This is a genomic window from Enterobacter cloacae complex sp. ECL414 (assembly GCF_021869685.1).
Taxonomy (GTDB): Bacteria; Pseudomonadota; Gammaproteobacteria; order Enterobacterales; family Enterobacteriaceae; genus Enterobacter; species Enterobacter kobei.
This window is the reverse complement of sequence record NZ_CP091481.1, coordinates 3,954,612-4,181,318: the sequence shown is the minus strand read 5'-3', so window position 1 is coordinate 4,181,318 and position 226,707 is coordinate 3,954,612. Positions and strand designations below refer to the sequence as shown.

Annotated in this window: 223 protein-coding genes, 2 tRNA genes, 1 other RNA gene, 5 pseudogenes and 1 riboswitch (2 of these 232 running past the window's edge); of the genes and pseudogenes, 116 read left to right on the top strand and 115 right to left on the bottom strand. The window is 55.9% G+C overall.

What is annotated here, in order from left to right:
• From L3068_RS20100 to kbaZ, 10 genes are all read right to left on the bottom strand, one after another.
• On the bottom strand, positions 1-998 hold the 5' portion of the coding sequence (locus L3068_RS20100) for a MalY/PatB family protein (protein WP_023331383.1). 175 nt of this gene lie to the left of the window's left edge; only the first 998 of its 1,173 coding nucleotides appear in the window; its start codon is at positions 996-998; its stop codon lies off the left edge, out of view.
• 12 nt (positions 999-1,010) lie between these two features.
• A complete protein-coding gene (gene malX, locus L3068_RS20095; RefSeq protein WP_117581465.1) occupies positions 1,011-2,582 on the bottom strand; it encodes a maltose/glucose-specific PTS transporter subunit IIBC in 1,572 nt (523 codons plus the stop codon).
• A 116-nt stretch (positions 2,583-2,698) separates the two neighbouring features.
• Entirely contained in the window at positions 2,699-3,571 is an 873-nt protein-coding gene (gene kbaY, locus L3068_RS20090) for a tagatose-bisphosphate aldolase subunit KbaY (RefSeq protein WP_117581463.1), read from the bottom strand.
• 12 nt (positions 3,572-3,583) lie between these two features.
• A complete protein-coding gene (locus L3068_RS20085; protein WP_117581461.1) occupies positions 3,584-4,732 on the bottom strand; it encodes an SIS domain-containing protein in 1,149 nt (382 codons plus the stop codon).
• A gap of 246 nt (positions 4,733-4,978) precedes the next feature.
• Entirely contained in the window at positions 4,979-6,112 is a 1,134-nt protein-coding gene (nagA, locus tag L3068_RS20080) for an N-acetylglucosamine-6-phosphate deacetylase (RefSeq protein WP_117581459.1), read from the bottom strand.
• Positions 6,109-6,543, bottom strand: a complete 435-nt coding sequence (gene agaF / locus L3068_RS20075; protein WP_117581457.1) for a PTS galactosamine/N-acetylgalactosamine transporter subunit IIA — start codon at positions 6,541-6,543, stop codon at positions 6,109-6,111. Before agaF ends, nagA begins: the two co-directional genes overlap by 4 nt.
• A 16-nt stretch (positions 6,544-6,559) precedes the next feature.
• Entirely contained in the window at positions 6,560-7,438 is an 879-nt protein-coding gene (gene agaE / locus L3068_RS20070; protein WP_032635453.1) for a PTS N-acetylgalactosamine transporter subunit IID, read from the bottom strand.
• Positions 7,428-8,207: a PTS N-acetylgalactosamine transporter subunit IIC gene (gene agaW, locus L3068_RS20065; RefSeq protein WP_045134783.1), complete on the bottom strand. Its 780-nt coding sequence runs from the start codon at positions 8,205-8,207 to the stop codon at positions 7,428-7,430. The genes agaE and agaW overlap by 11 nt, the downstream gene beginning before the upstream one ends.
• Before the next feature lie 10 nt (positions 8,208-8,217).
• Complete coding sequence (gene agaV / locus L3068_RS20060; protein WP_023331375.1) at positions 8,218-8,691, bottom strand: PTS N-acetylgalactosamine transporter subunit IIB; 474 nt, start codon at positions 8,689-8,691, stop codon at positions 8,218-8,220.
• 20 nt (positions 8,692-8,711) lie between these two features.
• Positions 8,712-10,007, bottom strand: coding sequence for a tagatose-bisphosphate aldolase subunit KbaZ (gene kbaZ, locus L3068_RS20055; RefSeq protein ID WP_181969317.1), 1,296 nt, complete (start codon positions 10,005-10,007; stop codon positions 8,712-8,714).
• Positions 10,008-10,258: 251 nt separating this feature from the next.
• Between kbaZ and L3068_RS20050 the strand changes: the two genes are divergently transcribed.
• The gene (locus tag L3068_RS20050; protein WP_117581451.1) at positions 10,259-11,074 is read left to right on the top strand and encodes a DeoR family transcriptional regulator; all 816 of its coding nucleotides are present in this window, start codon (positions 10,259-10,261) and stop codon (positions 11,072-11,074) included.
• Positions 11,075-11,154: 80 nt separating this feature from the next.
• Here L3068_RS20050 and garD read toward each other — a convergent pair whose 3' ends face one another.
• A complete protein-coding gene (gene garD / locus L3068_RS20045) occupies positions 11,155-12,726 on the bottom strand; it encodes a galactarate dehydratase (protein ID WP_117581450.1) in 1,572 nt (523 codons plus the stop codon).
• Positions 12,727-13,085: 359 nt separating this feature from the next.
• Here garD and garL point away from each other — a divergent pair, with 359 nt between their 5' ends.
• From garL to L3068_RS20005, 8 genes are all read left to right on the top strand, one after another.
• Positions 13,086-13,856 carry a 2-dehydro-3-deoxyglucarate aldolase gene (gene garL, locus L3068_RS20040; RefSeq protein ID WP_023337841.1) on the top strand — a complete coding sequence of 257 codons (771 nt, stop codon included), beginning with the start codon at positions 13,086-13,088 and terminating at the stop codon, positions 13,854-13,856.
• 20 nt (positions 13,857-13,876) lie between these two features.
• Positions 13,877-14,767 carry a 2-hydroxy-3-oxopropionate reductase gene (gene garR / locus L3068_RS20035; protein ID WP_023331370.1) on the top strand — a complete coding sequence of 297 codons (891 nt, stop codon included), beginning with the start codon at positions 13,877-13,879 and terminating at the stop codon, positions 14,765-14,767.
• Between the two features lie 59 nt (positions 14,768-14,826).
• Positions 14,827-15,203: RNase P RNA component class A (gene rnpB / locus L3068_RS20030), an RNA gene on the top strand.
• A gap of 275 nt (positions 15,204-15,478) precedes the next feature.
• On the top strand, positions 15,479-16,885 hold the full coding sequence (locus tag L3068_RS20025; RefSeq protein WP_233467356.1) for a tyrosine-type recombinase/integrase: 1,407 nt from the start codon (positions 15,479-15,481) through the stop codon (positions 16,883-16,885).
• Positions 16,886-17,193: 308 nt separating this feature from the next.
• Complete coding sequence (locus L3068_RS20020) at positions 17,194-17,586, top strand: hypothetical protein (RefSeq protein ID WP_003844871.1); 393 nt, start codon at positions 17,194-17,196, stop codon at positions 17,584-17,586.
• Positions 17,573-18,001 (top strand): hypothetical protein, encoded by a 429-nt coding sequence (locus L3068_RS20015; RefSeq protein ID WP_064179037.1) that lies wholly within the window; start codon positions 17,573-17,575, stop codon positions 17,999-18,001. The genes L3068_RS20020 and L3068_RS20015 overlap by 14 nt, the downstream gene beginning before the upstream one ends.
• A gap of 582 nt (positions 18,002-18,583) precedes the next feature.
• Positions 18,584-19,849: a primase-helicase family protein gene (locus tag L3068_RS20010; protein WP_227660981.1), complete on the top strand. Its 1,266-nt coding sequence runs from the start codon at positions 18,584-18,586 to the stop codon at positions 19,847-19,849.
• A 338-nt stretch (positions 19,850-20,187) separates the two neighbouring features.
• Complete coding sequence (locus L3068_RS20005) at positions 20,188-20,478, top strand: hypothetical protein (protein WP_063155291.1); 291 nt, start codon at positions 20,188-20,190, stop codon at positions 20,476-20,478.
• Positions 20,479-20,524: 46 nt separating this feature from the next.
• Here the strand turns inward: L3068_RS20005 and L3068_RS20000 are convergent, their stop codons facing one another.
• A complete protein-coding gene (locus L3068_RS20000) occupies positions 20,525-20,731 on the bottom strand; it encodes a hypothetical protein (protein WP_064179039.1) in 207 nt (68 codons plus the stop codon).
• 180 nt (positions 20,732-20,911) lie between these two features.
• On the opposite strand from L3068_RS20000, the gene L3068_RS19995 reads away from it, so the two are divergent.
• On the top strand, positions 20,912-21,262 hold the full coding sequence (locus L3068_RS19995; RefSeq protein ID WP_048998060.1) for a hypothetical protein: 351 nt from the start codon (positions 20,912-20,914) through the stop codon (positions 21,260-21,262).
• 16 nt (positions 21,263-21,278) lie between these two features.
• On the opposite strand, the gene L3068_RS19990 is transcribed toward L3068_RS19995, so the two are convergent.
• The 3 genes from L3068_RS19990 to L3068_RS19980 all read right to left on the bottom strand — a co-directional run bounded on the left by L3068_RS19990 (position 21,279) and on the right by L3068_RS19980 (position 23,642).
• The gene (locus L3068_RS19990) at positions 21,279-21,893 is read right to left on the bottom strand and encodes a recombinase family protein (protein WP_105604601.1); all 615 of its coding nucleotides are present in this window, start codon (positions 21,891-21,893) and stop codon (positions 21,279-21,281) included.
• Positions 21,894-22,149: 256 nt separating this feature from the next.
• Positions 22,150-22,890 (bottom strand): PP2C family protein-serine/threonine phosphatase, encoded by a 741-nt coding sequence (locus L3068_RS19985; protein WP_064179341.1) that lies wholly within the window; start codon positions 22,888-22,890, stop codon positions 22,150-22,152.
• A complete protein-coding gene (locus tag L3068_RS19980) occupies positions 22,887-23,642 on the bottom strand; it encodes a serine/threonine protein kinase (RefSeq protein WP_047355789.1) in 756 nt (251 codons plus the stop codon). Before L3068_RS19980 ends, L3068_RS19985 begins: the two co-directional genes overlap by 4 nt.
• 984 nt (positions 23,643-24,626) lie before the next feature.
• On the opposite strand from L3068_RS19980, the gene tdcA reads away from it, so the two are divergent.
• The 8 genes from tdcA to L3068_RS19940 all read left to right on the top strand — a co-directional run bounded on the left by tdcA (position 24,627) and on the right by L3068_RS19940 (position 35,016).
• On the top strand, positions 24,627-25,547 hold the full coding sequence (tdcA, locus tag L3068_RS19975; RefSeq protein WP_117581449.1) for a transcriptional regulator TdcA: 921 nt from the start codon (positions 24,627-24,629) through the stop codon (positions 25,545-25,547).
• 114 nt (positions 25,548-25,661) lie between these two features.
• On the top strand, positions 25,662-26,651 hold the full coding sequence (tdcB, locus tag L3068_RS19970; RefSeq protein WP_096217841.1) for a bifunctional threonine ammonia-lyase/L-serine ammonia-lyase TdcB: 990 nt from the start codon (positions 25,662-25,664) through the stop codon (positions 26,649-26,651).
• Positions 26,652-26,660: 9 nt separating this feature from the next.
• Complete coding sequence (gene tdcC, locus L3068_RS19965; RefSeq protein ID WP_045134790.1) at positions 26,661-27,992, top strand: threonine/serine transporter TdcC; 1,332 nt, start codon at positions 26,661-26,663, stop codon at positions 27,990-27,992.
• A gap of 30 nt (positions 27,993-28,022) precedes the next feature.
• Positions 28,023-29,231 (top strand): propionate kinase, encoded by a 1,209-nt coding sequence (gene tdcD, locus L3068_RS19960; protein WP_023331368.1) that lies wholly within the window; start codon positions 28,023-28,025, stop codon positions 29,229-29,231.
• Positions 29,232-29,246: 15 nt separating this feature from the next.
• Complete coding sequence (gene pflB, locus L3068_RS19955) at positions 29,247-31,541, top strand: formate C-acetyltransferase (RefSeq protein ID WP_117581448.1); 2,295 nt, start codon at positions 29,247-29,249, stop codon at positions 31,539-31,541.
• Between the two features lie 149 nt (positions 31,542-31,690).
• Positions 31,691-32,101 (top strand): Spy/CpxP family protein refolding chaperone, encoded by a 411-nt coding sequence (locus L3068_RS19950; protein ID WP_023338812.1) that lies wholly within the window; start codon positions 31,691-31,693, stop codon positions 32,099-32,101.
• 261 nt (positions 32,102-32,362) lie between these two features.
• Positions 32,363-33,694 (top strand): SLC5/6 family protein, encoded by a 1,332-nt coding sequence (locus L3068_RS19945; RefSeq protein WP_014885337.1) that lies wholly within the window; start codon positions 32,363-32,365, stop codon positions 33,692-33,694.
• Positions 33,695-33,714: 20 nt separating this feature from the next.
• The gene (locus L3068_RS19940) at positions 33,715-35,016 is read left to right on the top strand and encodes an L-cysteine desulfidase family protein (RefSeq protein ID WP_059373466.1); all 1,302 of its coding nucleotides are present in this window, start codon (positions 33,715-33,717) and stop codon (positions 35,014-35,016) included.
• Between the two features lie 39 nt (positions 35,017-35,055).
• Here L3068_RS19940 and L3068_RS19935 read toward each other — a convergent pair whose 3' ends face one another.
• Positions 35,056-35,757, bottom strand: a complete 702-nt coding sequence (locus L3068_RS19935) for a pirin family protein (protein WP_014885335.1) — start codon at positions 35,755-35,757, stop codon at positions 35,056-35,058.
• Positions 35,758-35,861: 104 nt separating this feature from the next.
• Here L3068_RS19935 and L3068_RS19930 point away from each other — a divergent pair, with 104 nt between their 5' ends.
• Positions 35,862-36,764 carry a LysR family transcriptional regulator gene (locus L3068_RS19930; RefSeq protein WP_014885334.1) on the top strand — a complete coding sequence of 301 codons (903 nt, stop codon included), beginning with the start codon at positions 35,862-35,864 and terminating at the stop codon, positions 36,762-36,764.
• A gap of 41 nt (positions 36,765-36,805) precedes the next feature.
• Here the strand turns inward: L3068_RS19930 and L3068_RS19925 are convergent, their stop codons facing one another.
• The 11 genes from L3068_RS19925 to L3068_RS19875 form a co-directional block, all read right to left on the bottom strand.
• Positions 36,806-37,171 (bottom strand): DUF805 domain-containing protein, encoded by a 366-nt coding sequence (locus L3068_RS19925; protein WP_014885333.1) that lies wholly within the window; start codon positions 37,169-37,171, stop codon positions 36,806-36,808.
• Positions 37,172-37,278: 107 nt separating this feature from the next.
• On the bottom strand, positions 37,279-38,265 hold the full coding sequence (locus L3068_RS19920; RefSeq protein ID WP_014885332.1) for a glutathione S-transferase family protein: 987 nt from the start codon (positions 38,263-38,265) through the stop codon (positions 37,279-37,281).
• A 71-nt stretch (positions 38,266-38,336) separates the two neighbouring features.
• A complete protein-coding gene (locus L3068_RS19915) occupies positions 38,337-38,729 on the bottom strand; it encodes a DoxX family protein (RefSeq protein WP_014885331.1) in 393 nt (130 codons plus the stop codon).
• Between the two features lie 279 nt (positions 38,730-39,008).
• A complete protein-coding gene (locus L3068_RS19910; RefSeq protein ID WP_014885330.1) occupies positions 39,009-39,305 on the bottom strand; it encodes a YqjK-like family protein in 297 nt (98 codons plus the stop codon).
• Entirely contained in the window at positions 39,302-39,700 is a 399-nt protein-coding gene (locus L3068_RS19905) for a phage holin family protein (protein WP_014885329.1), read from the bottom strand. The genes L3068_RS19910 and L3068_RS19905 overlap by 4 nt, the downstream gene beginning before the upstream one ends.
• Position 39,701: 1 nt before the next feature.
• Positions 39,702-40,007: an ElaB/YgaM/YqjD family protein gene (locus tag L3068_RS19900; RefSeq protein ID WP_008503141.1), complete on the bottom strand. Its 306-nt coding sequence runs from the start codon at positions 40,005-40,007 to the stop codon at positions 39,702-39,704.
• 29 nt (positions 40,008-40,036) lie between these two features.
• Entirely contained in the window at positions 40,037-40,405 is a 369-nt protein-coding gene (locus L3068_RS19895) for a DUF1090 domain-containing protein (RefSeq protein WP_014885328.1), read from the bottom strand.
• A 143-nt stretch (positions 40,406-40,548) separates the two neighbouring features.
• Positions 40,549-40,932: an EnvZ/OmpR regulon moderator MzrA gene (mzrA, locus tag L3068_RS19890; protein WP_014885327.1), complete on the bottom strand. Its 384-nt coding sequence runs from the start codon at positions 40,930-40,932 to the stop codon at positions 40,549-40,551.
• A gap of 2 nt (positions 40,933-40,934) precedes the next feature.
• Positions 40,935-41,597, bottom strand: a complete 663-nt coding sequence (gene yqjA / locus L3068_RS19885) for a DedA family general envelope maintenance protein YqjA (RefSeq protein ID WP_014885326.1) — start codon at positions 41,595-41,597, stop codon at positions 40,935-40,937.
• Between the two features lie 343 nt (positions 41,598-41,940).
• Complete coding sequence (gene exuR / locus L3068_RS19880; RefSeq protein WP_014885325.1) at positions 41,941-42,717, bottom strand: transcriptional regulator ExuR; 777 nt, start codon at positions 42,715-42,717, stop codon at positions 41,941-41,943.
• A 181-nt stretch (positions 42,718-42,898) separates the two neighbouring features.
• Positions 42,899-44,197, bottom strand: a complete 1,299-nt coding sequence (locus L3068_RS19875; RefSeq protein WP_023331362.1) for an MFS transporter — start codon at positions 44,195-44,197, stop codon at positions 42,899-42,901.
• A 474-nt stretch (positions 44,198-44,671) separates the two neighbouring features.
• On the opposite strand from L3068_RS19875, the gene uxaC reads away from it, so the two are divergent.
• Both uxaC and L3068_RS19865 read left to right on the top strand, forming a co-directional pair.
• Positions 44,672-46,084, top strand: coding sequence for a glucuronate isomerase (gene uxaC / locus L3068_RS19870; RefSeq protein ID WP_014885323.1), 1,413 nt, complete (start codon positions 44,672-44,674; stop codon positions 46,082-46,084).
• Positions 46,085-46,101: 17 nt separating this feature from the next.
• Positions 46,102-47,589 (top strand): UxaA family hydrolase, encoded by a 1,488-nt coding sequence (locus tag L3068_RS19865; protein WP_117581445.1) that lies wholly within the window; start codon positions 46,102-46,104, stop codon positions 47,587-47,589.
• A gap of 93 nt (positions 47,590-47,682) precedes the next feature.
• Here L3068_RS19865 and sstT read toward each other — a convergent pair whose 3' ends face one another.
• The 4 genes from sstT to L3068_RS19845 form a co-directional block, all read right to left on the bottom strand.
• The gene (gene sstT / locus L3068_RS19860; protein WP_023331360.1) at positions 47,683-48,924 is read right to left on the bottom strand and encodes a serine/threonine transporter SstT; all 1,242 of its coding nucleotides are present in this window, start codon (positions 48,922-48,924) and stop codon (positions 47,683-47,685) included.
• A 211-nt stretch (positions 48,925-49,135) separates the two neighbouring features.
• Entirely contained in the window at positions 49,136-50,101 is a 966-nt protein-coding gene (locus tag L3068_RS19855; protein WP_023331359.1) for a TerC family protein, read from the bottom strand.
• Between the two features lie 252 nt (positions 50,102-50,353).
• Positions 50,354-51,352: a Gfo/Idh/MocA family protein gene (locus L3068_RS19850; protein ID WP_014885319.1), complete on the bottom strand. Its 999-nt coding sequence runs from the start codon at positions 51,350-51,352 to the stop codon at positions 50,354-50,356.
• A gap of 70 nt (positions 51,353-51,422) precedes the next feature.
• A complete protein-coding gene (locus tag L3068_RS19845; RefSeq protein ID WP_014885318.1) occupies positions 51,423-51,926 on the bottom strand; it encodes a YgjP-like metallopeptidase domain-containing protein in 504 nt (167 codons plus the stop codon).
• An 83-nt stretch (positions 51,927-52,009) separates the two neighbouring features.
• On the opposite strand from L3068_RS19845, the gene rlmG reads away from it, so the two are divergent.
• Positions 52,010-53,146, top strand: a complete 1,137-nt coding sequence (rlmG, locus tag L3068_RS19840) for a 23S rRNA (guanine(1835)-N(2))-methyltransferase RlmG (RefSeq protein ID WP_117581443.1) — start codon at positions 52,010-52,012, stop codon at positions 53,144-53,146.
• An 82-nt stretch (positions 53,147-53,228) separates the two neighbouring features.
• On the opposite strand, the gene L3068_RS19835 is transcribed toward rlmG, so the two are convergent.
• The 3 genes from L3068_RS19835 to lsrR form a co-directional block, all read right to left on the bottom strand.
• A complete protein-coding gene (locus L3068_RS19835) occupies positions 53,229-55,250 on the bottom strand; it encodes an NADPH-dependent 2,4-dienoyl-CoA reductase (RefSeq protein WP_117581441.1) in 2,022 nt (673 codons plus the stop codon).
• Between the two features lie 185 nt (positions 55,251-55,435).
• Positions 55,436-57,016 carry an autoinducer-2 kinase gene (gene lsrK, locus L3068_RS19830; protein ID WP_117581440.1) on the bottom strand — a complete coding sequence of 527 codons (1,581 nt, stop codon included), beginning with the start codon at positions 57,014-57,016 and terminating at the stop codon, positions 55,436-55,438.
• A 34-nt stretch (positions 57,017-57,050) separates the two neighbouring features.
• Positions 57,051-58,019, bottom strand: a complete 969-nt coding sequence (lsrR, locus tag L3068_RS19825; RefSeq protein ID WP_014885314.1) for a transcriptional regulator LsrR — start codon at positions 58,017-58,019, stop codon at positions 57,051-57,053.
• A 215-nt stretch (positions 58,020-58,234) separates the two neighbouring features.
• On the opposite strand from lsrR, the gene lsrA reads away from it, so the two are divergent.
• Genes lsrA through lsrG form a run of 6 tightly spaced genes read left to right on the top strand, consistent with a single transcriptional unit; the run spans position 58,235 to position 63,920 of the window.
• Positions 58,235-59,722: an autoinducer 2 ABC transporter ATP-binding protein LsrA gene (lsrA, locus tag L3068_RS19820; protein WP_117581438.1), complete on the top strand. Its 1,488-nt coding sequence runs from the start codon at positions 58,235-58,237 to the stop codon at positions 59,720-59,722.
• A complete protein-coding gene (gene lsrC, locus L3068_RS19815; protein ID WP_117581436.1) occupies positions 59,719-60,750 on the top strand; it encodes an autoinducer 2 ABC transporter permease LsrC in 1,032 nt (343 codons plus the stop codon). Before lsrA ends, lsrC begins: the two co-directional genes overlap by 4 nt.
• Entirely contained in the window at positions 60,751-61,728 is a 978-nt protein-coding gene (gene lsrD, locus L3068_RS19810; protein ID WP_045134798.1) for an autoinducer 2 ABC transporter permease LsrD, read from the top strand.
• 1 nt (position 61,729) lies between these two features.
• Positions 61,730-62,731, top strand: a complete 1,002-nt coding sequence (lsrB, locus tag L3068_RS19805) for an autoinducer 2 ABC transporter substrate-binding protein LsrB (protein WP_014885310.1) — start codon at positions 61,730-61,732, stop codon at positions 62,729-62,731.
• 11 nt (positions 62,732-62,742) lie between these two features.
• On the top strand, positions 62,743-63,630 hold the full coding sequence (lsrF, locus tag L3068_RS19800) for a 3-hydroxy-5-phosphonooxypentane-2,4-dione thiolase (protein WP_014885309.1): 888 nt from the start codon (positions 62,743-62,745) through the stop codon (positions 63,628-63,630).
• On the top strand, positions 63,627-63,920 hold the full coding sequence (gene lsrG, locus L3068_RS19795) for a (4S)-4-hydroxy-5-phosphonooxypentane-2,3-dione isomerase (RefSeq protein ID WP_023331350.1): 294 nt from the start codon (positions 63,627-63,629) through the stop codon (positions 63,918-63,920). Before lsrF ends, lsrG begins: the two co-directional genes overlap by 4 nt.
• Before the next feature lie 55 nt (positions 63,921-63,975).
• Here the strand turns inward: lsrG and L3068_RS19790 are convergent, their stop codons facing one another.
• Both L3068_RS19790 and L3068_RS19785 read right to left on the bottom strand, forming a co-directional pair.
• Positions 63,976-64,824, bottom strand: coding sequence for a dihydrodipicolinate synthase family protein (locus L3068_RS19790; RefSeq protein ID WP_117581434.1), 849 nt, complete (start codon positions 64,822-64,824; stop codon positions 63,976-63,978).
• Positions 64,825-64,836: 12 nt separating this feature from the next.
• Positions 64,837-65,523 (bottom strand): B3/B4 domain-containing protein, encoded by a 687-nt coding sequence (locus L3068_RS19785; RefSeq protein ID WP_214602838.1) that lies wholly within the window; start codon positions 65,521-65,523, stop codon positions 64,837-64,839.
• Positions 65,524-65,565: 42 nt separating this feature from the next.
• On the opposite strand from L3068_RS19785, the gene L3068_RS19780 reads away from it, so the two are divergent.
• Entirely contained in the window at positions 65,566-66,168 is a 603-nt protein-coding gene (locus tag L3068_RS19780; protein ID WP_023331347.1) for a helix-turn-helix domain-containing protein, read from the top strand.
• A 72-nt stretch (positions 66,169-66,240) separates the two neighbouring features.
• On the opposite strand, the gene ygjG is transcribed toward L3068_RS19780, so the two are convergent.
• On the bottom strand, positions 66,241-67,620 hold the full coding sequence (ygjG, locus tag L3068_RS19775; RefSeq protein ID WP_023337828.1) for a putrescine aminotransferase: 1,380 nt from the start codon (positions 67,618-67,620) through the stop codon (positions 66,241-66,243).
• A gap of 435 nt (positions 67,621-68,055) precedes the next feature.
• Between ygjG and L3068_RS19770 the strand changes: the two genes are divergently transcribed.
• Together L3068_RS19770 and L3068_RS19765 are read left to right on the top strand one after the other, a co-directional pair.
• Entirely contained in the window at positions 68,056-69,576 is a 1,521-nt protein-coding gene (locus L3068_RS19770; protein ID WP_117581432.1) for a methyl-accepting chemotaxis protein, read from the top strand.
• Positions 69,577-69,912: 336 nt separating this feature from the next.
• A complete protein-coding gene (locus L3068_RS19765) occupies positions 69,913-71,472 on the top strand; it encodes a methyl-accepting chemotaxis protein (protein WP_117581430.1) in 1,560 nt (519 codons plus the stop codon).
• Here L3068_RS19765 and L3068_RS19760 read toward each other — a convergent pair.
• A complete protein-coding gene (locus L3068_RS19760) occupies positions 71,469-71,963 on the bottom strand; it encodes a PadR family transcriptional regulator (RefSeq protein WP_014885300.1) in 495 nt (164 codons plus the stop codon). The two genes, L3068_RS19765 and L3068_RS19760, sit on opposite strands and share 4 nt — an antisense overlap.
• Positions 71,964-72,110: 147 nt before the next feature.
• Between L3068_RS19760 and L3068_RS19755 the strand changes: the two genes are divergently transcribed.
• On the top strand, positions 72,111-72,875 hold the full coding sequence (locus L3068_RS19755; RefSeq protein ID WP_023331344.1) for a siderophore-interacting protein: 765 nt from the start codon (positions 72,111-72,113) through the stop codon (positions 72,873-72,875).
• Here L3068_RS19755 and L3068_RS19750 read toward each other — a convergent pair whose 3' ends face one another.
• A complete protein-coding gene (locus tag L3068_RS19750; protein ID WP_014885298.1) occupies positions 72,876-74,045 on the bottom strand; it encodes a coiled-coil domain-containing protein in 1,170 nt (389 codons plus the stop codon). It abuts the gene before it with no gap.
• 397 nt (positions 74,046-74,442) lie between these two features.
• Here L3068_RS19750 and L3068_RS19745 point away from each other — a divergent pair, with 397 nt between their 5' ends.
• Both L3068_RS19745 and L3068_RS19740 read left to right on the top strand, forming a co-directional pair.
• On the top strand, positions 74,443-74,946 hold the full coding sequence (locus tag L3068_RS19745) for a hypothetical protein (protein WP_080347321.1): 504 nt from the start codon (positions 74,443-74,445) through the stop codon (positions 74,944-74,946).
• Positions 74,943-75,290 carry a hypothetical protein gene (locus L3068_RS19740; protein WP_048028933.1) on the top strand — a complete coding sequence of 116 codons (348 nt, stop codon included), beginning with the start codon at positions 74,943-74,945 and terminating at the stop codon, positions 75,288-75,290. Before L3068_RS19745 ends, L3068_RS19740 begins: the two co-directional genes overlap by 4 nt.
• Positions 75,291-75,345: 55 nt before the next feature.
• Here the strand turns inward: L3068_RS19740 and L3068_RS19735 are convergent, their stop codons facing one another.
• Entirely contained in the window at positions 75,346-75,921 is a 576-nt protein-coding gene (locus L3068_RS19735) for a phage repressor protein CI (protein WP_117581428.1), read from the bottom strand.
• A 227-nt stretch (positions 75,922-76,148) separates the two neighbouring features.
• Here L3068_RS19735 and L3068_RS19730 point away from each other — a divergent pair, with 227 nt between their 5' ends.
• The 7 genes from L3068_RS19730 to L3068_RS19700 all read left to right on the top strand — a co-directional run bounded on the left by L3068_RS19730 (position 76,149) and on the right by L3068_RS19700 (position 81,278).
• Entirely contained in the window at positions 76,149-76,487 is a 339-nt protein-coding gene (locus tag L3068_RS19730; RefSeq protein WP_032635496.1) for a DUF5347 domain-containing protein, read from the top strand.
• Positions 76,488-76,555: 68 nt separating this feature from the next.
• Positions 76,556-76,783 carry a DUF2732 family protein gene (locus L3068_RS19725; RefSeq protein ID WP_029741400.1) on the top strand — a complete coding sequence of 76 codons (228 nt, stop codon included), beginning with the start codon at positions 76,556-76,558 and terminating at the stop codon, positions 76,781-76,783.
• Positions 76,783-77,004 carry a TraR/DksA family transcriptional regulator gene (locus tag L3068_RS19720; protein WP_117581426.1) on the top strand — a complete coding sequence of 74 codons (222 nt, stop codon included), beginning with the start codon at positions 76,783-76,785 and terminating at the stop codon, positions 77,002-77,004. Before L3068_RS19725 ends, L3068_RS19720 begins: the two co-directional genes overlap by 1 nt.
• A gap of 1 nt (position 77,005) precedes the next feature.
• Entirely contained in the window at positions 77,006-79,195 is a 2,190-nt protein-coding gene (locus L3068_RS19715; protein WP_117581424.1) for a replication endonuclease, read from the top strand.
• Between the two features lie 109 nt (positions 79,196-79,304).
• Positions 79,305-79,745 (top strand): DinI-like family protein, encoded by a 441-nt coding sequence (locus tag L3068_RS19710; protein WP_032635502.1) that lies wholly within the window; start codon positions 79,305-79,307, stop codon positions 79,743-79,745.
• 179 nt (positions 79,746-79,924) lie between these two features.
• Positions 79,925-80,089 (top strand): tail protein X, encoded by a 165-nt coding sequence (locus tag L3068_RS19705; RefSeq protein ID WP_214602837.1) that lies wholly within the window; start codon positions 79,925-79,927, stop codon positions 80,087-80,089.
• Between the two features lie 68 nt (positions 80,090-80,157).
• A protein-coding gene (locus L3068_RS19700; RefSeq protein WP_087451024.1) for an IS3-like element ISSen4 family transposase occupies positions 80,158-81,278 on the top strand; the annotation gives its coding sequence in 2 pieces (ribosomal slippage) (positions 80,158-80,416 and positions 80,416-81,278; 1,122 coding nt in all).
• A 9-nt stretch (positions 81,279-81,287) separates the two neighbouring features.
• Here L3068_RS19700 and L3068_RS19695 read toward each other — a convergent pair.
• The 3 genes from L3068_RS19695 to L3068_RS19685 form a co-directional block, all read right to left on the bottom strand.
• Complete coding sequence (locus L3068_RS19695; protein WP_214602927.1) at positions 81,288-82,499, bottom strand: DUF262 domain-containing protein; 1,212 nt, start codon at positions 82,497-82,499, stop codon at positions 81,288-81,290.
• Between the two features lie 415 nt (positions 82,500-82,914).
• Complete coding sequence (locus L3068_RS19690) at positions 82,915-85,785, bottom strand: type III restriction-modification system endonuclease (protein ID WP_236904765.1); 2,871 nt, start codon at positions 85,783-85,785, stop codon at positions 82,915-82,917.
• Positions 85,786-85,870: 85 nt separating this feature from the next.
• On the bottom strand, positions 85,871-86,575 hold the full coding sequence (locus tag L3068_RS19685) for an IS6-like element IS26 family transposase (RefSeq protein WP_001067855.1): 705 nt from the start codon (positions 86,573-86,575) through the stop codon (positions 85,871-85,873).
• A 114-nt stretch (positions 86,576-86,689) separates the two neighbouring features.
• Here L3068_RS19685 and L3068_RS19680 point away from each other — a divergent pair, with 114 nt between their 5' ends.
• Positions 86,690-87,919 carry an EAL and HDOD domain-containing protein gene (locus L3068_RS19680; protein ID WP_117582393.1) on the top strand — a complete coding sequence of 410 codons (1,230 nt, stop codon included), beginning with the start codon at positions 86,690-86,692 and terminating at the stop codon, positions 87,917-87,919.
• A 34-nt stretch (positions 87,920-87,953) separates the two neighbouring features.
• On the opposite strand, the gene L3068_RS19675 is transcribed toward L3068_RS19680, so the two are convergent.
• From L3068_RS19675 to L3068_RS19660, 4 genes and pseudogenes are all read right to left on the bottom strand, one after another.
• Positions 87,954-88,651, bottom strand: a protein-coding gene (locus L3068_RS19675; protein WP_095033700.1) for an IS1-like element IS1B family transposase whose coding sequence is annotated in 2 segments (ribosomal slippage) — positions 87,954-88,402 and positions 88,402-88,651 — 699 coding nt in all. Because the reading frame shifts where the segments join, the coding sequence is not laid out codon by codon here.
• Positions 88,652-88,684: 33 nt separating this feature from the next.
• Positions 88,685-89,862, bottom strand: a protein-coding gene (locus L3068_RS19670) for an IS3-like element IS911 family transposase (RefSeq protein WP_236904764.1) whose coding sequence is annotated in 2 segments (ribosomal slippage) — positions 88,685-89,613 and positions 89,613-89,862 — 1,179 coding nt in all. Because the reading frame shifts where the segments join, the coding sequence is not laid out codon by codon here.
• A 355-nt stretch (positions 89,863-90,217) separates the two neighbouring features.
• Positions 90,218-90,382, bottom strand: a pseudogene (locus tag L3068_RS19665) (transposase domain-containing protein); the annotation flags it as partial.
• Positions 90,327-90,590 (bottom strand): transposase, encoded by a 264-nt coding sequence (locus L3068_RS19660; RefSeq protein WP_001247776.1) that lies wholly within the window; start codon positions 90,588-90,590, stop codon positions 90,327-90,329. The pseudogene L3068_RS19665 and the gene L3068_RS19660, both read right to left, overlap by 56 nt.
• Before the next feature lie 14 nt (positions 90,591-90,604).
• On the opposite strand from L3068_RS19660, the gene L3068_RS19655 reads away from it, so the two are divergent.
• From L3068_RS19655 to L3068_RS19585, 15 genes and pseudogenes are all read left to right on the top strand, one after another.
• Complete coding sequence (locus L3068_RS19655; RefSeq protein ID WP_001295708.1) at positions 90,605-90,868, top strand: hypothetical protein; 264 nt, start codon at positions 90,605-90,607, stop codon at positions 90,866-90,868.
• A gap of 228 nt (positions 90,869-91,096) precedes the next feature.
• Positions 91,097-91,378, top strand: a complete 282-nt coding sequence (locus L3068_RS19650) for a helix-turn-helix domain-containing protein (RefSeq protein ID WP_000643630.1) — start codon at positions 91,097-91,099, stop codon at positions 91,376-91,378.
• A 34-nt stretch (positions 91,379-91,412) separates the two neighbouring features.
• On the top strand, positions 91,413-91,982 hold the full coding sequence (hsp20, locus tag L3068_RS19645) for a small heat shock protein sHSP20 (RefSeq protein WP_000350435.1): 570 nt from the start codon (positions 91,413-91,415) through the stop codon (positions 91,980-91,982).
• Between the two features lie 105 nt (positions 91,983-92,087).
• Entirely contained in the window at positions 92,088-94,937 is a 2,850-nt protein-coding gene (clpK, locus tag L3068_RS19640) for a heat shock survival AAA family ATPase ClpK (RefSeq protein WP_016154561.1), read from the top strand.
• Positions 94,853-95,077: pseudogene (locus L3068_RS25475) on the top strand (hypothetical protein); the annotation flags it as partial. The gene clpK and the pseudogene L3068_RS25475, both read left to right, overlap by 85 nt.
• 87 nt (positions 95,078-95,164) lie before the next feature.
• Positions 95,165-95,623 (top strand): annotated as a pseudogene (gene hsp20-GI, locus L3068_RS19630) (small heat shock protein sHSP20-GI).
• Between the two features lie 22 nt (positions 95,624-95,645).
• Positions 95,646-96,560, top strand: coding sequence for a heat resistance protein YfdX1 (gene yfdX1 / locus L3068_RS19625; RefSeq protein ID WP_016154559.1), 915 nt, complete (start codon positions 95,646-95,648; stop codon positions 96,558-96,560).
• A 102-nt stretch (positions 96,561-96,662) separates the two neighbouring features.
• Entirely contained in the window at positions 96,663-97,550 is an 888-nt protein-coding gene (gene yfdX2 / locus L3068_RS19620; RefSeq protein ID WP_016154558.1) for a heat resistance protein YfdX2, read from the top strand.
• Positions 97,551-97,639: 89 nt separating this feature from the next.
• Complete coding sequence (gene hdeD-GI, locus L3068_RS19615) at positions 97,640-98,251, top strand: heat resistance membrane protein HdeD-GI (RefSeq protein WP_001090779.1); 612 nt, start codon at positions 97,640-97,642, stop codon at positions 98,249-98,251.
• A gap of 79 nt (positions 98,252-98,330) precedes the next feature.
• A complete protein-coding gene (locus L3068_RS19610; protein ID WP_117582379.1) occupies positions 98,331-99,476 on the top strand; it encodes a hypothetical protein in 1,146 nt (381 codons plus the stop codon).
• Positions 99,466-99,906 (top strand): heat resistance system thioredoxin Trx-GI, encoded by a 441-nt coding sequence (gene trx-GI / locus L3068_RS19605; RefSeq protein ID WP_000786815.1) that lies wholly within the window; start codon positions 99,466-99,468, stop codon positions 99,904-99,906. Before L3068_RS19610 ends, trx-GI begins: the two co-directional genes overlap by 11 nt.
• Before the next feature lie 3 nt (positions 99,907-99,909).
• Complete coding sequence (gene kefB-GI, locus L3068_RS19600; protein WP_117582378.1) at positions 99,910-101,625, top strand: heat resistance system K+/H+ antiporter KefB-GI; 1,716 nt, start codon at positions 99,910-99,912, stop codon at positions 101,623-101,625.
• Complete coding sequence (psiE-GI, locus tag L3068_RS19595; RefSeq protein WP_016154556.1) at positions 101,622-102,119, top strand: heat resistance protein PsiE-GI; 498 nt, start codon at positions 101,622-101,624, stop codon at positions 102,117-102,119. Before kefB-GI ends, psiE-GI begins: the two co-directional genes overlap by 4 nt.
• The gene (locus tag L3068_RS19590; protein WP_016154555.1) at positions 102,097-103,062 is read left to right on the top strand and encodes a zinc metalloprotease HtpX; all 966 of its coding nucleotides are present in this window, start codon (positions 102,097-102,099) and stop codon (positions 103,060-103,062) included. Before psiE-GI ends, L3068_RS19590 begins: the two co-directional genes overlap by 23 nt.
• 24 nt (positions 103,063-103,086) lie before the next feature.
• Entirely contained in the window at positions 103,087-104,238 is a 1,152-nt protein-coding gene (locus L3068_RS19585; protein WP_117582376.1) for a S1C family serine protease, read from the top strand.
• A 224-nt stretch (positions 104,239-104,462) separates the two neighbouring features.
• Here the strand turns inward: L3068_RS19585 and L3068_RS19580 are convergent.
• Together L3068_RS19580 and L3068_RS25470 are read right to left on the bottom strand one after the other, a co-directional pair.
• A pseudogene (locus L3068_RS19580) lies at positions 104,463-105,038 on the bottom strand (IS5 family transposase); the annotation flags it as partial.
• A 237-nt stretch (positions 105,039-105,275) separates the two neighbouring features.
• Positions 105,276-105,722: pseudogene (locus tag L3068_RS25470) on the bottom strand (BrxR family helix-turn-helix transcriptional regulator); the annotation flags it as partial.
• A 431-nt stretch (positions 105,723-106,153) separates the two neighbouring features.
• On the opposite strand from L3068_RS25470, the gene L3068_RS19575 reads away from it, so the two are divergent.
• The 12 genes from L3068_RS19575 to L3068_RS19520 all read left to right on the top strand — a co-directional run bounded on the left by L3068_RS19575 (position 106,154) and on the right by L3068_RS19520 (position 112,351).
• On the top strand, positions 106,154-107,017 hold the full coding sequence (locus L3068_RS19575) for a GTPase family protein (protein ID WP_117582374.1): 864 nt from the start codon (positions 106,154-106,156) through the stop codon (positions 107,015-107,017).
• A gap of 91 nt (positions 107,018-107,108) precedes the next feature.
• Positions 107,109-107,930: a DUF932 domain-containing protein gene (locus L3068_RS19570; RefSeq protein WP_001548153.1), complete on the top strand. Its 822-nt coding sequence runs from the start codon at positions 107,109-107,111 to the stop codon at positions 107,928-107,930.
• A 216-nt stretch (positions 107,931-108,146) separates the two neighbouring features.
• The gene (locus tag L3068_RS19565) at positions 108,147-108,848 is read left to right on the top strand and encodes a DeoR family transcriptional regulator (RefSeq protein WP_117582372.1); all 702 of its coding nucleotides are present in this window, start codon (positions 108,147-108,149) and stop codon (positions 108,846-108,848) included.
• A 40-nt stretch (positions 108,849-108,888) separates the two neighbouring features.
• On the top strand, positions 108,889-109,125 hold the full coding sequence (gene ypjK / locus L3068_RS19560) for a protein YpjK (RefSeq protein ID WP_001144031.1): 237 nt from the start codon (positions 108,889-108,891) through the stop codon (positions 109,123-109,125).
• Positions 109,125-109,568: a YfjS/YafY family lipoprotein gene (locus tag L3068_RS19555; RefSeq protein WP_001547764.1), complete on the top strand. Its 444-nt coding sequence runs from the start codon at positions 109,125-109,127 to the stop codon at positions 109,566-109,568. The genes ypjK and L3068_RS19555 overlap by 1 nt, the downstream gene beginning before the upstream one ends.
• A gap of 22 nt (positions 109,569-109,590) precedes the next feature.
• Entirely contained in the window at positions 109,591-110,058 is a 468-nt protein-coding gene (locus L3068_RS19550; RefSeq protein WP_001547765.1) for a YfjT/YkfB family phage-associated protein, read from the top strand.
• 76 nt (positions 110,059-110,134) lie between these two features.
• Positions 110,135-110,374, top strand: a complete 240-nt coding sequence (locus L3068_RS19545) for a DUF905 domain-containing protein (protein WP_180208556.1) — start codon at positions 110,135-110,137, stop codon at positions 110,372-110,374.
• Between the two features lie 97 nt (positions 110,375-110,471).
• Positions 110,472-110,930, top strand: a complete 459-nt coding sequence (locus L3068_RS19540) for an antirestriction protein (protein ID WP_205920785.1) — start codon at positions 110,472-110,474, stop codon at positions 110,928-110,930.
• 15 nt (positions 110,931-110,945) lie between these two features.
• Positions 110,946-111,422 (top strand): JAB domain-containing protein, encoded by a 477-nt coding sequence (locus L3068_RS19535; protein ID WP_000811693.1) that lies wholly within the window; start codon positions 110,946-110,948, stop codon positions 111,420-111,422.
• 8 nt (positions 111,423-111,430) lie between these two features.
• The gene (locus L3068_RS19530) at positions 111,431-111,652 is read left to right on the top strand and encodes a DUF987 domain-containing protein (RefSeq protein WP_001548171.1); all 222 of its coding nucleotides are present in this window, start codon (positions 111,431-111,433) and stop codon (positions 111,650-111,652) included.
• Positions 111,653-111,671: 19 nt separating this feature from the next.
• Positions 111,672-111,989 carry a type IV toxin-antitoxin system YeeU family antitoxin gene (locus tag L3068_RS19525; protein ID WP_006812013.1) on the top strand — a complete coding sequence of 106 codons (318 nt, stop codon included), beginning with the start codon at positions 111,672-111,674 and terminating at the stop codon, positions 111,987-111,989.
• 20 nt (positions 111,990-112,009) lie between these two features.
• Positions 112,010-112,351, top strand: a complete 342-nt coding sequence (locus tag L3068_RS19520) for a TA system toxin CbtA family protein (protein ID WP_006812012.1) — start codon at positions 112,010-112,012, stop codon at positions 112,349-112,351.
• A 161-nt stretch (positions 112,352-112,512) separates the two neighbouring features.
• On the opposite strand, the gene L3068_RS19515 is transcribed toward L3068_RS19520, so the two are convergent.
• Positions 112,513-112,588, bottom strand: a tRNA-Ile gene (locus tag L3068_RS19515).
• 125 nt (positions 112,589-112,713) lie between these two features.
• Between L3068_RS19515 and mug the strand changes: the two genes are divergently transcribed.
• Positions 112,714-113,220: a G/U mismatch-specific DNA glycosylase gene (mug, locus tag L3068_RS19510; protein WP_014885286.1), complete on the top strand. Its 507-nt coding sequence runs from the start codon at positions 112,714-112,716 to the stop codon at positions 113,218-113,220.
• Positions 113,221-113,321: 101 nt separating this feature from the next.
• Here the strand turns inward: mug and rpoD are convergent, their stop codons facing one another.
• From rpoD to rpsU, 3 genes are all read right to left on the bottom strand, one after another.
• Complete coding sequence (rpoD, locus tag L3068_RS19505; protein WP_014885285.1) at positions 113,322-115,166, bottom strand: RNA polymerase sigma factor RpoD; 1,845 nt, start codon at positions 115,164-115,166, stop codon at positions 113,322-113,324.
• Between the two features lie 165 nt (positions 115,167-115,331).
• Positions 115,332-117,077 carry a DNA primase gene (gene dnaG, locus L3068_RS19500; RefSeq protein ID WP_014885284.1) on the bottom strand — a complete coding sequence of 582 codons (1,746 nt, stop codon included), beginning with the start codon at positions 117,075-117,077 and terminating at the stop codon, positions 115,332-115,334.
• Between the two features lie 115 nt (positions 117,078-117,192).
• On the bottom strand, positions 117,193-117,408 hold the full coding sequence (gene rpsU / locus L3068_RS19495) for a 30S ribosomal protein S21 (RefSeq protein ID WP_001144069.1): 216 nt from the start codon (positions 117,406-117,408) through the stop codon (positions 117,193-117,195).
• 236 nt (positions 117,409-117,644) lie between these two features.
• Between rpsU and tsaD the strand changes: the two genes are divergently transcribed.
• Positions 117,645-118,658: a tRNA (adenosine(37)-N6)-threonylcarbamoyltransferase complex transferase subunit TsaD gene (tsaD, locus tag L3068_RS19490; protein ID WP_117582163.1), complete on the top strand. Its 1,014-nt coding sequence runs from the start codon at positions 117,645-117,647 to the stop codon at positions 118,656-118,658.
• Between the two features lie 87 nt (positions 118,659-118,745).
• Here the strand turns inward: tsaD and ureG are convergent, their stop codons facing one another.
• From ureG to plsY, 9 genes are all read right to left on the bottom strand, one after another.
• Positions 118,746-119,363 carry an urease accessory protein UreG gene (gene ureG / locus L3068_RS19485; protein ID WP_014885282.1) on the bottom strand — a complete coding sequence of 206 codons (618 nt, stop codon included), beginning with the start codon at positions 119,361-119,363 and terminating at the stop codon, positions 118,746-118,748.
• 9 nt (positions 119,364-119,372) lie between these two features.
• The gene (locus L3068_RS19480; protein WP_117582165.1) at positions 119,373-120,047 is read right to left on the bottom strand and encodes an urease accessory protein UreF; all 675 of its coding nucleotides are present in this window, start codon (positions 120,045-120,047) and stop codon (positions 119,373-119,375) included.
• Positions 120,047-120,586 (bottom strand): HupE/UreJ family protein, encoded by a 540-nt coding sequence (locus tag L3068_RS19475; protein ID WP_032635533.1) that lies wholly within the window; start codon positions 120,584-120,586, stop codon positions 120,047-120,049. The genes L3068_RS19480 and L3068_RS19475 overlap by 1 nt, the downstream gene beginning before the upstream one ends.
• Positions 120,587-120,595: 9 nt before the next feature.
• The gene (gene ureE / locus L3068_RS19470) at positions 120,596-121,060 is read right to left on the bottom strand and encodes an urease accessory protein UreE (protein WP_117582167.1); all 465 of its coding nucleotides are present in this window, start codon (positions 121,058-121,060) and stop codon (positions 120,596-120,598) included.
• 9 nt (positions 121,061-121,069) lie between these two features.
• On the bottom strand, positions 121,070-122,773 hold the full coding sequence (gene ureC / locus L3068_RS19465) for an urease subunit alpha (protein ID WP_117582168.1): 1,704 nt from the start codon (positions 122,771-122,773) through the stop codon (positions 121,070-121,072).
• Positions 122,766-123,080 carry an urease subunit beta gene (locus L3068_RS19460; protein ID WP_117582169.1) on the bottom strand — a complete coding sequence of 105 codons (315 nt, stop codon included), beginning with the start codon at positions 123,078-123,080 and terminating at the stop codon, positions 122,766-122,768. The genes ureC and L3068_RS19460 overlap by 8 nt, the downstream gene beginning before the upstream one ends.
• Positions 123,081-123,090: 10 nt before the next feature.
• Positions 123,091-123,393, bottom strand: a complete 303-nt coding sequence (locus tag L3068_RS19455; RefSeq protein WP_003862556.1) for an urease subunit gamma — start codon at positions 123,391-123,393, stop codon at positions 123,091-123,093.
• Positions 123,394-123,403: 10 nt separating this feature from the next.
• Positions 123,404-124,231 carry an urease accessory protein UreD gene (locus tag L3068_RS19450; RefSeq protein ID WP_117582170.1) on the bottom strand — a complete coding sequence of 276 codons (828 nt, stop codon included), beginning with the start codon at positions 124,229-124,231 and terminating at the stop codon, positions 123,404-123,406.
• A gap of 111 nt (positions 124,232-124,342) precedes the next feature.
• Positions 124,343-124,957 carry a glycerol-3-phosphate 1-O-acyltransferase PlsY gene (gene plsY / locus L3068_RS19445; RefSeq protein ID WP_014833311.1) on the bottom strand — a complete coding sequence of 205 codons (615 nt, stop codon included), beginning with the start codon at positions 124,955-124,957 and terminating at the stop codon, positions 124,343-124,345.
• A 107-nt stretch (positions 124,958-125,064) separates the two neighbouring features.
• Here plsY and folB point away from each other — a divergent pair, with 107 nt between their 5' ends.
• On the top strand, positions 125,065-125,433 hold the full coding sequence (gene folB, locus L3068_RS19440; protein ID WP_014885275.1) for a bifunctional dihydroneopterin aldolase/7,8-dihydroneopterin epimerase: 369 nt from the start codon (positions 125,065-125,067) through the stop codon (positions 125,431-125,433).
• Between the two features lie 105 nt (positions 125,434-125,538).
• Positions 125,539-126,360: an undecaprenyl-diphosphate phosphatase gene (gene bacA / locus L3068_RS19435; protein WP_014885274.1), complete on the top strand. Its 822-nt coding sequence runs from the start codon at positions 125,539-125,541 to the stop codon at positions 126,358-126,360.
• Between the two features lie 13 nt (positions 126,361-126,373).
• Here the strand turns inward: bacA and L3068_RS19430 are convergent, their stop codons facing one another.
• Together L3068_RS19430 and L3068_RS19425 are read right to left on the bottom strand one after the other, a co-directional pair.
• Positions 126,374-127,615 (bottom strand): multifunctional CCA addition/repair protein, encoded by a 1,242-nt coding sequence (locus tag L3068_RS19430; protein ID WP_117582186.1) that lies wholly within the window; start codon positions 127,613-127,615, stop codon positions 126,374-126,376.
• A gap of 60 nt (positions 127,616-127,675) precedes the next feature.
• Positions 127,676-128,296 (bottom strand): TIGR04211 family SH3 domain-containing protein, encoded by a 621-nt coding sequence (locus L3068_RS19425; RefSeq protein WP_014885272.1) that lies wholly within the window; start codon positions 128,294-128,296, stop codon positions 127,676-127,678.
• 229 nt (positions 128,297-128,525) lie between these two features.
• Between L3068_RS19425 and L3068_RS19420 the strand changes: the two genes are divergently transcribed.
• From L3068_RS19420 to hldE, 3 genes are read left to right on the top strand one after another with little or no spacing between them, the layout of a single operon-like run.
• Positions 128,526-129,827 (top strand): CYTH domain-containing protein, encoded by a 1,302-nt coding sequence (locus L3068_RS19420; protein ID WP_117582171.1) that lies wholly within the window; start codon positions 128,526-128,528, stop codon positions 129,825-129,827.
• A 21-nt stretch (positions 129,828-129,848) separates the two neighbouring features.
• Positions 129,849-132,704, top strand: a complete 2,856-nt coding sequence (glnE, locus tag L3068_RS19415) for a bifunctional [glutamate--ammonia ligase]-adenylyl-L-tyrosine phosphorylase/[glutamate--ammonia-ligase] adenylyltransferase (protein ID WP_117582172.1) — start codon at positions 129,849-129,851, stop codon at positions 132,702-132,704.
• Between the two features lie 40 nt (positions 132,705-132,744).
• Complete coding sequence (gene hldE, locus L3068_RS19410; RefSeq protein ID WP_014885269.1) at positions 132,745-134,175, top strand: bifunctional D-glycero-beta-D-manno-heptose-7-phosphate kinase/D-glycero-beta-D-manno-heptose 1-phosphate adenylyltransferase HldE; 1,431 nt, start codon at positions 132,745-132,747, stop codon at positions 134,173-134,175.
• A gap of 102 nt (positions 134,176-134,277) precedes the next feature.
• Here hldE and ubiK read toward each other — a convergent pair whose 3' ends face one another.
• Positions 134,278-134,574 (bottom strand): ubiquinone biosynthesis accessory factor UbiK, encoded by a 297-nt coding sequence (gene ubiK / locus L3068_RS19405; RefSeq protein WP_014885268.1) that lies wholly within the window; start codon positions 134,572-134,574, stop codon positions 134,278-134,280.
• A gap of 119 nt (positions 134,575-134,693) precedes the next feature.
• A riboswitch (FMN riboswitch) is annotated at positions 134,694-134,844 on the top strand.
• A 106-nt stretch (positions 134,845-134,950) separates the two neighbouring features.
• Here ubiK and ribB point away from each other — a divergent pair.
• Positions 134,951-135,604: a 3,4-dihydroxy-2-butanone-4-phosphate synthase gene (gene ribB, locus L3068_RS19400; protein ID WP_014885267.1), complete on the top strand. Its 654-nt coding sequence runs from the start codon at positions 134,951-134,953 to the stop codon at positions 135,602-135,604.
• A gap of 44 nt (positions 135,605-135,648) precedes the next feature.
• Here ribB and L3068_RS19395 read toward each other — a convergent pair whose 3' ends face one another.
• From L3068_RS19395 to L3068_RS19380, 4 genes are all read right to left on the bottom strand, one after another.
• Positions 135,649-136,710, bottom strand: coding sequence for a fimbrial protein (locus tag L3068_RS19395; protein WP_014885266.1), 1,062 nt, complete (start codon positions 136,708-136,710; stop codon positions 135,649-135,651).
• Positions 136,694-137,455 carry a fimbrial biogenesis chaperone gene (locus L3068_RS19390; RefSeq protein WP_117582174.1) on the bottom strand — a complete coding sequence of 254 codons (762 nt, stop codon included), beginning with the start codon at positions 137,453-137,455 and terminating at the stop codon, positions 136,694-136,696. Before L3068_RS19390 ends, L3068_RS19395 begins: the two co-directional genes overlap by 17 nt.
• 6 nt (positions 137,456-137,461) lie before the next feature.
• On the bottom strand, positions 137,462-139,900 hold the full coding sequence (locus L3068_RS19385) for a fimbria/pilus outer membrane usher protein (protein ID WP_117582176.1): 2,439 nt from the start codon (positions 139,898-139,900) through the stop codon (positions 137,462-137,464).
• 75 nt (positions 139,901-139,975) lie between these two features.
• Positions 139,976-140,536, bottom strand: coding sequence for a fimbrial protein (locus L3068_RS19380; RefSeq protein WP_014885263.1), 561 nt, complete (start codon positions 140,534-140,536; stop codon positions 139,976-139,978).
• Between the two features lie 523 nt (positions 140,537-141,059).
• Between L3068_RS19380 and ygiD the strand changes: the two genes are divergently transcribed.
• Positions 141,060-141,848 carry a 4,5-DOPA-extradiol-dioxygenase gene (ygiD, locus tag L3068_RS19375; RefSeq protein WP_117582178.1) on the top strand — a complete coding sequence of 263 codons (789 nt, stop codon included), beginning with the start codon at positions 141,060-141,062 and terminating at the stop codon, positions 141,846-141,848.
• An 82-nt stretch (positions 141,849-141,930) separates the two neighbouring features.
• On the opposite strand, the gene L3068_RS19370 is transcribed toward ygiD, so the two are convergent.
• From L3068_RS19370 to tolC, 3 genes are all read right to left on the bottom strand, one after another.
• Positions 141,931-143,091 (bottom strand): glutathionylspermidine synthase family protein, encoded by a 1,161-nt coding sequence (locus L3068_RS19370; protein WP_117582180.1) that lies wholly within the window; start codon positions 143,089-143,091, stop codon positions 141,931-141,933.
• Positions 143,092-143,093: 2 nt separating this feature from the next.
• On the bottom strand, positions 143,094-143,759 hold the full coding sequence (locus L3068_RS19365; protein WP_014885260.1) for a DUF1190 family protein: 666 nt from the start codon (positions 143,757-143,759) through the stop codon (positions 143,094-143,096).
• Between the two features lie 194 nt (positions 143,760-143,953).
• Positions 143,954-145,438 carry an outer membrane channel protein TolC gene (gene tolC / locus L3068_RS19360; protein WP_086527700.1) on the bottom strand — a complete coding sequence of 495 codons (1,485 nt, stop codon included), beginning with the start codon at positions 145,436-145,438 and terminating at the stop codon, positions 143,954-143,956.
• Positions 145,439-145,636: 198 nt separating this feature from the next.
• On the opposite strand from tolC, the gene nudF reads away from it, so the two are divergent.
• The 5 genes from nudF to parE are packed head-to-tail and all read left to right on the top strand — an operon-like array spanning position 145,637 to position 150,045.
• Positions 145,637-146,269, top strand: a complete 633-nt coding sequence (gene nudF / locus L3068_RS19355; protein WP_008502974.1) for an ADP-ribose diphosphatase — start codon at positions 145,637-145,639, stop codon at positions 146,267-146,269.
• Positions 146,266-146,688, top strand: a complete 423-nt coding sequence (locus L3068_RS19350) for a DUF1249 family protein (RefSeq protein WP_003862516.1) — start codon at positions 146,266-146,268, stop codon at positions 146,686-146,688. The genes nudF and L3068_RS19350 overlap by 4 nt, the downstream gene beginning before the upstream one ends.
• Before the next feature lie 27 nt (positions 146,689-146,715).
• Complete coding sequence (gene cpdA / locus L3068_RS19345) at positions 146,716-147,543, top strand: 3',5'-cyclic-AMP phosphodiesterase (protein WP_014885258.1); 828 nt, start codon at positions 146,716-146,718, stop codon at positions 147,541-147,543.
• A complete protein-coding gene (gene yqiA / locus L3068_RS19340; protein ID WP_014885257.1) occupies positions 147,543-148,124 on the top strand; it encodes an esterase YqiA in 582 nt (193 codons plus the stop codon). The genes cpdA and yqiA overlap by 1 nt, the downstream gene beginning before the upstream one ends.
• 28 nt (positions 148,125-148,152) lie before the next feature.
• Positions 148,153-150,045 (top strand): DNA topoisomerase IV subunit B, encoded by a 1,893-nt coding sequence (gene parE, locus L3068_RS19335; RefSeq protein WP_014885256.1) that lies wholly within the window; start codon positions 148,153-148,155, stop codon positions 150,043-150,045.
• A 71-nt stretch (positions 150,046-150,116) separates the two neighbouring features.
• Here parE and L3068_RS19330 read toward each other — a convergent pair whose 3' ends face one another.
• Positions 150,117-152,258: a TonB-dependent siderophore receptor gene (locus tag L3068_RS19330; RefSeq protein ID WP_014885255.1), complete on the bottom strand. Its 2,142-nt coding sequence runs from the start codon at positions 152,256-152,258 to the stop codon at positions 150,117-150,119.
• Between the two features lie 384 nt (positions 152,259-152,642).
• Here L3068_RS19330 and L3068_RS19325 point away from each other — a divergent pair, with 384 nt between their 5' ends.
• From L3068_RS19325 to L3068_RS19305, 5 genes are read left to right on the top strand one after another with little or no spacing between them, the layout of a single operon-like run.
• On the top strand, positions 152,643-153,455 hold the full coding sequence (locus tag L3068_RS19325) for an ABC transporter ATP-binding protein (protein ID WP_014885254.1): 813 nt from the start codon (positions 152,643-152,645) through the stop codon (positions 153,453-153,455).
• Positions 153,452-154,435 carry a FecCD family ABC transporter permease gene (locus tag L3068_RS19320; protein WP_023331314.1) on the top strand — a complete coding sequence of 328 codons (984 nt, stop codon included), beginning with the start codon at positions 153,452-153,454 and terminating at the stop codon, positions 154,433-154,435. Before L3068_RS19325 ends, L3068_RS19320 begins: the two co-directional genes overlap by 4 nt.
• Positions 154,432-155,472, top strand: coding sequence for a FecCD family ABC transporter permease (locus tag L3068_RS19315; RefSeq protein WP_117582182.1), 1,041 nt, complete (start codon positions 154,432-154,434; stop codon positions 155,470-155,472). Before L3068_RS19320 ends, L3068_RS19315 begins: the two co-directional genes overlap by 4 nt.
• A 9-nt stretch (positions 155,473-155,481) precedes the next feature.
• Positions 155,482-156,432: an iron-siderophore ABC transporter substrate-binding protein gene (locus L3068_RS19310; protein WP_063861897.1), complete on the top strand. Its 951-nt coding sequence runs from the start codon at positions 155,482-155,484 to the stop codon at positions 156,430-156,432.
• Complete coding sequence (locus tag L3068_RS19305) at positions 156,429-157,304, top strand: MurR/RpiR family transcriptional regulator (protein ID WP_014885250.1); 876 nt, start codon at positions 156,429-156,431, stop codon at positions 157,302-157,304. Before L3068_RS19310 ends, L3068_RS19305 begins: the two co-directional genes overlap by 4 nt.
• Positions 157,305-157,334: 30 nt before the next feature.
• On the opposite strand, the gene lysM is transcribed toward L3068_RS19305, so the two are convergent.
• The 5 genes from lysM to qseB form a co-directional block, all read right to left on the bottom strand.
• Positions 157,335-157,775: a peptidoglycan-binding protein LysM gene (gene lysM, locus L3068_RS19300; RefSeq protein WP_014885249.1), complete on the bottom strand. Its 441-nt coding sequence runs from the start codon at positions 157,773-157,775 to the stop codon at positions 157,335-157,337.
• 151 nt (positions 157,776-157,926) lie between these two features.
• Positions 157,927-158,241 carry a putative quinol monooxygenase gene (locus L3068_RS19295; protein ID WP_008502984.1) on the bottom strand — a complete coding sequence of 105 codons (315 nt, stop codon included), beginning with the start codon at positions 158,239-158,241 and terminating at the stop codon, positions 157,927-157,929.
• Positions 158,242-158,272: 31 nt separating this feature from the next.
• Positions 158,273-158,854, bottom strand: coding sequence for an NAD(P)H-dependent oxidoreductase (locus tag L3068_RS19290; protein ID WP_236904763.1), 582 nt, complete (start codon positions 158,852-158,854; stop codon positions 158,273-158,275).
• Positions 158,855-158,959: 105 nt separating this feature from the next.
• Entirely contained in the window at positions 158,960-160,297 is a 1,338-nt protein-coding gene (gene qseC, locus L3068_RS19285; protein WP_117582184.1) for a quorum sensing histidine kinase QseC, read from the bottom strand.
• Positions 160,294-160,953 carry a quorum sensing response regulator transcription factor QseB gene (gene qseB / locus L3068_RS19280; protein ID WP_014885245.1) on the bottom strand — a complete coding sequence of 220 codons (660 nt, stop codon included), beginning with the start codon at positions 160,951-160,953 and terminating at the stop codon, positions 160,294-160,296. Before qseB ends, qseC begins: the two co-directional genes overlap by 4 nt.
• Before the next feature lie 139 nt (positions 160,954-161,092).
• Here qseB and L3068_RS19275 point away from each other — a divergent pair, with 139 nt between their 5' ends.
• The 4 genes from L3068_RS19275 (at position 161,093) to ftsP (ending at position 166,243) form a co-directional block, all read left to right on the top strand.
• Positions 161,093-161,494, top strand: a complete 402-nt coding sequence (locus tag L3068_RS19275; RefSeq protein ID WP_014885244.1) for a YgiW/YdeI family stress tolerance OB fold protein — start codon at positions 161,093-161,095, stop codon at positions 161,492-161,494.
• 118 nt (positions 161,495-161,612) lie between these two features.
• Positions 161,613-163,871: a DNA topoisomerase IV subunit A gene (parC, locus tag L3068_RS19270; protein ID WP_014885243.1), complete on the top strand. Its 2,259-nt coding sequence runs from the start codon at positions 161,613-161,615 to the stop codon at positions 163,869-163,871.
• 163 nt (positions 163,872-164,034) lie between these two features.
• Positions 164,035-164,772, top strand: coding sequence for a 1-acylglycerol-3-phosphate O-acyltransferase (gene plsC / locus L3068_RS19265; protein WP_014885242.1), 738 nt, complete (start codon positions 164,035-164,037; stop codon positions 164,770-164,772).
• Positions 164,773-164,830: 58 nt separating this feature from the next.
• Positions 164,831-166,243, top strand: a complete 1,413-nt coding sequence (ftsP, locus tag L3068_RS19260) for a cell division protein FtsP (protein ID WP_023331309.1) — start codon at positions 164,831-164,833, stop codon at positions 166,241-166,243.
• A 32-nt stretch (positions 166,244-166,275) separates the two neighbouring features.
• Here the strand turns inward: ftsP and L3068_RS19255 are convergent, their stop codons facing one another.
• Positions 166,276-167,751, bottom strand: a complete 1,476-nt coding sequence (locus L3068_RS19255) for a TrkH family potassium uptake protein (RefSeq protein ID WP_014885240.1) — start codon at positions 167,749-167,751, stop codon at positions 166,276-166,278.
• A 200-nt stretch (positions 167,752-167,951) separates the two neighbouring features.
• On the opposite strand from L3068_RS19255, the gene L3068_RS19250 reads away from it, so the two are divergent.
• On the top strand, positions 167,952-170,123 hold the full coding sequence (locus L3068_RS19250; RefSeq protein ID WP_023338788.1) for a YgiQ family radical SAM protein: 2,172 nt from the start codon (positions 167,952-167,954) through the stop codon (positions 170,121-170,123).
• Positions 170,124-170,200: 77 nt separating this feature from the next.
• Here L3068_RS19250 and dkgA read toward each other — a convergent pair whose 3' ends face one another.
• The gene (dkgA, locus tag L3068_RS19245) at positions 170,201-171,028 is read right to left on the bottom strand and encodes a 2,5-didehydrogluconate reductase DkgA (protein ID WP_014885238.1); all 828 of its coding nucleotides are present in this window, start codon (positions 171,026-171,028) and stop codon (positions 170,201-170,203) included.
• A 105-nt stretch (positions 171,029-171,133) separates the two neighbouring features.
• The gene (yqhD, locus tag L3068_RS19240) at positions 171,134-172,297 is read right to left on the bottom strand and encodes an alcohol dehydrogenase (RefSeq protein WP_045268657.1); all 1,164 of its coding nucleotides are present in this window, start codon (positions 172,295-172,297) and stop codon (positions 171,134-171,136) included.
• Positions 172,298-172,492: 195 nt separating this feature from the next.
• On the opposite strand from yqhD, the gene L3068_RS19235 reads away from it, so the two are divergent.
• Positions 172,493-173,392, top strand: coding sequence for an AraC family transcriptional regulator (locus tag L3068_RS19235; RefSeq protein WP_014885236.1), 900 nt, complete (start codon positions 172,493-172,495; stop codon positions 173,390-173,392).
• 46 nt (positions 173,393-173,438) lie between these two features.
• Here the strand turns inward: L3068_RS19235 and yghB are convergent, their stop codons facing one another.
• Both yghB and metC read right to left on the bottom strand, forming a co-directional pair.
• A complete protein-coding gene (gene yghB, locus L3068_RS19230) occupies positions 173,439-174,098 on the bottom strand; it encodes a DedA family general envelope maintenance protein YghB (protein ID WP_023338787.1) in 660 nt (219 codons plus the stop codon).
• 143 nt (positions 174,099-174,241) lie between these two features.
• A complete protein-coding gene (gene metC, locus L3068_RS19225) occupies positions 174,242-175,429 on the bottom strand; it encodes a cystathionine beta-lyase (RefSeq protein ID WP_014885234.1) in 1,188 nt (395 codons plus the stop codon).
• A gap of 251 nt (positions 175,430-175,680) precedes the next feature.
• Between metC and exbB the strand changes: the two genes are divergently transcribed.
• Positions 175,681-176,412: a tol-pal system-associated acyl-CoA thioesterase gene (exbB, locus tag L3068_RS19220; protein WP_014885233.1), complete on the top strand. Its 732-nt coding sequence runs from the start codon at positions 175,681-175,683 to the stop codon at positions 176,410-176,412.
• A gap of 4 nt (positions 176,413-176,416) precedes the next feature.
• A complete protein-coding gene (gene exbD, locus L3068_RS19215; RefSeq protein WP_014885232.1) occupies positions 176,417-176,842 on the top strand; it encodes a TonB system transport protein ExbD in 426 nt (141 codons plus the stop codon).
• Between the two features lie 42 nt (positions 176,843-176,884).
• Here exbD and L3068_RS19210 read toward each other — a convergent pair whose 3' ends face one another.
• A complete protein-coding gene (locus L3068_RS19210) occupies positions 176,885-177,334 on the bottom strand; it encodes a cytoplasmic protein (protein WP_117582214.1) in 450 nt (149 codons plus the stop codon).
• A 1-nt stretch (position 177,335) separates the two neighbouring features.
• Entirely contained in the window at positions 177,336-177,740 is a 405-nt protein-coding gene (locus L3068_RS19205) for a hypothetical protein (protein ID WP_014885230.1), read from the bottom strand.
• 104 nt (positions 177,741-177,844) lie between these two features.
• Here L3068_RS19205 and L3068_RS19200 point away from each other — a divergent pair, with 104 nt between their 5' ends.
• Both L3068_RS19200 and L3068_RS19195 read left to right on the top strand, forming a co-directional pair.
• The gene (locus L3068_RS19200) at positions 177,845-178,348 is read left to right on the top strand and encodes an ESA_00282 family adhesion-associated protein (protein WP_117582212.1); all 504 of its coding nucleotides are present in this window, start codon (positions 177,845-177,847) and stop codon (positions 178,346-178,348) included.
• Between the two features lie 81 nt (positions 178,349-178,429).
• Positions 178,430-178,918, top strand: coding sequence for a TIGR00645 family protein (locus tag L3068_RS19195; RefSeq protein ID WP_014171606.1), 489 nt, complete (start codon positions 178,430-178,432; stop codon positions 178,916-178,918).
• Positions 178,919-178,962: 44 nt separating this feature from the next.
• Here the strand turns inward: L3068_RS19195 and L3068_RS19190 are convergent, their stop codons facing one another.
• Positions 178,963-180,003: an aldo/keto reductase gene (locus tag L3068_RS19190; RefSeq protein ID WP_023331302.1), complete on the bottom strand. Its 1,041-nt coding sequence runs from the start codon at positions 180,001-180,003 to the stop codon at positions 178,963-178,965.
• A 257-nt stretch (positions 180,004-180,260) separates the two neighbouring features.
• Here L3068_RS19190 and L3068_RS19185 point away from each other — a divergent pair, with 257 nt between their 5' ends.
• Positions 180,261-181,808, top strand: a complete 1,548-nt coding sequence (locus tag L3068_RS19185) for a methyl-accepting chemotaxis protein (protein WP_014885228.1) — start codon at positions 180,261-180,263, stop codon at positions 181,806-181,808.
• A gap of 7 nt (positions 181,809-181,815) precedes the next feature.
• Here the strand turns inward: L3068_RS19185 and L3068_RS19180 are convergent, their stop codons facing one another.
• From L3068_RS19180 to yghU, 4 genes are all read right to left on the bottom strand, one after another.
• Positions 181,816-182,163, bottom strand: a complete 348-nt coding sequence (locus tag L3068_RS19180) for a helix-turn-helix domain-containing transcriptional regulator (protein ID WP_014885227.1) — start codon at positions 182,161-182,163, stop codon at positions 181,816-181,818.
• Between the two features lie 42 nt (positions 182,164-182,205).
• Positions 182,206-182,508, bottom strand: coding sequence for a type II toxin-antitoxin system RelE/ParE family toxin (locus L3068_RS19175; protein ID WP_063861899.1), 303 nt, complete (start codon positions 182,506-182,508; stop codon positions 182,206-182,208).
• Positions 182,509-182,700: 192 nt separating this feature from the next.
• Positions 182,701-183,033 (bottom strand): YMGG-like glycine zipper-containing protein, encoded by a 333-nt coding sequence (locus L3068_RS19170; protein WP_023337792.1) that lies wholly within the window; start codon positions 183,031-183,033, stop codon positions 182,701-182,703.
• Between the two features lie 158 nt (positions 183,034-183,191).
• The gene (gene yghU, locus L3068_RS19165) at positions 183,192-184,061 is read right to left on the bottom strand and encodes a glutathione-dependent disulfide-bond oxidoreductase (RefSeq protein WP_014885224.1); all 870 of its coding nucleotides are present in this window, start codon (positions 184,059-184,061) and stop codon (positions 183,192-183,194) included.
• A 183-nt stretch (positions 184,062-184,244) separates the two neighbouring features.
• Between yghU and gss the strand changes: the two genes are divergently transcribed.
• The gene (gene gss, locus L3068_RS19160; RefSeq protein ID WP_023331301.1) at positions 184,245-186,107 is read left to right on the top strand and encodes a bifunctional glutathionylspermidine amidase/synthase; all 1,863 of its coding nucleotides are present in this window, start codon (positions 184,245-184,247) and stop codon (positions 186,105-186,107) included.
• A 52-nt stretch (positions 186,108-186,159) separates the two neighbouring features.
• On the opposite strand, the gene pgaD is transcribed toward gss, so the two are convergent.
• From pgaD to pgaA, 4 genes are read right to left on the bottom strand one after another with little or no spacing between them, the layout of a single operon-like run.
• The gene (pgaD, locus tag L3068_RS19155; RefSeq protein WP_014885222.1) at positions 186,160-186,591 is read right to left on the bottom strand and encodes a poly-beta-1,6-N-acetyl-D-glucosamine biosynthesis protein PgaD; all 432 of its coding nucleotides are present in this window, start codon (positions 186,589-186,591) and stop codon (positions 186,160-186,162) included.
• Entirely contained in the window at positions 186,588-187,919 is a 1,332-nt protein-coding gene (gene pgaC / locus L3068_RS19150) for a poly-beta-1,6-N-acetyl-D-glucosamine synthase (RefSeq protein ID WP_023331300.1), read from the bottom strand. The genes pgaD and pgaC overlap by 4 nt, the downstream gene beginning before the upstream one ends.
• Entirely contained in the window at positions 187,912-189,861 is a 1,950-nt protein-coding gene (gene pgaB / locus L3068_RS19145) for a poly-beta-1,6-N-acetyl-D-glucosamine N-deacetylase PgaB (protein WP_023337790.1), read from the bottom strand. Before pgaB ends, pgaC begins: the two co-directional genes overlap by 8 nt.
• Before the next feature lie 8 nt (positions 189,862-189,869).
• The gene (gene pgaA / locus L3068_RS19140; protein ID WP_214602877.1) at positions 189,870-192,308 is read right to left on the bottom strand and encodes a poly-beta-1,6 N-acetyl-D-glucosamine export porin PgaA; all 2,439 of its coding nucleotides are present in this window, start codon (positions 192,306-192,308) and stop codon (positions 189,870-189,872) included.
• Positions 192,309-192,980: 672 nt separating this feature from the next.
• Between pgaA and L3068_RS19135 the strand changes: the two genes are divergently transcribed.
• Complete coding sequence (locus L3068_RS19135; protein ID WP_045134821.1) at positions 192,981-193,508, top strand: helix-turn-helix domain-containing protein; 528 nt, start codon at positions 192,981-192,983, stop codon at positions 193,506-193,508.
• A gap of 61 nt (positions 193,509-193,569) precedes the next feature.
• On the opposite strand, the gene L3068_RS19130 is transcribed toward L3068_RS19135, so the two are convergent.
• Both L3068_RS19130 and L3068_RS19125 read right to left on the bottom strand, forming a co-directional pair.
• On the bottom strand, positions 193,570-196,527 hold the full coding sequence (locus L3068_RS19130; protein ID WP_117582208.1) for an autotransporter outer membrane beta-barrel domain-containing protein: 2,958 nt from the start codon (positions 196,525-196,527) through the stop codon (positions 193,570-193,572).
• A 116-nt stretch (positions 196,528-196,643) separates the two neighbouring features.
• Positions 196,644-196,958 carry a lipoprotein gene (locus L3068_RS19125; RefSeq protein WP_117582205.1) on the bottom strand — a complete coding sequence of 105 codons (315 nt, stop codon included), beginning with the start codon at positions 196,956-196,958 and terminating at the stop codon, positions 196,644-196,646.
• A gap of 175 nt (positions 196,959-197,133) precedes the next feature.
• Between L3068_RS19125 and L3068_RS19120 the strand changes: the two genes are divergently transcribed.
• Both L3068_RS19120 and L3068_RS19115 read left to right on the top strand, forming a co-directional pair.
• Complete coding sequence (locus tag L3068_RS19120) at positions 197,134-197,766, top strand: LuxR C-terminal-related transcriptional regulator (RefSeq protein ID WP_117582203.1); 633 nt, start codon at positions 197,134-197,136, stop codon at positions 197,764-197,766.
• Positions 197,763-199,550 (top strand): hybrid sensor histidine kinase/response regulator, encoded by a 1,788-nt coding sequence (locus tag L3068_RS19115; RefSeq protein ID WP_063434087.1) that lies wholly within the window; start codon positions 197,763-197,765, stop codon positions 199,548-199,550. The genes L3068_RS19120 and L3068_RS19115 overlap by 4 nt, the downstream gene beginning before the upstream one ends.
• Positions 199,551-199,628: 78 nt before the next feature.
• Here the strand turns inward: L3068_RS19115 and L3068_RS19110 are convergent.
• Together L3068_RS19110 and L3068_RS19105 are read right to left on the bottom strand one after the other, a co-directional pair.
• Positions 199,629-199,704 (bottom strand) — tRNA-Phe (locus L3068_RS19110).
• A 95-nt stretch (positions 199,705-199,799) separates the two neighbouring features.
• Positions 199,800-200,513: a DUF554 domain-containing protein gene (locus tag L3068_RS19105; RefSeq protein ID WP_023331294.1), complete on the bottom strand. Its 714-nt coding sequence runs from the start codon at positions 200,511-200,513 to the stop codon at positions 199,800-199,802.
• A 182-nt stretch (positions 200,514-200,695) separates the two neighbouring features.
• On the opposite strand from L3068_RS19105, the gene L3068_RS19100 reads away from it, so the two are divergent.
• Positions 200,696-202,831 (top strand): ornithine decarboxylase, encoded by a 2,136-nt coding sequence (locus L3068_RS19100; RefSeq protein WP_117582201.1) that lies wholly within the window; start codon positions 200,696-200,698, stop codon positions 202,829-202,831.
• 54 nt (positions 202,832-202,885) lie between these two features.
• Here the strand turns inward: L3068_RS19100 and L3068_RS19095 are convergent, their stop codons facing one another.
• Complete coding sequence (locus tag L3068_RS19095) at positions 202,886-203,578, bottom strand: response regulator (protein ID WP_023337769.1); 693 nt, start codon at positions 203,576-203,578, stop codon at positions 202,886-202,888.
• Complete coding sequence (locus tag L3068_RS19090; RefSeq protein WP_023331291.1) at positions 203,568-205,193, bottom strand: ATP-binding protein; 1,626 nt, start codon at positions 205,191-205,193, stop codon at positions 203,568-203,570. Before L3068_RS19090 ends, L3068_RS19095 begins: the two co-directional genes overlap by 11 nt.
• A 347-nt stretch (positions 205,194-205,540) precedes the next feature.
• On the opposite strand from L3068_RS19090, the gene L3068_RS19085 reads away from it, so the two are divergent.
• From L3068_RS19085 to citG, 8 genes are read left to right on the top strand one after another with little or no spacing between them, the layout of a single operon-like run.
• Complete coding sequence (locus tag L3068_RS19085; RefSeq protein ID WP_014885210.1) at positions 205,541-206,902, top strand: 2-hydroxycarboxylate transporter family protein; 1,362 nt, start codon at positions 205,541-205,543, stop codon at positions 206,900-206,902.
• A gap of 17 nt (positions 206,903-206,919) precedes the next feature.
• Entirely contained in the window at positions 206,920-207,783 is an 864-nt protein-coding gene (locus tag L3068_RS19080) for a fumarylacetoacetate hydrolase family protein (RefSeq protein WP_045134818.1), read from the top strand.
• 10 nt (positions 207,784-207,793) lie between these two features.
• Positions 207,794-208,816, top strand: a complete 1,023-nt coding sequence (gene citC, locus L3068_RS19075) for a [citrate (pro-3S)-lyase] ligase (protein WP_117582198.1) — start codon at positions 207,794-207,796, stop codon at positions 208,814-208,816.
• Between the two features lie 16 nt (positions 208,817-208,832).
• Positions 208,833-209,126 (top strand): citrate lyase acyl carrier protein, encoded by a 294-nt coding sequence (gene citD, locus L3068_RS19070; RefSeq protein WP_117582196.1) that lies wholly within the window; start codon positions 208,833-208,835, stop codon positions 209,124-209,126.
• Complete coding sequence (citE, locus tag L3068_RS19065; protein ID WP_117582195.1) at positions 209,123-209,998, top strand: citrate (pro-3S)-lyase subunit beta; 876 nt, start codon at positions 209,123-209,125, stop codon at positions 209,996-209,998. Before citD ends, citE begins: the two co-directional genes overlap by 4 nt.
• Positions 209,999-210,008: 10 nt before the next feature.
• Positions 210,009-211,526, top strand: coding sequence for a citrate lyase subunit alpha (gene citF / locus L3068_RS19060; RefSeq protein WP_023331286.1), 1,518 nt, complete (start codon positions 210,009-210,011; stop codon positions 211,524-211,526).
• Between the two features lie 2 nt (positions 211,527-211,528).
• Entirely contained in the window at positions 211,529-212,068 is a 540-nt protein-coding gene (gene citX / locus L3068_RS19055; protein WP_063861908.1) for a citrate lyase holo-[acyl-carrier protein] synthase, read from the top strand.
• Positions 212,046-212,849, top strand: a complete 804-nt coding sequence (gene citG / locus L3068_RS19050) for a triphosphoribosyl-dephospho-CoA synthase CitG (RefSeq protein ID WP_063861909.1) — start codon at positions 212,046-212,048, stop codon at positions 212,847-212,849. Before citX ends, citG begins: the two co-directional genes overlap by 23 nt.
• A gap of 88 nt (positions 212,850-212,937) precedes the next feature.
• Here citG and L3068_RS19045 read toward each other — a convergent pair whose 3' ends face one another.
• The 4 genes from L3068_RS19045 to mutY form a co-directional block, all read right to left on the bottom strand.
• Positions 212,938-214,194: a nucleoside permease gene (locus L3068_RS19045; RefSeq protein WP_014885202.1), complete on the bottom strand. Its 1,257-nt coding sequence runs from the start codon at positions 214,192-214,194 to the stop codon at positions 212,938-212,940.
• A 225-nt stretch (positions 214,195-214,419) separates the two neighbouring features.
• Positions 214,420-215,496, bottom strand: coding sequence for a membrane-bound lytic murein transglycosylase MltC (mltC, locus tag L3068_RS19040; protein ID WP_014885201.1), 1,077 nt, complete (start codon positions 215,494-215,496; stop codon positions 214,420-214,422).
• A gap of 124 nt (positions 215,497-215,620) precedes the next feature.
• Positions 215,621-215,893: an oxidative damage protection protein gene (locus tag L3068_RS19035; RefSeq protein ID WP_003862425.1), complete on the bottom strand. Its 273-nt coding sequence runs from the start codon at positions 215,891-215,893 to the stop codon at positions 215,621-215,623.
• A gap of 26 nt (positions 215,894-215,919) precedes the next feature.
• Complete coding sequence (mutY, locus tag L3068_RS19030; RefSeq protein WP_172971189.1) at positions 215,920-216,972, bottom strand: A/G-specific adenine glycosylase; 1,053 nt, start codon at positions 216,970-216,972, stop codon at positions 215,920-215,922.
• Positions 216,973-217,116: 144 nt separating this feature from the next.
• Here mutY and trmB point away from each other — a divergent pair, with 144 nt between their 5' ends.
• Genes trmB through L3068_RS19015 form a run of 3 tightly spaced genes read left to right on the top strand, consistent with a single transcriptional unit; the run spans position 217,117 to position 218,935 of the window.
• Positions 217,117-217,836: a tRNA (guanosine(46)-N7)-methyltransferase TrmB gene (gene trmB, locus L3068_RS19025; RefSeq protein ID WP_014885199.1), complete on the top strand. Its 720-nt coding sequence runs from the start codon at positions 217,117-217,119 to the stop codon at positions 217,834-217,836.
• Positions 217,836-218,162 carry a YggL family protein gene (locus tag L3068_RS19020; RefSeq protein ID WP_014885198.1) on the top strand — a complete coding sequence of 109 codons (327 nt, stop codon included), beginning with the start codon at positions 217,836-217,838 and terminating at the stop codon, positions 218,160-218,162. Before trmB ends, L3068_RS19020 begins: the two co-directional genes overlap by 1 nt.
• Before the next feature lie 56 nt (positions 218,163-218,218).
• On the top strand, positions 218,219-218,935 hold the full coding sequence (locus L3068_RS19015; RefSeq protein ID WP_014885197.1) for a YggN family protein: 717 nt from the start codon (positions 218,219-218,221) through the stop codon (positions 218,933-218,935).
• 81 nt (positions 218,936-219,016) lie between these two features.
• Here L3068_RS19015 and L3068_RS19010 read toward each other — a convergent pair whose 3' ends face one another.
• The 6 genes from L3068_RS19010 to L3068_RS18985 all read right to left on the bottom strand — a co-directional run bounded on the left by L3068_RS19010 (position 219,017) and on the right by L3068_RS18985 (position 222,733).
• Positions 219,017-219,355 carry an endonuclease domain-containing protein gene (locus L3068_RS19010; protein ID WP_117582193.1) on the bottom strand — a complete coding sequence of 113 codons (339 nt, stop codon included), beginning with the start codon at positions 219,353-219,355 and terminating at the stop codon, positions 219,017-219,019.
• 63 nt (positions 219,356-219,418) lie between these two features.
• A complete protein-coding gene (hemW, locus tag L3068_RS19005; RefSeq protein WP_014885195.1) occupies positions 219,419-220,561 on the bottom strand; it encodes a radical SAM family heme chaperone HemW in 1,143 nt (380 codons plus the stop codon).
• Positions 220,554-221,147, bottom strand: a complete 594-nt coding sequence (locus tag L3068_RS19000) for an XTP/dITP diphosphatase (RefSeq protein WP_023331280.1) — start codon at positions 221,145-221,147, stop codon at positions 220,554-220,556. Before L3068_RS19000 ends, hemW begins: the two co-directional genes overlap by 8 nt.
• A gap of 3 nt (positions 221,148-221,150) precedes the next feature.
• A complete protein-coding gene (yggU, locus tag L3068_RS18995) occupies positions 221,151-221,447 on the bottom strand; it encodes a DUF167 family protein YggU (RefSeq protein ID WP_045909934.1) in 297 nt (98 codons plus the stop codon).
• Entirely contained in the window at positions 221,444-222,010 is a 567-nt protein-coding gene (locus tag L3068_RS18990) for a YggT family protein (RefSeq protein WP_014885192.1), read from the bottom strand. Before L3068_RS18990 ends, yggU begins: the two co-directional genes overlap by 4 nt.
• A gap of 21 nt (positions 222,011-222,031) precedes the next feature.
• Positions 222,032-222,733 (bottom strand): YggS family pyridoxal phosphate-dependent enzyme, encoded by a 702-nt coding sequence (locus L3068_RS18985; protein WP_014885191.1) that lies wholly within the window; start codon positions 222,731-222,733, stop codon positions 222,032-222,034.
• Between the two features lie 17 nt (positions 222,734-222,750).
• On the opposite strand from L3068_RS18985, the gene L3068_RS18980 reads away from it, so the two are divergent.
• Positions 222,751-223,731: a type IV pilus twitching motility protein PilT gene (locus L3068_RS18980; RefSeq protein ID WP_236904762.1), complete on the top strand. Its 981-nt coding sequence runs from the start codon at positions 222,751-222,753 to the stop codon at positions 223,729-223,731.
• Between the two features lie 10 nt (positions 223,732-223,741).
• Here L3068_RS18980 and ruvX read toward each other — a convergent pair whose 3' ends face one another.
• The 5 genes from ruvX to endA all read right to left on the bottom strand — a co-directional run.
• Positions 223,742-224,158, bottom strand: a complete 417-nt coding sequence (ruvX, locus tag L3068_RS18975) for a Holliday junction resolvase RuvX (RefSeq protein ID WP_006811925.1) — start codon at positions 224,156-224,158, stop codon at positions 223,742-223,744.
• Entirely contained in the window at positions 224,158-224,718 is a 561-nt protein-coding gene (locus L3068_RS18970) for a YqgE/AlgH family protein (RefSeq protein WP_008499752.1), read from the bottom strand. Before L3068_RS18970 ends, ruvX begins: the two co-directional genes overlap by 1 nt.
• A gap of 74 nt (positions 224,719-224,792) precedes the next feature.
• Positions 224,793-225,740: a glutathione synthase gene (gshB, locus tag L3068_RS18965; RefSeq protein WP_023331278.1), complete on the bottom strand. Its 948-nt coding sequence runs from the start codon at positions 225,738-225,740 to the stop codon at positions 224,793-224,795.
• A 19-nt stretch (positions 225,741-225,759) separates the two neighbouring features.
• Entirely contained in the window at positions 225,760-226,491 is a 732-nt protein-coding gene (gene rsmE / locus L3068_RS18960) for a 16S rRNA (uracil(1498)-N(3))-methyltransferase (protein ID WP_023331277.1), read from the bottom strand.
• A gap of 51 nt (positions 226,492-226,542) precedes the next feature.
• A protein-coding gene (gene endA / locus L3068_RS18955; protein ID WP_014885187.1) for a deoxyribonuclease I crosses the window boundary here: on the bottom strand, positions 226,543-226,707 show its final stretch. 543 nt of this gene lie beyond the right edge of the window; the window shows 165 of its 708 coding nt (coding positions 544-708); its start codon lies beyond the right edge, outside the window; its stop codon occupies positions 226,543-226,545.

Sequence of the window (226,707 nt, the reverse complement as noted above, 5' to 3'; positions counted from 1 at the left end):
CTTACGTCTATCCAGGCCAGATACGACGATTCCGGGTTCATCATTTTCCACGCCGGGAAGTGGGTCTGAATAGCGTCCGCAAGGTAGCGGGCATTGCCTTGCAGATAGTCGTTGAGCGCGTCGAGCCACGGCAGGCCGTGCTGGTAGGCGAGAATAATCCCCCATACGCCGAACATATTGGGTGAGGTAATCGAGTTCTTCTCAAGCTGCTGGCGGAAGCGCTGGCGCAGCGAATCGTCCGGGATCATGGAGTAGGACGTTTTCAGCCCGCCCAGGTTGAAGGCTTTATTTGGCGACGTCAGCACGATCAGGTTGTCCAGTGCGGCACAGCCCGAGGTCAGACAGCTGACGAATGTGCCTTTCAGAATGTGCTCTGCGTGAACCTCATCGACCACCAGAATCGTGCCGTAGCGTTTACAGAGATCGGAGACCTGACGTATCTCATCCGCGCGCCAGATCCTGCCCGAGGGGTTATGCGGCGAGCAGAAGAACCACAGTTTTGGACGGTGGGTTTTGAGCTGATCTTCAACCAGATTAAAATCCAGCTGATAGCGGTTTTCCTTCACGGACAGCGGGTTAGCAAGCACCCGCACGCCCTGGCGCTGTGCCGCCATCGCAAACGGATCGTAGACCGGCGTGTTCATCATCACGCTATCGCCAGGCGTGCAGAACGCCTGGACCGTGTAATGCAGCGTGGAGACGGTGCCGTAGGTCAGGGTGAGCCACGACTTCTCCACCTCAACCTGATGACGCGTGCGCTGGAAGGCCATCACCGCGTCGTAAAATTCGTCGAAGCTCCAGGTATAGCCAAAGGTGCCGTGCTCCACGATGCGCTGGAAGCCTTCAATAACGGCCGGCGGCGAGGTGAAGTCCATGTCTGCGATCCACAGCGGGATAAACCCCTGCGGGACATCACCAAAGCGTGAGCAGACAAACGCATGGTCCCATTTACGGCACTTATCGCTTTTACGCTCGATGATTTTGTCGAAATCAAACACAACAACCCCCTGTTAGATTAAGGCTTCAATGCCGGTTTTGACGCTCTGCACCTGCGGGCCGATGATCACCTGAACGCTGTGAGCATCCAGCACCACCACCGACAGGGCGCCAGCCGCTTTCAGCTCCTGCTGATCGATAAGCCCCATCTCCTTCACGACCAGGCGCAAGCGGGTGATGCAGTTGTCGAGCGACTCGATGTTCTCTTTGCCACCGAGCGCGCGCAGGATAAGCCCGTGATCGTATTTCGATTTTCCACCCGCGCGGGTGTTGGCTTCGACGGCCTGCTGCGCACCCTGCGCGTCCACTTCACGTCCCGGCGTCTTGATATCGTGTTTGAGGATGTACCAGCGGAAGACGAAGAAGTAGATGGCAAACCAGGCGATACCGACCGGGAACAGCAGATACCATTTGGTCGACATCCCCTGCATCACGCCGAAGATCAGCAGATCCAAAATCCCGCCGTCGGTGTTGCCGATGGTGACCCCCAGCAGGGCCATCACCATCAGCGCCAGGCCCGACATCACGATATGGAAGGCGTAAAGCGCGGGGGCGATAAACAGGAACAGAAACTCAATCGGTTCTGAAATACCGGTGACGACGGAAACCAGCACGCCGGAAAGCAGCAGCCCCTTAATTACCGGGCGGTTTTCCGGACGCGCGGTGCGGTAGATGGCGTACGCCACGGCAGGCAGGCCAAAGATAAAGGTCGGCATAAAGCCTTGTGACAGAAACGCGGTAACGTGCGGGCTAAACGGCAGTCCGGCTTTCAGCTCGGCGTAGAAGATATTCAGCGCGCCGGCCACTTCATGGCCGTTGACCATCTCAATGCCGCCTGCCGGCGTGAAGCGCACCATCGCCAGCAGGATATGGTGCAGACCAAAGGGTTTAAGCAGCAGCACGCCTACGCCGTACAGGAACGGTCCGAAAACGCTGGTGCTCTGAATGATATGGCCAATTCCGGCAATGCCCAGCGCCACGTATTCCCACAACAGCGGGATAAACAGCCCGACCAGCGACAGCGTGAGTGCGGTAATGATGGGCACGAAACGAATGCCGCTAAAGAACGCAAAGGCGTCATGCAGCACCGTGTCCTGAAAACGCTCGTGCAGGAAGTAAGTGATTACCCCCACCACGATGCCGCCCAGCACGCCCATCTCCAGGGTCTGGATCCCCAGCACGAACGATTGTCCTACCTGTCTCATGGTGGCGGCGTCGGCAAGCTGGTGGGTGGCGGTCAGGTAGTAGTTGATGCTCATGTTCATCAGCATATAGCCAACGAACCCGGCAAAGGCGCCCACGGCCTTGTTGCGTTTGGCGAGGCCCATCGGGATAGCCATGGCAAACATCAGCGGCAGATAGGTAAAGGCGAAGCCGCCCACCATGGCGATAAAGCCAAAGGTCAGCTGCGTTAACTCGCCGCCCAGAAAGGGAAAGCTTTTAATAGTGGAAGGGCTGGTGACGGAGCTACCGATACCCAGCAGCAACCCCATAAAGGCCAGCAGAGAGACGGGGAACATAAACGTCTTTCCCAGGCTTTGGAAAAATTCCCACGCTTTCGATTTAAACGACTTTTCCTGTGTCATGTAGGGACTCCTCGGATTTTTAGGATAATGGAAGGCGCTGTCCGGCTTAAGGACGCGCCTTCATATTTGCGAGGCTTATAGTTATTTTTTAGGTATTGACGTAATGCGCGATGGGATCAGGCTTCGGCAGGAAGCAGGAGCCGGTTTGCCGAGCCGCAAACGGCGATCTTGCTTCTGACCACCTCTTTCATGGCGTCCATGCCTACCCGCATGTAGAAGCGCGGATCGTTCCCCTGCGGGTTTTCGGCAAACCAGGCTTTAACCGCGTCAGAGAAGGCAATTTTCAGCTCGGTGGCCACGTTGACTTTGCATACGCCCAGCTCGATGGTGCGGCGAACAAACTCATCCTGCACATCGCTCGCGCCGTGCAGCACCAGCGGCACGGTGACCACTTCGCGGATTTCCGCCAGCCGCTGGAAGTCGATTTTCGGACGTTTGGTATACAGGCCGTGTGCGGTGCCGATGGCGACGGCAAGGCTATCGACGCCGGTCAGTTCGACGAAGCGTTTCGCCTCCTGCGGATCGGTGAGGAACGCGCTTTCGGCGTCTACGCTCATGTCATCTTCCACGCCGCCCAGACGGCCCAGCTCGGCTTCGACGCTGCAGTCGTTGAGGTGGCAGAAATCGACCACCGACTTCACCAGTTTCACGTTTTGTTCAAACGGATAGTGGCTGCCGTCGATCATCGCGCTGCGCACGCCCGCGTTGACCTTGCGGCGTATATCATCCAGCGATTCGTGGTGATCGAGATGCAGCGCCAGCGGCATGTTGTAGGTGTGGGAGTACGCGCTGCACAGGGCGTAGATCTCTTCCAGCGCAATATGCTTAAAGGTGCCCGGCGTGCCCGCGAGGATTACAGGCGATCGCATTTCGCTGCACGCTTCAAGGATCGCCTGGATCGTCTCCGCGTTGTGGATGTTGAACGCCGGAACGGCGTAGCCTTTTGCCTGTGCGTCCTGCAGAAGATATTTGGTTGAAATGATACTCATGATCCGATCCTCTTAAGCCTGCCACGGATGAATAACAACGCCCTGCACTACACGGTTGACCGTCCCGCTGGCGGATGGCGTATCGGGCGTATTGCCTACGCTGAGCGACTGGGTGAGTGCAAAGACCTGGGCATACATCAGGAAGCAGAACGCCTGTTCCATATCGATAAACGGACGTGAAGGCGGCAGCAGAATGTGCGGACCCGCTTCAATGGCCGGATCGTTTTCAGCGGCGATGGCGACGACGCGCAGGGCCTGGCGATCGCGGCGCAGCTCGGCCAGCAGATCCAGATCGTACTGACGCGTATACGGATGGCTGGAGATAAACACCACCACCAGCGTTTCGCTATCGACCAGCGACTTCGGCCCGTGACGGAAGCCCGTCGGGGAATCGTAAAACGCCGCCAGCTTGCCCGCCGTCAGCTCCAGCACCTTCAGCGCCGATTCGCGCGCCGCGCCCTGCAGGCCGCCGCTTCCCAGATAGACGACGCGTTTCCACGCTTCATTGCCAAAGACGCCGTGGCTGAAATCGCCGAGCGCGGTGAGGATCGCCTGACAGCGATCGGCGACGTCGCGGAAGGTGTGGCTATTGATCGTTTCCGGCGCGAACACCGCCAGACAGCTCGCCATCATGGTGGTAATGCTGCTGGTCATCGCGAACCCGCGATCGTGCGTTTCGGCAGGCATCAGCAGGGCAAAGGCGTTATCGCTGTCGACGGCGTTCTGGTACAGGCTCCCCGCCTCGTTGCAGGTGATCGACAGGTGGTAGCACTCCGGCACGAACTGGTTTGCCAGCTCGACGGCCGCGACGCTTTCCGGGCTGTTGCCGGAGCGGGCAAACGAAATCAGCAGCAGCGGATGCGCAGGGCTGAAGTAGTCCACCGGGTTCGTGACCAGATCGGTTGTCGGCACGGCAGTGAAGTTTTTCCCGGTGTAGCTCGCGAGCCAGGGAGAAACGATATCGCCGATAAAGGCGGATGTGCCCGCGCCGGTCAGGACGATCCGCAGATCCTCCTTGCGCAGCAGCGGCGTCAGGAAACTGTCGATCGAAGCACGCAGGTTATCGATGTTGTTGAGCGAGCGGATCCAGCTGGCAGGCTGCTGGCGGATCTCTTCCTCTGTCCAGGTGCCGGTTGTCGCGGCGGTAGTGGTTTGTGGCATAACTCAGTCCTTAGTCGTGTGAATTCCACATCAGACGCTGGCAATCGTGTCGCTATCTTTCGTTTCGTTTCACTTGTTCACTTAAGCAGTTAAATAAAATCTATAGAAAAGAAATCGAAACTTCAATGAAAGAAAAGAAATAAAACGAAAAGTGTGATCGTGAAAGGAAAGGGAAGAGTTAAGGAAAGGAAAAGAAAGGCCTTACGATCGGGTGCCGTAAGGCCAACAGGAGACACAATGAAAGGGCTAAAGGGAGAGAGCCTGTCCCTGAATCCAGATCTGCTGGAGGTGTAAACCCCCGTCCAGCGCAATGATATTGGCGCGTTTACCCGGGGCTAAGGATCCTAGCTGACCGTCAACGCCCAACAGCCGGGCAGGGTGCAGCGAGGCCATATGGATAGCGTCTTCGGCGGTTACGCCCGCATACTCCACCATATTCCTGACCGCGGCATCCAGCGACAGCGTGCTGCCCGCCAGCCCGCCGGAGCCGGTTCGAACAACGCCGTTTTGCATCGAGACCTCTTCGCCACAAAGCGTATACCGTCCATCCGGCATACCTGCCGCCTCCATTGCATCGGTAATCAGCACCACGCGCTCCTGCGCGCAGCAGCAGCATAAGCGCATCGCCCCCGGATGGACGTGGTGCCCGTCGGCAATCAGCTCCAGCCACGCCCGTTTGTCCGTAAGCCCTGCGCCGACCATTCCGGGCTCTCTGTGGTGCAGCCCCGTCATGCCGTTGTAGCAGTGAACCAGCCCGTCGGCACCCGCATCAAACGCGGCAAGTGTTTGCCGGTACGTGGCAGCGCCGTGGCCCAGCATCACGCGTATCCCGCGCTGTTTAAGATGGCGAATCGCCTGCAGCGCGCCGGGTTTTTCTGGCGCGAGCGCCACCACCCGTAGCGTGCCCTGTGAAACGTCAGCCAGCCTGTCCAGCTCGACGATATCCAGCTCCCGGAACAGCTCCGGCGGATGCGCCCCTTTGTTCTGCGGCGTAAAGTACGGTCCTTCCAGATAGCTGCCCAGGATCTGCGCGCCCGAGCCGCCGGACTGACTGCGCCGGGCGATACGCATCAGCGCGGCGTGGATGGCCTTCAGCGGCGCGGTCACGGTGGTGGGCAGAAATGCGCCCACGCCTTCGCGGGCTTTATGCATTGCCAGGGTGTCCAGCACGCCGGGCGCATCATCCATGACGTCCACGCCAGCGCCGCCGTGGACGTGCGTGTCGATATAGGCCGGGCAAAGCAGCTTCGCATCCCGCGTCGTAACGCCCGCCGGGATGGGTTCAATCGCCGCAACCGCACTGCTTTCAATGCGTAGCTGGTGGTCGTCCAGCCAGCCCTGTTCGGTAAGGATCCGTCGCGCGCGCAGCAGCTGGCTCATATCCCTTCCTCAGCAGGGGCTTCCTCTCGACAGCGCCCAAGCTCATCCACCAGGCTGGTCAGGCCGCGATGGCCACACGCGAGCGCCTGCAGACGAAACGCTTCGCTACTTAACCCGTCGCGTTCCAGCACCATTTCCAGCAGAAGTTGCAGGTTGGTGCCGGTGATCACTTCCCGTCCCGGCTTTTGCATCGCAAGCGTTGACGCTACGCGAAACGGCGTACCGCCGAGCAGATCGGTAAGAAACACGATATCGTACTGGGGATCCAGTTCAGTTACCGCCTGCTCAAGCTGCGCGGTTAGCCGCGCAGTCGAGGAGGTTTCCGGGAAATCGATGGCGATAAACTGCGGCTGCTCGCCGAGGATCTGCTTCATCGCCTGTTCAAGTCCGCTGGCAAACCCACCGTGACCCGTCAAAATGATGCCTAACATCGCGACCTCTTTGCTTTTACAGGAAGTGACAGAATTTACCGACAACGCCCAGCACCACGGTGATACCAATCAGGCGCAGCGGGCTCCAGCCACGACGCACCAGCCAGAACATGGTCAGGGTATAGACCAGCGGCAGAAATGCGGGCATCAGCTTGTCGATGACGTCGGCTTGCAGTTTGACAACCGCATCCCCGGCTTTGATTTCAAGCGTGGTATTCAGGCGCACATAGGTTGCTACCAGCGCGCCGATCACCGTCATCCCGACGATAGACGCAGCGTGGCCGACCTTTTTGGTATTGGCTTTAATCAACGGGATCGCGGCAACGCCCATCCGGTAGGCGTAGTGCGCCAGACCAAAGCGCAGGCCGAGGTGCACCACGTTAAACAGCACGATAAAGACCACCGCACCCAGAATCGAACCCTGTAGCGCCAGGCTGGCACCAATACCGCCGCAGATGGGCAGCAGCGTGAGCCAGAACATGGCATCGCCAATGCCGCCGAGCGGCGCGCCCACGGCAATTTTGGTGCTCTGGATGCTGTTCACATCCTGCTTGGAGCGCTCCATCGCCAGAATGATGCCGATAACAAAGGTGACCAGGAACGGATGGGTATTAAAGAACCCCATGTGGCCTTTCATCGCCCGCGCCAGGTCCCGCTTGTTGGTGTGGATCTTTTTCAGCCCAGGCAGTAATCCATACAGCCAGCCGGAGGCCTGCATACGCTCGTAGTTAAACGAGGCCTGTAATAGCATGGAGCGCCATGCGACACGGTTAATGTCCTTTTTCGTCAGTTCGGCACCGATGCTCTGGTCTTCATAGATGTTTTCGTTTACGCCGGTGAGCAGGGTCTCTTCACTTTCAGACACGCCTGGCAGAGTGGTTTGATTAGATGCCATCTTCGAATTCCTCTTTCTGGGCCGCAGGAGCCGTCGGTTCAGGTGATTTACGCATCAGGTCGATCAGCGCCATCGCCAGCGCAGCAGCCGCAATCGCCAGCACCGGAAGTTTTAGCCAGGCCGCAGCGACAAAACCGATAATGAAGTAAGGGATGTAGACGTTTTTCATCATGATCTTCAGCAGCACGGCGAAGCCGATGGCTGGCATGATGCCGCCTGCAACACCGAGACCGTCTATCAGACGTTCCGGCAGGACATCAATGGCGGTTTTCGCGTGCTCCGCACCGAAGTAAATTGGCAGAAAAGCGCAGAGAAAGTAGAAGATACCCAGCGCCAGCAGGGCAAGATAGTTAACCCGTTCAATACCGTGCGTGTCCGCATTAGCCGCCATGCGATCGCAACGGGACATGACGCCGGACATCACGGAGAAGAGGAAGGTAATGCCCATTTGTACCGCAACAGCAAACGGTACAGCGACCCCAACGGCGACATCCGGTTTCACGCCTGTGGTAATGGCAAACGTGGTGCCGACAATGGTGCCGATAATCACGTTTGGCGGTTGCGCACCAGCCAGCGGCGCCAGACCCATCCAGACCAGCTCTAACGTGCCGCCGGTCAGAATGCCGGTATGCAGATCGCCCAGAATCAGACCAACCAGTGGCCCCAGTACCACCGGGCGGTGCATGTGTGTTAACCCGTTAAACATATCCAGGCCCGCGATAAAGGCGAGAAGCCCCAGCGCGAAAGCCTGCAACAGACTGATTTCCATTGTGAATCCCTCATAGCAGTTTAAAGAGATCCAAAGCAGCCTCTGTTGGAACGCCCTGAACGATGCATTCCACCCCGGCCGCTTTCAGGCCGTTGAACGCAGTGATATCGTTCGCGTCGACAGATACCGTTTTGGCAATTTGCCGTTTGCCACTGGCGTAATGCATGTTTCCGACGTTAATACGGGTGATGGGCACGCCGCCCTCTACCAGCGTTAAAAAATCGGCGGGTGATTTACAGACCAGCAGAATCTTCTGGCGGTCAGCGGCGCGGTGAATGTTGTCGATAACTTTTTGCAGAGACCAGAAGCGCACGGCGATCCCTTCCGCAAGTACCATTTCCATCAGGTTCTGTTGAACCGGATCGTCTGCAACCTCGTCATTTGCCACCAGAACCAGGTTCGCCCCCGCAAACCCTACCCACTGAACGCCCACCTGTCCGTGGATCAGGCGTTCATCAATGCGGCATAAGACAATGTTTGGCATAGTGTTTTCCTCTTTTTTAATTATGCGTGTTGAGTCGGTACGCCTTCGCAGGCGGCATGGTACTGCTGGAGTATGTCCTGAATGTGGTCAATGATGAGTTCCCGCGGTGTCGACTTGAGAGCGCCCTCGCGAACTTTGCCGTATTGCAACGGCAAATACTGACTGATGAGCGGCAGCGGGATGGGTTCGTCATCCAGGTTGCGGACCAGTCGTTCAAAGGCATCGTCAATCTCGCTGTCTGGCCAGTAATAGCGCACGCGGTCGGAGTAGCTGTAGCCCCGTGCCAGCCGCCGTGCGTTGCCGTCACCGTGATAATGGCTTTGCCAGTACTCGGGGCGATCGAGCATCACGTTTTCCAGTACGTGACGCAGGCCAGAGCTGGCTTTGGCTGGCAGCAGCTCCTCTTCAATGGCGGCCAGTGAGAACAGCGCTTCACGCAGGGCAAAGGTCAGGGCCGGGCCGACTTTTAAGATTGCAAAGTGATCTTTCACCAGCTGGCGCAACGCCTGTGATGTCTGGTAGTCAGTGGAGTGCGCTTCAAATACCAGCGTGTCGTAGGTTTCAACCATTTCACTCAGGGCGATGGCTTTTTGCGGTTGATAATCGCAGACGTGGGCGTGGTCGAACTCCACGCCAGGCTGAACCACCAGGCCGATAATGCGTGGCCAGATGTCGTTCAACCCTACTTTCTCAAATGCATGGCGATGCGCTTCAAGCGTGGCGCGCGCCGCCTCAGGCGTGGTGACTTCAAGTTCACTCAGCGTTTCATGTGCACCACCGGGAACCGGCACCTCCGTGCCAATAACGTAGACCAGATCGGCTACACCAAATTTCGCACGGCAGGTGTCTTCGGCAATTTTGGCCAGACGCGCGGCGCGCTCAGCGACGATGGCATCGGTTAAGGGAACCGGATCGTCCTCGCAGGGCATACTGCAGTCCAGATGGATCTTCTTAAACCCCGCAGTGACGTAGCTTCTGATCAGATCGTCGGCGTTCGCCATCGCCTGTAAAGCCGGCAGGTTTTGCCACCGGTTTGGGCCCAGGTGATCGCCGCCGAGGATCAATTGTGACGTCGGAAAACCAAGGAACTCCGCCAGCCTGCTAACGAAACCGTGAAAATCGGCGGGCGTCATGCCGGTGTAGCCGCCAAACTGATCCACCTGGTTTGAGGTCGCTTCGATCAGCAGTGGCGTGCAGCGTAACTGGGCGTAACGAATGGCCGCTTCAAGTACCAGTGGATGTGCGGAACAGACGGCATAAATTCCGTTTGCCTTCCCCCGTTTATGTTGTTCCACCATTTCTGTCAGATGTTTCACTTTCCTCTCCATTTCGGATGGCGTTGGTAGTCATCTTTCGTTCTGTTTCATTTAATCCTGCATTATGGTGATGTAAAAATAAAACGAAAGATAATGGTTTTCCGATCTGTTTCACAAAAGAAACATAATGAAAGGTTTCAGCGTCGGGCTTGTTTGCGTATGTCCCCCAGACAGCGCTTGCATTCCACAAAAAGAAAGGCGTTAATAGGCAAAACGAAATGAAACGAAAGTGTATTGATTAAGGACTTCATATGAATAGCTCCGATTCATCCGCAGAAAAGCGCGTCACCGGTACCAGTGAAAGGCGAGAGCAGATCATTCAGCGGTTGCGGGCGCAGGGAAGCGTGCAGGTTAACGATCTTTCTCATTTATATGGCGTATCGACAGTGACGATCCGTAACGATCTGGCATTCCTGGAAAGGCAGGGCATCGCTGTTCGCGCTTACGGCGGGGCGCTAATTTGTGAAGGTAATTTGCCCGGCATCGAGCCCTCCGTTGAGGATAAAAGTTCGCTCAATACGGCTGTCAAGCGCAGCATCGCTCAGGCCGCCGCCGCGCTGGTGAAGCCGGGCCATCGCATTATTCTCGACTCTGGCACCACGACCTTTGAAATTGCCAGAATGCTGCGCCAGCACACGGATGTCATTGCCATGACCAATGGAATGAATGTGGCGAATGCGTTGCTGGAAGCGGAAGGGGTGGAACTGCTGATGACCGGTGGCCACTTGCGTCGTCAGTCGCAGTCTTTCTATGGCGACCAGGCGGAACAGTCCTTACAGAATTATCACTTTGATTTGCTGTTCCTGGGCGTTGATGCCATCGATCTGGATCGTGGCGTGAGCACGCATAACGAGGATGAAGCGCGTCTGAATCGCAAAATGTGCGAGGTGGCAGAGCGCATTATCGTTGTGACTGATTCCAGCAAGTTCAACCGCTCAAGCCTGCATAAAATCATTGATACGCAAAGGATTGATATGATTATTGTCGATGAAGGCATTCCGGCGGAAAGTCTGGATGGATTGCGTAAAAGCGGGATTGATGTAGTGCTGGTTTCCCCCTCACCCTAACCCTCTCCCACCGGGAGAGGGGAGCGTTCGCTGCTTTTTTTGCCCTCTCCCCCGTAGGGAGAGGGCAGGGTGGGAAGTCATCACGTCACTGGTGCCGGGTTAAACACCGCCAGCTGGTTATGTAATCCCCATTGATCCGAGAACGTTTTCTTCCGCCCGCTTGCCACGTCCAGAATGAAGTGGAATAGCTTCCAGCCCACTTCCTCAATGCTCTCTTCTCCGGTGGCGATGGTTCCCGCGTTGATATCCATTAAGTCGTACCAGCGGTTTGCCAGCTCGGTGCGCGTCGCCATTTTGATCACCGGGACTGCCATCAGGCCATACGGCGTGCCGCGTCCGGTGGTAAAGACCTGTACCGTAATGCCGGATGCCACCTGCTGGGTGCCGCAAACAAAATCGCTGGCAGGCGTTGCCGCGTAGATCAGGCCGCGTTTGGTCGGCCGCTGTCCCGGAGAGAGGACTTCCACAATCGCGCTTTGGCCGGATTTAGCAATCGAACCCAGGGCTTTTTCCACGACGTTCGCCAGGCCCCCTTTTTTGTTTCCCGGAGACGGATTCGCGCTACGGTCGGTTTTACCCATGTCGAGATAGTTATCGTACCAGGCCATCTCCTCAAGCAGGCGCTGGCCCACTTCTTCATTGACGGCGCGCGGCGTCAGTAAATGGATGGCATCACGGACTTCGGTCACTTCAGAGAACATCACCGTCGCACCGCAACGAACAAGCAGGTCGGACGCGAAGCCCACCGCCGGGTTGGCCGTCACGCCAGAGAACGCATCGCTGCCGCCGCACTGGGTTCCCACCACCAGGTCAGAGACGGGGCAGGTTTCGCGCTGGCGTCGGTTGAGCTTATCGAGATGACGCTCGGCAACCTGCAGAATATCGTCGACCATAGACCGGAACCCAATGTGGCGTTCGTCCTGCAGGCGTACAATGCTGGCCTCGTCTGCCGGAATGGCTTTGACGTCTTCGGTACCCTGCAGCAGACGCTCAGGCTGCAGTTTTTCGCACCCCAGACCAATCACCATCACCTCGCCGCCAAAATTCGGGTTGAGGGCAATATTATGAATGGTACGGATCGGCACGACCGCCGCTGGCGCGTTGATCGCTACGCCACAGCCATAGAGATGGTTCAGGCCAACCACGCCATCGACGTTCGGGTATTTCGGCAGCAGATCGCGTTCGATGATTTTCACCACGTAATCCACCACGCCCGCCACGCAGTGTACGCTGGTGGTGAGACCAAGAAGATTTTTGGTACCGACGCTGCCGTCCGGATTGCGATAGCCTTCAAAGGTATAGCCTTCCAGTGGGGGAAGCGGTTCCGGTACGCGGGTGGCAAGTGGCAGGGTGTTCAGCGGTGGCGCTTTTGGCAGTTCAACCAGCGACTCCTCAATCCAGCTTCCCTGCGGAATTGCGCGTACGGCATAGCCGATGACTTCACCGTAACGCACGATCTCCCCATGGGCAGGAATATCGACCAGTGCGACCTTATGCCCCTGGGGAATATGTTCAATTAACGTCAGTCCGTCCGGGAAGCGTGTTCCCGCTTTTAAGCCATTGTCATTGACAATAATCGCCACGTTATCCGTATCGTGAACTTTTATATAAAACGCCGTCGGCGATGCCTCTCTCATTTCAATATCGGCCATTATTCACATTTCTCCGGCAAAGTGTCAGATAGTAAATTTAACCCGTTGGATAATCGTTTTATTCTCGAGGAAATAAAGAATGTCAGCAGAAGACCGGTAAAAATGTGATCGCGATCGCGTCAGGCTGACTAATCCCTGATTCTGTGCATTAGCGCCCACAGCGTTGGGCAGATGCTCAAAATGGCGTTGAAATGAGGCGCAATACTTGAGCATAAAAACAATGTGCTGTTGTGAAGTGACGATTATACTGAAGGACGATTTTATATTGCCAACATTCAGTCAGAGAAATAAATATAAAAACAATATGTTTCGCAATAAATAATCCCGGCTCAAACTGCGGAATTAAAAAGGTATAAGTGATGAATAACAATATCTTCCCGAATACGTTTAAAGCGGCCCTTGCGGCGCACCAGATCCAGATTGGCTGTTGGTCTGCGCTGGCAAACCCAATAAGTACTGAAGTGCTGGGCCTTGCTGGTTTTGACTGGCTGGTGCTCGACGGCGAACATGCGCCAAATGATATCAGCACCTTTATTCCGCAACTGATGGCCCTGAAAGGCAGCGCCAGCGCCCCGGTGGTGCGAGTGCCAACCAATGACCCGGTGATCGTCAAACGTTTGCTGGATATCGGATTCTACAATTTCCTCATCCCGTTTGTGGAAACCCAGGAACAAGCGGCGCTGGCCGTGGCGTCAACGCGCTACCCGCCGGAAGGGATCCGCGGCGTCTCCGTCTCACACCGCGCCAACATGTTCGGCACCGTGCCGGACTACTTCGCGCAGTCCAATAGCAACATCACTGTTCTGGTGCAGATTGAGAGCCAGCAGGGGGTTGATAACCTCGACGCTATTGCAGCCACAAACGGTGTGGATGGTATCTTTGTCGGCCCAAGCGATCTGGCTGCCGCCTTTGGCCACCTGGGCAATGCCAGCCACCCTGACGTGCAGCGTGCGATCCAGCACATATTTGCTCGCGCCAAAGCACACGGTAAACCGAGCGGCATACTGGCGCCGGTTGAAGCCGACGCCCGACGTTATCTGGAGTGGGGAGCCACCTTTGTTGCCGTCGGCAGCGATCTCGGGGTGTTCCGCTCAGCGACGCAGAAATTAGCGGACGCTTTTAAAAAATAACCATCATTGAGGAAACAGTTATGACGCTGAAAGTGGGTTTTATTGGCCTGGGGATCATGGGTAAACCAATGAGTAAGAACCTCATCAAAGCGGGTTACTCACTGGTGGTCTCCGATCATAATCCGCAATCTGTGGCCGAGGTGATGGCGGCTGGCGCAGAAACAGCCTCCACCGCCAAAGCGATTGCTGAGCAGTGCGATGTCATCATTACCATGCTGCCAAACTCCCCGCATGTTAAAGAGGTCGCGCTGGGGGAGAACGGCATCATTGAGGGCGCGAAGCCCGGCCTGGTGCTGATTGATATGAGCTCTATCGCACCGCTTGCAAGTCGTGAAATCAGCGAGGCGCTAAAAGCGAAGGGCGTGGATATGCTGGACGCGCCGGTCAGCGGCGGTGAGCCGAAAGCGATCGACGGCACGCTGTCGGTGATGGTCGGCGGGGATAAAGCTATTTTCGATAAATACTATGACCTGATGAAAGCGATGGCAGGCTCCGTGGTGCATACGGGTGAAATTGGCGCGGGCAACGTGACCAAGCTGGCGAACCAGGTCATTGTGGCGCTGAACATCGCCGCGATGTCTGAAGCGCTGACGCTGGCAACCAAAGCGGGCGTTAACCCGGACCTGGTCTATCAGGCGATTCGCGGTGGTCTGGCGGGAAGTACCGTGCTGGATGCCAAAGCGCCGATGGTGATGGACCGTAACTTCAAACCGGGATTCCGTATCGACCTGCACATAAAAGATCTGGCGAACGCGCTCGATACGTCCCACGGCGTAGGCGCACAGCTGCCGCTGACCGCGGCGGTGATGGAGATGATGCAGGCGTTGCGTGCAGATGGTCTGGGCACGGCCGATCACAGCGCGATTGCATGCTACTACGAAAAACTGGCAAAGGTAGAAGTTGCGCGTTAATTACGTCTTGCCTGCACCTGAAGGTGACAGCGGCGCGCAAACCCTCTATACTGCGCGCCGAAGCTGACCAGACAGTCGCCGCTTCGTCGTCGTCCCTTTCGGGGGAGACGGGCGGAGGGGAGGAAAGTCCGGGCTCCATAGGGCAGGGTGCCAGGTAACGCCTGGGGGGGAAACCCACGACCAGTGCAACAGAGAGCAAACCGCCGATGGCCCGCGCAAGCGGGATCAGGTAAGGGTGAAAGGGTGCGGTAAGAGCGCACCGCGCGGCTGGTAACAGTCCGTGGCACGGTAAACTCCACCCGGAGCAAGGCCAAATAGGGGTTCACATGGTACGGCCCGTACTGAACCCGGGTAGGCTGCTTGAGCCAGTGAGCGATTGCTGGCCTAGATGAATGACTGTCCACGACAGAACCCGGCTTATCGGTCAGCTTCAACTTCTTTAAAAACAATAAGTTGATGTATCTCAGGCACTTAGAAGCATAAATGAGATACAGAATGGGATACATCAACGATTGTTACCTACCTCATACGCTTCAGCGTAACGGCGTTTTTTACGCTTACTTCAGATTGTCTGATAATCAATTTTTCCGTTGCTCGCTTGGTACGGATAGCCCACGCCGATGTCAGTTCCTGATCTCCCGACTAACGCCATTCTTCGCTCTTTTGCGATCTGGTACTATCCACCGCGATCAGTTACAGAGAATCATACGAATGATGAAAAAGCTATCCCAGCATGACATTGATGCTTTCGTAGCCGCGCAACATGCAGAGATTTATGGCTATGTTGAGAATATCCCCGCCGACGCTCGCCAGCGAAAAATAAGGGGAGATGTAACCCCACCGTTATCACCAGATACTGGTCGGGCGTTCGCACAGTTTTTTCAAGAGTTCTATGAAGATCAACTCTTCAACGGCGAAGCATCCCCGACGGAATCTTTTTTTCTTGAGTCTCTGGCTCAGCGTTTCGATATTTCAGGTATGGAAAGTGCCATTGTCGCCACAGCGTCAAAGTACGATATTCTTTTGCACCAGTCGCAGAAGGCCAATGCAGCTTTTCTGAGTAAAGATTTTTCGACGTACTCCCAGATCCTCAACGATCTGAAACAGAAAATCCCTCTACCTGTCGCAGTGTCTCCGGTTGAAGATTCTGCGCCAGCCATGACATTGCAAAAGGCATGGGATGGTTTTCTGGTGTTCAAATCAGATTGGAATCCGAAGATTCGGAAGGGGAACGAAAAGTACTTCATGGTCATCAGAGAAGTGCTGGGGGCTGATACGCCAGTGGACAAAATCACCCGCCGCGATATCAAAAACTTGCTGGAAGTGGTGGCGGGTCTACCCCGTCAGAACAAGAAGCCATATAACAAGATGACGGTTCGGGAGTGTTTAGATTTGGATGAGGTTCCCGAGGATGACCGTGTGGCACCGAAGACCGTTAAAGATTATCTGAAGCTATGCCAGGGGTTGTTCTCTACTTATCTAACATCTGAAATGGATATACTGGCATCTTCACCGACGCTAAACGTTCGTTATGAAGCACACAGCAAAAGCTATGGAGACTACAGCAAAACAGAAATGCGCAGGCTGGTGGCCCATTTCAAAAATCTATCAGGTTGGAAAAAGTGGATACCGCTCCTCCTTGCCTATACTGGTGCACGTCGGGCAGAGATCGCCAAACTAAAGCGTTCGGATGTTCGTCTTGATGATGATTCCCAGCGTTACTACATCATGATTGATGATACCAAAACCGAAGCAGGTACGAGGCAAGTACCGCTATCACTTCATCTGCTTGATCTTGGATTTTTGGACTATGTAGAGGGATTCTCTGCTGGCGATTCGCTTTTCCCTGACCTCACTAACTTCAACCAGATCACCCACTTTTTCCACGATATTCGTGAGGTTCTTGAGATCCCTTATCTCAATGATTATGGCGCTCGCCGCGTCGTGCACAGCCTTCGCCACACATTTATTACAGAAGCGCGAAAAACTAACGAGCTTACGCCAGTTCAGAAGGTGGTCGGACATGAGCATAGTGGGGAAGGGCAAACCCAGCGATACACCCACAAGTTTACTGTGACGAATTTACTTCCAGTGGTTGATGGTATTTGCTGGGACTAAACTCTCATCAACCTTCCTGTAAGTGCAGGGGGGATTCCCCCTACTTTTATAAATTATGGCAAACAGCGTGTTTTTCTCATCAGGTACGCCACCGCTTCCAATGGTTTAATTTATTGATTTTAATAGTGAAACTCATAAAGTGCTTGACAAATGAGAATGATTCGTGTTATTATGTAATTAAGGGGAAGATTTCCCCGACATCCCACCGAAACACATAAAATCCCGCAGGTGCCAGTTTCTGCCTCTTCTCCTTGGTAGGCTGGATCAATCCGCTTGCGGGTTTTTTATTACCATCAGGAAATCATTATTTGGAAAATAAAAACTTAGCGTCAATCGACGTAACGGACTCCGCACGTCTGCGCGGCAAGGTTGACCACACCACATGGCACGCGTGCAAATCGCGGCTAAAACTGCTGGGCCTGCCACAGACACCGAAACGAATCGGCTTCCTTCTCTGGCTGGAACACCAGCAACATCACGTCTTCACCTTTGAAGAGTACGTGGAGAGATGGGGCTACAACAACGCCCATCTGCATCTCAATGAGTATGAAAAAAGCGGACTTATCCATCATCGCGACGAGTATTTTCTTAGCGAAACTGCCACCAGCACCGATAGCCCATTCCGCTGTAAGTGCTGCAAGTCCATAAATCTGAACAAAATTCTTAAAGCAAAGGAGCGCATTATTAATGAAACTAACTAAAGAACAAACAGCCCTCATCCAGCGTCTTTATGACGAACGTATCACGCAAGCGGAAAAAGTAGCATTGTCCGAAGTCAGCACCACCATCGTCTTCAACGAGGTATTCCCGCTGGTCATCACTAAGGCGGCTGCTTATCTGGACAACGGTTACATCCTCAATCCTCAAGCCTGCAACCATTATCAATCTTCGCCTTTCTTCGAGGTGAGCATGTTTAAACCGGAGATTCTGCTGGTACAGGAACGCCAGGAGGCTGTAGCGGCGGCATCTGAACGTCTGAAGTCGGATATCGCCGCAGAAGTGTTGGAAATCGTCCGTCAACAACGCCAGCGAAAGCAGGAAGCAGCAGCAGCCGAACAGTCAGCCAAAGACGCTATCACTACTGAACAAGCGATCTTCGCAGCATTCGAGGTGTGATGGTAGACGCACAATTTCAACAGTTCGCTATGCCGTCAGATTCCCGGCGGTTAGCCTCCCGGCAACGCCCGGCTTACAGAGAAATGATGTCCTCACTCCAGGATGGTAAAGACCCGATTACGGGCACCAGACTAAATTCTCCATGCATCGACCATGACCACGATACAGGGACATGTAGGTTGGTCCTCAATCGCTCAACAAACACGTTTGAGGGAAAGGTGCGAGCCTTCCTAATTCAGCAGGGTTGGAAGCCGCAGCAGTTCGCTCAGCCGTTATTTGATGCATGGTTGGGACGTAATGACGCAGTAACCACGCAACTTTATGAGTTCGCTCTGGAGATCTGGCCCTACCTAAGCTGGGAACGCTTCCTAACGTACCTCCGAAATCTCGCCGTTTACTACGGGACAGCATGGGCGTACTACGACCACTTGCTTTATGAAAAGCCTTCAAAAACAGGATGCTAAGCCATGCAATTAATCGTTCCAAAAGACATTGAACAATGGCTGGACAATACGCGCGAACACCGTTCACGCGCAGCACAGATTATTAAACTTTTATACGACGCACAGGAGCACGACACCTATGACACAAGAGACGACCACACACACAGCCACACCCCCACCCCCAGTTGAAGCCTTCTCGCTTCACCTGCGTAGCCAGGGATACGCCCTGATTTCACTGCCTGGTGGCGTTAAGTTGCGCAACATCAACACAGGCACCGATCATAGTCTCGATTCCCTTGCGGTACATTACGCTCGTTTTTCAGGGAACTCATGGAATCCACTATGGCAGTCCGTTGTATTTCGAACACTTCCATACATTGCCCAAAGTATCTTCAATCCGGCGTTGCCGTCTGGCCTTTCTGACGATGGGATTCTTAATACATTTCGCAAATTCTCCAGTGACAAGTCTCCAGTAGACATCCTTACACCATGGTTTGAATACTTGGTGAGGATGTTCCCTGATGGAGACGATCGCGCCAACGTCTGCGCTTGGTTAGCTCACTGTTTCCAGCGCCCAGAAGAGCGTCCAACATGGCATCTTGTGATCCCATCTGATACCGGCACGGGCAAAGGATTTCTCTTCCAGAAAATACTTTCACCGCTGCTGGCGGGGCAAACAAAGCATTATTCGAGCTACTCCCAACTAACCGAAAAACATAACGGCGCGTTAGCCGATAATCTGATAATTGTTTTCGATGATCCTCCGAAAGCAAGCCGCCGAGTTGCAGAATCACTGAAGTCTATACAGACCGAACCAACAGTGGACATTAGACCGTTGTACGAGAATGCCCGTAAGGTAGCGACATACACGCGATTCATGACGTTTAGCAACAGTCCAACGCCAATAGAAGTTGACGATAACGACCGCCGGCACTATGCGACACACTTCATTAAGCACCAAGTGGATCACGATGAAACAGCAGCATTCATCGCACGCCTTAGCGACTGGTTAGAAGCTGGCGGGCTGGAGGCCGTCTATCGTTGGTTCATGCAATACGATCTCAGTGACTTCAATCCATACCGACCACCACACAGCGCAGCGTTGGAACGGATGAAACAGGCAAGTGTCTCCCCGGCAGAGTCAGAAGCGGCAGTATTCACCGAAAGCCACCAAGTGTTCTCTTTCAATGCTTTTCGTGAAGGTTGTCCGGCATTTAGTCGGGACAATGAAGCAACGGATTGGCTAAGTAAACACGGTTATACCAGCGCAAGATTATTCACACTCACTCGATTTAAGGACACTCCGTTAACAAAGGGTGCGCTTTGGTATCATTCTGACATGGATAAGGGACACGCCCGTGAATGGTATCTGTCGAAATACTACCCTCAGATCGAAGCTGCATAACAGCCCTAAAACGGCCCTGACAAAATAGAGCCGTACTATCCCAGCCCTTGGGAAATAAGGCCTAAACGGGGCAAGCGTCCCTAACGGCCCTAAATCTTTTTTTCTTATTCATTAAGACTGTGACAACCCAGTTGGAACATAACACGTGTCCAATCGTTCGTTATGCGTGGCACCTTGGCTAATGGCGAAGGTCGCCACCACGACGAAAACGCATGTTTGCTTAACAACTTCGTGTAAACGCGAAATTAAAAAAACTTATCTATCCCCTGATCCGAGGAATGTCGGACAGGATTCATCATTCCCCCAAATGGCGCAGTAGAGCGCCGGAGACTTTATCTATGGCAAGACAAAAAAACTCTGAAATTGATGCTCAGTTAAGAGCGTTGGGTGCACCAACAGGCGCTATAAACGGTGTTTACAACGAATGGGAGGGATTGCCTTTCGTAGAGGTAGTTCCTGGTTTCTTGGTTTTGCAGCAGGATCTGAACGATGTAATCCTACCAGCAGAATCGCGTGAGCCGATTAATTACGATCTGGAAGAGTTCTATCTGAACGTGAGTGGAAACCGAGCGTGGCGCTGGCGTATTGAAGATGGGCGGTTTATTGCCTCTACAGGCACTTGTGATTGATAAAAATGTACGGCAGGAGTGGCGTTTTCATCACATTGCTGTGCACTTACTTTGCATCATCGGTTTGAAAGGTTTTGGTATACGGACATTTCCCCTTAGTTACGTAGGTGAAGAGGTAATTGCTGTTCTGATACGTGCATAGCGTTTTCCCGCTCTCCGTCGTTTCCTGCTGAGGATCGGACATTGTGATCTGCTCTGCTGCCACAAACTGCGAGAACAATAGCCCTGATATCGCCAATATTACTCTTGTCACAAACTTTCTCCTTTGATTCCGTTGTCAAAACCCATCGCTCCCAACAACTGTGCATAGGGATTATAGTTTCAAGATTGATCAATTTAATCGATCAATTCAATGGAAATCGATCGTTTTTATCAATTGATGGTTTTATAATGACTCCCGATGAATACCTAACTCACAGCAAAAAGGAAGACCATGAAAAGATTGATTCTCGCGGCGCTGATCGTTCTCCCCTTCGCCTCAAGTGCAACCACGTTCACCTGTAAGGCGATCCAGGAAGGGCAGATCGATTCTGGTAGCCAAAAATCCTCAGTCGAGACTCGTCTTGATGTTCAGGACAAAAGCATGAAAGTGAGCATGGGTGGTAAAACCTGGCGGCTGGGTTTCATTGGAGAGAAAAGTATTGCGAAGATGTACGCCACCCCAGACGGTGGAATAGCGGTTACTTACATTGACAACGGGAGTGATCCTGTTTTCGTTATGCGCCCAACTAACAACGACGGGCAGACCGCTATCTATACGCTTAGTTTGTGTTCTGAGGCTTAAAATTAGGCGTGAGCAATCACGCCATTTCCTTCTTGATGCGGTAAAAAGTGGCGCGTGATACTCCAGCCAGTTCCATTACTTTAGCGGGTTTGTGTCCTGCACTGAGTAAAGATTTAACAACCTCCCGCGCCCTTTCATCCTTAGCTTTACCGACATACACACCAGCCTCTTTTGCTTTCTCGATACCTTGCTTTTGACGTGCACGTCGAGTCTCATAATCCTGACGGGCCATAGTAGCCAGCATATCGATCAGCATGTTATTTACTGCTGCCATAATGCCATCCACCACAGATGACGATTTATCCCCTTGAAGCATTTTCCACGAGGTGGGTAAATCCACCACTACCAGCTTCAGTCCCTTATCTTGGATGGTACGCTTCAAACTTTCCCATTGGACAGCCTCCAGACGACTCAGGCGGTCAATAGACTCCACCAGCAACAAATCCCCATTGTTAGCCTCATCAAGCAACAGCGATAGCTGAGGACGTTCAAGGGAAGCCCCGGAAGCATTCTCGACATATTCCTTACTGATAGCCCAACCACGCTCCCTTGCAAACTCACGCAACGCCGGGACAGCACGTGTGGAATCTTGTTCTCTGGTAGAGGCTCGTGCATAAATTAGGACGTTCATCTTTTGTCTCTTTGAGGTTTTACTTCAACACTCAAAGTATACAGCACACATGAAACGTTATCAATTCTATACTACCAACACCCTATTGATACTAAATATCACGTTGTCAGTGAGGTATACCCAAAAGAGAAAGTACCTATAGTCTTTTATCAAGAATGATTCTCATCAACTTACTGCGGAATTTGTGGTGTGTTTAGCAGTGAGGAACTATTTGTTGTGCAAGTAAGCGAGACAATAGAAAACCGCCCGAAGGCGGTTAAAGAACCCTGTATCTAACTGCGATCAATGAATGGTCGTCTATCGGACCAGCTCGCTCGATACGTTTATAGAGGCTGGATGCGAAACTTGAAGGGTTTTCTAATGTTTTCGGTGAGAAACGTGGTCTTTTTTCCCAAAATGCATGTGTACCATCTGACATCAAATATACGAATGCTTCGTCACGGTCATTAAGCAGCTCATCATGAGGGATAAAGGTTTGCTGGAAATCGAGCGGGATCGCATTCGCGATTGCCGTAGTGAGAGTATTCTTGCCCGGCAACTGTTTCAGCTCACTCTTGCTGTATATTTTATCATCAAGTAGCTTCTGGTGCTGGGTGTGGTCTTTGGTGATTTGTTTGAGTTTAGAATCCGTTTTCACATACAAACGACAATCCCCAACATGTCCAATATGAAGGCCCTCATCATCAACAAAACAAAATGTCAGCGTTGTAGCTGCGTGAGAAAACTTGATGTTCATCTCAGACAATGAAGAAACCCCCTCCTTGAGAGAAAGAAAAAGGCTCGTCATATTTTGCAGATTTCCCTTTCTGACAAGTTCAGGTAGCTCTCTTATAGCTGATTGAGACGCGTTTTGTGCACCGTCATACGATCCAACGCCATCAGCTACAGCAATCAAAAAACCATTATTGATGAGTAGTGGTGGAAGGATGGTATCTTGATTTTCTCTGCGTGGCTCTTTCGAGAAGGAGAACAAGCCACAAGTTAATAATTCAATCATAACCCATTCCCTATAACTATTTTTTCCAAGTCTGCGAGCATTTCATGCACAGAACTATGTCTTTTGGGCGGCTTCCTGGCTGTACTTTTCGTAACCAAGTCATCTACACCCGGTATTGCCCCTAAGTCCATGTCTTCAATGAGGACACCTAAGGCAAAGATATCTGTTTTTTCTGAATAGATCCCAGCAAAAACCTCTGGAGCCATGTAACGTTCGGTACCCATGATTGCAGCTACCTTTGTTATCACCTCCGACTCGGCTTTTTGATCCGCATTCTTGACTAAACCGAAATCAGAAATTTTGTAAGTTCCGTCAGAAAACCTCAAAACGTTTTGAGGTTTTAAATCTCGGTGCCAATAGTTGTGATCGTGAAGGTATGCAACGCCTTCCAGTGTCATGCGAATGGCGCTGATCTTATCTCTTATTGTCATTTCGCCTGAACGCAAAGCCGTTACCAAATCTCCTTCGGCTAAATCCATCACAAACCAAGGCTCATCACCAACCAAGTGATGAAGATAAATAGGCACAATATTAGTATGCTTACAGTCCGCTTGGTAAGTGACCTCTCTTTCGAACCTACGGATGAATTCATCTCTATAGGCTGGGTCTTGTAGCGCGAAGACTTTTCTTGCATATGCTCCGCAGGTGTGACCTTGGTAATTTTGGAGCCGAATCTCTTCAACGTAGCCGAACCCGCCCTTACCAATGCGCCTTATCGGCTTGATAACATAGTTACCATGTGCATCATCCATTTTCACTTCCCGTGCTGGCACTTAATCGTGTGATTTTACATCAATCTTTCTGACGAAGCATATGCAAACGTCATTGTTTCTGAAGATCATTAAACCAAAAAAATGCTCACAGATATTTGATACGCTTGCCGGTTTATAGCAGGGTACGTCAAAAAAATCGGGTTAGATGGTTTCTCCAACCGCGCAACTTCAAATGAGATACAGAATGGGATACATTATTGGCTACAACCCGCATTCCACCGCTTCTGGTGCTTGATTGCATGGGATACAAAGCTGACTTATCGGTCAGCTTCAACTTCTTAAAAAACCCCGCTTCGGCGGGGTTTTTGCTTTCAGGAGGTTGTAGGTCGGTTAAGTGCTGCGCCACCCGACAACCCCACAAACGACATCAATTCTCATATTTGCGACATTAAGCACATTTCACTGTTTTCATCTCTTCAATGGCCTCAAGCAATCTACTGGCGATCGTTATCACAAAATTTCGCGCTGAAAAGGGGGGAATCCACGGTGTTGTTAATTTGTTGTGATTGTTGCCTTAATGATTCAATATGTTTTCATGTTTGATATCTACATATTGCATTTAAAAACATTCATCCTGCGAATGTGTGACGTATTCCTCTTTTTATCGAAAGCCAGCCTAAAAGCATCTGTAAAAATTGATAAATTGAAAGAATGTTTCAACTGAATAACGGTTATTTATTGGTCTTTAATTGCCTGAAAGATCGTCTTTATTGATTTTATTAACGCAGAAAAATTTATCCAGGTTATCGCCATAAAATAAATTTATTACTGTTAGTTTTGTTGATCGATATCAGCGTAATGGTGTGATCTGACAAGCTTAATTAATTGATTATAAAGGTTTTTTATGTTTTTTGTTGTTCCGGTGAATAACGCGGGAAGGCAAATTGTGAGTAACAGCACATACCCCCTGAAACAATATTGGGTAGAATCCGCTGCGTCATAGGGAAATAAGCGCAGAATATTATGAACACTATTATTCTACCGAAAACACAGCACCTCGTGGTATTTCAGGAAGTCATTAAAAGTGGCTCCATAGGTTCTGCTGCAAGACAACTGGGCCTGACGCAACCCGCCGTCAGCAAAATCATCAGCGATATCGAATCCTACTTCGGCGTGGAAGTCATGGTGCGTAAAAACACGGGCGTAAAACTGACTGCCGCAGGCCAGGTGCTGCTCTCCTACTCAGAGTCGATCACCCGCGAAATGAAAAACATGGTGAGCGAGATCAACAGCCTGAGTTTCAGCACCGTGATGGACGTCTCCTTTGGCTACCCGTCACTGATTGGTTTCACCTTCCTGTCCGAAATGATCAAAAAATTCAAGGAAGTGTTCCCGAAAGCGCGTGTATCTATGTATGAAGCCCAGCTCTCCTCTTTCCTGCCAGCCATTCGCGATGGTCGGCTGGATTTCGCCATCGGCACGCTGAGTGATGAGATGCTGCTGCAGGATCTGCACGTCGAGCCCTTGTTTGAGTCAGAATTTGTGCTGGTCGCCAGTAAATCACGAACGTGCACCGGCCCGACGACACTGGCATCGCTCACGCATGAGCAGTGGGTGATGCCGCAAACCGATATGGGCTACTACAAAGAACTTCTGACCACTCTGCAAGACAACCACATCAGTATTGAAAACATCGTCCAGACCGATTCCGTGGTCACCATTTATAACCTTGTCCTGAATGCCGATTATCTGACGGTGATTCCACGCGACATGATTGCTCCGTTCGGCTCGGATCAATTTATTGTTCTGCCGGTAGAGGATGAATTACCCGTGGCGCGTTATGCCGCCGTGTGGTCGAAAAATTACAGAATTAAAAAATCCGCGTCAGTATTGGTTGAACTGGCAAAACAATATGCCTCACTCACCGGTAAAAGACGACGATGAAATATTGTTCTCCTTAGAAGCAATAAACATTTTATAAAAAACACCCAGAGATAATTTTATGCTCTGATACCCTGACTTTGCCTGAAAAGAATGAATTATTATAACGAGGATATTATGCACATTACCTACGACCTTCCGGTAACGATTGAAGATATTCAGGACGCCAGAAAACGCCTGGCGGGTAAAATCTATAAAACCGGCATGCCGCGTTCGAATTATCTCAGCGAGCGCTGTAAGGGTGAAATATTCCTGAAGTTTGAAAATATGCAGCGTACCGGCTCGTTTAAAATTCGCGGTGCGTTTAATAAATTAAGCTCGCTGACCGATGCTGAAAAGCGTAAGGGCGTCGTCGCCTGCTCGGCGGGAAACCACGCGCAGGGTGTGTCGCTCTCGTGTGCAATGCTCGGCATTGACGGCAAAGTGGTGATGCCGATGGGCGCGCCAAAGTCTAAAGTAGCCGCGACGCGTGACTACTCGGCGGAAGTGGTGCTGCACGGCGAGAACTTCAACGACACCATCGCGAAAGTGAGTGAAATCGTCGAGATGGAAGGGCGCATTTTTATCCCGCCGTATGACGATCCGAAAGTGATCGCTGGACAGGGCACCATTGGCCTGGAAATTCTCGAAGATTTGTATGATGTGGATAACGTGATTGTTCCCATCGGCGGTGGCGGATTAATTGCCGGGATTGCAACGGCCATTAAATCCATTAACCCGACCATTAATATTATTGGCGTACAGTCTGAAAATGTTCATGGGATGGCGGCATCATACCAGGCCGGAGAAATCACCAACCATCGCGTCACCGGTACATTAGCTGACGGTTGCGACGTATCTCGTCCGGGTAAATTAACCTTCGAAATCGTCCGCGAACTGGTTGATGACATTGTGCTGGTGAGCGAAGACGATATTCGCAACAGCATGATTGCGCTTATTCAGCGAAATAAAGTGGTGACGGAAGGTGCTGGCGCGCTGGCCTGCGCGGCATTATTAAGCGGCAAACTTGACCACTATATTCAGGGCCGAAAAACCGTCTGCATTATTTCCGGCGGCAATATCGATCTCTCCCGTGTTTCCCAAATTACCGGCTTCGTTGACGCATAAAGGTGACCTATGAGCAACACAGAAAGCATTATCGTTGGCCAGACAAAAACGTCCTCCTGGCGTAAGTCTGATACCACCTGGACGCTGGGCCTGTTCGGAACCGCCATTGGCGCAGGCGTGCTGTTCTTCCCTATTCGCGCAGGCTTTGGCGGGTTGATCCCCATCCTGCTGATGCTGGTCCTCGCGTTCCCGATTGCATTTTACTGTCACCGCGCGCTGGCGCGTCTGTGCCTGTCCGGCAGTAATGTCTCAGGCAACATTACCGAAACGGTGGAAGAGCACTTCGGCAAGACCGGCGGGGTGGTCATCACCTTCCTCTACTTCTTTGCCATTTGCCCACTGCTGTGGATTTACGGCGTGACCATTACCAACACCTTTATGACGTTCTGGGAAAACCAGCTCCAGCTGCCTGCGCTGAACCGTGGTGTAGTGGCGCTGTTCCTGCTGCTGATGATGGCCTTTGTGATCTGGTTTGGTAAAGATCTGATGGTGAAGGTGATGAGCTTCCTGGTGTTCCCGTTCATCGCCAGCCTGGTGCTGATTTCCCTGTCGCTGATCCCATACTGGAACTCGGCGGTGATCGACCAGGTCAACCTGAGCGATATTTCCTTTACCGGTCATGACGGCATTCTGGTCACGGTGTGGCTGGGGATCTCCATCATGGTCTTCTCCTTCAACTTCTCGCCCATCGTCTCCTCATTTGTGGTCTCCAAGCGTGAAGAGTACGAGCCCGAGTTCGGTAAAGCGTTTACCGAGCAGAAATGTTCCAAAATCATCGGTCGCGCCAGCATGCTGATGGTCGCCGTAGTGATGTTCTTCGCCTTTAGCTGCCTGTTTACGCTCTCTCCGCAGAACATGGCGGATGCCAAAGCGCAGAACATTCCGGTGCTCTCTTATCTGGCGAACCACTTTGCCTCCATGTCGGGAACCAAATCGACGTTTGCCACGGTGCTGGAATACGGTGCGTCCATCATCGCGCTGGTCGCTATCTTTAAATCCTTCTTTGGGCACTATCTGGGCACCCTGGAAGGGCTGAACGGCCTGATCCTCAAGTTCGGTTATAAGGGGGATAAGAAGAAGGTTTCCGTTGGCAAGCTGAACACCATCAGCATGGTCTTCATCATGGGCTCCACCTGGGTTGTGGCCTATGCCAACCCGAACATTCTCGACCTTATCGAAGCCATGGGCGCACCGATCATCGCCTCTCTGCTGTGCCTGCTGCCGATGTACGCCATCCGCAAAGCGCCAGCCATGGCGAAATATAAGGGCAAACCCGAGAACATCTTCGTCACGGTTGTGGGCCTGCTGACCATTCTGAATATTGTTTACAAACTGTTCTAACCCATAGCTCAGGAAGAGCGGAGTCATATGATGATTGAGTTTCCGGTAGTACTGGTTATTAACTGCGGTTCGTCCTCTGTTAAGTTTTCGGTGCTCGACGCCAGCAGCTGTGAGACCCTGATGACGGGCATTGCGGACGGTATCAACACCGAAAAGGCCTTTATTTCCGTGAACGGGGGTGAGCCAGTCAAACTGGCTCACCAGGACTACGAAGGGGCGCTGGCAGCCATCGCCCTGGAGCTGGAGAAGCGCAACCTGATGAGCAGCGTGGCCTTAATTGGCCACCGTATTGCGCACGGCGGCGACCTCTTCAGCGAGTCGACCCTGATTACGAAAGAGGTGATTGAGCAGATCCGTCAGGTTTCCCCGCTGGCACCGCTGCATAACTACGCCAACTTAAGCGGCGTGGAAGCCGCAGAGCGGTTGTTCCCGGGCGTGCAGCAGGTGGCGGTATTCGATACCAGCTTCCATCAGACGCTGCCGCCTCAGGCGTATCTGTACGGCTTGCCGTACCGCTATTTTGAAGCGCTGGGCGTACGGCGTTACGGTTTTCACGGCACTTCCCATCGTTACGTGGCCGGACAGGCGCATACGCTTCTCGGGCTGTCCCCCGACGACAGCGGGCTGGTGATTGCTCATCTTGGTAACGGGGCCTCCATCTGCGCGGTGCGCAACGGTGAGAGCGTCGATACCTCCATGGGCATGACGCCGCTGGAAGGGCTGGTGATGGGCACGCGCTGTGGCGACGTGGATTTTGGCGCGATGGCGTGGATTGCCCAGCAAACCGGCCAGTCATTTGATGATCTGGAGCGCGTGGTTAACAAAGAGTCCGGGTTGCTGGGGATATCCGGCATCTCCTCCGATTTACGTGCGCTGGAGAAAGCCTGGCACGAAGGCAATCAACGGGCGCAGCTGGCGATCCACACCTTTGTCCACCGGATTGCGCGGCATATCGCCGGTCACGCGGCATCGCTGCATCGTCTGGATGGCGTGATCTTTACCGGTGGTATTGGCGAAAACTCGAAACTGATCCGCGCGCTGGTGGCGGAGCATCTTAAGGTCTTCGGCATCCTCCTCGACGAGGCTAAAAATGCCCTGCCGGGCAGCGCGGGCGAGCGCGTCATCAGCACCGATTCCTCCCGCGTAGTCTGCGCGGTTGTCCCTACCAATGAAGAAAAAATGATCGCGCTGGACGCCCTCCGTCTTGGGAAGGTCACTCCGGCTGCGGCTTACGCCTGATATAGCGAGAAACACATGAACGTAACAATCGATACAGGCGTCGCGCCCTACAGCGACGCATGGGCTGGCTTTCGCGGTGAAGAATGGAAAAACGCCGTCAACGTGCGCGATTTTATTCAGCATAACTACACCCCTTATGAAGGCGACGAAGCTTTCCTCGCGCAGGCGACGCCAGCAACGACGGCGCTGTGGCAGAAGGTGATGGTCGGCATTCGTCAGGAGAATGCCACCCACGCCCCGGTAGATTTTGATACTAACATTGCCACCACCATTACCGCTCACGGGCCGGGTTATATCGATCAGGATCTGGAGACGATCGTCGGGCTGCAAACCGATAAACCGCTCAAGCGCGCCCTGCATCCGTATGGCGGGATCAACATGATCCGCAGCTCGTTTGAAGCCTATGGCCGCGAGATGGATCCGCAGTTTGAATACCTGTTTACCGACCTGCGTAAAACCCATAACCAGGGTGTGTTTGACGTCTACTCGCCGGAGATGATGCGCTGCCGTAAATCCGGTGTGCTGACCGGTCTGCCGGACGGTTACGGACGCGGGCGCATCATCGGTGACTACCGACGCGTGGCGCTGTACGGCATCACCTATCTGGTGCGCGAGCGTGAGCTGCAGTTTGCGGATCTCCAGCCGAAGCTGGAACGCGGTGACGATCTCGAAGCGACGATCCGCCTGCGTGAAGAGCTGGCGGAGCACAAGCGTGCTTTGCTCCAGATCCAGCAGATGGCGGCGAACTACGGCTTTGATATTGCGCGTCCGGCGATGAACGCGCAGGAAGCGGTGCAGTGGGTCTACTTTGCCTACCTGGCAGCGGTGAAATCCCAGAACGGCGGGGCGATGTCGCTGGGGCGCACGGCGTCGTTCCTTGATATCTACATTGAGCGCGACATGCAGGCCGGACGGCTAAATGAGGTGCAGGCGCAGGAGCTGATCGACCACTTCATCATGAAGATCCGCATGGTCCGCTTCCTGCGCACGCCGGAGTTCGACACGCTCTTCTCGGGTGATCCGATCTGGGCGACGGAAGTGATTGGCGGAATGGGGCTGGACGGCCGCACGCTGGTCACCAAAAACAGCTTCCGCTATTTGCACACCCTGCACACCATGGGGCCTGCGCCGGAGCCCAATCTGACGATCCTCTGGTCTGAACAGCTGCCGATTGCATTTAAGAAATACGCCGCGCAGGTGTCGATTGTCACCTCCTCACTGCAGTACGAGAACGACGATCTGATGCGAGCCGACTTCAACAGCGACGACTACGCCATTGCCTGCTGTGTCAGCCCGATGGTGATCGGCAAGCAGATGCAGTTCTTTGGCGCCCGCGCCAACCTCGCGAAAACGCTGCTGTACGCCATCAACGGCGGAGTGGATGAGAAGCTGAAGATTCAGGTCGGCCCGAAAACCGCGCCATTGCTGGATGAGGTGCTGGATTATGACACCGTGATGGCGAGCCTGGATCACTTTATGGACTGGCTGGCGGTGCAGTACATCAGCGCGCTGAATCTCATTCACTACATGCACGATAAGTACAGCTACGAAGCCTCACTGATGGCGCTGCATGACCGTGACGTCTATCGCACCATGGCATGTGGCATCGCCGGGCTGTCGGTCGCGGCGGACTCTCTCTCCGCGATTAAATACGCCACGGTGAAACCGGTGCGCGACCACACCGGTCTGGCGGTTGATTTCGTCATCGAAGGTGACTATCCGCAGTACGGCAACAACGACGACCGCGTGGACAGCATCGCCTGCGACCTGGTTGAGCGCTTTATGAAGAAAATTCAGGCGCTGCCGACCTATCGCAATGCGGTGCCGACCCAGTCTATTCTGACCATTACCTCCAACGTGGTTTACGGCCAGAAGACCGGGAATACGCCGGACGGTCGCCGCGGCGGCACGCCGTTTGCCCCTGGCGCGAACCCAATGCACGGCCGTGACAGAAAAGGGGCGGTGGCCTCGCTGACGTCGGTGGCCAAGCTGCCGTTCACCTATGCGAAGGACGGGATCTCCTACACCTTCTCTATCGTGCCGCAGGCGCTGGGCAAAGATGAGCTGGTGCGCAAAACCAACCTGGTGGGGCTGCTGGACGGGTACTTCCACCATGAAGCATCCATTGAGGGCGGGCAGCACCTGAACGTCAACGTAATGAACCGGGAAATGCTGCTGGACGCCATTGCGCATCCGGAAAATTACCCGAATCTGACCATTCGTGTTTCAGGCTATGCCGTGCGCTTTAATGCCCTGACGCGCGAGCAGCAGCAGGATGTGATATCGAGGACGTTTACTCGATCTATCTAAAAGTGTGTTCTCAGGCCCCCTCAACGCAGGGGGCATTTTTTTGCCCGCTAAACATACAAAATTGTTTATATAATTACTCACACATATTCATCCGCTCTTGAAAAACAATGTTCCTGCTTTTCCCAATAACAAAATGTAAGGACAGTAAGATGATGAAAATGACCCGTATTGCTTTGATTGCAGCGTCGTTGGCGGTGTGCAGTTTTACCGCGCAGGCCGCGAACGTTGAGGCAGCCCCGTCTCCATCGCAGGATCCGCTGGTACAGCACCTGAAGCTCAGCAATGAGCAGATTAATAAGATTAAAGAGTTGCATCAGCAACTGGAGCAAAACGTCAGCAAGATCCCAATGACGGGCGTGAAGGACGGCGCGCTGATCGACATGTTCCAGGCGGGTAAATGGGACGAAAGCACGGTGAAAAGCCAGCTCTCTGCCTTCAGTAAGATTGAGCAGCAGGCGCGCTACTACCGAGTGAAATATTACTTTGACGTCAGCCAGGTGCTGACGCCGGAGCAGCGTAAGCAGGTCAAAACCGATATGGCTAACGCGCTGGCTGAGTGATTTCCTACCCGCGCACGGCGCGGGTTTTTATTTCTTGATCGTCGTCACTTTTAGAAAAGTTATGCATTTAAAGAATTAAAAAAGGAAATTTTTCCTCCAGTCTTTGAAAATCCCCATAAAACTTGTGACTTTTTTCTCCCTCGCTCCGGATATGATCTTCCCACACCAATAACAAGCACCTGCTGCCCTCTGACTCGCAATCGCTGGCGATCGGAATCTAATAAAAAGAACTGTTTACCCTACAAAATAAGCGAGTACCCAATGGATACGGCAACAAACAGCAGTGTGATTGTGAATGATTCCCCTGCGGCAAGGCGGGCGGGAATGAGTGAAAGCGAGTGGCGAGAAGCGATTAAATTCGACAGCACCGACACGGGGTGGGTCATCATGAGTATCGGGATGGCTATTGGCGCGGGGATTGTTTTTCTCCCTGTGCAGGTTGGATTAATGGGATTGTGGGTCTTTTTGCTCTCGTCGATTATTGGTTATCCGGCCATGTATCTGTTCCAGCGTTTGTTTATTAATACGCTGGCGGAGTCTCCGGAATGCAAAGACTACCCAAGCGTAATTAGCGGTTACTTAGGTAAAAACTGGGGCATCCTATTAGGTGCGCTCTATTTCGTGATGCTGGTGATCTGGATGTTTGTTTATTCCACTGCCATCACCAACGACAGCGCATCGTATTTGCATACTTTCGGTGTGACCGACGGGTTGCTGTCTGACAATCCGTTCTACGGTTTATTCCTGATCTGCATTCTGGTCGCCATTTCTTCACGCGGTGAAAAGCTGCTGTTTAAGGTCTCCAGCCTGATGGTGCTGACCAAACTATTCGTGGTTGCCGCGCTGGGGCTGTCGATGATTGGCCTCTGGCATTTAGCCAATGTGGGCATGCTGCCACCGGTGGGTCTGCTAATTAAAAACGCCATTATTACGTTGCCCTTTACCTTAACCTCCATTCTGTTTATTCAGACTTTAAGCCCGATGGTTATCTCGTACCGCTCACGGGAAAAGTCCGTTGAAGTGGCGCGACACAAAGCATTGCGGGCAATGAATATCGCTTTTGGCGTACTGTTTGTGACGGTCTTCTTTTACGCTGTCTCTTTCACCCTGGCAATGGGACACGACGAAGCGGTCAAAGCCTACGAGCAGAATATCTCTGCCCTGGCGATCGCGGCGCAATTTATCAGCGGCGACGGTGCGGGCTGGGTCAAAATCGTCAGCGTAATTCTCAATATCTTTGCCGTGATGACGGCATTCTTCGGCGTCTATCTGGGCTTTCGTGAGGCCACGCAGGGGATCGTCATGAACGTCCTGCGCCGCAAAATGCCAACAGAGAAAATCAATGAAAGCACCGTCCAGCGCGGCATCATGTTATTCGCCATTCTGCTGGCCTGGAGCGCGATTGTCTTAAACGCGCCGGTATTGAGCTTCACCTCCATTTGTAGCCCTATCTTCGGCATGGTGGGCTGCCTGATCCCTGCATGGCTGGTCTATAAAGTGCCAGCACTGCATAAATATAAAGGCGTGTCGCTGGTGATTATTGTTATCACCGGGCTGCTGCTTTGTGTTTCTCCTTTCCTCGCATTCTCCTGAGGGTAATTAAGGTCGTAACGATGTCTGAGCAAACTCATCCTTTATGGAATCAATTTATTCGCGTGGTGCAGGAAGAAGTTAAACCTGCACTGGGGTGCACCGAACCCGTTTCTCTGGCGCTGGCTTGTGCAATTGCCGCAGAGCACCTGTCAGGCGACGTAACACATATTGAGGCGTGGGTATCGCCGAACCTGATGAAGAACGGGCTGGGCGTAACGGTGCCGGGTACCGGAATGGTCGGGTTGCCGATTGCGGCGGCGCTGGGCGCCATCGGTGGTAATGCGCAGGCGGGGCTGGAGGTACTGAAAGATGCCAGCGCGGATGCGCTGGTACGGGCCAAAGCGTTGCTGAGTGCCGGTCAGGTGCAGGTGAAACTTCAGGAACCGTGCGAAGAGATTCTCTATTCACGAGCCTGTGTATACGCCGGTGATGCCTCGGCGATGGTGACTATCGCGGGCGGGCATACCCGTGTGGTGGAAGTGGTGTGTCAGGGCGAAACGCGCTTCAGGCTGGACGATCAACAGGCAGAGGCAGGGAGTGACCCCCTGGCGGTGCTGTCAACCACGACGCTTTCGCAGATCCTGGAGTTTGTCGAGCAGGTCCCGTTCGATGCGATCCGGTTTATCCTTGATGCCGGGCGTTTGAACGATGCGCTCTCACGCGAAGGGCTCAGCGGGCAATGGGGGTTGCACATTGGTGCGACGCTCGATAAACAGCGCACCCGCGGATGGATGGCACAGGATCTGGGTTCAGATATTGTTATCCGCACTAGCGCGGCCTCGGATGCCCGCATGGGCGGTGCGACACTGCCAGCGATGAGTAATTCCGGGTCAGGAAACCAGGGGATCACCGCGACTATGCCGGTTGTTGTTGTGGCTGAACACGTTCAGGCTGACGACGAGCGGCTGGCGCGGGCGCTGATGCTTTCACATCTGTCGGCCATTTATATCCACTACCAGCTTCCGCGCTTGTCCGCATTGTGTGCAGCAACGACGGCGGCAATGGGCGCAGCGGCAGGTATGGCGTGGCTGATGGACGGAAGCTACAAGACGGTTGCGATGGCAATCGGCAGTATGATCGGGGATGTCAGTGGGATGATCTGTGATGGCGCCTCCAATAGCTGCGCGATGAAAGTCTCCACCAGCGTCAACAGTGCCTGGAAAGCAGTCATGATGGCGCTGGACGATTCTGCCGTAACGGGCAATGAGGGGATTGTGGCGCACGATGTGGAACAGTCTATTTCCAACCTGTGCGCACTGGCGTGCCGCTCGATGCAGGCAACGGATCGGCAGATTATCGAGATTATGGCGAGTAAGGTGTAAAGAATACCCCTCTCCCGTTTGGGAGAGGGGTAAGGTTAATTACACCGGTAAATCAATCAGTAGCGCCCGCAATGCCGTATCGGCCTCCAGGGTAATATTCGCTTCATCACGAATAAACGCCCCGTCACCACAGGTGAGTGCCTCTTTCTCTTCCGTATGCGTTACGGCATGCACCGTACCGTGGATGGACTGTAAATACGCACGCGGTCCATGAAGCTGGAAGCTCGCCTGCTCACCTTTCTTCAGTTCGATATGATGCAGCCATACCTGCTGACGCAGCTGCAGGCTGCCTTTGCTGCCATCAGGCGACGCAATCAGCTGCTGCTTATCGCCCGTTAAATCTACCTTTTGTACCAGCGGGTTTTCCCGCTCAGGGCAGGCGTCCAGCCACAACTGCATACGGGTCAGCGTTTTATCTTTGCTGAGGTTATGCTCGCTGTAACTGATGCCCGGCTGCGTCGAAATTAACAACGCTTCGCCAGCCTTTGCCTGGACATGATTGCCCTCGCTATCGCGGTATTCTGCCTCGCCTTCCAGGATCAGGTTCAGGATATCGACTTTCGGGTACGTACGCGGCTGGAAGGACGCGCCAGGGGCGAGCACTTCCTGATTCAACACGCGTAATGAAGCGTAACCGAGGAGTTTAGGGTCAAAGTAGTGTCCAAAAGAAAAGGTGTAGCGGGCCTGCAGCCAGCCGAAATCGGCTTGTCCGCACTGTTTAGCTGTTCTTGTCGTAATCATAAACTTGACCTCTCTTTACACTAAAACAATGGTAAAGGTATGGACGCTGCATTGTTAGCCAGATATTCTGCCCGGTATGTTCAAATTTCCTGAATGAGAACGAGATGGCTAAAGAGAGAGCATTGACGCTTGAGGCGCTTCGCGTCATGGACGCGATTGACCGGCGCGGCAGTTTTGCGGCAGCCGCTGATGAACTGGGGCGCGTTCCGTCGGCGCTGAGTTACACCATGCAGAAGCTGGAAGAGGAGCTGGACGTGGTGCTGTTTGACCGCTCCGGTCATCGAACAAAATTCACCAACGTGGGCCGAATGCTGCTGGAGCGCGGTCGCGTGTTGCTGGAAGCGGCGGATAAGTTAACGACCGATGCCGAAGCGCTGGCGCGCGGTTGGGAAACCCATCTGACGTTAGTGACCGAAGCGCTGGTGCCTACTGAAGCGCTGTTCCCGCTGGTTGACCGTCTGGCTGATAAAGCGAACACGCAGCTGTCGATCATTACCGAAGTGCTGGCAGGCGCGTGGGAGCGCCTGGAGACGGGCAGGGCGGATATCGTTATTGCGCCGGATATGCACTTCCGCTCGTCGTCGGAAATCAACTCGCGCAAGCTCTACAGCGTGATGAACGTTTACGTTGCCGCACCCAATCACCCGATTCACCAGGAGCCAGAGCCGCTCTCTGAGGTGACGCGCGTGAAGTATCGCGGCGTGGCGGTCGCTGATACCGCGCGTGAACGTCCGGTGCTGACGGTGCAGCTGCTGGATAAACAGCCTCGTCTGACGGTCACTTCACTGGAAGACAAACGACAGGCGCTGCTGGCCGGGCTTGGCGTGGCAACCATGCCGTATCCGTTTGTGGAAAAAGATATTGCGGAAGGGCGTCTGCGCGTTGTGAGCCCGGAGTACACCAGCGAAGTGGACATTATTATGGCCTGGCGCCGCGACAGCATGGGCGAAGCCAAATCGTGGTGCCTGCGCGAAATACCCAAACTCTTTGCGCACCACAACAAATAAGCGTGTAGGCCCGGTAAGCGTAAGCGCCACCGGGCAATAATTTACGCAGCGATCTTAGGATCCGGACCAAAGCGGTTTTCGCCCGGCGTACCGGACTGGCAGTTGAAGATCAAAATCACAATCCATCCCACGATCGGGATCAGCAGCAGCAACAGCCACCACGCCGAACGATCGGTATCGTGGAGGCGTCGAAACTGCACGGCCCAGGAAGGCAACAGAATAAATAAGCCGTAAATTGAGGTGAGAACGCCTTCCCCGCTCGCCCACTCCCAGCCCAGAATTTTATCCACGATGCTTAGCACCAGCGCGAAGATGAAGTTCACCAGAATGAACATCCAGTACTCTTTGCGGCGGGCGCGGCCACCAAATCCAATATAGTTGCGCAGTACGTTTAAATACCAGTCCATTTTTCCTTGCCTCAATAATCGGTCAATCACTTGTTTTTTAAGCGATCGAGATAAGGATAGATGGAGATTGTGAATTAAAAAAGGGCATCTGGTGATGCCCTTGATATTTATCCAAAACGCACGTCGCGACCGTGCGGCTCATCCAGATCCTGCCACGGGCCGATGGAGATAATGCCCGTCGGATTAATGGTCTTGTGGCTGCGGAAATAGTGGGTGCGGATATGGTCGAAGTCGACCGTTTCGGCAATGCCCGGCATCTGGTAGATGTCGCGCAGGAAACCATACAGGTTCAGATAGTCACTGATACGATGCTTGTCGCACTTAAAGTGAGTGACATAGACCGGATCAAAGCGCACCAGCGTGGTCCACAGACGAATATCGGCTTCCGTCAGGCGGTCGCCTGTCAGATAGCGATGCTGGCCGAGGATCTGCTCCAGACGCTCCAGCGATTCAAACACTTTCCCGACCGCGTCGTCATAGGCTTCCTGGCTGGTCGCAAACCCGGCTTTATAGACACCGTTGTTGACGTTGTCGTAGATCCAACTGTTCAGCTCGTCAATTTTATCGCGCAGCTCAACCGGGTAGTAGTCCCCGGCGCGGGCGCCGTGTGCATCAAACGCGGTATTGAACATGCGGATGATTTCCGCAGATTCGTTGCTGACAATCGTCTGGTTTTTCTTGTCCCACAGTACCGGGACAGTAACGCGTCCGGTGTAGTGCGGATCGGCGCGCAAATAAAGCTGGTAGAGGAAATCGTGGTGGTAAAGATCGTCGCCGGTCGCGGCGGGGAAATCACTGTCAAACGTCCAGCCGTTTTCCAGCATCAGCGGGTTGACCACCGAAACCGGAATGAGGGATTCAAGGCCTTTAAGTTTGCGCACAATCAGCGTGCGGTGTGCCCACGGGCAGGCCAGAGAAACATAAAGATGATAACGATCTTTCTCGGCCGCGAAGCCGCCTTCACCGCTCGGGCCAGGTGCGCCATCGGCGGTCAGCCAGTTACGGAAGGCCGAAACAGAGCGCTTAAAGCGTCCTCCGGTGGATTTTGTGTCATACCAGACATCCTGCCAGACGCCGTCTACGAGTTGTCCCATTTTTTCTCCTCCGTCAGATAGCAAAAGCGAGGAGATGTCTCCTCGCTTTGTGTTTATTCAGTATAGCGTGCTTACCACTTCTTATTCAGAAGGCGGTCGATGCTGTATGCGCCTGGGCCAGTGACTGCCAGCAGCAGGAAGCCACCCGCGATGGTCAGGTTTTTCATGAACATCAGAGAGTTCACGCCTTCCGCAAAGTTGCTGTGGAAGATGAACGCTGTCAGCACGGTGAAGCCCGCGGTAAACAGCGCGGTAGTACGGGTCAGGAAACCGAACAGAACCGCCAGGCCGCCGCCGAACTCAAGCAGAATGGTCAGAGGCAGCAGGAACCCCGGCACGCCCATGGCTTCCATGTACTGCTGGGTACCCGCATAACCGGTGATTTTTCCCCAACCCGCTACGATAAACAGGATTGGCATCAGAATACGCGCTACCAGTACACCAACATCTTCTAATTTTTTCATTTTACTCTCCAGGAAACCACATCAGCGGCTGAACTTTATTTGTGTGCAATTCCGGGTAGATACCGCGGATTTGCTGTCGATGGAGAGGATAATAAACGGGGCGGGTGACAATTGTTAGCAAGGAAAACTGTCAATCTTATTCAAAGATATTGAGTAAAAACAGGTGCGCGCTGGTGCCCTCACCCCAACCCTCTCCCACGGGGAGAGGGCGCAAAAACAAAAACGGTAACCTGAGTTACCGTTTTGCTTTTACCTCGAAGCCGCCACCCGGCGAGAAGGCTACCTCAGCTGCTGCTGACGCAACGTCGCTTTCACCAAACGCCAGGCGCTCCAGGCACCAAAACCGCGGCGTGCCCAGCGGATGAGCATATTTGGATGACGAACCGTCCAGATAGCCATTACGCTACTGCCGACCAGCGCCCATGAACGCAGGCTCAGAAAGGTATTCCAGCCACGGTCAAACCGCCGCGTCGCGTCAATCCAGTCGCGACGGCTGGCAGAAAGATCCAGCCGTTGCTGCTGGATCTGACTCAACAGGTAGGCTTTGCGCTTCTGACGTTCGGCTTTGTCGCTCACGGCTTGTCATCCTCCAGCAGGGCGCGATCGTTAGCCAGCTCCTGACGCGTATGGCGCAGGAAAGTCGACTTGCGTGCTTTGCGCAGCGTCCAGATGCCGCCAATCAACGCGGCGACCAGCAAAACGACGGTGGTGGCAATCATCGCGTTGAGTCGATACTGCGGATCAATGGCCCAGATGATTAACACCATCAGGCTCATCAGACCAAACGCGGCGAAGAGCATGGTCAGGCCGAGCATCAGCAGCATCTGGAAGAGATTTGCTTTCTCCTCTTCCAGCTCGACCACTGCCAGCCGGACGCGCGTTTCGGCAATCCCGACCAGCGTGGTTAAAATACGCTGGCCGATGCCGAGGACGTTGTTAGCAGGCCCTTGTGCGTGACGAGGATCTTCCATATCAACGACGCGTCAGAAGAACACCCAGTACCACACCGACGGCGGCACCAATACCTACCCCCGTCCATGGATTATCGCGCACATATTCGTCCGCGCGAGCCGCCGCTTCACGGGTCTGTTTTGCCAGTGCATCACCGGTTTCACCCAGGCGGTAGCGGCTCTCTTTCAGCGCCTGCTCCGCTTTGCTACGCAGCTTGCTCACTTCTTCTTTCGACTTGTCGGCGGAAGAGTTCAACACCTCTTCAAGGGTATCGGCCAGGGATTTCAGTTCAGCGCGCAGATGTTCAGACGTCGTATCTTTTGACATGATTCTCTCCTGTTGAGATTTCCGTTAACTCAATAATCGCGAGCTTCCAGCGCTTTCAGGTCGTCCTGCGCTTCTTTCAACTTCTTCTCGCGCTTAGCAATTTTTTCCGCATCCCCTTTCTCTTTCGCTTCCTGCAGGTCTTGACGGCGCTCGGCTATCTCGTCCTTCTGTTCAGCGATTTTTTTCTGATGATCGGCACGTAGCTTGCTGTCTGTACAGTTTGCTTTCACTTCGCTCAGCGCTTTTTTAAGACCATCAACACGGTGCTGATTGTTATGCTTTTCGGCGTAACCGATCTCACGCTGAATATCCTGTTCTTTCTCCTGACAGAGAGAGTTGGCGAAGGTCGCTGTGCTTAAAGAAAAAAGGGCCAGAGCCAGAGTCATGCGGAATTTCATTATCGAAACCTTCCATTGTGTTGCGGCGTAAGCCGCTTTCCAGAATGATGCGGAGTACATTCGAGGGGTGCTCCGCGTACTTAAGCATAGTAAGTAAACGGGGGATTCACCAAAGTGAGTGAAAAGATTCGGAATCCTGGTAATTATCCAAACCGATGCGACGTATCGCGAATCAATGACAGCCACGCCGCTGGCTGGTTGTCATCTTCCTGCTGGGCAATGATATACCCACGCGGCAGCGTACGGTCAAGAACCGCTTTCGCCGCGGCGCTTTGCGTGCGGGAGTCAAACTTGATCAGTAGCACATCGTCTTTTGGCGTAATGCTTTTAAAGCGGATCCCGTTCGCGTCCAGATGATGCCAGACAGAGAAACCGTCGGGCACGCTGGCGCCCTGATTAACCGGACGAATGGCCAGCGTAGATTCCTCATGTGAAAGCGCGCTCCAGGCCAGCAGAAGGGCGCAGAGGAACATCAGTACAATGAATGCACAGGCAGAACGGCGCAGGGCGAGGGGAGAGATAACCATCGTTAACCTCGCGCTCCGTACTTTTTCTTCCACAGAACAACCAGCGAGCCAATCAGGCCGAAGACCAGCAGAACCACTGGAAGCAGCATCAGACAGGACATCAGCTGATCTTCATATTTCATGAAGACCGGCGTTTTACCCAGCGCATAGCCCAGCGTCGTCAGGATCAGCACCCACAGCAGGCCGCTCATCCAGTTAAAGAACTGGAAGCGCGTGCTGCTCAACCCGGACAGCCCGGCAATGGTGGGCAGCAGGGTGCGCACAAAGGCAATAAAGCGGCCCATCAGCAGTGCGGAAAGCCCGTGCTTATGGAAAAGGTGATGCGCCCGCTGGTGGTAATGCGCCGGCAGATGAGAAAGCCAGTTCTGTACGATCCGGGTATTGCCCAGCCATCTTCCCTGGATATAACTCACCCAGCAGCCGAGGCTGGCCGCGATGGTCAGTAATAAAACGGTTTGCGGGAATGCCATTGCCCCTTTGGCACACAGCACACCGACAAGCACCAGCAAACTGTCACCCGGTAAGAAGGCCGCAGGCAGCAAACCATTCTCCAGGAACAGGATCATAAATAAGACAAAATAGAGCATGCCAATCATGGAAGGGTTGGCCAGCGTTTCAAAATCCTGCGCCCAGAGGGCTTGCAGTAGTTGAGTCAAAAGTTCCATTCAGTGTTCCTGGAAATCGGTTAACGTCACGCCTGTTAGCCGGGACAAACAGTACGGCGACATTGTTGTGATTTCATTATGGTCGCTCGCGGACACATTGCGGTGTGGCCAACACTGTTCCCTGTTAATTGGCTGGTTAGCAAGCACTAACTTACAAAATAACGAAGTGAATCCAATTGTAACAAAGCCCAACGTTCTGCGTCACAGAATTTGCAGGGTGAGGTGATTTTGGCGTAAGCCCTGGAAGTGAGCGAGGGGATTTACAAAGGCTGACACTATATATGTTTTGCTTACCCACTTAAGCTGGAAGGCGCAGCGAAGCGCCTGCCAGCAGAAAGGTCATCTATTTTGCGGCACTGGGTGCCGTATCAAGATGAACCACTGGATTATCAGCAAAAAGATAGCGGTCTGCGTTAAATTCGAAGTCGTCGCTGGTTTCATTGAACAGCATCTGCTTGGTGTTTTCCAGATGTTGCCACATCGCCAGTTTTGCCGCGTGAGGATCTTTACGAATCAGCGCCTTAAGGATTTGATCATGATCGTCACACCAGTTGTCGACGGTGCGGGAATCGATATGATCGTGCAGTTTTTTCCAGTAAGGGTTGTGAACGCGCTGAGTCCACATTTTCTCAACGATTGCCGCCAACGCCGTATTCTGGGTTGCCAGCGCAACCTGGACGTGAAACTGCAGGTCCCACTCAGAATCCCGGAAACATTTTTCTTTGCGGGCGTTCTCCTGGATTTCCATTAACTTCATGATGTCCTGCTTGGTCACCTGCGTCGCGGCAAATTCGGCAATATTGCTTTCGATTAACTGGCGAGCCTGGAGCAGCTCAAACGGACCATAGCTGGCGAATTCCAGACTTTCATCCGTTACCGGAGAGTGTTTAGGCTGATTGGAAATCACATGAATACCGGAGCCTTTGCGGACCTCAACATAGCCTTCCACTTCCAGCATGATAATGGCTTCACGCACGACGGTACGGCTCACGCTTTTTTCATCGGCAATGAAACGCTCGGCGGGAAGTTTATCACCGACAAGATAGACGCCTTGCTCGATGCGATCTTTCAGCTCCGCAGCAAGTTGTTGATATAAACGACGTGGTTCGGTGATGTCCATATGCGCTCCAGGCAGGGTACGGCAGATGATTTGTTATACCACTTCTGCGTGCCACTCTCCAGATTTTGACATGAAAAAAGCCGCTACGGAGCGGCCTTTAATACCCGGCGGCGCTTCGCTTGCACGGGCCTACGGGTTTTGTAGGCCGGGTAAGGCGAAGCCGCCACCCGGCACAGCGATGCTAACTCTGCGTAGCCGGTTTCCCGAGCGTCTCTTTCTGCAGCTCCTCGGCGGATTTGTTTTTCAGTACCGTCCAGATCACTACCGCACCCATCAGGTCGAAGACGGCCAGCACGGCGAACAGCGGGCTAAAGCCGATGGTGTCTGCCAGGGCACCCACTACCAGCGCAAACAGCGTACTTGCAGTCCATGCCGCCATCCCGGTCAGGCCGTTAGCGGTGGCGACTTCATTACGGCCGAAGACGTCAGACGAGAGCGTAATCAGCGCGCCGGAAAGTGACTGGTGAGCAAAACCGCCAACGCACAGCAGCGCGATAGCCACGTAAGGGCTGGTGAACAGGCCAATCATCCCCGGTCCAATCATCAGCAGCGCGCCCATGGTCACGACCATTTTACGGGAGACAATCAGGTTCACACCAAACCAGCGCTGGAACAGCGGGGGCAGGTAGCCACCCACGATACAGCCCAGATCGGCGAACAGCATCGGCATCCAGGCGAACATCGCGATCTCTTTCAGGTTAAAGCCGTAGACTTTAAACATGAACAGCGGGATCCACGCGTTGAACGTCCCCCAGGCAGGCTCAGCGAGGAAGCGCGGCAGGGCAATACCCCAGAACTGACGGGTGCCCAGGATCTGCCAGACGGATAGTTTCTTGCCGTTGTTGACCTGATGCTGCGCTTCCTGACCGCCAATAATGTATTCGCGTTCTTCTTCGGAGAGTTTTTTCTGGTCGCGCGGATGCTTGTAGAAAATCAGCCACGCCATTGCCCATGCGAAGCTCAGCACGCCTGAGATAATGAACGCCAGCTGCCAGCTGTGCATCACGATAGCCCACACCACCAGCGGCGGTGCAATCATCGCGCCAATCGACGACCCCACGTTGAAGTATCCGACAGCAATGGAACGCTCTTTCGCCGGGAACCATTCGGAGCTGGCTTTCAGCCCTGCCGGGATCATTGCCGCTTCGGCGGCACCTACTGCACCACGCGCCAGCGCGAGCCCGCCCCAGCTGCCTGCCAGCGCCGTTGCGCCACAGAAAATGGCCCAGGTGACGGCGAAGAAGGCATAGCCGATTTTGGTGCCTAAAATATCCAGAACATAGCCAGCAACCGGCTGCATAATGGTATAAGCCGCGGAGTAGGCCGCAATGATGTAGGAATATTGCTGGGTTGAAATGTGCAGCTCTTCCATTAGCGTAGGCGCCGCCGCCGCTATGGTGTTACGCGTCAGGTAGCCCAGCACGGTGCCCAGCGTCACCAGTGCGATCATATACCAACGTAACCCTTTAATTTTACGCATCTAAAACCTCATCGTTATGTTATTTCCGTGCCAGAGCACGGCAACCTCTCAACCGTTTCCGGGAGCAGCTGTGTAACGGGAGGGGCGTAGCCGGAAGGTGTTTCCGGAACGGCCCGAACTTTGCCATCAGTAAGCGTCTTTCAGTCGGTATCCGTACCGTTAAATCCGATGTTTCACACCGGCAATGCATTCCGTCGGCTTATGGTTTGCGACGGCGAAAAGATAACTTGTCATACAACTTTAAAAGGTGAGTGACATCACAAATGTATGATTATTTGTGTGGGCATTCTGCTTTGCGGATGAAGCCAGTATTGGCGCGGGGTGGAGAAGAGTTTACGTCATTCAGGGGGATTTATTTGTTGGCGTTTATTGATCTTACTCACGAAAAAAACGTCTGCCGATGGAAATTGGTGTGATAACTTTGCAGCATATGAACATACGCTTTCTGACGCTCCCGTAATGAGGATGACGATAATGACGCCGTTTATGACTGACGATTTTCTGCTAGATACCGAATTTGCTCGCCGTCTGTACCATGACTATGCCAAAGACCAGCCGATTTTCGACTACCACTGCCACTTGCCGCCGCAGCAGGTTGCCGAAAATTACCGTTTCAAAAACCTGTATGACATCTGGCTGAAGGGTGACCACTATAAATGGCGTGCGATGCGCACCAACGGTGTGGCTGAGCGCCTGTGTACCGGCGACGCCAGCGACCGCGAGAAGTTTGACGCCTGGGCCGCGACCGTTCCACACACGATCGGCAACCCGCTCTTTCACTGGACCCATCTGGAACTGCGCCGTCCGTTTGGCATCACCGGAAAACTGCTTTCACCTGCCACTGCGGATGAAATCTGGGACCAGTGCAACGAACTGCTGGCGCAGGATAACTTCTCCGCACGCGGTATCATGAAGCAGATGAACGTGAAGATGGTGGGTACCACCGACGATCCCATTGACTCCCTGGAACATCACGCTGTCGTGGCGAAAGATACCTCTTTCGATATTAAAGTGTTGCCAAGCTGGCGCCCGGACAAAGCTTTCAACATCGAACAGGCCACCTTCAACGATTACATGGCGAAGCTGGCCGAGGTGTCCGATACCGATATCCGCCGTTTCGCCGATCTGCAAACCGCGCTGACCAAACGTCTGGATCACTTTGCGGCACATGGCTGTAAAGTCTCTGACCATGCGCTGGACGTGGTGCTGTTTGCGGACGCCAGCGAAGCCGAGCTGGACAGCATTCTGGCGCGTCGTCTCTCGGGTGAAACGCTTAACGAGCACGACGTGGCGCAGTTTAAAACGGCGGTGCTGGTGTTCCTCGGTGCGGAATACGCCCGTCGCGGCTGGGTACAGCAGTACCACATCGGCGCGCTGCGCAACAACAACCAGCGTCAGTTCAAACTGCTCGGTGCTGACGTGGGCTTCGACTCCATCAACGATCGCCCGCTGGCGGAAGAGTTATCTAAACTGCTGAGCAAACAGAACGAGCAAAACCTGCTGCCCAAAACCATCCTGTACTGCCTGAACCCGCGCGATAACGAAGTGCTGGGCACCATGATTGGCAACTTCCAGGGCGAAGGGATGCCGGGCAAGATGCAGTTCGGTTCCGGCTGGTGGTTCAACGACCAGAAAGATGGCATGGAGCGTCAGATGACGCAGCTGGCACAGCTTGGCCTGCTGAGCCGCTTTGTCGGCATGCTGACTGACAGCCGCAGCTTCCTGTCCTATACGCGCCATGAATATTTCCGCCGCATTTTGTGCCAGATGATTGGCCGTTGGGTTCACGCAGGCGAAGCGCCAGCCGATATCCAGCTGCTGGGCGACATGGTGAAAAACATCTGCTTTAACAATGCGCGTGACTACTTCGCCATTGAACTGAACTAAGGCCGTCTGAGGTTGATATGCAATACATCAAAATCCATTCGCTGGATAACGTTGCCGTCGCGCTGGCAGATTTGACCGAAGGGACGGAAGTGACCTTCAACAACCAGTCGCTGACGTTACGCCAGGCCGTTGGGCGTGGACACAAGTTTGCCCTGATCCCCATTGCGAAAGGGGAGAACGTGGTGAAGTACGGCTTGCCCATCGGTCATGCACTGGCGGATATTGCGCCGGGTGAATATATTCATTCCCACAACACCCGCACAAATCTGAGCGATCTTGACGAGTACAGCTATCAACCTGATTTTCAGTCGGAAGAAGAGCAGGCGGCGGATCGGGACGTGCAGATCTACCGTCGTGCGAACGGTGAGGTGGGGATCCGCAACGAGCTGTGGATCCTTCCAACCGTCGGCTGCGTGAACGGCATTGCACGCCAGATCCAGACGCGTTTTCTGAAAGAGACACACGATGCCGAGGGTACCGACGGCGTACATCTCTTCAGCCATACCTACGGCTGTTCGCAGCTCGGCGACGACCATATCAACACCCGCACCATGCTGCAAAACATGGTGCGCCACCCTAACGCGGGAGCGGTGCTGGTGATTGGCCTCGGCTGTGAAAACAACCAGGTCGATGCCTTCCGCGACACGCTGGGCGAATTTGACCCGGCGCGCGTTCATTTTATGGTATGTCAGCACCAGGATGACGAAGTGGAGGCGGGCGTGGAACATCTGCACCAGCTGTACGAGGTGATGCGTCACGATAAACGCCAGCCGGGCAAGCTAAGCGAGCTGAAGTTTGGTCTGGAGTGCGGCGGGTCCGATGGCCTGTCCGGCATCACGGCGAACCCGATGCTGGGCCGCTTCTCGGATTACGTGATCGCTAACGGCGGCACAACGGTGCTGACCGAGGTGCCGGAAATGTTCGGCGCAGAGCGCATTCTGATGAGCCACTGCCGCGACGAAGAGACGTTTGAGAAGACCGTCACCATGGTGAACGACTTCAAACAGTACTTCATCGCCCATAATCAGCCGATTTATGAGAACCCGTCGCCGGGTAACAAAGCGGGCGGGATCACGACGCTTGAAGAGAAATCCCTCGGCTGTACCCAGAAAGCGGGGGCAAGCCAGGTCGTGGACGTCCTGCGTTACGGCGAGCGCCTGAAAACCCACGGTCTGAACCTGCTGAGCGCACCGGGTAACGATGCGGTCGCCACCAGCGCGCTGGCGGGGGCTGGCTGCCACATGGTGCTGTTCAGTACCGGTCGCGGCACGCCGTACGGTGGCTTTGTGCCGACGGTCAAAATCGCGACCAACAGCGAGCTGGCGGCGAAGAAAAAGCACTGGATTGATTTCGACGCAGGCCAGCTGATTCACGGCAAAGCGATGCCGCAGCTGCTGACGGAGTTCGTGGACGCCATCGTGGCGTTTGCCAGCGGCAGACAGACCTGCAATGAGAAGAACGATTTTCGCGAGCTGGCGATCTTTAAGAGTGGTGTGACGCTTTAGGTTGAGTGCGGGCTGGTGCCCTCACCCCGGCCCTCTCCCACGGGGAGAGGGTGAAAACATTAAAAGCGGCAACCAGAGGTTGCCGCTTTGCTGTTAACCTCGCAGAGCGTTCTTCGCTAAACGCGCGTCTTCCGCCTGACAGGCCGCTGCGGTGAACAGCACATCGGTTGAGGAGTTCAGCGCCGTTTCGCAGGAGTCCTGCAATACGCCGATGATAAAGCCGACGGCCACAACCTGCATGGCGATCTCGTTCGGGATACCGAACATGTTACATGCCAGTGGGATCAGCAGCAGCGAGCCACCCGCCACGCCGGACGCGCCACAGGCACACAGAGAAGCCACCACGCTCAGCAGCAGCGCCGTTGGTAGATCGACCGGAACACCTAAGGTATGTACCGCTGCCAGGGTCAGCACGGTGATGGTGATTGCCGCGCCCGCCATGTTCACGGTCGCACCCAGCGGGATCGACACGGAATAGGTATCGCGGTCCAGATTCAGCTTCTCCGCCAGCGCCATGTTAACCGGGATATTTGCCGCAGAGCTGCGGGTGAAGAAGGCATACACCCCGCTCTCACGCAGGCAGGTTAGCACCAGTGGATACGGGTTGCGGCGGATCTGCCAGAACACCAGCAGCGGGTTGATCACCAGCGCCACCAGCAGCATACAGCCGACCAGAACAACCAGCAGCTGCGCGTAGCCCCACAGCGCGTCGAAACCGGTGGTGGCCAGCGTGGAGGAGACCAGCCCGAAAATACCGATTGGCGCAAAACGAATCACCAGTTTCACCATAAAGGTGACGGCATTCGATAAATCGTTGACCAGATTTTTCGTGGTCTCGTTGCCGTGACGCAGCGCGAAGCCCAGACCAATCGCCCAGACCAGGATGCCGATGTAGTTCGCGTTCATCAGCGCCGTGATGGGGTTGGATACCATGCTCATCAGCAGACCGCGCAGCACTTCCACAATGCCGGACGGCGGTGTGATGTCACCGGCCGCGCTGGTCAGGTGCAGCGTAGACGGGAACAGGAAGCTAAATACCACGGCCGTTAAGGCAGCGGAGAAGGTTCCCAGAAGATACAGGAACAGAATAGGGCGAATGTTGGTTTTTTGTCCGTGCTGGTGGTTGGCAATGGAGGCCATGACCAGCATCAGAACCAGAACCGGTGCGACGGCCTTCAGGGCGCCAACAAAGAGGGTGCCGAGAAGCCCGGTGGCTTCTGCAGCGGGTTTTGACACCATTGCCAGCAGAATGCCCAGTACCAACCCGACGAGAATTTGTTTAACGAGGCTGCCCTGCGCCAGGCGCGCGAACAGACCGCTTGATTGTGTGCTCATACGTTATTCCTGAGTGAAATTGCGTTCCATCCTGTATGTGCTCTAAGTCACATTTATGTCCGGATGTAAGTATTTGTTTGCCTGGTTGAGTATCAGGGAAAGCAGGGCAAGGCGGAAGAGTAAAATGCTGGTTTTTACGTGTTGCGTCATGTTTTTTAACTATTGGTTAACGGAAATGCCGGGTGGCGCTGAGCTTACCCGGCAAAACGCACTAAACCTGCTGCTTCTTATCGTGCTGGCGGTTAACCCAGGTATTGATAATCAGCGTCACGATCAGAATGCCGAACACCACGCCGAGCGAGATAGCGATCGGGATATGGTAGAAATCGACGATCAGCATCTTGATACCGATGAACACGAGGATCACCGACAGGCCATACTTCAGCATCGAGAAGCGCTCTGCGGCACCTGCCAGCAGGAAGTACATGGCGCGCAGGCCAAGGATCGCGAACAGGTTAGAGGTCAGGACGATGAACGGATCTGTCGTCACCGCAAAGATGGCCGGAATGCTGTCTACGGCGAAAATCACGTCGCTCAGCTCAACCAGAATCAGCACCAGCAGTAGCGGAGTCGCAAACAGCAGACCGTTCTTGCGCACGAAGAAGTGCTCGCTCTCGATCTTATCCGTCATGCGCAGGTGGCTGCGGATCCACTTGACCAGCGGCTTTTCGCCAATACCGGTTTCATCTTCCTTCGCCAGCGCCATTTTGACCCCGGTGAACAGCAGGAACGCGCCGAAGACGTACAGCAGCCATTCGAACTGGGTAATCAGCCAGCTACCGGCGAAGATCATGATCGTACGCAGGATAATCGCACCCAGCACGCCATAGACCAGCACACGGCGCTGCAGTGACGCAGGCACGGCAAAGTAACTGAACAGCATCAGCCAGACGAAGACGTTATCGACCGCGAGGGCTTTTTCAATCAGATAGCCGGTGAGGAAGGCGAGCGCCTGAGGATCGGCCACCGCACGGCCTTCGGTTGAGGCCAGGTACCACCAGAAGGCAGCACAGAAGAGCAGAGAGAGGGTGACCCACACCAGGGACCAGACGGCGGCCTGCTTTATGGACATGCCGTGCTCACCGCGACGCCCCTGCAAAAAGAGGTCGATCGCCAGCATGATGAGCACGACAACCGCGAATCCGCCCCACAACATTGGAGTGCCGACAGAATGCATACTATTTTCCTTACACATAAAAAAACAAAAACGGCTATGGTCAGAAGACGATAGCCGTTAGCTTTTTATGCATAGACCTCGCCTTCCGGCAAGGTCTCACTTACAACCACGAAGGTTGCCCGGCGACCGGATGCGATTTTGCACGCATCGTAATGACGATCCACCGGCGAAGAAGTTACTCCCCTTTGCAGGTAACAAAATATGTCAGACCATCGGTTTCGTCAATGGTCTGCGCCTTTTCATTACACAGCTTTACGCGATAGCTTCTGCGCCCACGCCGTCTGCAGGGAACACCACGCCGGTCTGACGGCGGATCTCCGTTTGCAGCTTCGCCGTGGTGCGGCTCACCGCGAGGCCCGGGTGATTCACTTCGTTGTCTTCCACGAGACGGGCGAAGACCTCTGCCTCATAGAGCATAGTGTTAATATGCTGAGGCTGCGTCAGCTCCTGCGCTTTACCGCCGCGCGGCACAAAGCTCACTTTCTGACACTCGGAAATCTTCTCAATCACCAGCGACCCGGCTTCGCCCTGAATTTCGCTCGGCAGCACAGAATCACTGACTTTAGAGTGCTGCAGCGTGACGCTGAAATCGCCGTAATCCAGCACCACGACGCCGTGCGCATCCACACCGCTTTCCAGCAGGCTGGCCGTGGCCGTGACGCCGTGCGGCTCGCCCCACAGCGCGATTGCAGAGGCCAGGCAGTAAAAACCGATATCCATAATCGAGCCGTTAGAGAAGGCCGGGTTAAAGGTATTGGGGTTCTCGCCGTCCAGATAACGCTGATAGCGCGACGAGTACTGGCAATAGTTGATGAAGGCTTTACGCACTTTGCCTATTTTCGGCAGCGACTGCTGCAATAGCAGGAAATTCGGCAGGCTGGCCGTTTTGAACGCTTCGAACAGCACCACCTGGTTTTCGCGGGCAAGCGCGATGGCGGCTTCCACTTCCTGGATATTCGACGCCAGCGGCTTCTCGCAAATCACATGCTTTTTATGGCTGAGAAACAGCTTCGTTTGGGGGAAGTGCAGGGAATTCGGGCTGGCGATATACACCGCGTCTATGGCGTCGCTTTGCGCCATCTCGTCGAGAGAGGTGAAGAGATGCTCGACGAGGTAATCATTCGCAAAACTCTGCGCCTGCTCAAGGCTGCGGGAATAGACTGCGGTGAGTTTAAGTTTGCCGGTTTCGTGGGCGGCGTCGACGAACTGGCGCGTGATCCAGTTCGTTCCAATGACTGCGAAACGTATCATAAACGTTTACGTACTCCGTAGCGGGGAACCTTTAACCACTGTAGCACGTCATCATGACAATTCGCGTGCGTTACTGCGCATTACTCTTTAACGATAAATGCGTCAGCCACAGCCGGGTATCAAACTCCAGCTGGTGGTACTGCGGCTCCATGTGGCAGCACAGGGAATAGAACGCTTTGTCGTGCTCTTTCTCTTTCAGGTGCGCCAGCTCATGGACCACGATCATCCGCAGAAAGGCTTCCGGTGCGTTACGGAAAACCGTCGCCACGCGGATCTCGGCTTTGGCTTTCAGCTTGCCGCCCTGCACGCGGGAGATAGCGGTGTGCAGGCCGAGCGCGTTTTTCAGAACGTGGATTTTGTTGTCGTACATCACCTTGTTGATCGGCGGCGCGCTCTTCAGATACCGGCTTTTCAGATCCTGCGTATACTGCCAGAGGGCTTTATCGGTCGTGAAATCGTGCGTACCGGGGTAGCGTTTTTCCAGCACCGCGCCCAGCTTCTGCTCGGCAATCAGGCTGCGAACCTGAGAAAGTAAATGCTCCGGGTAGCCCTGGAGATAAGTAAGTTGGTTCATCAACGCCCCAAATCGACAATAAAACGGGTATACTCACGCACCCTTTTCAGGGATACGCCAAATTTTACCATTCAGGAGGGCCGATGAGCCACTTAGACAACGGTTTCCGTTCACTCAACCTTAAACGTTTCCCGGAAACGGACGACGTTAACCCGCTTCAGGCGTGGGAAGCGGCGGATGATTATCTGCTGCAGCAGTTGGATGATACCGAAATCCTCGGGCCGGTTCTGATCCTGAATGATGCATTCGGCGCGCTGGGCTGCGCCCTGGCGGAGCACAAACCTTACAGCATCGGCGATTCTTACTTAAGCGAGCTGGCGACGCGTGAAAACCTGCGCCATAACGAAATCGACGAATCCAGCGTGAAGTTCCTCGACAGCACCGCGGAGTACCCGCAGGCGCCGGGTGTAGTGCTGATTAAAGTGCCAAAAACCATGGCGCTGCTGGAGCAACAGCTGCGCGCGCTGCGAAAAGTCGTCACGCCAGAAACCCGTATTATCGCGGGTGCCAAGGCACGCGATATCCACACGTCGACGCTGGAGCTGTTCGAGAAAGTCCTCGGTCCAACCACCACTACGCTTTCCTGGAAAAAAGCGCGCCTGATCAACTGTACGTTTAGCGCACCGGAGCTGGCCGACGCGCCAGAGACGCTGAGCTGGAAGCTGGAAGGCACCGACTGGACCATCCACAACCATGCGAACGTCTTCTCCCGTACCGGCCTGGATATCGGCGCACGCTTCTTTATGGAACATCTGCCGGAAAATCTGGAAGGGGAGATCGTCGACCTGGGCTGCGGGAACGGTGTGATTGGCCTGACGCTGCTGGCGAAAAACCCGGACGCCAGCGTGGTGTTTAGCGACGAATCGCCAATGGCGGTGGCCTCCAGTCGTCTGAACGTGGAAACTAACCTGCCAGAGGCGCTGGATCGCTGCGAGTTTATGATCAACAACGCGCTCTCCGGCGTGGAGCCGTTCCGCTTCAACGCCGTGTTCTGTAACCCACCGTTCCATCAGAAGCATGCTCTGACGGATAACGTCGCCTGGGAGATGTTCCACCACGCGCGCCGCTGTCTGAAAATCAACGGCGAGCTGTACATCGTGGCGAACCGCCACCTGGACTACTTCCACAAGCTGAAGAAAATTTTCGGCAACTGCGTCACCATCGCGACGAACAACAAGTTTGTGGTGCTGAAGGCGGTGAAGCTGGGGCGTCGTCGTTAGTATTGTTTTGCCCGGTGGCGCTGTGCTTGCACAGACCTACGGTTTTGTAGGCCCGGTAAGCGCAGCGCCACCGGGCAAGAAATCAAATCGCTAATGCCAACTTCGTCCCCTGTGCAATCGCCCGCCGTGCGTCCAGCTCCATCGCCACATCGCATCCGCCAATCAAATGCACCGTTCTTCCGGCTTCGCGCAGCGGATCCGCCAGATCCCTTCTCGGCTCCTGCCCGGCACACAAAATCACATGATCCACACGCAACAGCTGCGGTTCGCCGCCGATCGTAACGTGCAGACCCTCGTCGTCGATCTTTTCGTAGCTCACCGCCGGGATCATCTTCACCCCGCGCGAGAGCAAGGTTGCCCGGTGGATCCAGCCCGTGGTTTTACCCAGTCCTTCGCCCGGCTTGCTGGCTTTACGCTGCAGCATCACAATCTGACGCGGGCTTTTCGGCAATTGCGGTCCTTCCGGACGCAGGCCGCCGGACTGGCTCAGGCTGGTGTCGATACCCCATTCCACGCAAAACTCGGCAATGTTCTGGCTGGTGGCCTCACCCGGCTGGCTTAAGTACATGGCGGTATCAAAGCCAATTCCGCCGCAGCCGATAATCGCTACGCTTTTCCCGACCGGCACTTTGTCACGCAATACGTCGAGATAGCTCAGCACTTTTGGATGATCGATACCTGCGATCGCAGGCGTTCGCGGTACGATCCCGCTTGCCAGGATCACCTCATCAAAACCGATCAGATCCGCCGCGCTGACAAACTGATTGAGCCGGAGCTCGACGCCCGTCAGGTCGATCATCCGGCGGTAGTAGCGCAGGGTCTCGTAGAACTCCTCTTTGCCGGGGATCTGTTTGGCGATATTAAACTGCCCGCCAATCTCGCCTGCGGCGTCAAAAAGCGTCACGCTGTGGCCGCGCGAGGCGGCATTCACTGCAAACGCCAGGCCCGCCGGGCCTGCGCCCACGACGGCCAGGCGTTTTATGCTGGCCGCCGGAACGATCGGCATTTTAGTTTCGTGGCAGGCTCGCGGGTTGACGAGGCAGGAGGTCACCTTGCCGACGAAGATCTGATCCAGGCAGGCCTGGTTACAGCCGATGCAGGTGTTGATCTCATCCGCGCGTCCGCTTTGCGCTTTGGACAGCAGCTCGGCATCCGCAAGGAACGGCCGCGCCATCGACACCATGTCGGCATCGCCGCGCGATATCACATCGTCCGCCACCTGCGGGTCGTTAATGCGGTTGGTGGTGACCAGCGGAACAGACACTTTGCCTTTCAGCTTGCGCGTCACCCAGCTGAATGCCGCGCGCGGCACCGGTGTGGCGATGGTCGGAATACGGGCTTCGTGCCAGCCAATCCCGGTGTTAATGAGGGTGGCACCAGCGGCTTCAATCGCCTGCGCCAGCTGCACGGTTTCGTCGAACGTCCCGCCGCCCTCCACCAGGTCGAGCATCGACAGGCGGAAGATGATAATAAAATCTGTTCCTGTTCGTTCGCGCACCGCGCGCACAACTTCAACGGCAAAGCGCATGCGGCGAACATAGTCGCCGCCCCATTCGTCCTCGCGCTGGTTAGTGCGGGCGGCAAGGAATTCGTTGATCAGATAACCTTCTGAGCCCATAACTTCGACGCCGTCATAACCTGCTTCACGCGCCAGCGCCGCGCAGCGGGCGAAGTCGTCAATCAGCGTTATGATCTCGTCGTGGCTGAGGGCATGCGGTGTGAAGCGGTTAATCGGCGCCTGAATGGCCGACGGCGCGACCAGTTTCGGCTGATAGCTGTAGCGCCCGGTGTGCAGGATTTGCAGGGCGATTTTGCCGCCCTCTTTGTGAACCGCGTCGGTAACGATACGGTGATGTGCAAGCTGGCTCGCATCGTTCAACACCGCGCCACCTTCCATCGTCACGCCTGAAGACGCAGGTGCTACGCCACCGGTGACAATCAGCGCCACGCCATGCCGCGCGCGCTCGGCGTAGAAGGCCGCCAGACGCTCGGCACCGTCCGGACGCTCTTCCAGCCCAGTGTGCATCGAGCCCATTAACACGCGGTTTTTAAGGGTGGTGAACCCCAGATCCAGGGGGGCGAACAACGACGGGTAGCGGCTCATAGTCTCTTCCAGTGTAAAATTATTGTTATGTGGTCGGATGAGTTACTAATTTAGCCAGCGGCAGCGGAAAGGTAAAAGCGGGATCGAATGATTGTGATAGATCTCAAAGAACTTCCCCGGTGGCGCTGCGCTTACCGGGGCTACAAAACCCCAGGACGAATAAGCGCAGCGCTATCCGGCGTATTTTACGGCGCCGCTGCCCGTACCAATCCCGGGGCCTGCCACATCGATGTGGTCAGCCCGCTATCCACCAGCCCAAGCTGGTCGGCATACACCGCCTGCCATTTTTGCATCATGCCGTCATACAGCTCACGATGCTGGGGATTTGGCGTGAACTCGCGGCTCCACTTCACCAGCCGCTCGCCCGTTGAGGCCATATCTGCAAATAATCCCGCGCCTGCGCCTGCCGCAATCGCGCAGCCGAGCGCTGTCGCCTCTTTCACTTCCGGCACGCGTACCGGCAGTCCGGTGACGTCGCTTAAGATCTGACTCCACAGGGCGCCTTTTGCTCCTCCGCCCGCAAAAACTAAACTTTCAAACGTCACGCCGGAGAAGCGCGAAATCTGCGCCAGGTTGCAGGCCGAAACGATTGCCGCATTCTCTTCCAGGGCACGGAACAGCGTCGCTTTGTTGCACTTTTCCGGGTCGATAGAGAGGTTAATAAACGACGGCGCGGCGTGGTACCACTGCTTGAAATGCATCGCGTCGGAGAAGATCGGCATCACCCCGTGGGAGCCTGCCGGCACGCGGCTCGCCATCTCTTCCAGCAGAGTATAGGTGTCCACTCCCATCCGCCCGGCAATCAGCTTTTCTTCTGCGCAAAAGGCGTCGCGGAACCAGCGCATGGTCAGCCCGGTGAAGAAGCTGATCGACTCCGCCTGGGCCATGCCGGGGATGACGTGCGGGTTCACGCGGATATTCATATCGGGGTCGGTGCGCACCTGCGGCAGGTTCACCACCTGCTGCCAGAAGGTGCCGCCCAGCACCGCCGTTTGTCCGGCGCGGACCACGCCCAGCCCCAGGCAGCCCAGCTGTACATCGCCACCGCCCATTACCACCGGCGTGCCTTCGCGCAGGCCGCTTTGCTGCGCGGCTTCATGGGTAATGGCTCCCAGTACGCTGCCGGTCTCTTTCACCGGGGAGAGAATATCGGCGCGCAGCCCGGCCATGTCGAGCAGCGCCGGACGCCAGTCGCGGGAAAAGAGATCCAGCATGCCGGTGGTGCCCGCATTGGAGGGATCCACCGCCAGCTCGCCGGAAAGCTTCGCCGCCAGCCAGTCGCTGATCATGGTGATGGTCGCGGCCTTGCGGTAGATGTCGGGGCGATGGTGCGCCAGCCACAGAAGGCGCGGCATGGCGCTCAGGGCGAGAGTTTGCCCGGAGACGTCATACACTTCGGATTCAAAGCGGTTGTCGTGGATCTCTTTGAGCTCGGCCACCTCGCGGCTGGCGCGGGCGTCGACGTTGGCGCAGGCCCAGATGGCCTCGCCGTTGCGGTCGTACAGCACAATCCCTTCGCGCATGGAGCAGCAGGCAACGGACTGGATATCCGCCGCGGTCAGGTGCGCATGCTCCAGCGCCTGATGAATGCACTGGCAGGTCAGCCGCCAGTTGGTGTCGAGATCGAACTCCATCGATCCCGTTACGTTCTCCACGCTCAGGTGCTTCCACTCGGCCTGACCGACGGCAATCTGGTTGCCCTGTAAATCGAAAATCACGGCGCGAACGCTGCCGGTCCCTGCATCTAACGCTAAAAGGTAACTCATGAGCTTGCCTCGTTGTTAGCGCAGGGCATCCCCGTTACGCCAGGGCCAGCACCGCGCGGGCTGTCGTCTCCTCCGTCACCAGGCCATTGATACGGCGACCCTTCAGTGCGGCATAAATCGCATCGGCTTTCTCTTCCCCGCCGGCCACGCCAACGATGGTGGGCAGTTGCGCCAGTTCATCGAGCGTGACGCCGAGTAATTCTTTATGGATCTCCAGCTCCTCAACGCATTCCCCCTCGGCATTAAGGAAATAACCGAGAATGTCGCCGACTGCGCCTTTGCGGGCGTACATCAGCTGTTCACCTTCGCTGATATAGCCGGAGCGCAGTATCGTGGCGTCACGGCGCTGGTTCACCGAACCAATGCCAACCACCGCCACGTCGGCGGCGGTGGCGGCGAGGATCACGTCCCGCACGCTGGTTTCACGTTTTAAGATCCCGGCAACGGAGGCGGATGACACGCGCAGCGGGGCGGGGATCATGCTGACGCTGCAGGCCGCGTCCAGCTGGCCGATACCGGTCATATACGGCCCGACGCCGCCGGAGAGCGTCACCAGGCGGATCTGCTGCGAGCTGATAAAGCCGCTCAGGTGCTGCAGGCTGCTCATGGTCGTTTCACCAAATCCCACCGCCAACAGCTGGCCGGGCTCCAGCACGCCCATTAGCGACTGCGCCGCGCCAATGCCCAGCCGCACGTTCATCGGCGGCGTATTCAGGGCGGGCATCACGCGCACCAGCTTCAGCCCAAAGCGCTGCTGTAGTTCGGTTTCCAGCGCCAGACAGCCCTCGTAACGGGAGTTGATCTGCACGCGGATCACCCCGGACTGGCGGCCTTTCTCCAGCAGACGGGAGATCTTCAAACGCGGCAGCCCGAGTCGCTCACCGATGTCGTTCTGGGTCAGCCCGTCGTGGTAATAGCACCAGGCCACGCGCGCCACCAGCTCCTCTTCCGCCAGCGCCAGCCCGGCAAACCGTCCTTCTTCCGCAGTGCGTTTATCGCTCATAATTGAACTCTTATAAAAATTTAGATCATATGTTCGTGATGACGCGAAGGGAAAATGTGAGCCACGCGACAAAACGGATCTTTAAGCGGGTTTCTGTTTTATCTGGATCTTAATCAATAAAACTGTGATCCCTGCACGGTTGTAAATATAGTTCACCGTCTACGCTTTTGAACATTATTAAATCTAAAAATCATTTGTTCAATAGCGGAGCGATGATGACACCACTTATTGAAGCGCGGGGGATCAGCAAGCAGTTCTCGGGCGTGCCGGTGTTAAAAGGCATTGATTTCACGCTGCTCGCGGGCCAGGTACACGCCCTGATGGGCGGGAACGGCGCGGGAAAATCGACGCTGATGAAGATCATCGCCGGAGTTGAAACGCCCGACAGCGGTGAACTTTCGGTTGCGGGGGAGTCTTTTGCACGGCTTACGCCAGCGCAGGCGCATAAGCTCGGCATTTATCTGGTACCGCAGGAGCCGCTGCTGTTCCCCAACCTGACGGTGCGGGAAAACATCCTCTTTCGCCTGCCCCGTGAACGGGATCTGGAACCGCGCCTGGCCGATAAGCTCCAGCAGCTGCAATGCCAGCTTAACCTTGATGCCACCGCCAGCACTCTGGAAGTGGCGGATCAGCAGATGGTAGAGATCCTCCGCGGACTAATGCGCAACGCCAGGATCCTGATCCTCGACGAACCCACCGCCTCGCTCACGCCCGGCGAAACCGAACGCCTGTTCCGCCAGATCCGCGCGTTGCAGGCGCTTGGCGTCGGGATTGTTTTTATCTCGCATAAGCTGCCGGAAATTCGCCTGCTTTCGAGCCACATCTCGGTGATGCGCGACGGTGCAGTGGTGCTGAGCGGTGAAACCGCGCAGTTTGACGATAACGCCCTGATTGCCGCCATGACGCCAGTGAGTCGGGAAAAATCTCTGAGCGAGACGCAAAAGCTGTGGCTGGCGTTGCCGGGCAACCGCCGCACCCAGCCGCAGGATTTCCCGGTGCTGCGCGTGGAGGATCTCACCGGGGAGGGGTTTATCGATCTGAGTCTTGAGATCTTCGCCGGTGAGATCGTCGGCCTGGCCGGGCTGGTGGGATCCGGGCGCACCGAGTTTGCCGAAACGCTTTACGGCCTGCGCCCGGTGCGCGGGGGGCGCGTCTGGCTGGAGAATCAGGAAATCACTGCCGATCCGCCTGGTTCACGTCTGGAAAAAGGGCTGGTTTACCTGCCGGAAGACAGGCAGGTTTCCGGCCTGTTCCTCGACGCGCCGATCCGCTGGAACACCGTGGTGCTGAACGAGCCGTCTTTCTGGCAGCAGCGCAAGCGGGAGTCGGCGGTGGTAGAGCGCTATCACCGTGCACTCGGGATTAAGCTCAACCATGCGGATCAAACCGTGCGTACGCTCTCCGGCGGCAACCAGCAGAAGGTACTGCTGGCGCGCTGTCTGGAGGCCAATCCTTTACTTCTTATTGTCGATGAACCGACGCGTGGCGTGGACGTCTCCGCGCGCGCCGATATCTACCAGCTCATCAAAAGCGTAGCCGCGCAGAACGTCGCGGTACTGATGATCTCAAGCGATCTCGATGAGTTCCCGGGCCTTGCCGATCGCGTACTGGTGATGCATCAGGGCGTACTCAGCGGCGAGCTGCCGCGCCATGCCGTTAGCCTCGACAGGATGATGGCGCTGGCGTTCGGAGGGCAATCATGAAGACCTTATTAAAGAACCGTGAGTTGAGCGCGTTTCTCGCCATTCTGGCACTGTTTGCCGTGCTGGTGGCGCTGAACCCGTCTTACTTCAGCCTGCAAACGCTGGGGATGATCTTCGCCAGTGCCCAGATCCTGATCCTGCTGGCCATCGGTGCCGCGCTGGTCATGCTGACCCGCAATATTGACGTCTCGGTGGGCTCGACCGTTGGGCTGTCGGCAATCGCCGTCGGCGTGGCGCTCAATGGCGGCTACAGCCTGCCCGTTTCCATCCTCTTCGCACTGTCGATTGGCGCACTGGCCGGGGCGTTCAACGGCGTGCTGGTGGTGGGGCTGCGCATCCCGGCGATTGTTGCCACCCTCGGCACGCTGGGGCTGTATCGCGGGGCGATGCTGCTCTGGACGGGCGGGAAGTGGATTGAAGGGTTGCCGCCGGGGCTGAAATCTCTCTCTGAACCGCTTGCCATCGGCATGTCGCCACTCGGTATGGTGGTGTTAATTATCGCAGCCGCGGGCGCGTGGACGCTGTCGCGTACCGCGTTCGGCCGTGATTTCTGCGCGGTGGGTGATAACCTCGCCGCCGCGCGTCAGCTGGGCGTAGCGGTGAACCGCACCCGCATGCTCGCCTTTACCCTGAACGGGATGCTGGCGGCCTGCGCAGGGATTGTCTTTGCCGCGCAAATTGGTTTTGTCCCCAACCAGACCGGCAGCGGGCTGGAGATGAAGGCCATCGCCGCCTGCGTGCTCGGGGGGATCTCTCTGCTGGGCGGCACCGGCACGCTGATCGGTGCCTTGCTTGGGGCTTTCTTCCTCACCCAAATCGACACCGTACTGGTGCTGTTCAGGCTGCCAGCCTGGTGGAATGACTTTATCGCCGGGCTGGTGCTGCTGGGCGTACTGGTGCTCGACGGGCGGCTGCGTCAGGCGCTGGCGCGCCATCAGCGGGCGCTGAAATACTGCCGCTTCCAGCCAGGTCACAGAGGGGGAAAGCACGTCACTCCCTTTCCCAAACGCAAAAAAGAGGTGGCGTAAATGAAGCTTAACTGGGAAAGCGCGCTGCTGGTTTTGCTGGTGCTGGAGATCCTGCTCTTTGGCGCCATTAACCCGCGCATGCTCGACATCAATATGCTGCTGTTCAGCACCAGCGACTTCATCTGTATCGGTATCGTGGCGCTGCCGCTCACGCTTGTCATTATCAGCGGCGGGATCGACATCTCGCTGGGTTCGACCATCGGCCTGTGCGCCATCGCGCTGGGGGTGATGATGCAGGCCGGGTGGCCGATGGCGGTGGCCATTCCGCTGACGCTGCTGCTCGGCCTGCTGTGCGGGCTGGTGAATGCGGCGCTGATCCACTACACCGGCATCAGTCCACTGGTGATTACCCTCGGCACACTCTATCTCTACGGTGGCGGGGCGTTGCTGCTTTCCGGCATGGCGGGGGCGACGGGCTATGAGGGCATCGGCGGCTTCCCGGACAGCTTTACCGCGTTCGCGAATCTCACGGTCGTTGGCCTGCCGCTCCCGCTGGTGCTGTTCGCTGTGATTACCGTTTTCTTCTGGCTGATTACCCACCGCGGGCGCTTTGGCCGTCATCTGTTTTTGATTGGCCAGAACCCGCGTGCGGCACGCTATGCGGCGCTGTCGGTTAACGGTATGCCCTACGCGCTGTATGGTCTGGTGGGCGTGGCCTCGGCCATTGCCGCACTGGTCATGGTCTCCTATTTCGGTTCCGCGCGGTCAGATCTGGGGCGCGATTTGCTGATGCCTGCGCTCACCGCCGCCGTACTCGGCGGGGCGAATATCTACGGCGGGTCAGGTTCGGTTGTCGGTACGGCGCTGGCAGCGCTGCTGGTGGGGTACCTGCAACAGGGTTTACAGATGGTCGGCATCCCCAACCAGGTATCGAGCGCGCTTTCAGGAGCGCTGCTGGTTGTGGTGGTGATGGGTCGTTCGCTGAGTCTGCACCGCGAATGGGTGCGTTCTCTCTTTAGAAAACTTTCCGGAGCGTAAGATGAAAACAAAACTGATAGTCCTGGCAATGGCCCTCAGCTTCGCCTCGGCGCAGGCGGCGGATCGGATTGCCTTTATCCCGAAACTGGTGGGGGTTGGCTTCTTCACCAGCGGCGGCAACGGTGCGAAAGAGGCGGGGAAAGACCTCGGCGTGGACGTCACCTATGACGGTCCAACCGAGCCGAGCGTTTCCGGCCAGGTGCAGCTCATCAACAACTTCGTTAACCAGGGCTACAACGCGATTATCGTCTCTGCCGTGTCGCCGGACGGCCTCTGCCCGGCCTTAAAACGCGCGATGCAGCGCGGCGTCAAAGTGCTGACCTGGGATTCCGACACCAAACCGGAGTGCCGCAGCATATATATCAACCAGGGGACGCCGGAACAGCTCGGCGGCCTGCTGGTGGAGATGGCGGGCAAGCAGGTCACCAAACCGAATGCCAAAGTGGCATTCTTCTACTCCAGCCCAACGGTCACCGACCAGAACCAGTGGGTGAAAGAGGCGAAGGCTAAAATCGAGAAAGATCATCCTCAGTGGCAGATCGTGACCACTCAGTTTGGCTATAACGATGCCACCAAATCCCTGCAAACCGCCGAGGGGATCTTAAAAGCGTATCCGGATCTGGATGCGATCATCGCCCCGGATGCCAACGCCCTGCCAGCCGCTGCGCAGGCAGCAGAAAACCTGAAGCGGGAAGGGGTGGCGATTGTCGGGTTCAGCACGCCAAACGTCATGCGTCCATACGTGGAGCGCGGCACGGTAAAAGCCTTCGGCCTGTGGGACGTGGTGCAACAGGGCAAAATTGCGGTCAATGTCGCCGATCGTTTACTGAAAAAAGGCGATCTTAACGTTGGCGACAGCGTGGACGTGAAAGAGATCGGTACGCTGAAGGTCGAACCGAACAGCGTGCAGGGCTACCAGTATGAGGCGAAAGGTAACGGCATCGTGCTGCTGCCGGAACGCGTGGTGTTCACTAAAGAGAACATCAACAAATACGATTTCTGACGGGGGAACAAATGGCTGATTTAGACGACATCAAAGACGGGAAGGATTTTGGCATCGGCACGCCACAGCAAAATGTGCCGTTTACCCTGAAGGGCTGTGGTTCGCTGGACTGGGGGATGCAGTCCAGGCTTTCGCGCATCTTCAACCCGCAAAGCAACCGCACGGTGATGCTGGCCTTTGACCACGGTTATTTCCAGGGGCCGACCACCGGCCTTGAGCGTATCGATCTCTCCATTGCGCCGCTGTTTGGCGAAACCGATGTGCTGATGTGTACCCGCGGTATCCTGCGGAGCACCGTGCCTGCGGCCACCAACAAACCGGTTGTGCTGCGCGCCTCCGGCGGTAACTCAATTCTGGGCGAATTGTCCAACGAGTGCGTGGCGGTGGCAATGGAAGATGCGCTCCGGCTGAACGTCTGCGCGGTCGCAGCACAGGTCTACATTGGCAGCGAGTTCGAGCATCAGTCGATCAACAACATCATCAAGCTTGTCGACGCCGGTGCCCGCTACGGCATGCCAACCCTCGCGGTGACAGGGGTGGGGAAAGAGATGGCGCGCGACGCGCGGTATTTCTCACTTGCCAGCCGCATTGCCGCCGAAATGGGGGCGCAGTTCGTCAAAACCTATTATGTGGATGAGGGCTTTGAAAAAGTCACCGCCAGCTGCCCGGTGCCGATCGTCATCGCCGGCGGCAAAAAGCTGCCGGAGCACGAGGCGCTGGAGATGTGCTGGCGCGCGATTGACCAGGGCGCATCCGGTGTGGACATGGGGCGCAATATCTTCCAGTCCAGCGCGCCGCTCGCCATGCTGAAGGCAGTGAAAAAAGTAGTTCACGAGAACATGAGCGCCCGTGAAGCGTTCCAGTTCTGGCAGGAAGAGAAACAGGGAGAAGCAAAATGAACGTGACGTTAGTGGAGATCAACATCAAACCCGAGCGGGTGGACGAGTTTCTGACGGTGTTTCGCGCCAACCATGAAGGGGCGATTAAGGAGCCGGGAAACCTGCGTTTTGACGTCCTGCAGGATCCGAGGGTGAAAACCCGGTTCTTTATCTACGAAGCCTATAAAGACGAAGCGGCGGTGCTGGCGCATAAGCAGACGCCGCACTATCTGGCGTGCGTGGATAAGCTTGAGGACCTGATGTCGGAGCCGCGCAAAAAACGCAGTTTTGTGGGGTTGTTGCCGGAGTAGAAAACGTAGTGAAGGCTTTGTAGGCCGGGTAAGCGCTAGCGCCACCCGGCATTTTTCAGGCCAGCGTCAGGTCCGCCAGGATCGCAGCAAGCGCCTCGCGCGGCTCACCCTGAATCGCCTGCAGTGGGAAGGGGAGCGCCGGTGCCTCCACTTTTCCCATCATCTCGGCTGCCGCTGCCATCACCCGCACGCTGCCGTAACGGCGGAACAGCGCCCACAGTGGCTCCAGACGTTCTGATTCCATGCTGTCTTTCGAGTGCGCAATTGCCAGTGCCGCCTGAGGGAACAGCCCGCCGACGACGGAATACCAGACGTCAAACCCGGCCTGCAGGGCGGATGCTGCCCGCCAGTCGCCGCTTATCCCCAGCGTGACCGTCTTCGGAAGACGCGCCCGCACCTGCGACACATCCTCCGGCATGTGGCCCATTTTCACCGAGCCAATATTGGGCAGCGCCGCCACGGCAAACATCAGCTCGTCGCTAAACTCAAACCCGGTGGTGGCGGGATTATCATAAACGCACAGCGGGACGGAGAGCTGGCGAGTTACCGTCTCATACAGCGAATAGACCTCGTCCGTCGTCAAACGCTGGTACGACACCGGTGCCATCAGCACGCTGGATGCACCTGCCTTCTGCGCGTGCTCAGCCAGACGCAGAATGTCATCCAGTCTCAGTGCGCCAATACTGACCATGACCGGAATGCCATTGGCATGTTCCACCGCGCAGCGGGTAATATGCGTGCGCTCCTCAACGGTGAGGTAGGCATAGCTGCCCGTTGAACCCAGAATACCCAGCGAATCCACCCCCGCGTCGACCAGGGGGCGAAGCAGGTTGATAAAGGCCTGCTCGTCAAACTTCCCCTCTTTCAGGGGCGTTAACGGAAACGCACTTAACCCGTGAAACATCGTGTTGTCCTCTTACAGTTCCAGCAGTTGAACCTGAGCCGTTGCGCCTTGCATTAATCGTTGCAGATTGCTGACCAGCTCCTCGCCCGCTTCTTCGAGCGCACCTGACGGCATCGTTGGCAGACTTTCGAGAATAAACCACATGGTCTGCGCCTGGCTATCAAGACGGGTGCGTATCCCTTGTCGCCAGTTCCAGCGACGACAGGTGACGCCCATATCGTCGCGCCAGATGACCTCGCCAGCATCCGGGTATTCCACCACCGGCTGGCCCTCTTTCAGGGTGTCAAAGGGTTCATTGCCCTCGGCCAGCGTCAGGCGCGGCGCACCGGAATAGGCCGCGAGATTCTCGCCCCCTAACGGAATGGCGTAGCGAATACTGACCGCATTATAGATGTCCACCACCGGGTCGAGTGAAGGTAGCGAACCGTCTTTAAGCACCCGCTTTCGCAGTGCGGAGGCCGAGCAGGGGGTACGTTTTGGCTTCGCGCCAAAGTTTTTAAATACCTCATCCCAGGCGGCGAGATGCGCTTGTGCCCACGGTACATCATCATTCAACACCTGCTGGCAAGCCTGCGTCAGCGCGGCGGGGGCAACTTCTGGATGGGTAATCTGTGCGGCTTCAACCAGAATGCTCAGCGCCCGAAAGCCCGGGGCAATCCCGGCAAGACGCGGGTCTATTGACGGCGTAACGAGAGACATAAATAATCCTGTATTGACTGTTTTATACCATGGTAGTGACCAATGACTGATAAAGTCAATATAATGACTGAGCAGGGGGCCGATGTTGCCCAGGTAAGCCTGGCCGTGGCGAACCGCATCCGCAACTGGCGTAAAGATAAAAAATTGTCGCTGGATGAGCTATCCCGCCGCGCCAGCGTCAGCAAAGGCATGCTGGTGGAGATCGAAAAGGGGGCCGCCAATCCCAGTATCGCTATCCTGTGCAAACTGGCTGCCGCGCTGGGCGTTTCCGTGGCGGATATTGTTAACGTCTCCAGCGAACCGGTCGTGCATGTTATTGAAAAACAGGCCATCCCGGTTCTGTGGCAGGGCGCAAAGGGCGGTTCTGCCAGATTACTGGCGGGTACCGCTGGCCCGGACATGATTGAACTGTGGCAGTGGGAGATGCAGCCGGGGGAACACTTCTCTTCACCGGGGCACCCGGCAGGCACATGTGAACTGCTACACGTGAACGAGGGGGTATTGTCGCTGACGGTGGGCGAGACGGTGACGCAGGTTGAGGCTGGCGCGTCGGCGGTGGCGAAAACGGAAGCCGCACACGGCTACGGGAATGAAGGCGATACCGTGCTTCGCTTCACCATGACGGTGGCGGAGTTTCACCGATAAAAAACTGCCCGGTGGCGCTAACGCTTACCGGGCTTGCTTAGGCCGGGTAAGCGTAGCGTCACCCGGCGCTTTTTACGCCTCTTCCACGCTCACACGCAGTGCTGCCAGCGCTTTACGTGCCGCTTTCAGCACCTGCTCGCACTGCTCAATCGTCAGCGTCAGCGGCGGTTCAATACGGATGGTTTTCGAGTTGTTGAGCGTTCCGGCCACCAGTACCCGCTGGCGGAACATCTCGCTCGCGAAGCTATAGCCGATTTCATTGTCGACAAACTCAATCGCCATCAATAACCCTCTGCCGCGTGCATCCTGCACCAGATCCGGATATTCCCGGCCCAGCTGGCGGAAGCCATCCAGCAGCATGTCGCCTTTCTGCTCTGCTTGCGCAGGCAGGTTTTGTTCCAGCAGCACGTTGATGGTCGCCAGCGCGGCCGCACAGGCCAGCGGGTTACCGCCAAAGGTCGTGGTATGCAGGAACGGGTTGTCGAACAGCACCGAGAATACCTCCTCGGTGGCTACCGTAGCACCAATCGGCATCACGCCGCCGCCGAGCGCTTTCGCCAGACACAGAATGTCTGGCTGAACGTTCTCGTGCTCGCAGGCAAACATCTTGCCGGTGCGTCCCATCCCGGTCTGGACTTCGTCGAGGATCAGCAGGGCGCCAAACTCATCGCACAGCTGACGCACGGCAGGCAAATAGCCCTGCGGAGGCAGGATCACGCCGCCTTCGCCCTGAATCGGCTCCAGGATCACCGCCGCCACGTCATCGCCGGTTTTACGGCATTCACTCAGCGCGGTGCGCATGGCGTTAATGTCGCCGAACGGCACGTGGCGGAAGCCCGGCAGCAGCGGCATAAACGGCTTGCGGAAGGTGGATTTAGCGGTCGCCGACAGTGCGCCCAGGGATTTACCGTGGAACGCGCCGCTGGTGGCAATGAAGGTGAATTTCCCACGCGGCGACTGGTACGCTTTGGCGAGTTTAATCGCCGCTTCGACCGATTCCGTGCCGCTGTTACTAAAGAAGCTGTATTTCAGTTTGCCGGGCGTTAAGGCCGCCAGCGTTTTCGCGAGCATGGCGCGAAGCGGGTCGAGCAGTTCCTGGCTATGGAGAGGTTGTTTCGCAAGTTGATTCTGTACGGCGGAAACCACAACTGGATTACGGTGCCCCACGTTGAAGATACCAAAACCACCAAGGCAATCGATAAACTCCTGTCCCTGGGTGTCGACAAGCGTGTTCAGACTTCCCGCTTGCCACTCTACGGCTCCGTAATCCCCGCCGGCGGTAACAGATTTGCGATACTCCAGAAATCCTGGATTGACGTGCTCTTTAAAGTAATCGATGACCTCTCGGTTAAGTTGTTTCATCTCCTCATGATCAAGCGTTTGCTTCTCTATGAGATTCAATGCGTGCGCGGTACAGGCAAGAGCCGAGGCGCTGGAAGGTAACCTGTTCAAAATATGCTCCCGGGGATCGCGTATCACATGATACTGGTTTAAGTATTGCAGGGATTACGCCACTTCAGAGGACTTAACGAAAATCGGGATAAACGCCAGGTTAAAATAATGTTGCACAATATTTAATCATGCCGATACAACCGAAACGGGATTTAGCGATAAGGCACAGCACGTGCAGGACGGGGCATAAAAGCGCAATTGCACGAAAGGAGTGCACTGCATGCCACTTAAGCGGGCGTTAACAGGTCATGCTTTGCAGGTAATTTCCAAGAGAAAGTATTTCAAATCAATGAATTATAAATTCTCACAAAAAGTGCGGTTTAAGTGAAATCTGCGATCTCCATCAAGTTTAACAACTAAAGATAAATTGGTTACCGCCGAAAAAACAATTACCCACAAATTTAACATTCAAATAACCTGCAAGGGATGCTCACAATGTCCTCTCCAACCTATGTCACCCAGAATGAATATCCTCTGGACGATGACACCACCTTAATGTCTACCACAGACATCCACAGCTACATTACCCACGCCAACGACACGTTTGTGCAGGTGAGCGGTTACCCGCTTGATGAGCTGACGGGCCAGCCGCACAATATGGTGCGCCACCCTGATATGCCAAAAGCCGCCTTTGCCGATATGTGGTACACCCTGCAACAGGGGGAACCGTGGAGCGGGTTTGTCAAAAATCGGCGCAAAAACGGTGACCACTACTGGGTGCGCGCGAATGCGGTGCCAATGGTGCGTCACGGGAAGGTGACGGGCTATATGTCGATCCGCACCAAAGCCACGGCGGAAGAGATAGCCACCGTGGAGCCGCTCTACCGCGCGCTGAATGACGGCAGCTGTAAGAAACGTATTCATAAAGGACTGGTGGTGGGAAAGGGCTGGCTGGGTAAACTGCCGGCCATGCCACTGCGCTGGCGGGTGCGTAGCGTAATGGCGATGCTTTTTGCCGTCCTCGCCGCCACGCTGGTCGCCACCTCCGCAGGGTGGATGCCGCTCGTTGCGGCTGCGGTGGTCATGCTGCTGGGGACGCTGCTGTTTGAGCAACAGATTGTGCGTCCGGTCGAAAACGTGGCGCGACAGGCCCTGAGGGTGGCTACCGGGGAGCGCAACAGCGTGCAGCATCTGAACCGCAGTGACGAGCTGGGGCTGACCCTGCGCGCGATAGGCCAGCTTGGGCTGATGTGCCGCTGGTTGATCAACGACGTCTCGAGCCAGGTGGTGAGCGTGCGTGACGGCAGCGACAGGCTGGCCCGGGGTAATGAAGATCTGAACGATCGTACGCGTCAGACGGTAGCGAATGTGCAGCAGACCGTCGCAACGATGAACCAGATGGCCGCGTCCGTGCAGAGCAACTCTGAAACTGCCGCCGAGGTGGATAAACTCTCCGTTGCCGCGAGCAGTGCGGCGACGAAGGGCGGCAATGCGATGCAGACCGTGGTCAAAACCATGGATGACATCGCCGACAGCACGCAGCGAATTGGCTCGATTACCTCCCTGATAAACGACATCGCTTTCCAGACCAATATCCTGGCGCTCAATGCGGCAGTTGAAGCGGCACGGGCGGGTGAGCAGGGGAAAGGGTTTGCCGTGGTCGCGGGCGAAGTCCGCCATCTCGCCAGCCGCAGCGCCAGTGCGGCTAACGATATTCGTAAACTCATCGATGCCAGCGCCAGCAAAGTGCAGTCCGGCTCCGAGCAGGTGCACGCCGCCGGCCGCACGATGGATGACATTGTCGAGCAGGTGAAAAACGTGACGCAGCTTATCGCTCAGATCAGTCACTCCACCTCCGAGCAGGCCACCGGGCTCTCAGAATTAACCCGTGCGGTGGCCGAGCTGGACAGCATCACGCAGAAAAATGCCGACCTGGTCGAGGAGAGCGCGCACATTTCTGCCATGGTGAAACACCGTGCCGGGCGTCTGAAGGATGCGGTAACCGTGCTCCATTGAGTCAGTAAAGTTCCGGAAAAGCCGTTTATTCCGTAAGGAATAAACGGCTTTTTTATGGCTGCTTGTGACTATTAATGTGCTTTATTGTTAATATAATATTAAATAACTAAAAAAAGTACCTCAGTTATTTATTCCTGCCTAAGTCAGTTTCCCATGATGCTGTTTTGCAAAACACGCTTCTGGTGGTCTGGTAACGATCGATGAGACGAAATTAATAGTCCCTGCCTATCCATTGTGATGGTTATGAAATAAAAAAACGATCAAAGTCATAAAGTTAGCGAATTCGTTACCGATAACAGCGATCGTCTGAGAAATAATCACATCGATGGAGTAAATATGTTCTTACATGACGTAAAGATCGGCACGAAATTATTTCTGGCGTTTGGGTTCTTTATTGTCCTGATGGCAATCAGCGCGAGCCTGTCTCTGCTGAGTCTGAACCGGGCAAATAATGGGATGCAATCCATTATTACCCGTGATTATCCGACCACGGTAAAAGCGAACCAGTTAATCGATAACTTCCAGGAATTTATTAGCACTCAACAGCTGATGCTGCTGGACGAGCAGGGGACTTACACGGGGCAATCTCAGCAGCACCTGAAAGAGATCAGCGAGCACATCACGGTGATCCTGGGCGAGCTGAACAACGCGTTGCAGGATGAAAAGTCTCAGCAGGTGCTGACGGATATCCGTAGCGTGCGCCAGCAGTATCTGGACTCGCGCTATCGCATCCTGCAGGCGGTGCAGAACAACAATCGTGCGGGTGCCATTCAAGAGATGATGACCACCACCCTTGCCGTGCAGCAGGCTTATAAAGCGAAAGTGAAGGAGCTGATTGCCATTCAAAACAGCGAGATGCAAAGTGCAGGCGCGCAGGTAGAAGGGGATTTCAGGTCTAACCGACTGCTGCTGATCCTCATCACCCTCTTTAGCGTCGCGGCAGGCAGCCTGATCGGCTGGTTTATCGTTCGCGCTATCACCCGTCCGCTCGGCGAGGCGGTGAATTTTGCGAAGGCCATTTCAGAGGGCGATCTGACGGGCAGCATCACGCCGCACGGCAAAGACGAAACGGGCTTACTGCTGCATGCGTTGATGGAGATGAAAAACCGTCTGCTGGACATTGTGCAGCAGGTGCAAACCGGCTCGGAGAATATCTCCAGCGCAGCCGCGCAGATCGTTGCGGGTAACCAGGATCTCGCCGCGCGCACGGAAGAGCAGGCAAGTTCCGTTGAACAGACAGCAGCCTCGATGGAGCAGATCACCGCGACGGTGAAAAACACCGCCTCGCACACTGGCGAAGCGACCAACCTCTCGGCAGATGCTGCCACGGTGGTCAAAAACAACGGTGAGATGATGAAGCAGGTGACCAGCAAAATGCGCCTGATTAACGAGACGTCGAACCGGATGTCCGACATTATCGACCTGATCGACGCCATTGCTTTCCAGACCAACATTCTGGCGCTGAACGCGGCCGTGGAAGCAGCGCGCGCCGGTGAGCACGGTCGTGGCTTTGCGGTGGTGGCCGGTGAGGTGCGCCAGCTTGCCCAGAAGAGCGCGTCGTCGGCCAGCGAAATCCGTGAGCTTATTGAGAGCTCCACCAGTCAGACCCAGGACGGAATGAACCTGGTGGAAAAAGCGAGCGCGCTGATCAACGGGATGGTGGGCAACGTGGAAGAGATGGACGTCATCCTGCGTGAGATCCGCCAGGCCAGCCATGAGCAGACGGAAGGGATCTCGCAGATTAACAGCGCGATTGGCCTGATTGATGCCACCACCCAGCAGAACTCCGCGCTGGTGGAGGAGTCCGTCGCCGCGGCGGCATCGCTTAACGAACAGGCGATGCACCTGAAAGAGCTGGTACGCGTCTTCCGCGTGAGCGAACACGCTCCGGCTTAATCCAGCTGGGAGATCTCGAGCGCCGCGCGGTCAATGACGCCGATAATCTGCTTAAGCTGCGCGTCGCTGAGCTCTCCCTGATTCACCTTCAGGTCTAACACCGCTTTAAAGTTATCCAGCGCCCGCTTCATCTGCGGGTTTTTGCGCAGCTGGAAGCCGACAGAACGCGCTTTGATGCGTGCCTGTATGTGCTCAAGCTGTTCCTGGTTCTCATCCAGCCACTGCTGGCCCGTCACGGTAATCGCAATTCGCTTTCTGCCGTTCTCTTCTTCCGTAATGGTGATAAAGGTCTGATCCTGCAGATAATCCAGCGTCGGGTAGATCACCCCAGGGCTCGGGGTGTAATTACCCTGGGTCAGGTTCTCAATCTCTTTGATCAGCTCATAGCCGTGGCTCGCATTGCGGGTCAGGATATCCAGAATCACCAGCCGCAGATCGCCGTGGCCGAAAAAGCGCGGTCGGCGTCCGCCGCCATCATGTTCGTGTCGCATAGTAATTCCTTCAATTTGATATATCTAAACTATATCTAAGATATATTCAGATGCAATCTAAAAGATCTTGCTTTTTTACTGATTAGTAATCATTATCATTTAAAAATTAATTTAGATATATCGTATTCATCAGAGAAGGGGCTAAAAATGGCATCTACCCGTTACCCACAGCGTGTTCGTAACGACCTGCGTTTTCGCGAGCTGACGGTGCTCCGCGTGGAACGCGTGAGCGCGGGTTTCCAGCGCGTTGTATTAGGTGGCGAGGCGCTGGAGGGGTTTAGCTCCCGCGGCTTCGACGACCACACCAAAGTCTTTTTCCCGGCACCGGGGGCGGTGTTTGTGCCGCCCGTGGTGACTGATGAAGGCATCGACTGGGGCGACGGCGTGCGTCCGCAGACGCGCGACTATACGCCGCTGTATGATGAGTCTCGCCATGAACTGGTGCTCGATTTCTTCATTCATGACGGCGGCATTGCCAGCAACTGGGCGGTTGAGGCGAAAGCGGGGGACACGTTGACCATTGGTGGGCCGCGCGGTTCGCTGGTGGTGCCGGAAGATTACGCCTGGCAACTGTACGTGTGTGATGAATCCGGCATGCCTGCGCTACGTCGACGCTTAGAGAGTCTTGCTAAACTGCCGGTTCGCCCGGAAATTCACGCGGTAGTGACGGTCGGGAACGACGCATATAAGGACTATCTGGCGCACCTGAGCGACGTCGACATCACCTGGGTAGTGGGCCACAGCGAGCAGGCGGTGGCGGATCGTCTGGCGGCGTTGACCGTTCCGGCGGAAGAGTACTTTATCTGGCTGACCGGGGAAGGAAAGGTAGTAAAAAGCCTGAGCCGTCAGTTTGACACTGACGCGATTGATCAACAGTTGGTGCGTGCCAGCGCCTACTGGCACGCTAAATAATCAGGCTGCTGAATCCATCTGCGCTTCGTTCACCTGGTGTTCGAGCGAGGCGCGAACCTCGTGCAGGGCTTTCTCCTGCTGAGCAAAGTACGCCTCCATATTGCTCAGCGACGACACCAGCAGCCAGGACTCTTCTTTCTCCAGCTCCGCCAGCTCGTTCACTAAGGTGTCGATTTGCTCGCGTACCTGCGCCATTTTTTTGCGGATACGTTCCAGATCGTTCAGCCTGTCGCTGGCCATCAGCGGCTCGAAGCCCTGCTGCAGGCGGGCGACCAGCGAGCGAATAGCCTTGACGTCGCCACGCTGTTTGGCCTGGTTGAGCTGCACCATCATCGCGTTGGCTTCCTCTTTCAGGTCGTCCGCCACCAGGTCCGGATGACAGAGTTTGCTCGCCTGCCGCCAGAGACGCTTGAGTTCGTTCTGATCTTCTTCAGAGAGGAGCTTCCCTTTGCGCAGCCGCATTTCGACATCGTGATGTTGCTCGCGATACTTCTCGTACTCTTCGTTGGCTTCGTCACGCGCCTGGCGAGCAGGCTCCTCTTCGCGCGTTAAGCCGCTCTCCAGCTCCAGCGCCTCGGCCAGCAAATTAGCAATCAGATTGCTTTGCTGCTCCAGATGCTTACGCGCCTCAGCGGCCTGGACGGAGTCGGCCGGGAGATCGCGCCAGCGCTGGGTGAGCGTCGCCAGCACCTCCACCGCCTGCGCCATATAGCGCTGGCAGCGACGGTAATCTTCCTCGCGACGACGCGCTTCCGCCTGCTGACGACGCAGGTTGAGCTCTGCCAGCGTTTTACGCAGGGCGAGGATCTGCTGCATCAGCGGGCCGAGACGGGAGAAATAGAGATCGTTGAACTCATCAAGCTGCTGCACCCGGGCGTTGCGGCGGTCAATCAGATCACGCAGACGCTCTTCCAGCGCCTTCAGCTCCAGCTTGCTGGCTGCCACTTGCGGGTCGCGCCACGGGGTGATGGCGCGCTGGCCCTGCAGCCAGGCGGTAATGGCCCTGATGGCGGCGGTGTAGTTCTTCTGCTCAAGCGCCACGACGATTGCCTGTAGCTCATCGTCAAACGCTTCATTCTTCAGCCGTGTCAGCTGGCTCTGGATGATGTCGTCATCTTCCAGTTCAATGGCATTTTTAATGATTTCTAGCCGTTTGATCGGTGTGCTCATGATGCCTTTCGCTTTGGCGCTTAAGTATTTGAGTTAAGGGTAGTTGTGGGCAACGCTACAGGAAATAATACACACGGATGATGATCGGCGCGATGGGGGATTTCTTTAGTTTTGCAGTTTGTGAGTAAAGGAACTGGAGGGTTTGAGTTTACGGTTCCCGCTCTGCCAGTGTTACCACGCTTGAAGAGTGAGCCAACATTGGCGATTCGTTGTTCAAAGAGTATTAATAAACTCCTCAAAATCCAACGGCACGCGCATTTTTATTACACTAAACCTAAATTTATTTTTTTTAGTTGACCTTTATATCTATGAGTGATTTGTTAATAGCATTCAGGGATGTTAATGCCTCGGGGTGTCTCTCTGAAAAATAAGCAAGGATATATATAAAGGTAACGGTATGCGATTTTTAAAATATATAATTATTCCAGCAATAGTGAGTCTTTCTGGCTGCAGTACTTTCTTTCCTGAGCCGAAAATGTACACGCCACCGCCGAGTAGCGAGGATGTCGCTAAGCTTCGTCTCATTGGGCCGCCGATGAGTTATGGCATCTATCAGTATGATAAATCTGGTAAAGAAACAGGTGGGTGGGTACTTAAGCACAATCGTTATTTGAACCCTTTCCTTGGGTCGACGAAAGATATTGGTCTCCCTAAAGTCACGGGGAAGAAATACGATAAAGACTATTTCGAAACGTTGATTGTGCCAGATGAAAAAACCACTATCCAGCACGCTTTATATCAGGGATGTAATGTATCGCTGACTTTCACGCCAGAAAAGAAAAAGATCTACGAAGGGCATATTAGCTATAGCGATAAAACGGGATATTGCGTGCTTTATATGAAAGAAGTCGCGCTTGATACCGTCAATGGCATTTATGTTGAAAAGGATTTTGTACAGTGAAAGCCATTAACTTTTTAGGTGTGGCGTTAGCCTGTCTCCTGAGCGCCTCATGTGCATCGAACTACGACGGAACCAAGGCGACAAGCCTGGCTCAGTATTCGGAAAAAGAGATAAAGCAGAAGCTGATCCCAGAGGTCACGACCCGCAAAGATGTGCTGATTGCTTTTGGCGTACCAGCAAATACGGCTGACTACAATAATACGCGCCACTGGGAGTATACGTCGCAGATCATCGATCGTCGTATCTATCTCATCATTCCTCTTAATCTGGATCGCAAGCAGCACCTGTCCGTCGATTTTTCTGACAAAGGAATTCTGACTTCTTACAACTACATCGAAAAATAGCGTTTAAAATCAACCAAAAGGCTGGCGAATCTCGTCAGCCTTGAATTTAGTATATTCAGCTAACCTCGCTATAGATCCCCACCACGCGTCCCACCGTTTTTATCTCGTCGATACCGCATTCAAAGGGAACCTTACCGCCCGCCACGTGAAGTTTTTTCCCCGGCAGCAGCGTCAGATCGCGGATGCTGGCGGTGCCTTCAATCTCAACCAGCCACAGGCCGTCGGTTAACGACGCCTCTTTTTCGATAAAGTGCAGCTTCCCCTCTGCCCGGACGGCGATGCCGCGCGTCAGCGGTTTGCTAAAGAAAGCAACATCGATACTCAAAATGGAATTTTCTTCCAGTCTCCCATCACTGAGTGTGAATGTCGAAACCGAAACGGGATCGCCCGGGGCGGGGTTTCCTGCAAACTGCGCACCCTGGCCGGTCATCAGCCAGCGAAGGCTGGCGCCGGTGTCCAGCGCACACTGAACCGCAAAGTCGTAAGAGATGGTACCGCGTGCGTAGCGGTTCTGAAGCGAACTGGCGGCGATATTAAAGTGGCGTGCCAGCTGAATTTTCTGCGTGAAACCATATACCTGACAGATTCTATCGAGTAACTCTTCATTATTCACTTGAGAATCTAAGATCAAAATATATTCCTTTGAGTGTTTACTAATACTCATTTGGGTATTAATATCATTGCAAATTCGAGCAATCAGCAGCAGACGTTGGCAAACAGAGACTATTGATTGCAGACATTATCAAAATGGGAATCATGCAGCATGGCATCTGAAATCGCAATCATCAAACGGCGGAAAAAACCGTGCTCTGCCCGTTTTCAGCGCACTGGCGTGCGTGAATTTACGCGAGGGGAGATATGGCGATAGAGGCTGCCCGTGCAAGCGTTCCACTCAGCGTGGGGGCTCGTCTTAACGGGCTTAACCACATCGCAGAACTGCGTGCCCGATACGGGAACGATAGCGGAAAAGAGCTGGCACGGTTTATGGCAGAGATGCGCGATAAGCGCGATCCCTGTTTTGAGGAGAATGGCAGGGCGCTGGCCGCCATCTTTTTCCTGGCGAGATTACCCGTCGCCCGTCATGAGTGCGATATCAGTGAGCTGACGACAGAGGAGAAAAAGGCGCTGATTAATGCCATGAACCATTTTCGTGCTGTCGTGAGTTTATTTCCTGAACGGCTGACCATGCCGATATAACCCAACCACAAACCTAATGGCGTAAACCCGCCGGGCATTCTATTGCCTGAATTTAAGGAGAACGCGTGATGCGAAACAGTGAAAACCGCCCTTATCCGACCGGAAGTGAGGAACTGAAACGCCTGCTGGCGGAGGCAAAAACAGAGGAACGCTGCGCGCGAGCCCTCGCGGTCTCCCTGCGCCTGGAGGCGCTGGCAAGCCATATCTATAAAACCGGCATGAGCGGAGAAGACGTTGCCGAACTGCTGTGCCACGAGGCGGCCCGCTACGAACGTGAATCCCAGGAGCTGCACTGATGGCCGATTTTATCGATCTTGCGCAAGCGCGCGAGCAGGAAGACAGAGAGCGGCACATTAATAGCGCCCGCAGACGGCCCGCAACGCCTTCGCGTTTTCTGTGCGAGGACTGCGAGGCGCCGATACCCGAGGCGCGCCGAATGGCTGTGCCCGGCGTGGCCTTGTGCATCACCTGCCAGGAGATTGCGGAGATGAAAAATAAACACGTCCGGGGAGGATAAGTTGGCTACGTCATTTGCGTATCCGTGGAACGCTTCACGGTCGGCCATTGCCAGCCCTTACCTTTCCCATGCCCAGCAGCAGCGCCGCGATCGTTTTTTCGCGGCGCTACGGGAGGCAAGGATTGCCCTCTGCCTGCAACCTGACTGCGTGCGTTTCGACGTCTGGCGCTCGGTGGATGACCTCGAACAGCGTCAGGGCAGCCCGCAGGCCAATGCCTTTTTGGTCCGCTTCTGCAGCAGGATGTTACCCCGTTTGCGGCTGGTCTCTGAACGCTATGCCTGCGCAGGCCTGCATGACATGGTCTCCAGGGCCGTGTTTGACGGCCATTTCGACACTCCGCTTCAGCAATATCTTGCCTCCCGCATGGTTGATCTGGTTGCACGCTTTAACCGACTTGCGGATATGTCCCGCGCGGATATCGACCTGCTGGCCGCAGATATCGCCAGCTTTATTCGCGGTGAGCTGGCGAATATAAATGATGCTGACCTGGGTGAATACCAGACGCTTTACGTCTGGTATCAGCGCGCCGGCCTGATCGCCCGACAGTTCAAGGTGTCACCTCCACACTGGGAACGGGTGTCGAAGACGTTTTTCAACAAAGACGATGTTGCCGCAGCGGTGATCCGCCTGTTTTCAGAGACGTGGTGGCGCGGGCGATTGCGTCGGATTGCGTCTGCCTGGCGCGAGCATTTACAGATTGCCCTTGGCAACGTCAGCAAAACGAGAACGGCGTATGCGAGCAAGCGCTGCGTGACCGAATGGCGCGAGCAGAAGCGCCGCACCCGTGAATTTCTTAAGGGCATGGAACTCGAAGATGAAGAGGGCAACCGCATCAGCCTGATCGAAAAAATCGATACCTCGGTCGCTAACCCGGCGATACGTCGCTGTGAACTGATGACCCGCATTCGCGGGTTTGAAAATATCTGCCAGGCACTGGGCTATGTGGGCGAGTTCTATACCTTAACCGCGCCTTCGGCATATCACGCGACGGTGAAATCAGGCTACCCCAACGCGAAGTGGAACGGGGCCAGCCCGGCGGATACGCAAAGCTACTTCACCCGTCTGTGGGCGCGCATCCGCGCAAAGCTGCACCGTGAGGGGCGCCGAATTTTTGGTATCCGCGTTGCGGAACCTCATCACGACGGCACGCCTCACTGGCACATGCTGATGTTTATGCTGCCGGAAGATGTCGGGCACGTTCGCCAAATTATGAATGATTATGCCTGCCAGGAAGAGGCCACAGAACTGTGTAGCGAAAGTGCCAGAAAGGCACGTTTTCACGCGGAGGCGATCGATCCCCTGAAGGGCAGCGCGACCGGCTATGTTGCCAAATACATCTCAAAGAATATCGACGGCTTTGCGCTCGATGGTGAGACCGATTATGAAAGCGGTGGGCTGTTGAAGGAGACGGCTTCTGCTGTTTCAGCCTGGGCGGGACGCTGGCACATTCGCCAGTTTCAGTTTATCGGCGGGGCGCCGGTCACTGTCTATCGCGAGCTGCGCCGTCTGGCTGATAACGAGGCCGTGCGCGGTTTGAGCGTGGAGTTTGCCGCCGTCCATGAAGCTGCCGACGCTGGGGACTGGGCGGGTTACGTCACCGCGCAGGGCGGGCCATTTGTCCGTCGCGATGATTTACAGGTACGCACGCTGTATGCGCCGCGCGTCGGGTTTAACCAGTACGGCGAGGAAACGGTCTGCATCCGCGGCGTGTACGACTCCGCCGTCGGCGCGGGCAGCCCGATTTTAACCCGGCTCATGCAGTGGAAAATTGTGCCGAAGCGGACCGTGGATAATCGGGATGTTCCCGTGCTCTCTCGGAGTTCTGTCAATAACTGTACGGTGAACGATCTCTCACAGCCCCTTAACCGGCGTGCGAGACGGGCATTAACCGAACGCATCAAACGCGTTCGGCCCGGCGCGAGAACCCCCGTTGTCTATGAGCGGGATCCACAGAACGGGATACCTGAGAGGGTGATTGACGAGATACGCCTCGCCACCGGGATCGTCATTAGCCGTGCCGAGGCGCTGCATCTTATGGCGGGCGGCGTCAGCCGCTTTCACACCAAATGGTGTCGAGGCGCAGCTGACGGAGCGCTATTTCCGGCAGCGTGTGCTTATCAGGAAAATAGGCGGAAAATCCTTGAACGTATTGGGCATTTAACGGATCTGTTAACCCAGCGAGCATGCTAATCTCCATCGATATCATGTACATACCGTAAAGTGTTCTGATTTTTCGCTTCACTCTTTTTATGAATACGAGATACTGTATGTTTATACAGTATCTCGTGGTGGAGGTTGTGTGGACAGAGAGTTGAACGAGCAAGTCATGATTGAACGAGTCGAGATGATTGCGCGACTGACGACAGAAGGCACATGTCAGGAAAGAGATCGTGAAATTGCCCTGAATTTAATTGCTGAGATTGCGCGGGGAAATTTAATCAAGAACAACGCGTTCACCGTTGTTTTCTCGGCATCGCCTGTTCCGGAACGAATCAAAAAAGAGAGCAATGTTCGGGTGAACATCACGCTCGATAAAGATCAGCTGATTGGCCAGTCCATCGTCGAGGCATTTCAGTGTGAATTGACCCGCAGGATAGGCGCCTTGTTTCCCTCATCGCGGGTAACCGTGAAAATAGGGTCGGTAACGGGGGTTGAGCTCCAGGGGCTTGAAAGGGAGGCCGATCGCGAGGCGCTGGATTCTATTCTCCGGGAAGTCTGGGAAGATGAAAGCTGGCGCTAGCCCTGCGTCATTACCCGGAACGAACACTTCATTCAGATTTTGCGTTTCCCTTAAACCGCGCATTGTTGCTCGCGGACGGTCTGTTGTGTCCGGGATTGCCCATCTCTCATCGATAGCGAAAAAGCCGCTGGCCCAGGAAACTCTACAGTACCTGGAAAACCGGATGTTGGGAGCGTCTGATGAAGATCTATGCAATGCAGGGGGACACGCTTGATGCCATTTGCGCCCGTTTTTATGGGCGCACGGCAGGCGTCGTTGAAGCCGTTCTGAAGGCCAATTCTGGCCTCGCCGAATCAGGCGTTATCTTGCCTCATGGCACGCCGGTAGAGATGCCGGAGGTTTGACCTGCTCCCCGTTGATTAGTACACCCCGATGTTAGTAATGTCTTCATAAGCCACATGAGGACATCCCCATGAAGAAGCGTTTTTCCGACGAACAGATCATCAGTATTCTCCGCGAAGCCGAAGCTGGGGTACCCGCCCGTGAACTCTGCCGCAAGCATGCCATTTCCGATGCCACGTTTTACACCTGGCGTAAGAAGTATGGCGGTATGGAGGTGCCTGAAGTTAAGCGCCTGAAGTCGCTTGAGGAAGAGAACGCCAGACTCAAGAAGCTGCTTGCCGAAGCCATGCTGGATAAAGAGGCGCTTCAGGTGGCTCTTGGGCGAAAGTACTGACGACAGACCAGAAGCGGGAAGCCGTGATGTTGATGTGTGATGCGACCGGTCTGTCGCAACGTCGTGCCTGCAGGCTTACAGGTTTATCCCTGTCGACCTGCCGCTATGAGGCTCACCGTCCGGCTGCTGATGCGCATTTATCAGGGCGCATCACTGAGCTGGCACTGGAGCGCAGGCGTTTTGGCTACCGTCGTATTTGGCAGTTGCTGCGCCGTGAAGGGCTTCATGTTAATCATAAGCGCGTGTACCGGCTTTATCACCTCAGTGGCCTGGGCGTAAAACGCAGAAGACGTCGTAAAGGGCTGGCAACAGAACGTCTGCCGCTGCTCCGTCCGGCGGCGCCCAATCTGACCTGGTCGATGGATTTCGTCATGGACGCACTTTCCACCGGTCGCAGGATCAAGTGTCTTACCTGCGTCGATGATTTCACAAAGGAATGCCTGACGGTCACTGTTGCCTTTGGGATTTCAGGCGTTCAGGTCACGCGTATTCTGGACAGCATTGCACTGTTTCGAGGCTATCCGGCGACGATAAGAACTGACCAGGGGCCGGAGTTCACTTGCCGTGCACTGGATCAATGGGCCTTTGAGCATGGTGTTGAGTTGCGCTTAATCCAGCCGGGCAAGCCAACGCAGAACGGATTTATTGAGAGCTTTAACGGACGATTTCGCGATGAATGTTTGAATGAGCACTGGTTCAGCGATATCGTTCATGCCAGGAAAATTATTAATGACTGGCGGCAGGATTATAACGAATGCCGCCCGCACTCCACGCTGAATTATCAGACACCGTCTGAATTTGCAGCGGGCTGGAGAAAGGGTCATTCTGAGAATGAAGATTCCGACGTTACTAACTGAGTGTTGTATCTAATCGTGGGGGCAGGTCACTCTTGGCTCACGTGCATAGCCATCAACACTATCCATGCCAATTTTTTGATAGTGCAACCGCAAGTAGTAACTCCAACAAAAAAAGACTCTTGCCGCTTGAACTAATTCTTTATCACCAAACTTATCGTAATAGGCCATCACCGAACACATAAAGAGATTTTTGATATACATGTCCCCCTTGCGTGAACTGCCAGTATAACGGGTATGTTTTTTTAAGAAATCGCCAAGCTTCGCATTTTCACCCTCAAACAAGGTGTGATGCAGGGATTTATAGTGCTGGATATATTCAAAAAAACGCTTCCCGTTAATCATCACCTGATTAACTTGAAACGGATAATTTTTGCTTTGTTTATCCCACTTCCTGGTAAGGTCATTATTGTAATGCTCAATAGCGAAATCCAAGGCAAGCATAGGCTGTACATATTGGTAATCAGTGGTGGACAGGTTAACGCCTTTGAACACCTCAAGATTATGGCGGCTAAACTGAACGCCATAATCACCATCAAGCCATCGGCGCAGTCGGAATAAAAACTCGCCCATAATGATGTGCAGGCTAGCAGATTCATCATCCGGACTGATACTTTGCTCCCAGAGACTAACGTGGTGTAGTCGTTCCGCTGGCTCTGTGGCGTTCATCATTTCGCGCAAATGGTATGCCTTTAGCAAGTCATGGGGCGCGAGGGCCTTGCCCCTAGCATTTTGTGAGTCGAAAAACTGAAAGGCTTCGCTCAAATCATCGAGCGTCACTTCGATCAGTTCACACTTATTACACACGAAGTGAAGTAGTGATTTGCGCTCGTTATCATTTAGTCCCACAAGGCGGTTCTCAATGACTTTGGCATTGTGCTCAAGGTTGTTAATGCTAACGCTTGAAGTAAAAGATTGTTCCAACAGGGGCGTTGATAACTCACCACTCTGATCGAGCACTGAGCAAAGCAAGGTTAAGGTCAGAAGGCGCTGCTGACCATCAACAATATCGAGCTCACCTGCATAAGCTGGCTTTAATTTATCCCTGTGCAACACCACAGTCCCAAGGCGGTAGCTCTGTTTATTTTGGTGGGTTAACACATCATCAATTAGTTGATTGACGTGCTTTTGTTGCCATTTGTAGGGGCGCTGGTATGACGGAATAGCGAGGCTCTGCTCTAGTAGCATCCCGATTTTTTTTACCTGATAGGATACCGTTCCCATGACTACGATGCCTGCTCAACGATTGCATCTGCCGGTTGGAGTTGGATATTATGGCTGGTTCCCTGACGAGTTTTTCGCGTATCTCTGAGGATCATTAGCTCATTTCCTTTTTGTTGTAGTCGGATTCAAGTCCGAAGATAAACGTTGAGCCGCCCTTTATCGTCATGCGAATTTTGCCGATGACTACAGGTTCCTCAGACACTGGTTCGGTCTGCTGCATCACGCGCACAGATAAGTTAATCGCAGCTAAAGTAGCTTACCTCAAAGCATTGCTCGGCCGTTTCCAGAGAGGAACTAACGCCGTATTACAAACGCAAACAAGAGATAATGGATGAAAGCTCAGATGTGGCCATGTGTATAGGTGGCAATTTGCGTACGCCATAATTTCCCCACCACATGGCCAATCCTTAGTGTCTTACTTCACCACTTCCATCAGCTTACCGAAGCTATCCACGACGTCATACTTCACGTTTTCTGGAGCAAACTTCTTGTTGATCTCATAGAAGAACTTACGGGCGCATCTAATCTTGGTGGCTTCAATAGGCCGTAAATCCAGTGACGACATCGACCCCTTGGTCTCAGCAACGAAATACGCATGCTTGACCGAGCCTTCTTTGAAGGAAATGGCCCAATCGGGGTTGTAATCACCGACAGGGGTTGGGATCAGAAAACCACGCGGCAACTTGGCATATACCACCACATCCTTGCTGGTATCCAGCTCTTCGACGAACTTGCGCTCAATCGCAGAGTCGGTAAGCACGTAGTCATAGATGTGATTTTGTAGTTTATTCCCGGCCTTACTCAAGTCCTGTTTGCTTTGACCTGTGGTAAAGATACCCAGATCAAACTTGTCCTCTAGCGTGTCATAAGCCAGATGCTCGATGATGACATTGGCTTTTTGTTCGTTGACCAAACGAATGGCTTCGGCAATGAAGCTTTCCGGGTTGCTCTTGAATTGTGCGAAAACGTCAGCATTGAGGCCTTTAAGAATTTCGGCAACGGCTCGTCTTGTAAGCAAAGTCCCCTCTGATAACTTGCCAATCAGATCGTACTGTACAGTGGAGTGGATTGAGGTGCTGTCCGATTCTGTTTCGGTAACTTTCAACTCGAAGGCATTACCCCTTTTGAGGTCATCGTAAGTTGCCGTATCAGCCTGCTCGCCACGGTGGATGGTGTATTGCAACGGTGTCACTCGCAACCCAGTATTCTTGTCATTGAGTGCCTTGATTGCATTGTTTACTAGCTCAACATCATCAAACAGCACGCTGTAGGTAGCCTTGCGATTTATTCGCCTCCATAGCGCCTTGAATTCCTGCTTTTCAAAGTTGGCGTTGGGCAGCAGTCTTTTGGGCTTGCGACCATCTTCTACCTGCATCAGTTGGCTTTCGCTGAATACGCTATCAATCAGTTGGAGTATCTGCTCTGTATAGGACTGTAGCTCTTCCGGCAATGCCACCAGCGTGCCGTCTTTCTTGGCTTGATGGTACTTCTCCGTGATATTGCGTTTTTTATCGACGTAGCCGTTCTGGATAAGATAAAACTCAATATCCGTGGCCTGTTCATCCGAGACCGTAATCGGGCCTTCGTTCGTGTTCAGCATCTTGCCCGTGAAGTAGGCCTTGTCCGCCACACGCGGACGAGCTGACAAGGACTCGCTAATGTCCTTCTGCAAGGCTGTTACGAAGTCCTTGTAACTTTCGCTGGCCACAACTGTCAGTACGTTAATGTCATGAACAATGGACGGGTGATCCATGCGATCACCGTTCTGATTGACGGACAAACGCAGGCCACGCCCGACCTCCTGGCGACGTGAAATGGTGTTATCACTATGCTTGAGCGTGCAGATAACAAACACGTTCGGGTTATCCCAACCCTCACGCAAGGCCGAGTGTGAGAAGATAAAACGCACCGGCTCAGCGAGTGATAATAGCCGTTCCTTGTCTTTGAGGATCAGATCATAAGCGTCTACGTCATCCGACAAGCCCGCATTTTCACCGCGTGCAGCGACCTTGGGATCGGTGAGGCGCTTGCTCTTCTTGTCGATGGAAAAGTAGCCGCTATGCGTCTTATCGGCCGCAATGTGGCGTAGATATTTAGCATAAGGGGCGTCCCCCTCCATAAATCCATTATCAAACGCTTCTTGAAGGTGCTTGGCGTACTCTTCTTCAAATATTTTTGCGTACTCGCCTTTTTCATCGGCAGCGGAGTAGTCCCGGTACCTGGCGACTTCGTCGATAAAGAACAACGAGAGAACCTTAACCCCTTTATCGAAAAGCTCCATCTCCTTGTCAAAGTGCGCCTTGATCGTCTCACGGATCTGAATACGGCGCAGCGCTATCTCGGAAATATCACCAGTCGCATCACCTACCGTCAGCTCTACGCCATTGGTAAAGCTCAAGGTGTCCGTATTGGCATTGATGTCCGATACCACAAACCCATCGCGGTATTGATCCAGTTCGTTCGATAGCACAAACAGATTGTCGCCCTTGCCCAGCTTGCGGGTGACGCGCTTGATGTTGCCACCACTGAGTTTCTGTTCGAACTCCACAACCGCGACTGGCGGTTTTTTGTTTGAGATTTCGATGGCTTGCAAATAGAGATAGGCGTTGGTTCCCGCCAGTCCCTTCACCGAAATCCCGCGAACCTCAATCTTCTTCACCAGCTTCTGGTTGTAGGCATCGAGCGCATCCAGGCGGTGGATCTTGTTGTGTGTGGTCTTGTGGGTAGCGGAATAGCGCAACACCATCAACGGTTTGAAATTCGCCAGAGAATCCAGCGTCTTGCCCCCCTCCATCCGCTGCGGCTCATCGAGGATCAAGATGGGGCGGTTTGCGCTGATCACATCGATCGGGCGGCGTGACTGAAAATCATCAAGCGCTTCATAGATGCGGCGGTTATCTTTGCCGGTGGCGTTAAACGCTTGTACGTTGATCACCATGACATTGATACCGGCATCGGAAGAAAAACTCTCAAGCTGGTGCAGCTGCTTAGAGTTGTAAATAAAGAAGCGCGCCTTCTTGTGGTAGGTCTCCTGAAAGTGCTCAGCCGTGATATCGAACGACTTGGCCACGCCCTCGCGGATGGCAATGCTCGGCACCACTATAACGAACTTGCTCCAACCGTACTGTTTGTTCAGCTCGAAGATTGTTTTGATGTAGCAGTAGGTCTTACCCGTACCTGTCTCCATCTCAATATCCAGGTTAAGCCCGGCAACCTTAGTTTTGACCAGGCTATCCGACAACGGCAGGTTTTGCTGGCGCTGCGCCAGTTGGATGTTCTCCTGCAAAGTATCCTCACTGAGGATTAGCTCAGCATTTTTGGCACTGTTGCAAAGTTAGCGATGAGGCAGCCTTTTGTCTTATTCAAAGGCCTTACATTTCAAAAACTCTGCTTACCAGGCGCATTTCGCCCAGGGGATCACCATAATAAAATGCTGAGGCCTGGCCTTTGCGTAGTGCACGCATCACCTCAATACCTTTGATGGTGGCGTAAGCCGTCTTCATGGATTTAAATCCCAGCGTGGCGCCGATTATCCGTTTCAGTTTGCCATGATCGCATTCAATCACGTTGTTCCGGTACTTAATCTGTCGGTGTTCAACGTCAGACGGGCACCGGCCTTCGCGTTTGAGCAGAGCAAGCGCGCGACCATAGGCGGGCGCTTTATCCGTGTTGATGAATCGCGGGATCTGCCACTTCTTCACGTTGTTGAGGATTTTACCCAGAAACCGGTATGCAGCTTTGCTGTTACGACGGGAGGAGAGATAAAAATCGACAGTGCGGCCCCGGCTGTCGACGGCCCGGTACAGATACGCCCAGCGGCCATTGACCTTCACGTAGGTTTCATCCATGTGCCACGGGCAAAGATCGGAAGGGTTACGCCAGTACCAGCGCAGCCGTTTTTCCATTTCAGGCGCATAACGCTGAACCCAGCGGTAAATCGTGGAGTGATCGACATTCACTCCGCGTTCAGCCAGCATCTCCTGCAGCTCACGGTAACTGATGCCGTATTTGCAGTACCAGCGTACGGCCCACAGAATGATGTCACGCTGAAAATGCCGGCCTTTGAATGGGTTCATGTGCAGCTCCATCAGCAAAAGGGGATGATAAGTTTATCACCACCGACTATTTGCAACAGTGCCTGGAAAGGTTACATTTCTAAAAATTATAACGCTGACCTGGGGACCGGGAATATGTATTCATTTATCGCACGCCAGCCTATTTTTGACACAAAAATGCAGACCGTCGCTTATGAGCTGCTTTTCAGGGACGGAATGAACAATGCCTTTCCCGATGTTTCACCAGAATACGCCACGTCCAGAATGATTTCTGACCAGTTTTTATGCATCCCTGTTCCCCGTATAGCCAACAATCACAGTTCTTTTATTAATGTGCCGCACCAGATGATCATTAACGGACTGGGCAATACGCTGCCGAATGAAAAAGTGGTCATCGAAATTCTGGAAAATGCAGTCCCGGATGATGCGCTTTTCTGTGCCGTAAAGGATATGCACGACAGGGGTTACCAGCTTGCGCTCGATGATTTCACGATGGATGATGAATGGGACCGCTTTATGCAGTATATTTCTGTCATCAAATTTGATGTCAGAGACAATGACTATGAAGATATCCGGCAATATATCCACAGAAAAAGTCAGCTTCTGCAGGGCATAAAATTCCTTGCTGAAAAAGTGGAAACAAGGGACGAGTTTGAGCTTTACAGCCGGGCGGGTTTCGCGCTTTTCCAGGGATTTTTCTTCAGTCGCCCGGAAATCCTCAGAAATAAATGCCTTTCCCAGAACCCCCTGCCACTCTCCAGGCTGATGATGGAGGTGAACAGGGAAAACCCGGACTTTGCCGCGGTCGAACGTCTGCTTAAAACCGATCTGACGCTGTCATATAAAATCATGCGCTACGTCAGAAACATGCTGTTTAAATCACATGGCATAATTCAGGCGGACAATCTTACCCTGAAAGAAATGCTGATGTATCTGGGGGGCAAAGAACTCCGGCGGTTTGTTGCGGTGGCCGCCCTTTCAAATATGGGGCGTTCCGGCATCAGTGAACTTTATCATCTGAGCATGGTTCGCGGAAAATTCTGCGAATTAATTGCCGGAAAAATAAATAATGTTTCATTATCCTATAACGCATTTATATGCGGTCTGTTTTCATTGCTGGATGTCATTCTTGAACTCCCCATGGACGATTTAATTAAACAGATTTCAATCCCGCAAAACGTAACTGCCGCGCTTTGTGAACATAAAGGTGAACTTTTTGACATACTGACCCTGTCGTTATGTTATGAGAAACTTAACTGGGAGGAAACCGCGAAAATATGTAATACCCTCAATATCAGCGAGTTCACTGTTATAGAAACCATGCAGGCCGCAACAAAATGGGCGGACGAGCTCGCCGTCTGTTAAGGATATTTATCACAAGACAGGTAATGACTCCAACTTATTGATAGTGTTTTATGTTCAGATAATGCCCGATGACTTTGTCATGCAGCTCCACCGATTTTGAGAACGACAGCGACTTCCGTCCCAGCCGTGCCAGGTGCTGCCTCAGATTCAGGTTATGCCGCTCAATTCGCTGCGTATATCGCTTGCTGATTACGTGCAGCTTTCCCTTCAGGCGGGATTCATACAGCGGCCAGCCATCCGTCATCCATATCACCACGTCAAAGGGTGACAGCAGGCTCATAAGACGCCCCAGCGTCGCCATAGTGCGTTCACCGAATACGTGCGCAACAACCGTCTTCCGGAGCCTGTCATACGCGTAAAACAGCCAGCGCTGGCGCGATTTAGCCCCGACGTATCCCCACTGTTCGTCCATTTCCGCGCAGACGATGACGTCACTGCCCGGCTGTATGCGCGAGGTTACCGACTGCGGCCTGAGTTTTTTAAATGGCGGAAAATCGTGTTGAGGCCAACGCCCATAATGCGGGCGGTTGCCCGGCATCCAACGCCATTCATGGCCATATCAATGATTTTCTGGTGCGTACCGGGTTGAGAAGCGGTGTAAGTGAACTGCAGTTGCCATGTTTTACGGCAGTGAGAGCAGAGATAGCGCTGATGTCCGGCAGTGCTTTTGCCGTTACGCACCACCCCGTCAGTAGCTGAACAGGAGGGACAGCTGATAGAAACAGAAGCCACTGGAGCACCTCAAAAACACCATCATACACTAAATCAGTAAGTTGGCAGCATCACCGCCACCGAGTTAGAGTTTTTCCAGTATCGATTTTCCGATTCGTTTGGGGGTAACCCACCGTTATATTCGTGCGGTCTTAGTGCGCTGTAATATCCAACGATATAATCCGTTATGGCGTGAGCTGCCTCGCTGAAGCTTACGTAACCCACCACCGGTATCCATTCGTTCTTCAGACTTCTGAAGAAGCGTTCCATTGGGCTGTTATCCCAGCAATTTCCGCGCCGGCTCATACTCTGCCTGATCTGGTATCGCCACAATAACTGCCGGAACTGCCTGCTCGTATAATGACTGCCCTGATCGCTGTGGAACATCACCCCGCCGGGCTTACCACGGGTTTCCCATGCCATTTCCAGCGCTTTCATGGTGAGCCTGCTGTCCGGCGAGAACGACATGGCCCAGCCCACTGGTTTTCTTGCGAACAGGTCGAGAACAACGGCGAGGTACGCCCAGCGCTTACCCGTCCAGATATAGGTCACATCACCGCACCACACCTGATTTGGCTCGGTCACGGCGAACTGCCGTTCAAGGTAGTTAGGGATAGCAACATGTTCATGACCACCACGTTTATACCGGTGAGTCGGCTGCTGACAGCTGACCAGCCCCAGCTCTTTCATGAGCCTGCCAGCAAGCCAGCGTCCCATCTGGTAGCCTCTCCGGGTTGCCATTGTGGCGATGCTTCTTGCTCCGGCCGAACCGTGGCTGATGCCATGTAGCTCAAGTACCTGACTGCGTAATACAGCCCGTCTGCCGTCTGGTTTTTCAGGACGGTTTTTCCAGTATCTGTAGCTGCTGCGATGAACCCCGAACACATGGCAGAGTGTGACCACAGGATAATGCGCTCTGAGTTTCCCGATTATCGAGAACTGTTCAGGGAGTCTGACATCAAGAGCGCGGTAGCCTTTTTTAATATTTCATTCTCCATTTCAATGCGTTGTAGCTTTTTCCTCAGCTCACGTATTTCGATTTGTTCTGGTGTTATCGGAGAGGCTTTTGGTGTTTTGCCCTGACGCTCATCACGCAGTTGTTTGACCCATCTTGTCATTGTGGAAAGGCCAACATCCATAGCTTTGGCGGCATCTGCCACCGTGTAGTTCTGGTCAACAACCAGTTGAGCGGATTCGCGTTTAAACTCTGCGCTGAAATTTCTTTTTTTCATTGGAGCACCTGTGTTGTTCTGAGGTGAGCATATCACCTCTGTTCAGGTGGCCAAATTCAGTGTGCCACTTCAATCTTCAGGGGTTTTGAGATTTTTGGCCAGTTCGTTAGCCAGAGCCTGCAATTGTTTGTCGTCCATAATTTAACCTTCATTTGATGTTGAATTGAACATATCAAAATCAGGCAATTACACAAATATATGTACAGGCTCGCACCTGGGCTTGCCTGACTGACCGCAGGCCGGCGACGACAAGGTGGAAAAGTTCGGCGTGTGGCTCTGGCGGCAACGATCCCGCGAAGGGCGGACGGTGCTTGAGCTGTTGAACGTAAGCATGCGGGCAAACCATCTTGCGCGACTATGCCGGATGCCACCTATGCGGCAGCAGCTCTGCAATCTCACTAGCTCGCTGCGTCGGCAACCGTCTCAGCACATCCTTGAGATAGGCATACGGATCGTGCCCATTATTACGGGCCGACTGGATCAAACTCATGATCGCAGCAGCGCGCTTGAGCATGCGAACCCGCGCCGAGCATTTGAGAAGGCAACGGGATGAACGCTGGCTGGATAGCCGTGGTTTTCTGGGTAAGCAGGCGAATCCATTTGTGGACGAGGTTGGCATTGAGGCTGTAGCCCAAGGCGATGTTTGCGATGGAGGCACCGGGTTCAGAACACTCCTGAATGACCTGGGCCTTGAAAGATTTGCTGTAGGTACGGCGCTGAGGGCGCATGGAAAATCCGCTTGATGGGCCATGGCCTTCGGCGGCGGTGTCGGGAAGGTGTGTTGGCCGGACGGATACTGTTGAACTACGTTGTCTGGGGCAACGGAAGTGTTTCGGCCCGACTCTGGAACGCGATCCGCAGCGACGACTGGGCAATTCCGCACGTTGGCCTGAGCAGCCTCGGGGAAATCGTCGTCTGGGCGCGCCCAGACGAGTTTCCGCCAAGGAACATGCAGACAAGCAAGGGGCTGCGGGCACTCGGCTACAACGTGAGGATCGGTGTTTGATCGAGGCACCTGTGGCACACGCAGGCTGAGGAGCCAGGCGCTGTCCATTGCCTGATCAGGCCGCCCCCCTGTGCCTTGCCTGAGCAGTTGACCTGCATCAATGGGGCGGGAGAACGCTGCACATTGACTCTTGACTCTTGAAGTTTTTCATAGTAGGCCTAGTATTACAAAGTATTGCAAGGATTTCCTTGGCCGGAACCGCAAAGCGACGCGATTGGAGAGGGTGAGATGAAAGCGCACCTACAGGTGATTTTCACGCTCGATGAATTGGCTGCGTACTTGAAAGTCGGCAAGCGGACGCTTTATCGGCTCGCCGCACACGGGGAAATTCCGGCTTTCAAGGTGGGCGGGACGTGGCGGCTTCGTCAAAGTGAAATCGATCAGTGCATCAATGATCAGACCCGAGCCGGAGCAAAGAAGGAGGTGATGCGCAAGCGTGAACAGCAGAAGTCATCCGAGCAGCCCGTGTCGCCTGGGCGCACTGCCCGTCGCAGCAGGCAAAGGGCTTGAGTAACTCGTTTTCCAATTTTTCTGGAGGTATGACATGGACATCGATTTCAAGAAGTTGGCTCCCTGGAACTGGTTCAAGAACGAGCAGCAAGAGCAGCAGACCGCCTCTTCCCTGCCGGTGCAGCGCAATGACCTGCCAGCGGCGAGCGGGCCAGTCAGCCCGATCCTGCAACTGCATCGGGAAATCGACCGGCTGTTCGATGACGCATTCCGGGGCTTCGGTTTTCCGGCGTTGAACATGCCGCAGTGGCCATCCGATTGGTCGGGCATGCTGAAGCCGGCCCTGGACATCCAGGAAACCGACAAGCAGTACAAGATTGCCCTGGAAGTGCCCGGTGTCGAGGAGAAGGACATCCAGATCACCCTCGACAACGACGTGCTGATGGTGCGTGGCGAGAAGCGCCAGGAACAGGAGAAGAAGGAAGGTGGCTTCCACCGTGTGGAGCGCTCCTACGGCAGCTTTCAGCGTGCCTTGAACCTGCCTGACGACGCCAACCAGGATTCGATCAAGGCATCGTTCAAGAACGGGGTGCTCACGGTCACGATCGACAAGCGCGAGGTCAGTGCGCCGAAGCAGGGACGCTCGATCCCGATCAACGGCTGACGTCGCCGGCTCGTTCGTCACAAGAAAAACCCGGCCCGAGACGAGGTGTCGCGGCTCGCGATGCCTCGTCGCCTAAACCTTTTCAACCTTCTAAGGAGCATCAGCATGGCCAGAAAACAATGCCAGGTCTGCGGCCAACCCGCCACCGTGCGGGTGGAAGCCAATCTCAACGGTCGTCACAGCACCATGCTGTTGTGCGACGACCATTACCGGCAATTAGTGCGCCAGCAAAAGCGCACCGTTTCGCCGCTGGAAGCCTTGTTCGGTTCGCGCAGCGGCCTGTTCGAGGACTTCCTCGGCAGTGACTTCTTCCGCATCGGCGACGACGCGACGCCAGTTGCCGCCGATACCGATGACGTGGTCGATGCCTCGTTTGGCGAGCCCGCCGCCGCAGGTTCGGGTGCACCGCGCCGTCGCGGCAGTGGGCTGGCCAGCCGCATCAGCGAACAGTCGGAAGCCTTGTTGCAGGAGGCCGCCAAACACGCTGCCGAATTTGGCCGCTCCGAGGTGGATACCGAACATCTGCTGCTGGCGCTGGCCGACAGCGACGTGGTCAAGACCATCCTGGGTCAGTTCAAGATCAAGGTCGATGACCTCAAGCGGCAGATCGAGTCTGAGGCCAAGCGCGGGGACAAGCCCTTCGAGGGCGAGATCGGCGTGTCGCCGCGCGTGAAGGATGCGCTCAGCCGCGCCTTCGTGGCCTCCAATGAACTCGGCCATTCTTATGTCGGTCCAGAGCATTTCCTGATCGGTCTGGCCGAGGAAGGCGAAGGGCTGGCCGCCAACCTGCTGCGCCGCTACGGCCTGACGCCGCAGGCGCTGCGCCAACAGGTCAGCAAGGTGGTCGGCAAGGGCGCCGAGGATGGACGCGCAGAGACGCCGACCAACACGCCAGAACTCGACAAGTACTCGCGCGACCTGACCAAGATGGCGCGCGACGGCAAGCTCGACCCGGTGATCGGCCGCGCGCAGGAGATCGAAACCACCATCGAGGTGCTGGCCCGGCGCAAGAAGAACAACCCGGTGCTGATCGGCGAGCCGGGTGTGGGCAAGACCGCCATCGTCGAAGGGCTGGCGCAGCGCATGGTGGCGGGTGAAGTGCCCGAGACCTTGCGCGACAAGCGCCTGGTGGAACTCAACATCAACGCCATGGTGGCCGGCGCCAAATATCGCGGCGAGTTCGAGGAGCGCGTGCAGAAGGTGCTGAAGGAGGTGACCGAGCACCAGGGCGAGCTGATTTTGTTCATCGACGAGGTGCACACCATCGTCGGTGCCGGCCAGGGCGGTGGCGAAGGCGGGCTGGACGTGGCCAACGTGTTCAAACCGATGATGGCGCGCGGTGAACTCAACCTAATCGGCGCCACGACGCTGAACGAGTACCAGAAATACATCGAGAAGGATGCCGCACTGGAGCGGCGCTTCCAGCCGGTGACGGTGCCCGAGCCGACGGTGGCCCAGGCCATCATGATTCTGCGCGGCCTGCGCGACACCTTCGAGGCGCACCACAAGGTCAGCATCTCCGAGGACGCGATCATCGCGGCGGCCGAGTTGTCCGACCGCTACATCACGGCGCGCTTCCTGCCGGACAAGGCGATCGACCTGCTCGACCAGGCGGCCGCGCGCGTCAAGCTGTCGGCCACGGCCCGGCCGGTGGCCGTGCAGGAGCTGGAGTCCGAACTGCACCAGCTGCGGCGTGAACAGGATTACGTGGCCGCGCGCAAGCAGTACGACCAGGCCGCCGAGCTCGGCAAGCGCATCGAAGCCAAGGAGGCCGAGCTCAAGAAGCTCGTCGAGAACTGGGAGCGGGAGCGGGCCTCCGGCAGTGCCGAGGTCAAGGCGGAACACGTGGCGCAGATCGTCTCGCGCCTGACCGGCATCCCGGTCAACGAGTTGACGGTGGAAGAGCGCGAAAAGCTGCTGCACTTGGAACAACGGCTGCACGAGCGCCTGGTGGGACAAGACGAGGCGGTCCGTGCCGTGGCCGATGCCGTGCGGCTGTCCCGCGCCGGCCTGCGCGAAGGCAGCAAACCGGTGGCTACCTTCCTGTTTCTGGGCCCGACCGGGGTGGGCAAGACCGAGCTCGCCAAGGCATTGGCCGAATCGATCTACGGCGATGAGCACGCCCTGTTGCGCATCGACATGTCGGAATATGGCGAACGCCATACCGTGGCGCGGCTGGTGGGCGCGCCTCCGGGCTATGTCGGTTACGACGAAGGCGGTCAGCTCACCGAGAAGGTGCGGCGCAAGCCCTACAGCGTGCTGCTGCTCGACGAGATCGAGAAGGCACACCCTGACGTCTACAACATCCTGCTGCAAGTGTTCGACGACGGTCGCCTCACCGACGGCAAGGGCCGGGTGGTGGATTTCACCAACACCATCATCATCGCCACGTCCAACCTGGGTTCGGACATCATCCAGCGACGGCTGAAGGCGCGTGGGGCGGCCGACGAGGAGTACGAAAAGACCAAGGCCGAGGTCATGGACGTGCTGCGCGGCCACTTCCGGCCCGAGTTCCTCAACCGCATCGACGAGATCATCGTCTTCCATGCGCTGGGCAAGGAGGAGATCCGCCACATCGTCGGCCTGCAGCTCGATCGCGTGGCGCGCAGCGCCGCCAGCCAGGGCGTGACGCTCACTTTCGATCAGACGCTGATCGACCATTTCGCGGAAGAAGGCTACAAACCCGAGTTCGGTGCGCGTGAACTCAAGCGCCTGATCCGCAGCGAGCTGGAAACTGCGCTGGCGCGCGAGATGCTCGGTGGCAGCATCGGCAAGGGCGATCACGCCAGCGCACGCTGGGACGACAAGGCCGAACGCGTGGTGTTCGAACGCAAAGAGCTACCGCAGACCCCGGCCGAGCCGGAGCAGCCGGATGTCGCGAAGGCGACCGAGACGCCGCACGGCGACGCTGGCAAAGGCTCGCGCAAGAAGAAGTCGGCGAGCGACGCATCGTGATGGGCGTGTTCGAGCACGCCTACCGGATTCTCGACATCAACCGCGCGGTGCTGGAGCGCTGTGCGCGCGAGCTGCTGGCGCGGGAAACGCTCGACGAAAGCGATATCCGTCAATTGACTCAAGGACTTGTTCGGAACTGAAAACAGTAGTAGGTGCCATTCAGAGTAAACCGACGGCTCTGTTCAGTGCGTCATCCAATTCGTCGGCATTGTTCAAGGAGAACCGATATGTCTGCATTGACTCCGTGGGACCCCTTCCGGGAACTGGATGAATTGCAAAACCGCCTGGCGACGATGTTCGGATGAATACCCCAGCGACAGGGCGCCCGTACCGGCAACGAAGCCATGACCACGGCGGACTGGGCACCAATGGCGGACATCAGCGAGGATGAGAACGCATTCCTCCTCAAGCTGGATCTGCCGGAGGTCCCCAAGGATGCCGTGCGCGTCAGCGCGGAAAACGGTGTGCTCACCATCAGCGGCGAGCGCAAACTGGAAAAAGAGGAGCAGGGCAAGAAGTTCCACCGCATCGAACGTGCGTATGGCCGCTTTGTGCGCAGCTTTGTCTTGCCTGACAACGTTGATCCGACCAAGGTGACGGCTTCCATGAAAGACGGCGTGCTGGAAGTGCGGCTTGTCAAGGCCGAGCAAGCCAAACCGAAACAGATTGAAATCTCAGTCAACTAACTTCAACCAAGAGCCCAAGATCATGAATATCAAACAGCCACAATACACCTTCTCCGCACTTGCCCTGGCGGTCGTCGTCGGACTGAGCGGACCGGCTCTGGCCCAATCGGCGGCAGGTTCTAGCCCAGGTGCTGCAGCACCCTCTGCCGCATCCAAGGCGGCACAGCCACAGGTAGATGACAAGGCCGCCCGGGAAGCCGATAAAAAGCGTGCCGAGCTCACTCAAGACGCCATCACGGCGCTCACCAAGACCCAGGAGGCTTTGACCCTCCTTGATGCAAAGAAGACCAAGGAGGCGCTTGCTGCGCTGGAACTGGCCAGCGGAAAGCTGGAACTGGTATTGGCACGCGACGCCAAACTTGCTTTAGCGCCGGTCGATGTACGCGTCATCACCCACGATATCCACGCCAACGTGGAATCGGTAAAGAAAGCGGTCAAGTTGTCTCGGGAGTTGTTGGGTGATGGCGAGGTGCAAAAGGCCCGGCCCATCGTTGCCAATCTGGCCAGCGAAATCGTAATCCAAACCGACAACCTTCCGATGGCAACGTACCCGGCAGCGATCAAGTCGGCCGCACGGCTCATCGACAGCGGCGAGATCGACAACGCCAAAGCGGAACTCGTCCGAGCACTGAACACGCTGGTGGTGACCTCGGTCGCCTTTCCTCTGCCCGTGCTACGGGCCGAAGCCGCGATGGCAAAAGCTGAAAAGCTGGCCGAGACCGACAGGCGCGATGCCAAGCAGAACGAGGAGCTCAGCACCTTGCTGTCGTCCGTGCGCACGGAGATCGAGATGGCGCAGATCCTGGGTTATGGCAAGAAGGCGGACTTCAAACCCATCTTCGATCAGGTGAAGTCCATTGAGCAAAAGTCGGCTGGTGGCAAAAGCGGCAAGGGATGGTTCGACGAGTTGAAGACGCGCATCCAAAAGCTGTTTTGAGGTGATGAAGGGGCTGACTGCTCTGCCGGTCAGTCTCGCAATGTTCGCATTCAGCCCCAATAGATTCGCCTATTTTCACTATCTCATACGAGGCATATCACCATGAATGAGCAAACACCGAATCCCAATGCGACGAACGAAGGAATAAACGAACAGGCCGCGGTAAGCAGCCTTCCTGTCAGTCCAGAGTCCAAGCCTGAAGTCGTCACGGAGGTACAGCCTGAGGTTCAGAAAGAAACGGACTCACAGGCGGCAGACAAACGTAAACAAGTCCTCGATGAGGCAGTCTCGGCCTTGTCGCTGACCAAATCAGCGCTGGCCGCACTTGACGGCAAGGACACTGCACGCGCATTGGCAACGCTGGCCGAAGTGACGGGAAAGCTGGAGCTGATCGTCGCGCGCGAACCCACGCTCGCCCTGGCCGGCGTTGATGTGCGCACCATCGTGCACGACTTGTTCGCCAACACGGAAACCATTGAGGCGATGACCGACGAGGCGCTGGATGCCCTCAAACATGGCGAGGTGCAACAGGCTCGCCACGTGCTGGCTTTGCTGGCCAGTGAAATCGTGATCACGGTCACCAACATCCCTTTGGCGTCCTATCCCGCAGCCGTGAAGGCAGTCGTGCCGCTGATCGATCAGGGCAAGATCGAAGAAGCCAAAGCCGCGCTGCAGTCAGCGCTCAGCACGCTGGTCGAGGAGCGCAGCGTGCTTCCGCTGCCCGTCCTGCGTGCGAAGCTGCTCCTGAAGCGCGCCGAGCCCCTGGTAGAAGATGGTCAGCGCAGCGAAGCATCCAATGAGCGCCTGGAGACATTGTTGAACGAAGCCCGGCAGCAGTTGGAAATGGCAGAACTGCTGGGCTATGGAAAAAGGAAGGACTTTGAGCCCCTGTACGCTGAACTCAAGAAAATCAAGGAAAAGACGGGAGGGGGAGGCTGCGGAAAAGGCTGGCTCGATGAAGTCAAGGCAAAACTGTCCAAGTTGTTCTGAAACCGCTGGAGAGGGGGCGCATAGCGCCCCCTCTCTTGTCCCATGAGTGTTTGATTTTTTATTTTGTATAGATCTTTAGGAGATATTGCATGAACACAGACACCATCGCCAATTCCAATGCGGATGACCCCACCAAAGCACTGTGTTCGCTGAGCCAAAATTGGTGGCTTTTTGTGCTGCGCGGTGTCTTGGCATTGATTTTTGCAGCCCTCGCGTTCTGGATGCCACAATCGGCTCTGTTGGCCATGACCATCATGTTCGGCGCATTTTCCTTGGTCAATGGCGCGTTCAACTTGTTTGCAGCGGTGCGCCATATCCAGAAAAAAGAGCGCTGGGGCTGGTTGCTGTTCAGCGGCATTGTCGGCATACTTACGGGCGTCGTCGTCCTGGTTGCTCCTTGGGTCGCCACGATAGTCTTGGCTTCTTTTTTATGGGCTAGCGTGGGCTTCTGGGCGATTTTCACCGGTGTGCTGGAGATATCCGCCGCCGTTCGGCTGCGTCGGGAAATCAAGGGTGAAATCTGGCTTGCCCTCAGTGGACTGCTCTCGATTATCCTTGGTGCTATCGTCTTGTGGATATTTTTTACCCGTCCGGTCGAGTCATTCGTGGCCGCAGGCTGGCTGTTGGGTTTCCATGCGGCAGTCTATGGCGTCACGCTTTTGTTCTTGAGTTGGAGTCTTCGCAAAACGCGCCTGGGGTAAGAGCGTGCCAAACCAAAATCTATGGATATGAGCATCCTCGATTCATGCCTCCGTAGAAATGACATCGAAGGAGTCATACATGCAGATACAATATAGCTATCGAGCTATCGACAAAGAGTTTCATGAACCTTGGCAGAGAGCTTTGGGAAATGTGATCGAGCACGCCCTCAAGCCATTGCTCGACAAACACACTAAAGATTCAGCGCGACTTCAAATCGTCCTTGATCGCGACAAGATCAAGCGGCAATTTCTGGCCAGTGGCTATATGCACCTGCCCGGCAAAAAGATTGTCAGCGTTACTGCATCACATAACGAGCTGACGCCCCTCGCGCAGATGCTCGCACAGTCGTTGTTCCGTCAGGCCAAGAAGCATTTTGACCGACTGCATGCTCAGGATCAAATCAAGCGCAAAGCACGACGCGAGCGCTTGCGCGAGCTCAAGGTGCGGATTGCCGCAAAACCCGCATCAGCCGCCCATGAGGCCGAGGTGACCCGAATGCCTCTACTGTCGAAACTTGAGGCTGTCGCAAGGCGTGAGCTGGCTTATCTGCGGGCCGTCGGCGATTTACTGCGCGATTATCCGACGCTGCGCGACGTGGTGGATGAAGCGATTGTCCGAGCTAAGGTGGAATGGCAATCCGTGCCGGGGGAAAAAGAGGCTTACACCGGTCTTTTGAAGCATCTGTTCGCCGTCCTGGATAACGAAGTGGCAAGCAGCCGGCAATTTGGCGAATCCGTTTCTCTGGACGCGCCGGTCGAACCGGATGCCCAAGACGTGGCCGAGGCCATGGTGGAAGAGGAAATCTTCGAATTTTATCAGCACGATGACACACTCAAGCTGGCCGATATTTTCGCTGGCAGTCAGCATCCCGATGTCGCAACGATCGCGGAACAGGAGGAGCTGATTGATCGGTCGAGCGAGTTCGCTTTTGCATTTGACCTGCTGAAGGACATGCCGCGTTTGTGGCGGCGCATTTTTCTGCTTATCCGTGTGGACGGGCTGAATGCCAGCAGCGTCTCTGAAATCCTGCTGATTCCTAGTAAGGAAGATGCTGCCCGAAGGTGGCTCATGCAGGCCGAAGCATTCATCGCTGCTCATCTGGAAGAGGCCGGAGTAAGCAAAAACGGGAACGATTGGCTCCAAGGCGTTGATTGGTCGGCATTGTCTGTGACCCGAAGCGAGGCAGCCTCACTGTGGTCCAAGGAGGCGAACCATGAAGAATGATCTTCATCTCGTCTGCCCGCATTGCCAGTCCATCAACCGCGTACCGACTGCGAAGCTATCGGAACATCCCAACTGTGGCCGCTGCCAGCAGCCCTTGTTCACGGGCGAGCCCATCGAGTTGACCACGGCGACGTTCTCGCGCCACGTGGAGCGCAGCGATCTGCCGCTGCTGGTCGATTTCTGGGCGCCATGGTGCGGGCCGTGCAAGATGATGGCGCCACAGTTCCAGCAAGCGGCGCACCAGCTCGAACCGAGGATCCGGCTGGCGAAGGTGAATACCGAGGCTGAGCCCCACCTGGCCGCGCAGTTCGGTATCCGCAGCATCCCGACGCTCGCCCTGTTCCAGGGTGGGCGGGAGATCGCCCGTCAGGCCGGCGTGATGGGCGCGCAGGACATCGTGCGCTGGACGTCGACGCAAGTGGGACGCTGACCGATGCAGGGCTTGCTCGGCACTACGCTAATCCTGCTGGCGGCTTGCAGCCTGGCGGCGATGGCGACAGCGGCGTTCAGAGTGCCCGCCTTGCTGGGGTATCTCTCTGTCGGCGTTGTACTGGGCCCCTCAGTCATCGGCATGATCGCGCCGGGGGAGACGCTGAGCTTTCTGTCCGAGCTGGGCGTGGCGCTGCTGTTGTTCATGGTCGGACTGGAATTCTCCCTCGGAGACTTCTGGCTCGCCCGCAGGACGGTGCTGATGGCGGGCGCTCTGCAGATGATCGCCGTGGCCCCGCCGCTGATCCTGCTATTGATGTGGCTGGGGCAGCCCGGCCAGAGCGCCGCGCTGCTCGGCACTGCGGCGGCCATGTCGTCCACGGCGCTGGTCAGCCGACAACTGGCCGACCAAGGCGAGCTCACCACCCGCCACGGACGCAGTGCCATCGCCGTGCTGGTCTTTCAGGACCTGGCCAGCGTGCCCCTGCTGGCCTTGCTGGCGATCTGGGCGCGCGGCGAGTCGCCGAAGATCGAGCATGTGCTGCTCGAAGTATTCGGTGTGCTGCTGCTGTTCGCAGCAGCGGCCCTCGCCTCGCGCCGTCTGTTGCATGGCCTGCTGGGCTGGGTGGCGCGGCGGGGCCACGAGGAATCGTTCGTGCTCGTCTCCTTGTGCGTGGTGGTGGCCGCCGCCGCCGCTGCGCACGCGGTCGGCGTATCTGCCGCCCTGGGGGCCTTCCTCGCCGGGATGGTGCTGGGCGAGAGCGACTTTCGGCACCACATGGAAAGCCACCTCAGGCCGTTTCGCGATGTGTTGTCGGGCGTGTTCTTCGTGACCATCGGCCTGCAACTGGACGCAGCACAGATTCTTTCGGCACCGCTGGCGGTGCTGGCGTGGCTGGTGGTGCTGGTACCGGTCAAGATCCTGCTCAATACGCTGGCCTTGCGGGCGACGCGCCTGTCCGCCCTCGATGCCTGGCGCACGGGCATAGCGTTGGGGCACGGCGGCGAGTTCGCCCTGCTGTTGTTGGGCACGGTCTTGCAGCAGCATCTGATCCCCGCGACCGTCGTCCAACCCATGCTGGTCGCGCTGGTGCTCAGCATGGCCCTGGCACCGCTACTGATCCGCCATCACGATGTACTTGCCCGGTTCTTGAGCCGCACCGGCGGCGTCATTCAGCCACCCCAGGCTGAAGAAGTCGAGATCGCCGCGCAGACGACGCGATATCGAGACCATGTCATCATTTGCGGCGCGGGCGAGCTTGGCCTGACAGTCAGCGAGATTCTTCGCCACGCCGGCGTGGCGCATCTGCTGCTGGAGGCGGACGCGCAGAAGGTCGAGGCCGCGCGTGCCGCCGGCGCGCCGGTGTTCCATGCCGATGCCAGTCGGCCCGATACCTTGCTGGCTGCCGGCTTGACGCATGCGCACTTGGTGGTGCTGACGTTCGCCCATGCCCAGCAAGCGTTGCGCATCGCCCAGGCGATTGCCGAGCACCGTCCGGCGCTGACCTTGTGGGTGTCATGCAGAAGTACGACCGCGGCCGATGCATTTCGCGCCATGCCCAACGTGCGCGTGTATCAGCAATCCTTTGCCGCAGCTATTGGGCTGGCGGAACAGGTGATGTCGACGCTTGGCATGTCGACCGAGCTGATTGAAGGACACATCAGCGCAATGCGCCGCCGTCTCGACAGCAGCCGTTTTCCAGGGAGTTCATCGTCATGAAATCAACACGCCTTAACCCATTTCAGGTCTTACGTGACCAATTGGCCATCATGAGTTTTTACGAGCGCTTCGAGCAGGTCGTCGCGCTCGTGCTGTCGGCGGTGATCGCCGTCATCATCGTGGTGTCGCTGTTCCAGCTCATCTCCATCGTCTTCACGCTGCTGGTTCTAGATGCCTTCAATCCCCTGGACCACGAGGTATTCCAGAGCGTGTTCGGCATGATCATGACGCTCTTGATCGCGATGGAGTTCAAGCATTCCATCGTGCGCGTGGCGCTGCGTCGGGACAGCATCATCCAGGTCAAGACGGTGGTCCTGATCGCGCTGATCGCACTCTCCCGCAAGTTCGTGATCCTCGACTCCGACGCGAGCCCCGCAAAGATAGCCGCGCTGGCAAGCGCCACGCTGGCTCTAGGTGCGACCTACTGGCTGCTGCGCAAGCGCGGCGACCGCGCCGCCGAGACCTCTGAGCATGACCCGTCATCATCCCAGTGATCCGCGCACGGCGCTCTTGCAACACCGCTGGCTCAACCGCCTGCAGACCGGGCTGTTGGTCCTGACCCTGGTCGGGATCGCAGCCGCAGCAGGGAGACTGCCGTTTGGGGAAGGCTGCCTGTGGCTCGCGCTGTTTGCCATTGCAGGTGCGTTGCTGCTGGAACCGGTAGCCGCGTCGGCGCTGAGCTTGCGCCTGTACCGCGTACGGGCCTTGCACCCGCAAGAAGCCCACAAGATGTGGGCCCTATTGCGCGAGCTGCCCGCCCGTGCCGGTTTGCCCGCCACGCCGGTGCCGCACTATGTGCCCAGTGCCGTCGTCAACGCCTTCGCCACCGGATCGAAGCAGGAGGCATCGATCGCCCTCACCGATGGCCTGCTGCGCAGCCTGAGCCCACGCGAGCTGGCGGGTGTGCTCGTGCACGAGGTCGCGCACATCGCTAATGAGGATCTGCGTGTCATGGGGCTGGCGGATTCCGACAGTCGCCTCACGAGCCTACTGGCCCTTATGGGACAGATCGCGATCCTGCTCAGCCTGCCCGCGCAGCTGGTTGGCGCGGCGGAGGTCTATTGGCCTGGTCTATTGTTATTGGCCGCATCGCCCCAGCTGGCCCTGCTCGCACAGCTCGGCTTGTCTCGCGTGCGTGAGTTCGACGCTGACCGCCTTGCGGCGGAACTGACTGGCGACCCGCAGGGGCTGGCGTCCGCGCTGGCGAAAATCGAGCGGGTCAGCCGCTCCTGGCGTGCCTGGCCATGGTCGGGATGGGGCAATCCCGAGCCCTCCTGCTTGCGCACGCGTCCGGCAACGCAAGAGCGCATCGCACGCCTGCTGACGTTGGCGCCTGGGCCAGCATCAGCGTTGCCACTCCGCGCGCCCCATTTTTTGCCGGAATCTGCTTTGGCGACGCGCCCACCGCGCTGGCGCCCGAGCGGGCTGTGGCGCTGATTGCCCATCAACAGGAGACGTCTCATGGCCTATCTCGACCCGTACCAACGCCCCGCGCCGGACCGCTTCGTCCGGCGCGGGCTCTTCATCACCGCCTGCATTGCCGCGCTCATGCTGCTGTGGCAGTTTCTGCCCGCCATCGAGGCATGGTTCAGTCCGCGCGAGGCAGCAGAACGCACCGTGATGGCGCGTGGCGATCTGGCGGCGGACGAGAAAACCACCATCGAACTGTTCGAAAAATCGCGCGCCTCGGTGGTCTACATCACCACCGCGCAATTAGTACGCGATGTCTGGACGCGCAACGTGTTCTCCGTGCCGCGCGGCACTGGCTCGGGCTTCATCTGGGACGACGCCGGCCACGTCGTCACCAACTTCCACGTCATCCAGGGCGCGTCCGAAGCCACCGTCAAACTGGCCGACGGCCGCGACTACCAGGCCGCGCTGGTGGGGACGAGCCCCGCGCACGACATCGCCGTGCTCAAGATCGGCGTCGGTTTCAAGCGCCCGCCGGCCGTGCCGGTCGGCACCAGTGCCGACCTCAAGGTGGGTCAGAAGGTGTTCGCTATCGGCAACCCCTTCGGCCTGGACTGGACGCTCACCACTGGTATCGTCTCCGCGCTCGACCGCTCGTTGCCGGGAGAAGCGGGCGGCCCGGTCATCGATCACCTGATCCAGACCGACGCCGCCATCAACCCCGGCAATTCCGGTGGCCCGCTGCTCGATTCGGCTGGGCGGCTGATCGGAATCAATACCGCCATCTACAGTCCGTCTGGCGCCTCGGCCGGCATAGGCTTTGCGGTGCCGGTCGATACCGTCATGCGCGTGGTGCCGGAACTCATAAAGACCGGCAAGTACATCCGTCCGGCACTGGGCATCGAGGTGGATGAGCAGATCAACGCGCGTCTGCAGGCGCTGACCGGCAGTAAGGGCGTATTCGTATTGCGCGTGACGCCGGGCTCGGCGGCGCACAGGGCCGGGCTCGTCGGCGTCGAGGTCACCGCAGGCGGCATCGTGCCCGGCGATCGCGTTATCAGCATCGACGGTATCGCCGTCGACGACGTCACCACATTACAGGCCCGGCTAGACGACAAGAACGTTGGAGATGTTGTGGTCTTGTTAGTGGAGCGGGCCGGCAAGACTCGCGAGATGCTTGTGGAACTACAACCGGGAGTTTGATGGAAAGTGGGTCATGGATCTGCACAGCGAAGCAGCCAAGCGACTTCAGCCTTGCGCCGAACTACGAGCCCTAGCTAGGGATGGTCTGAAGTAGCCCTGTATTTCCGGCTGACTTCAGCCACTGCTGATTTTGAAAGCGGTGAACCGATCAAAAACGATCGGATCACCCGCTCATTTCGGTGCTTTCAGCCGTCGCGAGCACCTTGCGACGGCCATTTTCCGCATTACAGGCGCACCTCTCCTGCGCTTGCCAGCAAATGTCGGCGGGCCATCCATAGGTTCGACAGGGCAAACAGCGTCACCAGTTGTGCAGTGTTCCTCACCAGCCCTCGGAAACGTACCTTGGTGTAGCCGAACTGCCGCTTGATCACGCGAAACGGGGGCTCTACCTTCGCTCGCACTTGCGCCTTGGCTTTCTCGATCTTGCGCTTGGCTTTGTACAGGGCGCTGCGTTTATCGAGCATCTTGTAGGTGCTGCGGCGTGCAGCGACCTGCCAGATCACTTCTCGGTCGGCATGCTCGGAGCGCTTTTCGACGCCGGTGTAGCCGGCATCGGCGCAGACGACGTTCTCGTCGCCGTGCAGCAGCTTGTCGACCTGGGTGACATCCGCCACGGTGGCTGCCGTGCCCACCACGCTGTGTACCAGCCCCGATTCATCATCAACGCCGATGTGCGCCTTCATGCCAAAGTAATACTGGTTCCCCTTCTTGGTCTGGTGCATTTCCGGGTCGCGCTTGCCGTCCTGGTTCTTGGATGAACTGGGCGCGTGGATCAGCGTAGCATCGACGATAGTCCATCTTGATAATATCGGGCCGCTCAACGCTCGGGTACGGCACGAAATCCAGCTCGACGATGCGCGTCCACTGGATGTCGTTATCCTGTCGTTCGTTGGCTTGTGGCTCCTCGTCGAGCAATGTTGGTGCTTCGATGCGGGTGACGACGAAATCCCGAAACTCTCTACTCTTGCGATCAAATGGACGTGCCAGCGCATGCCGGTATCAACCAAAGCAAAGGGCACAATTACCCGCTCGGACTCGCCGCTGCTCATCGAGTAGTAGCGGATGGCGACGGGTCGCTTAGCGTGGATGCCTCGGCAAATCGTGGCTAACACATCCATCTTGGGAATGCTTAGGGCTGCGGGGGATTCGCATGGTAGCAGCGCCTGCATTGAGCCGTTCACGCCATCGCCAAAACCGAGAGACAGCGCCGACAGAACGCGCAGCGATGCGTGCTCGAACAACGGTGAGAACTCCTGCCCGATGCGATAAATCTTGTTGCTACCATCGAAGGTGATGTTATGCGGCGCAATTTCCCGGTACAAAGCCAAATCGCGTGTCGCCCCTGCCGGAGCCACACCGAAGCGCTCAATCAGATCAGGGCGTCCGATCTCACCGAAGAAATAGAGCCGAAAATCGATGTAGGCCAACCTCTCGCGCTGGACCAAACTCAAGTCCTCAAGCCGCTTAGAAAGGGAACCAAGCATGAATCATCACTATAGGGAAAAAATGAATATTTAATACGGTAATCCATAAAGTGCCATGATTATAATCAAATTGATGATAATCAGCATTAATACTTATGTAACAGCAAGAATTTATGTCTTAAACGTAGACAGTCATCGTATGGGCTGATGTTTCTTTACCGTTAAATTGATGCCATCCAACTATAAAACCTTGCTGCCCAATGCCCTATAGCTCCCTCAGGCAATTTGCCCTTATCCACTGTTCTGGTCTGGGGATGAGGGATATCAGAATAACCTAACGACTCAGGGACTGGGATCACAGGCAACCGTGGCTCGTCGCTTACCTTAATTCAAATTATTTTCAGATAGATATCATTCTTCTGAACATACCCGATTAACGGCAGAATCTCACGATTCTGCCGTTTTTGTATAATTTTTCAGAGGAGTAGCTAATGAACAATTCTGAAGGTTTGAAGTCGTTTCAGCAATCGCTTGCTGGCCTGCCACAGTGGGTGTCTGAACGTATATTGCAGCAGATAAATCAGTTAACCCATTACGAGCCAGTAATCGGCATTATGGGTAAGAGCGGTGCCGGTAAATCCTCACTCTGCAATGCCCTGTTTGCCAGTGAGGTATCACCGGTCAGCGATGTGGCGGCCTGTACACGTGAGCCACTGCGCTTTCGCCTGCAGGTTGGCGACCGCTATATAACGCTGATGGATCTGCCCGGCGTGGGCGAAAGTGGCGCTCGCGATACCGAGTATGCTGCGCTGTACCGCGAACAGCTTCCTCGCCTCGACCTGGTACTGTGGCTGATTAAGGCCGATGACCGGGCGCTGACGGTGGATGAACATTTTTATCATCAGGTGATTGGAGAGGTATACCGGCATAAGGTGCTGTTTGTTATCAGCCAGTCGGATAAGGCCGAACCTACCAGCGGTGGGGGACAGTTGTCCACGGCGCAGAAGCAGAATATCAGCCGCAAAATCTGCCTGCTGCATGAGCTGTTCCAGCCCGTCCATCCGGTGTGTGCTGTGTCGGTCCGTCTACAATGGGGGCTTAAGGTGATGGCCGAGCGGATGATTAAGTGCCTGCCACGTGAGGCCACCAGCCCGGTGGTGTCGCAACTCCATCCTTCCTTTCGCACGACGGTAGTCCGGGAACAGGCTCGTAGCGATTTTGGTGAAACCGTCGGGGCCGTACTCGATAGCATCAGTGCCTTTCCCCTGATACCCGCCCCTGTGCGGGCCGTCATTCAGGCCGTGCGCACCACCTTGGTCTCTGTGGCCCGCGCCGTCTGGGATTTCTTCTTCTGAGTATTTAACCCATCCCTGTTATTTCCCTGACCCTGTCGCCGATGCGACGGGGATCCCCTTTATTTGTTTTCCCGTTATGAGGAGTCTGCTTATGACCCGTCTGGCTTCGCGCTTTGGCGCTGCAAACATTATTCGTCGTGACCGTCCGTTAACCCGCGAGGAGCTGTTTCGCGTGGTGCCCAGTGTGTTCAGCGAGGACAAACATGAATCCCGTAGTGAACGCTACACCTATATACCCACCATCTCCTTGCTGGACAGCCTGCAGCGAGAAGGCTTCCAGCCATTCTTTGCCTGTCAGACCCGTGTGCGTGATCCGGAGCGTCGCGAACACACCAAGCATATGCTGCGTCTACGGCGTGAGGGACAGATAACCGGTAAGCAGGTGCCGGAAATAATCCTGCTCAACTCTCACGATGGCAGCAGTTCGTACCAGATGCTGCCGGGACTATTTCGTGCGGTTTGTCAGAACGGGCTCGTCTGCGGTGAGTCGTTTGGCGAGGTGCGGGTGCCACACAAGGGGGACGTGGTGAGTCAGGTGATTGAAGGCGCGTATGAGGTGCTGGGGATTTTTGACCGGGTGGAGGAGAAACGGGATGCCATGCAGTCGTTGCTGTTGCCACCCCCGGCACAGCAGGCACTGGCAAAAGCCGCCCTCACATACCGCTTTGGTGAAGACCACCAGCCGGTGACTGAATCGCAGATCCTCTCCCCTCGCCGCTGGCAGGATGAGAGCAATGACCTGTGGACCACGTACCAGCGTATTCAGGAGAACCTGATTAAGGGCGGGCTCAGTGGCCGTAATGCCAAAGGAGGACGGTCACATACCCGTGCCGTTCGCGGTATCGACGGGGACGTGAAACTTAACCGGGCACTGTGGGTGATGGCGGAAGCCCTGCTCACGCAACTGCAGTGACCGTTTAATGTTGCTGCTTTGTTAATATCGGACACCACCTGTCCGCATCGCACCGTGCTGACGGTCCTCACTCACCGAGGGAAGGCCTGTAACCCCCGCTGCCTCTGGCTTTTGCAGAAATGAAAAATAGTTTCTGTGGTGTCCATACCCTGTCCGACCCCCTCTTTAAAGTAATCACATCATTTTCAGTCAGTTAACTTTCACGGAGAACGTCTCATGACACAGGCAGAACGCCGCCATGACCGGCTGGCTGTCAGGCTGTCACTGATAATCAGCCGTCTGGTGGAAGGGGAAACGCTGAGTGTGCGTAAGCTTGCCGCTGAGTTTGGTGTGTCGGTGCGCACGCTGCGGCGTGATTTTCGTGAGCGGCTGATGTATCTGGACCTGGAGTATCAGTCCGGATATTGCCGCTTACGCACTGCGGGCAGTGAGACGCAGATGGTGCCCGACGTGCTTATCTTTGCCCACCGCAGCGGGATGGCCGGTCTTTTCCCTGGCTTTGACCGTCGTCTGGTAAACGCACTGCTGATGTGCGATGAGTCTCCCTGCGTAATCGCACCCGCCAGTCCGGCTCCTTCGCCATCAGGCGCATTGTCTTTCTGGCGACTGATTCAGGCCATTACCGGGCGCAGGCGGGTGACTCTGATTGCCGAGGGGCAGCGCTGTGAGCGGCTGGCTCCCTGCCGGTTACTTATCCACCAGCAGGCCTGGTATCTGGTGGCAGAGCACGACGGACATATCGCCGTATTCTCCCTGGATGAAATCCATCTGGTTCAGCCCCTGCAGGAGACTTTCCGGCGTAACGACAGTCTGTGTCGTCTTGTTGAAGACCCGGGCTTTATTCAGTCCTTACCCCATTTTCGCTTTATCCAGCAGTCACTGCTTACGTTTGTTCCGGCCGACAGCCCACCAGAATAGCGTAAGCGTTGTTATCAACCCGGCAACAGGGAGGAGCCCTATGCCCGTTATTGCCATTATCGCCATTGTTGTCATCGTCATCATTCTGAACAAAACCGGGGTGTCCGACAGTCTCGCGGCCCTGACCCTTGCCACTGTTGCCGCACTGCTGACGGGAGGTGGCGCAGCCGGTGCTGCCAGTGTCGCGCTGACACCGTTCGTCGGCGTGCCGGTGGGTATTTTCGTGGGCATTTATGTCTTTGCCAAAGTGGTTCGTCTGATTTCAGGAAAAAAATAATGAAACGTAAAACACTGCCTCTGCTGGCGCTGGTTGCCACCACTCTGTTTCTCATCGCATGCGATGACAGAAGTGATGACCTGAAGGCCATCAGTAAATTTAAGGACCTCACCCCACCGCGTTTCAGTGATGTGGTCAGCCACCAGGATGATGTCAGCGAAGAATGGTCACAGGTTGACTACTTATCCGGTCCCACCTTGCAGGTTTTACGTACCCGCCAGTCGCCCGATGGCTGCGAGGATGGCAGTTACTACTACCTCGTGGATATGCAGGAAAAAACCGTCCAGCCACTGATGAATGCGCTGTGTATTGCCGATAACATCAAACTGGAATACCAGGAGGTGACGGACCCGTATACCAAAGAAAAATACTTTGAGTACGCCCATGACGGCAAACTGATGGGGCGACTGCTGATACCCTCAAACCCTGAGAACCAGGAATAAAACAACGACAAAGGAGACAAGAATGACAATACTTTCACTAAGTCGGTTTATGCTGGCGGGTGTACTGCTCGCGAGCTTTAATGCCTCTGCTATCCCGGGGTTCTGGCAGCAGGGTTACGGTCAGGGCAATACGGAATACAGCGTGACCGAAGCCAGCGGAAAGACGTTTACCATCAACTGCACAGGGAACCCGGACCAGAATGGTTTCTATCAGCATTCAGTCTTTCTTACCCTTGCCGATGACAAGATGGTCAGTTCGCACGATGACGACACTACTATCACCGTAGTGATGGATCACCAGCAGTACATTATTCCGTCCAGCCTGGGCTGGCGTAACGGCGATAACGCCTGGTTTGACTTCATCAGCAATATCTCTGAGGCCGGGCAGTTCGACGTCTACGTCAATGACCACAAAGCAGGGACCTTCACTGCGGACCGGAAGAACGCTGAGAAAGTTCTGTCCACTCTCGGAGACTGCAGCAACGACTGATAGTAGTATCTTCCCCAGCAAATCCACCCCGACAGCTAGCAGGCTGCCGGGGTTTTCTTTTATCAGGAGCCCGAAAATGACCCAATCCGTGTTGCTGCCACCGGGGCCTTTCACCCGGAGACAAGCGCAAGCGGTCACTACCACGTACAGCAATATCACACTCGAAGACGACCAGGGCAGTCACTTCCGTCTGGTGGTTCGTGATACTGAAGGCCGGATAGTCTGGCGGGCATGGAACTTTGAGCCGGATGCCGGTGAAGGTCTTAACCGCTATATCCGCACCTCAGGCATCCGTACAGACACGGCCACCCGCTGATCGCGAAGCATTTACCCGCATTCACCTCCCCGAACACACTTTATATCCCCATACGCCAGCCATCGCCGCTGGCGTTTTTATTGACGGAGACATACCCATGACAACACAGACGCAGCACGACCTCGCACCCGCTAACCAACCCGAATTTGAACTGACCGTCACGCCGGTCCCCGATGAACAGCGTATCGATTTCTGGCCACAGTACTTTGGCGCTATCCCGCAGTGGCTACTCCTGGAGCCGCATATCTTCGCCTGGATGGACCGCTTCTGTGAGGGCTACAGCGGTGGTATCTGGTCGTTCTACACCCTCAGCAATGGCGGCGCATTTATGTCCCCCGAGCCTGACAACGATGAGACATGGCGTCTGTTTAACTGCCTGAACGGTAACGATGCCCAAATGAGTGCAGAAGCAGCAGGTATTGCTGTCTGCCTGATTGCGTATAGCCACCATGCCTGCCGTACAGAATGTGACGCGATGACCGCACACTATTACCGCCTGCGGGAGTATGCCATGCAACATCCAGAGGCTCACGCCATTCTGCGTATTACCGACTGACCGAAGGAGCAACAGATGAAACAGCTTTCCTTTTTACCCGGCGAGATGACGCCACAGGACCGGCGTCTCATTCAGCGGGCGCTCAGGGCTCTGGACCGCCACCTGCATGAGCCCGGCGTAGCCTTCACCTCTACCCACGCCGTACGTGAATGGCTGCGACTGCATATGGCCGCGCTTGAGCGGGAAGAGTTCCGGGTGTTGTATCTGGACAACCAGAATCAGTTGATTGCCCATGAAACGCTCTTCACCGGCACGATTAACCGCACCGAGGTGCATCCCCGGGAGGTGGTCAAACGTGCTCTGCACTTCAACGCGGCGGCGGTGATACTCGCGCATAACCATCCTTCCGGCGAGACGACACCTAGCCAGGCCGACAAAACCCTCACGCAGCGACTGGTTCAGGTGCTTCAGCTGGTGGATATCCGCGTCCCTGACCACCTGATTGTCGGTGGCAGGCAAATCTATTCGTTCGCAGAACACGGTCTGTTGTGAGGTATGACATGAAAATTATCAGTAAACGCCGGGCAATGACGATATACCGCCAGCATCCTGAGTCCCGGATCTTTCGCTACTGCAGTGGAAAATATCAGTGGCACGGTAGCGTCTGCCATTACACCGGCAGGGATGTGCCGGATATCACAGGAGTCCTCGCGGTATACGCCGAACGCCGCCAGGACCGTAACGGGCCTTATGCCTGCCTAATGAGTATTACCCTGAACTGACAATAAAAGGAGAGCCGCCATGACCCACATCAACTGGGGCCTGCAGCGGGCTATCACGCCGCGCCTGGGAGCCCGTCTGGTGCAGGAGGGTAACCGACTGCACTATCTGGCTGACAGGGCCAGCATCACCGGCAGGTTCAGTGACACCGAATGCCGGAAGCTGGATGAAACATGCCCGCACTTTATCCGCCAGATGGAGTCGATGCTAACCACCGGTGAACTCAGTCCCCAACACGCCCACTGCGTCACCCTGTACCACAACGGTTTCACCTGCGAAGCCGATACTCTTGGCAGTTGCGGCTACGTATACATCGCCATTTACCCCACTCAGAGTTAATTACCTTCACGAGAGTAAACATGAAAACTTTACCTGCAACAACTCAGCGGGCGGCGAAGCCCTGCCTAGCACCCGTGGCTGTCTGGCAAATGCTACTGACCCGCCTGCTGAAACAGCACTATGGTCTCACCCTCAACGACACACCGTTCAGTGAGGAACGTGTTATACAGGAACATATCGATGCCGGAATCACGCTGGCTGATGCCGTGAATTTTCTGGTGGAAAAATACGAACTGGTGCGTATCGACAGGAAGGGATTTAACTGGCAGGAACAATCCCCTTATCTCCGGGCTGTAGACATTCTGCGAGCACGGCAGGCAACTGGCTTGTTGCGGCAAAGCCGTAAAAATTCGGTACGGTGAATATTACAGGCAGTGCTACTGGCTTTCATCACTATCCGGGGATGCTGGCAGCGAGATGAAGAGGGCAGGGTAGCAATTCCTTACCTGACCCATTACCTGACCCAAATTGCATCCAAAGAAAAAGGAGTTAGACGATTTCTCATCTAACTCCTTGTTTTATATGGTGGCCCCTGTTGGGTTTGAACCAACGACCAAGCGATTATGAGTCGCCTGCTCTAACCACTGAGCTAAGGGGCCGTGGCGGTGAATTATAAAGTAACTCTCTACAGCAATCCAGCCATTCACACCTGCCTGCTGTTTTTATAAACAATGCATAATCAATCCTTTATACTTCCCTTACGATGGATTGATCGGGAGTAAAAATGATCAACGATATTCTGGCCCCTGGCCTGCGGGTGGTGTTCTGCGGAATCAACCCGGGTAAGTCCTCGGCGCACACCGGCTTTCACTTCGCCCATCCGGGCAATCGCTTCTGGAAAGTGATCCACCAGGCCGGGTTTACCGACAGATTACTCAGGCCCGAAGAGGAACAGCACCTGCTGGATACGCGCTGCGGCATTACTATGCTTGTTGAGCGCCCGACGGTGCAGGCGAGCGAGGTCAATCTGCATGAGCTCCGCAGCGGCGGACGGGAGTTGGTCAAAAAGATAGAGGACTATCAGCCCGCAGCGCTGGCGATCCTCGGCAAGCAGGCCTACGAGCAGGCGTTCAGTCAGCGCGGCGCTAAATGGGGTAAGCAGAGCATCACCATCGGCGTGACGCAGGTGTGGGTGCTGCCGAACCCGAGCGGGCTCAACAGGGCGACGCTGGATAAGCTGGTAGAGGCGTATCGGGAGCTGGATGAGGCGCTGATGGTGCGGGGGCTGTAATCCTCTGCGGCCTGATGCCCTCACCCTGACCCTCTCCCACAGGGAGAGGGAATAAACAAAAAAAAGCTCCCCGAAGGGAGCTTTTTCACTGTCAGGACAGGTTAGTCGTCCAGGAAGCTACGCAGCACTTCAGAGCGGCTTGGATGACGCAGCTTACGCAGCGCCTTCGCTTCGATCTGACGGATACGTTCGCGGGTCACGTCGAACTGTTTACCCACTTCTTCCAGCGTGTGGTCGGTGTTCATGTCGATACCGAAACGCATACGCAGCACTTTTGCTTCACGGGCGGTCAGGCCGGCCAGAACGTCGTGCGTCGCAGCGCGCAGGCTCTCGGTGGTGGCAGAGTCCAGCGGCAGCTCGAGGGTGGTGTCCTCGATGAAATCACCCAGATGCGAATCTTCATCATCACCAATTGGTGTTTCCATGGAGATTGGCTCTTTGGCGATCTTAAGCACTTTACGGATCTTGTCTTCCGGCATCAGCATGCGCTCAGCCAGCTCTTCCGGCGTTGGCTCACGGCCCATCTCCTGCAGCATCTGGCGGGAGATACGGTTGAGCTTGTTGATGGTCTCAATCATATGCACCGGAATACGGATGGTGCGCGCCTGATCCGCGATAGAGCGGGTGATAGCCTGACGGATCCACCAGGTAGCGTAAGTGGAGAACTTGTAACCACGACGGTATTCGAACTTATCTACCGCTTTCATCAGACCGATGTTGCCTTCCTGGATCAGATCCAGGAACTGAAGGCCACGGTTGGTGTATTTCTTGGCGATAGAGATAACCAGACGCAAGTTCGCCTCAACCATCTCTTTTTTCGCACGGCGGGCTTTCGCTTCACCGATAGACATACGACGGTTGATGTCCTTGACCTGCTCGATGGTCAGGCCGGTCTCTTCTTCAATCTGATGCAGCTTCTGCAGACCACGATAGACATCGTCCTTCACGTCGTGCAGTTTTTCAGACCACGGCTTGTTCATCGCGATAGCGGCGTTGAACCAGGTTTCGCTGGTTTCGTTGCCGGTGAAGAGGGTGATGAAGTTCTTCTTCGGCATTTTGCACTGCTCAACGCACAGCTTCATGATGATGCGTTCCTGGGTGCGTACGCGATCCATCATCACGCGCATGCTGTTTACCAGGTAGTCGAACTGTTTTGGCACCAGGCGGAACTGTTTGAATACTTCAGACAGTTTCAGGATCTCTTCCTGCGCGGCGGCATGGCTGCGGCCTTTCGCTTTGATGGTGTCACGCGTGACTTCGTACTGGGTACGCAGCTCGGCAAACTTCTCACGCGCCAGTTCCGGGTCGATGCTGTTGTCATCGTCCGCGCTGTCGTCGTCTTCTTCCTCATCTTCGTCTTCGTCGTCATCCATCTCTTCCTGAGACAGTTCGGAACCAACGTGAGTCGCGGTAGGCGCCAGATCTTCTTCCGCATTCGGGTCAACAAAACCGGTGATCAGGTCAGACAGGCGCGCTTCTTCCGCTTCAACGCGATCGTACTGCTCCAGCAGATAGGTGATCGCTTCAGGGTATTCGGCAACAGAACACTGAACCTGGTTGATCCCGTCTTCGATGCGTTTTGCGATGTCAATTTCGCCTTCGCGGGTCAACAGTTCAACGGTACCCATTTCACGCATGTACATGCGGACCGGGTCAGTGGTACGCCCGATTTCAGATTCAACGCTGGACAGTACCTGTGCGGCAGCTTCTTCCGCATCTTCGTCGGTATTGTTGGAGGTTTCAGCCAGCAACAGATCATCGGCATCCGGTGCTTCTTCCATCACCTGAATGCCCATGTCATTGATCATTTGGATGATGTCTTCGATCTGATCTGAATCGACGATATCTTCCGGCAGATGGTCATTGACCTCGGCATAGGTCAGATAGCCTTGCTCCTTACCGCGTTGGACAAGAAGTTTCAGCTGTGACTGCGGGTTTTGCTCCATAAGACGGTATCCACACTTAATTCGTTTGATTGGTGTCGGCGATGGGGCTGCCAACCTTTAAAGCGAGGGCGTACTTATATTTTTGCCGCTGCCTCTCAGTGCGGCTGCCGGGGGCTCCCCGATCGATATTCGGCACTTAAGCCGTTAAATACTTTTGTCTTTCACTTATTTCTTCGCCAGTTCCTGGTTAATCATCCAGAGTTCCCGGCGTTCTTCGCTGCTTAAGCCGTGCGTGCGCTCGCGAGCTATCAACTCTTCCTGGCGCAACTCAAGCATCGAATCAAACATATGGTTGAGCGAGTCGGTGAACGTTTTTTCTGCAATGTCCTTATCTGCTATATCGTCCCACATCGACAATTTTTCAAGGGTAGCGGCCTCTTTTGTGCCGCGATAATGTTCTAAAAGTTGTCCGGTGGTCAGACCTGGCTGAGACAAACACGTGTTGACCAGTTCTGAAAATAAGCCAAGTCCGGGCAATTTTTCGTGGTTCAAACCCGCCAGCGATGGCACTTGCGGAGCAAGTTCGGGGTTTTGTACCAGTAACCCTATCAGTATACGCATGGTTGTGCGTTTTAGCTGAGGCGCGGGGCGAACCGTGCCGTTTTCAGCCTGTTTAGGCATTAAACGTTCAAGCTGGCTGTCATCCAGAATGCCGAGCTTGTTGCCTAACTCCTGACGCAGATAGATACGCAGCGTTTCGCCGGGCACCTGGCTGATTAACGGCAGCGCCAGCGTACTGAGCTGCGCGCGCCCGTCAGGGGTACTTAAATCCACCTGCGGCATCAGGCTGTTAAACAGAAACGTGGAGAGCGGCTGAGCCTGATCCATCCGCGCTTCAAACGCCGCCTTGCCCTCTTTACGCACCAGCGTATCCGGATCTTCGCCATCCGGGAGGAACATAAAGCGTAGCTGACGCCCGTCGGTCATATACGGTAGCGCCGTTTCCAGCGCACGCCAGGCGGCATCGCGTCCTGCGCGGTCACCGTCGTAACAGCAAATCACGTTGTTGGTGACGCGAAACAGCAGCTGGATATGGTCTGCCGTCGTGGACGTTCCTAATGACGCCACCGCGTAGTTAATGTCGTACTGCGCCAGCGCGACAACGTCCATATAGCCTTCGACGACCAGAAGACGCGGAGGTTCCGCGTTATCCTGCTGCGCCTCATAAAGACCGTAAAGCTGGCGGCCCTTATGGAAAATATCGGTTTCCGGGGAGTTGAGGTATTTCGGCAGGGCATCACCCAGCACGCGACCACCAAAACCAATCACCCGGCCACGCTTATCGCGGATCGGGAACATCACCCGTTCACGGAAGCGGTCGTAGCTTCGTCCCTGGTCGTTGGTGACCAGCATGCCTGCGTCGATGAGAGACTTACGATCTTCGCTATTGCCGCCAAAACGTTTTAACACGTTGTCCCAGCCGGGCGGGGCGTAACCAATAGCGAAACGCGCAATCACATCGTCGCTCAGTCCGCGCTTTGTCAGGTATTGACGCGCAGGCTCAGCCGCAGAGTGCTTAAGAGACTGTTGGTAAAACGAATTCAGGCCATCCATCAGTTGATACAGCGTTTGCCGTTGATGGCGCTCGATCTGACTTGGCCCACTGCCTGCTTCATACGGCACTTCAAGGTTATGCATCGCCGCCAGCTCTTCGACGGTTTCAACGAACTCGAGCTTGTCGTAGTTCATCAAAAAATCGACGGCATTACCGTGTGCGCCACAGCCAAAGCAATGGTAGAACTGCTTTTCACCGTTAACGGTGAAAGAGGGGGTTTTTTCGTTATGGAACGGACAGCACGCATGGTAGTTCTTGCCCTGCTTTTTCAGCTTTACCCGCGCGTCGATGAGATCGACGATGTCGGTTCTGGCAAGCAGATCGTTGATGAAAACGCGTGGGATTCTTCCGGCCATATGCCCCAAAAATTTAAGCGACTTATAAACGAAAACAAGCCGCGCATTCCTTCCGGAAGCACGGCCTTACGACTACTACTCTGTCTGTCAATTGAGGGCTGAGGCCCTCAAGCGATTAGTACAGACGAGTACGGCGTGCGTTTTCGCGAGCCAGTTTCTTCGCGTGACGTTTCACAGCGGAAGCTTTAGCGCGCTTACGTTCGGTCGTTGGTTTTTCATAAAACTCACGACGACGAACTTCAGCCAGAACACCTGCTTTCTCGCATGAACGTTTGAAGCGACGCAGTGCTACGTCGAACGGCTCGTTTTCACGTACTTTAATTACCGGCATGTAACTCTCACCTTTAATAAATTCGGTTTGCCGCTGGCATCAACGCCAGCTTATTTCAAAATGGTGCGGAATTTTACTGCAAATGCTGCTGCTTTGTAAAGCACCGATGCGATTTTGAAAGGGACTTTAATAAGGGTGAGGAGTATACACGAGCCTTCTTCCTGGGGCGAACAAAGTTTTACATCACCCCGCCCAGGCTCTACACTGCGCGGTAGTGAAACGAGGTAAAACAAGTCATGCGTGTACTGGGTATTGAAACATCCTGCGATGAAACCGGCATCGCCATTTACGACGACGAAAAAGGCCTTCTGGCCAACCAACTGTATAGTCAGGTGAAATTGCACGCTGACTACGGCGGCGTCGTGCCGGAACTGGCCTCTCGTGACCACGTGCGTAAAACGGTTCCCCTGATTCAGGCGGCGCTGAAAGAGGCCGGGTTACGTTCAACTGATATTGATGCCGTGGCCTATACCGCGGGTCCGGGTCTGGTGGGCGCGCTGCTGGTTGGCGCGACGGTAGGCCGTTCGCTGGCGTTCGCGTGGGACGTGCCGGCCATTCCGGTTCACCATATGGAAGGTCACCTTCTGGCGCCGATGCTGGAAGAGAATCCGCCTGAGTTCCCATTTGTTGCGCTGCTGGTTTCCGGCGGTCATACGCAGCTGATTAGCGTAACGGGCATTGGCAAATACGCGCTGTTGGGCGAGTCGATCGACGACGCCGCCGGTGAAGCGTTCGACAAAACCGCCAAGCTGCTGGGGCTGGATTATCCTGGCGGCCCGATGCTCTCGAAAATGGCGTCGCAGGGAACGGAAGGGCGCTTTGTCTTCCCGCGTCCGATGACCGACCGTCCAGGGCTGGACTTCAGCTTCTCCGGGCTGAAAACTTTCGCGGCGAATACGATTCGTAATAACTACGACAGCGAACAGACCCGTGCCGATATCGCCCGCGCGTTCGAAGATGCGGTGGTCGATACGCTGATGATCAAGTGCAAGCGCGCGCTGGATCAGACCGGCTTTAAGCGTCTGGTGATGGCGGGCGGCGTCAGCGCCAACCGCACGCTGCGCGCGAAGCTGGCTGAGATGATGCAAAAGCGTCGCGGGGAAGTGTTTTATGCCCGTCCAGAGTTCTGTACCGATAACGGCGCGATGATCGCTTACGCCGGGATGGTGCGTCTTAACGCGGGGGCAACGTCTGACCTGAGCGTGTCCGTGCGTCCGCGCTGGCCGCTGGCGGAACTGCCTGAGGCGTGAGTTTTTTGCCCGGTGGCGCTGCGCTTACTGGGCCTACAAAAACCGTAGGCCGGGTCAGGCGAAGCCGCCACCCGGCGATAAACCGCATTACACCCGCAACATCCCTTTTTCTTCCAGAAACGCAATAATCGTCGCCAGACCGTCACCCGCTTTCAGATTGGTAAACGTCCACGGACGTTCGCCACGCATGCGGTTGGTATCGCGCGCCATCACGTCGAGCGACGCACCCACGTAGGGCGCGAGATCGGTTTTGTTGATCACCAGAAAGTCAGATTTGGTGATCCCCGGCCCGCCCTTACGCGGGATTTTTTCCCCTTCGGCCACGTCTATCACGTAGATAGTGAGATCCGCCAGTTCCGGGCTGAACGTCGCGCTCAGGTTATCCCCGCCGCTTTCGACGAAGATCAGGTCCAGATTGCCGAATTTCTCGCTTAACGCTTCCACCGCCGCCAGGTTCATCGAGGCATCTTCGCGGATGGCAGTATGCGGGCAGCCGCCGGTCTCCACGCCAACAATGCGCTCCGGCTCCAGTGCGCCCGCCTCGGTCAGGATGCGCTGATCCTCTTTGGTGTAGATATCGTTAGTGACTACCGCAAGATGATATGTATCGCGCATTGCCTTGCAGAGCGCTTCCAGCAGGGCGGTTTTACCCGACCCTACCGGGCCGCCGACGCCGACGCGCAGGGGGTGTTTGTAATCAGCCATGTTGACTCCTCAGGAACGGAATAGTCGTGCATATTGTGTTTCGTGGCGCGCGGAGGCGATGGCAGACAGCGGCGTGGCTGCGCCCAGTGCGTCGTCGTCACGTAAAAATGCCTCTTCGAACCCGGCGGCGAAGTGGTCGCTCAGGTCGATAATCAACTGCTGCGCCGCCTGCTGCCCAAACGGCACCAGCTTAACGCCCGCCATCACCGCGCTCTCAATCCAGCTGTAGCCGAGACTGAGCGCCAGTTCGCGCGCGCCAATGCCCCAGCGCACGCCGAGCCACGCCATGCCGCAGAGCTGGCTCTGCATACACAGTGTCAGCCATTCAGTCGGGCAGTCAGGCTCCCAGCTTTTAATCAGGCGCGTAAAGGCCGCGCCACGGTTGCGCTCCTCATCGCGCAGCTCGCGCGTTTCCCGGCAGGCGAGCAGGTATGCCGTCCAGCGTTTTGCCGCCACCCAATCCTGTTGTTCGCAGGCGAGATACAGGCGAGTAAAGAGCGGCAGATCGACGCAGTAAAAGCTCTGCTCCATCTGCTGGATTTGCCAGCGTTTAAAGGCGTCGGCATTCGTGACCCAGCCTGCCTCTACCGCCCACTCCAGCCCCTGCGACCAGGTAAACGACCCAACCGGCAGGCTACTGCTGGAGAGCTGCATCAGGCGCAGCCACTGGCGGGCGTGCTCCATCAGCTCATCAACGCCAGCAGGGCAGAGACAATCAACCCACCGCCGAACATTTTACGCAGGCCGTCATGACGGCGCAGCAGTAATCCTGCCGCGAAGCTGGCGCACAGCACCGTGGCGCTGGCGAACATAAACCCGCTGGTGAAGAGCCAGAAGCTGTGGCCGGACATCTCCACACCGTGTGCCCAGCCGTGGAACATCGCCAGAGCAGGTACCGCCAGCAGCAGACGGTTTTCAGTTTTAAACATCATCACGCCGCAGACCGCCAGCGAGGCGATAATCAGCATCTCCATGCCGCTAAATCCGCCGAGCAGACTGCCTGCAACAGCGCCAACGAGCATCATCCCGAGAGTGGCAAACGGCAGCAGGAGTTTGCGGCCACTCAGCGCCGAGAGCACGCCCGCGCCGGTAAGCATCAGCAGGTGATCGAGCCCGGTCAGGGGATGGAAAAAACCGGCCTGGAAGCTGTCGGCACCGTGGCCTGGATGGGCGAGCGCCGGAACGGAAAAGGCCAGCAGTAACAGGGGGAGGAGCTTGCGCATAATTAATCCTTAATGTGAATGAGCGTGAGAGTGGCTATGGCTGTGGGCATCGCTGGCATAGGCGCCCGCTTCCGGTTCAAACGGCAGGGAGTCGAAGGTCACCTCCAGCCCGAACGGGCGCAGCATGTCGTCGAGAACGTGATCGTGGTGATAGCGCAGTTCGCCGGGCATGATCTGCAGCGGCACGTGGCGGTTGCCCAGGTGGTAGCAGGCGCTGGCGAGCAGGAACGGGTCGGCGCAGCGCACCACGGAGACCGACTCTGCCGCTGCGATCACTTCGATGACCTCACTACCGTCGTCTGTCGTCAGCAGGTCGCCCCCGCGCAGCAGCAGGCCGCGCGGCAACATCAGCCCGGCGTCGCGGCCGTCGTTCAGCGCCACACGGGCGCGGCTTTTCACCCGCACGTCAATCGGCAGCGTCACGCTGGCGGTAATCGGGTGCGCGTGGTCCAGGCGTTGGGTTAAATAGATCATCATCACTCCTCAGAACAGGAAATAGCGTTGCGCCATCGGCAGAACGTCGGCCGGTTCGCTGGTTATCAGTTCACCGTCGACGCGCACCTCGTAGGTTTGCGAATCGACGGTAATATTGGGCAGTAAACCGTTGTGGATCATGTCGGTCTTCTTCACCGTCCGGCAGCCTTTCACCACCGCCGTGGCGCTTTGCAGATTGAGCTGCTGCGGGACGCCGTTCGCGCTGGCGGCCTGGGAGATAAACGTCAGCCGGGTGGCGTGGCGCGCGGCACCCAGTGCGCCAAACATCGGGCGGTAATGCACCGGCTGCGGCGTGGGGATCGAGGCGTTAATATCGCCCATCGGCGCGCAGGCGATCATTCCGCCTTTGACGATGGTGGCAGGTTTGACGCCAAAAAACGCCGGTGACCAGACCACCAGATCCGCCAGCTTGCCCGCCTCAATGGAACCGACCTCATGGGCGATGCCGTGGGTCAGCGCCGGGTTGATGGTGTACTTAGCGACATAGCGCTTCACGCGGAAGTTGTCGTTATCGCCGGTCTCTTCCGGCAGGGCGCCGCGCTGGACCTTCATGCGGTGCGCAACCTGCCAGGTACGGATAATCACTTCTCCCACGCGGCCCATGGCCTGTGAATCTGACGAAGTGAGCGAGAACGCGCCGATATCGTGCAGCACGTCTTCAGCGGCGATGGTCTCCCGGCGAATGCGCGACTCGGCAAACGCCACGTCCTCGGCAATATCCGGGTCGAGGTGGTGGCAGACCATCAGCATGTCGAGATGCTCGTCGATGGTGTTCACCGTGTAGGGCAGCGTCGGGTTGGTGGAGGAGGGCAGAATATTCGGATGCGCGCAGGCGGTGATAATATCCGGCGCATGGCCGCCACCCGCGCCTTCGGTATGGAAGGTGTGGATGGTGCGCCCACTAATCGCGGCCAGCGTGTCCTCGACAAACCCGGACTCGTTCAGCGTGTCGCTGTGCAGCGCCACCTGAATATCCATCTCTTCGGCAACCTCCAGCGAGCAGTTGATCGCCGCGGGCGTTGCGCCCCAGTCTTCGTGGATCTTCAGCCCAATGGCGCCAGCCGCGACCTGCTCGCGCAGGGCGTCCGGGTTAGAGCCATTACCTTTGCCGAGGAGGCCGATATTCACTGGTAGCGTATCGGCTGCCTGCAGCATACGCGCTATGTACCACGGCCCTGGCGTGCAGGTGGTGGCGTTGGTGCCCGCCGCAGGGCCGGTGCCGCCGCCGATCATGGTGGTCACGCCGGAAACCAGCGCCTCCTCCGCCTGCTGCGGGCAGATCCAGTGAATATGGGTGTCGATCCCGCCCGCGGTCACGATCTTCCCTTCGGCGGCAATCACTTCCGTTGCGGCGCCGATTGGGATCGTCACGCCGGGCTGAATATCCGGGTTACCGGCTTTACCGACGGCAAAGATCCGCCCGTTTTTGACGCCGATATCGGCTTTCACGATCCCCCAGTGATCGATGATCAACGCGTTGGTGAGCACCAGATCCACGCAGTCGTCGGCGGTCATCTGCCCCTGGCCCATACCGTCGCGGATCACCTTTCCGCCGCCGAATTTGACCTCTTCACCGTAGACCGTGAGATCGTCTTCCACTTCGATCCATAGCTCGCTGTCGGCCAGCCGCACTTTATCGCCGGTGGTGGGGCCGAACATATCGGCATACGCCCGGCGTGAAATGTCAGCCATTTTTCACCTCCCCCATCACCTCGCCGCGAAACCCGAAAATACGCTGCGCGCCCGTCACCTGTACCAGCGTGACTTCCCGCTTCTGGCCGGGCTCGAAACGCACGGCGGTGCCTGCCGGAATATTCAGCCGGTAGCCTCTGGTGGCTTCCCGGTCGAACTTCAGCGCCAGGTTGACCTCGTAAAAGTGATAGTGCGATCCGACCTGTATCGGCCTGTCGCCGTGGTTTTCAACAATCACTTGTTGGGTTTCACGCCCGACGTTGAGGGCAACCGTGCCGGGCTGGATCTGGTATTCGCCAGGGATCATGACGTGCTCCTTAGACGATCGGATTGTGGACGGTGACGAGCTTGGAGCCGTCCGGGAAGGTGGCCTCCACCTGAATATCCGGGATCATCTCCGGTACGCCCTCCATTACCTGGTCGCGCGTCAGAACGTGACGACCCGCTTCCATCAGCGAGGCGACGGTTTCGCCATCGCGCGCGCCTTCCATAATAAAGGCGCTGATCAGCGCGACCGATTCTGGATAATTGAGCTTAACCCCGCGCGCAAGGCGGCGTTCGGCAACCAGCGCGGCGGTGAACAGCAACAGCTTGTCTTTTTCTCTGGGGGTCAGTTCCATAACGTTTCTCTTATGTCTGCCAGATACGCGGCGAACAGGCATTTTTAGGGGTGAGAAGCGGGCGAAGCGACTGCCAGATGTCGCGCATCACCCGCTGGCAAATCAGGTTATCGTGGGAGAGGAAACGCACCGACAGCAGATCGTCGGTAAGCGTTGCACCTGCATAATTTCCCAGCGGTGCGAGGCGCTCGCGGACCGTATCAAGATGCGTTTCCCCGGCCGGATAGAACAGCAGCGTGCCGAGCCACGGATGTCCGGCAACGGGCGCAAGATCGCCGTCGCTCAGGTGCTGGCGCTCAATCAGGCGCGGTTCATCGTCCACCCAGACCTCAAGGCGGCTCTCCAGCGTGCCGTGGCTGAAGGTTTCACCGATTACCGGGCGACCCAGGCAATACAACTCCCACGCCAGCAGCGTGCTGGAGCCCTTCAGGTGGAAGACGGAGCGCAGTGCGGCATTGGCACCGGGAAAGAGGATGGTATCCTGCGGCAGCCACTCCAGCGTGGATCCATCATCGAGATAAAAGTGTTGATTCAGACAGGCCTGCGGGCCGCTGCTGCGATAGAACTTACTGGCGCCGGGCATGGTGATAAGCGCGTGGCTTTTGGCGTCCAGCCGAACGGAAATGTCCAGCGTATCGCCGCCCACAATGCCGCCGGGCGGATGCAGTAAATAGAGGTGACAGGTTTCCCCTTCGGGATAAAACGGGCGTTGAACGGTGAGCGGCCCGACGTGGTGGGCGGCCTGCAGGAGGGTTTTCTCAGGGGTGTGACAAAACAGCAGGGCAAGCGATGCCTGCCAGCCTTTATACGTATTATCAGTGACCTGAGCTGCTAACATGCTGCATCCATTTCCACACCATCGGGATACGTTTCAGTATGCCCTGGCGGAAATGAAGGCTGTCATATGAGTCGCTTATGGATACGTTTTCTGCTGCCGGCGTTGCGCGTTTTACTCCGGATCTTTTTTCTTTCGCTTGAGCTTCGTCCAGATTTTGGTCTCCTGACGACGCCACAGACGCTGAATATTATCGTGATGACGCAGCAGGATCAGGCAGGAGAGCATTGACACCGGGAAGGTGAACTGGGGTTTGAACCACCAGACGTAAAACGGAGCAATGAGCGCGCTGACGATGGCGCCGAGCGAGGAATAACCGCTCAGCAAGATGGTGAGCAGCCAGGTGCCCGCCATTACGCCGGTAAGATCCCAGCCGATAGGGGCGATAGCGCCAAAGGCGGTTGCAACGCCTTTACCACCTTTAAAACCGAAGAAAACGGGCCAGATGTGGCCGACGCAGGCCGCAATCGCAATGAGCCCCAGCCAGAACGGCGTGACGCCCAGCGCATAAGCGCCCCAGACGGGGAGCATCCCTTTCAGAACATCAAAAATCAAAACCGCTACGGCTGCTCCCTTGCCGCCAATTCTAAGTACGTTGGTCGCTCCCGGATTCCCGGAACCACTTTCACGCGGGTCAGGTAACCCGGCAATGCGGCAGACCAGAATGGCGCTGGAGATTGAGCCGCAAAGATAGGCGAGGAGGATCATTCCAGGCGCGATTGCACTCATAACGCTGTTCCGTTTTGAAAATGTATCTGTATTCTCAGCATCTGTGGATAATACGCATAATTCGCCGGAAGTGGTATCCGGTTTAGCCAAAAAGCAGGCAGGTCGTGATGGATATTGTATTTATAGAGCAACTTTCGGTAATCACCACAATTGGTGTTTACGACTGGGAACAGACCATCGAGCAGAAGTTAGTGTTCGATATCGAAATGGGCTGGGACAACCGCAAGTCAGCAAAAAGCGATGATGTGAATGACTGTCTGAGCTACGCCGACATCAGTGAAACGGTCATCGGCCATGTGGAAGGGCAGCGTTTTGCGCTGGTGGAACGTGTGGCGGAAGAGGTGGCGGAACTGCTGCTGACCAAATTCAACTCACCGTGGGTGCGCATCAAGCTGAGCAAGCCGGGAGCGGTAGCGCGTGCGGCCAATGTGGGCGTGATTATCGAGCGTGGCACAAATCTGAAAGGCAAGATTTAACGTCATAATTGCTAAACCATTTTAGGTTATATCGGTCTTATAGCTGTATCTTTCACGGTAGCCGTTGGGGCGACCGTTTTTTTATATCTTTTTAGGGGTTTATAGATGAGCGATATGCACTCGCTGCTGGTGGCGGCAATACTGGGTGTGGTCGAAGGATTGACGGAGTTTTTGCCGGTTTCCAGTACGGGCCATATGATTATCGTTGGCCATCTGCTGGGCTTTGAAGGCGATACCGCAAAGACGTTTGAAGTCGTCATTCAGCTCGGTTCTATTCTGGCGGTGGTCGTGATGTTCTGGCGTCGCCTGTTTGGCCTGATCGGCATCCACTTTGGCCGTCTGCCGCAGCGTGAAGGCGAAGGCTCGGGACGCCTGACGCTCATTCATATTCTGCTCGGGATGATCCCCGCAGTGGTGCTGGGCCTGGTTTTCCACGATGCCATCAAATCGCTGTTTAACCCTATTAACGTGATGTACGCGTTGGTGGTCGGTGGCTTCCTGCTGATTGCTGCCGAAGTGCTGAAGCCTAAAACCCCGCGTGCGGAAGGGCTGGACGATATGACGTATCGTCAGGCATTTATCATTGGCTGCTTCCAGTGTCTGGCGCTGTGGCCGGGCTTCTCCCGTTCTGGGGCAACGATTTCCGGCGGGATGTTGATGGGCGTGAGCCGTTACGCGGCGTCGGAGTTCTCGTTCCTGCTGGCGGTGCCGATGATGATGGGCGCCACCGCGCTGGATCTCTACAAAAGCATTGGCTTCCTGACCACGGGTGACATTCCGATGTTTGCCGTGGGCTTTGTCACCGCCTTTATCGTGGCGCTGATTGCCATCAAAACCTTCCTGCAGCTGATTAAGCGTATCTCGTTCATTCCGTTCGCGATCTACCGCTTTATTGTCGCGGCTGCCGTTTACGTGGTCTTCTTCTGATGACCCACTGCCCTCAGCCTTTCGGCTGAGGGCAACGTTTTTCCTTCCACACCGTTACGGCCTCAATTCGCCGTTTCGTCAGCTCTTCACGAATTTCCGGGCCTTTAAATCCTGCCTCGACAACGTCTTTCGTCGGCACCGCTTTTGCCACAATCCACGCTTCGCGCAGCAGTCGCCCCTGAGGGTAATCGGATGCTTCAAACCCGGTGCGGCCGCGAACGTCAGCTTCGCTGGTGAGTGCGATCTGCTCCACGCGCTGCGGCTTGCGCCAGGCGTCGATATTATCGAACAGCTTCACGATAGTGGCGGGTTTCAGGATCGGGAAGGTGTGGATCAGGTCGTGGAATTCAGCGACCAGTTTTGCCAGGTCACGGATCTCATTCGGCACGCGCAGGCGCTGGCAAAGCCCTTCTACCAGCTTTACGCCTGCCGGGCCGTGACCATGATGCCGTGGCCAGAATTCTCTCGGCGTTAAGCCTTTGCCGAGATCGTGGCAGAGGGTGGAAAAACGCACGTCTACTTCAGGACTGAGCATGGCCGCCATGCTCAGCGTCATCAGCGTGTGCACGCCGGTATCAATTTCCGGATGCCATTTTGCCGGCGCGGGTACGCCAAACAACGCGTCGATTTCAGGGAACAGCACCTTTAGTGCGCCGCAGTCACGCAGGACCTGGAAAAAGACCTGTGGGTTGCGGGTGGTCAGGGCATTTTCCGTCTCTTTCCAGACGCGCTCCGGCGTCAGGTGTTCTAATTCGCCCGCCTCGGTCATGGCCGTCATCAGCGCCATCGTCTCATCCGCAATGCGGAAGCTCAGATGGGCGTAACGCGCGGCAAAGCGCGCCACGCGCAGAACGCGGAGCGGATCTTCAGAAAATGCCGGGGAGACGTGACGTAAAAGACGGTTGCGCAGGTCATCCTGCCCGCCGTAGGCATCGATGATATGGCCGTTTTCGTCCTGTGCCAGGGCGTTAATGGTGAGATCGCGGCGCAGCAAATCCTGCTCCAGCGTCACATCCGGCGCGGCGTAGCAGGTGAAACCCGTATAGCCGGAGCCGGATTTCCGTTCGGTACGCGCCAGAGCGTACTCTTCGCGGCTTTTCGGATGAAGAAACACGGGAAAATCGCGGCCTACCTGCTGGTAGCCCGCGTCGAGCATCTCTTCCGGGGTGGCGCCAACGACAACCCAGTCTTTATCTTTGACCGGCAGACCTAACAACGCATCACGTACCGCACCACCGACCAGATAACTCTTCACGCCCAACTCTCCCGTTTTCTCTTTTCCAGAATGATACGTAAGTCTGGCAGAGAAGACGAATTAGTTCATCCAGCGGTCTTTACGCTTGCGGCTTGGGATAAGATGCGGCAGGACCAGACCCAGCACCAGACCCACGCCCAGCACGCCGCCGCCATACATAAACCACTGCATGATGATGGTGCGCTGCTTGTCATCAAGCTGCAGATTCGCGGCGTTTACCTTTTTCTGCGCGACGATCAGCTCGTTTTTGAGTTTTTGATTCTCTTCTTTCAGACCGTTAATCACGCTGTCGCTCTGTGCCACTTTCTGCTGCATCTCTGCGGTGCGCTGGTTCCAGGTACCGTCGATGTTGTTCAGCTTGTCGGTCAGGGTCTTCACCTGGTTTTCCAGATCCGGAACGCGCGTGCGCAGGCTTGGTACGGTGCTCAGCTCTTTCAGCGGGATCCAGGAAGTACGACCGGTACTGTCGCGAACCTGACCATAGTTGGTGTCCGCGTTGGTCTGTAACAGGGTGACTTCCTCGCCGGCATTCACCGTGCCCACGAGGCGATAATTATCTCCGGGGCCACTGCGTACCCAGGTGTTCAGTTCGTCAGAAACGTAACGCTTCTCTTCAGCGTGCACTGCGGTTGCGGCGCTAAAAGCGAGTAAAGTGAGTCCAATCAGGCGTAATTTAAGCATCATTAGTCGTTATTTTCATAAATAGTGGAACGATAGTAGTGGCAACAGTGTCTCTACGCAAAGCATTCGTCAGCAATCAGAATCATCTGTGTCACGACTCTACACATTTACGCCCGTCAAATTGCTCATTGCATGGCAATTTGGCGCAAAATACTATGTACTGACAAACAAATGGCGAGGAAGTTCGCCCTCATTGACGCGTCTGTGACGCCCGCAAAAGTACAAGGCTATGGCTCAGGAAATCGAATTAAAATTTATCGTCGAAAAAGACAGCGTTGACGCGCTCCGCCAGCATCTGCATACGCTCTCCGGCGAGCACCATGAACCCGTACAGTTGCTCAACATCTACTACGAAACGCCGGACAACTGGCTGCGTAGCCACGATATGGGGCTGCGCATCCGCGGCGCAAACGGGCGCTACGAGATGACGATGAAAATCGCCGGCCGCGTGGTCGGCGGTTTGCACCAGCGCCCGGAATACAATATCGACATCAGTAAGCCAGAACTTGAGCTGGATCGTTTCCCGGCGGAGGTCTGGCCGGAAGGTGAACGGCCTGCCACGCTGGCAGAGCAGGTACAGCCGCTGTTCAGCACCGATTTTTGCCGTGAGAAATGGCTGGTGACGGAAGGTAAGAGCCGCATTGAAATCGCGCTGGATTTAGGCGAAGTGAAGGCGGGTGAGTTCCAGGAGCCTATTTGCGAGCTGGAGCTGGAACTGCTGGAAGGAGATGCGAGCGACGTGCTGAAACTGGCGCGCAAGCTGGTGAGCCAGCCGGGTTTACGTCAGGGCAGCCTGAGCAAAGCGGCGCGCGGTTACCATTTGGCGGCCGGGAATGCGCCACGCCTGCTGAGAGAGACCCCGATTCTGCGTGTTGTTCCGAAGGCCAGCATTGAACAGGGCATGGAAGCGGCGCTGGAGCTGGCCCTCTCTCAATGGCAGTACCATGAGGAACTCTGGGCGCGTAACGTGAAAAATGCCAGCAAACAGGTGCTGGCCGCCATTGGGCTGGTGCGTCATGCCCTGGCACTGTTTGGCGGTATCGTACCGCGTAAAGCAAGTGCTCACTTACGTGACCTGCTGACCCAAACTGAAACGCTGATGCATTCCGATGTCTCCGCGCAAACGGTGATCTACAGCCCGCAAAACGCCGCGGCAAAACTGGCGCTGACCGAGTTTCTGGTGACGCGCGGCTGGCGCAGCTTCCTGGATGCAAAAGCGCAGACCAAAATCGCGGATAATTTTAAACGCTTCGCGGATATCCATCTTTCCCGTCACGCTGCCGAACTGAGAACGACCTTCGCACATCCGCTGGGTGACCAGTACGGCGATCAGCTTCCCCGTCTGGCGCGTAATATCGACAGCATGTTGCTGCTGTCGGGGGTGTATGAGGGCGTGAAGGCGCAGGCCTGGCTGGAAAACTGGCAGGGGCTCAAGCATGCCATTGAAACCCGTCAGCAGATTGAGATCGAGCATTTCCGCAACGAGGCCATTTCGCAGGATCCGTACTGGCTGCACAGCGGAAAACGTTAATTCTGGCAAGGAACCCCTGATATGCCGCTTTCTTCGCAGTTACAGCAGCACTGGCAGACCGTTTGCGAACGTCTGCCCGAGTCTTTACCGGCGTCATCGTTAAGTGAGCAGGCCAAAAGCGTGCTCACGTTCAGTGATTTTGTTCAGGAAAGTGTGAGTGCCAACCCGGACTGGCTGGCAGAGCTGGAGAGCGCACCGCCGCAGGCGGATGAGTGGCGGCAGTATGCCAGCTGGCTGCAAACCGCGCTGGCAGATGTGGCTGATGAAGCGACGCTGATGCGCGTTCTGCGTCAGTTCCGCCGCCGGGTGATGGTACGCATTGCCTGGGCGCAGTCGCTGGCGCTGGTGAGCGAAGAGAGTACGTTGCAGCAGTTGAGCGAGCTGGCGCAAACGCTGATCATCGCCGCGCGAGACTGGCTCTACGCCGCCTGCTGTAAAGAGTGGGGCACGCCGTGCAGTGAAGAAGGGGTTCCGCAGCCGCTGTTGATTCTGGGGATGGGGAAGCTGGGCGGTTGCGAGCTGAACTTCTCCTCAGATATCGACCTGATTTTTGCCTGGCCGGAAAACGGCTCGACGCGCGGCGGGCGCCGCGAGCTGGACAACGCCCAGTTCTTTACCCGCCTCGGCCAGCGTCTGATCAAGGCACTGGACCAGCCGACGCAGGACGGCTTTGTCTACCGCGTGGACATGCGCCTGCGCCCGTTTGGCGACAGCGGTCCACTGGTGCTGAGCTTTGCCGCGCTGGAGGATTATTACCAGGAACAGGGGCGCGACTGGGAGCGTTACGCAATGGTCAAAGCGCGGATCATGGGCGACAGCGACGACGCTTATGCTAACGAACTTCGCGCCATGCTGCGCCCGTTCGTTTTCCGCCGCTACATTGATTTTAGCGTGATCCAGTCCCTGCGTAATATGAAAGGGATGATTGCCCGCGAGGTCCGCCGCCGTGGGCTGAAGGACAATATTAAGCTCGGCGCGGGCGGCATTCGTGAAATTGAATTTATCGTTCAGGTCTTCCAGCTCATTCGCGGCGGGCGAGAGCCGTCGCTGCAGTCGCGCTCGCTCCTGCCGACGCTGAGCGCCATTGAGCAACTGCACCTGCTGCCGGACGGTGACGCGCAAACCCTGCGCGAAGCCTATCTTTTCCTGCGCCGTCTGGAAAATTTGCTGCAAAGTATCAATGACGAGCAGACGCAGACATTGCCGGGCGATGAGCTGAACCGGGCGCGTCTGGCCTGGGGCATGGGTGCGGACGACTGGGCGGCACTGACCGAAACGCTGGACGCACACATGGCAGGCGTGCGCCGCATCTTTAACGATCTGATTGGCGACGATGAAAGTGAATCCCCTGATGATGCGCTCTCCGAGCACTGGCGCGAGCTGTGGCAGGATGCGCTCCAGGAAGATGACACCACGCCGGTGCTGACGCACTTAAGCGATGATGCCCGTCATCGTGTGGTGGCCTTAATTGCCGATTTCCGTCTCGAACTGAACAAGCGCGCCATCGGGCCGCGCGGTCGTCAGGTGCTGGATCATCTGATGCCGCATCTGCTGAGCGAGGTCTGCTCGCGAGAAGACGCGCCGGTGCCGCTGTCGCGCATGATGCCGCTGCTGAGCGGGATTATCACGCGTACCACCTATCTTGAGCTATTGAGCGAGTTTCCGGGCGCGCTGAAGCACCTGATAACGCTCTGCGCCGCGTCGCCGATGGTGGCGAACAAGCTGGCGCGTTACCCGCTGCTGCTGGACGAACTGCTCGACCCGAACACGCTCTATCAGCCGACGGCGACGGATGCGTATCGTGACGAGCTGCGCCAGTATTTGCTGCGCGTGCCTGAAGAGGACGAAGAGCAACAGCTGGAAGCGCTGCGCCAGTTTAAACAGGCACAGATGCTGCGCGTGGCGGCGGCCGATATTGCCGGAACGCTGCCGGTGATGAAAGTGAGCGATCACTTAACCTGGCTTGCGGAAGCGATTATTGACGCGGTTGTCCATCAGGCGTGGGTGCAGATGGTGGCCCGCTACGGTCAGCCAAAACATCTGGCCGATCGAGAAGGGCGCGGCTTCGCGGTGGTGGGTTACGGCAAGCTCGGCGGCTGGGAGCTGGGATACAGTTCCGATCTGGATTTGATCTTCCTGCATGATTGCCCGGTGGACGTGATGACCGACGGCGAGCGCGAAATCGACGGGCGTCAGTTCTATCTGCGCCTGGCCCAGCGCATTATGCACCTGTTCAGCACCCGCACTTCGTCCGGCATTCTGTATGAAGTGGATGCGCGCCTGCGCCCGTCCGGCGCGGCGGGCATGCTGGTGACCTCAACGGAATCCTTCGCCGATTATCAGAAAAACGAAGCCTGGACGTGGGAGCATCAGGCGCTGGTGCGTGCCCGCGTGGTCTATGGCGATCCGCAGCTGCACGCGCAGTTCGATGCGATTCGCAAGGCGGTCATGACCACCCCGCGCGAGGGCAGTACGTTGCAGACCGAGGTGCGCGAGATGCGCGAGAAAATGCGCGCGCATCTGGGCAATAAGCATCGCGATCGCTTTGATATAAAAGCCGACGAGGGCGGTATTACCGATATTGAATTTATCACTCAGTATCTGGTGCTGCTGCACGCTCACGATAAGCCGAAGCTGACGCGCTGGTCGGATAACGTGCGCATTCTGGAACTGCTGGCGCAAAACGACATTATGGACGAGCAGGAGGCGCAGGCCTTAACCCGCGCCTACACCACGCTGCGCGATGAACTTCATCACCTGGCGTTGCAGGAGCAGCCGGGGCATGTCGCGCTGGACTGTTTTGCCGCAGAGCGCGCCCAGGTGACGGCAAGCTGGCAGAAATGGCTGGTGGAGCCGTGCGTAACAAATCAAGTGTGATATTATCGCGCGCAAATTGTGAATCTTTCTGGAGTCAGGAATGAAAGTAACACTGCCAGAGTTTGAACGTGCTGGAGTAATGGTTGTCGGGGATGTGATGCTGGATCGCTACTGGTATGGACCAACCAGCCGTATTTCTCCGGAAGCACCGGTACCGGTGGTTAAGGTCGATACCATTGAAGAGCGTCCCGGCGGCGCGGCAAACGTGGCGATGAACATTGCCTCCCTGGGCGCACAGTCGCGTCTGGTTGGCCTGACCGGCATCGACGATGCGGCGCGTGCGCTGAGCAAGTCGCTGGCGGACGTGAACGTGAAGTGCGACTTCGTTTCTGTTCCGACCCACCCAACGATTACCAAGCTGCGCGTGCTGTCGCGCAACCAGCAGCTGATCCGCCTCGACTTTGAAGAAGGGTTTGAAGGCGTTGATCCTGAGCCGCTGCACGAGCGCATTAACCAGGCGCTGGGTAATATCGGTGCGCTGGTGCTGTCCGACTACGCGAAAGGTGCGCTGGCGAGCGTGCAAACGATGATTCAGCTGGCGCGTAACGCTAACGTGCCGGTGCTGATTGACCCGAAAGGCACCGATTTTGAGCGCTATCGCGGCGCGACGCTGCTGACGCCAAACCTCTCTGAGTTCGAAGCGGTGGCGGGCAAGTGCAAAACCGAAGAAGAACTGGTTGAACGCGGCATGAAGATCATTGCTGACTTCGAGCTGTCTGCGCTGCTGGTGACCCGCTCCGAGCAGGGGATGACGCTGCTGCAGCCGGGCAAAGCGCCGCTGCATATGCCAACCCAGGCGCAGGAAGTGTACGACGTGACCGGTGCCGGTGATACGGTGATCGGCGTGCTGGCGGCGACGCTGGCAGCGGGTAACTCCCTGGAAGAGGCCTGCTACTTCGCGAACGCTGCGGCGGGTGTGGTCGTCGGCAAACTCGGGACCTCAACCGTTTCCCCTATCGAGCTGGAAAACGCGGTGCGCGGGCGTGCCGACACCGGTTTTGGCGTCATGACCGAAGACGAGCTGAAAGTGGCTGTTGCCGCTGCGCGTAAACGCGGCGAGAAAGTGGTGATGACCAACGGCGTGTTCGACATTCTTCATGCGGGTCACGTCTCTTATCTGGCGAATGCGCGCAAGCTGGGCGATCGTCTGATTGTGGCGGTCAACAGCGATGCGTCGACCAAACGTCTGAAAGGCGAAACACGTCCGGTGAACCCGCTGGAGCAGCGCATGATTGTGCTCGGCGCGCTGGAAGCGGTGGACTGGGTGGTGTCGTTTGAAGAAGATACCCCGCAGCGCCTGATTGCTGGCATTCTGCCGGACCTGCTGGTCAAAGGCGGTGATTACAAGCCGGAGCAAATCGCGGGTAGCGAAGAGGTCTGGGCCAACGGTGGTGAAGTGATGGTGCTCAACTTTGAGGACGGATGTTCAACCACCAACATCATCAGGAAGATCCAGAAAGACAGTCAGTAAAAAAACGGGCCAGTTGGCCCGTTTTTTTCATGTCGCGTGGCGGCTGCGCCGCGATCATGTAGGCCCGGTAAGCGAAGCGCCACCGGGCACAACAGGCCGCACTTATGCCTGATCATCCACCGGTGGAATCGCCGGTGCCGGCTTCACTTCTTCCGGTGCATGACGGTTTTCCAGCTCGCTCAGACGCTGTTCCAGCAGCGCCAGCTTCTCGCGGGTGCGCAGCAGAACCTGCGTCTGCACGTCGAACTCTTCGCGGCTAACTAAATCAAGGCGAACCAACTGCGCCTGCAGCGTCTGGCGGATTTTCTTCTCAACGTCATCACCAAATTCACGAATGCCTTTTGGCATGGATTCATGAACCTGACGCGCAATTTGCTCAATTTTCTTTGGGTCAATCATTGTCGTTTCCCTTGATGGAAAGGTGTCAGTGTCCATTGTAGCGCGTCATGCCCGGGGTAAACAAAATTGTTTGATGCTTATGCATTGCCCAGCATAATCAATAGCGTTATAGTTATCTCGCTTATTCTCAGGGCGGGGCGAAATTCCCCACCGGCGGTAAATCAGCTTCACGCTGAAAGCCCGCGAGCGCTTTGGGTGACTACTCAAAGGTCAGCAGATCCGGTGTAATTCCGGGGCCGACGGTTAGAGTCCGGATGGGAGAGAGTAACGATCCAGTCGGGCATGGGCCCGCTCACGTTATCTTTTTGCCGCTTGTTCGGCGCTCCTAAGACTGCCCTGATTCTGGTAACCATAATGTTAATGAGGTTTTTTTACCATGAATCAGACGCTACTTTCCTCTTTTGGCACTTCAATTCAACGTGTTGAACATGCACTGGATGCACTGCGCGAAGGCCGCGGTGTGATGGTGCTTGACGATGAAAACCGTGAAAACGAAGGCGACATGATTTTCGCTGCCGAAAACATGACCGTTGAGCAGATGGCGCTGACCATCCGTCACGGTAGCGGCATCGTATGCCTGTGTATCAACGAAGAACGCCGCCAGCAGCTTGATCTGCCAATGATGGTTGAAAATAACACCAGCGCCTTCGGGACCGGTTTTACCGTGACCATTGAAGCTGCACATGGCGTAACCACTGGTGTGTCGGCGGCTGACCGTTTGACCACCGTGCGTGCAGCCATTGCGGATGGGGCGAAACCCTCCGATCTGCACCGTCCTGGCCACGTCTTCCCGCTGCGTGCGCAGCCGGGCGGCGTGCTGACCCGCGGTGGTCATACCGAAGCAACTATCGATCTGGTGACCCTGGCAGGCTTTAAACCTGCTGGCGTGCTGTGTGAATTGACCAACGATGATGGCACCATGGCGCGCGCGCCGGAGTGCATTACCTTTGCGCGTCTGCACAACATGCCGGTAGTCACGATTGAAGATCTGGTGGAGTACCGCCAGGCGCACGAGCGCAAAGCCAGCTGAAACCGCTGATGTGAAAAAGCCGGGGAAACCCGGCTTTTTTGTGGCTAGTGGTAGTTAATTTTAAACAGCACCACCGTTTCGAACGGACCTGATTGAATGGCTTTTCCCGCGTCGGGGGAGAGCTCCGCGGTATAGGTTTGTTCATAGTTCAACGTACTCCCGGTGAAATCCGCATACTCTTCGTAGTGGTTGAAGGTATAAGGCTGGGTTCCATTGAGGATACGTAGCTTTAAGCCATTTCCAATCAACAGGGCAGTGTCGTTTTCGGAGAGCGACTCCGTCGTGTAAAACGATGAGTCCATTTTAAAGCCATCTGAACACTGGGCGTCCTGCACTTTCGTGGTTTTAACCGTAAAGGTGCGGTTGCGCGTTTGCTGATTCACGATGTCGCGCGCACTGAAGGTACCGAAATCAATCTCCTGGTTCTCAGGATAAATACTGAAGGTTGCGCCGCAGTCGAGGACGGTAATGTTTTCTAACCCGTTAATGTGGTACTTGAGGTTTTTTGCATCGGCCATCTGGTTAACCCCGCCTTTTCCGTCAAACTGCACCACGACGTAGTCCCCCAGCGAACTTTTGTAGCCGTGCGGCGGAACGGCCTTTATACGAACGTAAAGGCGCAGTCGGGCAATGAACGTGCGCGTGGTGTGAATATCATTGGCATTGCCTGAGCATAGCCGGTTCTCCCACCCCATTTGCTTAATTTGTTCCGGGGTGTACATGGTGATGTTGTTATTATCAAGGCACTGGCGGGTATCTACGCCGTTTGGCTGCCCCGTCGCGTCATAATCCATGCCTTCATAGGTAACCCCCAGCTCGTAGTAAGGGTCGGAAGCGGCTGGATAGGGGTTGACCCAGGCATAGACGTCCTCTTTTTCGAAGCTGCCGGCCACATCGTGGTTACAGGTGACCGGGATTTTAATGTCGTCAGATTCCCAGATCTTTTGCCCCACCTGTGCATTGCTGGGGATCGCGAACGGACTGATCGTTTTTGTCTCTTCCACCGGGCCGCCCTGAGCGCCCAGATAGCAATCGAGCGCCAGCGCGGCTTTTAAGGGCAGCAGCGCCAGCAGCATCGCGATCAAAACATTAGTGAGCTTTCGCATCGCTTGTGGCCTTCGCATCCTTAAGTTGGCAGGTCGACGTCCCCTGACAGGTTGCGTCAAGCTTTCGCAGTGCGCCGTAATCGTCGATATAACCAATGCTGTAATAGCTGCCGTGATAGCCGCCGGTGGTGACAGAGGCACTGGTAAAGGGTGCCAGCATCAGGCTGTCAAAGCCGGGCAGCATGGTTTTACCATTTTTGCTTAGCCAGGCGAGGGTGAGGTAATAAGGTGTAGGGTTATGAATTGTCAGCCCTTTTGCCGTTGCCGTCACCTCCATGCGCATTTCAGAACGATCGCCTGCTTTTTTCACGATAGCCTTCGGGCGCCAGAACAGCTTGATACGGCTCTGCATGGCGACCTGCATGACGCTGCGATCATCGTCGAGGCTGGCGCTTTTTGGTGGCACTTCGCGCAGGTTGAAGTAGAAGAGCGATTCCCGATCTTTTGGCAGCGCGCTGGTGGCCGCCTGCTTCACGATCCTGACCTGGGATGACGATCCGGGCTCAATGCGCTGGATCGGAGGAAGCGCCATAAAGTGGCTGTCTTCCTTACGACCGTTTTCGTCTTCGATCCAGGAGAGCGCAAGATAGGGGAGCGTTTTGCTCTGGTTATCGACCTTCAGGCTGCTGGCCTTGTCGGTTTCGGGAAAGACGATGCGGGTACGATCCAGATTGATGGCCGCCTGGGTGGCGAATGCTGTACCGATCAACATCAGGCACAGGCTTTTCAGTGGAGTGAGTTTCATCATAATTTACTGACACGGCAGCATAAGCTGCGAAAGGTTAGTGAGGTGTGAAGGTAGCGTGAAGCGACACTGGCTGGCGTCGCCCCAGGTTACCAGGAATTGCTGCTCGGGCTGTACGGCGCCCAGCCAGACATGGCCCTCGTCGGCAACGATACCCACGTCTTTACCGCTATCCGCCATCTGGACGCGCGCGCCCAGCGGCGGCATGCCTGATGCGGTTCGCAGGATGCCCAGAACATCATTTCCCGCCCGGGTGGCGATCTGGCGGTAGCCGATGGCCCCTTCTGTCCAGGTCGAAGTCATGACGCGGTTATCCACGTCTACGCCTTCGGGGAGATCGTTCAGGTTGACCTGCACGCTCGACGGTGAGTAGCTGGAGAACGAAGGAAGCACCCCGATCCCGAAGGCGTTGGTCTGGTCACGCGACATGTTTAGCGGAATATTGCTGATGCCGTCCGTGCTCACCATGACACGCGGTTCGTTGCCGTAGCTGCGGCGGTGCAGGGCCATGCCTTTTGCCGTACCGGTGAAGGACCCATTCCAGCTGGCGCTGAGGGAGCTGTAGTCATTCGCCTTATAACTTCCGGAAACGTTGAGATCGCCGAGCGGGGAGTAGTGCTGGTAGTTTCCGCTGAACTGCGCGCCTGCATCGGTCTGCTGACTTTCGGTACCGGCAGAAACGCCCCAGGTGTTGTTCTTATCAGAGGTGTCGTACCACGAGAGGGTCTGGCTCAGGTTGTCGCTGTTGCGCAGGTCATAGCTGAGGCGATGGTCAGGATCCAGCGGCACGCTGAGAGACAGGTAGAACTGATTGTCGTCCTCGCGATCTTCATAGTGGGTTTTGCTGAACGATGCCGAAACGCCAAGGTTTTTCCAGCGGCCCAGATCGAAGTTATACCCCGCGGTCAGGCTGCCCGTATTGGATGGCGCTTCGTCCCACCAGGTTTGCCGGAGCAGGCTAAGGTAGAGATTGAGTGACAGCGCGGGAATGTACTGGCTGGCCGTGATGCTAAACGTCTGTTTTTCCGACTGGCTGTCATTATTTTCGCTGTCCAGGAAGCGTGCGTAGCTGAGGAATTGCGGGTCGGAGTAGCGGTAGCTGGCCAGGGTAAGCTGGCTTCCCGTGGTATCAAAGCGTTTGCTGTAGTTGAAGCGATAGCTGTAACCCGTCTGAGAGGGCTTGTTCGGGAGCTGGCTGGTCGCCTGGGTCACATCGAAGGAGAGGGCCCCGATCAGCGCGAGGTTTTGCCCGATGCCCGCTGCGATGGAGCGATAGTTATCGCCATCGGCGAGCGTGCCGCCGTACAGTGAGGTGTTGGAGAACAGGCCCCACGAGAACTCGCCGCTCATAAAGGCACTGTCTTCAAGGGCATGCGATGCATCTTCGCGGGGTTTGCCCACGGCAAGCTTGTAGCGAACCTGGCCCTTGCGCGTCAGGAAGGGCACGGAGGCGGCGGACACCTGAAACGTGCTCACGCGGCCATCGTCTTCGGTAATTTTAACGTCCAGCGTGCCCTGGACGGATTGGTTCAAATCCTGAATGACAAACGGGCCGGGTGGCACCTTAGTTTGATAAATCACGCGGTCAGCGAGACTCACCGTGACGGTGGCGTTAGTTTGCGCAATCCCGGCGATTTGCGGTGCATAGCCGCGAAGAGACCAGGGCAGCATGCGCTCATCGCTGATCAGCGACGCCCCGGTATAGGTAAAGGCATCAAAGATAGCGGACTGAAAGTCTGTCTCACCCAGCGTCAGTTTCGCGCCAAGCGTCGGCAGAGGACGGAACATATAGACGCGTGAGAAGCGGCCGTTATGGGTTGACCCTCCCTCGGCATGCGTTTGATTGTACTGATAATCGCTACGTAGCCGCCATGCACCCAGGTTGGCACCTGCGGTACCGTAGGCGTTCGCGTTATCCGTGCTGCTACCTTCCTGCGGCTGATAATGGCTGGCAAAGAGGTTGTAGTCCAGCAGCACGCCGGCCACGCCGTTGTCCCAGGTGGAGGGGGGCATCCAGTCGTTCGGACGAAATTGCATCATGGCCTGAGGTACGGTGACGTGCAGCGTTTGGGTTGATTGCTCGAAGCGGAATTTAATATCCGCCTGCGGAGTAAAATCCACGCAGCCCTGTTTAAGCGTTAGGGTCTTACGAACAGTGTCCTGAAGGCCAAAGGTGTCTGCCAGTTCTGCGGGAATACAGACTTCGGCTTTGTTATCAACCTCTTTCCAGGTCAGTTCCCAGCCGTTTGCCAGTGGAATATCGTTGATCGCGACGGTGACAAAATAACGTCCTGGCGTAACGGACGTCTCTTCTTTAAAGCGAGAAAGATCAATGCCCGACCGTAAATCTTTATCGATAGCATTAATATTAAATTCAGTGGCAGAGGCGGCGTGCGCAAGCAAGATGGCAGTAATGATGATTATCGATTGTGATTTATTTTTCATCATTCTGTTACTCGAATAAATAAAAAAGCCGACTGGTAAACATCACCAGTCGGTATAACGGATCATGTTTAATCGTTATTTATACATCAGCACATAGTTGGCGTTAGCTTCAACCTGGCCCGCGGTGGCAGTGGTACCTGTCGGCACTTCCATACGCGCTTTAAAGTGCAGCGTCTGGGTGTCTGAATTAGGCAGCAGATCCACCGTTTTTGCCGAGCCAAGGGTGATGTTTGCTTCGTCGTTGTCCAGCAGACGGACACCGACGTTTTCAGCACCGCTTGCATAGGTGTTGCTCAGAAGGCTGGTATCTGATGCGTAGGTGGCGGTGCTGCTGAACGTCACTTCCACTTTGGTTATTGGCGTCGCCGTCTCATCGTCGGGATCTGACAGAACGCAGTTCTGCAGGTTAATATCTACCGCAACGGGGGTGGACTTCTTGTTTGCATTAATGACGGCGGTGGTCACTTCACCGAGATCCACCTCTTTATCAACGCTGTCTGGTGCAATGCTGCAAGGCGCGTCAATAACAACGCCTTTAAATTTAATTTTCCCGGAGCCCTGATCGGCGGCAAATGCTGAACCAGAGACAATTGTTGCCATCGCAACGGCTAACAGTGCTTTTTTACCTGCATGCATGAAAATATCCTTTTCCAATGAATTCATACTCTGAATATTAATTTTCAGAAAATTACCATGAGATTATACCTGTGAAAAAAGAGTGAGTGCGATTAATTGCTCTTAAAAATAAATGTAGTCAACATTAAAATATAATCTGAAGTGATCTTTAGTATCGGATTAACAGCGAAAAATGGATTTTTCAGTCGCGTGAAACAAAGGTCATATTAGCGATAATAATGTCTTATTTAAAAGTTGACTTTCAGGAAATAAATAAATGTAAAAATACGTGTAAAAAAAAGAGACTATCAGTGAGTACTATTTTTTCATTGAATTTATTAATTTTTAGTATGTTTGCCACCGCCGATGCCTGCTGCCTGGCGCTGAATCAGGTTCAATCTCATCACTGACATTCATTTTTTCTTATGTTGTTCCGGATGTTCAAATTTCCTGATGATGATCTTCATGCTTATCTGCGTTCATCTGCGCCAGATTGCGCGTAATGTAGCACCATTAAATTAACACCTTCTGTAAGGATATCATCATGACTTCTTCCCGTATGCCCGCCCTGTTTATAGGCCACGGAAGCCCAATGAATGTTCTCGAAGACAACGTCTATACCCGCGCCTGGCGTCAGCTGGGGGAGACGTTGCCGCGGCCGAAAGCGATTGTGGTGGTATCTGCACACTGGTTCACCCGGGGAACGGGCGTGACCGCCATGGAAACGCCAAAAACCATACATGATTTTGGCGGCTTCCCGCAGGCGCTTTATGACACGCACTATCCGGCACCGGGCTCGCCTGCACTGGCAGAGCGTCTGGTCGAACTGCTGGCGCCTGTTCCTGTAGCGCTGGATAAAGAGGCCTGGGGCTTTGACCACGGCTCGTGGGGCGTGCTGATTAAAATGTATCCTGATGCGGATATCCCGATGGTGCAGCTCAGCATCGACAGCACCAAACCGGCAGCCTGGCATCTGGAAATGGGGCGTAAGCTGGCGACGCTGCGTGATGAAGGCATCATGCTGGTGGCGAGCGGCAACGTGGTGCATAACCTGCGCACGGCACGCTGGCACGGTGAAAATACGCCGTACCCGTGGGCTACTGCTTTCAACGATTACGTGAAAGCCAATCTGACCTGGCAGGGACCGGGTGAAGAGCACCCGTTAGTGAACTATCTGGATCACGAAGGCGGTTCGCTCTCTAACCCGACGCCGGAACACTTCCTGCCGCTGCTGTACGTTCTTGGCGCGTGGGATGGTCAGGAGCCGGTGACACTCCCGGTCGATGGTATTGAGATGGGCAGTCTGAGTATGCTGTCGGTGCAAATTGGGTAAAAACATGCCGGGTGGCGGCTTCGCCTTACCCGGCCTACATGTCGCGCGTAGGCCCGGTAAGCGTAGCGCCACCGGGCAAGTTTTACTCAATAAAAATATGCGGATAAAAGCGTGACAGATCCTGCGTGATCAGCGCGCGATCTTCGCGAATGCCAATCCCGGCGGGCTGGTCGTTAATCAGCCAGCTGCCAATCAGCGTATAGCTGTCGCCAAACTTCGGCAGTTGATAGAATGCCTGGACGATCATCCCTTCTTCGCCGTACGGTCCTTCAACCGCTTCCACCGTTTTGCCGTTTTCGATAATCGACACGTTCGCGCCTTCGCGGGAGAAAATCGGCTTAACGACGTATTTCTCCATCGGCGGGAAATCATCTTCTGCAAAATACGCTGGCAGCAGGTTTGGGTGGTTCGGGAACATTTCCCACAGCATCGGCAGCAGAGCTTTGTTAGAGATAATGCTTTTCCATGCCGGCTCCAGCCAGCGCACGCCCGCATCTTCCAGCTTGGTGGAGAACATTTCGCGCAGCATGTATTCCCACGGATAGAGCTTGAAGAGGTTGCTGATCACCTGATCCTGCATATCCGTAAACTGACCTTTTTCTCCCAAACCGATATCTTCGATATAAAGGAATTCAGTCGCCACGTCGGCTTCGGCGGCACAGTCCTGCAGATACTGCACCGTTCCACGGTCTTCTTCCGTGTCGCGGCAGCAGGCGAGGTGCAGCAGGTTGAAGCCAAACTGCTCGCGCAGCTCGGCGAAACGCGCGATAAGCTTCTCCTGCAGGCTGTTGAACTGGTCGCTGCCTGCCGGCAGGTTTCCGGCGTTCATCTGATCTTCCAGCCAAATCCACTGGAAGAATGCCGCCTCGTACAGAGAGGTTGGCGTATCCGCGTTGTTTTCCAGAAGCTTAGGCTCGCCCACGCCGTCCCATGCCAGATCGAGGCGAGAGTAGAGCGAAGGCTGATTTGTTTTCCATGACTGACGAACAAAGCTCCAGGTGTGCTTTGGAATGCGGAATTTGGTCATCAGCTCGTCGCTGTCGATGACTTTCTCCACCACCTTCAGGCACATCTGGTGCAGTTCTGCGGTCACGTCTTCAAGCTTTTCCACCTGAGCGAGCGTGAGCTTGTAGTAAGCATCTTCACACCAGTACGGTTCCCCGTACATGGTGTGGAAGTTAAACCCGTACTCGGTCGCTTTTTCGCGCCAGTCCGGGCGTTCGGTAATACTGACTCGTTCCATGATCAGCCGCCCATTGAGCGACTAGAGGTGCCTGACGCACTGCGCTGCATGCTGGTCTGTTTCGCCACAGACTCACCAAACCCACCGCGAGTAATGGTGTTGGTGGTCGCAGGTTTCGGCGCCATTGCGGTTTTCGGAACGGTCACGGTACGGCCCGGGGTTGCTGCGCCGTAGCCTTTGCCGCTGGCATCGGTATATTGACCATAGGCCGGGCTGGCCGGGTTTTTCGAGCTAAACAGCGGCTGCTGCTGGTAACCCGCGCCGCCACCCATCAGGCGGCCCATCATGTAACCTGCCATTAATGGCATCCAGAAGCTGCCGCTGGACTGCGCCTGCGCCTGATTTTCCGGCGCCATACCTGCCTGAGCTGGCGTCTGCTGGCACTGGCCTTCACCAAACTCCGCCACACAGTCTTCACGTGAGGCATACTTCGGCGCAGTGCGTTCCGCTTCTTTCAGCGCGTTGGTGTACGCCGTCTTACATTCTGCGGCCTGACCGGTTGCAGCGGAACAGTCATCTGCGTTTTGATACAGCGAAACCGTTTCGTCGTTTTTCTCACAGCCTGCCAGCATAAAGACAGCCGTAACCGCCAGCGCAACGGGCGTGAGGTGGCGCGCATTCCAGCTTTTGCGGAACGACGCGTGATTAATCGTTTTTGTCCGTTTCATATTTGTCTTCCAGGACCCAGTGGTAATAACGCTCAGGATAGAGGATGAGTGGTTGAAAATGAAGCGAAGAGGGGCGGAATCAGGGGGATCTTTACGTTGGCTTACGTTCGGGTGTGATTTTGCGCCGGGTGGCGCTTCGCTTACCCGGCCTACGATTAAGTAGGCCCGATAAGCGAAGCGCCATCGGGCAATGCTTAATGACGGAACGGGTTAGAACCGCTGCTTGCGGGGGCCGTGCTACGCGCGGCGGCTGGCTGTGCCGCAGGGGTGCTACCGTTAGCGTTGAAGTTATCAACGGCGGCAACCTGATCCGGGTTCTCAGGCGCGACGCTTTCTGGCGACGTTGAAACCGGTTTGCCCAACGTGCTGTTCAGCATCTGCAGATCCTGCTCGTTCAGCGTACCCAGAGCCTGTTTGATGTTCAGCTGGTTAATCAGGTACTGGTAACGTGCGCTGGAGAGCTGCTGTTTCGCGTTGTACAACGTGGTGGTCGCGTCGAGCACGTCAACAATCGTACGTGTACCCACGGAGTAACCGGCTTCCATCGCGTCCAGGGAGCTCTGTGCAGACACCACGGCCTGTTTATAGGCATTGATGCTGCTGATAGAGGCGTTCACGTTGTTGAAGGAAGAGCGAACGGTCTGCACCACGTTGCGGTGCGCGCTTTCCAGCTGCTCGCTCGCGCCAACAAAGTTGTACTGCGCCTGTTTCACCTGCGAGTTAACCTGACCACCCTGGTACAGCGGCAGGGAGAAGCTCAGGCCCACTTTGTTCTGGCCCATATTGCTGTCGTCATACTGTGACGTATTGGTTTTAGAGCCGCTGTAGCTGGTATCAGAGACGCCGGTAGACGCGCTCAGGCTCAGGGTTGGCAGGTGGCCGTCCTGCGCCTGACGAATTTGCTCGCGGGCCAGATCCTGGCTCAGACGCGCCTGCAGCAAGCTCAGGTTGCGGTTTTCCGCCTCTTTCAGCAGCGCGTTAACCGCCTGCGGTTTATCCGTCTTAAAGCTGTCCACGTTCAGAGAGGCCAGCTCAGGATAGTAGTTGCCGGTGACCTGACGCAGCGCTTCGAGCGCGTTGTCGAGGTTATTACGCGCGGTCACTTCGTTAGCCAGCACGGTGTCGTACTGTGAACGGGCGTTCTGTACGTCGGTGATCGCTACCAGACCCACGTTGAAGCGCTGGGTGGTTTGATCCAACTGACGGTAAATCGCCTGTTTCTGCGCTTCAGTGTAGGAGAGCGCGTCGATGGCGCTCAGCACGTTGAAATACGCGGTGGCCGTGTTCAGGATCAGCGTCTGCTGATCGGTCTGATAGGTGACGTCCTGAATACCCGCGCTCTTTTCCTGCAGGGTCAGGGCACGCCATTTGGACATATCAAACAGCGTCTGTGTTAATTGCAGTGAGGCGCTGGTAGCATTGGAGTTAACGCCGTTAGCGTCGCGGAAACCGTTGCTGTAGGTATAATCTGCACCTAAACCTAACTGCGGCAGCAGTGGGCTACGCGCTTCGTTAATCTTTTCAAACGCAGCATCACGATCGGCCGCTGATTTACGTAAATCAGGGTTGCCCAGACGTGCCTGCTGGTAGACCTGTAACAGGTTTTCCGCCTGGCTCATTGCACTGAAGCCCGTCAGGCTCAGGCCGATAAGGATGGGGAGCAATTTCTTCATTTGCATTCCTTGTTGTGAAGCAGTATTAGCGCTGATCTAATTAAAAAATAATTGCCGATTCTAACAGAATCATCCACACCAAAAGGTTGGCGTTACGTGCCATCTGGCGGTAATTTGCACCAATCTACCATATAGCCTTACAAACGGCAGCCAAACAGCCTTGAAATTCACAATTTCATCACCATTGCTACCAGGACTCGACTCATGCAAAAACCAGAAAAGTTGCCCGTGACATTCGCCAAAAACGATGTAGAAATTATTGCACGAGAAACGCTTTATAGCGGTTTTTTTTCAATGGATCTTTACCGTTTCAGGCATCGCCTGTTTAACGGTGAAATGAGCGGCGAAATCAGACGCGAAATTTTTGAGCGCGGGCATGCGGCTGTCTTGCTACCCTTTGACCCAGTGCGTGACGAAGTTGTGCTGGTGGAGCAGATCCGCATCGCCGCGTATGACGTCAGTGAGAGCCCGTGGCTGCTGGAGATGGTGGCCGGGATGATCGAAGAGGGCGAGACGGTTGAAGACGTCGCCCGCCGCGAGGCGCTGGAAGAGGCCGGGCTGGTGGTTGGTCGTACAAAACCGGTGTTGAGTTATCTGGCGAGCCCGGGGGGCACCAGCGAGCGCTTGTCCATCATGGTGGGCGAAGTGGACGCCACGACGGCGGAAGGGATCCACGGTCTGGCTGATGAAAACGAAGATATTCGGGTTCATGTGGTGAGCCGGGAACAGGCTTATCAGTGGGTAGAAGAGGGGAAAATCGACAACGCAGCGTCTGTCATTGCCCTGCAATGGCTGCAACTGCATTATCAGACATTACGAAACGAGTGGAAAAAATGAAGCGCTATACACCTGACTTCCCAGAAATGATGCGCCTGTGCGAAACCAATTTCGCACAATTGCGCCGCCTGCTGCCGAGAAATGACGCACCCGGCGAAACGGTAAGCTATCAGGTGAGCAATGCGCAGTATCGGTTAACGATAACAGAATCAACGCGCTACACTACGCTGGTCGAAATTGAACAAACGGCGCCCAGCATTAGCTACTGGAGCCTGCCGTCAATGACGGTGCGCCTCTATCATGATGCGATGGTCGCTGAAGTGTGTTCGAGTCAGCAGATCTTTCGCTTCAAGGCGCGGTATGATTACCCGAATAAAAAGTTGCATCAACGCGACGAAAAGCATCAAATTAACCAGTTTTTAGCCGACTGGCTAAGATATTGTTTAGCACATGGAGCAATGGCGATTCCGGTTTGTTAGCGTCATAAACCTACCTAAGGACACCATTTGGAAAGCCTGTTGAACCTGACTGTTGCTGGTGGGGCGCCAGTCAGGATATTACAAATCACCGATACCCACCTTTTTGCCGAAAAGCATGAGACGCTGCTCGGGGTGAATACCTGGGAGAGCTATCAGGCAGTACTTAGCGCCATTCACGCTGAACATCGCGACTGCGATCTGATAGTTGCAACAGGCGATCTGGCGCAGGACCAATCCTCCGCGGCCTACCAGCATTTTGCTGAAGGCATCGCGAGCTTTAGCGTGCCTTGCGTCTGGCTGCCGGGAAACCACGATTTCCAGCCCGCGATGTACAGCTCCCTTCAGGACGCGGGGATTTCTCCGGCGAAGTGTGTTTTTGCGGGTGAAAAGTGGCAGATCCTGCTGCTGGACAGCCAGGTATTTGGCGTCCCGCACGGTGAGTTAAGCGAGTTTCAACTCGACTGGCTGGAGACCAAACTGGCTGCCGAACCTGAACGTCATACCCTGCTGTTGCTGCATCATCATCCGCTCCCGGCGGGCTGCAGCTGGCTCGATCAACACAGCCTGCGTAACTCCGCCGCGCTGGATCGCGTGCTGACGAAGTTCCCCCGCGTGAAACATCTGCTGTGCGGACACATTCATCAGGAACAGGATCTCGACTGGAACGGGCGCCGCATGCTGGCGACGCCGTCGACCTGCGTGCAGTTTAAACCGCACTGTGCCAACTTTACGCTGGATACTATCGCGCCAGGCTGGCGCTGGCTGGAACTGCATGCCGACGGCACGCTGACCACGGAAGTCTGCCGTCTGGCAGGCGCACAATTCCGACCAGATACCGCTTCAGAAGGCTATTGATGTCTACGCTCCTTTATCTGCACGGATTCAACAGCTCGCCGCGCTCCGCAAAAGCGACACAGTTTCGCCAGTGGCTGAGCGAGCATCACCCCCATGTTGAGATGATTATCCCGCAGCTGCCGCCTTATCCGGCGGAGGCGGCGGAAATGCTCGAATCCATCGTGCTTGAACACGGCGGTGAATCGTTTGGTGTGGTCGGCTCATCGCTGGGCGGGTACTACGCCACCTGGCTCTCGCAATGCTTTATGCTGCCGGCCGTTGTGGTGAATCCGGCGGTACGGCCATTTGAGCTGCTGAGGGACTTTCTTGGTGAAAACGAGAACCCCTACACCGGGCAGCAATATGTGCTAGAGTCACGCCATATTTACGATCTCAAAGTTATGCAGGTCGACCCGCTTGAAGCGCCGGATCTCATCTGGCTGTTGCAACAGACGGGTGATGAAGTGCTGGATTACCGCCAGGCAGTGGCGTATTACGCATCCTGCCGCCAGACTATAGAAGAAGGCGGAAACCATGCTTTCACGGGCTTTGAGAATCATTTCAACCAGATTGTCGATTTTCTTGGACTGCACAGCCACTGACAATCAATGCGAATTGCTAGTTTAAATCATGACGCAAACCTATAACGCTGATGCCATTGAGGTCCTCACCGGGCTTGAGCCGGTTCGCCGCCGCCCGGGGATGTACACCGATACAACGCGCCCAAACCACCTGGGCCAGGAAGTTATTGATAACAGTGTGGACGAAGCGCTGGCGGGCCATGCCAAACGCGTTGACGTCATCCTGCATGCCGATCAATCGCTGGAAGTTATCGACGACGGGCGCGGCATGCCGGTGGACATCCACCCGGAAGAGGGCGTGCCTGCCGTTGAGCTGATCCTGTGTCGTCTGCACGCGGGCGGTAAGTTCTCCAACAAAAACTACCAGTTCTCCGGCGGTTTGCACGGCGTGGGGATCTCCGTGGTTAACGCCCTGTCCAAACGGGTGGAAGTGAACGTCCGTCGCGACGGTCAGGTCTATAACATCGCGTTTGAAAACGGCGAAAAGGTGCAGGATTTGCAGGTTGTCGGCACGTGCGGCAAACGCAACACCGGTACCAGCGTCCACTTCTGGCCAGACGAAAGCTTCTTCGACAGCCCGCGTTTTTCCGTTTCTCGCCTGACGCACCTGCTGAAAGCGAAAGCGGTGCTCTGTCCGGGCGTAGAAATCACTTTTACCGATCACGTCAACAACACCGAGCAGACCTGGTGCTACGCCGATGGTCTTAATGACTATCTGTGCGAAGCGGTAAACGGCCTGCCGACGCTGCCGGAAAAACCGTTCGTCGGTAACTTTAGCGGTGACACTGAAGCGGTGGACTGGGCGCTGCTGTGGCTGCCGGAAGGCGGCGAGCTGCTGACGGAAAGCTACGTCAACCTGATTCCAACCATGCTTGGCGGTACGCACGTCAACGGCCTGCGTCAGGGCCTGCTGGATGCGATGCGCGAGTTCTGCGAATACCGCAACATTCTGCCGCGCGGCGTGAAGCTGTCGGCGGAAGATATCTGGGATCGCTGCGCCTACGTGCTCTCCGTGAAGATGCAGGATCCGCAGTTTGCCGGCCAGACCAAAGAGCGTCTGTCGTCACGTCAGTGTGCGGCATTCGTCTCCGGCGTGGTGAAAGATGCCTTTACCCTGTGGCTGAACCAGAACGTTCAGGCGGCAGAGATGCTGGCTGAAATGGCGATTTCCAGCGCCCAGCGCCGTCTGCGTGCGGCGAAGAAAGTGGTACGTAAAAAGCTGACCAGCGGCCCTGCGCTGCCGGGCAAGCTGGCGGACTGTACCGCACAGGACCTCAACCGTACCGAGCTGTTCCTCGTGGAAGGGGACTCGGCGGGCGGGTCGGCCAAGCAGGCGCGCGATCGTGAATATCAGGCGATCATGCCGCTTAAGGGTAAGATCCTGAACACCTGGGAAGTCTCTTCAGATGAAGTGCTGGCTTCGCAGGAAGTGCATGATATTTCCGTAGCGATCGGTATCGATCCTGACAGCGACGATCTGAGCCAGCTGCGTTACGGCAAGATCTGTATCCTCGCGGATGCGGACTCCGATGGTCTGCACATTGCCACGCTGCTGTGCGCGCTTTTCGTGAAGCACTTCCGCACGCTGGTGAAAAACGGTCACGTCCACGTTGCGCTGCCGCCGCTGTACCGTATCGACCTCGGCAAAGAGGTTTATTACGCACTGACGGAAGAAGAGAAGGCGGGCGTGCTGGAGCAGCTGAAGCGTAAGAAGGGCAAGCCTAACGTCCAGCGCTTTAAAGGGCTGGGTGAGATGAACCCGATGCAGCTACGTGAAACGACGCTGGATCCGAATACGCGCCGTCTGGTGCAGCTGACCATCAGCGACGAAGACGAACAGCAAACGAATGCCATGATGGATATGCTCCTTGCCAAGAAACGTTCGGAAGACCGACGTAACTGGCTGCAGGAGAAGGGTGATATGGCGGATATTGAGGCCTGATGCACTCACCCACAGGGAGAGGGAATGGATCGTAGGCCCGGTAAGCGTGAGCGCCACCGGGCTTTTTTACATCAAAACTCCATCTTCACCGTAAACTGCACTTCACGCGGATCGCCGATTTGGTTGCCCAGATTATTGGTCGCGATAGATGACGTGTAGTAGGTCTTATCAAACAGGTTCTTCACGTTGACCTGCAGCGTCACCGGATACTGCAGCTTCATCTTGTACGCCGCAAACGCATCCGCCACGAAATAGCCCGGCAGATAATAATCCGCACCGTTGGTCGCTGAGCGACGGCTCACGCCATGTCCGCCGCCGCCGAGGGTCAGCGTATTCCCGGCAAACGCATTATGAATATCGTAGGTCAGGAACAGGGAACCGGTATGGCGCGGTACGTTTGGCAGCGGTTTACCCGCATAGTCCGGGTCTTCCAGCACTTTCGCGTCGGTATAGCCGTAGCTGGCGATAATGTTGGTGTTCTCCGTCAGCGACCCGGCGAGATCCACCTCTACGCCCTGAGAACGCACGCGGCCCGCGGTTTTGGCGATGGTTTCGCCTCCGATGCTTTCGGTATACAGCACGTTGCGTTTGTGAATATCAAACAGCGCGATGTTGGCAGTAACCCCGTCGAACAGGTCGAACTTTGCGCCCACTTCGTAGGCATTCGACGTTTCCGGCGGCAGGTCGCCAATATAGCTCGCTATGGACGACTGCGGCATAAACGTCTGGGAGTAGTTAGCAAACAGCGAAACGGACGGCGTGAGTTTGTAAACCAGCCCCAGCTTTGGCGTCCACTGTTCGTCGCGACTGTCGGTGTTAACGTTGAAAGGACGGCCTTTACCGGCGTACTGGGTGTAATACTGATAGCGCATCCCGGCGACGGCGATCCATTTATCGGTCAGGTACAGGGCATCCTGCGCGTAGGCAGAGTAACTCTCCTGCTTCAGCGTCTGGTCGCTGTCAGCGGCGGAGACGGTTGTACACTTGTCGAGTTTGCCGTAAACCGGATGGTAAATATTGAATCCTTTGACGTTCTTACAGCGCATCATGTCCGTACGCAGCAGATCGTAATTTTCATACGACACGCCGGTCAGGATCTCATTGTAAAAGCCCGCGATATCCACGTTGCCCTGCAAATCCGCGCGGGTGCTGTGCATGCGCTGGGTTGAGCCCTGGGTCGCATCCACGCGACGGGTCAGGTTACCGGTTTTGGCATCGTAGGCCATTACGCGGGCCTGGTTATCGCTGTATTTATCCTGGCTGTAGCTGTAGTCGAACTTCGCGGTCCACTGGCTATTAAGGCGGTATTCCGCGTTAAGCTGAGCGAGATCGGACTGCCCGTCAGTGATGTTAAACGGCTCGTCAAAACGGGTATTACGATCGACGTTCACCGGCTGTTTGGTGTTGAGGTCGAAGATCGTGCCGCGATCGAACGGCGTTTTATAGTCGCGGTGGGAATAGAGCACGGTCACCGTGGCATCATCGCCAAACCAGGTCAGGGAGGGGGCGATAAAGGTGCTGCGTTCGTTACCGAAATTGCGCCAGTAGTCCTCGTCCTGGTACTCCCCCGTCAGGCGGTACGCCAGACGGGTCCCGTCAATCGGGCCGGTCACGTCAACCTGTCCGGTGCCGCCGCCAAAGCTGGAGGAGGTGGCAGAAATTGCGCCGCCGAAGGTTTTCTCCGGGCGCTTAGTGACGACATTAATCAGGCCGCCCGGATCGAGAATGCCATAAAGCGTTGAGGCCGGGCCTTTCAGCACCTCCACGCGTTCGGTAGCGGCGTTGAAGCTACGCGGCAGGACGGTACGCAGACCGTTGGTCATGATCGAGCCGTCGCGGTTCGCGCCAAATCCACGGCGCACAAAGGCATCCTGCGTACCGCCCAGGGTGTTGGTCTGAACCACGTTGCTGACGTTATACAGCGCTTCATCGAGCGTGGTAGCGTGCTGATCCGCAAGCACTTTATCGCTGACGGTATTCACTACCTGCGGGATATCCAGCATGGGCATGGTGGTCAGCGTCGCGGTGGAGGTGTTCAGCGGCTGGTAGCCGTTGGTGGCCTCCGCCACGGCAGTGGGATCGGCGATAACGGTAAGCGTTTCGCCGTCTTTAGCCGTATTAGCGTCTGCGGCCTGTACCAGCGGTGCGATAAACAGCAGAGAAAAGAGCGCGCGCCCTTTTACCCCAGAGAGTGAAGGTGTGAACGTAGCCATTACATCTGTTATCCCGAAATATCCGTGAATCACCTTCACGGAAGAATGTGTGAGTCATTGCCCTTAATGGTCTGCTCGTTAGCCAGAACCGGCATCGAACATGTAATTGAGAATCATTCAATCATGCAGGCATGTAGTAGTAAATGAAAAAAGATAAAAATTGGCTACACAGGCGAAACGTGACGGAAATACAAAAGGTTAACCATTTAATTGATTGAAAAATAGATATTTATTTGTATTTTGTGTCGCGTATCAATGCCCCGTTACCCCTGGTTTTTTAAGGGTATTTCTTCACTTGACTACTACATGACGCGGCGGCAAACTCTCAAAAGAGAATGATTTTTATTTATATTTATTGCTGTTTTTCATTACGTTGGCATTCACGTGGCTCACAACACCCAAAAACCGGGACTGGTTCTGGAGAATCTTTCTGCCGGTTACCAGAAAAAAATCATCGTTGATGATATCTCCCTTGCGATCCCGCAGCAGAAAATAACCGTTCTGGTGGGCGCGAACGGCTGCGGAAAATCGACGCTGCTGAGTACGATTGCGCGCTTACTCCAGCCGCTGGGCGGCGCGGCCGTTCTCGACGGCAAGGCAATCCACGCGCAGCCGACGAAAGCGGTCGCCCGCCAGCTTGGCATCCTGCCGCAGTCGCCGCTGCTGCCGGAAGGGTTAACCGTTTTCGAGCTGGTCTCGCGCGGGCGTTTCCCGTGGCAGAATTTTATGCGCCAGTGGAGCGACGAAGACGAGCGGGCAGTGGAAGAGGCGCTGCGCCTGACCGGCACGGCGGAGTTTGCCCATAGGCCTGTCGAGAGCCTGTCCGGCGGCCAGCGCCAGCGCTGCTGGATCGCCATGGCGCTGGCACAGCAAACGCCGTATATCCTGCTGGATGAACCGACAACCTTCCTCGATCTCCGCTATCAGGTGGAAATCCTCGAACTGCTGCATACGCTGACCCGCGCGCATGGACGTACCGTGGTAGTGGTGCTGCACGATCTTAACTTCGCCGTGAATTATGGTGATTCACTGGTCTTTTTACGCCAGGGAAAAGTGGAGGGCGTATTACATGAGGGCGACGTCTGCACGCCGGCGTTGATTAAAGCGGTATTTGATGTCGACGTGCATATGTCCATCAATCCGCTGACCGGCAAACCGTTCTTTATGCCGTTCCGCCAGGTCACGGAACAGCCATGATGCGCACCTCTCTGGCTTTCCTGCTTTTCACCTTGCTGCTGGCGATGGGCGCGATTGCGCATCTGGGTATCGGTGCGCGTTTTATCGCCCCGAAGACGGTGGTGGAGGCCTTCTTCCATTTCGACCCGCGCAATTTCGACCATAACATCATTATCAAACTGCGGCTGCTGCGTCTCTGCGGCGCGATGGTGACAGGTGCTGCCCTCGGCGTCGCGGGCGTGCTGCTGCAATCCGTGATCCGCAACCCGCTCGGCGAACCGCATATTCTGGGGCTCAATGCCGGGGCGGCACTGGCGGTGGTACTGACGAGCGCGCTTGGGCTCACGCTGCCGTTTGGACGCCCACTGATTGCCGCCGCTGGCGCCGCTGCGCTGTTTCTGCTGGTACTGATGTTCTCCTCGTCCGGCCGCGCAGGACTTATGCCGATGAAGGTGACCCTGTGCGGCGTGGCGATGTCGGCGTTTGCCGCGTCGATTACCGCCACGGTGCTCATTCTGGATGAACAGACGCTGCTCGCCATGCGGACCTGGCTGGCGGGAGATTTAGCAGGGCTTAGCGGTGAAACGATCGCCGCTGCCCTGTGGGTGGCGGCCATGGGGTTTGTGCTGGCGCTCGGGTTATCGCCCTCGCTCAATATGCTGGCGATGGGCGACAGGATGGCGCAGGGGCTGGGCGTGTCGCTGCTGAAAACCCGCCTGCTCGCTCTGCTTTCTATCGCGCTGCTCTGCGGAGCGGCGGTCTCCCTCGCCGGGCCGATTGGCTTTATCGGCCTTGTGGTGCCGCAGCTCATTCGCCGTGTGGTGTCGGTCGATCTGCGCGTGATGGTGCCGCTCTCTGCCTTGTGCGGGGCACTGGTTCTGCTGCTGGCGGACATTGCTGCCCGCACGCTGTTTACGCCCTGGGAGCTGGCAACCGGCATCATGACTGCCCTGGTCGGCGCGCCCGTCTTTATCTTCATGGCTGCAAGGATGTTCAAATGAACCGGGCTGGATTGCGCGCGTTACGCGTGGGGGCTTTCTCGGCGCTGGTTCGTCCAAAAGCGCTGGTGTGCCTGGCCGTCCTGACGCTGGCGGCCTGCTTGCTTACCGCATTTGGCCTGACGCACGGCTCGCTTCCCGTTCCCGCATCCGCCATCGGGCGGGCGCTGTTTTATCCCGAAAGCCTGACCCCAGAGACGCACTACATCGTGATGGATATCCGTCTGCCGCGCCTGCTGATGGCGATACTGTGCGGCGCGATGCTCGGCATGGCTGGCGCAGCAATGCAGTCCATTACCCGCAATGGCCTGGCGGACCCGGGGCTTATCGGCGTGAAAGAGGGCTGTAGCGCGGCGGTACTGCTGCTGATTTTTCAGTTTCCGGCGCTGGGACTAGGCTGGCGGCCGCTGGTCGGCATAGCCGGAGGCCTACTCACTGCGCTGCTGGTGGTGGCCCTGGCGCGTGATATTTCGCGTCCACGATTCATTCTGATCGGCATCGGCGTTTCATGGGCCTTCGCCGCGGCAATGGGCGTCTTTATGACCACGGCGGACGTGCGCGACGTGCAGACGGCGATGCTATGGCTGGCGGGAAGCCTGCACGCGGCAAACTGGACGCTGGTCAGCATTGCGGCGGCCTGGTCGCTTCCGGCATTTGCGCTGCTGTTATTAACCGCCCGCGCTGCCGACGTGGCGCTGCTCGGCAACCACGCGGCGGCGGGGCTGGGGGTGCGCACAAACAGACTGGCGCTGCTGCGCGTTCTCGCCCCGGTGGTACTGACGGCGGCCTGCGTCTCCTGCGTGGGTAGTATTGGTTTTGTCGGGCTTATTGCGCCACATATGGCGCGCCTGCTGCTGCGCGGCGGGCAAACCGCGCTCCTGACGGGAAGCGCCGTGCTGGGGGCGCTGCTGGTGCTGCTGGCGGATAACGTCGGGCGGCTGGCATTCCTCCCGCTGCAGCTGCCTGCGGGCATTGTGATTTCACTGATTGGTGGACCCTTTTTCCTGCTGCTGCTCTGGCAGCGTCGGGACAGATTTTAGGAGACTATGATGCGCGTACTGTTTGCGATGCTGTTGCTGGTGGGCTTTGCGGTGGGTGCGGTCGAGCCGACCCAGACGTTTACGGACGATCTGAACCGGAAAGTGGTGGTACCGGTACATCCGAAACGGATCGTCTCGTTACACGATCTGGATATCACCATTCCACTGATTGAGCTTGGCGTACCGCCCGTGGCGAGCCATGGCCGCACGCGACCGGACGGTAGCCACTTTCTGCGGTCCAGCGGCATGTTGACCGGCGTCGACTTCGATAATTCCGACATCAAGTTTATCGGCACTGCCGATATCGACATTGAGGCCATCGCCGCGGCAAAACCGGACCTGATCATTACCGAGCCGACCCGCAACACGCCGGTGGAGCAGCTGGAAAAGATAGCCCCGACGGTGAGTATCGATCATCTCGACGGCGGCGCGCCGGAGATCTACCGCAAACTGGCGCAGCTGACGGGCACGCAGGCGCGGCTCAAGGTTCTTGAACGCCGCTATCAGGAACAAATCAAGGCGCTGAAGGCGACTATCGACACACGCAAAATCACCGTGTCGGTGATTCAGGCTAATCAGGGGAAAATCAACGCCATGCACAGCTACCATTCGCTGGGGCGCGTCCTGCGTGATGCCGGGTTTACCTTCCCGCCGCTGATTGAGTCCATCCCGGAGGGCGGGCGGATTGACGTCAGTGCTGAACGGCTGCCGGAGCTGGATGCTGATTTCGTTTTCGCTACCTGGCGCGGGGATACGGGCGGCAAACCGCAGGATGAGCTGGCAGCGATGGATGCGGTCATGCCCGGCTGGTGCCAGTTCCTGAATGCCTGCCGAACCGGCCACTACGTACTGATCTCGCGCGAAGAGGCCATCTCGAACTCGTTCGCCTCGTTAGGGCTCATGGCCGCGCAGGTGCAGTCGCAGATTGCCGGACGTCCTTTGCCGGAGGCGTCACGATGAGCCGAAAAGTCGATGTTTTCGGCGACCGCCTCCGCTCGCGGGCGCACCAGCTTACGCCGCGGCTGCTGCTGGTGGCGCGCTATATCAATGAAAATCGTGAAGCGGTGATGGAACAGACGGCGATGGAGATCGCGACGCTGCTTAAAACGTCGGATGCTACCGTCGTCCGCGCCATCCAGGCACTCGGTTTTGGTGGATTGCGCGATCTCAAGCAGACGCTGGAGCAGTGGTTTGGTCCGGTGGTGACCTCCAGCGAAAAGATCTCCACCACGGTGAATACGCTTACCAGCGACGTCAATGCGAGCATTGATTTCGTGCTGGAGGGGCACCAGCATACCTGTAACGTCTTGTCTGAACCCCACAACCGCCTCGCGATGGCGCAGGCGGTCTCACTGCTGGCTCAGGCGAGGCAGGTTGCCCTATTTGGTATTGGCGCGTCCGGGATTCTGGCCGAATACACTGCCAGATTGTTCAGCCGGATGGGACTCCCCGCCATGCCGCTCAACCGTACCGGGATAGGGCTTGCGGAACAGTTGATTGGGCTCCAGCGCGGCGATGTGCTGATCATGATGGCGCAAAAATCTGCGCATCGGGAAGGACAAACCACGCTGCGCGAGGCGAAACGCCTGGGGATCCCCACCGTTTTGCTGACCAATGCCACCGACTCACAATTCAGTAAAGAGGCCAGCGTGGTGATCCACGTCCCGCGTGGCGGAGAGAAGGGTAAAATCCCGCTTCATGGCACGGTGCTGCTGTGTCTGGAGATGATTGTTTTATCCGTTGCCTCCACCGAGCCGCAGCGCACCATTAAGTCGATGAAGCGTATCAATGAGTTGCATCGTGGGTTAAAGCCGGGGAAGAAAAGCGGTTAAAAACAGTCGGGGGTAACCCCGACTCGTTGATCACGCTTTAGGAATACGCAGCGTCTGGCCCGGGTAGATTTTATCCGGGCTGGAGAGCATAGGGCGATTGGCCTCGAAAATCTTGTTGTACTGGTTGGCATCGCCGTACACGGTTTTGGAGATGGCGCTCAGGGTATCGCCGGATTTTACCGTATAGTAGGTGGCTTCATCTTTGGCATCGGTCGCGGTGATATTGTTCTCCACTTCGCTGACGCCCGCGATGTTCCCGACGGCGACCTGGATTTTCTCTTTCTGCTCCTGGGTCAGCCCGTCGCCCGTTACGCTGGCTTTGCCGTCGGTAACGTTAACCTGGACTTTGTCTGAACCGGGAATGTTGAGTTTCTTGAGGTGCTCGGTGATTTTGTCGCCCTGGCCTTTATGATCGGTCAGGTTATCCCACAGCTTTTCGCCTGCTTCTTTGACGAAGTTAAAAAGACCCATTCCATCCTCCTGTTAATCATGAAGTCAGAATAAGCATAGCAGTTGAGGTTTAAGGTGCTAAAAAAGCCCGGTGGCGCTAACGCTTACCGGGCCTACGGTTCAGGTTTTGTAGGCCGGGTAAACGCAGTGCCACCCGGCAAATTCCACGAACTTAAACCCCTTGCTCCAGAATACGGATGTGGGTCTCCAAAACGTCACCTTTCACCGCATCGCTCCACGCTTTCATATGTGCGGTCTGCAAATGCGCTTCAAGATGGGCGACGGTTTCCCACTGCTCAACCATGATAATGGAGTCTGGCGCGGTGGCCTGGAAGCTTGCGTCGGTAGCGGCGTCCACCATCGGCGCGTAGCCGTGGCAGCCTTCTTCTTTCAGTACGGTTGGGATAATTTTCGCGAACTGATCCAGCACCGCCTGACGGTGATGTTGACCTGGACGAGTACGGATTTCTGCGATTACTGTAAGCATGGTTACTACTCCTTTAATTCCAGGCTACCAGTTAAGCAAAAATTTTCGCGAGATGCTTGCGATATTCTGCGATATAGCTCGGGACGTCCGGCATTTTAATCACGTCGTTGACGATAAAGGTCGGCAGCGGATCCATCCCCAGGAACTGGTTCGCCTTGTGGAATGGCAGATACGCACCGTCGACACCCACGCCTTCAAAGAACTGATCTTTTTCGGTGAAGGCTTCCAGAGGAGCGTTCCAGGTCAGGGAAAGCATATATTTTTTGCCCTGAATCAGACCGCCGGAACCGTATTTTTTCGACGCGTCTGAACGGGGGCGGCCGTCGCTGGCATACAGTGAACCGTGACCTTCGGTGAAGACGTCGTCCATGTACTTTTTCACCGTCCACGGTGCGCCCATCCACCAGCCCGGCATCTGCCAAATCACCACGTCGGCCCACAGGAAGTTCTGCACTTCCGCCTTCACGTCATACTCGCTGTCCGCACGCACGACCTTAACATCATGCCCGGCGTCGCGCAGGAAACCATCCGCGACCTCGGTCAGGGTGTCATTCAGTTGGCCTTTAGAGTGCGCAAATTCTTTTGCGCCGTTGATAATCAAAATGTTGCTCATTATTTGTCCTCGTGACTGAGAGTATGCCGGGTATTCTACGCGCGAGGACGGAGCGGAAAAATGAGCAAAATGTGCAAAGTCTTTTGCGTTAAATGCAATAATCTTTTACCAGCTGACGTTCACTTCGAAGCCGCCTTCAGGGGCGTTGCCCAGCGCGACGTGCATTCCGTGCAGGGCGGCGATGCGTTTCACAATGGATAACCCCAGCCCGCTTCCGGTGGCATCCTGACCTGGCGGACGGTAAAAGCGCTCGCCGAGACGCGCCAGCGCATCGGGGGAAATACCCGGGCCGTTGTCGCGCACGGTAAAGCGACGCGCATCCAGCGTCACATCGACCACGCTGCCGCGCGGACTGTAACGGGTGGCGTTATCCAGCAGGTTACGTACCAGCAGGCTCAGGAGCAGTTGCTGACCCGTGCGCGTCACCTCTGGCGCGTTAATGTTCAGACGAATATCAATGCCCGCCTGCTGCGCCGGAGGGTAGATATCCATTACCGCGGACTGCAGCAAATCGGCCATCGCTATCTGTTCTACACCGTCCAGGCTGTCCAGCGAGTCCAGACGCGACAGCGTGAGGAGCTGATCCACCAGGCGGGACGCGCGATCGATGCCCGCGTGCAGCTGCGTCAGCGCTTTTTCCTGCGCCTGCGGATCGTCCTGAGAGAGCTGCGCCACGTCGGTTTGCACCTTCAGCGCCGCCAGCGGGCTGCGTAATTCATGGGCGGCATCGGAGGTAAAGCGGCGCTCGCGGGTCATCATCTCCTGGGTACGCGCAAAGAGATGATTCAGCGAGTCGAGCAGGGGGCGCACTTCCGCCGGTACGCCCTGGATGGGCAGGGCATCGGTGGCATCCGGCGAGCGCGCGCGCAGGGTCTGTGCCAGCTTTTTCAGCGGTTTCAGTTCCCGACTCAGCAGGACAATAAGCAACAGCAGCATTACCGGCAGCGCCACCTGCCAAGGCGTCAGCTGTGAGCTGACGACGTCGAGCGCCATATCCTGCCGGTACTCCCACTCCTGGCCGACCACCACGCGGTATTTCCCGTCTGGCGAGGTCAGCCATAAAAAGCGCCATTCGTCGTTATCGTCCTGAAGCCGTCCGTCGTCAAAGCCGTCACGGCGATAGTGATACGGGATATCGCGGCCGTTTTCGCCGTCGTTCAGGATCATCGTGCCGTCTGAAGCGTAAATCGCAAAGGCCAGCGCATCGTCGTCAAGATGCCCGTGTTTGGCTTTTTTCGGCACCTCACGCATGCGCGCTGGCGCATGAAGCTCGTCCAGTTCCATCGTCAGCAGTCGTTTGGCAAACAGCATCTGCTGCGTATCGAACAGCTTATCCAGCTTGTGGGTGGTCTGCTGCCAGGCCACCAGGCTGGCGGCGAACCATGCTGTCAGAGAGAGGACTAAAAACAGCAGCGTCAGGCGCAGCTTCAGGCTCAATTTCATGCGTCACCCAGGGTATAACCGATGCCGTGTACGGTGCGGATAAAGTCGCTTCCGAGCTTGCGGCGTAAATGATGAACATGGACTTCGACGGCGTTGCTGGAGACGTCATCGTCCCAGGTATAGAGTTTTTCCTCGATCAGCTTGCGCGGCAGTACCCGGCCTGCATTACGCATTAACAGCTCCAGCAGCGCGAACTCTTTAGGCTTAAGCGTTAACGTTTCGCCATCCAGCGTGGCGATAAGGCTCGCTGGATCGAGCGTGACCTTGCCGTGGCGCAGTTCGCTGCGCGTCTGGCCGTGGCTGCGGCGCACCAGCGCTTCAAGGCGGGCAGCCACTTCGATCAGGGCGAAAGGCTTACAGAGATAATCGTCCGCCCCGAGGCGCAGCCCTTCAACACGCTGGTTCAGCGCATCCCGCGCCGTCAGGATCAGTACCGGCTCGCTGTGTCCGCCTTCACGCCAGGCGCGCAGAATGTCCAGACCGTCAATTTCCGGCAGCGTCAGGTCCAGCACCACGGCATCATAGGGCGCGGAAGCGAGCGCGGCCTGCCCGGTTTTCCCCTCGGTAAACCAGTCCACGCTAAAGCCCAGTTTGCTTAAGCCCGCTTTGATGCCATCGCCGATGAGCTTGTCATCTTCTACCAGTAAAATGCGCATGTTCCCTCCTTGATGCCGCCAGTAAACCCTCTCTAAGCGGCTGGTGTACAGTAAAAATAAATAAATTTTCCCCTTAAGAAGTTGTTAAGGATTACCCTGTTTAATGGACTGCGAAACGACATTAAAGGGAGAGATTACGATGAAAAAATTCGCTGCAATTGCTGCCATCATGATGATGACCACCGCGCCGGTCTTTGCTGCTCAGGGCGGTTTTAGTGGCCCATCCGCCACGCCGGCCCAGACGCAAACTCAGCAGGGCGGTTTTGTCGATAACAACGCCAACCTCACCACCGCGGCTAAAGTGAAAGATCTGAAGGACGATGCCTGGGTGAAGCTGCGCGGGAACATTACCGAGCGCCTGTCCGATGACCGCTACACCTTCCGCGATGAGTCCGGTACGGTGGTGGTCGAAATTGACCACAAGCGCTGGAACGGCGTGACCGTGACCCCGCAGGATAAAGTGGAGCTGCAGGGTAAAGTCGATAAAGACTGGAACGAGTTTGAAATCGATGTGAAGCAGGTTATCAAGCTGAACAAATAACCCGAAAAGGGCCGCTCACCCGGTCCTTTTTCTTTGTGACTCAACTCGTCAGATAGGGTAGTATCTGCGGCAATATTGCCTGAAACCCATCGGTTTCTGAGTTGAGGAATCACACGTAATGAGCGATATGGCAGAGCGCCTCGCGCTACATGAATTCACGGAAAACGCCTACCTGAACTACTCCATGTACGTCATCATGGACAGGGCGTTGCCGTTTATCGGGGATGGCCTGAAGCCGGTTCAGCGCCGCATCGTCTATGCGATGTCCGAACTGGGGCTGAACGCCACCGCCAAGTTCAAGAAATCCGCCCGTACCGTCGGTGACGTGCTGGGTAAATACCATCCGCACGGCGACAGCGCCTGTTATGAAGCGATGGTCCTGATGGCGCAGCCGTTCTCTTACCGCTATCCGCTGGTGGATGGTCAGGGGAACTGGGGGGCACCGGACGATCCGAAATCCTTCGCGGCGATGCGTTATACCGAATCTCGTCTCTCTAAGTATGCCGAAGTGCTGCTGGGCGAGCTGGGTCAGGGAACCGTTGACTGGGTGCCAAACTTCGACGGTACGATGCAGGAGCCGAAGATGCTGCCTGCGCGTCTGCCAAACATCCTGCTGAACGGTACCACCGGTATTGCGGTCGGTATGGCGACAGATATTCCGCCCCACAACCTGCGTGAAGTGGCGAAAGCCGCCATCACCCTGATTGAGCAGCCTAAAACGTCGCTCGACGAGCTGCTGGATATCGTTCAGGGGCCGGATTATCCGACTGAAGCGGAAATCATCACCTCGCGTGCGGAAATCCGCAAAATCTACCAGAACGGTCGCGGCTCCGTGCGCATGCGCGCGGTGTGGAATAAAGAAGACGGCGCTGTGGTGATCACCGCGCTGCCGCACCAGGTTTCCGGCGCGAAAGTGCTGGAGCAGATCGCCTCCCAGATGCGCAATAAAAAGCTGCCGATGGTGGACGACCTGCGCGACGAATCTGACCACGAGAACCCGACCCGTCTGGTGATCGTGCCGCGCTCCAACCGCGTGGACATGGAGCAGGTGATGAACCACCTGTTTGCCACCACCGATCTGGAAAAAAGCTACCGCATCAACCTGAACATGATCGGTCTTGACGGACGCCCGGCGGTGAAAAACCTGCTGGAGATCCTCTCCGAATGGCTAACGTTCCGTCGCGATACGGTCCGCCGTCGTCTTAACCATCGTCTGGAGAAAGTGCTGAAGCGCCTGCATATCCTCGAAGGTTTGCTGGTGGCGTTCCTCAATATCGACGAAGTCATTGAGATCATCCGTACCGAGGACGAGCCGAAGCCGGCCCTGATGTCGCGCTTTGGCATCAGCGAAACGCAGGCGGAAGCGATCCTCGAACTGAAACTGCGCCATCTCGCCAAACTGGAAGAGATGAAGATCCGCGGTGAACAGAACGAACTGGAAAAAGAGCGCGATCAGCTGCAGGCGATCCTCGCGTCCGAGCGCAAGATGAATAACCTGCTGAAGAAAGAGCTGCAGGCGGATGCTGATGCCTTCGGCGACGATCGTCGTTCTCCGCTGCACGAGCGCGAAGAAGCGAAGGCGATGAACGAGCATGACATGCAGCCTTCCGAGCCGGTGACAATTGTGCTGTCGCAAAGCGGCTGGGTGCGCAGCGCCAAAGGCCATGATATCGACGCGCCGGGTCTCAGCTACAAAGCCGGAGACAGTTTTAAAGCGGCGGTGAAAGGCAAGAGTAACCAGCCGGTGGCGTTTATCGACTCCACCGGTCGCAGCTACGCCATCGACCCGATCACGCTGCCTTCCGCGCGCGGCCAGGGCGAACCGCTTACCGGTAAGCTGACGCTGCCGCCGGGGGCGACGGTTGATCATATGCTGATGGAGGCCGATGACCAGAAGCTGCTGATGGCGTCTGACGCGGGTTATGGCTTTATCTGTACCTTTAACGATCTTGTGTCGCGTAACCGTGCCGGTAAAGCGCTGATTAGCCTGCCGGATAACGCTCGCGTGATGACGCCGCTGGTGATCGAGAACGAAAGCGATATGCTGCTGGCGATCACCTCCGCCGGACGCATGCTGATGTTCCCGGTCAGCGACCTGCCGGAGCTGTCGAAAGGGAAGGGCAACAAGATCATCAACATCCCGTCGGCGGAAGCCGCGAAAGGTGAAGATGGTCTGGCGCACCTCTTCCTGCTGCCGCCGCAGAGCACGCTGACCATTCATGTTGGCAAGCGTAAGATCAAACTGCGCCCGGAAGAGCTGCAGAAAGTGGTGGGCGAACGCGGTCGTCGCGGTTCGCTGATGCGCGGCCTGCAGCGTATCGACCGTGTGGAGATAGATTCACCGGCGCGCAGCAGCGCGGGTGACAGCGAAGAGTAGTCTCGTGATATCCCCCTCCGTCCGGAGGGGGAAGTTCAATAAAATTTCCCGTAAAATCGTTGTTAATTCGTGCGTTGCGATTAACAATACGCGCTCGTAATAAAGTCCTTACCTGGCCACAGGTGAAGTATAATTGTCAGCTGTTGGGGCTTCAGAGGTCGCTATGCTATATATTGTTCGTCTTATTCTTACCGTTATCTACTGTATTCTGGTCTGTGTTTTCGGCTCAATTTATTGCCTGTTCAGCCCGCGCAATCCTAAGCACGTTGCCACCTTCGGCCATATGTTCGGCCGCCTTGCACCGTTGTTTGGTCTGAAGGTTGAAAAACGCCTGCCTGAAGGGGCAGAGAACTTCGGTAATGCCATCTATATCGCCAACCATCAAAACAACTACGATATGGTGACGGCCTCCAATATCGTTCTGCCGCCGACCGTGACGGTGGGGAAAAAGAGCCTGCTGTGGATCCCGTTTTTTGGCCAGTTGTACTGGCTGACCGGTAACCTGCTGATCGATCGTAATAACCGCGCAAAAGCACACAGCACCATTGCGGAAGTGGTGAATCATTTTAAAAAGCGCAAAATATCCATCTGGATGTTCCCGGAAGGAACGCGTAGCCGTGGGCGTGGCCTGCTGCCGTTTAAAACGGGCGCTTTTCATGCCGCAATTGCGGCGGGTGTTCCAATTATTCCTGTGTGCGTTTCCAATACTTCGAATAAGATTAATCTCAACCGCCTGAATAATGGTCTGGTGATTGTCGAAATGTTGCCGCCTGTCGATACCAGCAAATACGGTAAAGACCAGGTACGCGAGCTGGCAGCACATTGCCGCGAGCTGATGGCTCAGCGTATTGCGCAGCTGGACAAAGAAGTCGCAGAAAGAGAAGCCGCCGGTAAGATTTAATCCGGCGTTAAAGGGAAAACGAATTCCCGCGTTGTTAGTCGTTTCAGATGGAGCTTATATGTCACTCAGTCGGCGTCAGTTTATTCAGGCTTCGGGGATTGCCCTCTGTGCGGGTGCGATGCCGCTGACAGCCAGCGCCGCCGGGCAGCAACAGCCGCTACCCATTCCGCCGTTGATTGAATCCCGTCGCGGCCAGCCGCTATTTCTGACGCTACAGCGCAGCCACTGGTCTTTTACCCAGGGCACGCGCGCGCAGGTATGGGGCATTAACGGGCGCTACCTCGGGCCAACCGTTCGCGTGTGGAACGGCGATGACGTTAAGCTCATTTACAGCAACCGCACCACTGAAAATGTTGCCATGACCATCAGCGGTTTACAGGTTCCAGGCCCGCTGATCGGTGGCGCGGCGCGCATGATGTCTCCCAACGCCGACTGGGCACCCGTCCTGCCGATCCGCCAGAGCGCGGCAACGCTGTGGTATCACGCCAACACGCCTAACCGCACGGCGCAGCAGGTCTATAACGGTCTGGCCGGGATGTGGCTGGTGGAAGATGAGGTCAGCAAGTCGCTGCCGATCCCGAACCACTACGGCGTGGATGATTTCCCGATCATTATTCAGGACAAGCGCCTGGATAACTTTGGCACGCCGGAGTACAGCGAGCCGGGGAGCGGTGGCTTTGTTGGCGATACGCTGCTGGTAAACGGTGCGCAAAGCCCGTATGTCGAAGTTTCCCGCGGTTGGGTGCGTCTGCGTTTGCTTAATGCCTCTAACTCCCGTCGTTATCAGCTGCAGATGAGCGATGGCCGCCCGCTCCACGTGATCTCCGGCGACCAGGGCTTTTTACCTGCGCCGGTCTCCGTTAAGCAACTGGCGCTGGCGCCGGGGGAACGTCGGGAAATTCTGGTGGATATGACCAACGGGGATGAAGTCTCTGTCACCTGTGGCGAAGCCGCGAGCATTGTTGACCGTATTCGCGGGTTCTTCGAGCCGTCGAGCATTCTGGTCTCCACGCTGGTGTTAACCCTGCGTCCAACCGGCCTGCTGCCGCTGGTCACCGATAGCCTGCCGATGCGTTTGCTGCCGCAGGAGATCATGGGCGGTTCGCCGGTGCGCAGCCGTGATATCAGCCTGGGCGACGATCCGGGCATCAACGGCGCGCTGTGGGACGTCAACCGTATCGACATCACCGCCCAGCAGGGCACCTGGGAGCGCTGGACGGTCCGTTCAGATATGCCGCAGTCGTTCCATATTGAAGGGGTGTCATTCCTGATCCGTAACGTCAACGGTGCGATGCCGTTCCCGGAAGATCGCGGCTGGAAAGATACCGTCTGGGTGGATGGTCAGGTCGAACTGCTTGTCTACTATGGCCAGCCTTCGTGGCCGCACTTCCCGTTCCTGTTCCATAGCCAGACGCTGGAGATGATGGACAGGGGCTCCGTGGGGCAGATGTTGATCAACCCCGCGCCATAACCCCCTGACATTCCCGGTTCGCCGGGAATGTGTTATGCCCGCCAGAAAAAGCGCGAGAACAGAATCAGCACCGGGTAGATTTCCAGACGCCCTAAGATCATCGCCGCGCACATCAGCAGTTTTGCCCCTTCGGTTAAGGTGCCAAACGTTGATGCTGTCTCGCCAAAACCCAGCCCCATATTGTTGATACAGGCGGCAACCGTGGCGAATGACGTAAACAGGTCATAGCCCATCAGATTAAGCGCCCAGACAAAAAATCCGGTAATCATCACGTAGAGAAAAAAGAAGCTCCATACCGAACGCAGAACGCGTTCATTCACCACGCTTTTGCCCACCTTAATACTCAGCAGCGCGCGCGGATGAGCCAGCTGATTCATCTCCTGAATACTCTGCTTAAACATAATGAGAAAACGCAGCGCTTTGATCCCGCCGCAGGTCGAGCCGACGCAGCCACCAAAGAAGCTGGCGCTCAACAGTAAAAAGATGGTGTGGGCAGGCCATTGGGCATAGTCGGCCGTCGCGAGACCGTTATCGGTCATCATCGAGCTGGCAAGGAAGAAAGCGTGTACCAGGCTATCCGTGGGGTTGTACATTCCCGCATGCCAGACCTGCCAGGCGGTAATGAGGATAATCACCGCGGCGGCACTGAGAAAGAATTTGACCTCCGGGCTGCGGCGGATCGGTTTCAGGGTGCGTCTGACAATGGCGACGTACCAGAGGGTAAAGTTAAAGGCAGAAAGCAGCGAAAAGGCCCCGGCAACCAGTTCAATTGCGTGGCTGTCATAAAAGCCAATGCTCTCGCTGCGGGTAGAAAACCCGCCCAGTGACACAGTTGAAAGCCCGTGACAGATGGCGTCAAAAACGGGCATCCCCGCCAGCCAGTAGGCCAGCGTGCAGGTCACGCCCAGCGCGAAATAGGTCAGCCACAGGGTACGCGCAGTATCGGCAAGCCGGGGCGTCAGGCGCTCCTCTTTGAACGGCCCGGGCATTTCTGACTGATACAGCTTCATGCCCCCGATGCCCAGCAGCGGCAGTACTGCGACGGCCAGCACGATGACGCCTAACCCGCCAATGAAGTTGAGCTGGGCGCGATAATAAAGGTACGACTTAGGCAGGGCGCTGACGTCCCCGATCACCGTTGCCCCGGTGGTGGTGATCCCGGACACCCCTTCGAAGAGCGCATCCGCAAAAGAGAGATGCAGACCATCATCCATCCATAGCGGCATGGCGCTGATCACTGAAAACAGCAGCCAGAACAGCACAATGATCACGAAACCGTCACGGGTGCGCAGCTGTATGCCGGCGTGACGGGTCGCCCGCCAGGTTAACCCCCCGAGGCTGAAAAAGGTCAGAAACGTGGTTAAAAACGCAAAGTAGGTCCGCTCTTTGTGCAGCAGGGCAATGACCATCGGCGGCAGCATTGAAAGGCTGTACAGCAGAACCAGGAAACCGCAGAGGTGGAGCACAACCCGCAGTTGAGACACATGTAACGAATCGTTGAACTTCACACGGAAACTCCACGCCAGAATGCCTCCCGGCGGCAGAGAACCGGAGGCGTCAGGGGTAATTATGATGCAAAATTAACAGTGCGCTGTATTTTAACGACTTCCGCGATTTTATGTCTGCTTCCTGCATCCTTTTCTTCAAATTGGATGGATGAACAGCGTATAATCCCGCTCCTTTTGTCTATTTTTTCTTCGGAAGCATTATGAGCGCTATTTCCCTGATCCAGCCGGATCGTGACCTCTTCTCCTGGCCCCAGTACTGGGCGGCCTGCTTTGGACCGGCGCCGTTCCTGCCGATGTCCCGGGAAGAGATGGACCAACTTGGCTGGGACAGCTGCGATATCATTCTGGTCACAGGCGATGCCTATGTTGACCATCCGAGTTTCGGCATGGCCATCTGCGGCCGTATGCTCGAAGCGCAGGGCTTCCGTGTGGGGATCATCTCCCAGCCTGACTGGAACAGCAAAGACGACTTTATGCGTCTGGGTAAACCGAACCTGTTCTTCGGCGTGACCGCGGGCAACATGGATTCGATGATCAACCGCTATACCGCCGACCGTAAGCTGCGCCATGACGATGCCTATACGCCGGATAACGTGGCGGGCAAACGTCCGGACCGCGCTACCCTCGTCTACACCCAGCGCTGTAAAGAAGCCTGGAAAGACGTGCCGGTGATCCTGGGTGGCATTGAGGCGAGTCTGCGCCGCACTGCGCATTACGACTACTGGTCAGATACCGTTCGCCGCTCGGTGCTGGTGGATTCCAAAGCCGATATGCTGATTTACGGCAACGGTGAACGTCCGCTGGTGGAAGTGGCGCATCGTCTCTCGCAGGGTGAACCGGTGAGCAGCATCCGCGACGTGCGCAATACCGCCATCATGGTGAAAGAGGCGCTGCCGGGCTGGAGCGGGGTGGATTCCCGCATCATTGATATGCCGGGCAAAATCGATCCTATCCCACACCCGTACGGCGAAGATTTGCCGTGTGCGGATAATAAACCGGTTGAGCCAAAGAAAGCGGAAGCAAAGGCGATTGTCGTGCAGCCGCCGCGCCCGAAACCGTGGGAAAAAACCTACGTGCTGCTGCCGTCTTACGAGAAGGTGAAGGCTGACAAAGTCCTCTACGCCCATGCGTCCCGTATTTTGCACCACGAAACCAACCCGGGCTGTGCCCGCGCGTTAATGCAGAAGCACGGCGAGCGCTTTATCTGGATCAACCCGCCAGCGATCCCGCTCTCCACCGAAGAGATGGACAGCGTCTTTGCGCTGCCGTACAAGCGCGTACCGCATCCGGCGTACGGCAACGCCCGCATCCCGGCGTATGAGATGATCCGTTTCTCGATCAACATCATGCGCGGCTGCTTCGGCGGGTGCTCATTCTGCTCTATTACCGAGCACGAAGGCCGTATTATTCAGAGCCGCTCTGAAGATTCGATCATCAATGAGATCGAAGCGATTCGCGACACGGTGCCAGGCTTTACCGGTGTGATCTCCGACCTTGGCGGTCCAACCGCGAACATGTATATGCTGCGCTGTAAGTCGCCGCGCGCGGAGCAAACCTGCCGTCGTCTCTCCTGCGTCTATCCGAGCATCTGCGAGCATATGGATACCAACCACGAGCCGACGATCAATCTCTATCGTCGTGCCCGCGACCTGAAGGGCATCAAGAAGATCCTGATTGCCTCGGGGGTGCGTTACGACATCGCCGTGGAAGATCCGCGCTACATCAAAGAGCTGGCGACCCACCATGTGGGCGGCTACCTGAAGATTGCGCCGGAGCACACCGAAGAAGGTCCGCTGTCGAAGATGATGAAGCCGGGTATGGGCAGCTATGACCGCTTTAAAGAGCTGTTCGACACGTATTCAAAGCAGGCGGGCAAAGAGCAGTACCTGATCCCGTACTTTATCTCCGCGCACCCCGGCACGCGTGATGAGGATATGGTGAACCTGGCACTGTGGCTGAAGCAGCGTCGCTTCCGTCTGGATCAGGTGCAGAACTTCTACCCGTCACCGCTCGCCAACTCGACGACCATGTATTACACCGGCAAGAACCCGCTGAGTAAGATTGGCTACAAGAGTGAAGAGGTGGTGGTGCCAAAAGGGGATAAACAGCGTCGTCTGCATAAAGCGCTGCTGCGTTATCATGACCCGAAAAACTGGCCGCTGATCCGCCAGGCGCTGGAAGAGATGGGTAAAAAACACCTGATCGGTTCACGCCGCGACTGTCTGGTACCGGCTCCGACGCTGGATGAGATGCGCGAAGCGCGTCGCCAGAACCGCAATACGCGTCCGGCGCTGACCAAGCACACGCCGATTGTGCATCAGCGTTCGAACGGTAATTCGAATGCGAAGAAGCCCGTGAAGCGCAAAGCGTAAATAAAAAACCCCGGCAAGCCGGGGTTTTTTATGTAGACACGTAGGCCGGGTAAGGCGAAGCCGCCACCCGGCTTTTTTTAACCGCCAAACTGATCCGGGTCCGGCCCTAAGCGTTTGCCCTTCTCCAGCTTCGCAATCTCACCCAGCTCATCTTTGTCCAGGCGGAAATCCCAGACGTCGAAGTTCTCGGCAATACGTGATGGCGTGACTGATTTCGGAATAACGACCAGGCCGTTGTCCAGATGCCAGCGAATGACGATCTGTGCGGGCGTTTTGCCGTATTTATCCGCCAGGTCGCGGATGATTTTCTGATCGAAGACCCCCTCGCCACCCTGCGCCAGGGGGCTCCAGGATTCGGTCTGGATCTTGTGGGTCGCATTCCAGGCGTGAAGCTGGCGCTGCTGCATCAGCGGGTGCAGCTCGATCTGGTTAATCACCGGTGCGATGCCTGTCTCATCAATCAGGCGCTGCAGGTGATGAACCTGGAAGTTACAGACGCCGATGCTTTTCACCAGACCCTCTTTTTGCAGTTCAATCATCCCTTTCCAGGCATCAACATAATGGTCGATGGCGGGAACCGGCCAGTGCATCAGATACAGATCGACGAAATCGAGCTGAAGTTTCTCCAGACTCTCCTGCAGGGCTTCGCGAGGGCGTTTTTGATCGTCATTCCACAGTTTCGTGGTAATGAATAATTCATCGCGGGGGACGCCGGCGCTGGCCAGTGCAGTGCCTACGCCGTCCTCGTTTTTGTAGGCGGCGGCGGTATCAATTGACCGATAGCCGACTTCCAGGGCTTTATGAATGGCGGAGACGACCTCGTCGTTACCGGCTTTCCATACACCTAGCCCCAACTGGGGCATCACGTTGCCATCCTGCAGCTTGATTACGGTTTGGTTTGCCATTTTTCCTCCTTCAGGTGCGCATCGCCGGAGGGGGGCTCCGGCGATGGGGTGTGCATTAAGTCTGGACGAAATGTCAAAAAACGAAAGTCGGGAGGACAAAAACGCTTAGCGTGCCGCTTCGTAGATACGGCGGCTGACGTCCAGCGTAATGTCACCGTGCTCGCCCAGTTGGGTCATGCCGTGCGCGTCGAGTTTCTCCAGCAGAGCAGGGATAGAACTGCCATCCAGGCCGTAGCCAGACAGGCGCGTTGGTACGCCCAGGCTTTCGAAGAAGTTGCGTGTCGCTTCGATGGCCGCGTCAATACGCGCATCGTCAGAACCCTCGGTGATGTTCCACACGCGCTCTGCGTACTGCAGCAGTTTGGCGCGTTTGGTATCCCGTTTTTCGTTCCACAGCGCAGGCAGAACCACCGCCAGCGTCTGAGCGTGATCGAGACCGTGCATCGCCGTCAGTTCGTGACCCAGCATGTGGGTCGCCCAGTCCTGCGGCACGCCAGCGCCAATCAGACCGTTCAGCGCCTGCGTAGCCGCCCACATGACGTTGGCACGAACGTCATAGTTTTCCGGCTCTTTCAGCGCTTTCGGACCTTCTTCAACCAGCGTCAGCAGAATGCCTTCCGCGAAACGATCCTGAATTTTGGCATTCACCGGGTAGGTCACGTACTGCTCAACGGTGTGAACAAAGGCATCAACCACACCGTTCGCTACCTGACGTGCAGGCAGGGTATAGGTGTAAACCGGGTCGAGGATAGCGAAGACAGGCTGCACGTGCTCGTTCATAAAGGCCTGTTTGTCACCGGTGGTTTTACGGGAGATCACTGCGCCTTTGTTGGATTCGGAACCGGTGGCTGGCAGGGTCAGCACGGAGCCCATCGGGATTGCGCTTTTAATGTCGCTGCCGCGGGTTTCCAGGATGTGCCACGGGTCAACGCCGTCAGCGTAGTGCGCTGCCGCCGCGATGAACTTCGTGCCATCCAGAACGGAACCGCCACCGACCGCCAGCAGGAAAGTAATGCTTTCTTCACGGGCGATTTTCACCGCATTCATCAGCGTTTCGTAAGACGGGTTTGGCTCGATGCCGCCGAACTCACGCACGTCCAGACCGTCCAGGGCGCTGTAAACCTGATCCAGCACGCCGGTTTTTTTCACGCTGCCGCCACCGTAGGTGATCAGGACACGCGCATCAGCGGGGATCTGCGCACGCAGATCAGCGATGGCGTCTTTGCCAAACAGAATGCGGGTTGGGGTGTGGAGATTAAAGTTGTTCATTGCTCGTTCCCTTTAGTGGGTGAAAAACCGTGGAGGCACTGATGCCTGCCTGATGCTGCACATTGTGGCGCTCCGGGACCAGGCTCTCAATGCACATTTCTGCCAATGTCTTGCCCATTTCTACAGAGCGCTGGAGAAACGTCGGGAAAGTGCGCAAACTGTGAAAGTCGGAAAACGTACCCGGAGTAACGAAAAATGAACCGTGAAGCGATCTGCCATCAGCTTACCGCGCAGATTAAGAGACTGATAGATAATGAAAATAGTGTCAGCGATCAGTTGCCTGATATTCGTCTGCTCTATGGCACGCAGCCCGGGACGCGCACGCCAGTGATGTACCAGCCGGGCATCGTTTTTCTCTTTTCGGGCCATAAAATTGGTTATATCAATGACCGCGTGTTCCGCTACGACACCAATGAATATCTGCTCCTGACAGTACCTTTACCCTTTGAATGTGAAACTTTCGCGACAGAGGAGGTCCCGCTGGCGGGTATTCGCGTTAATGTCGATATCCTTCAGCTGCAGGAACTGCTGATGGAGATAGGCGAAGATGAACTCTTCCAGCCGTCGATGGCTTCAAGCGGGATTAACTCGGCCACGCTGTCTGAAGAGATCCTGTGCGCCATCGAGCGTCTGCTGGACGTCATGGAGCGGCCGCTGGACGCGCGTATCCTGGGCAAGCAGATCATTCGCGAAATTCTCTATCATGTGCTGCTGGGCCCTGGCGGGGGAGCGTTGCTGGCGCTGGTGAGCCGACAGACCCACTTCAGTCTGATAAGCCGCGTGCTCAAGCGTATTGAGAGCCAGTACACGGAAAACCTCAGCGTCGATCAGCTCGCCGCGGAAGCGAACATGAGTGTCTCGGCGTTTCACCATAACTTTAAATCGGTGACCAGCACCTCGCCGCTGCAATACCTCAAGACCTACCGGCTGCATAAGGCGCGGATGCTGATGATCCACGACGGCATGAAGGCCAGCGCGGCGGCAATGCGGGTGGGCTATGAGAGTGCGTCGCAGTTTAGTCGGGAGTTTAAGCGCTATTTCGGCGTCACGCCGGGAGAAGATGCGTCGCGTATACGAACGATGCAGGGCGCCTGACGAGAAACGTAGGCCGGGTAAGGCGTAGCCGCCACCCGGCTTTTGTTTATGCGCTGCAGTACTTTTTCTTAATCACCACCGCAATGGTTCCCACCAGGCCTGCAACCAGCAGGACCATTGGCAGAACCATCAGGAAAGTCATCACCTGATCTTCATGGTGTTTCACAAAGGGGATCATATTCAGCGCGTAGCCTAACGTGGTCACGACCCCCACCCACAGCAGGCCGCTCAGCCAGTTGAAGAACTGAAAACGGCGGTTCGACAGGCCGGAAATACCCGCCATGGTGGGCAGCAGGGTGCGAATAAAAGCCAGAAAACGTCCGGCCAGCAGCGCCAGCAGGCCGTGTCGGTCAAACATACAGGTCGCCCGCTGATGGTATTTATGCGGTAACTGCGCCAGCCAGCCTTTTACGACGCGCGTGTTCCCCAGCCAGCGGCCCTGCAGATAGCTCAGCCAGCAGCCCAGGCTCGCGGCAGAGGTGAGGATAACCATCGTTGGCGTAAAGTCCATAACGCCTTTACCGATCAATGCCCCGGCAAGCAAAAGCAAACTGTCACCGGGTAAAAACGAGGCTGGCAGTAATCCATTTTCCAGAAACAGCGTTGCGAACATCACGAAATAGACGACGCCTATAACGTGCGGATCCGCCAGTGCGGCAAAATCATGTTGCCAGAGCGCCGCGATAATATCTTGAATAACAGCCATGGACTTTCCTGTGGAACAGCAGAGATAACGCTATTGTACTCCCAATTATACCTGCCGGGATTGATCGCAGGCGCAACTCATGCAGACTTTTCTGCTTGCAGTGTTAAGAAAAGCGTCCGGGGAGTACATTTTCAGCGAGCACTCTACACGATACGTTCAAACCCTGCTGATAAATCCGCAATTAAATCGTCCACATTTTCTAAACCGATGTGCAGGCGAATCAGGGTGCCGCTGAAGTCCACTTCGCCGCCAGGGCGCAGAGCCGCGATTTGCTCCGGCTGATTAGGCAGGATCAGGGACTCAAAACCGCCCCAGGAGTAGGCCATGCTGAAGAGGGTAAAGTGATCCAGATAGTTTGCCAGTTCGTCATTATCTAGCCGTTTTTTAAGCACAAATGAGAACAACCCGCTGCTGCCCGTAAAGTCACGTTGCCAGAATTCATGGCCTTTACTGCCCGCAAGCGCAGGATGATTAACGCGCTCAACCTGTGGATGCTGAGCCAGCCACTCTGCCACTTTCAGGCTGCTTTCATGGTGTTGACGCAGGCGAACCCCCAGCGTGCGGATACCGCGGCTGGTCATGTAGGCCGTATCTGCATCGACCATCTGGCCCATCAGGTAGGCATTTTCACGCAGCTGATCCCAGCAGCGCGCGTTAGATACTGCTGTGCCAATCATCCCGTCTGAATGGCCAATCAGGTATTTCGTCGCCGCCTGAATCGAGATATCAATGTCGAATTCCAGCGCTTTAAACAACACGCCCGCCGCCCAGGTGTTGTCGATCATGATGATCGCCTCCGGCGCTTTGCTGCGCACGGCCTTCACGATAGCCGGTACGTCGTGCACTTCCATGGTGATTGAACCGGGAGACTCCAGGAACACGATGCGCGTGTTTGGCTGAATAAGTTCGGCAATGCCTGCGCCAATCAGCGGATCGAACCACCCGGTAGTGACGCCGAGTTTACTGAGGATTTTGGTGCAAAAGTCCTGGCTGGGTTCATAGGCGGTGTTGGTCATCAGGATATGGTCGCCCTGTTCCACAAACGCCAGAATGGTATTGGCGACCGCAGCCGCACCGCACGGGAACAGCGCGCAGCCCGCACCGCCTTCCAGCTCGCACATCGCTTCCTGCAGAGAAAAATGGGTTAGCGTGCCGCGACGGCCATAAAACAGCCCGCCTTTTGCGCGGTTACGCGTGGCGATTTTTTTCTCCTCAACGGTGTCAAACACCAGGGAGGAGGCGCGTTGAATCACGCTGTTAACCGAACCCTGCGTATATTTTTTGCTGCGTCCGGCCTGTACCAGCGTGGTATCAAGATGCTTCTTAGTCATGTTCGCTAACCCTGTTTTTATACGTCTGGACGTCCAGACTACCACGATTGTGAAAAACTGCACCCGCATGCTTATCGAATAAGCAGAAAATATTAGCAAAAAACCGCATAAGAAATTTTTACTGCGTAAGCGCAAGGAAAGTGAGCGAAAATTACGGCACCATGCAAATACTAATGAGAACTACTATCAATTCGACGGCGTTTTGATATTATTACGTTCAGATTTTGTGATTTGCGTCCTGGAGATACAGAGTGGGTAATAATTTGATGCAGACGGATCTCTCCGTTTGGGGCATGTATCAACATGCTGACATCGTGGTTAAGATTGTGATGATCGGCCTGATTCTGGCGTCCGTTGTCACCTGGGCTATCTTCTTCAGCAAAAGCGCCGAGCTGCTTTCGCAGAAGCGTCGCCTCAAGCGGGAACAGCAGCAGCTGGCAGAAGCCCGCTCTCTGGATCAGGCGTCTGATATGACCTCATCCTTCCACGCAAAAAGCCTGACCACCCTGTTAGTGAACGAAGCGCAGAACGAGCTGGAACTCTCCGCTGGCAGTGAAGATAACGAAGGCATTAAAGAGCGTACCGGTTTCCGTCTGGAGCGTCGCGTTGCGGCCGTTGGCCGACACATGGGACGTGGTAATGGTTATCTGGCTACCATCGGCGCAATTTCGCCGTTCGTCGGTCTTTTCGGTACGGTCTGGGGCATCATGAACAGCTTTATCGGTATCGCTCAGACTCAAACCACCAACCTGGCGGTTGTTGCGCCCGGTATCGCAGAAGCGCTGCTGGCGACGGCGATTGGTCTGGTCGCGGCGATTCCGGCAGTCGTTATCTATAACATTTTCGCGCGTATGATTGGCAGCTACAAAGCCACGCTCGGTGACGTTGCCGCTCAGGTTCTGCTGCTGCAAAGCCGCGATCTCGACCTGAATGCCAGCGCCGTGAAACCGGTGCATGCGGCGTCTAAACTGCGCGTAGGTTGATATTATGGCGATGCGTCTAAACGAAAATCTGGACGATAACGGTGAAATGCATGAGATCAACGTGACGCCGTTTATTGACGTCATGCTGGTTCTGCTGATTATCTTTATGGTCGCTGCGCCGCTGGCGACGGTGGACGTGAAGGTGAATCTGCCGGCCTCGTCCAGCCAGCCGCAGCCGCGCCCGGAAAAGCCCATCTATCTTTCGGTGAAAGCGGATAAATCGATGTTCCTGGGTAACGACCCGGTAACGGATGCTTCGGTTATTCCGGCGCTGGATCAGCTAACCGGCGGCAAGAAAGACACCACAGTCTTCTTCCGTGCGGACAAAACCGTCGACTACGAAACCATGATGAAGGTGATGGATACGCTGCATCAGGCGGGTTATCTGAAGATTGGGCTGGTCGGCGAAGAGAAAGCGGCCAAAAAATAGTAAAGAAGCTGGCGTAAGCCGGCTTTTATTATGTCTGTCGGTTTATGCGTTTTTATTATCCGTCTGCGCGGCAGAGGAGGTTGCCAGCGTGTCTTCGTCGAGCGCAACGCAGGTGACGTTTGAGGTACGGTACTCACCGGCTGACAGCTTGCGCGTCAGGCGCAGGGTGGCGACTTCTCTGGCAAGCAGATACTGATAGTTGGCCTCGAGCCGGCCCAGCAGCTTCTCTTTCAGCTCGGGGTGCTGCTCGATGAGGCTATTTATCACCGCACCGTAAATCTCTTCTTTGACCTGTAGCGGGTAAATCTCGCGGCGATTCTGCCATTTCAGCCGCACCAGCGTCGCCGGAATCGATACCAGGTCTTGCGTAATACGCGTCATCTCGATATTTTTTGTGTTTCTCAGGGCGTCGAGATTTTGCTTTAAGATAAATTCATCACTTTTTTTATCATCTAAAGTCAAATAAACGTCGTTGTCTTTAACTTCTTTCACGTTAATCTTCCCCAAGGGTATAAAAAATAGGGTTGTTTTTTTCACGCGTAATTAGATTAAGCCAAATTTCATTGCCCGCTTCATTTATTTCTTTTGTTTTTTCAGCCATTATTTGACTTAGTTTCTGGGCATCTATTTCGCCTTCAGCCTGGAGGTCATTCAGCAGGTGGACGAAGGCCTCAATTTTTATAGCGCGAAATAAGCGGTCTTTTATATGGCGATCGTGCTCCTCCAGCAACATATTACGGGATTTGCCAGTGCGGGAAACACCAATTAATATATCAGGCTCGAAATCGGAGAGCTTTCTTTTCCCCTGAGTGAAACTGGCCTTTTTTTCTTCTTCCGTCGGTTGCTGTTCCACAGGCGTAATGTGGTACTTAGCCGGGACGAGATAGTCGGGCAGCATTTTTTAATTTCCTTTATTTTCAACAGGGTGGGGTTGGTAAAGGCGTGAGATTCGTTGACAATATCATGAGGCAATTTTAAAATCAAAAAAAATGGAGCCAACCCATGAACAGCATCTTTTTTACGGTCATCACATTACTATTACTGACCGCTGGTGTGCTTTTATTGATGCAGGAGTTCAATAAAACGAAAGTGTCGAAAGACACCAGTGAACCTCCACAGCCTGAACTGATGACAAAAGAGGAAGGTGAAGACCATTTCTCTGTTTTGATGAACTCTGTTACGCCTGTGTGGTACTGGCGGGTGAATCACGAATATATCGACTTTTTACACGCGACAATTAAGCGTATGAAAATGTCCGAAATTAATGACACGCCCGGTCTGTTTGAGGCGCAGCGTCGTTGCAGCGACCTGAATTCAGCGGTTTATAAATATTACGACAATATCAAAAAGCGCTGTCTTAACGGAGAGAAGGTCTCGTATTCAGACCTGGACGTATTAAACCTTCGCCAGTGTTTTCGTGAGTTCAGTCTGGAAGCCTACCCCGAACTTGTGGTGCTGGTCTGGCCGGAGTATGCGCGTTCGGAGGTTAATCCAGACAACGTCTAAGTCATGAACAGTTGAGTTCTTGCAAATAGCCAGCGCCGTTGAGATATACTGGGCGCTGGTTTCTTTTGCAAACAGGACTTTATGGAACGCTTCTTTGAAAATGCCATGTACGCCTCCCGCTGGATACTGGCTCCCGTCTATTTTGGCCTTTCGCTGGCACTTATCGCGCTGACGATTAAGTTTTTTCAGGAAATCCTGCATGTTCTGCCGAACATTTTTTCCATTGCCGAAGCGGACCTGATTCTGGTTCTGCTGTCGCTGGTGGATATGACCCTGGTGGGGGGATTGCTGGTGATGGTGATGTTTTCCGGCTACGAGAATTTTGTCTCCCAGCTTGATATCGACGAGCGCAAGGAGAAGCTCAACTGGCTGGGCAAAATGGATGCCTCGTCGCTGAAGAATAAAGTGGCAGCGTCGATTGTGGCGATCTCCTCTATCCACCTGTTGCGCGTGTTTATGGACGCGAAGAATGTCCCGGATAATAAACTGATGTGGTACGTGATTATCCACCTGACGTTTGTGCTGTCGGCGTTTGTGATGGGGTATCTGGATAAGATCAGTAAGAAGTAAAGTGCATATCCCTCTCCCCAGAGGGGAGAGGGCATCAATCTGCACTATTTATCCGACGACGCCTGCCACAGATTCAACTCCCCATCCGCAACATGCTGGTCAATCCGCGTGAGTTCGTCCTCTGTAAAGCGCAGGTTATCCAGCGCCCGCACGTTCTCCTCAAGCTGTTCCGGACGGCTTGCACCAATCAGCACTGACGTCACGCGCGCATCTTTCAGTAACCAGCTCAACGCCATTTGCGCCATGGTCTGGCCACGCGCCTGTGCCATCTCATTGAGCAGACGAAGACTGCTCAGGTTGGCGTCGGTCAGCATCTTCTCTGTCAGCCCGCGCACCTTATGCCCTTCTCGCTGCATGCGTGAACCTTCCGGAATGCCGTTCAGGTATTTCCCGGTCAGCAGACCCTGCGCCAGCGGGGTAAAGGCAATACACCCCGTACCGTTTGCTTCCAGCGCATCCAGCAATCCGGTCTTATCGACCCAGCGGTTAAGCAGGTTATAGGACGGCTGGTGGATGAGCAGTGGGATCTTCCACTCGCGCAGTAACCCGGCCATTTTTTGAGTGCGCTCCGTTGAGTAGGACGAGATCCCGACGTACAGCGCTTTGCCGCTCTGCACGGCGTGGGCCAGCGCTGAGGCCGTCTCTTCCATCGGCGTATTTTCATCCACGCGGTGGGAGTAGAAAATATCAACGTACTCGACCCCCATGCGTTTCAGGCTTTGATCGAGGCTGGCGAGCAGGTATTTGCGTGAACCGCCTGAACCGTACGGCCCCGGCCACATGTCGTAACCGGCTTTAGTGGAGATGATGAGCTCGTCGCGGTACGCGGCAAAGTCCTCTCGCAACAGGCGGCCAAAGTTCTCCTCTGCGCTCCCTGCCGGTGGGCCGTAGTTGTTGGCAAGATCGAAATGGGTAATGCCGAGATCGAAGGCTTTACGTAGCAGTGCGCGCTGGGCATCGAGAGGCTGGACGTGGCCAAAGCTATGCCACAGACCCAGCGACAGCGCTGGCAGGCGCAGGCCGCTCTTTCCACAATAGCGGTACTGCATGTTCTCGTAGCGGTCAGGGGAAGGGTGCCAGGACATGATGTCTCCTTTCTTATTTAATGAATTTTCGAAACAGCGTTTTTATTCTGCGTTTATCAAATCATAAATTGTTCACAGAAGCGATGACAGGGTTTAACCCCTTCATATTGAAAGGTAATAATTAACCCTGGCTGTGTGACCTGTGAAGCCGCGCTAATTAAAAATAATCACAAAAGGTTATAATTTCCGCGCTGCCTGCCGATAAAGAGAGGAGTACTCGCCTCTGGGCGAATTCACCCTCACGGCAAGGAAATCTTATGAATATGCTACGTAATTTCACGATCCGCTTCGTCATGCTGACGATTCTCGGGATCTTTTGTTTAATGTGGGCGGGCGTTGGGCTGTACAGCACCTGGTCTTTGTCACGCGTTTCAGAGGGCAATGAAGTTGATCGCCATCTGGTGAAACAGATGACGGTACTGAGCCAGGGCAACGATCAGTATTTCCGCTTCGTGACCCGCCTGAGCCGCGCAATGGAAGTCAAAGCCGCTGGCGGCACGCCCGATTTGTCCTCCGCCCAACAGGCGCTGGATAACATGGGCAAGAAACTGGCCGAGATGAAAGCGATGTCACCCGGCCCGATGGATGAGGCGATCGCATCCCGGGTGATCGGCTCCTGGCAGGCGCTGCTCGACCAGGGCGTGACGCCGCAAATGGCGCAGGCGAAGCAGGGGGCTCTGGAAGGCTACCGCCAGCAGGCCAACAACGTCACGCCACCGTTGAGCCGTGCGTTCGGTGCGGCTGCCGAGGCGTTCAACACTGCCGCTGCGAACACGCTCGACAGTACCCGCGTGGTGGTGGACGGCCTGACCAGTATGACCCGCACGGTGATTATCGTCGCCACGATTATCGGTCTGCTGATTCTGCTTTTTACCGACCGTTACCTGGTGGCGATGCTGGTAAAACCGCTGGAGCGTATCCGCCAGCAGTTCCGCCAGATTGCCCAGGGCGATCTCAGCCAGCCCATTGCGCCGTTCGGCCGCAACTGTGTGGGACAACTGGTTCCCCTGCTGAGTGCCATGCAGGACAGCCTGCGTGAAGCCGTCAGTACGATTCGCTCGGGCAGTGAAAATATCTGGCGCGGGGCGACGGAAATCTCCAGCGGCAATAACGATCTCTCTTCGCGCACCGAAGAGCAGGCTGCCGCACTGGAAGAGACGGCGGCCAGCATGGAACAGCTGACCGCCACCGTGAAACTGAACGCGGAAAGCGCGCGTCAGGCCAGCCAGCTTGCCGATGTGGCTTCAACCACTGCCAGCCGCGGCGGTTCGCTGGTGGAAGAGGTGGTTACCACCATGAGCGGTATTTCCGAAAGCTCGAAGAAAATTGCTGAAATCACCAACGTCATCAACAGTATTGCCTTCCAGACCAATATCCTGGCGCTCAACGCAGCCGTTGAAGCGGCACGCGCGGGCGAGCAGGGCCGCGGTTTCGCCGTCGTCGCGGGGGAAGTCCGTAATCTGGCAAGCCGCAGCGCCAACGCGGCCAAGGAAATTGAGGGGCTGATTGCTGATTCGGTTAATCGCGTAGAACAGGGGGCACAGCTGGTGGGCGACACGGGCACGACCATGGATGCCATCTTACGCGACGTGACGGAAGTGACGACCATTATGAAGCAAATCGCTTCCGCTTCTGAAGAGCAAAGCAAGGGCATTTCGCAGGTCGGGATTGCCATTACGCAGATGGACGGCGTCACCCAGCAAAACGCCTCGCTGGTGGAAGAGGTTTCCGCGGCAGCCGCCGCGCTGGAACGTCAGACCGAAGAGCTTCAGCGTTCGGTGCAGAAGTTCCGCCTGACGGCATAACACAACGTTACAAGGCCGCCTGATGCGGCCTTGTATTATCGTTTAACCCTGCTGTTGCAATTCGGGAAATCGGATATCCCGTTGCAGATGCCACTTCTGCGATACGCTTAAATGAGGGGTTACCGTTTGGTGAGAGTGATTTATAAAGTGATTCGCGAGAAATGCCAGCACGTTTTGCAATAACAGTCATCCCGCCAGAGGCTTCGATCACATGCCGTAAGGCGAGCATGAACGCCTCATAGCCTCCTGGCTCGTCAATTTCAATGAAAGCCTGGTGAAGATAGACGGGCGCGAAATCCGGAGAATCTTTCAGGAGTTGTACCATTGCGTCATCATGAAGTACTGATTTAGCCATTGCGATTTCCTCGTATATTCTGCGCTTGTAGTCGTTGAGGTACTAAACGGCCCTTTCAATGTCTGCATTTTGCTTTTTTTTCGTTCCAGTCAATAGCACCAGACTTACTGCGCCTTCTGCCGGATCGGAGACTTCACTAAAATAGACACGATAGCCGGGTCCCCGGTCAATTCTGAGCTCTGACACACTCTCTCTGCATGGTTTGCAATCGCCATAGTTACCCGTCGACATTCTGGCGACACGCGTGGCAATCATGGCTTTTGCTATGGGATCTTTCAAACTTCGCAGATATGCATCAAAAGGATCATATCCATCAGCTGTAATGTAGTGTTTAACGTTAGCCATTATTGTAGCCTGTAGTTTACGATAAGCAAAGCATTGTAATCTTCAGGCTACGACAGGCAATTGTTTGCATCGTAATAACTGAGTGGGAAGATAATTTTCAGAAAGCGGATCGCAAAAACGAGAGATTTGGCAGGGGGGGATTATTGAACAACGCTGTGGCCGGGCAAACGCAGCGCTGCCCGGCAATACTTATCAGTGGGTCGCTTCGCCAATCAGTGCACCCGTGCCCGCACCCACGGCCGCTCCTTTCAGCACACTCTTGCCCGTCACGGCAGCCGCTCCTGCGCCAACGACGGCACCCACGGCACCCCCCTTACGTGCGTCTTTACCTTTTTCGCCGTTTTTGAACATGGCACCTGTACCTGCGCCAACAACGGCACCGCCGACGGTGGATTTCAGATCTTTACCTGTGGCCGCGCCAATGGCGGCGCCCGCTACCGCGCCAGCGGCGGTTTTGTCGATGGCCATTCCCGAGGTAGAAAAAAGAAGAGCGCTGATGACCAGCGTTGTTTTAAGAAGTTTCATAACAGATCCTTTGTGACTGCTGTCGATTGATACGTCGTTTCTCACATCTGCGCGAGAAAAACGGCCAGATAGTGCCAGCAATTGCGGCTCAACCTTTAGGCTAATCATGCCCCTGGCAAGGATCTCATCTGCCGGGCGGTGGCCCGCCCGGCAAAGCATTACGCCTGACGCTTGTCTTCCGTGTTGGTATCGAAGTCGCTCGCCGCGTGGCGTTCGTGCAGTTGCTCGTTCAGCTCGCCGCTGGTGCGGTTAACGATGCGTCCACGCTTCACGGCATGGCGGTTCGCCACGTCTTTCGCCCAACGCTGGACGTTGGTGTACTTTTCGGCATCCAGGAACTCGGCGGCGTTATAGACGCTACCCAGGGCCACGCAGCCAAACCATGGCCAGATCGCCATATCCGCGATGGTGTACTCCTCGCCCGCCACGTAACGGCCGCGCGCCAGCTGTTTATCCAGCACGTCGAACAGGCGTTTGGCTTCCATGGTAAAGCGATCGATCGCGTACTCAATTTTCACTGGCGCGTAGTTGTAGAAGTGACCAAAACCGCCGCCCAGGAATGGCGCCGCGCCCTGCAGCCAGAACAACCAGTTCAGCGTTTCGGTGCGTCCCGCCGGATCTTTCGGCAGGAAGTGACCAAACTTCTCTGCCAGATAGAGCAGGATATTGCCGGATTCAAAGACGCGCGTTGGTGGGGTCGTGGAGTGATCCCGCAGCGCCGGTATTTTCGAGTTCGGGTTCACTTCAACGAACCCGCTGGAGAACTGATCGCCCTCGCCGATGCGGATCAACCAGGCGTCATACTCCGCGCCCGTCACGCCCAGCGCCAGCAGCTCTTCAAGCATGATGGTCACTTTCTGGCCGTTAGGTGTTCCCAGCGAATAAAGTTGCAGCGGATGGGAGCCCACGGGGAGATCTTTCTCATGCGTCGCGCCCGAAATCGGGCGGTTAATATTGGCGAACGCGCCGCCGCCGTTCTTTTTCCATTCCCACACTTTCGGTGGCTGATAGGTGTTTTCGTCTGACATGTTGGCCTGCCTCTTTGGTGTTGTGTTGAGGCAGTTTAGCAGGTGGCAGGGGAACCGTTTAACGATGCGAGCGTAATGGACAGGGCAGGTGTATGATAATTCCACCTCTGTCAGGTTAATTACAACGTGCAGACGACGACAACCCTTCAAAAAATTGCCGCCTGCCTGTTTTAGGTTGGATACATGCGTAAAGGAAAGTTAAGCAGTGATGCGCCATTCGGGACGTTGTTAGGCTATGCGCCGGGTGGTGTGGCGATTTACTCCTCAAATTACGGCAGTCTGGACCCGCGAAAATACCCGGAAGATGCGGATTTTCGCAGTTATATCGGCAACGAATACATGGGCCACAAATGGCAGTGTGTTGAGTTTGCCCGCCGTTTCCTGTTCCTCAACTATGGTTTCGTGTTTACCGACGTCGGCATGGCGTGGGAGATCTTCTCCCTGCGCTTTTTGCGTCAGGTAGTGAACGATAACATTCTGCCCCTTCAGGCGTTTGCCAATGGCTCGAAGCGTGCGCCGCGCGCCGGGGCGCTGCTGATCTGGCAAAAGGGCGGAGAGTTTCATGAGACCGGCCACGTGGCGGTAATCACCCAGCTTCTGGACGACAAGGTGCGCATTGCAGAGCAGAACGTCCTGCACTCCCCGCTGCCGCTCGGGCAGCAGTGGACGCGCGAGCTGCGGCTGAGCGTGGAGAACGGATGTTACACAATCCATGACACCTTCAGCGACACGGAAATTCTCGGCTGGATGATCCAGACCGACGACACGGAACACAGCATTCCCCAGCCGGAAATCGACGGCGAATTGCTGAAAATTCGCGGTGCGCGGCTGAAAAACAAACGTCAGTTCGACGGAAAATGGCTCAACGAAAATGACGCGCTGCAGCAGGCGTATATCCGCGCGAACGGTCATGTGATCAATAAAGATCCCTGCCAGTACTTCACCATCACCGAAAGCGCCGAGCAGGAGCTGATCAAGGCCACCAACGAACTGCACCTGATGTACCTGCACGCGACGGACAAGGTGCTGAAAGACGACAATTTGCTGGCGCTTTTCGACATTCCGAAAATCCTCTGGCCGCGCCTGCGCCTCTCCTGGCAGTGGCGTCGTCACCATATGATCACCGGCCGTATGGATTTTTGCATGGATGAGCGCGGGATTAAGGTCTACGAGTACAATGCCGACTCCGCGTCCTGCCATACCGAGGGCGGGTTGATTCTCGAAGAGTGGGTGAAAAACGGTTATCGCGGCCACGGCCATAACCCGGCAGAAGGGTTGCTGGAAGAGCTGACCGGCGCGTGGAAACACAGCCACGCGCGTCCGTTCGTGCACATCATGCAGGACAACGATGTCGAAGAGGATTATCACGCGCTCTTTATTCAGCGTTCACTGTTACAGGCCGGGTTTGAAACCAAAATTTTGCACGGGCTGGGGGCGCTGAGCTGGGATGCTGCCGGGCAGCTGATTGACGACGAAGGTCGCCACGTCAACTGCGTGTGGAAAACCTGGGCGTGGGAAACGGCGATAGAGCAAATCCGCGAGGTCAGCGAAACCGAATATGCCGCCGTGCCGATTCGGACCGGACATCCCGAGGGTGAAGTGCGCCTGATCGACGTCCTGCTGCGTCCGGAAGTGCTGGTCTTTGAGCCGCTGTGGACGGTGATACCGGGTAACAAAGCCATTCTGCCGGTACTGTGGCAGCTTTTCCCGAACCACCGTTACCTGCTCGATACCGATTTTGAGGTTAACGACCTGCTGAAGCAGACTGGTTATGCCGTCAAGCCGATTGCCGGACGCTGCGGCAGCAATATCGATCTCATTAGCGCCCAGGACGAACTGCTGGATAAATCCAGCGGCAAGTTTATCGATCGCAAAAACATTTACCAGCAGCTGTGGTGCCTGCCAAACGTCGACGGCAAGTACATTCAGGTCTGCACCTTTACCGTCGGCGGGAACTACGGCGGCACCTGTCTGCGCGGAGATGACTCGCTGGTGGTGAAGAAAGAGAGCGATATTGAACCGCTGATTGTGGTGAAGGATAAGTAACTCAGAACCGCTCGAAATAGCTCCCCGCAGACCATTCTGCGGGGACGTTTCTTCACTCTTCTTCCTCGTCCTGTTGACTGATCTTTAGATCAATAATACGGCCAATCCGATCGTGATAGACCGTCAGCAGGTTGTACTGGCTCATCTCGGAGATGATCTGTGGTGAGACATTAAAGCTGCGGGCCAGCTCCTCCTGGTGAAAATAGCCCGGCTGACGCCGTCTTACATGCGTGCGGCGGCGGTTGTACTGATACCACAAAATCAGCAGCCATCCGTTAAGCGCGGCGAACAGCAAATAGATCAACACCGTATTAAAGGAGGCAATAATGACGCTCCACCGGTGTTCACTCTCTTCGGTTAACTGCATCCACAGCCTGGCATACAGGAAAAACAGAAATCCTCCCCACGCCACCAGAGTTAACGCGGCATCGAAAAGACGTGGTAACAGCCGATGTTCAGTCAAAATTAAGGTATTTTCGTTCATTGAATGCTTCCTTTTCCCCGGTCCGGACTGATCCAGCGCGCGCGGGCACGCTGACGTTTAAGCATGACTTTCGGAAACGCGACGAGGGTAGTGAACAGGCCAATCATCCAGTACACCATCGGGAACCAAATCACCCAGAAAAGCGAGCTTGCCACCTTCCGCTCGTATCGCCGCTCGATGAACAAACTGACCAGGAACTGCAGCAGGCACATGACGCCCAACAGCAGACCGGTGAACGCGGGTGGGAACAGGGTCTCAACGGTCAGCCTGGCGGGAATCGGCGCGACCTGGCTGATAATGAACAGCAGTACCGTCATCGCGTAAGCGAACGCCCACAGCGTGGACAGCGCGTACTCCAGAAACAGGGGCCACATGCGATGATGCTCCCAGCGCACAACCTTGCGAAGGTTGACCAGAAAAACCTCCGCGCCGCCCTGAGCCCAGCGCAGGCGCTGTTTCCACAGGCCTTTGAGCGTCTCCGGCATCAGGATCCAGCACAGCGCCCGCGGCTCGAAAAAGATGTCCCAGTGGCGCAGCTGAAGCTTCCAGCTTATGTCGATGTCTTCCGTGATCATATCCGGGCTCCAGTACCCGACATCCGCCAGCGCCTGGCGGCGAAAGGCGGCGATGACGCCGGACACGGTAAAGACCCGGCCATAGATCCGCTGCGTGCGTTTGATAAGGCCAATAATGGACGAGAACTCGCCCACCTGAATGCGCCCAATCAGCGAGGATCGCGTGCGAATGCGCGGATTGCCGGTGACCGCGCCGACGTGAGGATACTGAATCAGCGGGGCTACCAGATAAACCGCAGTGTCGCGGTCGAGCAGGGCGTCGCCATCAATGCAGACCAGCAGATCGCCCCGGGCTGCCGCGGCACCCGCTTTTAGCGCGACGGCTTTTCCCTGGTTCTCCGCGAGGTTAATTACCCGCAGGCGCGGCTGCTCCTGCGCCAGCTGCTGCAGCACGTCCGCCGTGTTATCAGAAGAGCCATCGTTAATGGCGATAACCTCTATATTCTTATACCGCTGATCCAGCGCGGCGCTGATGGTCTCTCTGGCGTTCCTTTCCTCATTGAAACAGGGGATCAGAATGGAAATAAGCGGCTCGCCAGCGAGCGAGGGTGGTGGGGTCTCTTTATCCCACGACCAGTGGCGTTCAAGCTGAAACCAGAAATAGAGTCCGCCGGTGACCCAGAGCACGGACATGAACAGCGGCCAGAAGAACACAAAATCCAGAATCAGTTCGCCGGTAAAAAGGGCGGCCACGCCTAAAGGCAACCCGAATACCAGACACAAAATAGAAAAAGCGATGATGCGATCAGTCATTGTCAGGGTACCAGTAGGAAGAAAATTCAGGCCTGATGCGGGAGATATCAGGCTGGTTGTTGATGAAATCGTCGGGGTAGTAGCCGTAGTTTTTGACGCCGTTCAGCTGGAGAACGCGCATCCACTGGACAAGCTGTTTATCGGAAACGGCACGCTGCGTTTTTTGCTCCCAGTCTCTGGCCTGCAGTTCGAAAATGGTTTTATCGAGCGCGCCGGGCCGTGCGGCGACCACGTTAACCAGACGCGTCAGCCAGGCGTCGCTTTCGTTCGCCGGAACGGACTCCATCAGCGGCATGGCCATCGGCACCGTCCAGTCATAGGCCGCCAGAAAATCATCAAAATTCTGTGCAAACCAGGCTTCGCTTTCAGGCTCAAGGATGGGTAAGACGAACATATTGCGTGCGGTTTTGATCTGCGGTCCCCGGATGTGCTTCACCGCCTGGCCCAGCGCCCGGGTAAAGCCCATCAGCAGACGGCTTTTCTGACGCGTTGTGTCCTGAGCGGCGTCTTGTCCGGCATCGTCAACGTCCGTCAGCACCGCATCGTCATGGAACAAAATCCCATTGAAGGTGCTATAGCGGGCCAGATCTTCATAGATGTCCGTCACCTGCTGGCGAACCTGCGGGTTCCACGGGGAGAGCCGGATATAAGGTTCAGTGGCCTCGTGCAGCTGGCCCGTTTGACGATCCCGACGCTGCACGCGCGGCAGGGAGGGATCGAGATCGAACGAGAGCACCGGCATCCACGCGAAGACTTTCACCCCCGCACGGGTCTGGAGCTGCCAGGAGACAAAATTGAACAGATCGGCGCGGACCGGAAGCCGACGGTTGGGGAAATAGAGCGCTTTGATCCGGCCATCGCCCTGCGGGTCGGCAAACGCCTGCAGGAAAACATGGCTGATTTTCATGTCGTAGACTCGCTGGATCAGCCTGTTGATATTTTGGGTTTGCTGGGCCGGATCGGGATCGTAAACGTAGTCGAGGTCGACGTGCATGACGCGAACGGGATCGTGTTCCTGGATCTGGCTGACCGTACTGGCAAAGGTTTTTAGCGAAGGATTGCCGGCGATCAGCAGACGGGGAATGTTGCCAGGGTCATTTACGTCCCCCAGACCGTCTTCCAGCGTAAAGGCCAGCTGGTAACCCTGTTGTCTGGCGATGGCGAGCGACGTACCGTTGGCGGCACCGTAAGGCCAGACCCAGGCGCGCGGTGCTTTGCCCGTCACCTGCGTGATTTTCTCGGTCACTTTACGCACGTCGTCGCCGATCCGCTGGCTGAACTGCCGATCGGTTTCATAGCGGCCCGTCGCCTTATCGTAAAAGCGATTGGCGATGGCAGGCTCGCGGCTTCCCTGAGGGTTAGCCACGATACCGTAATGGGAGGCCCAGGTATGTGAGCCGATCTCAATCAGCGGAGACTGGCTGAGCTCGCGCACCATGTCCCACGTTGCGAAGCGATCGCGGGGCGTCATCAGACCACCAAAATTGACCTTTTGATTTGCTGGCGTGTCCACCCAACTGCCTACCGGTGCCCAAAGGGCAGGGACGTTCCAGGCCTGAAGCAGTGGCCAGACGCGGGTATAAAAGCTGCTGTAGCCGTCGTCAAAACTGAGCAAAACGGCTTTCGGCGGCAGCGTTTTTTTTCCGTCATGGGCATCCAGAATGTCCTGCACGCTGATGGCGTGATAGCCGTTATGCAAAAGCCAGCTTATTTGCTCGTTTAACGCGCTGGTGCGAACGGAGAGGTAGCGCTGATCGGCGGCATCATCTTCGACGTCGTGGTAGGCCAGCACCAGAAATCGATTCGTTGGCCAGGGCTTGCTCGCCTCCAGCTGGGGTCTCTCTTTGGGGGCAATAAACGGGAGTGCCTGGGCGCAAATGCTCGCGCTGAGGCAGAACCAGCCGATGAGTATCACACTCACGGAAAAACGTATGTTCAGCATATTCATCCTTAAAAGCGTAAAGTCGCATCAAACGTGACGGAGAGATTGCTCTCGCGCTTGCCGTCGTAAGGCCGTTTATCCCAGTTCAGCATCACGCCGGTATCGATGACGTTGTTCCACTGGATGCGTTGTCCGTAGCCCAGCAGGGTGATGGCCCCGGCGGACTGGTTTTTCTGCCAGTAGCTGCCGCCGCCTGCCACGAACTGCTGGCTCCAGAGGGTGTCGTAATGGCGATACATCTCATGATCGACGGACAGAGCGGCCGCTACGGACAGATCCCGCGCCGGGTTGTAATAGAGCGTGTCCCGCAGGCTGTTTTTACTGGCGGCGATCCCCGGTTCGAGATCCAGCGTCAGGGACGGGGTTTGCCAGAGACGCTCCTTACCCGTAAGGGTGTATTCCTGACGGCGGTTGTGGTCTGAGAAGCGGCTGACGGCGACGCTAAACTGATACTCACGTCGCTCGTTTTGATACCAGCGCACGCCGCCTTCCCCCCGGTTGGCGCTAATCCCGTTGCGTAATGCCCGTAAGGGCGTGGTGGGAGCTACGCGTTCAAGGCTGCCGCTGAGCTGCCAGCTATCGGTGAGAAAGTAAGTTGTGGAAAGGCGAGCCCCCGGCTTGTTCGCGCCGTGATAGCGGTTACTGGAAAGCTCGGCTTCGAGCTGGAGGTCACGAGGCCGCCATTCCACGCCGCCCAGGAGGTGGCGGCTGGTGCCTTTGCCTTCATCGAAATTACCCTCTGCATAGCGGGTGCCGGCAAACAGCCGCCAGTTATCCGCAACTGGCGGGCCATAGAGCGTGGCGTCCCAGTTCAGGTCGTGCGTACCGCTGACGGGGTTATCGGAGTGCAAACCCTTGCTCGCATTGAGGAGCAGCTCGGACATATGATGAACCGTTCTGAGCCTGTCCAGACGACGGGCACTGCGATCGACCGGCGCGCGAGCAAGCACGTCGTCGGCCAGTAAATCCATCTCTTGCCACTCCTGTAGATCCATGGCGACGTAAGCCTGCTGTTGCTCAAGCTCCAGATTTGATGGCTCCAGTGCCTCCGCCATTTTCAGCTTCTGCTCGGCCGCACGCGGCAGGCCCCGCGCCTGTAGCAAAGTGGCGTAGTCAATCTGCAATCCCTGGTTGCCCGGCGCCGTTGTCGCCAGACGCTGAGACAGCTTTTCGGCTTCAGGCAGGGCGTAGGTCGCCAGCAGATAGTTAAAACGGAGAGACTGCCCGGTGAGCCATCGATCGTTCGGCTGAGGGGTAGGGGAACCGAAATCGTAGCGGGTCCAGGGGACGTTACGGGTCTGGCGCTCTACATACTGGCGGGCGGCCCGATACTGCCCGGTATCGAGCCAGGCGTAGAAAAGCGCGTGCTCTTCGTCCTGCGGATCGGCGGCATATTGCGGATAGCGTTGCAGAAGCGAGAAGGCGGCATCGGCGTTTTTCTCCTGCAGATACGCGGAGATAACCCAGCCGATTGCCCAGTCCGGCACCGGGTGCTGCGCTGCCGTAAGATCCTGATACTCGCTGATGACCCGCGGATAATCAGCATGGGCGTACAGCGCGCCGAGCCGGTCTATACGCGCAAGGATGACATCTTCCGCCGCCTGCGGCTCGCTTTTCCAGCGAGAAAGCAGAACGTCGTAACGATTCAGCGCAGATTGCGCAAGCTGCAGACGCTCCTTTTCTGTTCTGCCTGGCACATCGGCAAGGCGAACCCTTTCGGCGGCGGCGTTACGCTCAAGACGGCGACGCTCCGCCGGGGACAGCGGCACCCGCTGTGAAAGTACGAGCGCGGGGGTATTCACGCGGTTATCCGTCAGGGCGTCGACAAGCTCGCTGAGCAGGACATTATTCTCTGGCGCGGTAGCCAGTGCGCGCGTGTCCGCCAGAAGCCGATCCCAGCTTTTTCCCTGACGTAACCAGACATACGAGAGCGTCTGAAGATGCGCCTGAGTGGGGTTTTGGGTGACCAGCTGCCGGGCTTCCTGCAGCGCGAGTGCATCCATGCGGGCATCGGCCAGGGTTTTGATATAGCCGATACGATAATCATCGTTATTCGGCGCAAGGCTGCACGCCTCTTTCCAGAGCGATAAGGCTGGCTGCCACGCTTTTTGATTTCTCCTGGCCTGGGCAACGGCAGCAACGCCGCGAGCGGGCAGCGGCATATAAATGCCATAACGCTGCCAGACCTCAATCACCTCATCATCATGACCTGCCCAGGATGCCACCTGTAACCAGTCTGCGACCTGTTCAGGCGTCAGGGCGTGCTGTTGCTGATAATGTTGCAGATAATCAAGAAACGGCGTGTAATTACCGTTACGCGCCTGTTGAATCTGTTGTTCATAAACGGATTCCGTTGCCTGAACCAGAACAGGAAAGAGTAATAACAGTAACAATAATCCTGGGGTGCGATAAAAGAATAACGTATTGAAGCGAAGCGATCTTTCCATATCTATTTGCCATTTGTTTATCATGAATCCATTGCATAACACGGCTGCCTTTTAACTGTGCGTTAAAGGCGATAAATGAGAACATTAAATCTGAATGCAGTAACGTTATGGGGTACTTACTTAAAGGTAATTATGGATCCTTATCTCGGTGGATTGGGTAAACGGTAATGTACACCTGATATGTTGCCGGATAAATATGGTGAATAGAGGGTGGGTGGTTTTGAGATAATTCTGTAGTGAGCGGTTTTTTATGATTATATTGAAGGGGTTATGTATTTATAACATTATGATATTTAAGTGCTTTATTTTTATTGTGACAAATTTGTTTATATTTTTAATGAGGCCTGGAAGCATCAATTAAAGTACTTTCTTGTGCATGTTTGGGAAGTTTCATGACAAAAATTCTTAATGTTTAGCGAAGTGTCTTTTCTGAGATTGTTTTTTATTTATAATTAATGTCAGACATTGAATGATGGTCTACAGGAAGTCTTATCCATCAATGTGTGTATTGAGGGATGTTCAAAGCCAGAATACATTTGTCGTTAATATAACAGCGCTATAAAACGAAGGCGGCCTTCTCTCGGAAGGAGCGTTCTTGCTTTAATCTAAAAGGGATGGTTAGTGGCAACTTCAATAGTGTTAGTGACTCAGGATCGCTATCTTGTCAGGGGCATGAGGCTTTTTTTTCCAGATATTATCCTGCTCGACTCGATTGACAGAAACATATTTGATAATGGTGCCGACGAATACTCTGTATTGATTGATAGTCGTTCTCCGCTCCGTTTATATGATTACCTGATACGCCATCCGGCCAGAACAAGGAAAACGATCTGCTGCGTTATGCTGGATATGCGACATCGCGAAGAGAATCTACTCAGTATGAAGTTGTTTATGAACACGTCGCTCACCGCGCCGGATATGGCGTCGCTGTTTAATCTGGTGCTCAACATGAAGGGCAGGCGTCTGACAACCAAATGGCTGCTTAACTTACGGCTTAGCACGCACGAGGCGATCATGCTGCGGTTGCTGAGGGCAGGGATGTCGATGGAAGCCGTTGCCGATGAGCTGAATACGTCGGTGAAAAGCCTCTACCGCAAACGAACGGCGCTTTCGGAACGGCTGGGGGCGGAGAACTTCAATGAGGCGTGTTTGTTTATCTTTAAAAATAAACTGCTGGATGTGATTGGGAACGATCCCTGAATGCGTCAGAAGCTAAAAGCAAACACCCGCCACGAGGGCGGGTTCATTGAATGGATATAATTCAGAACGACCAGCGCAGATTCGCGTTAACCGAATTGACGCGGGTATCCGCACCATATTGCCCCTGATAACCCACATCCAGGGTCGCAGCACGCGATAGTTGTACGCTCACGCCGATATCGCCCACCATCACGTCCTCATCCACGGCCTGCCCCTGTGTAATGAACGCGTCGCTGCCCGCAAACGCCATGCGCGAAGAGGTATTCTTATCGCCATATGCGTGCTGCCAGCCTAACGAACCGTAGAGGTTAACGTTCTTCGGCAGCTCGGTCACGCCACGCACCCCGAGGGTAGAATAGAAGGTGTTCATCGTTTCGTTATTTACGCTCAGCGCGGCAGCACCGCCGTCTTCCCTGAAACTGTCAGTATGCAGTCGAATCCAGGACAGGTTAATAAAGGGTTCAACATTCATCGCTGGCTGGCCGAAACGGTAGCCCGCTTCGGTGAACGCCAGCAGTGAGTTGGCGTCGTAATCCGACTTCAGCCGATCCGAGAAGCCGCTAAAATCAACATTTCGCTCGCCTTCGATCTTGTGCCAGGTGTAGCCCAGCGCACCGCGAAGAGAGAACGCATCCTGTTGACCTGCCGCATAAAGACCAAGGTGATAATTGTCGGTATTCGTTGAGGAACGACGGCTGTCGACGTCGTAATCACCGCGGCTGTAGCCGAAGTAGCCACCGACACGTACGTTATGGTCCGCCAGCTTGCGGTCCGCCCCCAGCAGGAAGCCAGTAGTGTTGCCGTCCAGCTTGCCCACATTACCGTCGCCGCTGTTTCGGCTCCAGGAGCTGAAGGTCTGGCCCCAGACGCCATTGTTTTGCGGTTCCGGCTGCTGCACCAGCGACATCGCTAACGGCGGTATCGGCAGGCTATCGTTATCAAACGCGCGCTGCATACGCTGGTTTAACACGTTAAACACCTGCGTGCTGCCGGCGATGAGATTGGACTGCATTGACGGATAAACTTCACCGGAAAGCTGGTTGAACGCCTCGCGCGCTTCCGGCGCGCTCAGCACCAGGAGAGAGTTATAAAGCGCCAGCGACGAGCCGCTTTGCGTCAGCGTGGAGAGCGCGCCAGCGGTATTCCACTGGTTGCTGCTTTTGGCCACGGTCTGGAAAATTCCCGGCTTGCCGCTGCCAGGATTTTCACCGCCCGGGTTCTCACCGCCGGGGTTTTCGCCTCCAGGATTCTCGCCGCCGGTCTCTTTCTGCGCGATGGTCAGATCAACGGCGTCGGTGCTCTGCTTGAGCGCCACGTCCAGGAAGGCGGATTTGGAAATCGCTCCGGCAAACTGACCGTCAATTCCCCCGTCGGAGGTTAAAATACGATAGCTTTGGCCTGTTTTGTAGCTGGTTTGAGGATCCAGCGCGGTGACCTGTACTTTAGCCTGATCGCTGATGGTCGTTTTGCCTGATACCAGTAGTTGGTCGCTGCGGCCATCACCGGCGATATCGACGTCATAGAAAGACTCGCCCACAAAATTCAGATACCGTTTCAGCGTCAACGTGCCGATGTCGCCATCCCCTGGAGAGATATGCCCGCCGGACAGGATCTCGGTCTGGCCCAGCGTGCCGTTCCCCCCCAGTGTGCCGCCGGCCTTGATTGACGCGGCGCTGCTGTAACCCTGCCCGTTGTTAACGTCGGATCCTGCCGTCGCGTTGAGGATCAGCGTACCGCCGTTCTCGGCGCTAAGGGTCTGAACATCAAAAATATCGTCTTCTGGCTGGGTGTTGATGTTGCTGGCAATAATGACTTTGCCACCACGCGCGGTCACGTTCGCCTGAAGGGCCGAAAGATCGCCGTTCAGCGTTGTCTGCCCGGAAGTATTGATCACCTCACCTTCGCCGCTCATTTTGTTGCTGAAGACGTAATTTTCGTTGGTATGGTTGAAGTAGACATAGCTGCCGAATAGCCCGCCCCGTAGGCTGATCGCCGTGTTCGAATCGAGGGTACCCGCGCCGCCGGCTGTGCCAAGTGTTGGCTCAGTCAAACCCGTGCCGGTGTCCATGTTGCCTCGGCTGCCGATGATTAGCGCGCCCCGGTTCGAGCCAGAACCCGATTCCCCCACGATCAGCGTATTGCTGCCAGCGGAAAATGAACCACCGTCTATAACCGACAGCACGCCATTGCCATAATCACCCACGCTCACATTACTGTCGCTGGTAAAACGCGAGTCTTTGCCCGCAATAACCAGCTCAGCAGTCTTCCTGGCCCCGGATACGCCCGCCACCTGCACGCCTCCAACGGTAACTGCCCCGCCGTTCAGCACGTCCAGATCGCCATAAAGCGACAGCGTACGGCCAACATTCCACTGGGAACCGCTCCCCGTGACGGTGGCTTTCGGGCTCAGCGTGTCGGTTTCATCCGGCCCGGTACCATTCCCAATGCGCGCATCATAGGCGGTACTGAGCGCGGCGCCGTCTTCAATCAACAGCGTGGATCGTGCACCCAAATCGGTGCCTACGCTAAGAAAGTTACTGGTCACACGAGACCCGGCGCCCGTGGCGATAAGGTGGCTATCGTAGCCGCGGGTGGTGCCGACAACGATCTCCTTTGCGCTGGCGAGCGCGCCCTCTTCGACGCGGAGGGTGCCGAGGCCAAGATTGAGGTCGCCGCGCAGGACGTATTGATCGTTCACTGCGTTAAGTTCTGCGTTTGGCCCACGGACCGTGACCATGCTTTCATAAATTTGCCCGTCGAACAGCCGACCGATATTGATGTTATAGGCGGTGATTTTGCCATTATCGATCAGCAGGTTTCCGCGTTGATTACGTCCAACGTAAACATCTCCGGTATAACCCAGCGTGTCGGTAATACGCGAGTCGCCATCAAAAATTGCATCCGCTGCACGTGCGAAATCGGCAGGTGAAAGCAGTAACAGCGGAGCGGAAAATAGAGCGAGGTAAAGTCTGGAAAGCGGCGTCTTAACCGCTAGCAGATGCGATGTAGAGTTATTCACGGGCTATCTCCGTACTCATTAGCGTGATGTCGGGAAAATCGTTTTTATATGAAAACTCAGATACGTGAGAAAATGTAAAAGGCGTTATTTATGTACGCCTTTTAATTTGGGGTTAATTATTTATGTGTGACAACAGGTGTACAGGTTGGCGCGCTCAGCGTCGGTGCGGATCCCAAAATCCCGGGCATCATCATCGATGAGCAATCGAAAATACGCCCTTTTTCCGTCGTAGCGCGATAAGATAGTTTTTGCCCTCCCAGTGCGTCAGGTTGGGCGCCATTAACATTGGTCACTGTTATTTCATCCGATGAGCCCAGACCCAGCATTTTAGCAGTCTCTGCCTGCAGCAGTGGAATGGCCTGATCGGTTTTCAGCGTGGAACAACCGGCCAGCATCAACGTAACGGTTAAAAATATTAGTAGTTTTTTCATAAATTATCCTTTATATCCAATCAGTTAATTTCACTGATTGTATTTATGTTTTCTATTACCCAAATCAGAGAATAATATATTTCCCTTTCCTAATCGAAAAAACCCTCCTAAAGTAGGGTGGGTAGATAATAATTCATCCGTACTCTCAGAGATGCGAAGGTAAAAGGAGGACCCTTTGGGACAGAATTATGCGTTGGTCGTTGATGACCATCCATTGGTAGCAAGCGGCATCGCCAATTTTCTGATTACACAATGCCGATTTAAGCAGGCGTATGTGGTGACGAATGAGGAGGATTGCTACCGTCAAATTAGGGATAATGGCCCGCCCCGTTTGCTGGTAATCGATTTTTGGCTTTCGTCCGGAACAGCATTGAAATTACTCAAAGAGATAAAACAACTTTACCCACAGGTGCGGCTCCTGGTGGTTAGCGGGGACGACAATAATGATCTCTGGCGGAAAATTCACGCTGCCGGGGGACATGGTTTTGTATTGAAAAGTGAGCCTCCTGAAATTTTCTCACAGGCTGTTTTTGCACTCGCTGATAATCAGACCTGGTTTCCTGAGGGAAACGAATTTTCCGTGAATAAGAATAATGAAAAACTCAATAAATTTAACTTAACGCCGCGGCAAATAGATGTGTTAAATATGATTATGCGCGGTCTGCCGAATAAACGCATCGCCGCACAGCTTTCAATTTCAGAACCCACAGTCAAAGAACACATCAGCAATATTTTGAAAAAGATTGGTGTTAACAGTCGGGTCGAAGCCATCACGCTTCTGCATGGCAAACAGGAATCGTCGGAATGAGATTTTTCCTGAGCTTACAAAACGATGGGATCTCTCCTGCTGCGCAGATCCGTTTGTTAAACAATACCTTTCTGCGGCTGGTATTCAGTTTTAGCGCAGTGCCCTTTGTCGGTATTCCTTTTGCCATCTGGATTTATATGCTTGGGGATGATCTTGGCCCAACGATAACCTGGATTATTATTTATCTGATATGCGCTGTGGCGATACGAATATTGCATCGACGCTATCAGCGCGAAGCGAAAGAATATGTTGAAAAGGACCTCCTGCAACGCTGGCTTCCGCGCATTAATAATGTCGCCTTTATTCACGGACTGGGAATTTCATCACTCTATTTAATTACTCCTAAAACGCAGAACTTTGACTTTTTCCTGCTACTGAATATCAGCATAGCCGCTATCGTCGCGGCCAATGCGACGCATCTGACCCCGGTTATTAGCACCTTTACGCGCTTTTTCTTCGCCTCGTGGGGGGTACTGAACCTCGGTATTATCTGGCGACTGGATGAGCTGATGTTCATCGTACTGATGCTGAACCTGCTTTACGGCTTTGCGATTTACCGCCATGCGTTAACTTCACATGCGTTCTTTATTCAGCAGGCGCTGCTTGAGGAAAAAAGCTCACGCCTGGCGGAACAGTTTCGTCAGGCCAAAGAGGACGCGGAGCAGGCTCTACTGGATAAAAATCAGTTTCTGACAACCGCCAGCCACGATCTTCGCCAGCCCGTACACGCCATGGGTTTTCTGATTGAAGCCATCCTCCACCGAAACCGCGACGACAGCCTGACGCCGCAACTCCTTGACCTGCAGCAGAGCATTCGTTCCGTACATTTGATGCTCAATTCCCTGCTCGATCTCAGCAAAATTGAATCCGGGAATGTACTCTCTGCTCCTGCCAAAGTGGATATCGGCGTTCTGCTCGACTCGGTGATCACACTGTTTCGCGAAGAGGCCAACAGCCGAGCCCTGCGACTGTACACCTGGCGACCAAAACGTCGCATTTACGTGATGGGCGATCCGCTGCTGGTGCGACAATCCCTGATTAACCTGATTCAAAACGCCCTTCGCTACACGCTACGGGGCGGCGTGCTGGTCGCCATTCGACCGCGCGGTGACGAGTGTATGGTGGAGGTGTGGGATACGGGGGTCGGTATCGCCGATGACGAGAAGGGCAAAATCTTTTCACCCTACTACCGCCCCGAGCTGGCCTGGAAGATCGACAGCGCCGGACACGGGTTGGGGCTGGCCGTCGTTGCTCGTTGTGCCAAGCTGATGAAGGTGAAGTACGGGATGCAATCCATTGAAGGTAAAGGCTCACGATTCTGGATGCGTTTCACCCAATTTGCTGGTGAAGAGATCGCACCGGACTCCTCGCCCGCTTATGACCACGCAGCCACGTCGGTGCGCTATGCGCCGCTGCACGGTTCCTGCCTGGTCGTCGATGACGACCCGCTGGTGACGTCAGCCTGGGAGAGCCTGATGAGCATCTGGGGAATCAACGTGCGCTGTGCGGCCTCCGCTGAAGAGGCATTCGCCATAATCGACGACGGCTTCACGCCGTTCGCCGTGCTGTGCGACCAGCGCCTGCGATCCGGCGAAAGCGGGTTCGACATCCTGAAAGCGCTTTTTGAACGTCTGCCGGATATGAGCGGCGCGATAGTCAGCGGCGAATTTAATTCACCGGTTCTGCTGGAAGCTGAGCAGGAAGGGTACCTGGTGCTGCGCAAGCCGCTGGAGCCGGCGAAACTGCATGCGCTGCTGACGCAGTGGTCCGGGTGTCATGGATAAAAGAGAGTGTAGAAGTATTGATTTTGGCGGGCTTAGAATGCAAAAACGGACCTCCGTGGAGGTCCGTTGATATAAATTTGGTGCCCGGACTCGGAATCGAACCAAGGACACGGGGATTTTCAATCCCCTGCTCTACCGACTGAGCTATCCGGGCAACGGGGCGCATTAAACCTGATCTGCTTCCTGCCGTCAACGAAAAATGTTGTTTTCGTTACGGACTGCGCAATCTCTCGCCATTTCGCCGCACTCTTAAGCGAAAAAGCGCGTCCAGAGCGCTGAGAGCGGCATGGCGATCAGCAGCGCGGGCAGCATATTCACCACGGCAAACATCTTAATCCCGCAGATGCGTAACCCGGTCGCCAGCAACAGCAGGCCGCCGACGGCAGTAAAGTCTGCCATCATCGCCGGCGTGGTGAGCGGGAGAATCAGCGCGGCGCAGGTGGCGAGAGCCAGCTGAATCAGCAGCATCGGGACGCAAATTGCCGCGACGGCGATACCGAGCGTGGTGGCAAAAATGGTGGCGGTGAAGAAATCGAGAAACGCTTTCGCAATTAATATACTCGGGTCGCCCGTCATCCCTTCCTGCATCGAACCGAATATCCCGGTGCCGCTGGCACAAAACAGAATAATGATCGCAACGTAGTTCTGAATAAACGACTCGTGCGAACCGTTTTTCGCCTTACCGGGTCGGGCAATCAGGTTTTTGGCTTTGCCTACCGCGTTATTGATGCCCTTTTCCAGATAGCAAAATTCGCCAATCAGTGCGCCGAGCAGCGTTGCCAGCACCATGACGGGCAGGTTGGCGCATTTGATGACTAAAAGGATGCCGATGCCCAGCGAGGCCAGGCCAAAAATAGACGGCATGGAGGTACGAATACGCTCCGGTAGCCGCTGGCTTAACACGCCGCCAAGTATGCCGCCCAGCAGCACTGCGCCGGCGTTGATAAAGGGTCCAATTACCACCGCTAACTCCTGTTACTTAATCATTGGTATTGCATGATTATGACACGCAAAGCGGGCATTACGCTTAGCTTTGGAAGGTTTTGTGCATATTGATTCCTTCTTGCACCTAAAAATAAAAGGTGACATTATTGCGCGAATTTTCTCCTCCCTGTCTCACCATTCGGTGAGGGTAACTAGCGCCTATGAAAACCATGAAAATTGCCGTCAGCCGCGAGCTGCTCTCCACTGTCTCAACCCACCGTGAAAAGGTGACGCTGGATAACACGGATTTTACCGATGTGGCGGCAGTCGTCATGACCACTGCTGAAAGTTGCAGCGGTATTCTCGCGTTGCTGAAACGCACGGGCTTTCAGTTACCGGTGTTTATTTTCTCGCAGGAGCACACGGACGTGCCTGACGGTGCTACCGCGGTCATCTCGGGGAAAGCGCAGGAGTTTCTGGAACTGGAGACTGCTGCCAGCCGTTACGAAGAGAATCTGCTGCCGCCGTTTTTCGACACCCTGAGCCAGTACGTGGAGATGGGTAACAGCACCTTCGCCTGTCCTGGTCACCAGCACGGGGCGTTTTTCAAAAAGCATCCGGCGGGACGACAGTTCTTTGATTTCTTCGGTGAGAACGTGTTTCGTGCCGACATGTGCAATGCTGACGTAAAACTCGGGGATTTACTGATCCACGAAGGGTCCGCCAAGCATGCGCAAAAGTTCGCGGCGAAAGTATTCAATGCGGATAAAACCTACTTCGTGCTGAACGGCACGTCGGCGGCCAACAAGGTGGTGACCAACGCGCTGCTGACGCGTGGCGATCTGGTGCTGTTCGACCGCAACAACCATAAATCCAACCACCACGGGGCGCTGATTCAGGCTGGGGCCACGCCGGTTTATCTTGAGGCTGCGCGTAATCCATTTGGCTTTATTGGCGGGATTGACGAGCACTGTTTTGATGACGCGTACCTGCGCGATCTTATCCGCGAGGCTGCGCCGGAGAAAGCCGACGAGGCGCGTCCGTTCCGCCTGGCGATCATCCAGCTTGGCACCTATGACGGCACGATCTACAACGCCCGTCAGGTGATCGACAAGATCGGCCATCTGTGTGATTACATCCTGTTTGACTCTGCCTGGGTGGGCTACGAGCAATTTATTCCGATGATGGCGGAAACGTCTCCGCTGTTGCTGGAGCTGAACGAGAACGATCCTGGCATTTTTGTGACCCAGTCTGTGCACAAACAGCAGGCCGGATTTTCGCAAACGTCGCAGATCCATAAAAAGGATAACCACATTCGTGGCCAGGCGCGGTTTTGCCCCCATAAGCGGCTGAACAATGCATTTATGCTTCACGCCTCCACCAGTCCGTTTTATCCGCTGTTTGCAGCGCTGGATGTGAATGCCAAAATTCATGAAGGCGAGAGTGGGCGCAGGCTGTGGGCGGAGTGTGTTGAGCTGGGCATTGAGGCGCGCAAGGCGATCATTGCCAACTGCCATATGATTAAGCCGTTTATCCCGCCGGTGGTGGCGGGGCGGCCGTGGCAGGATCATCCGACGCACGCCATTGCCAGCGAGCGCCGCTTCTTCAGCTTCGAGCCGGGGGCGAAATGGCACGGGTTTGAGGGTTATGCCCGCGAGCAGTACTTTGTCGACCCGTGCAAGCTGCTGCTGACCACGCCGGGTATTGATGCGGAAACCGGGGAATATACCGGGTTCGGCATTCCGGCGACCATTCTTGCGCACTACCTGCGCGAAAACGGCATCGTGCCGGAGAAATGCGATCTCAACTCAATCCTGTTCCTGCTGACGCCAGCTGAAAGCAGCGAGAAGCTGGCGCAGCTGGTGGCAATGCTGGGACAGTTCGAGCAGCATATTGAAGACGATACGCCGCTGTCGGACGTACTGCCGACCATCTACCAGAAATATCCGGTGCGCTACCGGGATTACACCCTCCGCCAGTTGTGTCAGGAGATGCACGATCTTTATGTCAGCTTTGACGTAAAAGATCTGCAGAAGGCGATGTTTCGCAAAGAAAGCCTGCCTGAGGTGGTGATGAATCCACAGGACGCGAACCAGGCCTACATTCGCGGAAACGTGGAGCTGGTGCGCATACGGGATGCCGCAGGGCGCATTGCTGCCGAAGGGGCGCTGCCCTATCCGCCTGGCGTGCTGTGCGTGGCGCCGGGTGAGGTCTGGGGCGGGGCGGTACAGCGTTACTTCCTGGCGCTGGAAGAGGGCATCAACCTGCTGCCGGGCTTCTCGCCGGAGCTGCAGGGGGTATACAGCGAGAAGGATGCGGACGGGATTAAACGGCTGTATGGATATGTGTTGAGGTAGTGCGGGCTGCTGCCCTCACCCTAACCCTCTCCCACAGGGAGAGGGAACGTTTCATCAAACCGCACTACGCTTGTACATCCTCCTTGGATGCCCAATCTTCCCGTACAGCATCTCCACGCTCAGAAACCCCGCCTCCACGCAGTGCTCCAGATAGCGCCGGGTAGTGGTTTTACTCAACCCCGTTTCGCTCACCACCTCATCCACGGTAAAGCAGTGCGTCGCCTTGTCGTTGAACAGCGCCTGCACCCGGGCCAGCGTATTCTCCTCAATCCCTTTGCTGCCGTTGTCCTGGCGGTAGTTCTTCGCCTGGAGTTGATACAGTGAATCGACGTTTTGCTGATCGACAATCTTCCAGACGCGCTGTTGTTCGGCAAATTGCACAAAGCGCTCCAGCGACTGGCTGAGGCGCTTCCAGGAAACCGGCTTAAGGATATAGTCAAACGCGCCGTTGCGGATGGCCTGGCTGCAGGTGTCCATATCGCTGGCGGCGGTGATGAAAATCACCGAGCAGTTGGCGCGGGTCAGCATCGGGTTACTGATAAGGGTGATGCCTTTGCCGTCCGGCAGATAGTTATCCAGCAGCATCAGCTGAGGCTGTTTACGCTCAAGCTGAACCTGCGCGTCGGCCAGTGACGAGGCAATCCCCACCAGTCTCAGACGCGGGTGTTTGCTGATGAGCTCCGCGTGCAGCTGTGCCAGTTCGTTCTCGTCTTCAACAATTAGTACGTCGATAAGTTCATGTTGCATAGTCGGTGTCTTCCAGTTGCCGGACGGTTCCCGAGGCCGGGATAAACAATGAGAAAATGGCGCCGCGTGGGGTATTATCGGCAACTTCTATCGCGCCGCCAGCCTGCGTAACGTAGCTTTCGATCAGATACAGACCAATCCCATGATCGCCGCGTGTTTTGGTGGTGATGCCGCGTTCAAAGATCCGCTCACGGATCTCCGGTTTAATGCCTACGCCCTGGTCGGCGACTTCAATAATCAGCTCCTGCTCGCTGAGTTTTATCAGCACTTCCACCGGCGCATGGGGAAGCGGCGAGCGCTGTGTTGCTTCGATGGCGTTATCCAGCAGGTTACCAATAATCGAAATCAACTCTTGCTCCCCAAGCGGCAGGAACGGCTTATCCAGCCGACAGGCCGGGTCGAAACTCAGCTCGACGCCTTTTTCCCGCGCTCGGGCGGCTTTCCCGAGCAGCAGGCCGCACAGGGTGGGAGAACTGAAGCGCGACGAGATAAAGTCCAGCAGCTCCTGGGCATGTTCCGACTGCGCCTGTATGTAGCCAATCGCCTCCTCATAGCGGCCCATATGCAGCAGGCCGGAGAGGGTGGTCATCCGGTTTAACTGCTCGTGGCGCATAATGCGCAGGTTATCGACATAGCGCTTTACCTGGCTGAGCTGGGCGCTCAGAGAGTCGATTTCGTTGCGATCGCGGAAGGTGATCACCCAGCCCTGTAGCGAGCCCTCAAGCATGATGTGAACCCGGCTGGCAATCACCGTGAGATCGTTAAAACGGCAAATCTCATCGTGGGTATCTTTAGCCAGCATCGTCTGCGTGTCGAAGAACGGGACCGGATCGATCACCTGGCTTATCAACTGCCCGCGCAGTTCACGCGCCGGCTGGCTCAGCCCCAGCAGTTTGCGCGCCGCCTGGTTGATCACTTCTATGCGCCGCTCGTTATCAATGGCAATCACCCCTTCGTAGATAGATTCCATCATCGCCTTTTGCTGACGTACCAGCAGGCCGATTTCTCGCGGTTCGAGGGAGAAGATCTGCTTCTTTATACTGCGGGTAAAGAACCAGGAGAAGATAAAGAGGGCCAAAAGCAGCAGTACGGCGGCAATCAGGATATTGACCACTTTACTGACGGTAATGGTATCCAGGTAGCTGGTGAGATAGCCCACGGAAACAATGCCAACCACCTGCCCGGCATCGTTGAAGATAGGGGCTTTACTGCGCAGCGAAATACCCAGTCCGCCTTTACGGATGGTTGTTGTGCTTTTCCCCTGCAGGACGGCCTCATTGTCGCCGCCAACCAGCGTCGTGCCCACTCTGTCGGCAAAGACGGAATGAAAAAGGTGCTTTCCCGTGTTATCTCCAATGACAATAAAGCTGGCATCGCTATGGGCAGCCATTTTCTGCATAAAATCATGGATCGCGGTGATATCTTTTTGTTCAACTTCATTGCGTAATGACGGAATAAGCGCAATCTCCTCCGCCTGTATTTTTGCGCGCGCACTCATTTCCTGATAAAGCTGCTTACCGACATCGGCATAATAATATCCGCCCAGTAACGCAAAAAGCACTGAGAAAAAGGCAACCAGCGAAATAAACAACTTAATCTGGAAAGAGACTTTCATAACTATCACGCAAAGTAGCGACAAAGATCGCCAATATATCATCTTTTTTTCTATGGCCGCCTGCGCTTTGCCGAAAACTTGTGATCCCTTGCACAGCGGGCGCTGTAAAAGATTTATCCTGAGGGCTTACCTCGTTCAGGCTATATGAATAAATGTTATTTGTTTGTTCAATTCAGAAAAGAAACCATAAAAACCACGATAATAAATAAGGCATAAATCACATTAAATAAAAGAAACCATTAAAACCATAGTGGCCATTAAAACTTCGCTTTTAATATGTCATCCCTCACATAAAGTAAGCCTTTGTGACTCTAAGCTGAACGCACAAAATAACCAAGGGGCTTATTATGAGCACAACTGACGATTCTTTCTCTGTTACCCACGACCCGATTGAAATTCAGCGACCCTCGCTCAAAGAGCGTTGGTGGCATATTATGGATACCTGGAAAATCGGGATTATCCCTCTGCCGCTGTTTGTTCTGGCGGGCGCACTGATTGCGATTGATTGTCTGGGCGGAAAGCTGCCGAGCGACATCGTGGTGATGGTAGCGACCCTGGCCTTCTTCGGCTTTGCCTGCGGTGAGTTTGGCAAGCGCCTGCCGATTGTCGGCAAGCTCGGTGCGGCGGCGATTTGCGCCACCTTTATCCCTTCCGCGCTGGTCTATTACGGCCTGCTGCCGGATGTGGTGGTCGAGTCCACCACTAAGTTCTATAAATCCACCAATATTCTCTATCTCTACATCTGCTGCATTATCGTCGGCAGCATCATGAGCATGAACCGCACGGTGCTGATTCAGGGCTTCCTGCGCATCTTCTTCCCGATGCTGTGCGGTGAAATTGTCGGCATGCTGGTGGGGATGGGCGTTGGTCTCGCGCTGGGCCTGGAGCCGTTCCAGATCTTCTTCTTTATCATTCTGCCCATTATGGCGGGCGGCGTCGGGGAAGGCGCAATTCCGCTTTCCATCGGTTATGCCACCCTGCTGCACATGGACCAGGGCGTAGCGCTCGGCCGCGTGCTGCCGATGGTGATGCTCGGCGGTCTGACCGCGATCATTATCTCCGGTTGCCTGAACCAGCTTGGTAAGCGCTACCCGCACCTGACCGGTGAAGGCCAGCTGATGCCTAATCGCGCCAATGCCGATACCACCGTCTCTCAGCCTGCGTTCTCTGGTAAAGCGGACGTGACCACTATCGCCTCTGGCGCTCTGCTGGCGGTGCTGCTCTACATGCTGGGCATGCTCGGCCACAAGCTCATTGGCCTGCCAGCCCCGGTCGGCATGCTGTTTATGGCGGTGCTGGTGAAGCTCTGCAACGGCGCCTCTCCGCGCCTGCTGGAAGGCTCACAGGTCGTCTACAAATTCTTCCAGACTTCCGTGACCTACCCCATCCTCTTCGCCGTCGGCGTGGCTATCACCCCGTGGCACGAACTGGTGGCGGCGTTCACCGTCAGCAACCTGCTGGTGATTGTCAGCACCGTTTCTGCGCTGGTGGCGACCGGTTTCTTCGTCGGCAAAAAGATCGGTATGCATCCGATTGATGTCGCCATCGTCTCCTGCTGCCAGAGCGGGCAGGGCGGTACCGGCGACGTGGCGATCCTGACCGCAGGCAACCGCATGAGCCTGATGCCGTTCGCCCAGATTGCTACCCGTATCGGCGGAGCGATTAACGTCTCTATCTCTCTGCTGATTCTGGGCAACTTCCTCGTTTAAGTTTTCAGGAAAGAACAATGAAACTCGCAAGCTTTTTATACCAGGGAAAACGCAGCTACGGCATCGTCCAGGCCGACGGCGTGATTGATTTAGGCCGCCGTCTCGGCGACCGCTACAGCGACCTCAAGGCGCTGCTGCAGGGCAACGGGCTGGCACAGGCCACCCGCTACCTGAACGACGCGGTGGACGTGCCGATGAGCGCTATCACCTTCTTACCGGTGATTGAGCAGCCGGAAAAAATTCTCTGCGTGGGCATGAACTACGCCGACAAGCGCAAGGAGTTTGACCAGCATAACCCGGCCCCGACGCTGTTTGTCCGCTTCCCGGATTCACAGACCGGCCATAACGAACCGGTGCTGAAGCCGCGCCACTCCAGTGAATTCGACTACGAAGGCGAGCTGGCGGTGATCATCGGCAAAGGTGGGGAGAACATCAGCCGCGACGACGCGCTGCGCCACGTGGCGGGCTACAGCTGCTACATGGACGGCTCCGCCCGTGACTGGCAGCACACCTGGTTTACAGCCGGAAAAAACTGGCGTCAGACCGGCGCGTTTGGCCCCTGGATGGCGACGGCGGATGAGATCCCGGATCCGCACCAGCTGGCAATCCGCACCTGGCTGAACGGCCGCATGGTGCAGGAAGACAACACCAGCAGCATGATCCACAAGGTTGCGGAGCTGATCGAGTACATCAGCACCTTCACCCGCCTCAGCCCGGGCGATGTGATCATCACCGGATCCCCGGGCGGGGTGGGGAAAAAGCGTAACCCGCCGCTGTTTATGAAAGAGGGCGATCGCATTGAGGTGGAGATCGAGCATATCGGTCATCTGAGCAACGTGATCGTGGAAGCGCCCGCCGTCGGGCTTGCGGCAGCACACTGAGTAAAACGGCATGAACAGTCAACCCATCGATTTTCGCCACACTCTGGTGGCGAAGCATCCGGAACGCTTAAGCCAGATTCGCTACCTGCTGGCAGACAGCGGCCTTGGCCTGGACAACGACATCACGCTGTTTGTCGAAGCCTGGTCCGGCTCGCTGCTGGTGGGTTGCGCAGGGCTTGCCGCCAACGTCATCAAATGCGTGGCGGTCAACGAGCAGCTTCGCGGCGAGAACCTCAGCGCGCGGCTGCTGGCTGAGGTGGAAAATGCGGCGCTGGAGCGCGGCCATTTTCACCTCTTCCTCTGCACCCGTCCGTGCAACCGGGAGCGCTTTGCCCGCAGTGGCTTCTGGCCGATTGCCCAGAGCGGAAACAACGCGGTGCTGATGGAGAACACCCCGCAGGGGATCGAACGCTACTGCCGTTCCCTGCGCGCGAAGCGCAAAAGCGGGGAGAACATTGGCGCGATAGTGATGAACGCCAATCCCTTCACCCTCGGCCATCGCCATCTGGTGGAGCAGGCGGCGCAGCAGTGCGATGCGCTGCATCTCTTCGTGGTGCGTGAAGATGCGTCGTTCTTCCCGTTTAGCGCGCGCATTGAGATGGTGCGGGCGGGCGTGGCGCATCTGCCGAACGTGGTGGTGCATGAAGGCTCGCAGTACATCATCTCCCGCGCCACCTTCCCGGCCTACTTCCTGAAGGAGACCGGCAAAGTGCAGCAGGCGTGGAGTGAAATCGACGTGCTGATTTTCCGGGACTTTATTGCCCCGGCGCTGGGCATCACCCACCGCTTCATCGGCTCGGAGCCCTTTTGCGATATCACCCGGCAGTACAACCAGACGCTGCACGACCTGCTGGCCTCGCATATTGAGGTGGTGGAAATGCCGCGCATCAAGGCCACCGGCAACGCCATTTCCGCGTCCGAAGTGCGCCGTTTACTCAAGACACAGCAGTTTTCCCGGATCCGGGAGATTGTCCCGGACTCCACCTTCGCGCATCTCGAAACGCATTACCGTGCGAGTGCCGAAGTCGCATAACTACCAGGAATTTATCATGAATATTGTAAGGGAGGCGCTGGCCGGCACGCAGGAGTCCAGCGACCTGATGGTGAAAATCGCTCCCGCTCACGGCGAGCTGGAGATAGTCATCCACAGTGAAGTGATTAAGCAGTTTGGCGAGCAGATTCGCCAGGTGGTCAACGACACATTGCGCGCCATGAACGTGCACCAGGGACTCATCATTATTGAAGATAAAGGGGCGCTGGACTGTGTTATTCGCGCCCGCCTGCAAAGCGCGCTGATGCGTGCCGCCGTTGATCAAACCATCAACTGGGGGGCGCTGAAATGAGCAAACTCCGCCGCAGTATGCTGTTCCTGCCGGGCGCCAACGCCGCCATGCTTTCCACCGCCTTTATCTACCGGCCTGATTCCATCATGTTTGACCTGGAAGACGCCGTTGCCCTGCGCGAGAAAGACACCGCGCGCATGCTGGTGTTCCACGCGCTACAGCACCCGATGTATCAGGATATCGAAACCGTGGTGCGCATTAACCCGCTGAGCACGCCGTTTGGCCTGCTGGATCTGGAAGCCGCCGTGCGGGCGGGCGTGGACGTGATTCGCCTGCCGAAAACCGATACCCCGGACGATATCTACGAGCTGGAGGGTCACCTGGCGCGTATTGAACGCGAGTGCGGCCGCGAAGTCGGCTCTACCCGCGTCATGGCGGCGATTGAATCGGCCATTGGCGTGATAAATGCCGTGGCGATTGCCCGCAGCTCCCCGCGCCTCATCGGCATCGCGCTGGCCGCCTTTGATTATGTGATGGATATGCAGACCGAGCGCGGCGACGGCACCGAGCTGTTCTACGCCCGCTGCGCCGTATTGCACGCCGCCCGCGCGGCGGGCATCGACGCCTTCGACGTGGTGTGGTCAGACGTTAACGACGAGGCCGGGTTCCTGCGCGAGGTCGATCTGATCCGCAAGATGGGCTTTAACGGCAAATCGCTGATTAACCCGCGCCAGATTGACCTGCTGCATAACGCTTACGCCCCGACGCAGGAAGAGGTGGAACACGCGAAGCGAGTGATTGAGGCGGCAGAAGAGGGCGAGCGTAACGGCCTGGGCGTGGTGTCGCTCAACGGCAAAATGGTGGATGCACCGATTATTAACCACGCGCAGGTGGTGCTGGAGCGCGCGACGGCCTCCGGCGTGCGTCGGTAAGGATGACAGAATGAACCAGACTGAACTTCTCCATATGAATTTCCCCCATCTGCGGGGCTTAAAACCGTTTGATACCGCCCACAGCGCGACGCCGTGGCTGGCGGATGCTGACGCGAAGCACAGCCGCAAACTCTGCGCCTCCGTTGAAGAGGCGGTGAAGCGCTGCGGCCTGCAGGACGGGATGACCATCTCTTTCCACCACGCGTTTCGCGAAGGCGACCGGGTGATCAACACCGTCGTGGCGCTGCTGGCGCGAATGGGTTTCAAAAACCTGACGCTGGCCTCCAGCTCGCTGATGACCTGCAATGACGCGCTGATCGAGCATATTGAAAGCGGCGTCATCACCCGCATTTACACCTCCGGAATGCGCGGCAGGCTGGCGGATGCCATCTCCCACGGGCTGATGGACGAGCCGGTGCAAATTCACTCCCACGGCGGGCGCGTGAAGCTATTGCAGGACGGCGAGCTGAATATCGACGTGGCGTTTCTCGGCGTGCCGTGCAGCGATGAGTTTGGCAACGCCAACGGCACTCACGGTAAATCCTGCTGCGGCTCGCTGGGCTACGCCATGGTGGATGCGCACTTTGCCCGCAAGGTGGTGCTGCTGACCGAAGAACTGGTGCCGTTCCCCAATATGCCCGCCAGCCTGGTGCAGGACCAGGTGGACTACATCGTGCAGGTTGAGAGCGTCGGTGACCCGGCGAAAATCAGCGTTGGCGCGGCGCGCGTCACCAGCAACCCGCGCGAGCTGATGATCGCCCGCTATGCGGCGGACGTGATTGAACATTCCGGCTACTTTAACCCGGGCTTCTCAATGCAGACCGGCTCCGGCGCGGCGGCGACCGCCTGCACGCGTTTTATGGAAGAGAAAATGGAGCGCAGCGGCGTGAAGGCGCGCTTCGCGCTTGGCGGCATCACCGGCAGCCTGGTGGATTTGCACGAGAAGGGGCTCATCGAAAAGCTGCTCGACACCCAGTGCTTTGACGGCCAGGCGGCGGCGTCTCTGGCGCGCAACCCGAACCACGTGGAGATCTCCACCAATGTTTACGCCAACCCCGGCAGCAAGGCGGCAAGCTGCGACCAGCTCGACGTGGTGATCCTCAGCGCCCTCGAAATCGACGTTGATTTCAACGTCAACGTCATCACCGGCTCCGACGGCGTGATGCGCGGCGCGTCCGGCGGACACTGCGACGTGGCCGCTGCGGCGAATCTCACCATCGTCGTTGCGCCGCTGCTGCGCAGCCGCATTCCGACGGTCGTGAAGCGCGTCACCACGCGCCTCACGCCGGGTGAGAGCATCGACGTGCTGGTCACCGATCACGGCATTGCGGTTAACCCGGCGCGCCCGGAGGTGCGTGAGCGGCTGATGGCTGCCGGGCTGAAGATTGTGGATATCAATGCGCTCTATGAACGGGCGATATCGCTGACGGGCGTACCAAAGCCGATTGAGTTTACCGACAAAATCGTCGGGGTGATCCGCTACCGCGACGGCAGCGTGATCGACACCGTGCGACAGGTGAAGGAGTGATTATGACAGTAGCGACACCCGTGCGGACGGGTGTCAGCCTGGACGAACTGCTGGCTGCGAAAGAGCGCCGCGCAGCGCGTCAGGCTGACATGCTTGAGCACTATCAACAACCGGTGATTTCCCTCACGCTGGTCACGCCAGGGGAAATTAAAGACAGCCTGCGCTATCGCAACACCATGGGCGTAGCGCTCCAGACGTGCGACCAGCTGCTATGGGAGAACCGCTGGCAGGTGCTGGACCGTCCGGTGCTGTGGCTTCCGACCGGGCCCGAGGCTCTGTGGTGCGTGGCTCATCCGGCAGCGGAAATTAAAGCGCACTGCGCGGATCTGGAGCAGACGCACCCGCTCGGCAGGCTGTGGGATCTGGATGTTATTTGCCCTCAGCATGGCCACGTCGGGCGTCAGTCGCTGGGGGCAAATCTCAGACGCTGCCTGATCTGCGACGAACCTGCGCATGCCTGTTCCCGCTCGCGGAACCATCCCGTTGAGCAGGTGGTTTCCCGGGTGGAGAAGATGATTGATGACTGGTTTGCTCGCGACTAAACCCCGCATTGCGGACGTGCCCGCGCTTGCCGAAGCGGCACTGTGGCAGGAGCTGGAGCTGACGCCCAAACCGGGGCTGGTGGACAAGCTCAATAACGGTTCCCACCGCGATATGGACCACGCGCTGTTTGCCCGCAGCATTGCGGCGATTACGCCGTGGTTTGCGCGTTTTGCCGAGCTGGGTAGTGCGCATGTGGATAAACCTGCTGACGCACAGCTACGGATTATCCGCCCAATGGGGATGGCCTGCGAGCAGGCGATGTACGCCGCGACGAACGGCGTGAATACGCACAAAGGCGGGATTTTTGCCCTGGGTTTACTGTGCTTCGCCGCCGGACGTGTGAACAATCTTTCTGCGGACAGCCTCTGTTGTGAGGTGGGTAACATCTGCCGCGGGCTGGTGTCGCGAGAGTTGGCCGCGCGCAGCGGGCAGGCGACGGCGGGCGAGCGGCAGTTTCAGCAGCACGGCTTAACCGGCGCGCGCGGTGAGGCGGAAAGCGGCTTTGCCACGGTGCGTAAGGCGTTGGCACAGTGGAACGGACGGTCGCTTCACAGCCTGCTGTTACGCCTGATGTCAGTCAATCAGGACAGCAATCTGGTGTCGCGCGGTGGCATGGAAGGGCTGCGCTACGTTCAGGACTACGCGCGGGAATTGCTGGCTAACGGCTGGGACCGCGAAGCGTTGCTTAAAATGGATATCGCATTGATAGAGCGCAATCTGAGTCCGGGGGGCAGCGCGGATTTGCTGTCGGTGGGGTGGGTGCTTTCTGGAATAAAATAGCCGGGTGGCGGCTTCGCCTTACCCGGCCTACGGTTTGGTTTTGTAGGCCCGGTAAGCGTTAGCGCCACCGGGCACAACACACCAAAGATTAGTGCGCGATCGGCTGCGCACCGTTCGGCACACGCACGTGCTTGTACTTGAACAGCGCGATGAACGCGAAGAACAGCACCAGCGAGTATGCGGCGAAGATCAGCCACACCGGCTGCCAGTTGGTGATGCCGTTGGTGGTGTACATCTCTACCACTTTACCGCTCACCACGCCGCCCAGAATACAGCCGAAGCCGTTGGTCATCATCAGGAACATGCCCTGTGCGCTGGCGCGGATTTCAGGCTTCACTTCTTTTTCCACGAATACGGAACCGGAAATGTTGAAGAAGTCGAAGGCACAGCCGTAAACAATCATCGACAGCACCAGCAGTACGGTGCCGAATGCGCTCGGGTCGCCGTAGGCGAACAGACCAAAGCGCAACATCCATGCCGCGATACTGATCAGCATGACGTTCTTGATGCCGTAGCGGCTCAGGAAGAACGGGATGGTCAGGATGAACAGCGTCTCAGAGATCTGAGAGATGGACATCATCACCGACGCATGCTCAACGATAAAGCTTCCGGCAAACAGCGGATTGTTATCGAAGCTGTGCAGGAAGGTGTTGCCGAACATGTTGGTGATCTGCAGCTCTGCGCCCAGCAGCATGGAGAAGATAAAGAAGATCGCCATCCGTTTGTTTTTAAACAGCGCGAACGCGTCCAGACCGAGCATGGTGCTCCAGCTCTGGTTTTTCTGCTGGTTTGAAACCGGAATGGTTGGCAGCGTCAGGGTGAAGATCGCCAGCAGCACGGAGAGCGCGGCACCGATGTAGAGCTGCATATGGCTCAGTTCAAAGCCTGCGAAGCTCACGCCCCACATTGCCATGATAAAGCCGATGGTGCCCCAGATACGGATTGGCGGGAAATCGGTCACGATATCCATCCCGGCAGATTTCAGGCGGTAGTAAGAGATGGTGTTGATCAGCCCAAGCGTTGGCATATAGGCCAGCGAGTTAAGCAGGATCACCATAAACATTGCCCCTGGCGTGGTCACTTCGGCCGCCATAAACAGCGTCCCCGCGCCCACCAGATGGCAAAGCATGTACAGCCATTTCGCACTTAACCATTTATCCGCCACGATACCGAGCAGTGTTGGCATGAAGACCGCCGCGATACCCAGCGAGCTGTAGACGGCACCGATTGACGCACCATCGAACTTGAGCGTCACAAACATATAGGAGCCGAGTGTAGTCAGCCAGCTACCCCACAGGCAGAACTGCAGAAACGACAATATTTTAAGCTGCAGCTTAAGGTTCATGTTACTTTCCTCACAAGTGAGCGGGAGATATGTTGTTTTTGGAACATTCAGGGTTGTTATTTGATGCAATTCTATCAGTTGGCAACGATATGTTTTGTTACCTCCCGCAAAAAAATGCAATCCACATTAATTTGCAGTTTGGATTGTGATGCAAATAACATTTTCGTATGGGTGTTCAAGTCCCCTCTCCCTTTTGGGGAGAGGGTTAGGGTGAGGGGGAGTTTTTTAGCGACGACGATAGTTCTTCTGCGCCGTATTGACCTTATACAGATAGCGGCGGGACTCCGCTGATGGGTGGCGGGTGGTGAGGGTTGAGTAAACATCCCCCGGCGCCATGCTGTTGATGATGTTTGCGGCCTGCACTTTGTCGTTCGAGAAGACGCGCAGCACGCTGCCCGCGCCGCCGTTATAGGCGGTGATTACGGCATAGCGGCGTGAGGTCGGGTTATCGATGCCGCCGAGATAAACATTGTTCAGCATCGCCAGATAGGCCGTGCCGGTATCAATGTTGCTCTGGGGATCGAACAGATAGCTACGGCTCGGCGTGCCGGATTTGCCCTGCGCGCGGAAGACGTCCTTACCGGCGCTGTGCTGGACTACCTGCATCAGCCCCAGGGCGTCGGAACGGCTAACTGCGTAAGGGTTGAACGACGATTCGGTCTGCATAATCGCCAGGATCAGCGACTCATCCACGCCGTACTTACGTGATGCCTGACGCACCATGCCAAGATACTTATGCGCACGCTTGTCGAGGTGGTTCGGCACGAGGTTGATGGTGACGCTATAAATTATCTTCAGGCCGTTAGAGCGGCTCTTCAGTCGCGTCTGCAGCAGATAGTCGGCAAATTTCGTGGCGCGACCTTCCCAGCGGATTGGCTGGCCGGTTTGATCGACAACCTGACCATACAGGAACGGCTCTTTCGAGATGGTGATATCGTCGGCATCGGAGTAGAGATCGATAGATCCCGGGTCATCACCCATCAGCAGGGTTTTGATAATCGCCTGACGCAGTCGTGCCGCAGGGTCAGTACCCGCGATGGTTTCAATGGTGATCGTACCCTCATCAAAGTTGATGTGGCTACGGGTCAGATAGGCGTCGGTGTACTTAACGTAGTCCTTCGGTCCGGCAATAAGAACTTCGTTAAATCCCCATATGTTCTCGATGTTGTGGGCAAACTGCCCCATCAAAATGTCAAAACCGTTGGTGTCCTTGATCCAGGCTTCGTTGTAATCATCGCCTTTTTTTGACGAACAGGAGACCAGCAACGGCGCAACAAGGGCTAGCGCTAAAAGTTTTTTCATCATTCCGGGCGTGCGTGTTGTGTTTGCTTAGTCGTTGCTATTGCCCGGCGGCGCTTCGCTTGCACGGGCCTACGGTTTTGTAGGCCGGGTAAGCGAAGCGCCACCCGGCAACAGCCGCTCAATATTATTTTTCTGGAGGCGTATAGCCTTCGATGTGCACGTCTTTGCCTTCAAACAGGAAGTTCACCATCTCCTGTTCCAGCAGCTTGCGGTGTTCCGGGTTCATCATGCTGAGCTTTTTCTCGTTAATCAGCATGGTCTGCTTTTTCTGCCACTGTCCCCAGGCTTCTTTGGAGATCTCGTTATAAATGCGTTTACCCAGATCACCCGGATAAAGCTGGAAATCCTGGCCTTCAGCGTCACGCTGCAGGAAAGTACAAAAAATCGTTCTGGCCATACTCATTCCTCTTTTTATTGTCGATGCTAAACCATTGCACCGGCACGTAATTGCTGTAACAGGCGCTCCACGGGAGCCGCCAGTCCGACTGATGGCGGTTGCGCTAAGTTATACCAGAGAGCGGTGCCTTCATCCATGCACGAGGCAAATGAGGACACGGGAAGCCACATCGGCACAATATCCAGGTGGAAATGGCTGAAGGTATGGCGAAACGCGGTCAGCTGCGTCAGGTTATCGGCAGCAATACCGCGCTGTTTAAGCCATTCACGCAGCAAATCTTCATCTTCAAACTGTGGGAAGCAGTATAGACCGCCCCACAGGCCGCTCGGTGGACGCTGGGCCAGGAACACCTCGTCGCCGTGCTGCATCAGCAGCATGTAACCGGTGCGCTCCGGTAGCGTCTGCTTCGGTTTTTTCCCCGGGTATTGCGCCCATGAATGGTTGGCGTAGGCCACGCAGAGAGTATTGAGCGGGCAGAGTTCGCACTTGGGTTTTGAGCGCGTGCAGACCATCGCACCCAGATCCATCATCGCCTGGTTAAAACGTTCGACGCCGTTGGCCGGGGTAACCGCTTCACTGATCTCCCACAGACGTTTCTCAACCTCTTTTTTACCGGGCCAGCCGTCCACGGCATAGCAACGTGCCAGCACGCGCTTCACATTGCCATCGAGGATCGGGAAATGCTTACCCAAAGAGAGGGAGAGAATGGCGCCCGCCGTTGAACGCCCGACGCCGGGTAAATCTGCCACTTCATCGAAGGTTTCCGGGAATTTACCGTTGTGGCGCGTGGCGACCTGCTGCGCGGCCTTGTGCAGATTACGCGCGCGGGCGTAATAGCCCAGGCCTGTCCACAGGTGCAATACCTCGTCCAGCGGGGCATTCGCCAGGTCTGTCACCGTCGGGAAGCGTGCCATAAAACGCTCAAAGTATGGGATCACCGTGGCGACCTGCGTTTGTTGCAACATCACTTCGGAGAGCCATACTTTGTAAGGCGTTTTTTCAATTTGCCAGGGCAGGGTTTTACGCCCGTATTTGTCGTACCAGTCCAGCACCTGGGCTGAAAATTGAGAGGCTTGCATGGTCATCGATTCACATAATCAGGGACGCAGATTGCAGCACAGCGTCAATCTGCTGTAAACCGGATCTTTCCCATGCTTGCATAGACGCCTTAACTTTGGATAATGCCCGTTTCCCGAACATTCTCACAAGCAGACAACTCTTTTATGAAAAACGACGTCATTTCACCGGAATTTGATGAAAACGGTCGCCCGCTGCGCCGTATTCGCAGCTTTGTCCGTCGTCAGGGCCGCCTGACAAAAGGGCAGCAACATGCGCTGGACAACTACTGGCCGGTGATGGGCGTTGAGTTCAGCGAGCAGCCGCTGGACTTTGCCGGGCTGTTTGGCCGCGAAGCGCCAGTCACGCTGGAGATTGGTTTTGGTATGGGCACCTCTCTGGTGACCATGGCGCAAGCTCGCCCGGAGCAGAACTTCCTCGGTATTGAAGTGCACTCCCCGGGCGTCGGCGCGTGTCTCGCAACTGCCCATGAAGAGGGTGTAGAGAACCTGCGCGTCATGTGTCATGACGCGGTGGAAGTGCTGCACAAAATGATTCCTGACAATTCTTTAACCATGGTTCAGCTCTTTTTCCCTGACCCGTGGCACAAAGCACGTCATAATAAACGCCGTATCGTTCAGGCACCGTTTGCCGAGCTGGTGAAAAGCAAGCTGAAACTGGGCGGCGTCTTCCATATGGCGACCGACTGGGAACCTTATGCGGAACATATGCTGGAAGTGATGTCGTCTCTGGACGGGTATAAAAACCAGTCTGAAAGCAACGACTATGTTCCGCGTCCGGATTCACGTCCGGTAACGAAATTTGAACAGCGTGGCCATCGTCTTGGTCACGGTGTATGGGACTTAATGTTCGAGAGGGTGAAATAATGGCAAAGAATCGTAGCCGTCGTCTGCGTAAAAAAATGCACATCGAAGAATTCCAGGAAGTGGGTTTCTCCGTTGCGTGGCGTTTCCCGGAAGGCACCAGTGTAGAACAGATCGATCAGGACGTGGATGCGTTCATCAACGACGTGATTGAGCCCAACAAGCTGGCCTTCGACGGTAGCGGTTACCTGGCGTGGGAAGGTCTGATCTGCACCCAGGAAGTGGGTAAATGCACCGAAGAACATCAGGCGCTGGTTCGTAAATGGCTTGAAGACCATAAGCTGGAAGATGTCCGCGTCAGCGAACTTTTCGACGTTTGGTGGGACTAATAAAGCAGTCAAGGGCCAGCATTAGCTGGCCCATTTTGTCTGAGGGAGTGTTTAAGATGCGCAAAACGTTGCTGGCTGTTGCTTTGATGGCAACCGGATTCACCGCCCATGCGGAGTATAAATGTAGCGTCACCCCGCGTGATGACGTGGTGTTAAGCCCGCAAACCGTGCAGGTCAAAGGCGAGAACGGCAATCTGGTGATTACGCCGCAAGGGAACGTCACCTTTAACGGCAAAGAGTACAATCTGACAGCCGCACAGCGTGAGCAGGCGAAAGACTATCAGGCCGATTTGCGTACCGCCCTGCCATGGATTAATGAAGGTGCCCTGACGCGCGTCGAAAAGAGCCGTGTTGCGCTGGATAAGATCATTACTAAAGAGGTGGGGGAGAGCAGCAATATGCGCTCCCGCCTGACGAAGCTCGATAAGCAGCTCAAAGAGCAGATGAACCGGATTATCGAGACGCGCTCTGATGGCCTGACGTTCCACTACAAGGCGATTGATCAGGTCCGTGCTGACGGACAGCAGCTGGTGAATCAGGCGATGGGCGGCATCCTGCAGGACAGCATCAACGAGATGGGGGCTAAAGCGGTCCTGAAGGGCGGCGGTAACCCGCTGCAGGGCGTGCTGGGCAGTCTGGGCGGCTTGCAGACCTCAATTCAGAACGAGTGGAAGAACCAGGAAGATGATTTCCAGCAGTTCGGCAAAGACGTGTGTAAACGCGTGGTGTCGCTGGAAGATAGCCGGAAGGCGCTGGTGGGGACGTTGAAGTAATCCTCTGCGCGCTGGGCCCCTCACCCCGGCCCTCTCCCCAGGGGAGAGGGTGTAAACGTTCCCTCTCCCTGTGGGAGAGGGTTAGGGTGAGGGCATCAGGCTCTGCAATTTTTGAAGAATAACCGTCAGCACTTCCTCTTCCTGAGAAGTAAATTCATTGTTCCAGAATCGCACGACTTCCCAGCCATTTGTATGCAAAAACTCTGTACGACGTGAATCGTATTTCTCTTTGCATTGATGTTGCCCTCCGTCGAGCTCAATAATCAATTTCGCCTTATAACAGGCAAAATCTGCAACATACGGCCCAATCGGCATCTGGCGGCGAAACTTATAGCCAAAGAACCGACGACCTCTGAGCAAATACCAGAGGCGAAATTCTTCGGGCGTCATTTGTTTGCGAAGTTGTTTTGAGTTTTCCATCCCCACACTCTGCCAGCCTTTCCCTCAGCTGGCAGAACGGGATGCAAAAACCTGAATTAGCCTTCAGGAATCGTCGGCGAGGAACAGCTCAAGAAGGGAATTTAAGAACAGTTTGCCGTGCTCGGTGATCTGCCAGTAATCTTCACACTCAGTCAGATACCCCTGCGCCAGCGCCTCGTCAATCTGAGGACGAATCACTGACTCCGGCAGACCGGTGTAACGCGCAAATTCCGCGCGCGGCGCGGCTTCCAGCAGGCGGAAGCGGTTCATAAAGAACTCAAACGGTTTATCCGCCGCCTCAACGTCGTGCTGGCGCTCGAGATAACGGCCTTCCATATACCCTCGCGGGTGGCGGGTTTTGGCGGTACGCAGAATGCGACCGTCCGGGAAAGTCACCTTACCGTGCGCGCCGCAGCCAATTCCCAGGTAGTCGCCAAAACGCCAGTAGTTCAGGTTGTGCTGACACTGATACCCCGGTTTCGCATACGCAGACGTCTCGTACTGCTGATACCCCGCAGCGGTTAACAACTGGTGGCCCTGCTCGAAAATATCCCACAGCGCGTCGTCATCCGGCAGAACCGGAGGACGGGAACCAAACAGCGTGTTGGGCTCAATGGTGAGCTGATACCAGGACAGATGCGGCGGGTTAAGTTCAATCGCCTGGCGCAGATCGTCCAGCGCTTCGTCGAGCGACTGGTCCGGCAGGCCGTGCATCAAATCGAGGTTAAAGCTGCGCAGACCCAGTCCTGTCGCCAGGTTTGCCGCACGCTTTGCTTCCTCAGGACCGTGAATGCGCCCCAGGCGCTTCAGTTTTGGCTCGCTAAAGCTCTGCACGCCGATGGAAATACGGTTCACGCCTGCACGCTGATACTCGACAAAACGATCGGCCTCAACGGTACCGGGGTTGGCTTCCATCGTAATTTCAGCATCCGCGGCCAGGTTCAGGCGCGCACGCACGCCGTCCAGCAGCGTCTGCATCGCCGGGCCTGACAGCAGGCTCGGCGTACCGCCACCAATGAAAATGGTCTTAACTTCACGTCCCTGTGCGTAAGGTACATCGGCGTCCAGGTCAGCCAGCAGATGCGCAACGTAGTCATCGTGCGGCACTTCACCTTTCAGCGCGTGCGAGTTGAAATCGCAGTACGGGCATTTCTGCACGCACCACGGGATGTGAATATAAAGACTCAGAGGTGGCAAATTAGCCATTACGCAGTGCTTCCAGTAACAGTTTCAGTGCGCGCCCACGGTGGGAAATCGCGCTTTTCTCTTCGCGGGTCAGTTCCGCTGCGGTTTTGCCCTCGGACGGGACAAAGAAAATCGGGTCGTAGCCAAAACCGCCGTTGCCCGCAGCTTCACGGGTAATCACGCCCGGCCAGCTACCGTGGCAGACGATCGGCGTCGGGTCCTCTGCGTGACGCAGATAGACCAGCACGCAGTGGAACTGTGCGGTCCGCTGTTCGTCCGGTACGTCTTTCAGGGCAACAAGCAGCTTTTCCAGATTCTGCTGGTCGGTTGCATCAACACCGGAATAACGAGCAGAGTAAATCCCCGGCGCGCCGCCAAGAAAATCGACGGCCAGACCGGAGTCATCGGCAATGGCGGGCAGACCGGTAATCTGCGCGGCATGGCGTGCTTTCAGGATCGCGTTTTCAATAAACGTCAGCCCCGTCTCTTCGGCAGAATCTACGCCAAGATCGGTCTGAGCGACCACATCCAGCCCAAAATCATTTAATAGCGAGGCCAGCTCGCGCACTTTACCGGCGTTGCCGGTCGCGAGAACAACTTTCTGCATGGTTTAGTCCTGTTCTGTCAAAGCCGCGACTTCCGTCGGGATGGATTGCGGGTTGAGGATTTTTACCTGTTTATGCCGCCCCAGTTCGCCTTTTTCAATGATGACCTGGCTTTTGGCCACGCGAAACTGTTTTGCCAGATATTTGGTCAGATGCGCGTTTGCCTGACCGTCAACCGGCGGGGCGGTGATGGCGACTTTTAACTCGTCGCCATGCAGTCCAACAATATTGTCACGGCTGGCTTTCGGCTGAATATACAGCCGCAAAACCAGCCCGTCAGCGCAGGTGCTTACGGCACTCATAGCGCCATCCACAGCCCCGGCAACAGCATGTCGCCCGTAGACTGCAGCAGTTCAGCGATCCCCATGTTGATCACATAGAGCAGCAGAACCAGAATCATCGGGGAGAAGTCGATGCCGCCCATAGAGGGAAGTAAGTTACGGATCGGACGCAGCAGCGGCTCGGCCAGCTGAATCAGGGCATACTCTACCGGGCTACGCCCCTGGCTCACCCAGCTCATGATGGCCATCACCAGCAGCACCCAGAAAATCAGCAGACCGACGGTTTTGATCAGAATCAGCACGGCGGCAATCCAGATAATCGGCTGGAAGGTGATGACCATAAACAGCACGATGGCTTTGATAACGCTAAGAATAAACGCTACCAGCAGCGAAGCGCTGTCGATGGGACCCATGGCCGGGATAATGCGGCGCAGGGGCCCGACAATAGGTTGCGTGATTTTCACGACAAACTGGGAGAACGGATTGTAAAAATCACAACGGGCCCACTGCATCCAGACGCGCAGCAAAAGCGCCATCGTATACAGCTCAATGACCGTTGAGAGCAGGAAAGTCAACGTCTTCATGGCGTTCCTCAGGTTTCCTTATTATTTGGAGTAGTCGCGCGCACCGAAAATGGCGGTACCGATGCGCACCATAGTGCTGCCTGCCGCGATGGCGGCTTCCATATCATCCGACATGCCCAGAGAAAGCGTGTCTACCGTGTTGTAGCGCGCTTTAAGCGCCTCAAATGCTACAGCCATTTGCTGTGCCACGGCAAACTGCCTTTCATAACTTGACTCTGGCGCCGGAATAGCCATCAGCCCACGCAGGGTTAAGCGTGGCAGGGCGGCCACGTCTGCGGCCAGCGCATCCAGCTCGCTTAGCGCAATGCCAGACTTGCTGTTTTCGTCGCTGATGTTGATTTGTATCAGCACGTTAAGCGCTGGCATCTCTGCCGGGCGTTGTTCGTTCAGGCGTGTGGCAATGCGCAGACGGTCAATCGTATGGCACCAGTCGAAGTGCTCTGCCACCAGACGGCTTTTGTTCGACTGCAGTGGACCAATAAAGTGCCACTGAAGATCCGTATTCCCCTTTTCCCGGAAGTCGCGAATTTTATCCACGCCTTCCTGCACGTAGTTCTCACCAAATGCGCGCTGGCCTGCATCAATCGCTTCTGCGATGGCGCTCGCAGGCTTGGTTTTGCTGACTGCAAGGAGCGTAATTTCTTCTGAAGCACGGCCGCAACGCGTTGCGGCAGCTGAGATTTTGTCCCGGACCTGTGCCAGGTTATGCGCAATGTCGTTCATTTTCCGAGGAGTAGTCTATGGATGTGGAAGAAATGGTGGCCCTTAGTGTAAAGCATAACGTCTCCGATCTACACCTGTGCAGTGATTCGCCATCCCGCTGGCGCCGGTCAGGACGCCTTGAACCCGCGCCGTTTCCGCCGCCAGATGTCGGGGCGTTATTAAAAGCGTGGCTCAATGATGAGCAGCAGGGAAGCTGGTGGGCTCACGGTCAGGTCGATTTTGCCGTGACGGTGGCAGAAGGCCAGCGTCTGCGCGGGAGTGCGTTTAAGCAGATTAACGGGGTGTCCATCGCCCTGCGGTTGCTGCCACGCACCTGTTCGCCACTCTCTTCGCTGGGCGTGCCGCGTGCCATTCCGGAACTGTTATCCAGTGACAACGGGTTGATTCTGGTGACGGGGGCGACCGGCAGCGGCAAATCCACCACTCTGGCGGCGATGGTCGATTTTCTCAACCACCATACTGACGGGCATATCCTCACGCTTGAAGATCCGGTGGAGTATCTGTACCGGAGCGAACGCTGCCTGATTCAGCAGCGGGAGATAGGTCAACACTGCCCGTCTTTTGTCGAGGCGCTGCGCGGAGCGTTACGCGAGGATCCAGATGTGATTTTGCTGGGGGAGCTGCGTGATGCAGAGACGATCCGTCTCGCGTTGACGGCGGCGGAGACCGGGCATCTGGTGCTGGCGACACTGCATACGCGGGGTGCCTCGCAGGCCATTGAGCGGCTGGTGGACACCTTCCCGGCGCAGGAGAAAGACCCGGTACGTAACCAGCTGGCCGGTAGCCTGCGTGCGGTGCTGGCACAGAGGCTGCTTCCCGACCTGCAGGGTGGGCGTGTCGCGCTGTATGAACTGCTGGTGAATACCCCGGCGGCGGCAAATCTGATTCGTGAAGGAAAAACGTGGCAACTGCCCGGTATCATTCAAACAGGCCAGCAGGCGGGAATGCAGAACTTTGATCAAAGCGTGGCGGAGAGACGGGCGCAGGGGCGGCTATAGGCCCCTGAGATTAATAGCCCTGTTCGAAATAGCTTTCGAGGATGATGACGGCAGAGGCGGAGTCTACGCTGCCTTTGTTGAGCGCCCGGAAGCCGCCGTGCTCAAACAGGCCAGCACGCGCTTCGACGGTGCTAAGACGCTCGTCGTGAAGCTTCACGGAGACGCCAAAGCGGCCATGGATTTTATTGGCGAACTTACGCGCGCGGGCGGTAAGGGGTTGTTCGGTGCCGTCCATATTCAGTGGCAGCCCAACGATAACATCATCCGGTTGCCACTCTTTCAGCAGACGTTCGATAAGATTCCAGTCAGGCGTGCCGTCGTTGGCCTTCAGGGCCGTGAGCGGACGCGCGGTACCGGTGATGCGCTGACCCACAGCGACGCCAATGCTTTTGGTACCAAAATCAAAGGCCAAAAGTGTTCCGCTCATCAGGCGTGCCCCGCGACACCAGGCATGGTCAGAATATCAATGCCAATCAGTTTTGCCGCATCGCGCCAGCGATCGGCTATCGGGGTTTTAAACAGAATATTCATGTCCGCTGGTGCGGTAAGCCAGGCGTTATCGAGGATTTCCTGCTCAAGCTGGCCTTTCTCCCACGACGAGTACCCCAGCGCCACCAGCACTTCGGAAGGCTGTTCTGCGGTACCCAGCGTTTCGAGCACGTCGCGCGAGGTGGTGATCACGGTGTTATCGGAGATGCGGATACTGGAAGAGAATACCGGCGGGGTATGCAGGATAAAGCCGCGATCTTCTGCAAGTGGTCCACCCAGCATCACCGGTTTATCAAGCCGGATCTCCGGCAGTCGCGCTTCAGCCGGGATTTTCAGCTTGTCCAGAATCCCTTCAACCTGCAGGTTTTCCAGCGGCTTATTGATGATAATGCCCATCGCGCCGTCTTCATTGTATTCACAAATATAAACCACGGCGCGGCGAAAAATCGGATCCTGGAGAGCAGGCATGGCAATAAGAAAGTGATGCTGTAAATTCATTGTCAGAGGTACTGTTTCCTGGTTTAAAAAGCGACAGCGCCCAGTATGGGGATAAAGCCGGGCGCTGTCACAGATTATTTCTGTAAACGTTTTTCGATAGCGTCCATCAGCATTCCGGTGATCGAGATCGGGAACTCCGCTTCGATTTCGCGAATGCAGGTTGGGCTGGTGACGTTCACTTCCGTCAGGCGATCGCCAATGATGTCCAGGCCAACAAAGATCAGGCCTTTGGCTTTAAGCGTTGGGCCAACGCGGCGGGCAATTTCCCAGTCGCTTTCTGTCAACGGGCGCGGCTCACCGCGTCCACCGGCCGCCAGGTTACCGCGCGTTTCGCCACCCTGTGGGATACGTGCCAGGCAGTAAGGTACGGGTTCGCCATCCACGACCAGAACGCGTTTGTCGCCATCTTTAATGGCGGGCAGATAGTTCTGGGCCATGCAGTAGCGGGTACCCAGTTCGGTCAGGGTTTCGGCAATCACGCCAATGTTCGGGTCGCCTTCCTTCACGCGGAAAATAGACGCGCCGCCCATGCCGTCCAGCGGCTTCATGATGATATCGCCGTGTTTTTGCCAGAACTCCTTCAGCTGAGCTTTGCTGCGGGTCACCAGCGTTTCAGGCGTCAGGTCTGAGAACCAGGCGGTATAAAGCTTCTCGTTGCAGTCGCGCAGGCTCTGCGGCTTATTGACGATCAGCGTCCCTTTCTCTTCGGCACGCTCAAGGATATAGGTGGAGTAGATGTATTCGGTGTCGAACGGCGGATCTTTACGCATCAGAATAACGTTGAGATCGGCCAGGGCAATATCCTGCTCGGTGCCAAACTCGTACCATTTGTCGTAGTTCTGCTCGACGTTAACGATGCGGGTACGCGCGCGGGCTTCACCGTTGATCAGGTAAAGATCGTTCATCTCCATATAGTGGAGCTCATAGCCGCGACGCTGCGCTTCCAGCAACATAGCGAAGCTGGAATCTTTCTTGATGTTAATGTTTGCGATGGGGTCCATCACGATGCCGAGCTTAATCATGTTCTTCTCCGTTTATACTTCAACCCAGATCGCCAAACCGTACCTGTAGCGCGGTAATGGCCGTGAGTGCCGTTGTCTCAGTGCGCAGAACGCGAGGTCCCAACAGAATATCAGTAAACTGGTAACGCGCCGTCATCGCAATTTCGTCCGCCGACAGGCCGCCTTCGGGGCCAATCAGCAGGCGTACACGTTCAACGGGCAGCGGCAGCGTATTAATGCTGGCGCTGGCGCGCGGATGAAGATTGAGCTTCAGCCCGCTCTCCTCTTCGGCACACCAGTCCTCCAGGTCCATTGCCGGGCGGATCTCCGGTATGCGGTTGCGGCCGCTCTGTTCACACGCCGCAATGGCAATTTTCTGCCACTGCTGGATCTTTTTGTTCAGACGTTCCGCATCCAGTTTAACGCCACAGCGCTCGGAAAAAAGTGGCGTAATGAGGCTTACACCCAGCTCAATGGATTTTTGAATGGTGAATTCCATCTTTTCCCCGCGGGACATCACCTGGCCCAGGTGGATGTGCAGCGGCGATTCACGGTCGTCCACTTCACCGCGCAACACATTCACATGCACGCTTTTTTTATCCGCCCGGGTGATTTCCGCCTCGAAAATCTGATTAGAGCCGTCGAAAAGCTGTATTGCCTGCCCAGCCCCCATGCGCAGCACGCGGCCAACGTGGTTGGCGGCGTCGTCAGACAGGGCGATTTCGCGACCTGCGGTAATCAGTTCAGGGTGGTAAATGCGAGGAATGCGCATAGTCAGAAATTCCATATGTCATGCGAGATAAGCGAATTGCCGTAGTGTAGGTTAGCTCTTTTGCGCCTGGCAAGCCCGCTGGACGTACGGGTTATGATTCCCCTGGACTCTGGCGATGCGTTCGTCGCGCTGACATTCCCACTCCGTCACCGGATATTGCTTATCCCACGCATTGAACAACTGCGTCTGCTGACGGGAGAGGTTGAGGTCGTAGCG

Excerpts from the sequence above, each read along its gene's own strand:
- L3068_RS20050 (WP_117581451.1), top strand. The coding sequence starts at position 10,259 with ATGAATAGCTCCGATTCATCCGCAGAAAAGCGCGTCACCGGTACCAGT.
- pgaD (WP_014885222.1), bottom strand. The coding sequence starts at position 186,591 with ATGAACGAAAATACCTTAATTTTGACTGAACATCGGCTGTTACCACGT.
- hdeD-GI (WP_001090779.1), top strand. The coding sequence starts at position 97,640 with ATGAACACAGACACCATCGCCAATTCCAATGCGGATGACCCCACCAAA.
- qseC (WP_117582184.1), bottom strand. The coding sequence starts at position 160,297 with ATGAAATTGAGCCTGAAGCTGCGCCTGACGCTGCTGTTTTTAGTCCTC.
- L3068_RS19090 (WP_023331291.1), bottom strand. The coding sequence starts at position 205,193 with ATGAAAGTCTCTTTCCAGATTAAGTTGTTTATTTCGCTGGTTGCCTTT.
- L3068_RS19460 (WP_117582169.1), bottom strand. The coding sequence starts at position 123,080 with ATGATCCCTGGCGAATACCAGATCCAGCCCGGCACGGTTGCCCTCAAC.
- yfdX1 (WP_016154559.1), top strand. The coding sequence starts at position 95,646 with ATGAATATCAAACAGCCACAATACACCTTCTCCGCACTTGCCCTGGCG.
- nagA (WP_117581459.1), bottom strand. The coding sequence starts at position 6,112 with ATGAGCCAGCTGCTGCGCGCGCGACGGATCCTTACCGAACAGGGCTGG.
- ftsP (WP_023331309.1), top strand. The coding sequence starts at position 164,831 with ATGTCACTCAGTCGGCGTCAGTTTATTCAGGCTTCGGGGATTGCCCTC.
- L3068_RS20025 (WP_233467356.1), top strand. The coding sequence starts at position 15,479 with ATGATGAAAAAGCTATCCCAGCATGACATTGATGCTTTCGTAGCCGCG.
- L3068_RS19995 (WP_048998060.1), top strand. The coding sequence starts at position 20,912 with ATGAAAAGATTGATTCTCGCGGCGCTGATCGTTCTCCCCTTCGCCTCA.
- lysM (WP_014885249.1), bottom strand. The coding sequence starts at position 157,775 with ATGGGTCTTTTTAACTTCGTCAAAGAAGCAGGCGAAAAGCTGTGGGAT.
- plsY (WP_014833311.1), bottom strand. The coding sequence starts at position 124,957 with ATGAGTGCAATCGCGCCTGGAATGATCCTCCTCGCCTATCTTTGCGGC.
- L3068_RS19305 (WP_014885250.1), top strand. The coding sequence starts at position 156,429 with ATGAGCCGAAAAGTCGATGTTTTCGGCGACCGCCTCCGCTCGCGGGCG.
- ureE (WP_117582167.1), bottom strand. The coding sequence starts at position 121,060 with ATGATCTATTTAACCCAACGCCTGGACCACGCGCACCCGATTACCGCC.
- L3068_RS19680 (WP_117582393.1), top strand. The coding sequence starts at position 86,690 with ATGTATTCATTTATCGCACGCCAGCCTATTTTTGACACAAAAATGCAG.
- L3068_RS19290 (WP_236904763.1), bottom strand. The coding sequence starts at position 158,854 with ATGAGCAACATTTTGATTATCAACGGCGCAAAAGAATTTGCGCACTCT.
- L3068_RS19020 (WP_014885198.1), top strand. The coding sequence starts at position 217,836 with ATGGCAAAGAATCGTAGCCGTCGTCTGCGTAAAAAAATGCACATCGAA.
- L3068_RS19085 (WP_014885210.1), top strand. The coding sequence starts at position 205,541 with ATGAGCACAACTGACGATTCTTTCTCTGTTACCCACGACCCGATTGAA.
- lsrR (WP_014885314.1), bottom strand. The coding sequence starts at position 58,019 with ATGAGCGATAAACGCACTGCGGAAGAAGGACGGTTTGCCGGGCTGGCG.
- parC (WP_014885243.1), top strand. The coding sequence starts at position 161,613 with ATGAGCGATATGGCAGAGCGCCTCGCGCTACATGAATTCACGGAAAAC.
- garL (WP_023337841.1), top strand. The coding sequence starts at position 13,086 with ATGAATAACAATATCTTCCCGAATACGTTTAAAGCGGCCCTTGCGGCG.
- L3068_RS19175 (WP_063861899.1), bottom strand. The coding sequence starts at position 182,508 with ATGGCTAACGTTAAACACTACATTACAGCTGATGGATATGATCCTTTT.
- dkgA (WP_014885238.1), bottom strand. The coding sequence starts at position 171,028 with ATGGCAAACCAAACCGTAATCAAGCTGCAGGATGGCAACGTGATGCCC.
- L3068_RS20010 (WP_227660981.1), top strand. The coding sequence starts at position 18,584 with ATGACACAAGAGACGACCACACACACAGCCACACCCCCACCCCCAGTT.
- psiE-GI (WP_016154556.1), top strand. The coding sequence starts at position 101,622 with ATGAAATCAACACGCCTTAACCCATTTCAGGTCTTACGTGACCAATTG.
- L3068_RS19555 (WP_001547764.1), top strand. The coding sequence starts at position 109,125 with ATGAAACGTAAAACACTGCCTCTGCTGGCGCTGGTTGCCACCACTCTG.
- L3068_RS19350 (WP_003862516.1), top strand. The coding sequence starts at position 146,266 with ATGAAGCGCTATACACCTGACTTCCCAGAAATGATGCGCCTGTGCGAA.
- lsrD (WP_045134798.1), top strand. The coding sequence starts at position 60,751 with ATGAAGCTTAACTGGGAAAGCGCGCTGCTGGTTTTGCTGGTGCTGGAG.
- L3068_RS19770 (WP_117581432.1), top strand. The coding sequence starts at position 68,056 with ATGTCCTCTCCAACCTATGTCACCCAGAATGAATATCCTCTGGACGAT.
- L3068_RS19420 (WP_117582171.1), top strand. The coding sequence starts at position 128,526 with ATGGCTCAGGAAATCGAATTAAAATTTATCGTCGAAAAAGACAGCGTT.
- agaV (WP_023331375.1), bottom strand. The coding sequence starts at position 8,691 with ATGCCAAACATTGTCTTATGCCGCATTGATGAACGCCTGATCCACGGA.
- L3068_RS19685 (WP_001067855.1), bottom strand. The coding sequence starts at position 86,575 with ATGAACCCATTCAAAGGCCGGCATTTTCAGCGTGACATCATTCTGTGG.
- L3068_RS19985 (WP_064179341.1), bottom strand. The coding sequence starts at position 22,890 with ATGATTGAATTATTAACTTGTGGCTTGTTCTCCTTCTCGAAAGAGCCA.
- mzrA (WP_014885327.1), bottom strand. The coding sequence starts at position 40,932 with ATGGTTATCTCTCCCCTCGCCCTGCGCCGTTCTGCCTGTGCATTCATT.
- citE (WP_117582195.1), top strand. The coding sequence starts at position 209,123 with ATGAGCAAACTCCGCCGCAGTATGCTGTTCCTGCCGGGCGCCAACGCC.
- yfdX2 (WP_016154558.1), top strand. The coding sequence starts at position 96,663 with ATGAATGAGCAAACACCGAATCCCAATGCGACGAACGAAGGAATAAAC.
- L3068_RS19650 (WP_000643630.1), top strand. The coding sequence starts at position 91,097 with ATGAAAGCGCACCTACAGGTGATTTTCACGCTCGATGAATTGGCTGCG.
- L3068_RS19045 (WP_014885202.1), bottom strand. The coding sequence starts at position 214,194 with ATGAACCTTAAGCTGCAGCTTAAAATATTGTCGTTTCTGCAGTTCTGC.
- L3068_RS19365 (WP_014885260.1), bottom strand. The coding sequence starts at position 143,759 with ATGAAACGGACAAAAACGATTAATCACGCGTCGTTCCGCAAAAGCTGG.
- L3068_RS19330 (WP_014885255.1), bottom strand. The coding sequence starts at position 152,258 with ATGGCTACGTTCACACCTTCACTCTCTGGGGTAAAAGGGCGCGCGCTC.
- garR (WP_023331370.1), top strand. The coding sequence starts at position 13,877 with ATGACGCTGAAAGTGGGTTTTATTGGCCTGGGGATCATGGGTAAACCA.
- L3068_RS19585 (WP_117582376.1), top strand. The coding sequence starts at position 103,087 with ATGGCCTATCTCGACCCGTACCAACGCCCCGCGCCGGACCGCTTCGTC.
- agaW (WP_045134783.1), bottom strand. The coding sequence starts at position 8,207 with ATGGAAATCAGTCTGTTGCAGGCTTTCGCGCTGGGGCTTCTCGCCTTT.
- L3068_RS19855 (WP_023331359.1), bottom strand. The coding sequence starts at position 50,101 with ATGCATTCTGTCGGCACTCCAATGTTGTGGGGCGGATTCGCGGTTGTC.
- L3068_RS19755 (WP_023331344.1), top strand. The coding sequence starts at position 72,111 with ATGGCATCTACCCGTTACCCACAGCGTGTTCGTAACGACCTGCGTTTT.
- kefB-GI (WP_117582378.1), top strand. The coding sequence starts at position 99,910 with ATGCAGGGCTTGCTCGGCACTACGCTAATCCTGCTGGCGGCTTGCAGC.
- L3068_RS18970 (WP_008499752.1), bottom strand. The coding sequence starts at position 224,718 with ATGAATTTACAGCATCACTTTCTTATTGCCATGCCTGCTCTCCAGGAT.
- rlmG (WP_117581443.1), top strand. The coding sequence starts at position 52,010 with ATGAGCCACTTAGACAACGGTTTCCGTTCACTCAACCTTAAACGTTTC.
- citC (WP_117582198.1), top strand. The coding sequence starts at position 207,794 with ATGAACAGTCAACCCATCGATTTTCGCCACACTCTGGTGGCGAAGCAT.
- garD (WP_117581450.1), bottom strand. The coding sequence starts at position 12,726 with ATGGCCGATATTGAAATGAGAGAGGCATCGCCGACGGCGTTTTATATA.
- ureC (WP_117582168.1), bottom strand. The coding sequence starts at position 122,773 with ATGGCTGACATTTCACGCCGGGCGTATGCCGATATGTTCGGCCCCACC.
- lsrK (WP_117581440.1), bottom strand. The coding sequence starts at position 57,016 with ATGAGTTACCTTTTAGCGTTAGATGCAGGGACCGGCAGCGTTCGCGCC.
- L3068_RS19000 (WP_023331280.1), bottom strand. The coding sequence starts at position 221,147 with ATGCAGAAAGTTGTTCTCGCGACCGGCAACGCCGGTAAAGTGCGCGAG.
- trmB (WP_014885199.1), top strand. The coding sequence starts at position 217,117 with ATGAAAAACGACGTCATTTCACCGGAATTTGATGAAAACGGTCGCCCG.
- L3068_RS19930 (WP_014885334.1), top strand. The coding sequence starts at position 35,862 with ATGGCTAAAGAGAGAGCATTGACGCTTGAGGCGCTTCGCGTCATGGAC.
- tdcD (WP_023331368.1), top strand. The coding sequence starts at position 28,023 with ATGATTGAGTTTCCGGTAGTACTGGTTATTAACTGCGGTTCGTCCTCT.
- agaE (WP_032635453.1), bottom strand. The coding sequence starts at position 7,438 with ATGGCATCTAATCAAACCACTCTGCCAGGCGTGTCTGAAAGTGAAGAG.
- L3068_RS19980 (WP_047355789.1), bottom strand. The coding sequence starts at position 23,642 with ATGGATGATGCACATGGTAACTATGTTATCAAGCCGATAAGGCGCATT.
- tdcA (WP_117581449.1), top strand. The coding sequence starts at position 24,627 with ATGAACACTATTATTCTACCGAAAACACAGCACCTCGTGGTATTTCAG.
- L3068_RS19385 (WP_117582176.1), bottom strand. The coding sequence starts at position 139,900 with ATGAAAAATAAATCACAATCGATAATCATCATTACTGCCATCTTGCTT.
- L3068_RS19565 (WP_117582372.1), top strand. The coding sequence starts at position 108,147 with ATGACACAGGCAGAACGCCGCCATGACCGGCTGGCTGTCAGGCTGTCA.
- hldE (WP_014885269.1), top strand. The coding sequence starts at position 132,745 with ATGAAAGTAACACTGCCAGAGTTTGAACGTGCTGGAGTAATGGTTGTC.
- L3068_RS19745 (WP_080347321.1), top strand. The coding sequence starts at position 74,443 with ATGCGATTTTTAAAATATATAATTATTCCAGCAATAGTGAGTCTTTCT.
- L3068_RS19720 (WP_117581426.1), top strand. The coding sequence starts at position 76,783 with ATGGCCGATTTTATCGATCTTGCGCAAGCGCGCGAGCAGGAAGACAGA.
- exuR (WP_014885325.1), bottom strand. The coding sequence starts at position 42,717 with ATGGACATCACCGAACCACGTCGTTTATATCAACAACTTGCTGCGGAG.
- L3068_RS19935 (WP_014885335.1), bottom strand. The coding sequence starts at position 35,757 with ATGATTACGACAAGAACAGCTAAACAGTGCGGACAAGCCGATTTCGGC.
- gshB (WP_023331278.1), bottom strand. The coding sequence starts at position 225,740 with ATGATTAAGCTCGGCATCGTGATGGACCCCATCGCAAACATTAACATC.
- L3068_RS19310 (WP_063861897.1), top strand. The coding sequence starts at position 155,482 with ATGCGCGTACTGTTTGCGATGCTGTTGCTGGTGGGCTTTGCGGTGGGT.
- mltC (WP_014885201.1), bottom strand. The coding sequence starts at position 215,496 with ATGAAAAAACTTTTAGCGCTAGCCCTTGTTGCGCCGTTGCTGGTCTCC.
- L3068_RS19900 (WP_008503141.1), bottom strand. The coding sequence starts at position 40,007 with ATGTCAAAAGATACGACGTCTGAACATCTGCGCGCTGAACTGAAATCC.
- yqiA (WP_014885257.1), top strand. The coding sequence starts at position 147,543 with ATGTCTACGCTCCTTTATCTGCACGGATTCAACAGCTCGCCGCGCTCC.
- L3068_RS19080 (WP_045134818.1), top strand. The coding sequence starts at position 206,920 with ATGAAACTCGCAAGCTTTTTATACCAGGGAAAACGCAGCTACGGCATC.
- pgaC (WP_023331300.1), bottom strand. The coding sequence starts at position 187,919 with ATGACTGATCGCATCATCGCTTTTTCTATTTTGTGTCTGGTATTCGGG.
- clpK (WP_016154561.1), top strand. The coding sequence starts at position 92,088 with ATGGCCAGAAAACAATGCCAGGTCTGCGGCCAACCCGCCACCGTGCGG.
- L3068_RS20085 (WP_117581461.1), bottom strand. The coding sequence starts at position 4,732 with ATGCCACAAACCACTACCGCCGCGACAACCGGCACCTGGACAGAGGAA.
- ruvX (WP_006811925.1), bottom strand. The coding sequence starts at position 224,158 with ATGAGCGGAACACTTTTGGCCTTTGATTTTGGTACCAAAAGCATTGGC.
- dnaG (WP_014885284.1), bottom strand. The coding sequence starts at position 117,077 with ATGGCCGGAAGAATCCCACGCGTTTTCATCAACGATCTGCTTGCCAGA.
- nudF (WP_008502974.1), top strand. The coding sequence starts at position 145,637 with ATGCAAAAACCAGAAAAGTTGCCCGTGACATTCGCCAAAAACGATGTA.
- L3068_RS19790 (WP_117581434.1), bottom strand. The coding sequence starts at position 64,824 with ATGTTTCACGGGTTAAGTGCGTTTCCGTTAACGCCCCTGAAAGAGGGG.
- L3068_RS19610 (WP_117582379.1), top strand. The coding sequence starts at position 98,331 with ATGCAGATACAATATAGCTATCGAGCTATCGACAAAGAGTTTCATGAA.
- L3068_RS19655 (WP_001295708.1), top strand. The coding sequence starts at position 90,605 with ATGGGCCATGGCCTTCGGCGGCGGTGTCGGGAAGGTGTGTTGGCCGGA.
- yghU (WP_014885224.1), bottom strand. The coding sequence starts at position 184,061 with ATGTCAGACGAAAACACCTATCAGCCACCGAAAGTGTGGGAATGGAAA.
- pflB (WP_117581448.1), top strand. The coding sequence starts at position 29,247 with ATGAACGTAACAATCGATACAGGCGTCGCGCCCTACAGCGACGCATGG.
- tsaD (WP_117582163.1), top strand. The coding sequence starts at position 117,645 with ATGCGTGTACTGGGTATTGAAACATCCTGCGATGAAACCGGCATCGCC.
- L3068_RS19925 (WP_014885333.1), bottom strand. The coding sequence starts at position 37,171 with ATGGACTGGTATTTAAACGTACTGCGCAACTATATTGGATTTGGTGGC.
- L3068_RS19920 (WP_014885332.1), bottom strand. The coding sequence starts at position 38,265 with ATGGGACAACTCGTAGACGGCGTCTGGCAGGATGTCTGGTATGACACA.
- L3068_RS19095 (WP_023337769.1), bottom strand. The coding sequence starts at position 203,578 with ATGCAACATGAACTTATCGACGTACTAATTGTTGAAGACGAGAACGAA.
- agaF (WP_117581457.1), bottom strand. The coding sequence starts at position 6,543 with ATGTTAGGCATCATTTTGACGGGTCACGGTGGGTTTGCCAGCGGACTT.
- L3068_RS19945 (WP_014885337.1), top strand. The coding sequence starts at position 32,363 with ATGGATACGGCAACAAACAGCAGTGTGATTGTGAATGATTCCCCTGCG.
- sstT (WP_023331360.1), bottom strand. The coding sequence starts at position 48,924 with ATGAGCACACAATCAAGCGGTCTGTTCGCGCGCCTGGCGCAGGGCAGC.
- mug (WP_014885286.1), top strand. The coding sequence starts at position 112,714 with ATGATCAACGATATTCTGGCCCCTGGCCTGCGGGTGGTGTTCTGCGGA.
- folB (WP_014885275.1), top strand. The coding sequence starts at position 125,065 with ATGGATATTGTATTTATAGAGCAACTTTCGGTAATCACCACAATTGGT.
- ureG (WP_014885282.1), bottom strand. The coding sequence starts at position 119,363 with ATGGCTGATTACAAACACCCCCTGCGCGTCGGCGTCGGCGGCCCGGTA.
- L3068_RS19190 (WP_023331302.1), bottom strand. The coding sequence starts at position 180,003 with ATGTCCTGGCACCCTTCCCCTGACCGCTACGAGAACATGCAGTACCGC.
- rpsU (WP_001144069.1), bottom strand. The coding sequence starts at position 117,408 with ATGCCGGTAATTAAAGTACGTGAAAACGAGCCGTTCGACGTAGCACTG.
- L3068_RS19180 (WP_014885227.1), bottom strand. The coding sequence starts at position 182,163 with ATGGCTAAATCAGTACTTCATGATGACGCAATGGTACAACTCCTGAAA.
- tdcC (WP_045134790.1), top strand. The coding sequence starts at position 26,661 with ATGAGCAACACAGAAAGCATTATCGTTGGCCAGACAAAAACGTCCTCC.
- ubiK (WP_014885268.1), bottom strand. The coding sequence starts at position 134,574 with ATGATTGACCCAAAGAAAATTGAGCAAATTGCGCGTCAGGTTCATGAA.
- L3068_RS19590 (WP_016154555.1), top strand. The coding sequence starts at position 102,097 with ATGACCCGTCATCATCCCAGTGATCCGCGCACGGCGCTCTTGCAACAC.
- L3068_RS19370 (WP_117582180.1), bottom strand. The coding sequence starts at position 143,091 with ATGGAACGAGTCAGTATTACCGAACGCCCGGACTGGCGCGAAAAAGCG.
- yqhD (WP_045268657.1), bottom strand. The coding sequence starts at position 172,297 with ATGAACAACTTTAATCTCCACACCCCAACCCGCATTCTGTTTGGCAAA.
- L3068_RS19990 (WP_105604601.1), bottom strand. The coding sequence starts at position 21,893 with ATGAACGTCCTAATTTATGCACGAGCCTCTACCAGAGAACAAGATTCC.
- yggU (WP_045909934.1), bottom strand. The coding sequence starts at position 221,447 with ATGAGTGCCGTAAGCACCTGCGCTGACGGGCTGGTTTTGCGGCTGTAT.
- qseB (WP_014885245.1), bottom strand. The coding sequence starts at position 160,953 with ATGCGCATTTTACTGGTAGAAGATGACAAGCTCATCGGCGATGGCATC.
- L3068_RS18980 (WP_236904762.1), top strand. The coding sequence starts at position 222,751 with ATGGATGTGGAAGAAATGGTGGCCCTTAGTGTAAAGCATAACGTCTCC.
- metC (WP_014885234.1), bottom strand. The coding sequence starts at position 175,429 with ATGACTAAGAAGCATCTTGATACCACGCTGGTACAGGCCGGACGCAGC.
- L3068_RS19780 (WP_023331347.1), top strand. The coding sequence starts at position 65,566 with ATGACTGATAAAGTCAATATAATGACTGAGCAGGGGGCCGATGTTGCC.
- L3068_RS19480 (WP_117582165.1), bottom strand. The coding sequence starts at position 120,047 with ATGGAGCACGCCCGCCAGTGGCTGCGCCTGATGCAGCTCTCCAGCAGT.
- ygiD (WP_117582178.1), top strand. The coding sequence starts at position 141,060 with ATGACTTCTTCCCGTATGCCCGCCCTGTTTATAGGCCACGGAAGCCCA.
- L3068_RS19695 (WP_214602927.1), bottom strand. The coding sequence starts at position 82,499 with ATGGGAACGGTATCCTATCAGGTAAAAAAAATCGGGATGCTACTAGAG.
- lsrG (WP_023331350.1), top strand. The coding sequence starts at position 63,627 with ATGAACGTGACGTTAGTGGAGATCAACATCAAACCCGAGCGGGTGGAC.
- glnE (WP_117582172.1), top strand. The coding sequence starts at position 129,849 with ATGCCGCTTTCTTCGCAGTTACAGCAGCACTGGCAGACCGTTTGCGAA.
- L3068_RS19570 (WP_001548153.1), top strand. The coding sequence starts at position 107,109 with ATGACCCGTCTGGCTTCGCGCTTTGGCGCTGCAAACATTATTCGTCGT.
- exbD (WP_014885232.1), top strand. The coding sequence starts at position 176,417 with ATGGCGATGCGTCTAAACGAAAATCTGGACGATAACGGTGAAATGCAT.
- L3068_RS19315 (WP_117582182.1), top strand. The coding sequence starts at position 154,432 with ATGAACCGGGCTGGATTGCGCGCGTTACGCGTGGGGGCTTTCTCGGCG.
- L3068_RS19205 (WP_014885230.1), bottom strand. The coding sequence starts at position 177,740 with ATGCTGCCCGACTATCTCGTCCCGGCTAAGTACCACATTACGCCTGTG.
- lsrF (WP_014885309.1), top strand. The coding sequence starts at position 62,743 with ATGGCTGATTTAGACGACATCAAAGACGGGAAGGATTTTGGCATCGGC.
- yghB (WP_023338787.1), bottom strand. The coding sequence starts at position 174,098 with ATGGCTGTTATTCAAGATATTATCGCGGCGCTCTGGCAACATGATTTT.
- L3068_RS19185 (WP_014885228.1), top strand. The coding sequence starts at position 180,261 with ATGAATATGCTACGTAATTTCACGATCCGCTTCGTCATGCTGACGATT.
- L3068_RS19125 (WP_117582205.1), bottom strand. The coding sequence starts at position 196,958 with ATGAAAAAACTACTAATATTTTTAACCGTTACGTTGATGCTGGCCGGT.
- L3068_RS19520 (WP_006812012.1), top strand. The coding sequence starts at position 112,010 with ATGAAAACTTTACCTGCAACAACTCAGCGGGCGGCGAAGCCCTGCCTA.
- L3068_RS19235 (WP_014885236.1), top strand. The coding sequence starts at position 172,493 with ATGAACCGTGAAGCGATCTGCCATCAGCTTACCGCGCAGATTAAGAGA.
- L3068_RS19320 (WP_023331314.1), top strand. The coding sequence starts at position 153,452 with ATGATGCGCACCTCTCTGGCTTTCCTGCTTTTCACCTTGCTGCTGGCG.
- trx-GI (WP_000786815.1), top strand. The coding sequence starts at position 99,466 with ATGAAGAATGATCTTCATCTCGTCTGCCCGCATTGCCAGTCCATCAAC.
- L3068_RS19425 (WP_014885272.1), bottom strand. The coding sequence starts at position 128,296 with ATGCTTAAATTACGCCTGATTGGACTCACTTTACTCGCTTTTAGCGCC.
- L3068_RS19035 (WP_003862425.1), bottom strand. The coding sequence starts at position 215,893 with ATGGCCAGAACGATTTTTTGTACTTTCCTGCAGCGTGACGCTGAAGGC.
- L3068_RS19845 (WP_014885318.1), bottom strand. The coding sequence starts at position 51,926 with ATGAACCAACTTACTTATCTCCAGGGCTACCCGGAGCATTTACTTTCT.
- L3068_RS19760 (WP_014885300.1), bottom strand. The coding sequence starts at position 71,963 with ATGCGACACGAACATGATGGCGGCGGACGCCGACCGCGCTTTTTCGGC.
- rsmE (WP_023331277.1), bottom strand. The coding sequence starts at position 226,491 with ATGCGCATTCCTCGCATTTACCACCCTGAACTGATTACCGCAGGTCGC.
- L3068_RS19660 (WP_001247776.1), bottom strand. The coding sequence starts at position 90,590 with ATGCGCCCTCAGCGCCGTACCTACAGCAAATCTTTCAAGGCCCAGGTC.
- parE (WP_014885256.1), top strand. The coding sequence starts at position 148,153 with ATGACGCAAACCTATAACGCTGATGCCATTGAGGTCCTCACCGGGCTT.
- L3068_RS19475 (WP_032635533.1), bottom strand. The coding sequence starts at position 120,586 with ATGCGCAAGCTCCTCCCCCTGTTACTGCTGGCCTTTTCCGTTCCGGCG.
- L3068_RS19875 (WP_023331362.1), bottom strand. The coding sequence starts at position 44,197 with ATGCGTAAAATTAAAGGGTTACGTTGGTATATGATCGCACTGGTGACG.
- tolC (WP_086527700.1), bottom strand. The coding sequence starts at position 145,438 with ATGCAAATGAAGAAATTGCTCCCCATCCTTATCGGCCTGAGCCTGACG.
- lsrA (WP_117581438.1), top strand. The coding sequence starts at position 58,235 with ATGACACCACTTATTGAAGCGCGGGGGATCAGCAAGCAGTTCTCGGGC.
- L3068_RS19540 (WP_205920785.1), top strand. The coding sequence starts at position 110,472 with ATGACAACACAGACGCAGCACGACCTCGCACCCGCTAACCAACCCGAA.
- citF (WP_023331286.1), top strand. The coding sequence starts at position 210,009 with ATGAACCAGACTGAACTTCTCCATATGAATTTCCCCCATCTGCGGGGC.
- pgaB (WP_023337790.1), bottom strand. The coding sequence starts at position 189,861 with ATGCTGAACATACGTTTTTCCGTGAGTGTGATACTCATCGGCTGGTTC.
- L3068_RS19785 (WP_214602838.1), bottom strand. The coding sequence starts at position 65,523 with ATGTCTCTCGTTACGCCGTCAATAGACCCGCGTCTTGCCGGGATTGCC.
- L3068_RS19850 (WP_014885319.1), bottom strand. The coding sequence starts at position 51,352 with ATGATACGTTTCGCAGTCATTGGAACGAACTGGATCACGCGCCAGTTC.
- L3068_RS19530 (WP_001548171.1), top strand. The coding sequence starts at position 111,431 with ATGAAAATTATCAGTAAACGCCGGGCAATGACGATATACCGCCAGCAT.
- L3068_RS19915 (WP_014885331.1), bottom strand. The coding sequence starts at position 38,729 with ATGAAAAAATTAGAAGATGTTGGTGTACTGGTAGCGCGTATTCTGATG.
- citG (WP_063861909.1), top strand. The coding sequence starts at position 212,046 with ATGACTGGTTTGCTCGCGACTAAACCCCGCATTGCGGACGTGCCCGCG.
- L3068_RS19115 (WP_063434087.1), top strand. The coding sequence starts at position 197,763 with ATGAGATTTTTCCTGAGCTTACAAAACGATGGGATCTCTCCTGCTGCG.
- uxaC (WP_014885323.1), top strand. The coding sequence starts at position 44,672 with ATGACGCCGTTTATGACTGACGATTTTCTGCTAGATACCGAATTTGCT.
- L3068_RS19940 (WP_059373466.1), top strand. The coding sequence starts at position 33,715 with ATGTCTGAGCAAACTCATCCTTTATGGAATCAATTTATTCGCGTGGTG.
- malX (WP_117581465.1), bottom strand. The coding sequence starts at position 2,582 with ATGACACAGGAAAAGTCGTTTAAATCGAAAGCGTGGGAATTTTTCCAA.
- L3068_RS19575 (WP_117582374.1), top strand. The coding sequence starts at position 106,154 with ATGAACAATTCTGAAGGTTTGAAGTCGTTTCAGCAATCGCTTGCTGGC.
- tdcB (WP_096217841.1), top strand. The coding sequence starts at position 25,662 with ATGCACATTACCTACGACCTTCCGGTAACGATTGAAGATATTCAGGAC.
- lsrB (WP_014885310.1), top strand. The coding sequence starts at position 61,730 with ATGAAAACAAAACTGATAGTCCTGGCAATGGCCCTCAGCTTCGCCTCG.
- L3068_RS19750 (WP_014885298.1), bottom strand. The coding sequence starts at position 74,045 with ATGAGCACACCGATCAAACGGCTAGAAATCATTAAAAATGCCATTGAA.
- L3068_RS19170 (WP_023337792.1), bottom strand. The coding sequence starts at position 183,033 with ATGAAACTTCTTAAAACAACGCTGGTCATCAGCGCTCTTCTTTTTTCT.
- rpoD (WP_014885285.1), bottom strand. The coding sequence starts at position 115,166 with ATGGAGCAAAACCCGCAGTCACAGCTGAAACTTCTTGTCCAACGCGGT.
- pgaA (WP_214602877.1), bottom strand. The coding sequence starts at position 192,308 with ATGGAAAGATCGCTTCGCTTCAATACGTTATTCTTTTATCGCACCCCA.
- L3068_RS19015 (WP_014885197.1), top strand. The coding sequence starts at position 218,219 with ATGCGCAAAACGTTGCTGGCTGTTGCTTTGATGGCAACCGGATTCACC.
- L3068_RS19450 (WP_117582170.1), bottom strand. The coding sequence starts at position 124,231 with ATGTTAGCAGCTCAGGTCACTGATAATACGTATAAAGGCTGGCAGGCA.
- L3068_RS19395 (WP_014885266.1), bottom strand. The coding sequence starts at position 136,710 with ATGCGAAAGCTCACTAATGTTTTGATCGCGATGCTGCTGGCGCTGCTG.
- ribB (WP_014885267.1), top strand. The coding sequence starts at position 134,951 with ATGAATCAGACGCTACTTTCCTCTTTTGGCACTTCAATTCAACGTGTT.
- L3068_RS19545 (WP_180208556.1), top strand. The coding sequence starts at position 110,135 with ATGACCCAATCCGTGTTGCTGCCACCGGGGCCTTTCACCCGGAGACAA.
- L3068_RS19100 (WP_117582201.1), top strand. The coding sequence starts at position 200,696 with ATGAAAACCATGAAAATTGCCGTCAGCCGCGAGCTGCTCTCCACTGTC.
- L3068_RS19525 (WP_006812013.1), top strand. The coding sequence starts at position 111,672 with ATGACCCACATCAACTGGGGCCTGCAGCGGGCTATCACGCCGCGCCTG.
- lsrC (WP_117581436.1), top strand. The coding sequence starts at position 59,719 with ATGAAGACCTTATTAAAGAACCGTGAGTTGAGCGCGTTTCTCGCCATT.
- L3068_RS19550 (WP_001547765.1), top strand. The coding sequence starts at position 109,591 with ATGACAATACTTTCACTAAGTCGGTTTATGCTGGCGGGTGTACTGCTC.
- L3068_RS19835 (WP_117581441.1), bottom strand. The coding sequence starts at position 55,250 with ATGAGCCGCTACCCGTCGTTGTTCGCCCCCCTGGATCTGGGGTTCACC.
- L3068_RS20005 (WP_063155291.1), top strand. The coding sequence starts at position 20,188 with ATGGCAAGACAAAAAAACTCTGAAATTGATGCTCAGTTAAGAGCGTTG.
- bacA (WP_014885274.1), top strand. The coding sequence starts at position 125,539 with ATGAGCGATATGCACTCGCTGCTGGTGGCGGCAATACTGGGTGTGGTC.
- L3068_RS19895 (WP_014885328.1), bottom strand. The coding sequence starts at position 40,405 with ATGAAATTCCGCATGACTCTGGCTCTGGCCCTTTTTTCTTTAAGCACA.
- ypjK (WP_001144031.1), top strand. The coding sequence starts at position 108,889 with ATGCCCGTTATTGCCATTATCGCCATTGTTGTCATCGTCATCATTCTG.
- L3068_RS18985 (WP_014885191.1), bottom strand. The coding sequence starts at position 222,733 with ATGAACGACATTGCGCATAACCTGGCACAGGTCCGGGACAAAATCTCA.
- L3068_RS19135 (WP_045134821.1), top strand. The coding sequence starts at position 192,981 with ATGAGGCTTTTTTTTCCAGATATTATCCTGCTCGACTCGATTGACAGA.
- plsC (WP_014885242.1), top strand. The coding sequence starts at position 164,035 with ATGCTATATATTGTTCGTCTTATTCTTACCGTTATCTACTGTATTCTG.
- L3068_RS19765 (WP_117581430.1), top strand. The coding sequence starts at position 69,913 with ATGTTCTTACATGACGTAAAGATCGGCACGAAATTATTTCTGGCGTTT.
- hemW (WP_014885195.1), bottom strand. The coding sequence starts at position 220,561 with ATGGCTAATTTGCCACCTCTGAGTCTTTATATTCACATCCCGTGGTGC.
- L3068_RS19455 (WP_003862556.1), bottom strand. The coding sequence starts at position 123,393 with ATGGAACTGACCCCCAGAGAAAAAGACAAGCTGTTGCTGTTCACCGCC.
- L3068_RS19865 (WP_117581445.1), top strand. The coding sequence starts at position 46,102 with ATGCAATACATCAAAATCCATTCGCTGGATAACGTTGCCGTCGCGCTG.
- L3068_RS19275 (WP_014885244.1), top strand. The coding sequence starts at position 161,093 with ATGAAAAAATTCGCTGCAATTGCTGCCATCATGATGATGACCACCGCG.
- hsp20 (WP_000350435.1), top strand. The coding sequence starts at position 91,413 with ATGGACATCGATTTCAAGAAGTTGGCTCCCTGGAACTGGTTCAAGAAC.
- mutY (WP_172971189.1), bottom strand. The coding sequence starts at position 216,972 with ATGCAAGCCTCTCAATTTTCAGCCCAGGTGCTGGACTGGTACGACAAA.
- L3068_RS19390 (WP_117582174.1), bottom strand. The coding sequence starts at position 137,455 with ATGAAACTCACTCCACTGAAAAGCCTGTGCCTGATGTTGATCGGTACA.
- L3068_RS19295 (WP_008502984.1), bottom strand. The coding sequence starts at position 158,241 with ATGCTTACAGTAATCGCAGAAATCCGTACTCGTCCAGGTCAACATCAC.
- L3068_RS18990 (WP_014885192.1), bottom strand. The coding sequence starts at position 222,010 with ATGAAGACGTTGACTTTCCTGCTCTCAACGGTCATTGAGCTGTATACG.
- L3068_RS19730 (WP_032635496.1), top strand. The coding sequence starts at position 76,149 with ATGGCGATAGAGGCTGCCCGTGCAAGCGTTCCACTCAGCGTGGGGGCT.
- L3068_RS19705 (WP_214602837.1), top strand. The coding sequence starts at position 79,925 with ATGAAGATCTATGCAATGCAGGGGGACACGCTTGATGCCATTTGCGCC.
- L3068_RS19250 (WP_023338788.1), top strand. The coding sequence starts at position 167,952 with ATGAGCGCTATTTCCCTGATCCAGCCGGATCGTGACCTCTTCTCCTGG.
- citX (WP_063861908.1), top strand. The coding sequence starts at position 211,529 with ATGACAGTAGCGACACCCGTGCGGACGGGTGTCAGCCTGGACGAACTG.
- L3068_RS19535 (WP_000811693.1), top strand. The coding sequence starts at position 110,946 with ATGAAACAGCTTTCCTTTTTACCCGGCGAGATGACGCCACAGGACCGG.
- L3068_RS19195 (WP_014171606.1), top strand. The coding sequence starts at position 178,430 with ATGGAACGCTTCTTTGAAAATGCCATGTACGCCTCCCGCTGGATACTG.
- yqjA (WP_014885326.1), bottom strand. The coding sequence starts at position 41,597 with ATGGAACTTTTGACTCAACTACTGCAAGCCCTCTGGGCGCAGGATTTT.
- kbaY (WP_117581463.1), bottom strand. The coding sequence starts at position 3,571 with ATGAGTATCATTTCAACCAAATATCTTCTGCAGGACGCACAGGCAAAA.
- gss (WP_023331301.1), top strand. The coding sequence starts at position 184,245 with ATGCGTAAAGGAAAGTTAAGCAGTGATGCGCCATTCGGGACGTTGTTA.
- L3068_RS19725 (WP_029741400.1), top strand. The coding sequence starts at position 76,556 with ATGCGAAACAGTGAAAACCGCCCTTATCCGACCGGAAGTGAGGAACTG.
- citD (WP_117582196.1), top strand. The coding sequence starts at position 208,833 with ATGAATATTGTAAGGGAGGCGCTGGCCGGCACGCAGGAGTCCAGCGAC.
- L3068_RS19950 (WP_023338812.1), top strand. The coding sequence starts at position 31,691 with ATGATGAAAATGACCCGTATTGCTTTGATTGCAGCGTCGTTGGCGGTG.
- L3068_RS19380 (WP_014885263.1), bottom strand. The coding sequence starts at position 140,536 with ATGCATGCAGGTAAAAAAGCACTGTTAGCCGTTGCGATGGCAACAATT.
- L3068_RS19200 (WP_117582212.1), top strand. The coding sequence starts at position 177,845 with ATGAACAGCATCTTTTTTACGGTCATCACATTACTATTACTGACCGCT.
- L3068_RS19905 (WP_014885329.1), bottom strand. The coding sequence starts at position 39,700 with ATGGAAGATCCTCGTCACGCACAAGGGCCTGCTAACAACGTCCTCGGC.
- L3068_RS19010 (WP_117582193.1), bottom strand. The coding sequence starts at position 219,355 with ATGGAAAACTCAAAACAACTTCGCAAACAAATGACGCCCGAAGAATTT.
- L3068_RS20015 (WP_064179037.1), top strand. The coding sequence starts at position 17,573 with ATGAAACTAACTAAAGAACAAACAGCCCTCATCCAGCGTCTTTATGAC.